At 60.3% G+C, this 230,686-nt stretch carries 188 protein-coding genes, 1 tRNA gene and 1 pseudogene (1 of these 190 cut by a window edge); 101 read left to right on the forward strand and 89 right to left on the reverse strand.

Annotated elements, in window-relative coordinates:
* The coding region (locus NMA52_RS10070; protein WP_254827540.1) for a hypothetical protein at positions 1–218 on the forward strand (218 nt) is incomplete at its 5' end.
* 68 nt (positions 219–286) lie between these two features.
* Here the strand turns inward: NMA52_RS10070 and NMA52_RS10075 are convergent.
* Positions 287–1,381 (reverse strand): adenylate/guanylate cyclase domain-containing protein, encoded by a 1,095-nt coding sequence (locus tag NMA52_RS10075; protein ID WP_254827541.1) that lies wholly within the window; start codon positions 1,379–1,381, stop codon positions 287–289.
* A gap of 233 nt (positions 1,382–1,614) precedes the next feature.
* Between NMA52_RS10075 and NMA52_RS10080 the strand changes: the two genes are divergently transcribed.
* Both NMA52_RS10080 and NMA52_RS10085 read left to right on the forward strand, forming a co-directional pair.
* Positions 1,615–4,374 (forward strand): pitrilysin family protein, encoded by a 2,760-nt coding sequence (locus NMA52_RS10080; protein WP_254827542.1) that lies wholly within the window; start codon positions 1,615–1,617, stop codon positions 4,372–4,374.
* 96 nt (positions 4,375–4,470) lie between these two features.
* A complete protein-coding gene (locus tag NMA52_RS10085) occupies positions 4,471–5,631 on the forward strand; it encodes a PQQ-dependent sugar dehydrogenase (protein WP_254827543.1) in 1,161 nt (386 codons plus the stop codon).
* 122 nt (positions 5,632–5,753) lie between these two features.
* On the opposite strand, the gene NMA52_RS10090 is transcribed toward NMA52_RS10085, so the two are convergent.
* Positions 5,754–6,128, reverse strand: coding sequence for a hypothetical protein (locus NMA52_RS10090; protein ID WP_254827544.1), 375 nt, complete (start codon positions 6,126–6,128; stop codon positions 5,754–5,756).
* 48 nt (positions 6,129–6,176) lie between these two features.
* Positions 6,177–6,923, reverse strand: coding sequence for a hypothetical protein (locus NMA52_RS10095; protein WP_254827545.1), 747 nt, complete (start codon positions 6,921–6,923; stop codon positions 6,177–6,179).
* 87 nt (positions 6,924–7,010) lie between these two features.
* On the opposite strand from NMA52_RS10095, the gene NMA52_RS10100 reads away from it, so the two are divergent.
* Positions 7,011–7,793 carry an alpha/beta fold hydrolase gene (locus tag NMA52_RS10100; RefSeq protein WP_254827546.1) on the forward strand — a complete coding sequence of 261 codons (783 nt, stop codon included), beginning with the start codon at positions 7,011–7,013 and terminating at the stop codon, positions 7,791–7,793.
* 9 nt (positions 7,794–7,802) lie between these two features.
* Here NMA52_RS10100 and NMA52_RS10105 read toward each other — a convergent pair whose 3' ends face one another.
* Positions 7,803–10,958 carry a hypothetical protein gene (locus NMA52_RS10105; RefSeq protein WP_254827547.1) on the reverse strand — a complete coding sequence of 1,052 codons (3,156 nt, stop codon included), beginning with the start codon at positions 10,956–10,958 and terminating at the stop codon, positions 7,803–7,805.
* Positions 10,959–11,057: 99 nt separating this feature from the next.
* Entirely contained in the window at positions 11,058–12,560 is a 1,503-nt protein-coding gene (locus tag NMA52_RS10110; RefSeq protein WP_254827548.1) for a S8 family serine peptidase, read from the reverse strand.
* A gap of 249 nt (positions 12,561–12,809) precedes the next feature.
* Between NMA52_RS10110 and NMA52_RS10115 the strand changes: the two genes are divergently transcribed.
* Complete coding sequence (locus NMA52_RS10115; protein ID WP_254827549.1) at positions 12,810–14,462, forward strand: M1 family metallopeptidase; 1,653 nt, start codon at positions 12,810–12,812, stop codon at positions 14,460–14,462.
* 794 nt (positions 14,463–15,256) lie between these two features.
* Here NMA52_RS10115 and NMA52_RS10120 read toward each other — a convergent pair.
* Positions 15,257–15,829 carry a DUF3109 family protein gene (locus NMA52_RS10120; protein ID WP_254827550.1) on the reverse strand — a complete coding sequence of 191 codons (573 nt, stop codon included), beginning with the start codon at positions 15,827–15,829 and terminating at the stop codon, positions 15,257–15,259.
* A gap of 199 nt (positions 15,830–16,028) precedes the next feature.
* On the opposite strand from NMA52_RS10120, the gene NMA52_RS10125 reads away from it, so the two are divergent.
* From NMA52_RS10125 to NMA52_RS10135, 3 genes are all read left to right on the forward strand, one after another.
* Positions 16,029–16,535 (forward strand): Pycsar system effector family protein, encoded by a 507-nt coding sequence (locus NMA52_RS10125; RefSeq protein ID WP_254827551.1) that lies wholly within the window; start codon positions 16,029–16,031, stop codon positions 16,533–16,535.
* Between the two features lie 8 nt (positions 16,536–16,543).
* Positions 16,544–19,510, forward strand: coding sequence for an FAD-binding and (Fe-S)-binding domain-containing protein (locus NMA52_RS10130; protein WP_254827552.1), 2,967 nt, complete (start codon positions 16,544–16,546; stop codon positions 19,508–19,510).
* Between the two features lie 247 nt (positions 19,511–19,757).
* Positions 19,758–20,219 carry a hypothetical protein gene (locus NMA52_RS10135; RefSeq protein WP_254827553.1) on the forward strand — a complete coding sequence of 154 codons (462 nt, stop codon included), beginning with the start codon at positions 19,758–19,760 and terminating at the stop codon, positions 20,217–20,219.
* Positions 20,220–20,738: 519 nt separating this feature from the next.
* Here the strand turns inward: NMA52_RS10135 and NMA52_RS10140 are convergent.
* From NMA52_RS10140 to NMA52_RS10155, 4 genes are all read right to left on the reverse strand, one after another.
* Entirely contained in the window at positions 20,739–21,341 is a 603-nt protein-coding gene (locus NMA52_RS10140; protein ID WP_254827554.1) for a TRIC cation channel family protein, read from the reverse strand.
* Between the two features lie 82 nt (positions 21,342–21,423).
* The gene (locus tag NMA52_RS10145; RefSeq protein ID WP_254827555.1) at positions 21,424–22,914 is read right to left on the reverse strand and encodes an alpha-amylase family glycosyl hydrolase; all 1,491 of its coding nucleotides are present in this window, start codon (positions 22,912–22,914) and stop codon (positions 21,424–21,426) included.
* 125 nt (positions 22,915–23,039) lie between these two features.
* The gene (locus NMA52_RS10150) at positions 23,040–23,984 is read right to left on the reverse strand and encodes an NADP-dependent oxidoreductase (protein WP_254827556.1); all 945 of its coding nucleotides are present in this window, start codon (positions 23,982–23,984) and stop codon (positions 23,040–23,042) included.
* Between the two features lie 65 nt (positions 23,985–24,049).
* On the reverse strand, positions 24,050–24,844 hold the full coding sequence (locus tag NMA52_RS10155; RefSeq protein WP_254827557.1) for an SDR family NAD(P)-dependent oxidoreductase: 795 nt from the start codon (positions 24,842–24,844) through the stop codon (positions 24,050–24,052).
* Between the two features lie 105 nt (positions 24,845–24,949).
* Between NMA52_RS10155 and NMA52_RS10160 the strand changes: the two genes are divergently transcribed.
* The 7 genes from NMA52_RS10160 (at position 24,950) to NMA52_RS10190 (ending at position 34,825) form a co-directional block, all read left to right on the forward strand.
* Positions 24,950–25,465, forward strand: a complete 516-nt coding sequence (locus NMA52_RS10160) for a hypothetical protein (protein WP_254827558.1) — start codon at positions 24,950–24,952, stop codon at positions 25,463–25,465.
* Between the two features lie 41 nt (positions 25,466–25,506).
* Entirely contained in the window at positions 25,507–26,145 is a 639-nt protein-coding gene (locus NMA52_RS10165) for a DedA family protein (RefSeq protein WP_254827559.1), read from the forward strand.
* Positions 26,146–26,186: 41 nt separating this feature from the next.
* Complete coding sequence (locus tag NMA52_RS10170) at positions 26,187–26,519, forward strand: hypothetical protein (RefSeq protein WP_254827560.1); 333 nt, start codon at positions 26,187–26,189, stop codon at positions 26,517–26,519.
* 67 nt (positions 26,520–26,586) lie between these two features.
* A complete protein-coding gene (locus NMA52_RS10175; RefSeq protein WP_254827561.1) occupies positions 26,587–30,894 on the forward strand; it encodes a CusA/CzcA family heavy metal efflux RND transporter in 4,308 nt (1,435 codons plus the stop codon).
* Between the two features lie 67 nt (positions 30,895–30,961).
* Positions 30,962–32,170: an efflux RND transporter periplasmic adaptor subunit gene (locus tag NMA52_RS10180; RefSeq protein WP_254827562.1), complete on the forward strand. Its 1,209-nt coding sequence runs from the start codon at positions 30,962–30,964 to the stop codon at positions 32,168–32,170.
* Positions 32,171–32,180: 10 nt separating this feature from the next.
* Positions 32,181–32,369 carry a hypothetical protein gene (locus NMA52_RS10185; protein ID WP_254827563.1) on the forward strand — a complete coding sequence of 63 codons (189 nt, stop codon included), beginning with the start codon at positions 32,181–32,183 and terminating at the stop codon, positions 32,367–32,369.
* Between the two features lie 11 nt (positions 32,370–32,380).
* Complete coding sequence (locus NMA52_RS10190) at positions 32,381–34,825, forward strand: heavy metal translocating P-type ATPase (RefSeq protein ID WP_254827564.1); 2,445 nt, start codon at positions 32,381–32,383, stop codon at positions 34,823–34,825.
* A gap of 4 nt (positions 34,826–34,829) precedes the next feature.
* Here NMA52_RS10190 and NMA52_RS10195 read toward each other — a convergent pair whose 3' ends face one another.
* From NMA52_RS10195 to NMA52_RS10280, 20 genes and pseudogenes are all read right to left on the reverse strand, one after another.
* Positions 34,830–35,768 (reverse strand): SDR family oxidoreductase, encoded by a 939-nt coding sequence (locus tag NMA52_RS10195; protein ID WP_254827565.1) that lies wholly within the window; start codon positions 35,766–35,768, stop codon positions 34,830–34,832.
* An 80-nt stretch (positions 35,769–35,848) separates the two neighbouring features.
* Positions 35,849–36,070, reverse strand: coding sequence for a heavy-metal-associated domain-containing protein (locus NMA52_RS10200; protein WP_254827566.1), 222 nt, complete (start codon positions 36,068–36,070; stop codon positions 35,849–35,851).
* A gap of 31 nt (positions 36,071–36,101) precedes the next feature.
* Entirely contained in the window at positions 36,102–38,336 is a 2,235-nt protein-coding gene (locus NMA52_RS10205) for a heavy metal translocating P-type ATPase (RefSeq protein ID WP_254827567.1), read from the reverse strand.
* An 87-nt stretch (positions 38,337–38,423) separates the two neighbouring features.
* Positions 38,424–40,436, reverse strand: coding sequence for a heavy metal translocating P-type ATPase (locus tag NMA52_RS10210; RefSeq protein ID WP_371930961.1), 2,013 nt, complete (start codon positions 40,434–40,436; stop codon positions 38,424–38,426).
* A 290-nt stretch (positions 40,437–40,726) separates the two neighbouring features.
* Positions 40,727–41,323 carry a DUF2911 domain-containing protein gene (locus tag NMA52_RS10215; RefSeq protein ID WP_254827569.1) on the reverse strand — a complete coding sequence of 199 codons (597 nt, stop codon included), beginning with the start codon at positions 41,321–41,323 and terminating at the stop codon, positions 40,727–40,729.
* Between the two features lie 74 nt (positions 41,324–41,397).
* Complete coding sequence (locus NMA52_RS18825) at positions 41,398–41,529, reverse strand: hypothetical protein (RefSeq protein ID WP_256534240.1); 132 nt, start codon at positions 41,527–41,529, stop codon at positions 41,398–41,400.
* A gap of 7 nt (positions 41,530–41,536) precedes the next feature.
* The gene (locus NMA52_RS10220; RefSeq protein ID WP_254827570.1) at positions 41,537–42,097 is read right to left on the reverse strand and encodes a DUF2231 domain-containing protein; all 561 of its coding nucleotides are present in this window, start codon (positions 42,095–42,097) and stop codon (positions 41,537–41,539) included.
* Between the two features lie 13 nt (positions 42,098–42,110).
* Complete coding sequence (locus tag NMA52_RS10225; protein ID WP_254827571.1) at positions 42,111–44,807, reverse strand: multicopper oxidase domain-containing protein; 2,697 nt, start codon at positions 44,805–44,807, stop codon at positions 42,111–42,113.
* 73 nt (positions 44,808–44,880) lie between these two features.
* Positions 44,881–45,210 carry a four-helix bundle copper-binding protein gene (locus NMA52_RS10230; protein WP_254827572.1) on the reverse strand — a complete coding sequence of 110 codons (330 nt, stop codon included), beginning with the start codon at positions 45,208–45,210 and terminating at the stop codon, positions 44,881–44,883.
* 17 nt (positions 45,211–45,227) lie between these two features.
* A complete protein-coding gene (locus NMA52_RS10235; protein ID WP_254827573.1) occupies positions 45,228–45,680 on the reverse strand; it encodes a DUF305 domain-containing protein in 453 nt (150 codons plus the stop codon).
* A 74-nt stretch (positions 45,681–45,754) separates the two neighbouring features.
* Positions 45,755–46,306 (reverse strand): DUF3347 domain-containing protein, encoded by a 552-nt coding sequence (locus tag NMA52_RS10240; RefSeq protein WP_254827574.1) that lies wholly within the window; start codon positions 46,304–46,306, stop codon positions 45,755–45,757.
* 81 nt (positions 46,307–46,387) lie between these two features.
* Complete coding sequence (locus NMA52_RS10245) at positions 46,388–46,960, reverse strand: helix-turn-helix transcriptional regulator (protein ID WP_254827575.1); 573 nt, start codon at positions 46,958–46,960, stop codon at positions 46,388–46,390.
* A gap of 11 nt (positions 46,961–46,971) precedes the next feature.
* Positions 46,972–48,762, reverse strand: coding sequence for an efflux RND transporter periplasmic adaptor subunit (locus NMA52_RS10250; RefSeq protein ID WP_254827576.1), 1,791 nt, complete (start codon positions 48,760–48,762; stop codon positions 46,972–46,974).
* A 10-nt stretch (positions 48,763–48,772) separates the two neighbouring features.
* On the reverse strand, positions 48,773–50,077 hold the full coding sequence (locus tag NMA52_RS10255; RefSeq protein ID WP_254827577.1) for a TolC family protein: 1,305 nt from the start codon (positions 50,075–50,077) through the stop codon (positions 48,773–48,775).
* 23 nt (positions 50,078–50,100) lie between these two features.
* A complete protein-coding gene (locus NMA52_RS19155) occupies positions 50,101–51,477 on the reverse strand; it encodes an efflux RND transporter permease subunit (RefSeq protein ID WP_371930962.1) in 1,377 nt (458 codons plus the stop codon).
* Positions 51,478–51,603: 126 nt separating this feature from the next.
* Positions 51,604–53,793 (reverse strand): annotated as a pseudogene (locus tag NMA52_RS19160) (efflux RND transporter permease subunit); the annotation flags it as partial.
* 70 nt (positions 53,794–53,863) lie between these two features.
* Entirely contained in the window at positions 53,864–54,271 is a 408-nt protein-coding gene (locus NMA52_RS10265; protein WP_254827579.1) for a hypothetical protein, read from the reverse strand.
* 46 nt (positions 54,272–54,317) lie between these two features.
* A complete protein-coding gene (locus NMA52_RS10270; protein WP_254827580.1) occupies positions 54,318–54,650 on the reverse strand; it encodes a metalloregulator ArsR/SmtB family transcription factor in 333 nt (110 codons plus the stop codon).
* 10 nt (positions 54,651–54,660) lie between these two features.
* Positions 54,661–55,137, reverse strand: a complete 477-nt coding sequence (locus tag NMA52_RS10275; RefSeq protein ID WP_254827581.1) for a DUF6428 family protein — start codon at positions 55,135–55,137, stop codon at positions 54,661–54,663.
* Between the two features lie 48 nt (positions 55,138–55,185).
* Complete coding sequence (locus NMA52_RS10280; protein WP_254827582.1) at positions 55,186–55,752, reverse strand: HD domain-containing protein; 567 nt, start codon at positions 55,750–55,752, stop codon at positions 55,186–55,188.
* Between the two features lie 165 nt (positions 55,753–55,917).
* Between NMA52_RS10280 and atpD the strand changes: the two genes are divergently transcribed.
* Positions 55,918–57,429 carry a F0F1 ATP synthase subunit beta gene (gene atpD, locus NMA52_RS10285; RefSeq protein ID WP_254827583.1) on the forward strand — a complete coding sequence of 504 codons (1,512 nt, stop codon included), beginning with the start codon at positions 55,918–55,920 and terminating at the stop codon, positions 57,427–57,429.
* Between the two features lie 112 nt (positions 57,430–57,541).
* Positions 57,542–57,853, forward strand: coding sequence for a F0F1 ATP synthase subunit epsilon (locus NMA52_RS10290; protein WP_254827584.1), 312 nt, complete (start codon positions 57,542–57,544; stop codon positions 57,851–57,853).
* Here NMA52_RS10290 and NMA52_RS10295 read toward each other — a convergent pair.
* Complete coding sequence (locus NMA52_RS10295; RefSeq protein WP_254827585.1) at positions 57,850–58,668, reverse strand: alpha/beta fold hydrolase; 819 nt, start codon at positions 58,666–58,668, stop codon at positions 57,850–57,852. The two genes, NMA52_RS10290 and NMA52_RS10295, sit on opposite strands and share 4 nt — an antisense overlap.
* A 211-nt stretch (positions 58,669–58,879) precedes the next feature.
* Between NMA52_RS10295 and NMA52_RS10300 the strand changes: the two genes are divergently transcribed.
* The 29 genes from NMA52_RS10300 (at position 58,880) to NMA52_RS10440 (ending at position 78,574) form a co-directional block, all read left to right on the forward strand.
* Positions 58,880–59,476: a hypothetical protein gene (locus NMA52_RS10300; RefSeq protein ID WP_254827586.1), complete on the forward strand. Its 597-nt coding sequence runs from the start codon at positions 58,880–58,882 to the stop codon at positions 59,474–59,476.
* Positions 59,477–59,506: 30 nt separating this feature from the next.
* The gene (gene ftsY / locus NMA52_RS10305) at positions 59,507–60,469 is read left to right on the forward strand and encodes a signal recognition particle-docking protein FtsY (protein WP_254827587.1); all 963 of its coding nucleotides are present in this window, start codon (positions 59,507–59,509) and stop codon (positions 60,467–60,469) included.
* Between the two features lie 271 nt (positions 60,470–60,740).
* Complete coding sequence (rpsL, locus tag NMA52_RS10310; RefSeq protein WP_183495637.1) at positions 60,741–61,115, forward strand: 30S ribosomal protein S12; 375 nt, start codon at positions 60,741–60,743, stop codon at positions 61,113–61,115.
* Positions 61,116–61,150: 35 nt separating this feature from the next.
* Positions 61,151–61,627, forward strand: a complete 477-nt coding sequence (gene rpsG, locus NMA52_RS10315) for a 30S ribosomal protein S7 (protein ID WP_254827588.1) — start codon at positions 61,151–61,153, stop codon at positions 61,625–61,627.
* A 48-nt stretch (positions 61,628–61,675) separates the two neighbouring features.
* Positions 61,676–63,808: an elongation factor G gene (fusA, locus tag NMA52_RS10320; protein WP_254827589.1), complete on the forward strand. Its 2,133-nt coding sequence runs from the start codon at positions 61,676–61,678 to the stop codon at positions 63,806–63,808.
* A 104-nt stretch (positions 63,809–63,912) separates the two neighbouring features.
* Entirely contained in the window at positions 63,913–64,221 is a 309-nt protein-coding gene (gene rpsJ, locus NMA52_RS10325) for a 30S ribosomal protein S10 (RefSeq protein WP_099106033.1), read from the forward strand.
* 136 nt (positions 64,222–64,357) lie between these two features.
* Complete coding sequence (rplC, locus tag NMA52_RS10330) at positions 64,358–64,978, forward strand: 50S ribosomal protein L3 (RefSeq protein WP_254827590.1); 621 nt, start codon at positions 64,358–64,360, stop codon at positions 64,976–64,978.
* Between the two features lie 27 nt (positions 64,979–65,005).
* Positions 65,006–65,659, forward strand: a complete 654-nt coding sequence (gene rplD / locus NMA52_RS10335) for a 50S ribosomal protein L4 (protein ID WP_254827591.1) — start codon at positions 65,006–65,008, stop codon at positions 65,657–65,659.
* Positions 65,652–65,948: a 50S ribosomal protein L23 gene (gene rplW, locus NMA52_RS10340; RefSeq protein WP_254827592.1), complete on the forward strand. Its 297-nt coding sequence runs from the start codon at positions 65,652–65,654 to the stop codon at positions 65,946–65,948. The genes rplD and rplW overlap by 8 nt, the downstream gene beginning before the upstream one ends.
* 89 nt (positions 65,949–66,037) lie before the next feature.
* A complete protein-coding gene (rplB, locus tag NMA52_RS10345) occupies positions 66,038–66,874 on the forward strand; it encodes a 50S ribosomal protein L2 (RefSeq protein WP_254827593.1) in 837 nt (278 codons plus the stop codon).
* 3 nt (positions 66,875–66,877) lie between these two features.
* Positions 66,878–67,144 carry a 30S ribosomal protein S19 gene (gene rpsS / locus NMA52_RS10350; protein WP_099106028.1) on the forward strand — a complete coding sequence of 89 codons (267 nt, stop codon included), beginning with the start codon at positions 66,878–66,880 and terminating at the stop codon, positions 67,142–67,144.
* A 109-nt stretch (positions 67,145–67,253) separates the two neighbouring features.
* Positions 67,254–67,652, forward strand: a complete 399-nt coding sequence (gene rplV / locus NMA52_RS10355; protein ID WP_254827594.1) for a 50S ribosomal protein L22 — start codon at positions 67,254–67,256, stop codon at positions 67,650–67,652.
* 6 nt (positions 67,653–67,658) lie between these two features.
* Positions 67,659–68,405: a 30S ribosomal protein S3 gene (rpsC, locus tag NMA52_RS10360; RefSeq protein ID WP_254827595.1), complete on the forward strand. Its 747-nt coding sequence runs from the start codon at positions 67,659–67,661 to the stop codon at positions 68,403–68,405.
* A gap of 279 nt (positions 68,406–68,684) precedes the next feature.
* On the forward strand, positions 68,685–69,104 hold the full coding sequence (gene rplP, locus NMA52_RS10365; RefSeq protein ID WP_183495627.1) for a 50S ribosomal protein L16: 420 nt from the start codon (positions 68,685–68,687) through the stop codon (positions 69,102–69,104).
* A gap of 69 nt (positions 69,105–69,173) precedes the next feature.
* Positions 69,174–69,434, forward strand: a complete 261-nt coding sequence (gene rpmC, locus NMA52_RS10370) for a 50S ribosomal protein L29 (protein ID WP_254827596.1) — start codon at positions 69,174–69,176, stop codon at positions 69,432–69,434.
* Positions 69,435–69,440: 6 nt separating this feature from the next.
* Complete coding sequence (rpsQ, locus tag NMA52_RS19165) at positions 69,441–69,911, forward strand: 30S ribosomal protein S17 (protein WP_371930958.1); 471 nt, start codon at positions 69,441–69,443, stop codon at positions 69,909–69,911.
* A 34-nt stretch (positions 69,912–69,945) separates the two neighbouring features.
* Positions 69,946–70,314 (forward strand): 50S ribosomal protein L14, encoded by a 369-nt coding sequence (gene rplN, locus NMA52_RS10380; protein ID WP_183495624.1) that lies wholly within the window; start codon positions 69,946–69,948, stop codon positions 70,312–70,314.
* A 32-nt stretch (positions 70,315–70,346) separates the two neighbouring features.
* Complete coding sequence (rplX, locus tag NMA52_RS10385) at positions 70,347–70,715, forward strand: 50S ribosomal protein L24 (RefSeq protein WP_254827597.1); 369 nt, start codon at positions 70,347–70,349, stop codon at positions 70,713–70,715.
* On the forward strand, positions 70,715–71,281 hold the full coding sequence (gene rplE, locus NMA52_RS10390; RefSeq protein ID WP_254827598.1) for a 50S ribosomal protein L5: 567 nt from the start codon (positions 70,715–70,717) through the stop codon (positions 71,279–71,281). The genes rplX and rplE overlap by 1 nt, the downstream gene beginning before the upstream one ends.
* Positions 71,281–71,550 (forward strand): 30S ribosomal protein S14, encoded by a 270-nt coding sequence (gene rpsN / locus NMA52_RS10395; protein ID WP_099106019.1) that lies wholly within the window; start codon positions 71,281–71,283, stop codon positions 71,548–71,550. Before rplE ends, rpsN begins: the two co-directional genes overlap by 1 nt.
* A 70-nt stretch (positions 71,551–71,620) precedes the next feature.
* Complete coding sequence (gene rpsH, locus NMA52_RS10400; protein ID WP_254827599.1) at positions 71,621–72,031, forward strand: 30S ribosomal protein S8; 411 nt, start codon at positions 71,621–71,623, stop codon at positions 72,029–72,031.
* A 56-nt stretch (positions 72,032–72,087) separates the two neighbouring features.
* Positions 72,088–72,645: a 50S ribosomal protein L6 gene (gene rplF / locus NMA52_RS10405; protein WP_254827600.1), complete on the forward strand. Its 558-nt coding sequence runs from the start codon at positions 72,088–72,090 to the stop codon at positions 72,643–72,645.
* Between the two features lie 19 nt (positions 72,646–72,664).
* A complete protein-coding gene (rplR, locus tag NMA52_RS10410) occupies positions 72,665–73,018 on the forward strand; it encodes a 50S ribosomal protein L18 (RefSeq protein ID WP_254827601.1) in 354 nt (117 codons plus the stop codon).
* 11 nt (positions 73,019–73,029) lie between these two features.
* Positions 73,030–73,617 (forward strand): 30S ribosomal protein S5, encoded by a 588-nt coding sequence (gene rpsE / locus NMA52_RS10415; RefSeq protein WP_256534241.1) that lies wholly within the window; start codon positions 73,030–73,032, stop codon positions 73,615–73,617.
* Between the two features lie 37 nt (positions 73,618–73,654).
* Positions 73,655–73,828 (forward strand): 50S ribosomal protein L30, encoded by a 174-nt coding sequence (gene rpmD, locus NMA52_RS10420; RefSeq protein ID WP_254827602.1) that lies wholly within the window; start codon positions 73,655–73,657, stop codon positions 73,826–73,828.
* A gap of 112 nt (positions 73,829–73,940) precedes the next feature.
* Positions 73,941–74,387, forward strand: coding sequence for a 50S ribosomal protein L15 (gene rplO / locus NMA52_RS10425; protein WP_254827603.1), 447 nt, complete (start codon positions 73,941–73,943; stop codon positions 74,385–74,387).
* Between the two features lie 129 nt (positions 74,388–74,516).
* Positions 74,517–75,887: a preprotein translocase subunit SecY gene (secY, locus tag NMA52_RS10430; protein WP_254827604.1), complete on the forward strand. Its 1,371-nt coding sequence runs from the start codon at positions 74,517–74,519 to the stop codon at positions 75,885–75,887.
* A gap of 147 nt (positions 75,888–76,034) precedes the next feature.
* Entirely contained in the window at positions 76,035–77,069 is a 1,035-nt protein-coding gene (locus NMA52_RS10435) for a LamG-like jellyroll fold domain-containing protein (RefSeq protein WP_254827605.1), read from the forward strand.
* 116 nt (positions 77,070–77,185) lie between these two features.
* On the forward strand, positions 77,186–78,574 hold the full coding sequence (locus NMA52_RS10440; protein ID WP_254827606.1) for an MATE family efflux transporter: 1,389 nt from the start codon (positions 77,186–77,188) through the stop codon (positions 78,572–78,574).
* Here NMA52_RS10440 and NMA52_RS10445 read toward each other — a convergent pair.
* A complete protein-coding gene (locus NMA52_RS10445; protein WP_256534242.1) occupies positions 78,567–79,169 on the reverse strand; it encodes an O-methyltransferase in 603 nt (200 codons plus the stop codon). The genes NMA52_RS10440 and NMA52_RS10445 overlap by 8 nt on opposite strands.
* 121 nt (positions 79,170–79,290) lie before the next feature.
* Here NMA52_RS10445 and NMA52_RS10450 point away from each other — a divergent pair, with 121 nt between their 5' ends.
* Positions 79,291–80,493, forward strand: coding sequence for an aminoacetone oxidase family FAD-binding enzyme (locus NMA52_RS10450; RefSeq protein ID WP_254827608.1), 1,203 nt, complete (start codon positions 79,291–79,293; stop codon positions 80,491–80,493).
* Positions 80,494–80,512: 19 nt separating this feature from the next.
* On the opposite strand, the gene NMA52_RS10455 is transcribed toward NMA52_RS10450, so the two are convergent.
* From NMA52_RS10455 to NMA52_RS10465, 3 genes are all read right to left on the reverse strand, one after another.
* A complete protein-coding gene (locus NMA52_RS10455; RefSeq protein WP_254827609.1) occupies positions 80,513–81,592 on the reverse strand; it encodes a right-handed parallel beta-helix repeat-containing protein in 1,080 nt (359 codons plus the stop codon).
* A gap of 331 nt (positions 81,593–81,923) precedes the next feature.
* On the reverse strand, positions 81,924–82,601 hold the full coding sequence (locus NMA52_RS10460) for a uracil-DNA glycosylase family protein (protein ID WP_254827610.1): 678 nt from the start codon (positions 82,599–82,601) through the stop codon (positions 81,924–81,926).
* Positions 82,594–84,153: a sodium:solute symporter family protein gene (locus NMA52_RS10465; RefSeq protein WP_254827611.1), complete on the reverse strand. Its 1,560-nt coding sequence runs from the start codon at positions 84,151–84,153 to the stop codon at positions 82,594–82,596. Before NMA52_RS10465 ends, NMA52_RS10460 begins: the two co-directional genes overlap by 8 nt.
* A 73-nt stretch (positions 84,154–84,226) precedes the next feature.
* On the opposite strand from NMA52_RS10465, the gene NMA52_RS10470 reads away from it, so the two are divergent.
* From NMA52_RS10470 to NMA52_RS10495, 6 genes are all read left to right on the forward strand, one after another.
* Entirely contained in the window at positions 84,227–84,922 is a 696-nt protein-coding gene (locus NMA52_RS10470; protein ID WP_254827612.1) for a M15 family metallopeptidase, read from the forward strand.
* Between the two features lie 11 nt (positions 84,923–84,933).
* Positions 84,934–86,445 (forward strand): BCCT family transporter, encoded by a 1,512-nt coding sequence (locus tag NMA52_RS10475; protein ID WP_254827613.1) that lies wholly within the window; start codon positions 84,934–84,936, stop codon positions 86,443–86,445.
* 78 nt (positions 86,446–86,523) lie between these two features.
* Positions 86,524–87,495 (forward strand): MoxR family ATPase, encoded by a 972-nt coding sequence (locus NMA52_RS10480; RefSeq protein ID WP_254827614.1) that lies wholly within the window; start codon positions 86,524–86,526, stop codon positions 87,493–87,495.
* Positions 87,496–87,498: 3 nt separating this feature from the next.
* Positions 87,499–87,885, forward strand: coding sequence for an SET domain-containing protein (locus NMA52_RS10485; protein ID WP_254827615.1), 387 nt, complete (start codon positions 87,499–87,501; stop codon positions 87,883–87,885).
* Between the two features lie 604 nt (positions 87,886–88,489).
* The gene (locus NMA52_RS10490; RefSeq protein WP_254827616.1) at positions 88,490–89,203 is read left to right on the forward strand and encodes a hypothetical protein; all 714 of its coding nucleotides are present in this window, start codon (positions 88,490–88,492) and stop codon (positions 89,201–89,203) included.
* A gap of 24 nt (positions 89,204–89,227) precedes the next feature.
* A complete protein-coding gene (locus NMA52_RS10495) occupies positions 89,228–90,100 on the forward strand; it encodes a glycosyltransferase family 2 protein (RefSeq protein WP_254827617.1) in 873 nt (290 codons plus the stop codon).
* Here NMA52_RS10495 and NMA52_RS10500 read toward each other — a convergent pair.
* Both NMA52_RS10500 and egtB read right to left on the reverse strand, forming a co-directional pair.
* A complete protein-coding gene (locus tag NMA52_RS10500) occupies positions 90,066–91,037 on the reverse strand; it encodes an L-histidine N(alpha)-methyltransferase (protein WP_254827618.1) in 972 nt (323 codons plus the stop codon). The two genes, NMA52_RS10495 and NMA52_RS10500, sit on opposite strands and share 35 nt — an antisense overlap.
* A 3-nt stretch (positions 91,038–91,040) precedes the next feature.
* Positions 91,041–92,303 carry an ergothioneine biosynthesis protein EgtB gene (gene egtB / locus NMA52_RS10505; RefSeq protein ID WP_254827619.1) on the reverse strand — a complete coding sequence of 421 codons (1,263 nt, stop codon included), beginning with the start codon at positions 92,301–92,303 and terminating at the stop codon, positions 91,041–91,043.
* A 153-nt stretch (positions 92,304–92,456) separates the two neighbouring features.
* Here egtB and NMA52_RS10510 point away from each other — a divergent pair, with 153 nt between their 5' ends.
* Complete coding sequence (locus NMA52_RS10510; protein WP_254827620.1) at positions 92,457–93,056, forward strand: TIGR04282 family arsenosugar biosynthesis glycosyltransferase; 600 nt, start codon at positions 92,457–92,459, stop codon at positions 93,054–93,056.
* 278 nt (positions 93,057–93,334) lie between these two features.
* On the opposite strand, the gene aroC is transcribed toward NMA52_RS10510, so the two are convergent.
* Positions 93,335–94,417: a chorismate synthase gene (aroC, locus tag NMA52_RS10515; protein ID WP_254827621.1), complete on the reverse strand. Its 1,083-nt coding sequence runs from the start codon at positions 94,415–94,417 to the stop codon at positions 93,335–93,337.
* A 35-nt stretch (positions 94,418–94,452) separates the two neighbouring features.
* Positions 94,453–95,424, reverse strand: coding sequence for a glycosyltransferase (locus NMA52_RS10520; RefSeq protein ID WP_254827622.1), 972 nt, complete (start codon positions 95,422–95,424; stop codon positions 94,453–94,455).
* A 46-nt stretch (positions 95,425–95,470) separates the two neighbouring features.
* Here NMA52_RS10520 and NMA52_RS10525 point away from each other — a divergent pair, with 46 nt between their 5' ends.
* Genes NMA52_RS10525 through coaD form a run of 4 tightly spaced genes read left to right on the forward strand, consistent with a single transcriptional unit; the run spans position 95,471 to position 99,062 of the window.
* A complete protein-coding gene (locus tag NMA52_RS10525) occupies positions 95,471–96,427 on the forward strand; it encodes a glycosyltransferase (RefSeq protein ID WP_254827623.1) in 957 nt (318 codons plus the stop codon).
* Positions 96,417–97,127: a bifunctional 2-polyprenyl-6-hydroxyphenol methylase/3-demethylubiquinol 3-O-methyltransferase UbiG gene (locus tag NMA52_RS10530; protein ID WP_254827624.1), complete on the forward strand. Its 711-nt coding sequence runs from the start codon at positions 96,417–96,419 to the stop codon at positions 97,125–97,127. The genes NMA52_RS10525 and NMA52_RS10530 overlap by 11 nt, the downstream gene beginning before the upstream one ends.
* A complete protein-coding gene (locus NMA52_RS10535; protein ID WP_254827625.1) occupies positions 97,112–98,578 on the forward strand; it encodes a hypothetical protein in 1,467 nt (488 codons plus the stop codon). Before NMA52_RS10530 ends, NMA52_RS10535 begins: the two co-directional genes overlap by 16 nt.
* Positions 98,579–98,582: 4 nt before the next feature.
* The gene (gene coaD / locus NMA52_RS10540) at positions 98,583–99,062 is read left to right on the forward strand and encodes a pantetheine-phosphate adenylyltransferase (protein WP_254827626.1); all 480 of its coding nucleotides are present in this window, start codon (positions 98,583–98,585) and stop codon (positions 99,060–99,062) included.
* Here the strand turns inward: coaD and recR are convergent.
* A complete protein-coding gene (gene recR, locus NMA52_RS10545) occupies positions 99,027–99,626 on the reverse strand; it encodes a recombination mediator RecR (protein ID WP_254827627.1) in 600 nt (199 codons plus the stop codon). The two genes, coaD and recR, sit on opposite strands and share 36 nt — an antisense overlap.
* Positions 99,627–99,803: 177 nt before the next feature.
* Between recR and NMA52_RS10550 the strand changes: the two genes are divergently transcribed.
* On the forward strand, positions 99,804–101,138 hold the full coding sequence (locus NMA52_RS10550) for a dihydrolipoamide acetyltransferase family protein (protein ID WP_254827628.1): 1,335 nt from the start codon (positions 99,804–99,806) through the stop codon (positions 101,136–101,138).
* A 28-nt stretch (positions 101,139–101,166) separates the two neighbouring features.
* Here the strand turns inward: NMA52_RS10550 and NMA52_RS10555 are convergent, their stop codons facing one another.
* Positions 101,167–103,341, reverse strand: coding sequence for a DUF6851 domain-containing protein (locus NMA52_RS10555; protein ID WP_254827629.1), 2,175 nt, complete (start codon positions 103,339–103,341; stop codon positions 101,167–101,169).
* 145 nt (positions 103,342–103,486) lie between these two features.
* On the opposite strand from NMA52_RS10555, the gene NMA52_RS10560 reads away from it, so the two are divergent.
* Positions 103,487–104,482, forward strand: a complete 996-nt coding sequence (locus tag NMA52_RS10560; RefSeq protein WP_254827630.1) for a TerC family protein — start codon at positions 103,487–103,489, stop codon at positions 104,480–104,482.
* Between the two features lie 9 nt (positions 104,483–104,491).
* On the opposite strand, the gene NMA52_RS10565 is transcribed toward NMA52_RS10560, so the two are convergent.
* The 3 genes from NMA52_RS10565 to NMA52_RS10575 are packed head-to-tail and all read right to left on the reverse strand — an operon-like array spanning position 104,492 to position 107,424.
* Positions 104,492–105,598 carry a TRAP transporter substrate-binding protein gene (locus NMA52_RS10565; protein WP_254827631.1) on the reverse strand — a complete coding sequence of 369 codons (1,107 nt, stop codon included), beginning with the start codon at positions 105,596–105,598 and terminating at the stop codon, positions 104,492–104,494.
* A 57-nt stretch (positions 105,599–105,655) separates the two neighbouring features.
* On the reverse strand, positions 105,656–106,387 hold the full coding sequence (locus NMA52_RS19170) for a response regulator (RefSeq protein WP_254827632.1): 732 nt from the start codon (positions 106,385–106,387) through the stop codon (positions 105,656–105,658).
* Positions 106,384–107,424 carry a sensor histidine kinase gene (locus tag NMA52_RS10575; protein ID WP_254827633.1) on the reverse strand — a complete coding sequence of 347 codons (1,041 nt, stop codon included), beginning with the start codon at positions 107,422–107,424 and terminating at the stop codon, positions 106,384–106,386. The genes NMA52_RS19170 and NMA52_RS10575 overlap by 4 nt, the downstream gene beginning before the upstream one ends.
* Positions 107,425–107,606: 182 nt before the next feature.
* On the opposite strand from NMA52_RS10575, the gene NMA52_RS10580 reads away from it, so the two are divergent.
* From NMA52_RS10580 to NMA52_RS10595, 4 genes are all read left to right on the forward strand, one after another.
* The gene (locus NMA52_RS10580; protein WP_254827634.1) at positions 107,607–110,189 is read left to right on the forward strand and encodes a TonB-dependent receptor domain-containing protein; all 2,583 of its coding nucleotides are present in this window, start codon (positions 107,607–107,609) and stop codon (positions 110,187–110,189) included.
* A 50-nt stretch (positions 110,190–110,239) separates the two neighbouring features.
* Complete coding sequence (locus tag NMA52_RS10585) at positions 110,240–110,827, forward strand: YceI family protein (protein ID WP_254827635.1); 588 nt, start codon at positions 110,240–110,242, stop codon at positions 110,825–110,827.
* Between the two features lie 108 nt (positions 110,828–110,935).
* A complete protein-coding gene (locus tag NMA52_RS10590; RefSeq protein WP_254827636.1) occupies positions 110,936–111,961 on the forward strand; it encodes an alpha/beta hydrolase in 1,026 nt (341 codons plus the stop codon).
* A gap of 31 nt (positions 111,962–111,992) precedes the next feature.
* A complete protein-coding gene (locus NMA52_RS10595) occupies positions 111,993–112,949 on the forward strand; it encodes a sugar phosphate isomerase/epimerase (protein ID WP_254827637.1) in 957 nt (318 codons plus the stop codon).
* A gap of 352 nt (positions 112,950–113,301) precedes the next feature.
* Here the strand turns inward: NMA52_RS10595 and NMA52_RS10600 are convergent, their stop codons facing one another.
* Positions 113,302–113,943, reverse strand: a complete 642-nt coding sequence (locus tag NMA52_RS10600) for a YigZ family protein (protein WP_254827638.1) — start codon at positions 113,941–113,943, stop codon at positions 113,302–113,304.
* Positions 113,944–114,012: 69 nt separating this feature from the next.
* On the opposite strand from NMA52_RS10600, the gene queE reads away from it, so the two are divergent.
* Complete coding sequence (queE, locus tag NMA52_RS10605; RefSeq protein WP_371930963.1) at positions 114,013–114,648, forward strand: 7-carboxy-7-deazaguanine synthase; 636 nt, start codon at positions 114,013–114,015, stop codon at positions 114,646–114,648.
* A gap of 114 nt (positions 114,649–114,762) precedes the next feature.
* Positions 114,763–114,972, forward strand: a complete 210-nt coding sequence (locus NMA52_RS10610; RefSeq protein ID WP_254827640.1) for a hypothetical protein — start codon at positions 114,763–114,765, stop codon at positions 114,970–114,972.
* Between the two features lie 43 nt (positions 114,973–115,015).
* Here NMA52_RS10610 and NMA52_RS10615 read toward each other — a convergent pair whose 3' ends face one another.
* A complete protein-coding gene (locus NMA52_RS10615; protein WP_254827641.1) occupies positions 115,016–116,491 on the reverse strand; it encodes an NAD-dependent succinate-semialdehyde dehydrogenase in 1,476 nt (491 codons plus the stop codon).
* A 97-nt stretch (positions 116,492–116,588) separates the two neighbouring features.
* On the opposite strand from NMA52_RS10615, the gene NMA52_RS10620 reads away from it, so the two are divergent.
* The 3 genes from NMA52_RS10620 to NMA52_RS10630 all read left to right on the forward strand — a co-directional run bounded on the left by NMA52_RS10620 (position 116,589) and on the right by NMA52_RS10630 (position 118,303).
* Positions 116,589–117,140 (forward strand): type 1 glutamine amidotransferase domain-containing protein, encoded by a 552-nt coding sequence (locus tag NMA52_RS10620; protein ID WP_254827642.1) that lies wholly within the window; start codon positions 116,589–116,591, stop codon positions 117,138–117,140.
* A 93-nt stretch (positions 117,141–117,233) separates the two neighbouring features.
* Positions 117,234–118,085 (forward strand): energy transducer TonB, encoded by an 852-nt coding sequence (locus NMA52_RS10625; protein ID WP_254827643.1) that lies wholly within the window; start codon positions 117,234–117,236, stop codon positions 118,083–118,085.
* A gap of 144 nt (positions 118,086–118,229) precedes the next feature.
* Positions 118,230–118,303 (forward strand) — tRNA-Asp (locus NMA52_RS10630).
* A gap of 737 nt (positions 118,304–119,040) precedes the next feature.
* On the opposite strand, the gene NMA52_RS10635 is transcribed toward NMA52_RS10630, so the two are convergent.
* The 6 genes from NMA52_RS10635 to NMA52_RS10660 form a co-directional block, all read right to left on the reverse strand.
* Entirely contained in the window at positions 119,041–119,562 is a 522-nt protein-coding gene (locus tag NMA52_RS10635) for a DUF937 domain-containing protein (protein WP_254827644.1), read from the reverse strand.
* 72 nt (positions 119,563–119,634) lie between these two features.
* Positions 119,635–119,874 (reverse strand): hypothetical protein, encoded by a 240-nt coding sequence (locus NMA52_RS10640; RefSeq protein ID WP_254827645.1) that lies wholly within the window; start codon positions 119,872–119,874, stop codon positions 119,635–119,637.
* 87 nt (positions 119,875–119,961) lie between these two features.
* Positions 119,962–120,396 carry a DUF2147 domain-containing protein gene (locus tag NMA52_RS10645; RefSeq protein ID WP_254827646.1) on the reverse strand — a complete coding sequence of 145 codons (435 nt, stop codon included), beginning with the start codon at positions 120,394–120,396 and terminating at the stop codon, positions 119,962–119,964.
* A gap of 91 nt (positions 120,397–120,487) precedes the next feature.
* Positions 120,488–121,885, reverse strand: coding sequence for a peptidylprolyl isomerase (locus NMA52_RS10650; protein WP_254827647.1), 1,398 nt, complete (start codon positions 121,883–121,885; stop codon positions 120,488–120,490).
* 5 nt (positions 121,886–121,890) lie between these two features.
* The gene (locus NMA52_RS10655; RefSeq protein WP_254827648.1) at positions 121,891–122,748 is read right to left on the reverse strand and encodes a hypothetical protein; all 858 of its coding nucleotides are present in this window, start codon (positions 122,746–122,748) and stop codon (positions 121,891–121,893) included.
* Positions 122,745–124,694: a peptidylprolyl isomerase gene (locus NMA52_RS10660; RefSeq protein WP_254827649.1), complete on the reverse strand. Its 1,950-nt coding sequence runs from the start codon at positions 124,692–124,694 to the stop codon at positions 122,745–122,747. The genes NMA52_RS10655 and NMA52_RS10660 overlap by 4 nt, the downstream gene beginning before the upstream one ends.
* 98 nt (positions 124,695–124,792) lie before the next feature.
* On the opposite strand from NMA52_RS10660, the gene NMA52_RS10665 reads away from it, so the two are divergent.
* Both NMA52_RS10665 and NMA52_RS10670 read left to right on the forward strand, forming a co-directional pair.
* Entirely contained in the window at positions 124,793–126,274 is a 1,482-nt protein-coding gene (locus NMA52_RS10665; RefSeq protein ID WP_254827650.1) for a lipopolysaccharide biosynthesis protein, read from the forward strand.
* Between the two features lie 16 nt (positions 126,275–126,290).
* Positions 126,291–126,959 (forward strand): GDSL-type esterase/lipase family protein, encoded by a 669-nt coding sequence (locus NMA52_RS10670; RefSeq protein WP_254827651.1) that lies wholly within the window; start codon positions 126,291–126,293, stop codon positions 126,957–126,959.
* Here the strand turns inward: NMA52_RS10670 and NMA52_RS10675 are convergent.
* From NMA52_RS10675 to tyrS, 15 genes are all read right to left on the reverse strand, one after another.
* Positions 126,956–127,483: a biopolymer transporter ExbD gene (locus NMA52_RS10675; protein WP_254827652.1), complete on the reverse strand. Its 528-nt coding sequence runs from the start codon at positions 127,481–127,483 to the stop codon at positions 126,956–126,958. The two genes, NMA52_RS10670 and NMA52_RS10675, sit on opposite strands and share 4 nt — an antisense overlap.
* A 62-nt stretch (positions 127,484–127,545) precedes the next feature.
* Positions 127,546–128,373: an ion transporter gene (locus tag NMA52_RS10680; RefSeq protein ID WP_254827653.1), complete on the reverse strand. Its 828-nt coding sequence runs from the start codon at positions 128,371–128,373 to the stop codon at positions 127,546–127,548.
* A gap of 44 nt (positions 128,374–128,417) precedes the next feature.
* Positions 128,418–130,388, reverse strand: coding sequence for a histidine kinase (locus tag NMA52_RS10685; protein ID WP_254827654.1), 1,971 nt, complete (start codon positions 130,386–130,388; stop codon positions 128,418–128,420).
* A gap of 31 nt (positions 130,389–130,419) precedes the next feature.
* Positions 130,420–130,569, reverse strand: a complete 150-nt coding sequence (locus NMA52_RS10690; protein WP_254827655.1) for a hypothetical protein — start codon at positions 130,567–130,569, stop codon at positions 130,420–130,422.
* Between the two features lie 111 nt (positions 130,570–130,680).
* On the reverse strand, positions 130,681–131,445 hold the full coding sequence (locus NMA52_RS10695) for a LytTR family DNA-binding domain-containing protein (RefSeq protein WP_254827656.1): 765 nt from the start codon (positions 131,443–131,445) through the stop codon (positions 130,681–130,683).
* A 106-nt stretch (positions 131,446–131,551) separates the two neighbouring features.
* Positions 131,552–132,100, reverse strand: a complete 549-nt coding sequence (gene lptC / locus NMA52_RS10700) for an LPS export ABC transporter periplasmic protein LptC (RefSeq protein ID WP_254827657.1) — start codon at positions 132,098–132,100, stop codon at positions 131,552–131,554.
* Entirely contained in the window at positions 132,097–132,273 is a 177-nt protein-coding gene (locus NMA52_RS10705; RefSeq protein WP_254827658.1) for a hypothetical protein, read from the reverse strand. The genes lptC and NMA52_RS10705 overlap by 4 nt, the downstream gene beginning before the upstream one ends.
* Positions 132,274–132,311: 38 nt before the next feature.
* Positions 132,312–134,465: a SurA N-terminal domain-containing protein gene (locus NMA52_RS10710; RefSeq protein WP_254827659.1), complete on the reverse strand. Its 2,154-nt coding sequence runs from the start codon at positions 134,463–134,465 to the stop codon at positions 132,312–132,314.
* A 79-nt stretch (positions 134,466–134,544) separates the two neighbouring features.
* Positions 134,545–135,165, reverse strand: a complete 621-nt coding sequence (locus NMA52_RS10715) for a Maf family protein (protein ID WP_254827660.1) — start codon at positions 135,163–135,165, stop codon at positions 134,545–134,547.
* A gap of 2 nt (positions 135,166–135,167) precedes the next feature.
* Positions 135,168–135,743 carry an SIS domain-containing protein gene (locus NMA52_RS10720; RefSeq protein ID WP_254827661.1) on the reverse strand — a complete coding sequence of 192 codons (576 nt, stop codon included), beginning with the start codon at positions 135,741–135,743 and terminating at the stop codon, positions 135,168–135,170.
* 104 nt (positions 135,744–135,847) lie between these two features.
* On the reverse strand, positions 135,848–138,778 hold the full coding sequence (locus tag NMA52_RS10725) for a PKD domain-containing protein (protein WP_254827662.1): 2,931 nt from the start codon (positions 138,776–138,778) through the stop codon (positions 135,848–135,850).
* A 940-nt stretch (positions 138,779–139,718) separates the two neighbouring features.
* The gene (locus NMA52_RS10730) at positions 139,719–146,999 is read right to left on the reverse strand and encodes a putative Ig domain-containing protein (RefSeq protein ID WP_254827663.1); all 7,281 of its coding nucleotides are present in this window, start codon (positions 146,997–146,999) and stop codon (positions 139,719–139,721) included.
* Between the two features lie 475 nt (positions 147,000–147,474).
* A complete protein-coding gene (locus NMA52_RS10735; RefSeq protein ID WP_254827664.1) occupies positions 147,475–150,237 on the reverse strand; it encodes a putative Ig domain-containing protein in 2,763 nt (920 codons plus the stop codon).
* 183 nt (positions 150,238–150,420) lie between these two features.
* Positions 150,421–162,621, reverse strand: coding sequence for a malectin domain-containing carbohydrate-binding protein (locus NMA52_RS10740; protein WP_254827665.1), 12,201 nt, complete (start codon positions 162,619–162,621; stop codon positions 150,421–150,423).
* A gap of 397 nt (positions 162,622–163,018) precedes the next feature.
* Positions 163,019–164,308: a tyrosine--tRNA ligase gene (tyrS, locus tag NMA52_RS10745; RefSeq protein WP_254827666.1), complete on the reverse strand. Its 1,290-nt coding sequence runs from the start codon at positions 164,306–164,308 to the stop codon at positions 163,019–163,021.
* Positions 164,309–164,422: 114 nt separating this feature from the next.
* Between tyrS and NMA52_RS10750 the strand changes: the two genes are divergently transcribed.
* Positions 164,423–165,745, forward strand: a complete 1,323-nt coding sequence (locus tag NMA52_RS10750) for an ABC transporter permease (RefSeq protein WP_254827667.1) — start codon at positions 164,423–164,425, stop codon at positions 165,743–165,745.
* Between the two features lie 53 nt (positions 165,746–165,798).
* On the opposite strand, the gene NMA52_RS10755 is transcribed toward NMA52_RS10750, so the two are convergent.
* Positions 165,799–166,836 (reverse strand): DUF1015 family protein, encoded by a 1,038-nt coding sequence (locus NMA52_RS10755; protein WP_254827668.1) that lies wholly within the window; start codon positions 166,834–166,836, stop codon positions 165,799–165,801.
* A 233-nt stretch (positions 166,837–167,069) separates the two neighbouring features.
* Positions 167,070–168,275, reverse strand: coding sequence for a type IX secretion system outer membrane channel protein PorV (porV, locus tag NMA52_RS10760; RefSeq protein ID WP_254827669.1), 1,206 nt, complete (start codon positions 168,273–168,275; stop codon positions 167,070–167,072).
* A 191-nt stretch (positions 168,276–168,466) separates the two neighbouring features.
* On the opposite strand from porV, the gene NMA52_RS10765 reads away from it, so the two are divergent.
* The 7 genes from NMA52_RS10765 to NMA52_RS10795 all read left to right on the forward strand — a co-directional run bounded on the left by NMA52_RS10765 (position 168,467) and on the right by NMA52_RS10795 (position 174,992).
* Positions 168,467–169,027 (forward strand): hypothetical protein, encoded by a 561-nt coding sequence (locus NMA52_RS10765; RefSeq protein WP_254827670.1) that lies wholly within the window; start codon positions 168,467–168,469, stop codon positions 169,025–169,027.
* A gap of 175 nt (positions 169,028–169,202) precedes the next feature.
* Positions 169,203–169,442 (forward strand): acyl carrier protein, encoded by a 240-nt coding sequence (locus NMA52_RS10770; RefSeq protein WP_183495552.1) that lies wholly within the window; start codon positions 169,203–169,205, stop codon positions 169,440–169,442.
* A gap of 89 nt (positions 169,443–169,531) precedes the next feature.
* Positions 169,532–170,800, forward strand: coding sequence for a beta-ketoacyl-ACP synthase II (gene fabF, locus NMA52_RS10775; protein ID WP_371930964.1), 1,269 nt, complete (start codon positions 169,532–169,534; stop codon positions 170,798–170,800).
* Between the two features lie 11 nt (positions 170,801–170,811).
* Positions 170,812–171,555: a ribonuclease III gene (rnc, locus tag NMA52_RS10780; RefSeq protein ID WP_254827672.1), complete on the forward strand. Its 744-nt coding sequence runs from the start codon at positions 170,812–170,814 to the stop codon at positions 171,553–171,555.
* Between the two features lie 189 nt (positions 171,556–171,744).
* Positions 171,745–172,902: a HAMP domain-containing sensor histidine kinase gene (locus tag NMA52_RS10785; RefSeq protein ID WP_254827673.1), complete on the forward strand. Its 1,158-nt coding sequence runs from the start codon at positions 171,745–171,747 to the stop codon at positions 172,900–172,902.
* 6 nt (positions 172,903–172,908) lie between these two features.
* Entirely contained in the window at positions 172,909–174,309 is a 1,401-nt protein-coding gene (gene mnmE, locus NMA52_RS10790) for a tRNA uridine-5-carboxymethylaminomethyl(34) synthesis GTPase MnmE (protein WP_254827674.1), read from the forward strand.
* 308 nt (positions 174,310–174,617) lie between these two features.
* Positions 174,618–174,992, forward strand: a complete 375-nt coding sequence (locus tag NMA52_RS10795; RefSeq protein ID WP_254827675.1) for a hypothetical protein — start codon at positions 174,618–174,620, stop codon at positions 174,990–174,992.
* A gap of 89 nt (positions 174,993–175,081) precedes the next feature.
* Here NMA52_RS10795 and NMA52_RS10800 read toward each other — a convergent pair whose 3' ends face one another.
* The gene (locus NMA52_RS10800; protein WP_254827676.1) at positions 175,082–175,804 is read right to left on the reverse strand and encodes a glycoside hydrolase family 73 protein; all 723 of its coding nucleotides are present in this window, start codon (positions 175,802–175,804) and stop codon (positions 175,082–175,084) included.
* Between the two features lie 237 nt (positions 175,805–176,041).
* Between NMA52_RS10800 and NMA52_RS10805 the strand changes: the two genes are divergently transcribed.
* Positions 176,042–176,542 (forward strand): OmpH family outer membrane protein, encoded by a 501-nt coding sequence (locus NMA52_RS10805; protein ID WP_254827677.1) that lies wholly within the window; start codon positions 176,042–176,044, stop codon positions 176,540–176,542.
* On the opposite strand, the gene NMA52_RS10810 is transcribed toward NMA52_RS10805, so the two are convergent.
* From NMA52_RS10810 to NMA52_RS10830, 5 genes are all read right to left on the reverse strand, one after another.
* Positions 176,526–177,662 carry a M50 family metallopeptidase gene (locus NMA52_RS10810; RefSeq protein WP_254827678.1) on the reverse strand — a complete coding sequence of 379 codons (1,137 nt, stop codon included), beginning with the start codon at positions 177,660–177,662 and terminating at the stop codon, positions 176,526–176,528. The two genes, NMA52_RS10805 and NMA52_RS10810, sit on opposite strands and share 17 nt — an antisense overlap.
* A 10-nt stretch (positions 177,663–177,672) precedes the next feature.
* Entirely contained in the window at positions 177,673–178,725 is a 1,053-nt protein-coding gene (locus NMA52_RS10815) for a lysylphosphatidylglycerol synthase transmembrane domain-containing protein (protein ID WP_254827679.1), read from the reverse strand.
* Between the two features lie 21 nt (positions 178,726–178,746).
* Positions 178,747–180,057 carry a Gfo/Idh/MocA family protein gene (locus NMA52_RS10820; RefSeq protein WP_254827680.1) on the reverse strand — a complete coding sequence of 437 codons (1,311 nt, stop codon included), beginning with the start codon at positions 180,055–180,057 and terminating at the stop codon, positions 178,747–178,749.
* A 66-nt stretch (positions 180,058–180,123) separates the two neighbouring features.
* Entirely contained in the window at positions 180,124–181,530 is a 1,407-nt protein-coding gene (locus tag NMA52_RS10825) for a S9 family peptidase (RefSeq protein ID WP_254827681.1), read from the reverse strand.
* Between the two features lie 23 nt (positions 181,531–181,553).
* Complete coding sequence (locus NMA52_RS10830) at positions 181,554–183,050, reverse strand: family 20 glycosylhydrolase (RefSeq protein WP_254827682.1); 1,497 nt, start codon at positions 183,048–183,050, stop codon at positions 181,554–181,556.
* A 287-nt stretch (positions 183,051–183,337) separates the two neighbouring features.
* Between NMA52_RS10830 and NMA52_RS10835 the strand changes: the two genes are divergently transcribed.
* From NMA52_RS10835 to NMA52_RS10850, 4 genes are all read left to right on the forward strand, one after another.
* Entirely contained in the window at positions 183,338–185,494 is a 2,157-nt protein-coding gene (locus NMA52_RS10835; protein ID WP_254827683.1) for a TonB-dependent receptor, read from the forward strand.
* A 224-nt stretch (positions 185,495–185,718) separates the two neighbouring features.
* The gene (locus NMA52_RS10840; RefSeq protein WP_254827684.1) at positions 185,719–186,219 is read left to right on the forward strand and encodes a T9SS type A sorting domain-containing protein; all 501 of its coding nucleotides are present in this window, start codon (positions 185,719–185,721) and stop codon (positions 186,217–186,219) included.
* A 2-nt stretch (positions 186,220–186,221) separates the two neighbouring features.
* A complete protein-coding gene (locus NMA52_RS10845; protein ID WP_254827685.1) occupies positions 186,222–188,729 on the forward strand; it encodes a hypothetical protein in 2,508 nt (835 codons plus the stop codon).
* A gap of 128 nt (positions 188,730–188,857) precedes the next feature.
* A complete protein-coding gene (locus NMA52_RS10850) occupies positions 188,858–189,991 on the forward strand; it encodes a trypsin-like peptidase domain-containing protein (protein WP_254827686.1) in 1,134 nt (377 codons plus the stop codon).
* Positions 189,992–190,587: 596 nt separating this feature from the next.
* On the opposite strand, the gene NMA52_RS10855 is transcribed toward NMA52_RS10850, so the two are convergent.
* The 5 genes from NMA52_RS10855 to NMA52_RS10875 all read right to left on the reverse strand — a co-directional run bounded on the left by NMA52_RS10855 (position 190,588) and on the right by NMA52_RS10875 (position 197,209).
* On the reverse strand, positions 190,588–193,455 hold the full coding sequence (locus NMA52_RS10855; RefSeq protein ID WP_254827687.1) for an ExeM/NucH family extracellular endonuclease: 2,868 nt from the start codon (positions 193,453–193,455) through the stop codon (positions 190,588–190,590).
* Positions 193,456–193,512: 57 nt separating this feature from the next.
* A complete protein-coding gene (locus tag NMA52_RS10860; protein WP_254827688.1) occupies positions 193,513–194,139 on the reverse strand; it encodes a hypothetical protein in 627 nt (208 codons plus the stop codon).
* Between the two features lie 304 nt (positions 194,140–194,443).
* Positions 194,444–194,800: a hypothetical protein gene (locus NMA52_RS10865; RefSeq protein ID WP_254827689.1), complete on the reverse strand. Its 357-nt coding sequence runs from the start codon at positions 194,798–194,800 to the stop codon at positions 194,444–194,446.
* A gap of 99 nt (positions 194,801–194,899) precedes the next feature.
* Positions 194,900–195,886 (reverse strand): T9SS type A sorting domain-containing protein, encoded by a 987-nt coding sequence (locus tag NMA52_RS10870; protein WP_254827690.1) that lies wholly within the window; start codon positions 195,884–195,886, stop codon positions 194,900–194,902.
* 339 nt (positions 195,887–196,225) lie between these two features.
* Positions 196,226–197,209 (reverse strand): hypothetical protein, encoded by a 984-nt coding sequence (locus NMA52_RS10875; protein ID WP_254827691.1) that lies wholly within the window; start codon positions 197,207–197,209, stop codon positions 196,226–196,228.
* Positions 197,210–197,789: 580 nt separating this feature from the next.
* Between NMA52_RS10875 and metG the strand changes: the two genes are divergently transcribed.
* From metG to NMA52_RS10900, 5 genes are all read left to right on the forward strand, one after another.
* Entirely contained in the window at positions 197,790–199,925 is a 2,136-nt protein-coding gene (gene metG / locus NMA52_RS10880) for a methionine--tRNA ligase (protein WP_254827692.1), read from the forward strand.
* Positions 199,926–199,977: 52 nt separating this feature from the next.
* Positions 199,978–201,018, forward strand: coding sequence for an acyltransferase family protein (locus NMA52_RS10885; protein WP_254827693.1), 1,041 nt, complete (start codon positions 199,978–199,980; stop codon positions 201,016–201,018).
* A 90-nt stretch (positions 201,019–201,108) separates the two neighbouring features.
* Positions 201,109–201,774: a phosphatase PAP2 family protein gene (locus NMA52_RS10890; protein ID WP_254827694.1), complete on the forward strand. Its 666-nt coding sequence runs from the start codon at positions 201,109–201,111 to the stop codon at positions 201,772–201,774.
* Between the two features lie 126 nt (positions 201,775–201,900).
* On the forward strand, positions 201,901–202,644 hold the full coding sequence (locus NMA52_RS10895; protein WP_254827695.1) for an electron transfer flavoprotein subunit beta/FixA family protein: 744 nt from the start codon (positions 201,901–201,903) through the stop codon (positions 202,642–202,644).
* Between the two features lie 51 nt (positions 202,645–202,695).
* A complete protein-coding gene (locus NMA52_RS10900; protein WP_254827696.1) occupies positions 202,696–203,655 on the forward strand; it encodes an electron transfer flavoprotein subunit alpha/FixB family protein in 960 nt (319 codons plus the stop codon).
* Positions 203,656–203,659: 4 nt separating this feature from the next.
* Here NMA52_RS10900 and NMA52_RS10905 read toward each other — a convergent pair whose 3' ends face one another.
* The 4 genes from NMA52_RS10905 to NMA52_RS10920 form a co-directional block, all read right to left on the reverse strand.
* A complete protein-coding gene (locus NMA52_RS10905) occupies positions 203,660–204,970 on the reverse strand; it encodes a T9SS type A sorting domain-containing protein (protein ID WP_254827697.1) in 1,311 nt (436 codons plus the stop codon).
* 137 nt (positions 204,971–205,107) lie between these two features.
* A complete protein-coding gene (locus NMA52_RS10910) occupies positions 205,108–206,670 on the reverse strand; it encodes a helicase HerA-like domain-containing protein (RefSeq protein ID WP_254827698.1) in 1,563 nt (520 codons plus the stop codon).
* Positions 206,663–207,577: a DNA/RNA non-specific endonuclease gene (locus tag NMA52_RS10915; RefSeq protein ID WP_254827699.1), complete on the reverse strand. Its 915-nt coding sequence runs from the start codon at positions 207,575–207,577 to the stop codon at positions 206,663–206,665. The genes NMA52_RS10910 and NMA52_RS10915 overlap by 8 nt, the downstream gene beginning before the upstream one ends.
* Positions 207,578–207,620: 43 nt before the next feature.
* Positions 207,621–208,646 carry a DUF2279 domain-containing protein gene (locus tag NMA52_RS10920; RefSeq protein WP_254827700.1) on the reverse strand — a complete coding sequence of 342 codons (1,026 nt, stop codon included), beginning with the start codon at positions 208,644–208,646 and terminating at the stop codon, positions 207,621–207,623.
* A gap of 85 nt (positions 208,647–208,731) precedes the next feature.
* Between NMA52_RS10920 and rpe the strand changes: the two genes are divergently transcribed.
* The 8 genes from rpe to NMA52_RS10960 all read left to right on the forward strand — a co-directional run bounded on the left by rpe (position 208,732) and on the right by NMA52_RS10960 (position 216,978).
* Positions 208,732–209,409 (forward strand): ribulose-phosphate 3-epimerase, encoded by a 678-nt coding sequence (gene rpe / locus NMA52_RS10925; protein ID WP_254827701.1) that lies wholly within the window; start codon positions 208,732–208,734, stop codon positions 209,407–209,409.
* A 91-nt stretch (positions 209,410–209,500) separates the two neighbouring features.
* The gene (gene cysC / locus NMA52_RS10930) at positions 209,501–210,085 is read left to right on the forward strand and encodes an adenylyl-sulfate kinase (protein WP_254827702.1); all 585 of its coding nucleotides are present in this window, start codon (positions 209,501–209,503) and stop codon (positions 210,083–210,085) included.
* A complete protein-coding gene (gene cysD, locus NMA52_RS10935) occupies positions 210,082–210,990 on the forward strand; it encodes a sulfate adenylyltransferase subunit CysD (protein ID WP_254827703.1) in 909 nt (302 codons plus the stop codon). Before cysC ends, cysD begins: the two co-directional genes overlap by 4 nt.
* Before the next feature lie 50 nt (positions 210,991–211,040).
* Complete coding sequence (cysN, locus tag NMA52_RS10940; protein WP_254827704.1) at positions 211,041–212,303, forward strand: sulfate adenylyltransferase subunit CysN; 1,263 nt, start codon at positions 211,041–211,043, stop codon at positions 212,301–212,303.
* An 11-nt stretch (positions 212,304–212,314) separates the two neighbouring features.
* Entirely contained in the window at positions 212,315–213,133 is an 819-nt protein-coding gene (locus tag NMA52_RS10945; RefSeq protein ID WP_254827705.1) for an MbnP family protein, read from the forward strand.
* Positions 213,134–213,148: 15 nt separating this feature from the next.
* Positions 213,149–214,264 (forward strand): DUF4249 family protein, encoded by a 1,116-nt coding sequence (locus tag NMA52_RS10950; RefSeq protein WP_254827706.1) that lies wholly within the window; start codon positions 213,149–213,151, stop codon positions 214,262–214,264.
* Between the two features lie 23 nt (positions 214,265–214,287).
* Positions 214,288–216,690 (forward strand): TonB-dependent receptor domain-containing protein, encoded by a 2,403-nt coding sequence (locus NMA52_RS10955; RefSeq protein WP_254827707.1) that lies wholly within the window; start codon positions 214,288–214,290, stop codon positions 216,688–216,690.
* Positions 216,691–216,714: 24 nt separating this feature from the next.
* Positions 216,715–216,978, forward strand: a complete 264-nt coding sequence (locus tag NMA52_RS10960) for a YkoF family thiamine/hydroxymethylpyrimidine-binding protein (protein ID WP_254827708.1) — start codon at positions 216,715–216,717, stop codon at positions 216,976–216,978.
* Here NMA52_RS10960 and NMA52_RS10965 read toward each other — a convergent pair.
* A complete protein-coding gene (locus tag NMA52_RS10965; protein WP_254827709.1) occupies positions 216,962–218,284 on the reverse strand; it encodes an ABC transporter permease in 1,323 nt (440 codons plus the stop codon). The genes NMA52_RS10960 and NMA52_RS10965 overlap by 17 nt on opposite strands.
* 213 nt (positions 218,285–218,497) lie before the next feature.
* Positions 218,498–219,442: an ABC transporter ATP-binding protein gene (locus NMA52_RS10970; RefSeq protein WP_254827710.1), complete on the reverse strand. Its 945-nt coding sequence runs from the start codon at positions 219,440–219,442 to the stop codon at positions 218,498–218,500.
* Between the two features lie 100 nt (positions 219,443–219,542).
* On the opposite strand from NMA52_RS10970, the gene NMA52_RS10975 reads away from it, so the two are divergent.
* Entirely contained in the window at positions 219,543–220,448 is a 906-nt protein-coding gene (locus tag NMA52_RS10975; protein ID WP_254827711.1) for a diacylglycerol kinase family protein, read from the forward strand.
* Positions 220,449–220,572: 124 nt separating this feature from the next.
* Here the strand turns inward: NMA52_RS10975 and NMA52_RS10980 are convergent, their stop codons facing one another.
* Together NMA52_RS10980 and NMA52_RS10985 are read right to left on the reverse strand one after the other, a co-directional pair.
* Entirely contained in the window at positions 220,573–222,609 is a 2,037-nt protein-coding gene (locus NMA52_RS10980; RefSeq protein ID WP_254827712.1) for a helix-hairpin-helix domain-containing protein, read from the reverse strand.
* A gap of 28 nt (positions 222,610–222,637) precedes the next feature.
* Positions 222,638–223,582 (reverse strand): D-2-hydroxyacid dehydrogenase, encoded by a 945-nt coding sequence (locus tag NMA52_RS10985; RefSeq protein ID WP_254827713.1) that lies wholly within the window; start codon positions 223,580–223,582, stop codon positions 222,638–222,640.
* A 75-nt stretch (positions 223,583–223,657) separates the two neighbouring features.
* Between NMA52_RS10985 and NMA52_RS10990 the strand changes: the two genes are divergently transcribed.
* The 3 genes from NMA52_RS10990 (at position 223,658) to NMA52_RS11000 (ending at position 228,892) form a co-directional block, all read left to right on the forward strand.
* Complete coding sequence (locus tag NMA52_RS10990) at positions 223,658–226,267, forward strand: TonB-dependent receptor (protein WP_254827714.1); 2,610 nt, start codon at positions 223,658–223,660, stop codon at positions 226,265–226,267.
* A gap of 147 nt (positions 226,268–226,414) precedes the next feature.
* On the forward strand, positions 226,415–227,533 hold the full coding sequence (gene dnaN, locus NMA52_RS10995) for a DNA polymerase III subunit beta (RefSeq protein ID WP_254827715.1): 1,119 nt from the start codon (positions 226,415–226,417) through the stop codon (positions 227,531–227,533).
* Positions 227,534–227,596: 63 nt separating this feature from the next.
* Complete coding sequence (locus tag NMA52_RS11000) at positions 227,597–228,892, forward strand: pitrilysin family protein (protein ID WP_254827716.1); 1,296 nt, start codon at positions 227,597–227,599, stop codon at positions 228,890–228,892.
* 272 nt (positions 228,893–229,164) lie between these two features.
* Here NMA52_RS11000 and NMA52_RS11005 read toward each other — a convergent pair whose 3' ends face one another.
* A protein-coding gene (locus NMA52_RS11005; protein ID WP_254827717.1) for a sulfatase crosses the window boundary here: on the reverse strand, positions 229,165–230,686 show its 3' portion. Its footprint extends 218 nt past the window's final position; the window shows 1,522 of its 1,740 coding nt (coding positions 219–1,740); its start codon lies off the right edge, out of view — the gene reads right to left on this strand; the stop codon is at positions 229,165–229,167.

Below are 230,686 nucleotides of genomic sequence, written 5' to 3' on the forward strand. Positions count from 1 at the left end.
ACGAACCGCATCCATACTACGCTAAAGGGCCTAACGGTCCGGCAGGCCTACGCGTTAAAAACGAAACACCTCAACTAATCAGGCTTTCAGCGAAGCTGCTGTCTAATATTTTGAGCACCTTCACAGTAACTCTGATTGCCGAGCAGCGTTTGGGCCAATTAAATATCATATACGTATACCTAAATCCCCCCACCCATCGGTTCTCTCTAAAAGCCTAAAAGCCTACCATATTACTGATCTACCATATTACTGATCTACCATATTACCAACCTACCAACCTACCAACCTACCCCCTATCCTCCACCGTAAACAACTCCACCTCCTCCCGCCGGCCGCGGAGTTCGGGGCACCCGACGGAGCGGGTTACGTATGAGGATCCGAGGGGCAGTTTTTCGACCAGCGGACCCGAAACCAGCAGATCCACGCCGACGGAGTTACACAGCGACTGCATACGGGACGTTACGTTGAGCACGTCGCCGGTAAACATGATATGCTTTTTGACGACGCCGATTTCACCGGTGGTAACGCTGCCGTAGTGGAGTCCCGCCTTGAATTTGGGAACGACGCCGAAGGTCGCTTTATACCAATCAGCCCGCTCCCGTAAATCTTCCCGCATGGCGAAGAAGCAACGCAGGCAATTGTTGGCGTTGAGGCCGTCGGCGAGTTTCCAGGAGACGATCATTTCGTCGCCTACGTAGAGGTAAACTTCTCCCCCGTGGCGGACGACGGCGTCGGCCAGATCCGCGTAGTACGCCTTGAGGAGGTGGAAGAACCGCTGGTGACCAAGCGCCTCCGCAATGGCCGTCGATGACCGCATATCGGAGAAGAGAAAGATGCGATTTTCCACCCGCGGCCGGTGGTAGGTGCCCGCCAGTGAGTTCAGCAACGTTACGTGGCCGATGACTTCGCTTACCTGGGCGTAAACGATCGTCAGGGTGATGGCGACGCCCAGTTGCAGCGCGGTACTCAGATGAACGAGGCTATTCAGGTACTGCCAGAGCCTGGTCCAGACGCGGGGATCGAGTAGGCCCGTATTCATTTCCATACTCGCCGCGATCGGGTAGGTCACCAGTACGACGAGGTGAATGAAGACGAAGTAGATCAAAAATTTATACACCGACTTGCGGAAGAAGGACTGCCGGGTGAAGAGCTTATTTAAGTGGTTCAGTTCCACGTAACCCACCAGCAGACCCAGGCACAGCATCGACAGGAGCGCAAAGGCGAGGATGCTCGCATTCGGAGAGATGGCCGTCTCGGTGGAAGGGAAGGTACCCCCGTAGGCGACCCACTCAATCAGGAGGGAGGTGGCGGCCGTGAGCAACCAGATGATTCCGAAGGGAAGAATGCGGTACCAGTTGCGGCGGACTCGGGCGGAAAGCATACGGTTAGCTTAGCAAGTGGAGCGGGAATGGGTGTTTCGACGCTAAAAATAGGGTGCGGGCGGGCGGCGGCGGGGCGTAAATCGACGAACGGAGCATAAACGACCGATGAGCCCCTGCGCGGGGACGCCGGACAAGATTTGTAGACGTACCACGGACGTTGGTCTAAAATCCGACAAGCGATAGGGTACTGATGAGGTATTTTAAAGCCTGATTTCCCAACCAAATCGACACTATGCAGCGTTTGAACCTTTCTATCCTGACGCTTTGCTGCGGCCTGCTTCTCCCCCTGACCGGAGCGGTACACGCCCAGGAAGCCACCGGTGAACCGGAAATGATCACCTCCGTGGAGGGCATTACCGAATACCGCCTAGACAACGGACTCACGGTCCTGCTCTTTCCCGACCAGTCCGTACCGACCATCACCGTCAACGTTACCTACAAAGTAGGCTCACGGCACGAAGCTTACGGGGAAACCGGCATGGCCCACTTGCTCGAGCACCTCGTCTTTAAGGGCACGCCCGATCACCCAAATATTCCCCAGGAACTCACCGAGCACGGCGCGCGGCCGAACGGAACCACCTGGTACGACCGCACGAACTACTTCGAGACCTTCTCCGCGACCCCCGAGAACCTCGACTGGGCCCTCGACATGGAAGCCGACCGCATGGTCAATTCTTTCATCGCTAAGAAGGACCTCGACAGTGAGATGACCGTGGTCCGCAACGAGTTCGAAAGCGGGGAGAACGACCCCGGCGGCGTGCTCATGGAACGGGTGCTCAGCACCGCATACCTCTGGCACAACTACGGTAAATCGACCATCGGCTCCAAAGCCGACCTCGAAAACGTGCCCATCGAGCGGCTCCAGGGATTTTACCGCAAGTACTACCAGCCCGACAACGCGGTGCTGGTCGTCGCCGGAAAGTTTAACCCGGAAACCACCCTGGATCTGATCCAGGAGAAGTTCGGTAGCATCCCCCGGCCCGAGCGCGAACTCTACCCCACCTACACCCGCGAGCCTATCCAGGACGGCGAGCGCTTCGTGGAACTGAAGCGGGTAGGGGATGTCCAGGTTGTCCAGGCCGCCTACCACCTTCCGGCGGGACCCCACCCTGACTTTCCGGCCATTGCCGTACTGATGGACGTACTCACCGACGAGCCCGGCGGCCGCCTGTACACCGCCCTCGTCGAAGAAGGAAACGCCAGCTCGATCTGGGGCTTTGCTCCCGCGCTCGCCGAACCCACCTTCGCCTTCTTCAACGCCAACGTGCTGAAGGAAAACGACCTGATGGAAGTGGAAACGACCCTCAAGAACACTCTCGACAGCCTCGCGCAGAATCCGCCTACGGAGGAGGAGGTCAAGCGTGCCCGGGACGGCATCCTCAAGAACTTCGAAATCAACCAGCGCGACGCTAACCGGGTAGGCCTCACCCTGAGCAGCTACATTGCCCAGGGCGACTGGCGTCTCGGATTCATCTTTCGCGATCGGGTCGAACAGGTGACCGTCGACGACGTGGTCCGCGTAGCCGAGAAGTACTTCAAACCCCAGAACCGTACCATCGGCCGCTTCTTCCCGGTGGAGAAGCCCGACCGGGCCGAAATTCCCGAAGTGGGTGACCTGTCGGCTATGACGGAGGGCTACGAAGGCCGCGAAGCTATCGCGGAGGGCGAAGAATTCGATCCCGCCTACGACAACATCGACCAACGTACGGTAAGCGGTACCCTTGGTACCAACGACAACATCGAATACGCCCTGCTGCCCAAGGAAACCCGCGGCAACAGCGTCAACGCCCAACTGCAACTCCGCTTCGGCAACCTCGACGTCATGAAGGGGAAGGCCATGGCCGGCGACAAGGCGGGCAGTATGCTGATGATGGGTTCCGAAAAGTACACCCGTCAGCAAATCCAGGATAAACTTGACGAACTGAAGGCCCGGGTGAATATCGGCGGCGATGCCGACGGTGCCTACGCCTACATCGAAACCGAGAACGAACGGTTGCCCGCGGTCATCGACCTGATCGGTGAGATACTGCGTAAGCCCACCTTCCCGGAGACAGAGTTCAACAAGATGATCAAGGAGGAACTGGCTGCCATCGAGGAGCGCCGCAGCGACCCCCAGGCCATCGTCTTTACCGAAATGCAACGGCGGGCCAGCGACTTTCCGCAGGATCACCCCTTCTACGTCATGACCTTTGACGAGGAGGTGGATGCCCTGAAGAAGCTGAAACTGGAGGACGTCAAGCAGTACTACAACGACGTGTACGGCGGCGGCAATATTACCTTTTCCGCCAGCGGGGACATGGACGTGGACGCCGTGAAGGAAGCTCTGGAGCGCAACTTCGGCGACTGGACGAGTCCCACCGAATTTAAGCGCGTGCCCCGCACCTACCAGGCCGTCAAGCCCGAAATGGTCAAAATGGAAACCCCCGATAAGGCCAATGCCTGGTTCGTGGCCGTCCAAACGCTGCCCCTCAACGACGAGCACCCCGACTACCCGGCCCTCGTCATGGGCAACTACATGCTCGGAGGCGGATTTCTGAACAGCCGTCTGGCCACCCGCATCCGCCAGCAGGACGGCCTCAGCTACGGCGTTGGCAGCCAGTTCAACGCGAGCTCACTCGACGAACGGGCGACCTTCATGTCCTACGCCATTTACAATCCCGAGAACCGGGAGGCGTTGGAGAAAGCGTTCCGCGAGGAAATCGATAAGGCCCGCAGCGAAGGCTTTACGGCCGAGGAGATCGCTGCTGCCAAGAGTGGCTGGAAACAGAATGCCGCCGTCAGCCGCGCCCAGGACCGCAGCATGGCCGGTGAACTGGGGAACAACGCCTACCTCGACCGCGATATGCAGTGGGATAAGGCCCTGGAGGAGAAGATGATGGCCCTTACCCCGGAGCAGATTAACGCCGCGATCAAGCGGTACATCGACGTCGATAAGATGGTCATCCTACGCGCGGGTGACTTCGCGAAAGCGGAATCCGTCAAGAAACCGTAACCTCTTTTCCGAACAGGCGTTACTTTGGGCGGGGCCGCAGGAGCAATGAACGTTGCCCCCGTGGCCCCGCCCTTCTTATATCAGCTACCCCCCCTTATGCGCTACTTCTACTTCCTTATGCTTCTCGGTCTCACTGCCTGTAACGGGGCGGAAACCACGGAATCCAACGCCACGGCGGCTCCCGACCGTGCCGCGAATACCGAACCCACTATGATGCTTACCGCCGCCGGGGTGGAAGCGGAGACGGTATTCAACTACGAGGATATCCTGTGGGGCTTCACCTTCCTGCCCGACGGCCGCATGATCGCCACCGAAAAGGGGGGCAAACTGCTCCTCATCGAGGGGGATTCTTCCACGCTGATCGGTGGCGTTCCGGAAGTGCGCGCGGTAGGCCAGGGCGGCCTGCTCGACGTGCTGCTCGACCAGGACTTCGCGAACAACCGACTGGTCTACCTCTCGTACAGCCGTAGCGAGGACGGGGGCGAAAAAGGCTTCACCTCCGTCGGTCGCGGCCGCCTCAGCGACGACGGCACCACCCTGGAGGACTTCACCTCCCTCTACGACGGCGGTCCGGCCACCGATAAGGGACAACACTACGGCAGCCGGATGGTCTGGGGACCGAACGACGGCCATCTCTACTTCACCATCGGCGACCGGGGGAACCGCGACGAAAACCCCCAGGACACCACCCGCGACGGCGGTAAGGTGTACCGGATCACGGCCGACGGCAATATTCCGGACGATAACCCCTTCGTCGGTACGCCCAACGCTAAGGAAGCCATCTACTCCTACGGTCACCGCAACCTGCAGGGCATGGCCGTGCATCCGGAAACCGGCGAGATTTGGGAAAACGAGCACGGTCCCCGGGGCGGAGACGAGGTCAACGTGATCGAAGCCGGCAAAAACTACGGCTGGCCCGTGATCACCTACGGAATCAACTACGACGGTAGCCAGATCACCCAGGAGGTAGCCAAATCGGGAATGGAACAGCCCCTGCACTACTGGGTGCCGAGCATCGCACCTAGCGGCATGGCCTTCGTTACCGGCGACCGTTACCCCGGCTGGGAGGGCGATCTACTGGTGGGCAGCCTCAAGTTCAGCTACCTCAAGCTTGTGCACCTTGACGGTAAGAACGTTACCGGCGAGCAGGACCTGATCAAGAATATCGGTCGTGTCCGCGATGTCCGGATGGGACCGGACGGCTACATCTACGCGAGTATTGAGGGTACGGGGATCGTGCGGGTTGTCCCCGTGTAGCGCCGTGTAGCGCCGGCTTGAGCCGGCGAGCTGTACGCATTGTTTCCGCGTGGCTACCAGCGTGACGGCTCAAGCCGTCGCTACACGAAAGCGGGACGGCTCAAGCCGTCGCTACACGGAAGCTAGGTGAAGGCACTACCGAGCAGGAAGAATACGATAAGCAGCGCCACGCAGCCCGCGGCAATGATCCGGATCTTTTCCACTCGGTTCTGGCTGTCGCGATGCGATTTGCGAAACTTATTGAGTGGGGTTTCCGCCTCGTGGTTGATGCGGCAGGTGTAGTCGTAATGATTGCCGCCGGTGTGGTCGATACTGACCTCACACAGTTCCTGGTCGAGAAAAACGGAGTAGGTCCGGGACTCCCGCACTTCGAAGTCAATCTGCACGACGCGGTCGTTGCAGTGCAGCACTACGTGCTGGGTCTTGTCCCCGTGAAAGAGGCCCAGTGTGTAGTGGTGACCCTGGTGGCCGGTAATATTCCAGGTGTGCTGCGGCATGAAGAGGAGCGGGGGCGATGATTCGAGAAATAAGGTACCAAGAAGATTTCAATCCGTACCAACTTTAACATTCCCTTCCACCTGCCCCGGATCCTGCTCAATTGCCGGAAGATCAAGGCCTTGCCAGCTTCCGTAGGCGCCGAGAATCCGGAAGCGCGTAAAGAGTTCCTCCCGGTACCAGCCACGCTCCCGGGTGAACTTTACGACTTCCCGGTGATGGGTGCTGTGGTACGCAAACCGCGTCATTGCCGCTCCGCTCTCCCATATGCTGAAGGTAGCCTGCATAAAAATCGGATACTCCCCGATGCCCACGCTCAGTCGGCGGGCTGGATGCTCGTACACCGACGCGCTGGTGCGGGGCACGTAACGCCAGAAGTCCAGGAGCTTGTGGGGCCGGATGGTGGCCCGGGTGATGACCGCCACGGGGTCCTCCGCCCGGTACCGGTCGGGGCGCGGAGTGAAGGGGTTGTCGCCGCCCCATTCGCCGTGGGACATGGTCGCCTCCAGGTGAAAGGTGATCCGCTCGCTGGTGCGCGTCTTTACTTCGCCGAACCAGGGGTGGCTCGCGAAAAAATCCGCTGCGGCGCTGCCGCCGTCCCAGTGACCCAGGAGGGCATACACTCCCCAATTCGGGGATACCGCGAAGCCGTTGCCGCCGCCGCTTCCCATCAGCCGGTAGAATTTTAGTCCGGCTACGGTTGCTAGCTTTGGCGGAGCCAGGCCCATTTGTGACAGCGCCCAGAGACGATTTTGGAAACCGGAATAGCGCAGGAGGGTGAGGGTGGTGATGACCAAAGGATTTGGACTAACAAACTATGCTCACACGGCAACCGTTCAAAGAAAGTATGCTTATAGTTGCGCCTAAATTGTAATTTCCGCCTCATGAATTTGAAGATGAAGAAAGACGGTAAGTTCGAATTCCTGGAAACCGGGGGTTCGGGCGAGCCCCTTCTCTTACTACACGGTCTCTTCGGCGGTCTCAGCAATTTCGGCGCACAGATCGAGGAGTTCAGCGGTCGCTTCAACGTCATCGTACCCACCCTGCCCATGATGACCCTGCCCCTGCGCAAGGTCTCTCTCGCCGGACTGGTCGACCACCTCGCCGAATTCGTCGTCCATAAGCAGCTGCATAACATCCATCTCATGGGCAACAGCCTCGGTGGACACGTAGCGATCCTCTATGCCATCGATCATCCCGACCGCATCGCTTCCATCACCCTTACCGGCAGCAGCGGTCTCTTCGAGAGCGCCATGGGCAACAGCTTTCCTCCGCGGGGCAACTACGAATTCATCAAGAAAAAGGTGGAGAGCACCTTTTACGATCCGGCTACTTCCTCCAAGGAGTTGGTAGACGAGGTCTACAACACCGTCAACGACCGCAGCCGGGGCATCCGCATCGTGATGACCGCCAAGTCGGCCGTGCGCCATAATCTGGCCCATAAACTCCACAACATCGAGGCACCCACCCTGCTGGTGTGGGGGAAACAGGACGAGATCACGCCGCCCTTCGTCGGGGAGCAGTTCCACGAGCTGATCAAAGACTCCGAGTTGCACTTCATCGACCGTTGCGCTCATGCCCCCATGATGGAACGGCCCCGGGAGTTCAACCGGATCATGGGCAACTTTCTGGAACGGGTCGCCGCCCGCCAGCCCTCGCCCGCCTAGGATCGCGCCTTACCGGGCCACGGACCGGGCAGCCAGGGTCGACTCCAGGTTTTGTCCGAAAGTTTTGCCGAAACCGGGTTTCAGGGCACTTCCCGTAGTGAGGTTGCCGACGAGTTTGGCGACGCTGCCGGGAACGTCTCTGAAATCGAAATCCATCCGCAGGTGGTAGGGATTCCCGGCGAACACGAGATTCATATCCACGCTCGTCGTGAACGCATTGTTGAAGCCCAGGGAAGTAGCGAATTCCATGGTCCTCAGATCGAACGCTCCGATGGTATTGTTGACCATAAATTTGGCAGCCTCCAGGGTGCCCTGGGATACGCCGTGGGCGATGTCTACGCCGGCGATGGCAATCGCCAGGCCCTTGTCGATGGCTTCTCGTTCGAGATAAAGGTCGGTAAGTTGGATATCCTTAGGGAACTCGTGCCCGATGTCGGCCAGTCCGCGGACGGTCTCCGCGTATCCGGCCAGCACGAGTTTAGCACTTTCACGGGCGGCCTGTAGGGTAAGAATGCGCGCTTCCAGTACACCCCGTTCGGTGAGTTCCCAGGGCCAGTTACCCAGCTTATTCCCTTTCTTCCGCAGCCGACTGATTTCCGCGTTAAGACCCCTGATCACGGCGGCCTGCTTACGGTAAGCGGCATCCGCCTGGTCGCGCATGGCTCTTAAATCGGCTTCCTGTTTTGCTGTCACTTCGGCTAACCGGACCCGGATGCGGCGGTCCACGTCCTGGAGGGCATTTCTCTGTTGCTTCAGTTTCCGGCGATTGGCCATCAGCGTCTCCCGCGCGTCCCTGGAAGCCTCGTCCAGGGCGGCGGTCGCTTCGCGGGTGATGCGAGCCAGGAAGTCGTTGCGCATAGCTACGCGTAGCGCGATGCCCGTGCCCTGGTGGGAGTTGAGCTTCCCCCTCACCTCGATAAGCCCCTCCAGGTCGTTCAGGAAGGAGCCGCGCATCAGCATCTCGAAGCCCTGACCGTCCACGAGCATCCGGGTGCCGGCCGTAAAGCCAAGTAGAGTGGCTTCACCGTCCACCTCGAAGGTGGGAAGCTTGCCGGTGGAAACGTCGAAGACCACCCGGGGTCCCGGGCTGTGGATGCCCCGCAGGGCAATCAGGCCACCCGCCAGGCTGATGGGGTCCAGGGAACCCCGTCCGCTCACGCCCGCGTCGTTCAGGCTGAAATCCATCCGCCCCTTCACCCCCAACAGGTTCATGGCGGCCCCGAAGGCGATGCCCCGTTGGTAGGTCACTCCGAACACCGTCAGATTGTTGGCGGGTACGATGAGTACCTTACCGTCCTCCAGGCCACTGCCCAGTACGTCCCGTAACGATCCGGTAATGCCGTGATCTTCCACGAAGGCGTCGATCATTCCGAGGGGCGTAATTTTATTGACTTCAATGGAGAGCAGACTCTTGGCCGGGTTCGCCACGTTGAGGGCCACGGTCAGGCCGCCGGTGAGGTGCTTCGTCCGGTTGCCCACCGTACCCAAACGGGCCGCACCGGTGAAGCCGAGGGAGCTCAGCAATATGGGACTGCGCGGACTGATCCCGGCACTACCCCCCAGCTTGCGAATGCCTACGCCGGGGATTCCGAAGGGCGCGGTCCATTCCGGTGAGGCATCGTCGTTGCGATCGCTAAACAGCATCGCGCGGCGGGCGTCGTTGCCGGGGTCGAGGGCTTCCAGAAAGAATTCGCCCGCCAGGCTTTGATCCATTGCATTGACCTTAAAGTTCGCGTTGAAGCCCAAAAGGTCCTTGTCGATCCGAGCGCGGAGTAACCCTCCAAGCCCGAGTTCGAGGCCCGTTTGCGCGCCGATGCGGGTGAACAGGTTAATATCCCCCAGTTCGACCGTTCCGCTGTCGTTCAGCTTAAGCGTTTGTCCCAGGTCGGCGGAAAAGCTCGCGTGATCCAGGTTGCGGGAGAGGGTGCCGGTGAGGCGGGCTCCGTCGAGGCTGAGCATATTCCCCAAATCCTGCAGGGCATCGCCGAATTTGAGATCCGCGATAACGTTGACCCCTTCGGCTACGGCCAGGTCGTTCATGGCGGCGAGGCTGGGCAGGGAGAGGTCGACCGACTTGTCGGGCAGGGCGGAAATCACGAAGGAGGTGCCCGCCAAATCGAGCTCATTCAGGGGCGTCAGTAAGGCATGAATGCCACCGTAATCAAAGGTAGCCGGTGGGGCCAGTCCGAAGATCAGGTTGGCGCGGGACCCGCCGCCGTCCAGTTGCAGTTCCGCGTCGCCCATGCTGGTGCTGCCGAGCACGGCCAGGACTCGGGCGAAGGGTCGGGCGGACACCGCCAGGGTCGTCAGGGTCAACTCCTTCAGCGGCGGGGGAAGCAGGGAGGCAAGCCGGCGCGTCCGGGGATCCGTCGCCAGGGCACCGACCAGCGTGGAAACGGAAAGCTCGTTGAGGCTGCCGGTGAATTCGATCGCGTTGGGGTCGGAGTTGAGCGTGGCCGCCACCTGGAGGTTTGTATTACCCAGATTTGCTGTGCCGCTGATCGTCCCCCCGATGGTACGCCCCGTCTGGGTGGGGTGGACGGCCTCCAGATCGAGCTGGGCACCGGTAACGGTCAGGGGTAGGGGAGCGGGCATCCGGTAGTCCTCCGTACCGAGTTCGGCGGCCAGGCGGTCGATGACGTATCCGTTCGCCGCAAAGTCGATGGACATCGTGCGTAATTCCACGGGTGCCTGAGCGGGAAAGCCCGGGGGCAGGTACTTACTCAGCGGGGTACCCCCCAGCAACTTGTCAAAGCTGGAGAGCGAAACCTTGGCGGCCGCCGGGAAGTCGAACTGCAGACGGGATGTCGTGAGATCGTCCCGGAAAGTGGCCGTCACCGTGACGCCGGGTTGACCGAATACCGAAGCCGTCGTAGCCAGCGAGGAATTCCCGCCGGGGGAGACTTCGGCAATGAAGTCATTCAGTTGAAAGACGGTCGGCGGCAGATAGTTCGCGACGCTGTTGCCCACCGATTCGGCGGCGGTGGCCGGTGGGGCCGCGGGTGCGGTGGGGGTAAAGGTAGGCTCGGGCTCGGGGGGCGGTACGTAAACGCTTTCGGCTGACGTTGACGTCGTTGTTCGCGGCGGCGGGGCCGTAGAACGGGTGGTCGCGCAGCCGAGGGTCAGGCACAGCAGTACCAACCCCGTATAAAACAGGTTATGCACGGTAGGTGATTCTCGTAAATGTGTTAAAACAAGTTATGGGAATTAACCTAGCCGCACAAGGGCTGCCGATTCCTGTATGCGCGGGTTGACCGGTTCGTGCTACCGGGTAGCCGCGGCGGCATCGACCATACCCCAGCCAAAATTGCCGTCGCGACGGGGGTAAATGCTCGCGGCCTCCTTCATGCGCTGCAGGACCTGCTCCCGGTTCTGTCCCGGATCGGTAGCCCACACCAGTGCGGCAATGCCCGCCGTAGTGGCGGTAGCGGCACTCGAACCGCCTACGTACCCCGGCTGCGCCCCGCTACGGCTCAGGGTAAGGCTGGTGCGGTCGGTATCGTAGCGACGCTGCATCACCGCTACGAAATCGACTTCGCTACCGTCGTGGCAGGTATTGCAACGCTCCAGAGGGCTGCCCTCCCGGATACCGGTTACGGCGAGGGTTTCGGACATATTCGCGGGAAAAACTACGCCGTACCAACTCGTCCAACTGAGGCTGGTCCCGGCAGCGCACAGGATCATCTTCCCGCGGTTGTGGGCGTAGTAGATACCGTCCCTGACCGTCCCGCTGCTGAATACGTCGCCGATCGACATACTCACGATGCGGGTGCCCGCGTCCCGGCCGGCGATGACGAGCGCATCCCGGACGCCCCGCTTTTCCTTGCTGGCGTTTATGATGACGTCGCTCGTAGCCCGAATAGCCGTCAGGTCACTCATATAGGCAACCCCGACGGTACTGCCGCTGCCCGTGCGCGGCGCGGCGACCAGGCCCGCCATCTGGGTTCCGTGACCGCACTGGTCGTCGGGTCCGTCAGTCCGGCTGCTCCACCAACTAGGCTGGTACACGCCAAGGCGGGCAAGATCGCGCCCGCTACCGAAGCCGCCGTTCAGCTCCGATTGCTCGGGGTAGGTGCCGGAGTCGATGATGCAGATACCAATGTTATCGCCCTGACTACGGGTCCACGCCTCCTGAATATTCATGTGATCGTAGTTCCAGGGCACCTTTGCGCCGGGGGAGACGGTCGTGAAGTCCCCCGCGGCGATGGCATCCGCCGGAGCTTCACTACAACCCGATCCGGAGCGAAGCTGCACCTCGGAGGCGGTGTAGTTGCTGGGTTCCAGGTAGCGGACGCCGGGTCGACGGCGGAATTCAGCCAGGACCGCGGGGTGCACAATCTTCACGTCCAGAATGGGCAGTACGTCATCCTCGGGGGCCACGAATAGCTCTTCCTCAGTAATGGGGACTCCGGTGTGCCGGGCGGTGGCGGCAAGCAGATCGCTGACGAGTTCGTTGCGGGTGCGTAGCCACTCACCGGCCATCACGTCGATCTGGTGGAGTTGAGCTTCGGTATCGGCGAAGCCCGCCGGTTCGTACCCCAGTACCGCCTCGTGTTCGGAGAGTTGCAGGGCCGACCACACCACCGCGTCGCTCGCCTCATTCCAGTCGAAGACCTTGTCGGTGGATAGCAGGTGATTTTCGACGATAGTATTGAGTTCGGCACGGGTGTACTCGGTCGGTGCGGAAGTGAAGGGTTCTACCTTTTCGCGTTCACAAGCGGAGAGGAGCAGGCAACTGCACGCCAGGGTGGTAAATATTCTATGCATGATCAGGGTTTGGGCGGGAACGCGGGAGCAAGGATAGCTCCGGCGGACATACGAATGACTCTAGAGTGCTTAAATTAGGATATTGTCCGGTAATTCCAAACAGGATAGGGCAAATAGCTATGTAGGAAAAGTTTGTTCCGAAACATGAAACCATGACTCGACACCGTGGTATCACGCCGATTCGCGCTAACGAAAGATTAAAGCCGTCCCGACATTTCATCCCCGCTGGAATAAGGCCGTTATTTGCGTATGCTTCGCTACCAGATAACTCTGCTTCTCGCTTTGGCCCTTTGCTCCCGCGTCCCCGCCCAAAACTACTTTGGCGACTACGTCTTTACGGAGGCGGATACCCTGCGGGGGACTCTCGTGCCGGCCCGGTCCAACTACGACGTGACTTACTACGAGCTTCACCTCGACGTGGATCCCGTGGAGCAAGCCATCGAGGGGCGGGTAGAGATGGACTATACCATTACCGGCCAGCTTCCCCTGCTACAGCTCGACCTGTACGACAATCTGCAAATCGACGGCATCGAACAGGATGGGAAAGAACTCCGGTTCACCCGGCGCGCGCACGCCGTCTTCGTGGAGCTCCCCCATCCGGTGGACATTGGCAGCCGTCACCGCATGATCATCCGCTACGGCGGTCAACCCACGGAAGCGCAGAATGCCCCCTGGGACGGCGGCTTCGTGTGGGCCCTGGACCAGAAAAATCGCTACTGGGTCGGCGTGGCCTGCGAAGGCGACGGGGCGAGCCTGTGGTGGCCCAACAAGGATCACCTGAGCGACGAGCCGGACTCCATGCTCATCAGCGTCACCGTGCCCAAACGCCTGTACGTGGCCAGCAACGGCAACCTGCGCGCGGAGGTGGAGGAAGGGTGGAAGAAGCGCTACGACTGGTTCGTCAGCTACCCGATCAACAACTACAACGTGTCGATCAACATCGGGCACTACGAACACTTCGCGGATACCTACCGCAGTTTCGACGGGGAGGAACTGGCCCTTGACTATTACGTCATGGACTACAACCTGGCCAAGGCCCGCAAGCAATTTCGGGAGGTGACGCCCATGCTGGAAGCCTACGAGCACTACTTCGGGAAGTACCCCTTCTGGGACGACGGCTTCGCGCTCATCGAAACGCCATACCTGGGCATGGAACACCAGAGCGGCATCGCCTACGGCAACCGCTACATGCGCGGCTACCTGGGGGGATTGATCCCCGACGATATGGACTGGGACTACATCATCGTGCACGAGGCCGGCCACGAATACTTCGGCAATTCCATCAGTGTAGCCGATCACGCCGAGATGTGGGTGCACGAAAGCTTCACGACCTATATGGAAGCTCTCTACGTCGAGTATCACCACGGGGCGGCGGATGCCCGACGGTACCTGGTTTCCCAACTCCGCTTCATTCGCAACGAGGAGCCCATGCTGGGCCCGCCGGACGTGAACTTCACCGACTTTTCGTCCTCCGATCATTATTACAAAGGCGCTTGGGTGCTGCACACCCTGCGCGGCGTGATCAATGACGACCCGCTTTTCTTCGGTATGCTCCGCAGCTTCTATCAGGATCATGAGCGAAGCATCGTCAGCACCCAGGAGGTAATCGACTACTTCAGCCGCTACGCCGACCGTGACCTGCGCCCCTTCTTCGCCCAGTACCTTCGTCACCCGGACATCCCCGTACTCGAGCTTCGGCAGAGAGGCGATGGAGTAGAATTTCGGCTACGGGCTGACGTGGCGGAACTCAGCATGCCCGTCGGGGCTTACCTGAAGGCCGAGCCCGTCCGCCTGATCGCTACCGCCGAGTGGCAAGCCCTGGGCCGGGGCATCTCGGTGGATGACGTGCGGATAGATACGGAGCGTTTTCTGGTGGGACTAAGCGTCGATCACGCGAATTAGGGGTAGAAGCGTCTCGGACCGGAGGCCGCTCGACCTATGGGTGCCGGTGATCCGTGTTGAATCCATGTTTTTCCGTGGTGAATGTCCTCAAACACGCATTGCCCATATGACTTAGCCCTATAAGTGTCTCGGACCGGAGGCCACTCGACCTATGGGTGCCGGTGATCCGTGTTGAATCCATGTTTTTCCGTGGTGAATGCCGAGAAGCCCGCCTTCCTCTATTGCTCACTCTAGCCCTACAAGTGTTTCGGACCAGAGGCCACTCGACCTATTGCCTCTGCTCGGCGTACAACGCCTCGACCTGAGCCGTGCGGCAGCGAAATCCGTGTTCAATCCGTGCCCATCCGTGGTGAAGCGTCTCGGACCGGAGGCCACTCGACCTTGGGGTGCCGGCGATCCGTGTTGAATCCGTGTTTTTCCGTGGTGAATATCCTCAAGTACGCATCCCTCTATTGCTTAAGCGACTTAGCCCATATGCGTCTCGGACCGGAGGCCGCTCGACCTATTGCCTCTGCTCGGCGTGCAACGCCTCGACCTGAGCCGTGCGGCAGCGAAATCCGTGTTCAATCCGTGCCCATCCGTGGTGAGGCGTCTCGGACGGGAGGCCGCTCGACCTTGGGGTGCCGGCGATCCGTGTTGAATCCGTGTTTTTCCGTGGTGAATATCCTCAAGTACGCATCCCTCTATTGCATAAGCGACTTAGCCCATATGCGCCTCGGACCGGAGGCCGCTCAACCTATGGGTGCCGGCGATCCGTAGTCCTCTATGGAAAAAACCACATCCGGAAGAGTGCCCTATTCCTCCGAATATTCCACCGCCGCCACCAGCTCCGCATACCATTCCTCACCGTACTTCCTGATCAGGGCGGGTTTCGCGAACTCGTAGATGCGGATGCGTTCCCGTTCCCCCCGGGTGCAGGCGGCGGAACAAATATCCCAGACGTCGTAATTAAGGGCCTCGAAGCCGGTCTGGGGATTTCGCTTCACCCGGATGGGGTAGAGATGACAGCTGATGGGCTTCTTCCAGTCCACGTCGCCGGCGTTGTAGGCCTGCTCGATGCCGCACTGGGCGGTGCCGGTGCCGTCGAGGGTCATGTAAGCGCAGGCGCCGCCGTCAACGAGGGGCGTATCGTGACCGTCACCATTGCGGACGGCCGTACCCTGTTCGGCAATAGCGGCCCGGCCCGCATCGGTGAGGTAAGGGGCCACGGCGGGATAGAGGGCGTCGAGGATGGGAAGTTCGTCGTTTTCCAGGGGGGCACCGTAGTCGCCTTCCCAGCAACAAGCCCCCTTGCAGGCCGCGATGTTGCAGGCGAACTGCTCCTGAACGATATCGTCCGAGACGAGGATGGAACCGATGATGTACATACTGCGAATAGTCAGAGGCGCCAAGGTAAACCGCCGCAGCGGGATGCCCGGTATTACGTATTATTACCGGTAAACCGCCGGATGGGGTCGTTCGGTGCCTACCCAACAGTCGCGGGGGCCATACGGTCGAACCGTAAGGACCTTCGCGGCGAAGTCGGTTGGCGGGCCGACAGGCCGCACCCGCACAAAGGCAAGCGACGTGGACGAAAAAACCGAAAATTACTGGCGTATTCTGGAAGCCAACCTCGAATGGATCCGCTACTCCGACGCCAAGGCCACCGGAATTCTCACCATCTACGGGGTCATCATCACGGTAGCCTTCACCAAGATGATCGACATCCTGGAGGTGATCAGCGGATCGTGGATACTGATCGGCCTGACGACCGCCTCCGGCGTATGCTCGCTCATCGCCATCTACTTCGGGTTTCGCAGCATCAGTCCCCGGCTGGTGAATCTGAGCAACAGTTCGATCATTTTTTTCGGGTCCATTCTGGAACAGAGCAAAAGTATTCAGGAATTCCGGGAGCATAGCCACCGGGTGCTTGATTCCCCGCTGGGCCTCGATGACGACCTGGCCGGACAGATTTACATCAACGCGCGTATCGCCGCGGCCAAGTTTCGCAACGTCAGCTCATCCATCCGGTACTTCATCATCAGCTTTCTGATCTTACTTACCGAGATGGTGTTGATCTTGTTGCTAAGTTAATTCCCTACATGTCCACGACCCCCGTCCCGCCCTGGGCCGAACTGGCCGGCCAGCTCACCGGTGAACTCGAAACCGACGACCTCCACCGCATTCTTTTCGCCACCGACGCCAGCGTGTACCGGGAGATGCCGCAGGCAGTCGCTTTTCCGCGCTCCGAGGCGGACGTGGTAGCCTGTGTGCGCTTCGCCGGTCGCTACGGAGTACCCATTACGCCGCGGGCGGGGGGGACGAGCCTGGCCGGACAGGCCGTCGGTAGTGGCCTGGTCATCGACGTAAGCCGGCACCTGCGCGGGATCGTGGAAATCAATCCGGCGGAAGGCTACGCCATCGTGGAGCCGGGCGTCATCCGTGATCAACTCAACGATGCGCTAAAACAGCACGGATACTGGTTCGGCCCCAATACCAGCACGGCCAACCGCTGCACCCTGGGCGGCATGTTCGGCAACAACAGCTGCGGCAGTACGAGCATTACGGTGGGGAGTACGCGTGAACACGTGCGGGAGGCGCGGGTGGTACTCTCCGACGGCAGCGTAGTGACTCTGGGCGGCGGCGCGCGGGAGCCGGATAACCCCGTTTTAGCGAACGTTTACGGCTTCCTCGACCGTACCCTCTCCGACCCGGAGACCCGTGCCCGGATCGCTGAAGCCTATCCGAAACCCGGCGTGACCCGCCGGAACAACGGCTACGCCCTCGATTTGCTGGCTCACCGGTCACCCTACGATCCGGACGGTCCACCGCTGAATCTCTGTGCTCTCCTGGCCGGCTCGGAGGGTACATTAGCCTTCACCACCCGGCTTAAAGTCAACATTCTTCCCCTGCCCCCGCGCGGATCGGCGGTGGTGGCTTTGCACTTCCGGAGCATCGACGCCTGTATGCGGGCTACTCAACTGGCCATGGAAACCAGTCCCTTTATGTGCGAGCTCATGGACGATACCATCCTCAACCTCGCCCTCCAAAACCACGACCAACGCAAAAACGCCGCCTTCGTGGAGGGCAATCCCCGCGCCCTGCTCCTGGTCGAATACCGCGCGGAAACGGATGGTCTGGCACTGGAAATGGCGAATGCCCTGGGCGCACGGCTATGTTCGCCGGAACACACGGCTCATCCCGCTTACGCCGCTCCCGCGCTCGCCGCCCAAGTACAAACCGATAAAGTGTGGGCACTCCGCGCCGCCGGCCTCGGCATCCTGGGCAATATGGTCGGCGACGCGAAGGCCGTGGCCTGCATTGAGGATACCGCCGTTGCCCTGCCGGACCTGGCCGATTATATCGCCGAATTCGAGGAACTGATGCGGCTGTACCAGCAGAATCCGGTCTACTACGCCCACGCCGGCGCCGGAGAGCTCCACCTACGGCCGATCCTGAACCTCAAGATCACCGAGGACCGCCAACGCTTCTACGAGATCACCCGCGACGTGGCGGCACTCGTGAAGAAGTACCGCGGAAGTCTGAGCGGGGAACATGGTGACGGACGGGTACGCGGACAATTCCTGCCCGACATGCTCGGCCCCGAAGTGTACGCCCTGCTGGTAGAGCTAAAAATGACGTGGGACCCCCGGGGAATCTTTAATCCCGGCAAGATCGTCGAGGCCCCCGCAATGAATGAAAGCTTACGCTACGAAGCCGACGAGGGGGTGGCGGAATACGACACGGTGCTCGACTTCGATGACGACGGCGGTCTGCTGCGCGCCGCCGAAAAGTGTAACGGATCGGGCGACTGCCGTAAGATAAGTGGCGGGGCGATGTGCCCCAGCTACCGGGCCACCCTAAAGGAAAGGGATACTACCCGCGGTCGCGCCAACGTCCTGCGCGAAGTCCTCACCCAGAACCAGCACGACGATCCCTTCACCCACCCGGCGCTGGCGGAAGCCATGGACCTGTGCCTGAGTTGCAAGGCGTGCACCAGTGAGTGCCCGAGCACGGTCAATATGGCCAACCTGAAGGCGGAGTACCTGCAGCAGCACCACGACAGATACGGCATCCCGTGGCGCACCCGTCTGGTGGCCGCCAATGAGAGCCTGTACCGCATCGGGGGCATGGTGCCGGGATTGTCCAACGCGGTGCTGAACGTGACCGGCCCACTGGTTAAGAAGCTAGCCGGCATCGCGACGGATCGTTCCCTGCCCCGCTTCCCCGACGAGTCGCTGCGACGCTTTTACGACCGGGAGCGTCCGGCGGTGGCGGGTACCCGGGGGCAACTGTATCTCTTTGGCGATGAGTTCGTCAATTATCAGGACGTGGAGGCGGGCAAGGCTGCCTTAAGACTGTGGTGGAAGCTGGGCTACGCGGTGACTTGGCTCCGGCACGCGGGCAGCGGACGGGCCCAACTGAGTAAGGGACTGCTGCGGGAGGCCCGACGACTGGCGGCGCGGAACATCGACTGCTTCGCCGGGCGGGTGGGGCAGGGCGCCCCCCTGGTGGGTATCGAACCTTCGGCTATCCTGGGGTTCCGGGACGAGTACCCGAAGCTCTTCCGGGGAGAGCTGCAGGCGCGGGCGCGGGAGCTGGCCAATCACGCCATAACTTTCGACGAGTGGCTCTTTGGCGAGTACACCGCCGGCCGCGTTGGTCCCGATGATTTTGGGGACGAGCAACGCGACATTGTCCTGCACGTCCACTGTCACGAAAAGGCGCTGGGGGAGGCGAGCAAGTGTGCCGCCGTGCTTTCCCTGCCGCTGAACTTCAACGTCACCCTACTGGATAGCGGATGCTGCGGCATGGCGGGCTCGTTTGGGTACGAGGCGGAGCACTACGAGATCAGTCGGAAGATTGCGGAGCAGTCTTTGATTTCTAAGTTGCGGGGGTGGGACTTCCGGCCCCCTGCCCCCCGGCCCCCAGAGGGGGGCAGGGGGCCTTTGATCGTAGCGGCGGGGACGAGCTGCCGGCATACGGTGAAGGACGAGTTGGGGGTAAGGGCGTGGCATACGGCGGAGGTGCTGGTGGAGGTGGTTCTGGACACGGGGTCTGGGTATTAATCCCGTTGAAATACGGAGATGTACACTGTCTAGCGGCTAGGTGCGGGTGAGCAAGTTCACGCTGGCTCGGGACAGGACGGAGCTTGCTATAGTGCCGGGAAGCCCCTATATTAGGAATAGTCGCCGTGTAGATTATAGGATTAGAGGTAGGGATAAGCTTCCAGTAAATTCATTGTTGCATCCATCGCATGCCCGGAGTGATCCGAGCAAACACCCACCCTTTTTCACTTTCTAAAATCACCCGATCATGAGGACTCCCAATTTCCTAGTCGCCCTATCCACCGGTTTGTTAGTGGCCACGCTGATTAGCTGCGACCAACAGACACCCCCACCCGAAGAGATAGACGACCCCGTCGCGGTAGAGGCCGATCCGGTAGAGGAGCCGACCTACGATCCGAGCGAAGGGCTTCATAGGCTTGCTCCGGAGATGCTAACGATGATTCAGGATACCTTGGGTATTGTCATGTATGAGGCGGTCATGGAGCCCGGAGATTCCGTAGGCTGGCACGAGCACCCGGTTCATACCGTTTACGTACTGCAAGGAGGTACGCTTGCGGTGTACTTCGAGGGAATGGAAAGGCAGGTGCTCGAACTTCCGACGGGTCTGGCCCTGATTCAACCCGCACTCGGTGATGCGGCAGTGAACATCGGGGATACCCCCGTGAGGCTGTTGACGCATGACCTTTATTCCCTGGCACCGGAAAGGTAAGGGGCCGGCAAACCTGTCAACGCAGCAGCTGCGCAACGTCCCCTCCCATTTCTCGGCCTCGTGCTCTGGTAGGTACTCCACCGACTCCCGGTGGGCCCGGAGAGTCGTGTTGAGCGCGTTGCGGCCGTGAACGGAGTGGCAGGCTATGCTACCGTAAAGCTTGACGGCTCAAGCCGTCGCTACACGCTGTGTGGGAGTCTTAGTTGCACGTAAAGCTTGACGGCTCAAGCCGTTGTTACACGTAAGTGTGGGAGTCTTAATTGTACGTAAAGCTTGACGGCTCAAGCCGTTGCTACACGTAAGTGTGTGGGACTTAGTTATACGTAAAGCTTGACGGCTCAAGCCGTCGCTACACGTTAGTGTGGGAGACTTAGTTACGCGTAAAGCTTGACGGCTCAAGCCGTTGTTGCACGTAAGTGTGGGAGTCTTAGTTGCACGTAAAGCTTGACGGCTCAAGCCGTCGCTACACGTTGTGTGGGAGTATTAGTTGCACGTAAAGCTTGACGGCTCAAGCCGTCGCTACGCGTTGATCTGCAAGGACCACCCCCGCCGCACCGATACGTAGCGGATCACCAGCACCGTCAGGATGGCGGTTACGGTACTGAGAGCCCGGAGGCCGAGCAGCGATTCCAGGGAGAGATAAACGACACCCCCGAGGAGGCAGGCCGTAGCGTAGATCTCCCGCCGGAAGATGAGCGGCACCTCATTCGTCAGCACGTCGCGCAGGATCCCGCCGAAGACGGCCGATATCACTCCCATGATGAGGCAGACTTCCCAATTCAGCCCGGCCGCCAAAGTGGTCTGCACCCCCAGTACCGTGAAGACGGCAATGCCCATGGTGTCGAAGAGAAACATGCTGCGCCGCAACTTCAGGATCGTGCCGCGAAAGAGGTACGCGAGCAGTAGACCCAGACTGATCACCACAAAGTAGTGACGGTTCAGCAACCAGCTCACCGGAAAGCGACCAATCAGCACGTCACGGATCGTGCCTCCGCCCACCGCCGTCACGAAGCCGATGATGAGCGATCCCACCAGGTCGAATTTTTTATCGATCGCGGTCAGTACCCCTGAGATGGCGAATACGAGGGTGCCGAGTACGTCCAGGGTGTAGATCCAGGTCACGTTGAAGTACTGTCGCGACGACTTCCGTCGCCACGCTGTTTGTGTGCAGATAATGTAAGCAGCTTAACGGCTGAAGCCGTCGCTACTTGTTGGAAAGTACCCGGTAGCCCCAGGGTTCCAGTTCCACGGTCATCCCCTCGGTAAGTTCCATGGTACTGTTGCTGAACACATCGGTGTACGTGCCGGCAAACGCGCCGCCGTCGAGGGTGACCCGCTGCGGCTCGGCGGAGAGATTGATCAGCACGGCCACTTTGTCGCCGTTCTTGGCGCGGGTGAAGGCGTAAACCATCTCGTCGTTGCTGGTTTCAATCTTTTCCAGGGGACCACCGGCCTCGCCGTTCCACAGGGCCTGGTTGCGCTCCTTAAGGTCGAAGAGGGTCCGGTAAAAGTCGGCGTAGGTATAGTCACCCCACTCGATCTGGTCCTTCTCGAAGAACTCGTACTGGCGGTCTACGGCGGACTCCTGGCCGGAGTAGATCAGCGGCATCCCGTCGAAGGTGGCGGTCAGTACGGCGAAGGCCTGGTGCCCGTCGCCCATCCGCTGGAATTCAGTGCCCGCCCAGGCGTTCTCGTCGTGGTTGGAGGTGAACTGCATCTTGTAGCCCCGGTGGTATTCCCTGCGTTGCTTGGCCAGGGTTTCGTCGATGGCCAGGGCGGTGACGCCGCTCATCTTTTCTCCTTCCGATCGGGCGATGTTGCTCATGTCGGTATTGGCCTGCCGGTTGGCACCGCGGGCCTTGGCGACTTCATTCAGGGTGTGGTGCATCTCCCAGCCGTAGTCCATGATAAATGCACCGTTATTGACGATGGCGGGCACGGCCCCTTCGGACAGTAAGAACAGGGGCTCGATGGCGTAGAGCGCGCTGCTGGCTTGCTCCCAAAAATCGACCGGTACGCCGTGGGCTACGTCTACCCGGAAGCCGTCCACGTCCATCTCCTTCACCCAGTACGCCATGGCGTCGATCATGCTGTCGCGCATCTCGGCGTTGTCGTAGTTAAGGTCGGCCACGTCGGTCCAGCCCCAGCTTTCGCCGGTGTCGGGATTGATGGGGTCGGTGATCTCACCGTCCTTTTTCGTGTAAAAATCGGGATGCGCGGTGATCCAGGGGTTGTCCCAGCCGGTGTGGTTGGGTACCCAGTCGATGATGGCGTGCATGCCGGCCGCGTGGATGGCTTCCATCAATTCTTTGAAGTCGGCCTTGGTTCCGAAGTCCGGATTCACGCCGCGGTAGTCGGCCACCGCGTAGGGACTGCCCAGGGTACCCTTGCGGTTCTTCTCGCTTACGGGGTGGATGGGCATGAACCAGAGGATGTCTACTCCCATTTCTGCCAGACGGGGCAGGTGCTCCCGGAATGCATCGAAGGTGCCCTCCGGCGTATAGATACGGGTATTGACCTCGTAGATCACGGCATCCTTGTGCCAGTCGGGAACGTTAGGCTCCACCGTCAGTTCCGCCTGATTATTAGCGGAGGAGGTGGTAATGACCTCGGGTTCCGTACGGCGCTCGCAGGCAGTGACGAACAGAAATAGCGCGCAGAAAAGAAGTACGGAACGGCGGAAGGGCAGGTACATTGATCGAAAGGTTTGCGGTGCAAACGCAGGGCACGGCCAATGGTTTGGGCGGGTGCGCGGGTCCCGTGAATCTCATTAAAGCAGGCGGCTCGGGTAGTGACCTCCGAAGCTCTCCCCCTCGCCGCTTAGGGGACGGTGACAATAATCTTGGCCTGGGTGCGGCCTTTTTCCAGTTCGCGCAGTGCCGCGGGCAACTCGGCGAAGGGGTATGTCCGGGAAACGTGCGCCCGCAGGCGACCGTCGGCCAGGCGTTCGGCGATGGCGGTCTGCTGCTCCCCGTCGGAATACACCAGGTGGTGGTGTAGTTCCACCGACTTCCACTCCGCCCGTTCCTGCAGGTGATCACTCAGACCGGCGGCGATGGTGAGCAGTTTGCCCCCCGGCTTGACGAGTTGGAGGGAGCGTTCCAGGTGCTCGGGTCCCAGGGATTCCAGGACGACGTCGACCGGCTCCAGGACGTCCTCGAATTGGTGTTCGTGGTAGTCGACGTGCTCGTCGGCCCCGAGCTCCAGGATGAAGTCGCGCTTACCGGCCGAGGAGGTGCCGATGACGTAGGCCCCCCGCTCCTTCGCCAGCTGTACCGCGAAGTGCCCGACGCCGCCCCCGGCCGCGTGTATGAGCACCCGCTGGCCCTTCTCTATTCGGGCCAGGTCCACCAAGTTCTGCCAGGCGGTAAGGGCGGCCAGGGTAGCGGCGGCGGCGTCGATATGGGAGACGTTTGAAGGCTTCCGGGCCAGGTGAACGGCCGGGGCAATCACCACTTCGGCGTACGCCTGACCATGACCGGGAAAGTTGACCATACCGAACACCGCGTCGTCGACCCGAAAGTCTTCCACGCCATCGCCGACGGCGGTGACCTCGCCGGATACGTCCCAACCGAGAACGACCGGGGCCTGCTCCCGTAAGGATCCATAGAGCGCCTTACCCCGGGCGGTCTTAAAGTCGACGGGGTTGAGGCTGATGGCACGAACGCGGATCGCCACCTCCCCGGCCCCGGGGGTGGGGGAGGGAAGTTCGGTGAGCGACAGGCCTTCCGGTCCGGAGGGAGTAGTAAGGGTATATGCCTGCATGGGGGTGTTTTACCGGGAGGGTTTGCTTTAGGGGAATGACGTAGCGCCCGCGCGCCGCCGCCCGCCTACAGTTCGATGGATTGCACGGAGCCGCCGTCGACGCGGTAATTGGAGCCGATGACGAAGCTGGCCAGTTCGGAACAGAGGAAGGCGATGACGGCCGCAACCTCCTCGGCCTTTCCGCGGCGGTGGAGGACCAGGTGGGGGCGCGACTCGTTGAGGAAGGTGTTGATGGCTTCGTCCTTGGTCATCCCGAGTTTTTCCGCTCGCTTGTCCATCATGCCGTCGGTCATGCCGGTCTCGATGAAGGCCGGGGCGACCGAGTTGATGCAAACGCCGTCGATGGCGTAGAGCTGGGCGGTACCCTTGACGAAGGTGAGCAGGGCGGCCTTGGCGGCGTTGTACACGGCCTCGTCGGGGTAGGGTTGAGCCACGTTTTCGGAGGTGACGAACACCACCCGGCCCCAACCGCGCTTGCGCATACCGGGCACGAAGCTGCGCGCCATCTGGACGCCGGTAAGAAAATCGATCTCGAAGGCTTCCCGGTAATCGTCGATGTTCACGTCTTCCAGCGGGTCACCCTTGGCTCCCGTTACGCCGGTCGTGTGCACGAGAATGTCGATATCTCCGGCGGCGTCGGCTACGGATTGCACGCCGCTTTCCCGGGTGAGGTCGGCCACGACGGTGGTCAGTCGATCCCCGCCCCCGAGTCGCCGGGCGGTTTCTTGCAGCCCGTCGGCATCGATGTCGGTAAGCACGAGGCGAACCCCTTCGTCGAGCAGTAGGCGGGCGGTGGCTTCCCCCATTCCGCCGGCGGCACCGGTGATGAGGGCTTTACGATTATTGATCTTCAGGTCCATACCCAGCTTAACCGAACGAAAATTTCAAGGTTCGGAAACCGGGGGGGCCAGAAGTGGAGCGCCCGTAGTACATTTGCGTTCTTTAGAATCAATCTAATATAACGCATGGCCGCTCAGCTTCCCCTCTCCGCCAAGATGCGGATCATTCACCGTTACCTCGGCTTCTTTCTGGCCGGCATCATGGCCGTCTACGCCATCAGCGGTATGGTGCTCATTTTTCGGAATACCGATTTCCTGAAGCGGGAGGTGGTGAGCGAACGCGTAATGCAGGCGGGGATGGCGGAGGAAGAAGTGGGCAAGGCACTCGGAATGCGGGGATTTGCCGTGGAGCGCACGGAGGGCGACGTGCTTTACTTTCCCGGCGGCAGCTACAACGCGGCTACCGGGGAGACGGTACAAACTAAGAAGGAGTTGCCGTACGTCCTCGACCAGATGACGCACCTGCACAAGGCCAATACGAAGGACCCTCTCTATTTCTTTAACCTCTTTTTCGGGGCCTCCCTGCTGTTCTTCGTGATCTCGGCCTTCTGGATGTTTATGCCCTGTAGCCGGGTCATGAAGAAGGGGCTGATCTTCACCGGAGCCGGGATCGTACTCACCCTGATCCTACTCTTCGTCTAGCCGCGAAACAATTGCCCGGCCCGCCGGGGTTCTAGCAGTACATGGGCATTACTGATTTTCTGTTTCACCTCGACGACAGCCTCCGGGAAGCCGCGCTGCTCTATCCGGTCGCAACCTACGGATTGCTGTTTACCGTCATTTACACCGAGACGGCCTTCTTTCCGTTGGCTCCCTTTTTTCCGGGCGACGGACTGCTCTTTGCCGTGGGGGTACTCGCCGCGGGTGGGTTGCTGCACCCGGTGCTGATCTCCCTACTGCTCGCCGTGGGGGCCGCCCTGGGCGCCTGGACGGGCTACCGACTGGGGCGAAGTTTCGGGCCTGCTATGTTCAAGCGCTTCGCATGGCTCGACCGGCGCGCTTACGTCCGCTCCCACGCATTTTACCGGAAGTTCGGCGCCACGGCCCTCATCACTTCCCGCTTCCTCCCCATCGTTAAGGCCCTGGTGCCCTTCGTGGCCGGCGTGGCGGAAATGGAGCGTGGCCGTTTCGCCCGCTACAACGTGCTGAGCGCCTGCATCTGGGTCTTCTCGCTCGTCGCCCTGGGATATTTTCTGGGGAACGTACCCTTCATCCGGGACCATACCACGCTGTTGGTGCTCGGTCTGGCCGCGATCTTCATTACGGGACTGGGCGTGACCCTGGTAACGAAATTGGTAAAACGGCAACGACAATCGGCCTGACCGCCAACCATGCCCTGATTCGTGGCGTTAATCCAACTCACATGCGCCCGCTCGTACTTCTCTTCGCACTTTACCTGGCCTTCCTCGCGGTTCTTCCCTGCGCGGACGGTGCTCCGGTAGTTGTACAAGGAGATGCGGAGTTTCGCGCCGGGGCCGTGCTCGATCATCCGAACTGTCCGGAACCCGGCCACGATGATCACTGCACCCCCTTCTGTACCTGCGTTTGTTGCGGGGCTACGGTGGATGCCCCACCCGGTTTACTGGCCGCAGCCCTCCTGCCCCTGCCTCCCAACGGCATCACCCAGCCCGAGTTTAACCGGACGTGGAAGGAGGCCGCCGTTACCGACGGAGATGGTCAACCCCCCCGAGCTTAGGTCAACCGTTTTTACGGGAGTAGTCTCTCCCGTCGGCACCCTCCGGTTTTACCTAAGCAAGTAGTACATGTTTGATCAGATTATCGCTTATTCCATTCGGAATAAGCTGGTGGTCGGGCTGTTCGTCCTGGCGCTCATCTTCTGGGGAATATTCTCCCTGCGGGAGATCCCCATCGACGCCGTTCCCGACATCACCAACAACCAGGTGCAGGTTATCACGACCTCCCCTACGCTCGCCACCCAAGAGGTGGAGCAATTCATTACGACCCCCACGGAACTCGCCCTACAGAACCTGCAGGACCTCGTCGAGATCCGGTCCATCTCCCGTTTCGGCCTATCGGTCATCACGGTGGTGTTCGAGGAGAGCACCGACATCTATCTCGGCCGCCAACTCGTCAGCGAACACCTGAAGGAAGCGGCGGAGAATATCCCCGACGGACTCGGTACCCCGGTGATGGCGCCCATCTCCACCGGGCTGGGCGAAATTTACCAGTACGTGGTGCGGCCGGAGCCGGGCTACGAAGACCGGTACTCCGCTACCGAGCTGCGCAGCATTCAGGACTGGATCGTGAGCCGGCAACTTTCCGGCATCGAGGGAGTCGTGGAGGTGAATACCATGGGGGGCTACCTTAAACAGTATGAGGTAGCCATCGATCCGGACTTGCTGAAGTCGGTTGGCATCACCATCGCCGATGTATTCTCGGCCCTCGAGAACAGCAACGAAAACACCGGCGGCGCTTACATCGAGAAGAACCCCCGGACCTACTACATCCGTACGAACGGCATCGTCCGGGACCTGGCGGACATCCGGAAAATCGTCGTTGACGTACGGGCCGGACGGCCGATCCTGATCGAGGACGTCGCTACCGTGCAATTCGGGGAGGCGCCGCGCTACGGGGCCCTGGTCCGTAACGGGGAGGAGGCCGTCGGCGGCCGGGTCATGATGCTGAAGGGCGCCAACTCCTCCGCCGTTACCGACCGGGTGAAGGAGCGGGTGGAGCAGATCCAGCTCTCCCTGCCGGAGGGAGTGGTCATCGAACCCTACCTGGTGCGTGATAAGCTCGTCAGCACCGCCATTGGTACGGTGGAAAAAAACCTGATCGAAGGGGGGCTGATCGTGGTATTCGTGCTGATCCTCCTGCTGGGCAACTGGCGGGCCGGACTGATCGTGGCCTCCGTCATCCCCCTGGCCATGCTCTTCGCCATATCGATGATGAATTTGCTGGGGATCTCGGCGAACCTGATGAGCCTGGGGGCCATTGACTTCGGGCTGATCGTGGACGGGGCGGTGATCATCGTGGAGGCTATCGTGCACCGCCTGCAGGTAGGCTACGCGGGCCGTAAACTCACTCAGTTGGAAATGGACGAACAGGTCGCCACGGCCTCCATCAAGATTCGCAGCTCGGCGGCCTTCGGGGAGATCATCATCCTGATGGTGTACATCCCCATCCTGGCCCTGGTGGGTATTGAAGGGAAGATGTTCCGGCCGATGGCCCAGACCGTCATGCTGGCCATCGCCGGCGCGCTCATCCTGTCGCTGACCTACGTACCGGCCATGTCGGCCCTGTTTCTCAGTAAGCGGGTTACCAACAAGCGCACGATCGCCGACCGCATTATCGGCTTTTTCCAAAGAGGGTACACGCCGCTGCTGCGGGCCGCGCTTCGCTTCAAGACCGCCTTCGTACTCGCTACCGTGGCCCTCTTCGCCGTGAGCCTGTGGGTATTTGCCCGCATGGGCGGCGAGTTCATCCCTACCCTGGAAGAGGGTGACCTGGCGATGCAGCAGATCCTGCCCCCCGGCACCTCGCTGGCGCAGAGTGTGGAGATGACCAAGCGGGTGCAGCGAACCCTGCTGGACGAGTTTCCCGAAATGCTGGAAGTCGTAACGGCCATCGGTTCGGCGGAGATCCCAACGGACCCTATGCCCGTCGAAACGGGTGACTACACCATGGTCATGAAACCGAAGGAGGAGTGGACCACCGCCCCCGACCGGGCGGGTATGTTCGCGGCCATCGAGGAAGCGCTGGAGGTTTTTCCGGGTATGGGACTCGAGTTTTCCCAGCCCATCCAGCTGCGCTTTAACGAACTCATGACCGGCACCAAGGCCGATATTGCCATCAAGCTGTACGGGGCCGACCTGGACGTCGCTTACACCAAGGCGAAGGAAGCGGAGGCCATCATTCGCGGCATACCCGGTACCGGTACGGTGACCGTGGAGCAGACCGTCGGAATGCCCCAGATCGTCATCGACTTCGACTACGCCCGCATGGCGCAGTACGGACTACAGGTCCGCGACGTCAACCGGGTGGTGCGGGCCGCCTTCGCGGGCGCCAGTGCCGGCACGGTCTATGAGGGCGAACGACGCTATGATCTCACGGTGCGCCTGGAGAAGGGATCGCGGGCGGGGATCGACGACGTCGCCGATCTCTACATCCCCCTCCCCACCGGTAGCCAGGTGCCCCTGCGCTCCGTGGCCCGGGTGCAGCTGACGGACGCGCCTATGCAGATCAGCCGCGAAAACACCAACCGACGCATCGTCATCGGCGTCAACGTGGGGGATACCGACGTGGAAACCCTCGTGACGGACATCCGGCAGGCCCTGAACGAGAACGTGGATCTGCCGGCCGGCTACTACTTCACCTACGGCGGCCAGTTCGAAAACCTGCAGGCGGCGAGCGACCGCCTGGCCATTGCGGTGCCGGTGGCGCTGGCCATGATCTTCATCCTGCTGTTTTTCACCTTCGGCAGCTTCAGTCAGGCGGCCTTGATCTTCGTCGCCATTCCGCTCTCCGCCATTGGGGGCGTGTGGGCCCTGGAGCTGCGCGATATGCCCTTCAGCATCTCGGCGGGTATCGGCTTCATCGCCCTCTTCGGGGTGGCGGTGCTCAACGGCATTGTGCTCATCGGTTACCTGAACGAGTTGAAGGCCGCTGGGTGGACCAACGTGCGCGATCGCATCCTGGAGGGGACCCGCGTTCGTCTGCGGCCGGTCATCATGACGGCCTCGGTGGCCTCCCTGGGCTTTCTTCCCATGGCCATTTCGAACTCCGGCGGGGCGGAAGTGCAACGACCACTGGCCACCGTCGTCATCGGTGGACTCATCTCCGCGACCTTCCTCACCCTCATCATTCTGCCCATCCTGTACAGCTGGCTCGAAAACTGGCAGGACCGTCGCCTGACCCGACGCAATCTCTTGCTGTTGTTGCCTTTGCTGTTTTGTATTCCCAACCAGGCGGGGGCGCAGGAGCAGCGCATCAGCCTGGACGAAGCCATCAACCGGGCCGTAGCGGAACATCCCGATGTTCGGGCCGCCGGGCAAGTGACGCGGCAGAGCCAGGCGTTACAGGATCTACCCTACGTACCCGGCACCACCGACCTGAGCTATAGGGGCGACGGGCTCTTCCGACCGAACGGACAGCGGGTCAGCCAGCTTTCACTATTGCAACGCTTCGATCACCCGGCCGTGGTGCGCTCCGCCAACGCGGTGCAGGATGCGGTGGTGGCGGGCAATCTCGTGGCCCAGCGACTGACGGAAGCCGAACTCACCCTGGCCGTGCGTCAAACCTACTACCGGCTCCAGGAAGCGGATGCCAGTCTGCGCCTCTACGAAGAGCTGACGGACACCTACGCCGAATACTTCCGCATCGCCAACGTACGGGTAGCGGCCGGGGAGGCTAATCCCCTCGAAACCCTTAACCTCGGCGCCCGGCTACGGGAGCAGGAACTGCGGGCGGAACAGGCCCGGCTGAATCAGGCCCGCTACGCCCGCCAACTCGGCCTCCTGATCGGTTCCCCGGCGACGGTCGGGGCGGCGGATTCCCTGACCCCCGTCCCCACGCCCCTGCTCGCGGATAGCCTAACGACACCCTTGACGGTACAACTGGCCGAACGCGACGTCGCCACCACCCGCCTCGGCATCGAGCGTACACGGGCGGAGTTGAAGCCGGGTTTTCGCCTGGGCTACTCCGCCCAGCAGTTTGACGAGGGGGGCTACCTGAGCGGACTGGAGGCCGGCGTTACGCTGCCGCTGTTCAATCAACCGACCCGCCGCCGCATCGAATCCCAACGGGTGGGCGTCACCGTAGCCGAAACCCGGCTGGAAGCCGAGCGACTCCGCTACGAACAACAGCAGCTGGACGCCGTGGCCCGCATCGCTACCCTAGCCGCAGCTGTCGCCTTCTACCGCGACCAGCTGGCCGTGGTGAACCCCGAGATCGTACGGGTGTCCCGCCTTAACTACCGGGCCGGAGAGATCGGCTATCTCGAGGTACTCAATGCCCTCCAGCTCCTGGGCGACAACAGCGTCAGTTACCTCACCAGCGTCCTCGATCACAACCTGGCCGTCGCCCGCCTCCAGTACCTCCGCACCCCCTAACCCGCCAATGCCTACAGCGGTCGGACGGCTATAGCCGTCCGACCGCTGTAGGGAAAAATCACTAAAAATGCAAATCGGATATACATCACTGCTTTTTGCCCTCCTGCTTTGCTCCTGCGGCCCCGCCCGCACGGAAGCTCCGGCGGAGGAATCTTCCCAACCCGAAAGCGTCGCCGGGGACGACCACGACGACGATCACGAGGACGAGGGGGGAAGCGTTCACCTCACGGCCGCTCAGGTGGAGAATATGGACATTAAGTTCGGCGAATTCAGCGAGCTCAAGGTCAACGACTACCTCAGTGCCACCGGCGTCCTGGGCCTGCCCCCCAATGCCTACATTGCCGTCAATGCCCGGGCCAGCGGCTTCGTCCACAACGTGCCGAATTACGTCGAGGGTGACTTCGTGCGCAAGGGGGCCGTGCTGGGCTACCTCGAAAACCCGGAATTCATCGACCACCAGCAACGCTTTCTGGAGGTGACGGCCGAACTCGCCTACCTCCGTCAGGAACTGGAGCGACAGGAAACCTTGCTGGCCGCCGACGCCGGCATCCTGAAAACCGTGCAGCGGCTCCGTTCCGAAGTAGCCGCCAAGACCGCGACCCTTGCCGGCATTACCCAGCGGCTGGAGTATCTGGGTATCCGCACGGACCGTATTACCGCCGACCACATCATTGACCGCATTACGCTGTTCGCGCCGCGGGCGGGCTACATCACCACGATCTCTATGCACGACGGCCTCTACGTGGAGCCCAGCACCGAACTCATCGAACTCATCGACGAGGATCACCTCCACCTCGAACTGGAGGTGTTCGAGCGCGACATCGCCCGGGTGGAGCGGGGCCAGCGGGTTACTTACCGCATCCCTGCCTTGGGTAGCACCACCTACGAAGCGGAAATTCACGTGATCGGTAAGGAATTTAATGCGGAAAACAAGACCGTACGCGTACACGCCCACCTACAGGGGGAGCAGCCTCCGTTCGTGGAGGGACGCTTCGCGGAGGCCCGGATCTGGCTGAACGACCAAACGGTACAGGCCCTGCCGGAAGCGGCGGTGCTGCGCGACGGAGAAACCGCCTACGTTTTTATCTCCCCGGTGAATCCGGCGGGTGAGGAAGTAACTTTCGAACGCCTGCTGGTCAATCCGGGTACTACGGACAACGGCTTCACCGCGGTCCGCCCGATCGACCCCCTGCCTCCCGGCATGCGGATCGTAACGGAGGGAGCATACTACGTGTACGCACAGGCGCAGGCGGGGTCGCTGGAGCACGAGCATTAGACGAAGAGCAATGTCCCATTCACCCATCAAAGCCCAACACTTCACCGCCGAGCTGCGCGAGCTGGTTGAGCCCGTCCGCGAGAAGGCCGTGGAGATTGCCAACGAAATTCTTTCCCGAGAGGCAGACCTACCACCCCGGGTCGCCATCCAACGGGCCATTCCCCTCGCCGAACAGTGGTACCTCGACCGGGCCGGCTGAACAACTAAGCTATGCGCAAACTTACCCTGGACCTCCCCGTCCTCCTTCCCGAAATCCCCGACGAACGCGATCGTTGCGTCGAGCGACTGATCGCCGCCCTCCAAGCGGAACCCGCCGTCGAAGAGGCTCACCTCAAAAACGGCGAACCCCCTCAGGTCTGTATTCACTACGACGCCGACCAGCTTGCCCTGGAGAAGGTAGAAGCCCTGGCCAAACGGGCCGGTGCCCGGATTACCCGACGATACCGCCACTTACTACTCGACGTCACGGGCATCCGCCACCAACGCCACGCTCGTCAGCTCGGGGAGCGGATCGGAAAGGCGACCGGCATCGTGGAGGCATCCGTTTCCGGAGCGGGCGTCGTGAGGGTGGAGTACGATAGCGAGGCCATCGACGAAGCGGCCGTCCGGGAAGCTATTGCCGAGACCGATCTTATGATCACCGCCCCGGCCGACGATCACGCCGGTCACGACCACGGGCCCGGGGAGCACGGCGGCGGCGGCGGGCACGCTCACGACCACGGCGGCATCTTCGGCGAGAACACGGAACTGTATTTTGCCATTCTGAGCGGAGTATTCTGGCTGACGGGCTTGGTTCTAAGCTTCGTCGGTGGGGTAGGGGAAACCATACCCATCGTCCTCTTCGTGATCGCTATCCTACTGGGGGGGTACTTCATTCTGATTGAGGCTATCCAGACCGTCCGGCAGGGGAAATTTGAAATCGACTTCCTGATGCTCGTAGCCGCCGCCGGAGCGTGCGCCCTGGGCGAATTTCAGGAAGCGGCGCTGCTGCTTTTCCTGTTCAGCATCGGCCACGCGCTGGAAAATTACGCCATGGGACGGGCGCGTAAGTCTATCGCCGCCCTATCCGACCTGGCACCGCCCACGGCACTGGTCAAACGCGACGGAGCCACCCGCGAGGTGGGGGTGGAGGAGCTCGTGGTGGGTGACGTCATCGTCGTCCGTCCGAATTCCAAGATCGCGGCTGACGGGGTTATTGTCGACGGTATTTCCGCCGTCGATCAGGCGCCGATCACCGGGGAGAGCGTGCCGGTGGATAAGCGGCCGGTGGATGAGCCCGATAAGGAATACAACCTGGACACCCTTCCCGCCGAGCACCGCGCCTTTGCGGGTACCATAAACGGTAGTTCGCCGCTGGAGATCCGGGTGATGAAACTTGCCGGCGACAGTACGCTGAGCCGGCTGGTCACCCTGGTGAAGGAGGCCGAAACCCAGCAGTCGCCCACGCAGCAGCTGACGGATAAATTCGAACGCTACTTCGTGCCGGCCGTGATTGGGTTGGTCTTCCTCTTGCTATTCGCCTTTTTGGTGCTCGACGAGCCGTTCTCGGCCAGCTTCTACCGCGCCATGGCCGTTTTGGTCGCCGCTTCGCCGTGCGCTCTGGCCATCTCGACTCCCTCCGCCGTACTGGCCGGCGTGGCGCGTGCCGCCCGTCAGGGCGTCTTGATCAAGGGTGGACGGCCCCTGGAAGACCTGGGCGGCATCACCGCCCTGGCCTTCGACAAGACGGGTACCCTGACCGAGGGCCGACCCCGGCTGACCGAGGTGATTCCCGCGGCGGGCGTCTCCGAAACCGAACTGCTCACCACCGCCGTGGCCGTGGAGGAACTCAGCGACCATCCGCTCGCCTCCGCCATCGTGGAGGGAGGTAAGGAACGACTGCAGGGCGCTGCCGTCCCGGAAGCGGATCAGCTCGAAGCACTGACCGCCCGCGGAATCAAAGCCGTCGTGGAGGGGCAGCAGGTACACATCGGCAATCGCCGGCTCTTCGAAGAACTGACCGGGACGAGTGTGCCGACGGAGATCGACGGGCACATGGCCGATCTGGAAACCAGGGGTAATACCGCTATGATCGTGTACCGGGCCGAAAAGTACCTCGGCGTCATTGCCGTCATGGACGTGGCCCGACCGGAAGCTAAGGCTACCCTGGCGGCGCTGAAGGAGGTGGGCATCCGAAAGATGGTTATGCTCACCGGCGACCATCAGAAGGTGGCCGACGCGGTGGCCGCGGAGATCGGCATCACCGATCCACTGGGGAGCCTGTTGCCGGAAGACAAAGTGGCCGCCATCGAGCGACTGCGGGCCGAAGAAGGTATGGTCGCCATGATCGGGGACGGGGTAAACGATGCCCCGGCTATGGCGAAATCCACGGTGGGCATTGCCATGGGTGCCGCCGGCTCCGACGTCGCCCTGGAAACCGCCGACGTAGCCCTGATGGCCGACCGCCTGGATAATCTGCCCTTTGCCATCGGTCTGAGCCGCAAGGCCAAATCGATCATTAAGCAGAACCTGATTATGAGCCTGGGTATGGTAGCCATTCTTATACCGTTGACGCTACTGGGCATCGCGGAGATCGGGCCGGCGGTCATCGCCCACGAGGGGTCGACGCTGATCGTGGTGGGTAACGCGCTGCGGCTGCTGGGCTACCGGGAATGAGTGACTACACCGCCTTCTGGTATCCCTCCATGACCATGGGCTCGCCGATGCTGAAGCCACCGTCGACGTCGTAGCTGAGGCCGTTGCAGTATTCGGCTTCGTCGCTGGCGAGGTAGCGGACCATGCTGGCAATTTCGGAGGGGTGGCCGACGCGGCGGGCGGGCAGGAACTTGCGGTCGGTATCCGTAGCTTTTTCCGGGTGTTCGTCGTTCATGGGCGTGGCGATCTCTCCGGGGCGTACGCCGTTGATGGTGATGTTGGTGCCGGCCAGAGCGAAAGCGGCACACTTGATGAAGCCACCGAGGGCGTGCTTCGTCATGGTGTAGACGGTATCCAGGGGGCTGGCCGCGTGCTCGTGTACGCTGGAAATGACCACGATGCGGCCCGGCGTCTTGCGGGGACTGCTGATTTCACCGGTCACCACCTTGCGGGCCATGTGCGCGATGTCGTCGAAGGTAGAGGTATTGCCGTCCGGATCCATCCCGAGCATGTACCGGGTGGCGCGCTGAATGGCCAGTACGGCACCGAAAGTATTGATGCGGAACAGGTGGTCGAGATCGGAAAGCTCCAGTTCCGGAAAGCGTTTCATGGTCATAGCCCCGGCGTTGTTGACGAAAATATCGATGCCGCCGAGGTCCTTTACCATGGCATCCACGGCCGGCAGGGCGTTTTCGGGCATGCTGAGGTCCATGTGGTGGACGTACGCTTTACGGCCAAGCCGACGAATGGCTTCCGCGGTTACGTCCGCGTCCTCCCGGTGATGGGCGTAGGTAAAGGCCACGTCGCAGCCATCCTTCGCCAGCGCCAGGGCGGTGTAGCGGCCGATGCCGGTGTCGCCGCCGGTCACGATGGCTTTGCGGATACGACCGGGATCGGCCTGGCGGGCACCGGGCGGGGTGATGGATTCGAGGAGTTCGTCGACGGAAGTTATTTCGCTCTTCATGGGTAGGTAGTTTACATGCTGTTCGGAGATTAGAAGAGCAAGGGAGCGGAATAGGTTCTGTCGGTGCTAACCCCGGAATGTCAGGCGCGTTCCAGGGGTTGGGCACTAAAGCCGGCCTCGCTCACCGTACGGCTGACCTCGGCGGGGGTAACGGAATCTTCAACCTCGACGGTCAGGATGCGATCGTCGCTTTGCAGGTCGACCTTCCAGCTCTTGATGGAGTCGTGGCCGTCGAGGGAGGGGGTTACGCCGCGGACGCAGCCGCCGCAGTTGATGTTGGTTTTGAATTGGAGGGTTTTCATGGGGAGGGGATTGGAGGGTTAAATGAGGGGGTTAGAGCTTCTTGGACTTTAGTCTCAGGCTATTGGCAACCACGGACACGGAACTGAAGGCCATGGCGGCTCCGGCGATCATGGGATCCAGGAGGAAGCCGTTGATGGGGTAGAGGAGGCCGGCGGCAATGGGGATGCCGATGAGGTTGTAAATAAACGCCCAGAAGAGGTTCTGGCGGATCCCGCGGACGGTCTGCCTGGAGAGTTCCAGGGCGCGGGGGATGGCCCGTAAATCCGAGGTGATGAGGGTCATCTTCGCGACGTCCATCGCGATATCGGAGCCGTGGCCCATAGCGATACTGACGTCAGCGGTGGCGAGGGCGTGAGAATCGTTGATGCCATCTCCGACCATGGCCACGACTTTATCTGCCTCTTGTAGTTCCCGGACGAATGCAGCCTTGTCAGCGGGCAATACCTCGGCGCGGTACTCGGTAAGTCCAACCTGGCGGGCGACGGCGGCGGCCGTTTGTTCGTTATCGCCGGTAAGCATGTAGACGTCGATGCCGCGATCCTGCAGTTCCCGGATGGCGCGGGCGGAGGAGTCCTTAACGGGGTCGGAGATGGCCACCAGTCCCATCGCCCGCTCGTCGCGCGCCACGAAAATGACGGTGTTGGCCCGTTGGCGAAGCTCGTTTGCCTGTTGTTGCAAATTGGCGCCGAGGATGATGTTTCGCTCATGCATAAGCCGTTCGTTGCCGGCGAAAAAAGTCGCGGACTCGTAGGTGAAGCGGATGCCGCGGCCGGTCAAACTCTCGAAGTCAGTCGCTTTCCCGGGATGTATCCCTTTCTCCCGCAGCCAGTCGACGAGGGCGCTGGCCAGGGGATGCTCGGACTGGGATTCGCCGGCGAGCAGCGCTGCTTTCAGGGATTCGATGGCTCCCGCGTCCCCGCCCGTCTCCCAGAATTCCGCCGTAACGCTGGGTTTACCCCGGGTGATGGTGCCGGTCTTGTCGAGTACGACGGCAGTAACCCGGTGGCCCAGTTCGAGGCTCTCGGCGTCCTTGATGAGGATGTTATTTTCCGCCCCCTTACCGATGCCGACCATGATGGCGGTGGGCGTAGCCAGGCCCAGGGCGCAGGGGCAGGCGATAACGAGTACGGCTACGGAGGCCAGCAGGGCGTGGGAAAATGCGTCGTCCCCGCCCAGGATCATCCAGGCAATGAAGGTCACGATGGCAATACCGATCACGACCGGCACGAAAATGCCGGCGATCTTGTCCACCAGTTTCTGGACCGGAGCCCGACTGCCCTGTGCCTCCCGCACCTGACGGATGATGGAGGCCAGCAAGGTGGTGCCACCGACCTTTTCGGCTGTAAAGCGGAAACTTCCCCGTTGGTTGACGGTGCCGGCGAAGACCGCCTCGCCATCCGTTTTCCGCACGGGGACGGGCTCTCCGGTGATCATGCTCTCGTCGACAAAACTGTCGCCCTCGGTGACCCTTCCGTCGACCGGTATCTTCTCGCCGGGGCGAACGATGAGGGTTTGTCCGACCTGCACCTCGGCGACGGGCAACTCCACCTCCTCTCCGTCGACGAGTGCCCGTACGGTTTTGGGTTGTAGCCCGATGAGCTTCTTAATGGCCGAGGAGGTATTTGATTTGGCACGTTCCTCCAGCAGCTTACCGAGGGAAATAAACACGATGATGACGGTGGCCGCTTCGTAATAAACATGGGGCGCCAGACCACGCGCGAGCCAGAATTCCGGGTAGATCGTGTTGAATACGCTGAAGAGGAAGGCGATGCCGGTGCTGAGGGCGACCAGGGTATCCATATTTGCGGAACCGTGCCGCGCCTGCCGGTACGCACCGAGGTAGAAGTGCCGCCCGAACCAAAAGAGCACGACGGCGGCCAGCGGCAGGGAGATCCACCTTCCAGCCTGCCATTCCATAAAGAACATGCCGATGATGAAGACGGGGAGCGTAAAAACGAACGCCCACAGGGTCCGGCGTTTGATCGTGCGGTAGTAGGCTTCCTGTGCTTCTTCCTGCTCGGCTTCGGGATCGTCGGCGTCGATAAGCAGATCGTATCCGACCGCCTGCAGGGCCTGGCGCAGTTCCCGCGCGGAGATCTGGTCGGGGTCGAAGTCGACCAGTGCCGTTGCGTTGGCGTAATTGACGTTGGCGTTCCGGACTCCGGGCACCTTGCTCAGGATGCTTTGGACACTGGAGGCACAACCGGCGCAGCTCATGCCGGTAACGGGGAAAGTAGCGGGGCGGGTTTGCGTTAACGTGCTCATACTCAATTAACAACCGGGGGCGAAAGCGGCCTTGCCACTTTTTGCTTTTAGTGGCTGTTTTGTGCTGTGACCCACTATAAAATGCGTTTAGCTACGCAGTTTGTTCTTCAGAAGCTGGGCATTGACGGCGCACACGACCGTACTCGCGCTCATGAGGGCGGCACCGATCGCCGGACTGATCACCAGCCCCGGCACGAAACCCGTAGCCAGGGGTAGGGCGACAATGTTGTAGCCGGTGGCCCACCAGAGGTTCTGGACCATCTTGCGGTGGGTGGCCTTGCCGAAGAGAATGAGGTTGGCGATGTCGGTGGGGTCACTGTCGACCAGCACCACGTCGGCGGTCTCGGCGGCTACGTCGGTTCCCGAGCCGATGGCGATGCCCACGTCGGCCTGGGCGAGGGCGGGGGCATCGTTGACGCCGTCACCGGTCATGGCTACGAATTCTCCCCGCGACTGCAGCTCCCGGATCTTCGCCTGTTTCTCGTCGGGCAGCACTGCGGCCAGGTAGTCGTCCATGCCGAGTTCCCGGGCGACGGCGGCGGCCACGCGCTCATTGTCGCCGGTCAGGAGGGACGTTTTGATGCCATTCTCCTGCAGGGTTTTGATGGCGCCGGCGGAACTTTTGCGCACGCGGTCGGCGAAGGTGACATAGCCGGCCAGCGTACCGTCGATCACGATAAATATCTTCGTTTCCACCGTCTCGTCTTCGGCGGCGGGAGGGGTGAGGCCGATCCGTTCCAGCATGGGGTAGCCGCCGGCCCGTACCGGTTTGCCATTGACAACCCCCCGCACGCCGACCCCGGCTTCGTACGAGAATTCGCTGCTGGAGGGGATGGTAAGCCCGTCCTCCTGCGCGCGCCGCTGCAATCCCTTGGATATGTGGTGCTCAGAACTGCTCTCCACGGCCGTGGCGTAACGCAACAACTCCGTCTCGTCGTAAGCCGAATCCAGGGGCACTATGCTCGTCACCTCGTGGGAGCCCTCGGTGAGGGTACCGGTCTTATCGAAGACGATGGTGGTGATCTTGCGGGAATTCTCGAAGGCGGTCCGGTTGCGGATCAGCAGGCCGTGCTTGGCGGATTCACTGGTCGATATAGCGGCGACCAGGGGGATCGCCAGTCCCAGCGCGTGCGGGCAACAGATGACCATGACGGTGACCATCCGTTCGAGGGCGAAGGCGAGTTCGCTGCCCAGGAGTAGCCATACGGCCAGTGTGCCGAAGCCGCCGACCAGGGCAACGACGGTGAGCCACTTCGCCGCCCGGTCGGCCAGTTTTTGGGTCTGCGATTTTTGTCCCTGCGCTTCGCGTACCAGGTTCACCACCCGCGACAGGTAAGTGTCTTCACCGGTCCCCTTCACTTCGACCCGGATCGAGCCGCTGCCGTTGATCGATCCGCCGATGACCTCCGCTCCCGTGGACTTGGTGACGGGTTTGCTCTCACCGGTAAGCATGCTCTCGTTGAGGTCGGTGGTGCCTTCGGTGATCACCCCATCGGCCGGCACCTTTTCGCCGGGTTTGATGAGGATGATGCTACCAGGCTTCAGTTCACTGACGTTCACCTTCATGATGTGGTCGCCGTGGACGAGATTGGCCTCCGCCGGCATCAGTTCGGCCAGCGCTTCGAGCGCACGACTTGCTCCGAGGACCGACCGCATTTCGATCCAGTGGCCGAGCAGCATTACGTCGATGAGGGTCGCGAGCTCCCAGAAAAAGGTTTTTCCCTCCAGTCCAAAGACGACCGCGGAGCTGTACAGGTAGGCGGCCGAGATCGCCACCGCGATGAGGGTCATCATGCCGGCCGCGCCCTTGCCCAGCTCCTCGAGCAGTCCCTTCAGAAAGGGCCATCCGCCGAAGAAGTAGACGATGCTGGACAGGGCGAACAGTACATACAGCTGACCGGGGAAATTCCACGAAATGCCCAGCCACCCCTGGATCATCGGAGCCAGGAGCAGGATGGGAAGGGTAAGGGCCAGCGATACCCAGAACCGCCGCTTGAAGTCTTCGATCATCATTCGGTGATGATCGTGGTGACCCGCGTGTCCGTCACCGGATCCTGCCGTACCGGCGTGACCCATCTTACTGTGATCCATACCCGCCATCCCCCCGTGGTGGTCGCGGCTGATGGCGGCTTCGTTCCCGTGCTCGGTCAGTTCGGCCAGGTGATCGGCGGTGGCGTCGGCCTGTCTTTCGAGCCGGTAGTCGCCCGCTGACCGGATGGCCGTTTTAATCACCTCGTCAGGAATGTGGCGCGACATGGTCACCTCGGCCAGGTTACCGGTGATCCGTACCCGCTGCACACCGTCGAGGCGTTCCAGGGCCGCGCGGATCTCTTCGGCGGAGTTGTCGTCTAAACCTGTAATGGGGTAGCGGTGGGTCATGATCGGCTTGTTTATTTTATCGTTGCGATGTGCAGAGCGATCTTCAGGGAATCCCAGGCGACGGTGATGGCCCCGTGGCCGTCGGCGCCGGGTTCCACGGCGTAGGTGAGCGACTCTACGGGCTGGTCGAGCCGTTCGGGGGTAACGTTTACGCGTACCCGGTCGAGAGATTCATCGTAGTCATCGGCCAGGTGCTGGTCGTAATTCTCGTTGAGGATGACCGTCCAGTTTTCCCTCCCCGGGATGGTGAAGAAGGCGTAGGTGCCGGCTTCCAGTTCGATATTGCCGACGCGAACGGGTTCACTGAAGTTAACGGCCGTGGCGTTGTGGGCGCCGGTCGACCAAACCTGATCGTAGGCCACCAGTCCGCCCCAAATCGTACGACCGCGGACGCTGGGGGAAGAATATTCGATGTGCACGTGGGCATTTCCGATGTTGCCCATGGTTGTGGTGTGGGGACTCTTCGACTTGGGTTGCGGTCCTTCGGCGGCGGCGGACATTTCGTGTTGGTGGGCACTGTCTTCGGTGGTTGCCGTGTCGTCATTTTGGGCGGGGCCGCAGGAGCAGAGGAAGATAGAAAGGAGCAGTGTAAGGTGAGAAACTTGCATATGTGTGAGGATTTTACTACAGCGGTCCGACGGCTATAGCCGTCGGACGGGGTGGGGGGTGGGGTGAGTAATTATTAGCTGAGATAGCGGGTGAGGGTGAGGAAGATAGCGGCGAGAATTAGGCCAACGATAACCGTGGTCGTCACGCCGTTGATGATCTTTTTGATTTTTCCCCGGGGGGCGTCGGTTTTGCAGCAGTCTTTCATGGTATGATTAGTGGTTGGTTTCGGCATCCCCTTCGACGAAGTTGCCCTGAACGCCTACGCCGTGGATATACACGAGAGTGCCGCCGTAGTGACCCGTCATCGTGACCGCGTACGCCGTGCCCGCCAGGAGTAGTACGACGATCCACTCCAGCCAGCGGCGGTCGGGAAGGAGCCAGAGACTAAGGGCTTTGGCCACCAGGGCCGCTACGCTCAGCCACAGCGTCCAGTCGGCGTAGGTATCGTGGAGTCCGAGCACCTGCTGGGTGGCGGGATTCAGGTTTTGGGTATGGGGGTGGGTGAGCGTTACCGCTAGGATTGCTCCCGCGACCCCGCCCGCCAGTGCCGCCAATGTCACCCAGCCGAGGGGTTTGGACCACCCGAAGAAGGATGCTACCTGAGTAAGGAGGGCCAGCGGCAGCAGTACCACGGGCAGGTGAACGACAATGGGGTGAAGATTGGCGAAGTCCGAAAAGGCGGCGTGCACTACCGTAGATTCCTGCAGCTGCTGAGCTAGCAGGAGCAGGGGGGTGAAAAAGAGAGCGAGGGTGACGGTGAGTGTTCTGAGCATGATTATGCCGTAATTACCAGATAAGTTTGATGCCGGCGCCGGGGCCGTAGTCGCTGTCGTAGTTTGCCATGATGCCCCAGTACTGACCGATCTGATAACTGGTGCCGAAGGTGTATTCAAGCTCTTCGTCCATGAATTTGTAGCGTCCCATAGCCGAGGCGCGCCAGCGGGTGGTCAGGGGAATATCTTCCCGTTCCAGCTGAAATTCGATGCCGCCCGTATGATCCACCCGGAGGTCCGACCAGATCATCATGGGCAGGAAGTAGCGGATACCGGCAAGCGCGAATCCTTCCGTCTTATTGCGAAGTTGATTGGTTTCCGGGTCCAGCTCCTTACCGCCGTCGATTTCCGCACCGACGTAAGCGGAAAAGAACTGCCGGGGATCGAGGTAGCGCATGGCCTTCCCTTCCACCTCGAAGTTGCCGTTGTAGTCGGTTTCGCCTTCCAGGCTAAACTCCTTATCGAGGTTAAAGTAGGCCAGGTCGGCCCAGACGCCGTTGCTGAGCGCGCTGACGGAGGCCATGCCGAAGTACTGCCGGTCATCCATGGCAAAGTTGTCGTAATCCACGCGGTCGGCGATCAGGAGATCCGAAGAGCCTTCGTAGCCGATGATGCGGGCCATTCCCGACATCATGTGATACAGCAGGTGACAGTGAAAGAACCAGTCCTTGTCCTCGGTGGCCGCGAACTCGATGATGGTGGTTTCCATGGGTGCCACGTTTACGGTATGCTTCAGCGGGGCGTGGGCACCCTGATTATTGACGACGCGGAAGAAGTGGCCGTGCAGGTGCATCGGGTGGCTCATCATGGTCGTGTTGTGGAAAACGAAGCGGACGTTCTCCCCCCGCTCGATCATGATCTTGTCCGCCCGGGAAAGCGGCTGGTTGTTGATCATCCAGACGTAGCGAAGCATATTGCCGCCCAGGTAGAGGTGTACGACACGGACCGGCCGATCGTCGTGCAGTTCGGTGGGCCGTTCCGACCGGAGCATATTGTAATCGAAGATCGTTTCCTCCGGGTTGGCCTCCTTTAGTTCGTAGTAGCCCGTCATCATTACGCCCATGGGTGCGTCGGCGCCCATTTGCATACCCATGTCCATCGTCTTTCCATCGACGTCTCTAGCGGCAATGGTTTTGCCGGGGGACTCGCTGCGCTCCTGCGTTCCGGGCGTGCCGTGGTCCATTTTGCTATGGTCCATAGCGGGCGGGGGGGTGGTATCGCGCCGCATGTTGCCGTGATCCATTTTGGAGTGGTCCATTTTGCTATGGTCCATAGGGGGCGGGGGGGTGGTGTCGTGCCGCATGTTGCCGTGATCCATCTTGGAATGGTCCATTTTGCTATGGTCCATACTGGGCATGTCGGGGTTCATTTTTTCCCTCGGCATGGTATCCTGCTTCGTGCCGGGCATACCGTGTCCCGTTTTGCCGTGATCCATAGGGGGCATATTATTATCCTGCATACTGCTGTGGTCCATCCCCATATCCATCTTCATCCCCATTTGCATCATGGATTCCATCTGGATGTCCTCGTTGCTCGGGGCTTGTCCGGCGGGGTACACTTTGGGTTCGGGGATGTCGGCGGGAGCCTTGCCCATCTGCATATCGGGCATGGCGGCCATCATGTCTTTCATCTCCTTGGTGAGGGCGTAGTAGTCGACCGGCGGCAGGGTGGGGGCGGGGTGCTCGGTACCCTGACCGAGCCAGAGAGACGTGTGTTTATAGCGGTCCCACGATGTGGCGCGGAACTCGTAGCTGCCGTCGGCGGGGAGGGTGACTTCGATGTCGTAGGTTTCCGCCGTAGCGATGAGTAGTTTATCGACGGCTACGGGGACGACCTCCTGGCCGTCGGCGGAAACGACCGTCATCTTACCGCCCGCGAACTGCAGCCAGAAGTGGGAAGAGGCCGATCCGTTGATGATGCGCAGGCGTACTTTTTCGCCGGGTCCGAGGTTCGGCATACGGTCGGCAACCTTACCGTTGGCGAGAAAAGCATGGTAGTAGACGTCGGCCAGGTCCATGCTCGGCATCCGGGTCCACTCGAGCCATAACTGTTTTCCGAGATTACCGGAAGCGAGGGCGCCGCCGTAGCTCTGGACGGCGTTTCGTTTGATGGCGTACCAGTCGGTGTGCCGTTTGATCTGCCGCAACACTTCGTGGGGGCGCTGTTCGGTGAAGTCGGAGAGAACCACCACCTTCTCCTTCGTCGAGGGGCCCGCTTTCGGCTGGATGACGATGGGACCGTACATGCCCTTCTGTTCCTGAAACTCGGTGTGGGAGTGGTACCAGTAGGTGCCGTGCTGGATGATGGGAAAGGCGGCGACGTAAGTAGCACCGGGTTGGATGAGTTCGGTGTTGAGCAGCGGCACGCCGTCGAATTCATTGGGTAACAACAGGCCGTGCCAGTGGAAGGATACGGTACCTCCCGTGAGATTAGTCACGTAGATACGCGCCGAATCGCCCTCGGTAAAGGCCAGCGTAGGTGCCGGGATGGAGCCGTTGGTCGCCAGGGCGGGGGTCGGGTTGCCGGTGAAGTTGACCGTCGTGTCGGCGACGGTGAGGTGGTAGGTGACCACCCTGCCGGTTCGGGTCTTGAGCGACTGACCGGGAATCATTTCGTAGGTGCTCTCCTTTCCGTCGTTCGGTTGTTGCCCGAATAGCGAGAGGGTGAGTGAAACGCACAACAGGAGGAAGTAAGCACGGGTCCACTTCATGGCTAAATAACTTGGGGGGGAAAGAAGAAAAACGGGAGCCGGAAGTTTCCGGCTCCCGTTGGGGGGGGGAGGATTAGGCGGCCATCTTGCGGCACTCCTCGGCGCACTTGCGGCAGCTTTCGGCGCAGCGCTTGCAGTGCTCGTGGTCGTGAGCGTCGCACTGTTCGGCGCAGTAATCGCATACCTTGGCGCACAGGGCGCACTGCTCCTTGCTGAATTTGCTGTCGGCGGTCATCAGGCCGATGCTTGCTTCCAGTACTTCGATGCACTGGATGCAGCAGAGAGGGCAGTCGTTCATGCTTTCCTTACCGGCCATTTTCGCCAGACAGACCTTGCAGTCGATCAGGCAGTCGAGGCAGGATTGCAGACAGCTCTGGTACTCGGATTTAATTGATGCACTCATACGTAAAACGGGTTTGGTTATTCTTGCTGCTCGAGGCGGTAGATCATTTTCCGCATCTCGGCGATTTCTTTTTCCTGGGCCTCGATGATCTCTTCGGCCAACTTAATGGCTTCCGGATCCCGGAGGTGGGCTTTTTCGCTGACCATGATGGCCGACGAGTGGTGGGGAATCATGGCCTTCATCCACTGTACGTCGCTGACGAAAGTCTGCTGTCGTAGCCCGGCGTAGCAGAGGACGAAGACGAGGGCCGATACGCCGAGGATGGCGTAGTTCATCATCTTGTTCTTGTACATTCCCCACATAAAGATCAGCATGACGATGGCCATCGTAGTGATCATGAGGAAAGTCATGTACGTCCGGGTGGGACTCAACATCACGTCATCGAAAACATCGACGTTCAGGAACATAATCGCGTACATGATGACGAAGGAGGTGGCCATCATCAGGCCGAATTTGAGATAATGATTCATAGCAACTAGTAGGATTCAGTCTCCCCGGGATAGCCGTCGGGGGTATAAATGAAATGCGGTTTCCGACCGCGTGATTACTGCGTAATTTCCGCCGTCACGCTTCCGCACTTCAGCATTGTATCCCCGTAAAAGGGGTTGCGCACTTCGTTGACCTCGCTGAACCAATCGGCTCCGGCACCGTCCATGGCCATGGGGCAGTGCATTTTGTAAAAGGTGCCCGATTTCATTCCATCCACGAAGAAGTCCTCGGCCGCGGTGGTCAGTTCCGCGAAGGCGATACGCTGTTCCGCCAGATCGTCGGAATCCGCGATCCGCTGGGCGATGGCCTTTAGTTCGGGACGCTCGTCGACCAGGGAGGTCGTCATGGCGTCCGCTACCTTGCTTGCCTCGGCGGCGTCGCTGTTGACCAGGGCGGTGCGTAGGTGGAGGTAGTTCTGGAATACCTTATCGGTAATCGGATCGGCGAATTCGGTGTCGGCGATGGCGGGCGCGCTAGCCTGCTCTTCCTTCACTTCCTCGGGGGTACTGATGCCGGTCTGGGTGGCGTTTTCGGTCTGGGTGTCACCGCTGCAGGCTACGAAAAGGGCTAGTACCAGGGGAAGAAATTTGCTGAAATTGTACGTCATCACTTGCTTACTTTAATTTTATAACAGGAATATTTGGGAGCTTGCTTACTCATATTTTGCTAATCCTTACCGGATTATGCACTATAGTTCGTCGAGGGGGACCGGCATGTGCACCCCTCTTTCCCGGAAGGCGGAGGGGGACATTCCCGTGGATTCCTTGAAGGCGGATGTAAAGCGGCCCAGGGAGCCGTAGTGGAGGCGGTACGCAATCAGGGATATCTGCTCGTCGGTACTGACCAGCAGTTGTTTGCCCCGCTCCATCCGTTGAATGCGGTAGAAATCGGCGATGGTGCGTCCCTCCTCCTTGGAAAAGAGTCGGCTCAGGTGGCTGTAACTCTGACCGATATCGTTGGAGATGCGTTCGGACAGGGGAGCGGCTGAACTGGCTACATCGTTATAGACGTAGTCGATGATCAGGCCCTTAATACGGCTGATGACCCCGCCGGCATCGTCGCGCAGGCGAAAGCCGATCGTTTCCAGTTGTTGTGCCAGTACGGGCAAAACGTCGTCCCGCGATTCCGGTGGCCAACCCGTGAAGCGTCCCAGCTCGATCCGCTCGACCCTCCAGCCCAGATTTTCCACGATCCGGTGTACCGCGGTCTTACAGCGGTTACAGACCATATTGTCGATGTACAGGGTTTGCTTGATTTGCATGGTGGGTCGCTTTAGAGGTTGCTCAGGGTATCGGTGGTGGAGCCGCAGGTAAGCATGGCGTCACCGAAAAAGGGATTACGAATGGCGACGTCCTCGCTCAGCCAGTTGGCACCGGCATTATCGAAGGCCATGGGGCAGTGTTGCACGTAGAGGGTATCGGCCGCCCCGAATGCCGTGAGGGTATTGATCAGTGCCTGGGAGAGGAAGCCAAATTGCTTGCGCTGTTCCCCGATGTCGGTTGCTCCCGCGAGCCCGCCCGCGTGGGCGTTCAGCGCTTTGAGTTGTTCCATCCAGTACAGATGGGCGTCATCCTTGACCAGGGTCATGTCGACGCCGGTCAGGGCCGCGCGCAGCGGCTGTAGCAGTTCATCGTCGGCCGGTTCGCTAGCCACCATGCGATCCTTGAGGGGGAGGTAAGCGGCCACTACGTTAGTTAGCTGATCCCGGAACGCCGCGGGCGTGTCTTCCCGGTAGTCCGGCAGGGCTACGGCGGTTACGTTCTCCGGTTCCCGCCCGGCGATGACGACATCGCGGTTCATCATGCTCGCCTGATTATTGAGCTGGGCGGAGGCGTCGATCTGGAAGGCACCCTGAGTGACCACCCGGTCGCCGGCCGTCAGACCCGACAGCACGCGGTACCCCGAACCGGACGCCTGACCCAGTTGGACCTCCCGGAACTGGTAGGTTGGCACTTCAGTATCGGGGAGTTCCAGGTATACGACGGAGCGGTCGCCCGTCCACAGCACGGCGGTGCGGGGCACGTACAGCGGCACGTCTTCTCCCTTACTGGTCGGAGCGGCGGTCCGGAAGCTGCCGGTGATGAACATCTCGGGTTTGAGTTGCCCCCGGCGGTTGTTGACCTCGGCCCGGATGGAAGCCGTGCGGGTCGAGGGATCGATAAGCGGATCGACGAAGGTGACCCGCGCCGAAAATTCCTGATCGGGCAGGGAGGCTACGGTAAAGTTGACGCGGTCGCCGACCCTGATAGCCGCCAAGTCTCGCTCGTAGGCGTCGAAGAGGGCCCAGAGCTGACCGAGATCGGTGAGGGTGTACAGGGTTGCACCGGCGGACACGTAGTCGCCCACCCGTGCCCGGATGTCAAGCACCGTGCCGCTGCGTTCGGCGTAGACGGGAAAGTTGGTGATCACCTCCCCGGAGCTTTCGATCTGCGCGATCTGCTCGTCGGAAATCTTGAGGTTGCGCAGTTTGTTGCGGGCGGCTATGAGGAGCTCGGGAGAGAGTGATTCCAGGCGGCGCGCCTCCAGCAGCTCTTCCTGGGCGACGACCAATTCGGGGGAATAAATAGTGCCGATACGCTGACCGGCGCTCACCCGTTCGCCGGGATAGGTAATGCGCAACTGCTCCAACCGACCGGGATAATTGATGGCCTGTACTTGGGTAGACTGCTCGTCCAGGGCAAGTCGGCCCGTAAGTTGGCGGGTGGGCCGGGGAGCGGCGGTATCATCGGTGGCCATCTCATCACCGTCCACGACGACGGTGCGCACCCGGGCCATAGCCACGGCGGCTTCTGTCATGGTAAGCACGGTGGGATCGGTACCGGTGCCGGCTTCAAGGGGAATAAGGTCCATACCGCAGATGGGGCAGTCCCCGGGCTCGTCGCGCTGGATCTGGGGGTGCATGGAGCAGGTCCAGATGGTGCCGTCGCCGGCGGATATACCGTCGTCCATGGCGTGATCGTGGGGCTCGGTAACTACGGATTCAGCGCCGCCGAAGAGCAGGTATCCGGCCAGCAGTCCGACCAGCAGCGCGAAGGAAATGGAAAGGAGCGTGGGTAATTTCATGATGGAAGGTTTAACGCCGGGGCAGGTAGCGGTCGATCAGGGCGGCCTGGGTGAAGAGGGTGCGCTGGGCTTCGAAGGACTCCAGCAGGAGGTCGACGTATTCGTTTTGCAGCTGCAGCAGTTCGTCGAAGGAGCGGCGGGAATTAGCGTACTCCACCCGCGCGATGGTCAGGGCGGCGGAAAGGGTTTCCCGCTGTTGGTTCAGGTACCGCAGGCGATCGGCGGCATCCTGTCGGGTTATGGCTACCTTCTCCACTTCCGTAGTAAGTCGGGTGAGGGTAGATGCGCGGCGGGCACCGATGGCCTGGATGCGCAGATTTTCCTGTTCCCGCTGCGCCCGGTACTTTCCGCCGGACAACGGGATGCGCAGCATAATGCGGGGGAGGATTGCGTCGCGGCCGTTCCCTTCAAGATCCATATCGGTGCGGCGGCCGGTGGCGATGTAATCGACGCCTACGGCCAGGTCGGGGCGGGCCTCCATGTAGCTCAGGGCAATCGTACGCCGGGATATGAATTCCTGCTGGGCGAAGATGCGTACGAGCGGGTGATCGTCGAACCGGGGTTCCGGGGGAATGATCCGATCGGGGGAGTCGGTCGGGAACACTACGATTCGCGGCAGTTCCTGATTCACCAGCTCTTCGATGTCCGACCACAGCAGGGCTTGTTCGGCCCGCAGCTGTTCGATCTGGCGTTGGGTCATGTTGGTGCGTAGCTGAACGCGGTAGACGTCTACCGAGCTAGCCCGGGCGTTCTCCACCCGGCTGAGGGCGATCGTGCGCAGTCCGTCGTACAGTTGCAAACTGGTATCCAGCGCGATGATCTTGCGTTCGGCGGCCACGATCCCGTAGTAGGTGCTCTCCAGGCGGTACAGAAGGTCCAACTGCATGGCCGCGGCCTGTTCGAGTACGGGGCGGGCACGGGCATCGGCCAGTTCGGCCATCGCCGCCAGCGTTCCCGGCCAGGGGAGCATTTGGGTCACCATCACCCGGGCGCGCTGGGGTCCGAGCCGCGTTTCGACCGGCAGAATGGATACCCCGCCCCCGATCTCGAGGTCGGGAAGCTGGCGAAGTTGCGGACTCGCTTGCAGTGCCGCGCGGTAGTCGTAGCCCAGCGCGATCAGTTCGGGATTGGTCTCCCGGAGGAGGGCGCGGAGGCTGTCGAGCGACTGGGCCGAAACCGCACTACCCACTACTATTAGAATGAGCGTAAGGCTCCGGACCAGCGCGGCCGGAGGCCGCATCGTGCCGGCGCGGCCGGAGGCCGTAATGTACTGGACGAGCGCAGCGAGCAGAGCCGTAGATTGTAGATTACCCATTTCGAATTTTAAATTGTACTCCTTCACGACCGCTTTAATTTTCGTTTCACCCGCCACTCCGCACGCATCGACCACAGCACGGGCACGGTGAACATGGTAACTACTTGGAAGAGCATACCCCCGAAACTGGGGATGGCCATGGGGAGCATAATATCGGCCCCGCGACCGGTCGCCGTCAGCACGGGCAGCAGGGCCAGGATGGTCGTGGCGGTAGTCATCATGGCCGGGCGCACCCGGCGCAGGCCGCCCTCGACTACGGCATCCCGCACTTCCTTCACGGTGGTGGGTTCATTGCGTTCGAAGCTGTCGCGGAGGAAGGTGGCGACGAGCACCCCGTCGTCGGTCGCGATGCCGAAGAGGGCCAGGAAGCCTACCCAGACCGCTACGCTCAGGTTGATGGTGCGCATCTGAAAGAGGTCGCGCAAATTGGTGCCGAAGAAACTGACGTCAAGGAAATCAGGGTTCGCGTAGCCCCCGAGCAGCAGGAAACCACCGGAGAAGGCCACGAATACTCCGCTGAAGACCATCAGCGCCACGAGCACCGAGCGGAACTGGAAGTACAGGATCAGGAAAATGAGGGCGAGCGCGATCGGCAGCACCAATTTCAGGCGGGCGTCGGCCCGGAGCTGCTGCTCGTAGTTGCCGGCGAAACGATAACTGATACCGGCAGGAATGTCGAGTCGGCCCGCCTCCGTAAGTCCGTTCAGGTAGGCCGTGGCGTTTTCAACCACCTCCACCTCGGAGTAGCCTTCCAGTTTGTCGAAGAGGACGTAGCCGACCAGAAAGCCGTCCTCGCTCTTGATCATCTGGGGTCCCTGTTCGTAGCGGATGTCGATGAGATCGCCGAGGGGGATCTGACGGCCGTTCCCGGCCGGGACCAGGATGCGGGCGATCGACTCGGGATTATCCCGCAGCTCCCGGGGGTAGCGCAGGCGGACGGCGTAGCGTTCCCGTCCCTCCACCGTCGTCGTCATCATCATCCCGCCCACCGTTGCCTGGATCTGCCGTTGCACGTCGGTCACCGATAGGCCGTAACGGGCAATGGCATCACGCTTAATGTCGAGCAGGAGGTAGGGCTTACCCACGATCCGGTCGGCATATACGGCCGCGTCCTTTACACCCTCCACTTCCCGCAGTTCGCGTTCCAGTTCCAGGCCGAAAGCCTCAATCTGCCGCAAGTCGGTCCCGCGAACCTTGATCCCCATGGGGGCCCGCATACCGGTCTGCAGCATGACCAGGCGGGTTTCGATGGGCTGCAACTTCGGAGCGGAGGTTACGCCGGGTAGGTTGACGGCGGCGATGATCTCGTTCCATATATCGTCCGGACTGCGGATGTGGTCGCGCCACTGCCGGAAGTACTGTCCGTTCGGGTCGGGGATCAGCTCGCCGTCGCGTCTCACCCAGTTGCCCTCGTCGTCGACCCGGAAGCGCAGCCGCCGCCCGTTCTCGTCGGTGGCGTACTCGCTTTTGTACTGGATCATGTTCTCATACATGCTCAGCGGCGCCGGATCGAGGGGGCTGTTGACCCGCCCGGCCTTACCGACCACCGATTCCACTTCGGGGATGGTCGTCACGGCCATGTCGAGCGTCTGCAAATTTTTAAGGTTCTCCGCGACGCCGGCGTGGGGCATGGCGGTCGGCATCAGCAGGAAAGCGCCCTCGCCCAGGGCGGGCATGAATTCCTGGCCGATGTCGCGGTACACGCCGATGCCGGCCACGACGATCAGGCCGACCAGGATCAGGAACAGAAGCTTGACCCGTAGCAGGAAGCGTAAAATGGAAGCGTAGGAGTAGATCACCAACCAGAAAAAGCCGAGCAGGCCCCCGGCTACGACCACGACGAACAGGAAGTTGTACGCCTGCGATCGCTCCACGCCGAGGGGCAACCAGTAGCCGGCCAGTAGCCAGGCCAGTGTCAGGGCGATCAGGACGTTGACGATGGCCGGAATCCATGGCTTCCTCCGGTCTAGCGTGGCTCCCGCGTCCCCGCCCCCCGGTTCGAGGACGGCGGTCACGATGCCGAGTAGTCCCGCCAGAATAGCGATAACGCCCAGCCACCACGCCACAAATATCCAAGCGGCGACGCCGGCAAGGATGAGCAGGGTATTGGACAGCAGCTTCCGGCGTTTTCCGTGGCGATCCAGCCCGAAAATAAGGTCCGCCAGCGCCGGAATAAAGGCAATGGAGACGAAGATCGCCGCGATCAGGGCGAAGGTCTTCGTGAAGGCCAGCGGGCGAAAGAGTTTTCCTTCGGCCGCCTCCATCGTGAAGACGGGCAGGAAGCTGATGATGGTTGTCGCCACCGCCGTGATGACCGCCGAGGCGACCTCGACCGTGGCCTCGTAAATGCTCTCCAGGCGACTTTCGCCGGGCGGGGCGTTGTTGAGGCGGTACACCATGCTTTCGGTCAGTACGATGCCCATATCCACCATGGTGCCGATGGCGATGGCGATGCCGGACAGGGCCACGATGTTGGCGTCCACCCCGAAGTAGCGCATGGCAATGAAGCACATCAGCACGGCGACGGGCAGGGTGCCGGCCACGAGGAGGGAGGATTTCAGGTTGAAGAGCAGTAGGATCACCACGATGGCCGTGATGAGAATTTCCAGCGTCAGGGCCTCTTCGAGCGTGCCGATGGTTTCCCGGATCAGTCCGCTGCGGTCGTAAAAGGGAACGATGGTGACCTGGCTGACGGTCCCGTCCTCCAGCTCCCGCCGGGGCAGCCCGGGCGCCAGTTCCGCGATCTTGCTCTTGACGTTGTCGATGACTTCGAGGGGGTTGGCTCCGTAGCGGGCAACGACGACGCCACCGACGGCTTCGGCACCCGACTTATCGAGTAGTCCGCGCCGTTCGGCCGGCCCGACGTTCACCCGGGCGATGTCGCTCAGGCGGATTGGAACGTTATTCACCTCGGCGACGACACTACTTTCGAGGTCCTCCAGATTCTGCAGGTAGCCCAGGCCGCGCACGAAATATTCCGCCAGGTTGATCTCCAGAGTGGCCGCGCCGACGTCGAGGTTGCTGCCGCGCACGGACTGCATAACCTGGTCGAGGGTGATGCCGTATACCCGCATCCGTTCCGGGTCGACGTCCACCTGGTATTCCTTTACGAAACCACCGATGCTGGCTACCTCACTCACGCCCCCGGCCGCGCTGAGGCCGTAGCGGACGTAAAAGTCCTGGACGGACCGCAGCTCGTCGAGGTCCCAGCCGCCCACCGGTTCGCTGGTTGCCGGATCGCGGCCCTCCAGCGTGTACCAGTATACCTGACCGAGGGCGGTAGCGTCGGGCCCCAGGGTAGGCACGACGTTGTCGGGCAACACGCCGGCGGGGAGGCTGTTGAGCTTTTCCAGGATACGGCTACGTGACCAGTAAAATTCAACTTCCTCCTCGAAGATCAGGTAGATGCTCGAAATGCCGAACATGGAGTTGGAGCGCACGCTGCGCACCCCCGGGATGCCGAGCAGGGCGGAGGTGAGGGGGTAGGTGACCTGGTTTTCCACGTCCTGGGGCGACTGCCCCGGCCAGCGGGTAAAGACGATCTGCTGGTTCTCCCCGATGTCGGGAATGGCGTCTACGGCAACGGGGTCGCGCGGCAGAAAATCGAGATGGAAGTTGAAGGGTGCGGTAGCCAGTCCCCAGCCCACGAAGGCCAACAGGAGCAGCCAGACGACCAGCTTATTTTCCAGAAAAAAACGAATAATAGAGGGTAACATGCCAGAACATTATCACAACGAGAGGAGCCCTCCGCGGGGGCGGAAGGCAAGTCGGACAAAGCGGCGATGTTTATATGCGGAACACCTGGAACTGGCGCGGCGCGTCGATGAGTATCGGAGGCGGCCGGTAGTGCTGGAAGGTCGTGTTGGGGCGGGTGCGCAGGTGCAGCGCAAACGCGGGAAGAGCGGACGGCGGGGGAAGGGGAACGGCCCAGTTCAGTGCGGGCAGTGCCGGCGCGTCGACCAGTTGGCGGTCATTGTCCCAGGTAACCAGCTCGTGCTCGTCGTTGCAGCAGTTGTTTTTCGTCGGCTGAGCGTGCAGGGGACAACTGGGAGTAGCTTCCTCGTGACACGCATCCGCGGCCGAAAAGAGGGCCACCGACTGGAGTTCTCCCATGCAGAAATGACGATTGACCGTCACGCCGACGGAGCCGACGAGCATCAGAAGAGCCAGGAAGAGCGGGAGAATATGGATCACTACGAGTGGGTAACGTCTGTGTATACGTTCGTAATGTGTCCGTGGTTCAACAACCGTCGGTATCGCACTGCGGTAAGCGGGCAAAAAAAGCATCGATTAGTGCCCGGGTTTCCAGCCAGCCGGTCCGGTTGATGCAGTATTTCACGCTGGTTCCCTCGGTAGTGCCGACGATCAGTCCGGCTTCCCGGAGTTCGGCGAGGTGACGGGAAACGGTTGGCTGCGCGAGGTCGATTTCGGCGGATAGGTCACGGCAGATGCAGCAATCGGTCTCAAGCAATTTCTCCAGAATGGCGATGCGCGCCGGATGGCCGAGGACCTTAAAGCGCGTGGCCAGATCATTCTGCGCCGGCGTATGGATCTCGGTTTTGGTGATGCCCACGGGATGAAATTTAGCAGCAGCCCGAGCCGGGGGCGCAGGAGCCGGCACCCGACTTGGCTACGAAATTTTTCAGGGATACGGGAACGGCCGCGGGAATGCCGCAGTTGTCTTTCGCCAGGCAGTCGGTGGCGGTATTGGTGAGTACGAGCCGACCGTCCGCGCCCGTCAGGCCGAATTTCTGAATGGTGTCCGCCCCCTGGTATTCGACCTCGATTTCCAGGTCGCCGAGTCCCAGCTGCCGCTGCGCGAGGCGGAGGATGTGGACCAGTTTGTCGGGAGCCAGGCGGTGATCGTAATCGTTCGCGCTCCAGAGCTGAAGATTAATGACCCGATCCTGCCGCAGGGTGCCTCCGCAGTCGATGAAGCGGCGGGTCACTTCCCCGACCTCGGTCACGTGGAAGTGGCGGGGCACGAGCTCGCCGTCGGGAAGGGCGATGGTTATTTGGTCGGTCCGATCAAGGACGTCCAGTAATTCGGAGAGGAGCATAGCTTGAAGTTTATGCAAATATAGCAATATTGCTATTAATGTGCAAGCTCAGATGCTTTTGCGGCATTCGAGTACGTCCTGTCCGTACTTGGTAAAGTAGCTATGGCTCTTAAGGAAGGCGTCATTCTGGCGATTCCAGTCCTCGTCGGAGACCTCGATGCCCAGTTCCAGGCGCCACTCTTCCCGGAGCATTTCCTGGTAGTGGTCGTAGGTATTGAAGGACAAGTGGTACAGATCGGCGTCGCACATGACGGCTTCGATGGTATTCGTGGGGCGCTGGGGCATGGTGGTGACTTCGATGCACCGCAGCACGGCGTCGATCCGTTCTTCCGGATAGTGTTCGGCGCTCAGCCACTCGCGGGCGATGTCCATGCTCACCCGTTCGTGACCGGTGTAAGTCTTGACGTGGCCGGTGTCGTGGAACCAGGCGGCGAGCATAACGATTTCGAGCTCCTCCTCGCTGAGTCCCTCGGCCCGGCCGATCTTGAGGGCGCCCTGCATCACGTTGATGGTGTGGTGGAGATTATGGAAGACGCGATCGGGGGGCAGCTGTTGGATGAGCAGTTGGGTCACGAAGCGTCCGGCACGGTAGAGAATGGTCCTGCGGTGGCCCATGGGGGAGGGGTTGGGGGTTCCAATGTAGGTAAATATCCCTCCGAAAGTTCACTAAGCTGCTTGCCCTTCGATTGAATCCGTACGGAATAGCTGTGCCATTAAAAAACCTTTCGTACTTTTGCGCCTCAATTGTAACCCCCTTCCACTACTAAGAAGCTCAGATAAATGGCCAACATCGGTAAAGTCAAGCAGGTAATCGGACCCGTAGTAGACGTCTCCTTCGCCGCCGAAGGCAGTTCGCTGCCCGCCATCCTTAACGCGCTCGAGATCCAACGGTCCAACGGTGAGACGCTGGTCCTCGAAGTGCAACAGCACCTTGGAGAAGATTCCGTACGCACCATCGCCATGGATGCGACCGACGGACTTCAGCGCGGCCTCGACGTAGTGGACACCGGCATTCCCATCGCCATGCCCGTTGGCGAGGCGATCAAGGGACGACTCTTTAACGTAGTAGGCGAGCCGATCGACGGTATGCCCGCCGTTCCTAAGGGAGCGAACGCACGGCCCATCCACGCCGAGGCGCCGATGTTCGAGAATCTGGCCACGGACCGCGAACCCCTCTTCACCGGAATCAAGGTCATCGACCTGATCGAGCCCTACACCAAGGGTGGCAAGATCGGCCTCTTCGGGGGTGCCGGAGTAGGCAAAACCGTACTCATCCAGGAACTGATCAACAACATCGCCAAGGGCTACGACGGTATATCCGTATTCGCCGGGGTAGGAGAGCGTACCCGGGAGGGCAATGACCTGCTCCGCGAAATGCTCGAAGCCGGCATCATCCGCTACGGCAAGGACTTCATGCACGACATGGAGGAAGGCGGCTGGGACCTCAGCAAAGTGGACATGAAGGAACTCGAGCAGTCGAAAGCCACCTTCGTATTCGGCCAGATGAACGAGCCTCCCGGAGCCCGTGCCCGTGTAGCCCTCTCGGGACTCACCATCGCGGAGTACTACCGCGACGGCGACCTGAGCGACCCCACCGGCGGCCGTGATATCCTCTTCTTCGTCGACAACATCTTCCGCTTTACCCAGGCCGGATCGGAAGTATCCGCCCTGCTGGGCCGGATGCCCTCCGCCGTAGGTTACCAGCCCACCCTCGCCACCGAGATGGGTCTGATGCAGGAGCGGATCACCTCCACCAAGCGTGGATCGATCACCTCGGTACAGGCCGTGTACGTCCCCGCGGATGACCTTACGGACCCCGCCCCCGCCACGACCTTCGCTCACCTTGACGCCACTACGGTACTCAACCGTAAGATCGCCTCCCAGGGCATCTACCCCGCCGTGGACCCCCTCGACAGCACCAGCCGGATCCTCGATCCCGCCATCATCGGCGACGAGCACTACAACACCGCCCAGCGCGTGATCAACATTCTGGCCCGCTACAACGAACTGCTGGACATCATCGCCATCCTCGGCCTGGACGAACTCAGCGAAGAGGATAAGCTGGTCGTCAGCCGCGCACGTCGGGTTCAGCGCTTCCTCAGCCAGCCCTTCCACGTTGCTGAGCAATTCACCGGCCTCAAGGGCGTATTTGTCGACATCAAGGACACCATCAAGGGCTTCAATATGATCATCGACGGCGAAGTGGACAAGTACCCCGAAGATGCCTTCAACCTGGTCGGTACCATCGAGGACGCCATCGCGAAGGGAGAAAAGCAACTCGCCCAGGTATAGGCGATTTAGTTATCTGGTCGTTTAGTTCTTTAGTGCATCAGCACCAACCGAAGCACTAAAGAGCTAAACAACTGACAGCCTAATTGACTAACCGACTACCACACTACCACCAATGAAGATCTCCGTCCTCACGCCCGATCGCACCATTTTCACCGGCAACGTGACCAAGGTATCCCTGCCCGGTACCGATGGAAGTTTTCAGTTGCTCGATAACCACGCGCCCCTCGTCTCCAGCCTGACCGCCGGACGGGTGACCGTCGTAACCGGAAGCGGTGAGTACAGCTACTACAACGAAGACACCAGCGGTATGAAGAAGGAGAGCACGCCCAGCCGGAGCCTTACGTTCTCCATCGACCGCGGATTCGTGGAAGTCCTCAACAACGAGGTCAACCTGCTCGTCCAGGGCGCCCGCAATATGCGCTAGGCGACCGGCGCAACCGGCTTTTTCAGAAACTTCAGTACGGCTTCATTAAAGCGCTGCACTTCCTCCAGATTACAGAGGTGACCGCAGCCCTCCAGCACGACCAGCTCGGCATGGTGCGCCTGCTTTTTCGCGAATCGCTGCGCCGCCTCCAGGAATACGTGATCCTGCCCTCCCATGACGATCAGGCTTGAGGTGCGCAACTGCCGCTGGTAAAATCGCTTGACGATCGAGAAAAAGTCGCGGTACAGCCCCAACCACTTCAGGAACTCCACCGGAGTCAGCTTCTTGGATTGCAGGCGGTACAGCCGGCGGCTGGGGGCGTGATTCTCCCGCGGCAGTACGATCATAATGAAGGTGTCGTAAATCCAGCGGAAGGGAACGAAGTAACTCAGGAACTTGCCGCTGTGGGCAAAGAGGCGGATCTTCCAGTCGGCCTTGAATACTCCGCCGGCCATGATCATCGATTCGATCAGTTCCGGCCGCCGGTCGTAGAGCCGCTGGAGCACGAGGCTGCCCAGGGAAAGGGACAGGAAGTGCGCGCGCCGGATACCGACGTGGTCGATGGTGCGCAGGACATCGTCCGTCACGATGTCAAAATCGTACGTGCTGTATTCGGGTTCCAGGTCCTTGCTGTACCCGTGATCGCGCATGTCGATCAGCAGCAGGTTGAAGAAGGGTTTGAAGGCACGCACCTGGTGCTTCCAGGTGATCGAACTGCCCCCGGCACCGTGGATGAATACCATCCACTCGAAGGTGTCGTCCTGACGGTATATGGTATGGTGAAGAATGCCTGATGCCGGCGGATCCTGGTGCATGGGACTACAACGTACGTTTAGCATTAAGGGTTTGTAAGCATACGGCGCAAAAAGGAGCCGGCATATTAAGACTAGATTAAATCGCTGCCGGGGACTGGATTATGCGCAATCGATGGTTTAGCTTCGTAGTTGTAATTACCTGCCCGCCACCAGGTTAGTTCTCCAACTGACTGCTACCGAATCGATCCTGTCCTACCATCCCGACTTTCGCATGATCCAGCCACACCTCCAGCTCGCCGTATTGCGGCTCAACGACATGTGCGTCGGGGTGCAGGACGGCATGGACCGCTTCCTCCACACCGCTTCCCTGGAAAAGATGCCCGGCGCCGAGGCCCTTTTCGCCTGGTTGGGCAAGCGCGGCGTACGCACCTGTCTACTCAGCGACTACGGCCGCCGGGATACCATGATCATCCTGGACCGCCTGGGCTGGACCGTCGACGAGGAGGGTACCGTACAGGAGGTGATCACCCGCCAGCAGAAGCACGAGAACCCCATCGTCCTGGCCCAGCAGAACGCCGGTATCGGAAACCCCCGTCTGAGTTTCGCCGCGGTGGACACGCCCCGGCTCCTTCACCTCGCAAACCAGGCCTGGGTACACTTCAATCTGGCTATCTGCAACGGGAGATCGTCCTACAACGAACTGGCCGTCGCTCCTCACCACGCCATGCTGGATTCCCTCCTGCAGCTGCCCAACTTCGTGCTGCAACACCTGCCACAGCCGGAACTGCCCGCGGAACCCCGACCCGCAACGGGGGTGCGGCGGGTGATGCCCCGCCTGCAGCTTCCCCGTCCGCTGTCACGGGGGTAAGTCTTACCTTCGCGGCTTAATCGTCGACGCATGAGTTTTTTCAAGAAGTTTTTTACGCCCGAAAAGAAGGAAGATCTCGACAAGGGACTGGAAAAGACCAAGCAGGGGTTCTTCAATAAGATCGGCCGGGCCGTCGCCGGTAAGGACCGGGTGGACGAGGAAGTACTGGACGAACTGGAAACCGTCCTGATCTCGAGCGACGTGGGGCTCGACACTACCATTAAGATCATCGAGCGCATCGAGGCCCGGGTAGCGGAAGATCGCTACCTCAACACCAGCGAACTCAACGAGATCCTCCGGGACGAGATCGTCAATCTGCTGGCGGAGCAGAACCAGGAAGATGTCGACGACTACAGCTTACCCACCACCGAGCGTCCTGCGGTCATTCTGGTCGTCGGCGTCAACGGGGTAGGGAAGACCACCACCATCGGTAAGCTGGCCAACCAGTACCAGCGGCAGGGTCATAAGGTGGTGCTCGGAGCCGCCGATACCTTCCGCGCCGCCGCCGTGGACCAGTTGGGCATCTGGGCCAAGCGGGTGGGCTGCGAGTTCTACTCCAAGGGCATGAATACCGACCCCGCCGCCGTGGCTTACGAGACCGTGAAGTTCGCCCAGGCCAATAAGTGCGACGTAGCCATTATTGACACCGCGGGCCGCCTCCACACCAAGTTCAACCTGATGAAGGAGCTCTCCAAGATCAAGCGTTCCGTCACGAAGGCCCTGCCCGGCGCCCCCCACCAGGTGCTGCTCGTGCTCGACGCCACTACCGGGCAGAACGCCATCGAGCAGGCCAAGGCATTTACCGAAGCGACCGAGGTCAACGCGCTGGCCCTCACCAAGCTCGACGGTACGGCAAAGGGGGGCGTGGCCATCGGCATCACCGACCAGTTTCGGGTACCCATCCGCTATATCGGCGTGGGCGAGGGGGTCGATCACCTGCAGATCTTCAACAAGCGCGCCTTCGTCGACAGCCTCTTCGGCGAGGAATTTTAGGCTTCCGCCCGTAGAACCGGGGGGCGGGGCCGCGGGTGCAATGTCCTTTCGGTAAAAGCCGGCTAGCTGGGTAGTGTGTCGGGTGTGAACCGGTAACGCGAAGGCATGGCTCTTCCCCGAAATTTGCCGGCTCCCGCGCGCGCGCCAGAAAAATGTACGCTGCTACGGATTCTCTTAGGAAATCCAAAAATAAATGAGTACCTTTGTGCTCGCTTTTTCAGGAGGTAGGCCTCTGGTATTATAAAAAGCGTTCGTAAAGCAAAGAAAACGTATGCCTACAATTAATCAATTAGTGCGGAAGGGCCGCAAGCAGATCGTGGAGTCGAGCAAGTCTCGCGCGCTGGATGCCTGTCCGCAAAAGCGTGGCGTGTGTACCCGCGTGTACACCACTACGCCGAAGAAGCCGAACTCCGCCCTGCGGAAGGTGGCTAAAGTGCGTCTTACCAACGGTATCGAGGTGATCGCTTACATCCCCGGTGAAGGACACAACCTGCAGGAGCACAGCATCGTGCTGATCCGCGGGGGTCGTGTAAAGGATCTTCCCGGTGTTCGCTACACCATCGTACGGGGAGCCCTCGACACGGCCGGCGTTGCCAACCGTAAGCAGGCCCGCTCGAAGTACGGTGCCAAGCGCCCCAAGAAATAATCCGATTTACGTTTCACCAAAGAAACCGCTGAACAATGCGTAAAAGAAAACCAAAACTCCGGATCGTCACTCCGGACCCCCGCTTCGGCGATACCCTCGTGACCCAGTTCGTGAACAACCTGATGTACTCCGGGAAGAAGAGCACGGCCTTTGCCGTCTTCTACGATGCCATGGACATCATCAAGGATCGTGTCGCTAACGAAGAAATCGACGAGTACGAAGTGTGGAAGCGCGCCATCAACAACGCCATGCCCCAGGTAGAGGTACGCAGCCGCCGCATCGGGGGTGCGACCTTCCAGATCCCCACCGAGATCCGCGGTAAGCGCAAGATGTCCATCGGGATGAAGTGGCTGGTCCGTTTTGCCCGTCAGCGCAGCGGTAAGGGTTTCGCCGAGAAGCTCGCCGCCGAACTGTTGGCCGCCAGCCGCAACGAAGGCCTGGCCGTCAAGCGGAAGGAAGAGACCCACAAGATGGCCGAGTCCAACCGTGCTTTCGCTCACTACGGGCGGTAGAAATTGAACGTTTCAATTTCCCATTTCAAATTATAAATATTCCAAGCCATGGCTACGGATCTTAAATATACCAGGAACATCGGCATCGCCGCCCACATCGACGCGGGCAAGACGACGACCACCGAGCGTATCCTTTACTACACCGGCATCTCCCATAAGATCGGCGAAGTGCACGACGGAGCGGCCACCATGGACTGGATGGAGCAGGAGCAGGAGCGGGGTATCACCATTACCTCCGCCGCCACCCACACCAACTGGAAGTGGAAGGACCAGTCCTACATCTTCAACATCATCGACACCCCGGGTCACGTGGACTTCACCGTAGAGGTGAACCGTTCGCTCCGCGTACTCGATGGTCTGGTGTTCCTGTTCTGCGCCGTATCCGGCGTAGAGCCTCAGTCCGAAACTAACTGGCGTCTGGCCAATAACTATAAAGTACCCCGGATCGGTTTCGTCAATAAGATGGACCGTTCGGGTGCCGATTTCTTCAGCGTCGTGAAGGACGTAGAGGAGAAGCTGGGTTCCAAATCCATTCCCCTGCAGGTCCCCATCGGTGCCGAGGAACGCTTTAAGGGCGTCGTCGACCTGATCACCATGCAGGCCATCGTATGGAACGAGGAGGACCAGGGTATGACCTTCGAGGTTATCGATACCCCCGAAGATCTCGTCGAAACCGTCAACGAATGGCGCGAGAAGCTGCTCGAGGCCGTCGCCGAATACGACGAAAGCCTTCTGGAGAAGTACTTCGAGGATCCCGAGAGCATCAGCGTCGAGGAAGTACGCAAGGCCGTCCGTGACGCCGTTATGGACGCCGCTTTCGTGCCCATGATGTGTGGTTCCGCCTTCAAGAACAAAGGCGTACAGGCCGTGCTCGACGCGGTTTGCGCTTACCTGCCCAGCCCGCTGGACGTTCCCGCCATCAAGGGAACCGATCCCGACAACGAGGAGAAGATCCTGGAGCGTAAGGCTTCGGTCGACGAGCCCTTCGCCGCGCTGGCCTTCAAGATCGCTACCGACCCCTTCGTCGGCCGCCTCGCCTTCATGCGCGTTTACTCCGGTCGTCTAGACGCCGGCTCTTACGTGAAGAATACCCGCAGCGGTAACAAGGAGCGCATTTCCCGTCTGTACCAGATGCACGCCAATAAGCAGGAGAGCATCACCAAGGTAGAGGCCGGTGACATCGCCGCCGCCGTTGGTTTCAAGGACATCCGTACCGGTGATACCCTGTGTGACGAGAACAACCCGATCGTACTGGAATCAATGGTTTTCCCCGACCCCGTGATCGGAGTTGCCGTGGAGCCCAAGACGCAGAAGGACATCGACAAACTCGGTATGGCCCTCGGTAAGCTTGCCGAAGAGGATCCGACCTTCCAGGTGAAGTACGATGAGGACACCAACCAGACCGTCATCAGCGGTATGGGTGAGTTGCACCTCGAGATCATCGTCGACCGTCTGAAGCGGGAGTTCAAGGTAGAAGCCAACGTAGGCGCGCCCCAGGTGAACTACAAGGAAGCCCTCTTCAACACCGTTACTCACCGCGAGCGGCTCAAGAAGCAGTCGGGTGGTTCCGGTCTGTTCGCCGACATGAGCTTCGACCTCGGCCCCGCTGACGAGGAATTCCTGGAAAGCGAGGACTTCAAGAGCGGAAAGGAGAATCTCCAGTTCGTGTGGGACATCGTCGGTGGATCGATCGACAAGAACTACCAGAAGCCGATTCGCGACGGATTCAAGTCGATGATGAAGAACGGCGTACTGGCCGGCTACAACATCGACAGCATGAAGGTGCGGGTGTTCGACGGTGCCATGCACTCGGTCGACTCCAAGCCCATCGCCTTCGAACTTTGTGCGAAGGAAGGCTTCAAGGCGGCCGCTAACCAGGCGCAGCCCAAGCTGCTCGAACCCATCATGAACGTCGTGATCACCACTCCGGAGGAGTACACGGGTAACGTGATCGGTGACCTCAACCGTCGCCGCGGTCTGCCGAAAGGACAGAACCCGGTCGCGGGCGGAGCCGTCAAGATCACGGCCGACGTGCCCCTGAGCGAAATGTTCGGTTACGTGACCGACCTGCGTACGATCACTTCCGGTCGGGCCAGCTCGAGCATGACCTTCAGCCACTACACCGAGGCTCCCTCCGGCGTAGCGAAGGAAATCATCGCTAAAGCCCGCGGCGAAGCATAGAACCCAGTTAACTCCCGGGGAGGATGCTCTTCGGTTTTACGGGAGGGAAGGGATGACCCACGCGTCGGACCTTCCCTCCTCCATCCTTGACAAACAAATCTGGCATGAATCAGAAAATTCGCATTAAGCTGCGTTCTTACGATCACAACCTGGTGGATAAGTCTACCGAGAAGATCGTCAAGACCGTAAAAAACAGTGGGGCCATCGTAACCGGTCCGATTCCGCTGCCCACCGAGAAAGATATTTACACCGTTCTGCGCTCGCCGCACGTAAATAAGAAATCCCGGGAGCAGTTCCAGTTGCGCACCCACAAGCGCCTCATCGAAATTTATACCCCCAACCAGAAGACGGTTGACGCCCTGGCGAAGCTGGAGCTTCCCAGTGGGGTAGATATTCAGGTGAAGCTAACCTAAACCGCCATCCTTTGATCGGCCCGGTCCTTACGCGACCGATAGGTTAACACTCCATTGATTAACGGCTCCCTTCCTTCGCGGATCGGGGCATACCGCCCGCTCTCCAAAAAAGGGGAAGGCGGAAAAATTTAGACCCATGAACGGTATAATTGGTAAAAAAGTCGGGATGACCTCCATCTTCGACGACGCAGGTCGCAACGTGGCCTGTACGGTCATCGAGGCCGGTCCCTGTGTGGTCACTCAGGTGAAAACCGACGATACGGATCAATATAACGCGCTGCAGCTCGCTTACGGCGACAAGAAAGAAAAAAGCAGCAGCCAACAACTGGTAGGCCACTTCAAGGCCGCCGGTACCGGTCCTAAGACCGATGTCATCGAATTTCGTGACATGAATCTGGCCAAGGCCCTCGGCGATACGGTTACCGTGGATGAAGTCTTCATCGAGGGCGACCTGTGCGCCGCCGTCGGAACCAGCAAGGGTAAGGGCTTCCAGGGTGTTGTAAAGCGCCACAACTTCAAGGGGGTCAACGATGCTACCCACGGTCAGCATAACCGCCAGCGTGCCCCCGGTTCGATCGGTGCCGCCAGCTACCCCGCCCGCGTATTCAAGGGTATGCGGATGGCCGGTCGCGATGGTGGCGGACGGGTAACCGTAAAGAACCTCCGGGTACTGCGCGTATTCCCCGAGCGCAACCTGATCCTGGTAAAGGGTGCCGTTCCCGGCCCCAAGGGTGGAACCGTAATTCTTCACAAGTAAGGCGCCCCGCCTCTAAAATAAATAGAAATGAAACTACAAGTTCATAGCGCAACGGGTGCCGAAACCGGCCGCGAAGTAGAGCTGCCCGAGAACATCTTCGGCGTAGCCCCCAATGAGCACGCCGTTTACCTCGCCGTCAAGGCTTACCTCGCCGCCCAGCGTCAGGGTACCCACAAGGCTAAGGAACGCGGCGAGATTGCCGGTTCTACCAAGAAATTGCACAAGCAGAAGGGTACCGGTGGATCGCGTAAGGGCGACATCAAGAACCCGCTCTTCCGCAGTGGTGGACGGATCTTCGGCCCCCGCCCCCGCACCTACGGCATCAAGCTGAACAAGAAGGTCAAACTGGCCGCACGGGCTTCCGCCCTGTCGGCCAAGGCTTCGGCCGGGAAGATCACCCTCGTGGAGGATCTCAAGTTCGATACCCCCAAGACCAAGGACTTCGTCAACTTCCTCGGCGCCGTGAAGGCGACGGAAGGAAAGGTCCTGCTGATCACCGCGGAGCACGACACCAACGTCTTCCGTAGCGGCCGTAACCTCCCCAACAGCGCGGTCATCAGCGCCGGAGCGGTGAGTACCTACGACATTATGCGCGCCGGTACCGTACTGCTTGCCGAAGGAGCAATTGATAAACTTAAGGAGCAGTTCGCTGCCCACGAAACCACAACGACCAATGGCTAAGACAATCCTCATCAAGTCGGTAGTTTCGGAAAAGGCCGAGCTACTCAGTGAAAACCAGACCCAGTACACCTTCGTGGTGAACGGATCTGCGAACAAGATCGAAGTCCGCAATGCCATCGAATCCCGTTACGGCGTCACCGTCGACAGCGTGAACACGATGAACATGCCGGGCAAGAGCAAAAACAGATCGACCAAGTCGGGCGTGATTCGCGGTCGCGTAGCGGGCTTTAAGAAAGCCATCGTGACGCTGATCGAAGGAGACACTCTCGACCTGTATAACGAAATTTAAGGAACCCCGGTGGGTGGGGAGCAGCGGGCCAGGGTCGATCTGGGCTTCCGTCTTCATGCTCCGAGATTCACCGGACAATCAGTGCAATAATGCCAATTAAGAAGTTTAAGCCGGTATCCGCCGGATCTCGCTTTCACGTCGGTAACAAGTTTACCGAACTGACGGGCGACAAGCCCGAGAAGAGCCTGCTGGCCCCCGTCAAGCGTACGGGTGGTCGTAACAAGACCGGCAAGATGACCGTCCGCCAGCGTGGTGGTGGTCACAAGCGCCGCTACCGTATCGTCGACTTCCGGCGGGAGAAAGACGGTATTCGTGCCGAGGTGAAGACCATCGAGTACGATCCCAACCGCACCGCCTTCATCGCGCTCGTGGAGTACACCGACGGCGAGAAGCGTTACATCATCGCTCCCCAGGGACTCACCGTAGGCGACACCATCGTCAGTGGTGCCGATGCAACGCCGGACGTAGGAAACTGCATGCTCCTGGGAGACGTACCCCTCGGTGCCCAGATTCACGCCATCGAGCTGCAGCCCGGTAAGGGAGCCGCTCTTGCCCGTTCCGCCGGCACCAATGGTGTCCTGATGGGTAAGGAAGGCCGCTTCGTATCCGTGAAGTTGCCCAGTGGCGAGGTTCGCCGTATCTTAAAGACGTGCCGGGCCGTCATCGGAGCTACCTCCAACCCCGACCACGCCCTTACGGTTGCCGGAAAGGCCGGCCGTAACCGCTGGCTCGGTCGCCGTCCCCGCGTTCGCGGTGTAGCCATGAACCCCGTCGATCACCCCATGGGTGGTGGTGAGGGTCGCGCTTCCGGCGGACACCCCCGTTCACGTACCGGTATTATGGCTAAGGGCCAGAAGACCCGCAACGTGAATAAGGCCAGCAACAAAATGATCATCAGCCGTCGCAAGACCAAGAACAAGAAATAAACTATGGCACGTTCGCTCAAGAAAGGCCCCTACGTTTTCCACAAGCTGTACGACAAGATTGTAAAGTCGCAGGAAGGCGGTCGCAAGGGCATGATCAAAACCTGGTCCCGCGCCTCCATGATCGTTCCCGACATGGTAGGTCTCACGATTGCCGTCCACAACGGTAAGACTCACGTACCCGTTTACGTTACGGAGAACATGGTCGGTCACAAGCTCGGTGAGTTTGCACCTACCCGTTCCTTCCGTGGTCACGGTGGCAAGAAGAAGTAGACCAGGGGAATTCCCGGACTATTGTACAATAACAGAGTGAAGGAAGAGTAGGTCCTCGCCCCTGCGGCCCGGCTTACTAACCCGTTCCCTCATAATTTTTATCCAAGTAATGGAAGCAACAGCAAGTTTAAATAGCATTCCGATGTCGGTCCGCAAGATGCGGCTCGTCGTCGACCTGATCCGCGGCAAGCGGGTGGGGGAGGCGCTCGGCATCCTGGAGTACAGCAAGCAGGAAGCTGCGATCTGGCTCAAGAAAAACCTTCTTTCAGCGGTCGCCAACTGGGAGTACAAGAACGACGGACTGGAAAGCGCCGACGAGTACGATCTCTACGTCAGCGAAGCCTTCGCCGACGCCGGTGCCCAGATCAAGCGGTTCCGTCCGGCCCCCCACGGTCGTGCGCACCGGATCCGGAAGCACAGCTGCCACGTCACCATCAAGGTTAGCAACAAGATCGCTCTGCCGAGCGAGGGCGTTGCCAAAACCGAATCCGAAACCGTCCAAGCATAACTAACCATGGGTCAAAAGACTAATCCAATTGGTAACCGACTCGGTTACATTCGCGGCTGGGACAGTAACTGGTTCGCCGATAAAGACTACGCCTCCAACGTCATCGAAGACGAGAAGCTGCGTACCTACCTGCAAACCCGTATCAATAAGGGTGGCATCGCGCGCATCATCATTGAGCGTACCCTCAAGCGGGTTACGCTGACGATCCACACGTCCCGTCCCGGCATCATCATCGGTAAGGGAGGTAAGGAGATCGATCAGATCCGCGAAGAGCTGCGCCGCCTGACGGATAAGGATGTACAGATCAACATCATCGAGATCCGTAAGCCGGAGCTCGACGCTAACATCGTCGCCGAATCCGTAGCCAACCAGATCGAAGCTCGCATCAACTACCGCCGCGCCATCAAGACCAGCATCGCCTCCACGATGCGGGCGGGCGCTGAGGGCATCAAGGTGCGCATCTCTGGCCGTCTTAACGGATCGGACATGAGCCGGACGGAGGAGTACAAGGAGGGCCGTACCCCCCTGCATACTTTCCGTGCCGACATCGACTACGCCCACAAGGAAGCCCACACGGTCTACGGCCGTATCGGCATCAAAGTGTGGCTCTGTAAGGGTGAGGTTCTCGGTAAGCGTGACCTGAACCCCAATGCCGGACTCGCTACGAAGGGCGACCGCGATGACCGGGGAAGCCGTGGTGGCGACCGGGGAGGTCGCGGTGGTGGCAACCGCCGGGGAGGCGGACGCCGCTAACCACTCCCGCAGATTACTGTCGGTGATCGACGAAGGCCCCCGGGGCAACGGACACCGATCGACTTAACCGCCTCCTGGCGAGAACAACCGAAACGGAAGCCATCAAAACAGCCTTTTGCGCTGGCTTCCCATCCCGAAAAGCAGGGTAGCACCGCGCGGATTCCGCCATTGCTACCTTGCTTTCCTTTGCTCCGAATAAAAGGAGCGTTATCCTTTCCCATATCGGGGCAAAAGCGTACCTTTGCCCCGCTCTACGGGAGCCCTCTTAAACTTTGCATCATGTTACAGCCGAAAAGAACGAAATACCGCAAGCAACAGAAAGGTCGGAATACCGGGCTGGCTGGTCGTGGTAACTTGGTTTCCTTTGGAAGTTTTGGCCTGAAGAGCCTGGACGCCGGACGGATCACCAACCGGCAGATCGAAGCCGCGCGTATTGCCATGACCCGTCATATGAAACGGGAGGGTAAGGTATGGATCCGCATTTTTCCCGATAAGCCGATCACCAGCAAGCCGCTTGAAGTGCGGATGGGTAAGGGTAAGGGTGCCCTCGACCACTGGGTCGCTCAGGTACAGCCCGGCCGTGTCCTGTTCGAACTGGATGGCGTAACCCGGGAAGTTGCCGAAGAAGCCCTGCGCCTTGCCGCCCAGAAGCTTCCGGTACTCACCAAAACGATCACCCGGGTAGACTATCAGGGGTAATCACGTAATTAACCATAAAAGCTAAATCTGCTCCCGATCACATTCGGGACGCGGTACAATCAGATTCTGATGGCGAGTAATAAAACCTTAGAACTACGGGACGTCTCCGATGCCGATCTGCAAGATCAGCTCAACGAGACCACCGCAAGCTTCGAAAAAATGAAGTTCGATCACACCGTTAACGGGATCGAGAACCCCCTGCAACTGCGCTCCGTGCGCCGGGACATTGCCCGGATCAAAACGGAAGTCCGCCGTCGTGAGCTGGCTCAGCTCTCCCAGGAGGACCTCGGGAAACGTGATGACATTCGCCGCCGCCGCCGCAAAAAGTAATTCAAGATGAGCAACGAGGAAAAGAATACCCCGGAAAAGGAGCAGACCCAGGAAGATCAGGGTGGCCTTCTCAATAAGATCACCCACGCCGTGGATGACGCGATCGATACCGCCGCCAGTGCGGTCGAATCCGTAACCGGCGGAGGCCAGCAGGAGGGATCGGCCAAAGAGAAAGCCAAAGCTCCCGCGTCCGCGCCCCAGGCTGCATCCGCTAAAGCGGACTCCGGACGTAACGAGCGCAAGACTCGTGACGGCGTAGTGGTGAGCAATAAGATGGATAAGACCATCAGCGTGGCGATCGAGCGTCGTCTGCAGCACCCCATCTACGGTAAGTACGTAAAGAAAACCAAGAAGCTGATCGCCCACGATGAGCAGAACGAGTGCCAGATCGGCGACCTCGTACGCATCATGGAGTGTCGGCCGCTGAGCCGCCGCAAGCGCTGGCGCCTGATCTCCGTACTGGAGCAGGCCAAGTAAACCCAATCGTAAACGGCATCAAAAATAATTTGTCATGATCCAACAGGAATCACGTTTGCGCGTAGCCGATAACAGCGGAGCCAAGGAAGTACTCTGTATTCGGGTACTGGGTGGCTCGAAGCGGCGCTACGCCTCCATCGGCGACCAGATCGTTGTCAGCGTAAAGGAAGCCTCCCCCGGAGGAAACGTCAAGAAAGGTTCGGTTTCCCGTGCCGTAGTCGTACGCACCAAGAAGGAAGTCCGCCGTAAGGACGGCTCTTACATTCGCTTCGACGACAACGCCGTCGTACTGCTCAACGCAGCCGAAGAGCCCCGGGGCACCCGTATTTTCGGTCCCGTGGCTCGCGAACTGCGCGACCGCGACTACATGAAAATCGTATCACTGGCCCCCGAGGTGCTGTAACCCTCTGTAAAGAGGCTATAAATTAATTAGCAATGGCTAACAAGACCTATAAAGACAAGCAGAAGCGGCACACGCCCAAGCTTAAGATTAAGAAGGGCGACCGGGTGGTAGTGATCAGCGGTGCCTACCGCGACCGAACCACGGCCCGCGAAGTACTCGAGGTATTCCCCCACGAGAACCGCGCCCTGGTAGACGGTGTGAACATCCGGAAGAAGCACCAGAAGCCCACCGAGGAGGCCGCCGGCGGCATCGTCGATAAGGCTGCTCCCATCCACATTAGTAACCTCATGCTCGTCGACCCGTCCGTAGATGAAGTAACCCCCACCCGTGTCGGCCGTAAAGCCGACGAGAACGGTAAGCTACAGCGGTACGGTAAGCGTAACGATAACATCATAGCATAATGAGCTACACTCCAAGAATCAAGAAGAAGTACGACGATGAGGTACGGGCCAAGCTGCAGGAGCAGTTCGGCTACAAATCCCCCATGGAAGTACCTCGCCTGCTCAAGATCGCCATCAACCAGGGCGTCGGTAAGGGTACCCAGGACCGTAAACTGGTCGAGAACGCCGTCAAGGAAATGACCCTGGTCGCCGGTCAGCAGGCCGTCACCACCAAGGCAAAGAAGTCGGTGTCGAACTTCAAACTCCGCGACGGAATGGCCATCGGAGCCAAGGTTACCCTGCGTCGGGAAAAGATGTACGACTTCCTGGACCGTCTCATCTCTACCGCCCTTCCCCGGGTGCGCGACTTCCGCGGCATCAACGACAAGAGCTTCGACGGTCGTGGTAACTACACCATGGGCGTAACCGAGCAGATCATCTTCCCGGAGATCAGCCTCGACGATGTGGCTAACATTACCGGATTCGACATCACCTTCGTGACCAGCGCCAAAACCGACGCTGAGGCCCTCGCGCTGCTGAAGGCCCTCGGACTTCCGTTCAAGAACCAAAATAATACCAACGACTAATGGCTCGTAAATCACTGATTGCCCGCGAACGCAAGCGGGAGCGCATGGTCGCCAAGTACGCCGAGAAGCGTGCCGCGCTGAAGGCTGCCGGAGAATGGGAGGAGCTCGATAAGCTTCCCCGTAATTCCAACCCCATCCGCCTGCACAACCGCTGCGGTCTTACCGGTCGCCCGAAGGGCTACATGCGTAAGTTCGGCCTGTGCCGCGTCAAGTTCCGTGAGATGGCACTCGACGGCAAGATCCCCGGCGTGCGTAAAGCATCCTGGTAAACCAATATACTATTAACAGCCCCGGAAGTTCCTACATACGGAAAACCACGGGGCGCAATCGTTTTATCCCATGGCAGTTACCGATCCCATTGCCGACTACCTGACCCGCATCCGCAACGCGCAGATCGCCGGACACCGGGTAGTGACCATTCCCGCCTCCCGTACCAAGAAGCGCATCACCGAAATTCTCTACGATCAGGGCTTTATCCTGAAGTACAAGTTTGACGATGAAGCCGGTAAGGGCAAGCAGGGAGAGATTTCCATTGCACTCAAGTACGAACGGGAAACCAAGCGCCCGGTCATCCGGAAGCTCATTCGTGTATCCAAGCCCGGTCTGCGCCAGTACGCGAAGTCCGACGCCATGCCACGCGTGATCAACGGACTGGGCATTGCCATCGTGTCGACCAGTAAGGGTGTCATGACCGGTCGGCAAGCCACCGAACAGAAGGTCGGCGGTGAAGTACTGGCTTACGTATACTAACCATAGAATCACTCTGCAGGATAGCTCTTGGCCGTCCGTAAGATCAATCAATCATTATGTCTAGAATTGGCAAAAATCCGGTTGGCCTCCCTTCGGGCGTCACCGTTACCGTAAGCAAGGGAAACCTCGTTACGGTCAAAGGCCCCAAGGGCCAGCTCACCCAACAAGTTGACCCCGACATGGGCATCGAGGTGAAAGAATCCGAGATCCAGGTAACCCGGCCGACCGACAGCAAGCGTCACCGCAGTTTTCACGGTCTGTACCGTTCGCTGCTCGCCAACATGGTCGAGGGCGTTACCAACGGCTACACGCTGTCGCTGGAGGTCATCGGCGTCGGTTACCGGGCGGAGAACAAGGGCAATCTGCTCATCCTCACCCTGGGGTACTCTCACCCCATCTACTTCGTCGTCCCGTCGGAAGTAAGCGTGGAGACCGTCAGTGCGAAGGGTAAGAACCCCATCATCACGCTGAAGAGCATGGACAAGCAGCTTATCGGACAGGTAGCCGCCAAGATCCGCAGCCTCCGCAAGCCGGAGCCCTACAAAGGAAAGGGTATCCGCTTCGAAGGAGAAACCATCCGCCGTAAAGCTGGTAAGACCGCCGCTAAGAAGTAGTAGGCCAAAAGTAAAAGCAATGCAACTAACGAAACTCAAGCGGCGCAAGCGTATTCACTCCCGCGTCCGCAAAAAAATTCAGGGTACGGCCGATCGTCCGCGCCTCAATATCTTCCGCTCCAATCGGTACATCTACGCTCAGCTGATCGATGACGTTACCGGGAACACCCTGGCCAGCGCTTCCAGCTTCGAGGCGAACGTTGCCAACGAGGGTAATAAGTCCGACCAGTCGAAGGAAGTCGGAAAGCTCATCGCCGAGCGCGCCAAGGCCGCCGGCATCGAACGAGCCGTGTTTGACCGCGGTGGTTATTTGTATCACGGTCGGGTGAAGTCACTCGCTGAAGGTGCCCGCGAGGGTGGCCTGAACCTTTAAAATAAGCTCCAATGGCTGATAATAGAAACAACAGCGGCGGCGGTGGTAACAACCGCAACAGCAATCGTCGTGACTCCCGTGATAACCGGGGCCGGAACAACCGCGGTGACCAGCACGAATCCGATCTGAAGGAAAAGATGGTAGCCCTTAACCGGGTTTCCAAAGTAACCAAGGGTGGTCGCACCTTCACCTTCGCTGCCATCGTCGTGGTTGGTGACGGTAACGGAAAGGTCGGGCACGGCATGGGCAAGGCCCGTGACATTTCCGAGGCTATTCAGAAGGCTACCGATATCGCCCGTAAGAGCATGATCAAGGTGCCCCTGTACAAAGGAACCATCCCCCACGAGCAGTTGGGTAAGTACGGTGCCGGTAAGGTCCTGCTCAAGCCCGCTAGCGAGGGTACCGGTGTAATTGCCGGTGGTGCCATGCGCGCCGTTCTCGACATCGCCGGAGTACACAACGTACTGGCCAAGTCGCAGGGCTCGTCCAACCCCCACAACGTAATCAAGGCCACGATCGACGCCCTGCAGAAGCTGCGCAGCCCGCAGACCATCGCCAAGCAGCGCGGAATTTCCATGGAGAAACTCTTCGAAGGCTAATTCACGTCCACCCGCCTCCGGGCGCAAACCATGTATCATGGCAAAGATTAAAATTACCCAAGTCAAGAGTGTGATCGACCGGCCAAAGAGCCAGAAGGATACCATCAAGGCGCTTGGCATTAAGAAAATGAACCAGACCGTCGAGCGGGAAGACACCCCCGTAATCCGCGGTATGGTTAATAAGGTAAGTCACCTCGTCGTAGTCGAGTAAATCGGTTCGCCCGGGAAACCCGGCGGTGCGGAATCTCCGGCTACGGAATCCGCCGGATGGCTGCGGCCATTTAATCGGCCGATACTGGACACGGTGATCAAAATAAAATATAATGGAACTCAATAATCTCAAGCCCGCCGCCGGCTCTACCAAGTCGGGTAAGCGGATTGCCCGCGGACAGGGATCCGGACGCGGTGGTACCTCCACCCGTGGCCACAAGGGCGCCAAGTCGCGCAGCGGTTACAAGAGCAAGCGTAACTTCGAGGGCGGACAGATGCCCCTGCAGATGCGGTTGCCCAAGCGTGGATTTAACAGCCCGAATCGTGTAGAATACGTAGCTTTGAACCTGGAGCATTTGCAGGCGATCAGCGAAAAGCACAACTTGACCGAGATTACCCCCACCGCCCTCTATGATGCCGGTATCGTAAAGAAGAACGATCGGATCAAGGTTCTCGGGAACGGTGAGCTGACTTCGGGTCTTTCGATTACCGCTCACGCCGCGAGTGCTTCCGCGAAGGAAGCCATTGAGAAGGCCGGTGGTAGCCTCACCATTGCCTAATTTAGCCCCTACGCAGGAGTGGATAAAGATTTAAACGAGAATACGGAGGTACCAATGGTATCCCGTATTCTGTTTTAGTCTTCACCTTAACCGCCTGATCTTACCGGCGAATCAATAAAAGAACTTGCCATGAAGTTTTTCGAGAATATAAAGAACATCTGGTCGATCGAGGAGCTGCGCAATCGCATCCTCTTCACGCTCGCCCTCATGGCAGTTTACCGGCTCGGATCCTTCATTGTTCTCCCGGGTGCCGACGTGGCCGCGCTGAAGGCCAGCCTGGCCAGCCAGGGTGATCCCAACGATCTCCTCGGACTCATCAACCTGTTTACGGGAGGCGCCTTCAACAACGCCTCCATCATGGCCCTGGGCATCATGCCCTACATTACGGCCAGTATCATCGTACAGTTGCTGGGTTTTGCGGTCCCTTACTTCCAGAAACTGCAAAAGACGGAGGGCGAATCGGGACGTAAAAAGCTTACCCAGATCACCCGGGCGCTCACCGTGGCCATCACGCTGGTCCAGGGAGCGGGTTACCTTACCTACATCAAAACGCAGGGTGGATTAAGCCCCGCCGTCAGCCCATCCGTATTCTGGATCTCGGGCATCATCATTCTCTCGACCGGCACCATCTTCGCCATGTGGTTGGGAGAGCGCATCACGGATCGCGGCATCGGCAACGGTGTATCCCTGCTGATCACGGTGGGTATCATTGTCGGTCTCCCGTCCGCCCTGGGTTTCGAGCTCCAGTCGCGCCTGCAGGCCGGAGCGCTCCTGATTTTCGTACTCGAGATGCTCGGCTTCTTCCTGGTCACCATGGCTACGGTCATGATCGTAACCGGTGTACGTAAGATTCCGATCCAGTTCGCTAAGCGTATGGTTGGTCGCGGACAGGGGGCAGCGCCCTCCGCCACGGCACGCGACTACATCCCCCTGAAGGTCAACGCTTCCGGCGTTATGCCGATCATCTTTGCGCAGGCTCTGATGTTCGTGCCCGCGAGCCTCGCGGGTTTTGCCGGAGGAGATGCCGAGACGAGCTGGCTGGCCCTGCAGTTTAACGACTTTACGTCGCCCCTCTACAACATCGTCTACTTCGTCCTGGTCGTAGCCTTCACCTACGTCTACACCGCTCTGGTCGTCAACCCCAGTCAGTACACCGAGTACCTGAAGCGTCAGAACGCCTTCATCCCCGGCGTGCGGGGCGGGACCGAGACGGAAGAATACATTGACTCTATCACCAGCCGCATTACCCTGCCGGGGTCGATCCTGCTCGGTCTCATTGCCATTCTGCCCGCTTTCGTAGCCGGCTTGGGCGTTAACCAGCAGTTTGCGATCTTTTTCGGTGGTACCTCCCTGATCATCATGGTCGGAGTGGTCCTCGATACGCTCCAGCAAATCGATACTTACCTTCTCATGCGTAAGTACGACGGCCTCTCGAAGGAGGGCCGTCTACAGGGCCGGGGCACCGGAAGCCGTATGCAGCAGATAGGTGCCGATTTTTAGCCTCCAAAATCTGTTTTTTGAACACGAGCGGATATCCTTCACCGGGATATCCGCTCTTTTTTTGCGATATTTGCAAAATCACGTGCGCCCTAACCGCCCTGCCAGGGTCATTTGTTGGGGAGGCATTCTCTCACTAACCCATATCCTATGAAACGAATTTCTACCCTTCTATCCCTCGCGCTCTGTCTCGGCATCGCCATCCCCGTCATGGGGCAGAATCTTGACTCGGGCCTGGTCGTCTACTACAACTTCGAAGGCGATCTGGTGGATTCCATTTCCGGGACCGCCGCCCCGAGCAACGGTAACCTAACCTTTGCCGACGACGACAGCAAGACCGGCAGCCAGTCAATCCGGTTTTTCACTACGGACAGCTACTTCAAGACTCCCGCGGAAGCACTGATCCCCGGTCGTGAGATTGACGGCGGTACGCCGGCCAGTTTCGCGATGTGGGTTAAGCACCGGGGCGCATCCCTGGGGGCTAAGCGCCAGAATTACCTGGCCCAGGAAGATGGCTGTGGTGCCACCGGCCGGGTTACGCTTTACCTGCAGACGCCGGGTGACGGAGTCAAGGCCGATACCATCGTGTCCTTCGTCGGCAACGACCGGACCAGCAGCGAATACTCCCCCGTCGGCGTCGCCGCCGATGAGTGGATTCACCTCGCACTCACCATCGATCCCGAGACCCGCCTGTTCAATTTCTACGTCAACGGTAGACTGACCAACCAGGATTCCCTCACCGGCGGCAAGCAGGTAGAGCCTTCCTGCGGGGAGTACATCGTGGGTCACCATAAGGCCGACGAAACGGAAACCCAGACCTTCGACGGTCTGATGGACGACCTGCGTTTCTACAATCGCGTAATCACCGAAACCGAAGTCGCCCTGCTGGCCGGCCTTGATCTAAGTGGTACACGGGAAGTGCTCGCAGCTTCCGCCCTGAGTCTGTCTGCTAATCCCGTTCGCACCGGAGAAGCGGTCACGGTGAGTCTCGACCACGACGTATTTGCCCCCGGCACGGACGTGCAACTGCGAGTGGTTGACCTGCAGGGTCGTCTGGTTCTGTCGCGCACTTACCAGAGTGTTATCGATCGCATCCAGTTAGAGCAGAACCTCGTTCCCGGTGCCTACTCGGTATCGGTTACCGATGGCCGCCGCCTGGCTTCCGGAAAACTGATCGTGCGGTAGGCCTCGCCGACCGAATGACCAGCTGATGCCGGCCCCCGCTCCTCACGGACGGGGGCCGGCGTTTTTGGGAGGCACCGCAACTTTCGGTTGTTCCCCTTTCGTTAGTTACCTACGCTATGCAAGGAAAGATCTGGACCACCCTCCGCCGGGCAATTACGGGCGAAATGCACGATTACACCCGGGGTAGCATTCGCCAGGGAATCGTTCTGCTGGCCATTCCCATGATGCTCGAAATGGCAATGGAAAGCGTATTCGCGCTGGTCGATACCTTCTTTGTAGGGCGTATAGGGGTGTATGCACTGACCACGATCGGTCTTACCGAAGTGATGATGACGCTGATCTATTCGGTGGGCATCGGACTGAGTCTGGCTCCCATGGCACTCATTGCGCGGTTCGTCGGGGAAAAGAATACCGCCCAGGCGAGTCGGGCCGCCGGGCAATCCATCGTGCTGACGCTCCTGCTTAGCGCGCTCATCGCCGTGCCCGCCTATCTCTATGCGGCCGATCTGCTGCGGCTGATGGGGGCGAGTGAGGAGGTCGTGGACGCCGGCATCGGCTATACCCGGATCATGTTTGCCGGCAACGGTATCATCATGCTGTTGTTTCTGCTTAACGGCATTTTTCGCGGCGCGGGAGAGGCTGCCACCGCCATGCGGGTGCTCTGGATCGCTAACGGGATCAACATCGTGCTCGATCCGATCTTCATATTCGGCCTCGGTCCCATACCGGGCTTCGGGGTGGAAGGGGCAGCCATCGCTACGACCATCGGACGGGGCCTGGGAGTAGCCTATCAACTGTACATACTGTTCTCCGGCAGGTCCATCGTACGGATCGCCGGTACCCGGTGGCGGATAGACGCGTCCATGCAGTTGCGTATAGTACGCATTGCGGCCAACGGTGCCTTCCAGTACCTGATCGGATCGGCGAGTTGGATCTTTCTGGCCCGGGTAGTGGCCAGCTTCGGAGATTCCGCGGTGGCCGGGTACACCGTAGCTATTCGACTTATTTTATTTACCCTGCTCCCGGCGTGGGGGCTTTCCAACGCCGCCGCCACATTCGTCGGACAAAATCTGGGTGCCCAACAACCGGGACGTGCCGAGCGGGGCGTTTGGTGGACCTTGGGAATTACCAGTGTTTACCTGCTCGTGCTCTCCTTCGGGTACTACATTTGGGCGGGTCCGCTGGTGCAAGCATTCACGGAAGATCCCATGGCACTGGGGTACGGACGTGATGCTCTCCAAGTATTTGCCATTGGCTACGTGTTTTTCGGACTGGGTCTTATTCCCGTTCAGGCCTTCAACGGTGCCGGGGATACCCTGACCCCGACACTACTCAACTTCGTATGCTTCTGGCTGCTGGAGATCCCACTCAGCTACTACCTGGCCGTAGGGCTGGGACTGGAGGTGCGGGGCGTCATCTGGGCCGTAGTCGTAGCTGAACTGGTACTGGCCATCATTGCTCTCGTGCTGTTCCGGCGGGGGCACTGGAAAACCAAGGTCATCTGACGTCGTCGGATCGTCGGACCATGATCACCACCCCCGTTGACCACGCCAGACTCGTCAGGTAAAACTCCTCCCGAGCGTGCAGGTCTTCCAGTAAGGCCGTAGCGCGTTCCAGGTGGCCCGCCGGCCAGTTGTCCTGGGGGATCATATCGTCGACAACGTACATACCTCCCGCTTTGACCAGTTCGAGTGCTTCGTCCAGATGATTGTACTTGCCGGGCCAGGTATCCGCGAAAATCAGATCGAAGGGCGGTCCCCGGTATGATCTGAGCCAGTGCTCTCCGTCGGTGTTTACGATCGTGACGCGATCATCCCGGGCAAACAATTCAGCAGTGAATGCCGAGTAGATCCGTTCGTTTTCGACGGAAATTACCGAAGCCCCCTTATCCATGCCCGCGACTATCCAGGATAGGGAAAGCCCCAGGCCCGTTCCGAGTTCCAGGAACCTTCCCCCCGGACGGGACGCCACCAGGGTACGCAGTAACGACCCCACCTGCATGTCGGCGGGCATGGTAAAGCCCCGTTTCTGCGTTTCCAGCTGAATTGCTCTTAAAAAAGGAGGGTCCGAATGGGGTTTTTGTGGGGAGTCGCCAATCATACTAGGGTGTGTGGTGTGTTAGCAAAATAAGGGCCGCCGGTGGCGCGGCATATGGTCAATTACGGGGCTTTTTCCGGTCTCCGGTTCGCTTTCGGGTCACGGAGTACCTTCGCCTTTCCTTATGGCATTACGAACGGTTGTACTAGGCGGCGGGGCCGCCGGATTTTTTGCCGCTATCCGTATCGCGGCACGTCACCCGGACTGGGAAGTTTCCATTCTGGAGCGGGGCAGGTCCGTGCTGGAAAAGGTGCGCATCAGTGGAGGCGGGCGGTGCAACGTGACGCACGCCTGCTGGGACCCCGCCGAACTGGTACGCTATTATCCCCGGGGAGAGAAAGAGCTGCTGGGGCCATTCCATAAGTTCGCCTGTGGGGACACCATGGCGTGGTTCGGTGACCGCGGCGTGGCCCTGAAGATCGAGGAGGATGGTCGGGTTTTCCCCGAATCCGATAGCTCGCAGACCATCATCGACTGCTTATGGGCGGAGGCGAAGCGCCTGGGGATCCGGATCGTCACGGGCGCCCGGGTGGAGTCGTTTACCGCTCCCGCGTCCCCGCCCGAACCCTGGGCCGTAACCGTTGGCGGGAGTACCTACTACGCGGACCGGCTCGTGGTAACGACCGGAAGCAACCCCGCCGTTTGGAAACTGTTGCGGGGGATCGGTCACCAGCTGATCGATCCGGTGCCTTCCCTGTTTGCGCTTAACATCAAGGATACCCGGTTGGCGGGCTTGTCCGGCATCAGCCTGCCGTGGGTACAGCTGCGGGCCGGTAGATTGCAGGCCGATGGTCCGTTGCTCATTACCCACCGGGGGCTGAGCGGCCCGGCCGTCTTGCGCCTGAGTGCCTGGGGCGCCCGCGAGCTGCATCCGCTGGGGTACGATTTTGAGTTGTTCGTGAACTGGGTGGCCCGGCGCCCCGCAGATGTGGAAACGGCGTTGGCCGGTACGAATTTGGCCCGTAAGCAGGTAGCAAAGAATTCGCAATTGGGACTGCCGGCCCGCCTCTGGTACACCCTGGTTATTGCGGCGGGTATAGCCGCGGACCAGCAGTGGGCCCACGTGACCAGCGACCAGCGTGCCGCACTGATCACGGAGCTTACCGCCGGTCGCTTCCGGGTAAAGGGAAAGGCCACGAACAAGGACGAGTTTACCACGGCCGGTGGCGTCGATCTGCGGGAAGTGGATTTTCGCAGCTTCCAGTCGAAGGTACATCCCACGCTGTATCTGGCGGGGGAGGTGCTCGATATCGACGCCATTACGGGGGGCTTCAACTTTCAGGCGGCCTGGACGGGCGGCTGGCTGATCGGTGAGCACATTCAGTAATTCCCGTGCCGTCGACTCGTTAGCGTAAACCATACCGTGGCTGGCGGTCGTCCGCAAGGTCCGATTCCTTGCTTATGTATCGTGCGGCTGCTTCCGTATGCGCGCTCACTCCATTAATAATCTTCAGTCGTTGCGCTTCGACGGGGTTGGGATCGAAGAGCGTGGATTGCAGCGAGACGTTGGTGCGGCCGCTGTGCACCGAAAAGCCGGCCGCGTCCGAATTATCCTGTAGCAAGCAGTGGTTCAGACTCACCCGGGTCGTAGCGTGCGGGGTTTGGGCAATGGCGCCACCGCTGCCCCGGCTGCGGTTGTTGATGAAGGTGCAATAGTTGAAGGTGTACACCCCGTGGTAAAGGAGTTGCGTTCCCCCGCCGGTGCGATCGGCGCTGTTATCGGCGAACAAACAGTTATTGAAATCCGCCGCGCCCGCGATGGCGAGGACTCCACCTCCCTTGGAGCCGGAGTTGTTGACGAAGCGGCAGTCCGTGAAGGACGCGGGTTGGCTACCCTCCAGCCGCACTCCGGCGAAGTACCGGTCCGACCGCCCCCGGATGCCCTCGAAGAGGCAGTCGATGACGCTGATGCGGCTGTGGTAAACATCCAGTCCTATGTCCGTACGGGTGGGTGAATCCGGCAGATTGCCGATGATCAGGCCATCCAGCCGGGTATGACCGGCATTGTACCGCACCGACAAGATGGGAGCCCCGGCCATTCGTTGGGTTAAGCGCGTGGGGAAGCGGATCGGATCGCGCTCGTTACCCCCTTGCCCCCCGCCCCGGTAGCCTCCGCTAATGGTGAGGTTGGGCACGGTGATCTCGAAGGTGTTGGCTGACTGGTTGTCGTTCCGGCGCCCGGGAGCGTAAGTGCCGGTGGCCAGGCGAATTTCGCGTACGCGCCGGTCGTGTTCGGCACGCAGGAGAGCATCCTGTAGATTAGTGATGGGCGTCTCCCAGCTGGCTCCGGTACCACCACGGGCCGTATTGGCGTCCACGTAGAGTACGGATCCCGGCGGCGGGTCGTAGTCCCCCCGGATAAGGGTAACGACGGAGAAAAAGATGGAAAATACGGCGAGTAAGTAAGGAGAAGAAAGCGTTGTCATAGGTGTGGTTTGTGTATTACGGGTACTGGGGGACCCGGCGGACACACTCAATGCGTACGGTAACGAATAAGGAAGCCATCCGACGGGAGACCGACAGGATATATCTCAGGCCGAAGGACCTAAGCAGAGTAATAAGCGGACAAGGTGAGTGTTGGTCCAAATAGTGTTTGAACAAATAAGCGCCTTTCCGCTGGTAAATCCTAATTTCCAGGAGACAAACTGTCCGCAAAAACAGGCTCATTTTGTGACCGCTACTCGCTGGAGGCGAAGAGCCGGCATCTTGCGTTGATTATGCTCATTATTTGGCCTCTAATGTGCAAGTTATGAGCAATTAAGGGTGGGTGATCAGATCCGCAAGCTGATCCGCGAACGATGCCGTACGCGCGTAACTCAGGTGAGGGAGTCCGATCACGAGCGGCCCCCCCGCCGGACGCGCGTACTTGATATAGGTTCGGGGTGCGCAGGCCAACTGAACGGTCTCGGGTGAACCGAACAGCTCCCGGTACAGGTGAAAGGCGGAGGGGGCGGGGCCATTGCCGATGCAGCAGACCACCCGCGGGCTCACCGTCTCCAGGAACGAGCGGTGAAATTCGGAACAGTCGATACGGTCCAGTCCGAACCGTTTGAGTTGAGCGGCATCCCGCGCGCGGTAGAAGTAGGCATACGTATTAAAGATCTGGCGGGGCCGCAGGTCCAGCGCCATCCGTTCGGTCAGTAAATTCACAAGTTGATCCGCCTCCCGTACGAAGTTCCCCTGGGCCTGGGGACCGTCGTACCACCGGTGCAGCCCCGGTCGTTGCTTCCGTTCTTCCCATCCGCAAGGATAGGCGCGGTCTGGGACGCCAAAGGGCTTCATACTGACCACCATAAGGTCCGCCGGACGCAGGGTGGTATCCGGATCGGAAGCGAAGGGAGCCATACCGAGACGTTCCATCTCCCGGCGAATGTCCGGTTCGGCGGTCGCCAGCGTGCGCCGAAAGTGGGTCTGGTAGGCGGTCCAGTCAGTCATCTTGCTCGGTGGTTAGTGGAAACATGCGGGACACCCCGGCAATGGCCGCGAGCCCGCTGACCATGGCGAGGGTACGGAACGGGAAGTCCGCGGGGTAGGGGAGGTAGGCCGGGAGTCCCAGAGTTTCATCACCGCCCCCGAACCGCAGGAAAGCCGCCAGCACGAATCCCGCCAGGGCGCCGCGCGCGTTAGCCCGGGGGTCAAAGAGCGCGCACGTCAGTGCCGGAAATAAGAGACAGTACACGAAGTCCGAGCACAGAAACCAGAGCGCGTACACGCTCTGCACCCGAAACGCAATCAGGGTCGCGGCCGTTCCGACGATCCAGATGCAACGCTGGATGAGCACCGCTACCCGGTCGGAGGGCAGCGACGGACGAATGAGCGGACGGTAAACGTTCCAGACCCCCATGCTACTGGCGCTGAGTACGCTGCTGTCTACGCTGGACATCACGGCCGCCGCCACGGCTCCCAGACCGATCACCGCCACGGTGGGGGTAGTGAGGTAGCGTACGACCCACGGCAGGGTAGCGCTCGCGTCGGGCGGCGCGCCGGCGGGCAGCACCGACCAATCCACCGTAGCCGAAACCATACCGATCAGTACCGGCGCTACGGCGGCCAGCAGACAGATGACCCCCGCGACGAGACTGAGGCGCACGGCCGTACCCTCATCCCGCGCCGCGAGCACCCGCTGAAAATACACCTGCCAGGGGATCCCGCCGAAGACGAGCAGCAGGGCGTAGTCCCACCACGTCCAGTAGCTACCCTCCAGTGCCGCACGGGAGGGGAGCAGGGTAGCGGCACTGCCGAACTTGGACTTGTAAGCGGTCCAGGTAGCTTCCAGCCCGCCTGTAAATTCCAGCGCGAAGGGCACGATCAGGGCCAGGCCGACGAATAGAATGATCAACTGTACGACATCGGTCAGCGCTACGGCCCACAGTCCTCCGAGGGCGGTATACGCCACGGCGATGGCGGCCGACAACAGGATGGCGGTCGTGAGGTCGATGCCGAGCACCGTGCCGAAGGTGGCGCCCAGCGCGGTGAGGATAGCGGCCGTCCAGAAGAGCTCGCCGGTGAGGGCGGGCAGGAAGAGAACGGCCGTGAGCTTTTTCCCGTAGCGCTCGGTGAGCGGATCGAGCATGGTCCGGTACCTGCGGCGTCGCATGGTGCGGGCGAAGAAGAGCCCGCCGATGACCAGCGACAGCGCATACCCCCAGGGCGCCTGTACCCAGATGAGCCCCTGGGTAGCGATGTACTCCGCCGTCCCGTTAATGAAGCCACCCCCCACCCACGTCGCGCTCATGGTGAAGATGGCTACGTAGAGCGGCAGCTCGCGGCCGGCCAGCATCATACTGTCCGCGTCGTCGTCTCCGCCCCGCCGCTTGCCGGCGGCCCGGGCACCGATGTAGTAGATCACGGCGTAAAACGCCGACATGCTGGCGAAGGCCGGCCAGTGCACCCCCCCTTCCGTAAAGATGTAGAGGTACATAGCGGCGCCTCCGAGCAGGATACCGAGAAAGAGCAGGGGGAGGAAAATGCCGGGGGTAGATCGCATGCCGGGGCAAAATACAGCCCACCCGGCGATGTGCGCCCGCCCCGCAAGTGGTTACGTATCTTCCCACCCACCGATGATGCGCTACCTGATCCCTTCGCTGTTCCTGCTCTTGCTCTGCTCCTGCGAGCCCGCCCCCGAAGCCGCTACCGTAAACGACGGCTTTCCAACGGAAGTGCCCCCGCCCGCCGCCCCCGTCGAGGTGGTCACGCAGCCGGACTTCGATACCGCCCAGTGGACGGAGCTGATCCGCCTGGATCCCACTTTCATCCTCGACGTCCGCTACGCTACCGACAGTAATTTCATGGAGCAACGGATCTATGACTGCGGGCGTTGCTTTTACCGCCCGACGGTAGCCCGTGCCCTGGCAGCGGCCCAAAAAGAACTGCGGCAGCAGGGACTGGGGCTGAAGATGTTCGATTGCTACCGCCCCGGCCCGTACCAACAACGGCTGTGGGATGTAATGCCGGACGCCCGCTACGTGGCCCACCCGTCGCGCGGCAGCGTGCACAGTCGGGGTGCCGCGGCCGATCTGACCCTGGTCGAGTTGGAGACCGGGGAGGAGCTCGACCTGGGCACACCCTACGATTTCTTCGGGGAGGAGGCCTACACGACCACCACCGACCTGCCGGACCGAGTGCTCCGCAATCGTCGTACCCTGCAGGACGTCCTGCGCCGCCACGGATTCGCCACCATCCGCACCGAGTGGTGGCACTTCAACTTCACCGGACCCCGGTTCCCGCTCAGCGACTGGGTGTGGCCGTGCCCCTAAACGACCCGCCCGTGGTACAATCGAGGATCCGGTATTCGGTGCTGTTGCCGCCCCTGGTACCGCTGCTGGGCTGTGCCCTCTTTGCCCTCCGGGATCCCCTAGCCCTGATTGGCCTGGCACGGGGGGCGAGCGACTGGATCCTCGACCATTTCGACTGGCTCTTTTCGTGGTCGTGCGCGGCCTTCCTCCTGCTTCTCGGATGCGTGTACTTTTCTCCCCTGGGGCGGGTGATCATCGGCGGCGATAAGACCCGGCGGCTGCTCCCCCCGTGGCGGTGGTTTGCCATTACGGCGTGTACGACGATCGCTACCGGCATCCTTTTCTGGGGAATCGCCGAACCCGTGTATCACCTCAGCGCACCCCCGTCGGCGGGGGAGGGTGCACCGGCCGTCTTCGCGCTCTCAACCCTTTTCCTGCACTGGACCCTGACGCCCTACGCGATCTATACCGTCGGCGGTCTCCTCTTCGCCCTCGGATTCTATAACCACGGGCAACCCTTTTCGCTCAGCACCCTGTTGGCACCCGTGCTGGGCGAGCGGGTACACGCTTACGGGGGCGCGGCCATCGATGCCCTCTGCCTCTTTGCGCTCATCGCCGGAATGGCGGCGGCCCTGGGAGCCGGCAGTCTGGCGCTACACGGAGGCATTACGGGATACGCGGGCGGGGACGCGGGTGCAACGCCGACCCAATTAGCCATGATCATTGGAAGCATTGTCGTAGCCTTCAGTATTTCCGCCGTGAGTGGTCTGCAGCGGGGCATACGCGTGCTATCGAATTACAACATCATCGGCTTCCTCCTGCTGGCGGTCTTCGTATTCGTTGCCGGACCCCTCCGGGAGACGGTCAGCCTGGCGGGGCGGGCGGTTCTGGATTACCTCATCACCTTCGTGCCGCGAAATCTCGGACTCGATCCGGGCATCCCGAAGGATTGGTCGCACGCCTGGACGTCCTTTTACTGGGCTAACTGGTACGCCTGGGCGCCGGTCACGGCGCTGTTCCTGGGGCGCCTGGCCCGGGGATATAGCGTACGGCGATTCATCGAGGTCAATTTGTTGGCTACCTCACTCTTCGGTGCCTGCTGGATGGTGGCCTTCGGCGGTACGGCCCTGGTAATCGACGGATCGTCCGGGGAGCTCCTGTCGGCGGCGCTGGCGGCCCGGGGACCGGAAGCGGTCGCCTACACCCTGTTGGAGCAACTGCCCGGTCTGCGCGTCACGGCGGCGGTGTTTTTGCTCCTGGTGTTCCTTTCCTACGTAACGGCGGCCGACTCGAACGTATCGGCGATGAGTGCGCTGTGTATGCGGGGCATCGGTCCGGACTCCGCGGAGGCTTCCGGCGGGATCAAGCTACTGTGGGGCGTGGTGATCGGGGGGACTTCGTGGGTGCTGGTTTCCTTTGCCGGCCTGGACGGTATCCGGTTGATCTCCACGCTCGGCGGATTTCCGGCCATGCTGTTGTTCCTGGTCGGGGCGGTAGGACTGAGTCGGTTGGTCATCAAAAGCTTCGGGGCGGACAACATTTGACGGTTGTCGTTCTTTTTACTCACGCTTCGAACGGGGTTCCCCGCCGGGGCCGTATCCTTGTAAACATTTACTTCCCCCATGGCAAAACCCACTTTTTCCTCCGACGTCGAAGCCGTTGACGCGCTCGCTCAAGCATACCAGGATTTACGGGCCGAGATCGGCAAGGTGATCGTCGGCCAACAGGAGGTGGTAAAGACCGTCCTGATCTCCCTGTTCTCCAACGGCCACTCCCTACTGGTGGGCGTGCCCGGACTAGCCAAGACCCTGTTGGTTTCGACGATCTCCGAGGTGCTCGACTTGGACTTCAAGCGCATTCAGTTTACCCCCGACCTTATGCCGACCGATATTACCGGCTCGGAAATCCTCAACGACGAGCGGCACTTCGAATTTATGCGCGGTCCGCTGTTCGCGAATATCGTGCTGGCCGACGAGATCAACCGTACCCCGCCCAAAACCCAGGCGGCCCTGCTGGAAGCCATGCAGGAGCGTTCCGTAACCGTCAGCGGCGTACGGCATAAATTGCCGGCCCCCTTCTTCGTGCTGGCCACTCAGAACCCCATCGAACAGGAGGGTACATACCCCCTCCCCGAGGCGCAGCTCGACCGCTTCATGTTCAACATTCCCCTTGATTACCCTAGCTACGAAGAGGAGCTGGCCGTGGTACGGGGCACGACCGGGGTAGACCTGAACAGCGTCAACCACGTCCTGAGCGGACAGGAGATCCTGTTCTTCCAGCAACTGGTCCGGAAGATCCCCGTCAGTGATAACGTCCTCGAGTACGCCGTCAAGCTCACCGGCAAGACCCGGCCGAATACGGAACGGGCGGGGAGTAACGTCAATGAGTACATCAGTTGGGGAGCCGGCCCGCGCGCCAGCCAGTATTTGGTGCTCGGCGCGAAGTGTCACGCCGCCATCAACGGTAAGTACAGTCCCGACATCGAGGACGTGCAGGCCATTGCCAAGTACGTCCTCCGCCACCGCATCGTACGCAACTACAAGGCCGAAGCGGAGGGAATCACGGAGGAGGCGGTGATCGAAGGGTTGTTCTAAAGCATGACCCACCTTCCCTTTCTGTACCTCAGGCCGAGTGAGCGCGGCGGCCGGGGCGTGTTTACCGCCGAGCCGATCGCTAAGGATACCGTCGTGGAATTGGCACCGGTGATCGTGCTGACGGGGGAGGACAGGCAACTCATTCACCGCACGAGTCTGCACGATTACTACTTCGTCTGGGAAGATTCCGGGGCGGCATTGGCGCTGGGCTACGGCTCACTGTACAATCATGATTCGGCGCCCAACCTAGACTACGAGATGGACTACGGATTCGAGCAGATCCGTTTTACGGCCCTGCGGGACATCCGGGGCGGTGAAGAATTGCTCATCAATTACATGGCGGGAGACGAACGCGAGGGGCTGTGGTTCGAGCCGGTCGACGGGCAGTGAAAAATGTCTAATCCCCACCAGTTATCGGGTCAAGAATTTATAATATTTCAAATGATTAGGCATCTGTATTAGATGGATGCTATAAATTCAATTAATAAATTGAATGAACTTGCGTAGTATGGTCGATTGATTGCATCTTTGCTAATGCAAGGACGAAGCAACGGCAGCGTCCGACACTTTGTAAGGTGATGAAATTGGCAGCCATGCCCGCTTGTCTCGCGGGTGGGGAGGTCGGTACAAACCCAGTTCAGTGCTCCGCGTGAGTGCGGCTCTTCGGAGCCATGAATGACGGCTAACCGCCCCGTGCAGGTTCGACTCCTGCCCTTACAGCCTAATATTTAAAATTTTAAATCTCGAATTTTCAATTTTAAATTATTTTGTAGGGTGATGAAATTGGCAGCCATGCCCGCTTGTCTCGCGGGTGGGGAGGCCGGTACAAACCCCGTTCAGTGCTCCGCGTGAGCGCGGCTCTTCGGAGCCATGGATGGTGGCTAACCGCCCCGTGCAGGTTCGACTCCTGCCCCTACAGCTATAGGTTTATTTCGGTTTAATTTTTGGGAAGTACGGTTTGGCTACGGCCGGATCGTACTTCTTAATTTTGGGCATGCCCGCCCGCCTCCATTCACTCATCGCCCGTCTCCGCCTGGGATGGCAACTCCGCGGGCTGCGGTGGCGAAGGTTGCGGCTTCCGCTTCCCCCCTCAACCGTACGTACGCGCCGGTGGGACCGGTTCTTTCAGTGGCTTGATCTTTGTCTTGTCTTCGACTTCTACGAAGCATGCACGTCTCTATGCAGCCCCTCGATCCGTCCCCTCACCGGGGGGGAGATCTACACCCTGCGCACGGTCTTCGGCAACAGCATTCCTTACGAGTTGATGCGCGTCGACGAGCGCGCACACCTCGGTCCCCGGCAGTACCGCTTCCTGTACGTCAGTTTTCATACCGTCAACAGCTGGGGACCGGTGAGCACGCCCACGCTGGTGCACGAAGCCGTCCACGTGTGGCAGTACGTGCACCGGGGGGCGATCTACATTCCCCGCGCGCTGGCCGCCCAGCGATCGGCCATGCGGTACAACTACGGAGGGCTGAATGCTCTCGCGGGGGCCGAACGACTCGAAGACTTTAATTACGAGCAAATGGCCGATCTCGTAGAGGATGCCTTTCGGCTGGCCAATGGATACCCGGCGCAGTGGGTACGGGGACGTACGGCCAAAGTACTTCATTACTATTATCCGTACCTGGAGGAATTAAGGGACTTCGCGCTTCCCCGACCATACCGGAATCCGGCCGAGTACCGGGATGTGGGCCACGAAAGGTAGCTTTACCGGGGAATACCACTACGCATGCTGTCGATCTGCATTCCCGTATTTAATTATGATGTCCGTCCGCTGGTGGAAGAAGTGGTGCGTCAGGCGGGATCGCTCTCCGTCCCCGTCGAGATACTGATCTACGACGACGGGAGTACCGAGGAGTACCGTCAGGCCAATCGGCAAACGGAGCAGATCGACGTAGTGCGCTACCGCGAACTTCCGGAGAACGTGGGGCGGGCCCGGATCCGCAATCAGATGGCCTCCGAAGCCCGCTATCCTACGCTCATCATGCTCGACGCGGACAGCCGGCCTAATCCGCACTGGCTAAAAAATTATTTGCTTCATCCGGAATCGCCGGTAGTTGTCGGTGGCACCACCTACGCCGAACGGATGCCCGATGATCCTTTGCTGCGCCTGCACTGGCACTACGGTCGTCACCGGGAAGCCCTGGCTCCCGCGCGCCGCCGCCCCACGCCTTATCTCCACTTCCAGAGCAATAACTTCCGGGTAGACCGCGCGTTTTTTTTGGCCCATCCCTTCCCGGATGTAAAGGGCTACGGCCACGAGGATACGCTGTGGGGACAATTGCTGGCCCCGACCAGCACGGCCATCGAGTACCTAGACAACCCGGTGGAGCATCTGGGACTGGAGCCGGCCGACGTATTCGTCCGTAAGCAGCGGCAGGCCGTGGATTCCCTCAAAACCCTCCGGCGCGAGCACCCTACCTTATCCACCCGCCTGACCAAGTTCGCGGATCGCTACCCCAAATTGGCTCAGTTGTCGGAATTGCTTCCCGAACGGATGTTGACCAAATACTTGTTGCGTACGAATAATCTGCGCATCCTCGACGCGCTGAAACTGAAGTGGTGGATTACGGGTTGGGCACTCGCCATAAGCTATCCGTGAACCACTCCCGCGCATCGCAGTAGTTGTGTACGAATGCGTAGCCGGCGGCGTCGGCCATCCCCTCAATTTCCCGTAGGCTGTACTTCTGACTGATTTCGACCTCGATGGGTTCCCACGCCCGGAAGCGAAAGGTTTGTCCTGGCTTCGACAGCGTAACGGTCTGGGGTTTGATCGGCAACAGAAAACTACGCGCCGCGCCGCTGACGGGATTATAGGATTCCCAGTGCCGCCAGCAGTCGAGGACGAAATCGCCACCCAGCTCCCCGTTGATGCGGGCCAGCAAATTCAGGTTGAAGGCGGCGGTGAGCCCGGCGGCATCGTTGTAGGCGGCCAGGACGACGGCCGGGTCCTTTTTCAGGTCGAAACCCGTAAGTAATAGATCCCCGGGGCGCAAAAATTTCCGAACACTCTGCAGCATGGCCACCCCTTCGGCGGGAGAGAAATTGCCAATATTGGCACCCGGAAAAAGCACCAGCCGTAGTCGCGACCCGGTGGAAGCCCCGAGTCGATCGAGGGCCTGAAAGTAATCGGCCTGGATGGGATTAAAATCCAGTTTCGGCCACCGGAGTTTGATGAGTTTACCGAGATCGCTGAGCGCCCGCCCGCTCAGGTCAATCGGACGGTAGGCGAAGCGGGCACCGGCGGCCAGGAAGCGCTCGATGAGCAGCTGAGTTTTGGTGCCGTCCCCGGCTCCCAGTTCGATGAGATCGAACGGCTGTCCGCCGGTATGGGCGAGCAGGGAGGCGGCGGCGTTCCGGTATATTTCGGCTTCGGCATTCGTAAGGTAGTATTCCGGGCTGGCCATGATGCGCTTGAACAGTTCACTGCCGCGATCGTCGTAAAACCATTTACTACTGAGCTGACGGGGGCTTTGTGATAAGCCGTCCACCACGTCCTGGGCGAAGGCACTAAGCGTAGAATGCTGAGAAATCGTCATGGGTTATAAGTCTTTGGCCAGGCGGATGCCCGTAAACTGCCATCGTTTATCGGTTTGGAAGAAGTTACGATACGTGGGTCTAATGTGGCTCCGGGGGGTGGCACAACTGCCGCCGCGCAATACCATTTGATTGACCATAAATTTTCCGTTGTATTCGCCGAGGGCTCCCTCGGGTCGGGGATAGCGGGGGTAGGGAAGGTAGGAGGAATTCGTCCATTCCCATGCATGTCCGAGCAATTGGTGATCGGTAGCGTCCGCCGCGGCGGTAGGGTGATAATCGCGGCGTTCCACCCAGTTGCCGTCCTCCGGGATACCGGGGGACAGTTGACCGGCCGCTACTTCCCACTCGAATTCCGTCGGTAGCCGGGCACCGGCCCACCGCGCGTAAGCGTCGGCTTCGTACCAACTGACGTGGGTGACGGGCAGGGCGGGGTCCAGGGCGGTCAGCCCCCGGTCGAGGGTGTACTGTTGCCAGCCCTGATCGGTGGAATGCCAGTACAGCGGTGCCTTGGTTTCCAACGCTCTGGCCCAGGCGATTCCTTCCATTTGCCAGAGTTCGAAGCGTTCGTAGCCGCCGTCCGCCATGAATTCGAGAAACTCGCCGTTGGTGACGAGGCGGGAGGCGATCCCGAAGTCCTGCAGTAGGACGTCGTGACGGCTAAGCTCATTGTCCCACCGAAATCCGGGGCCGGTGTGTCCGATTCCGTATTGCCCACCGGCAATGGAATGAAACCGAAGTTCCGGGACGGCCGTCGGGGAGGGCTCGTCCGTCCGGCGGTAGGTAGGGTACAGGGGGTTCGTGCCTAGAATGTACTTGATGTCCGTCAGGAGTAGTTCCTGGTGCTGCTGCTCGTGGTTCAGACCTAGTTCCGTAAGGGCCGCAATCTGCGGATCATCCTCTTCGAGCAGTAACTCCATCGCCCGGTCGACGTGGCGGCGGTAGTCCAGGATCACGGACAGTTCCGGGCGGGTCATATTGCCCCGGTTGCTGCGTAGGATGCGGGGCCCCTGGCTTTCGTAGTAGCTGTTGAAAAACCAGTTCAGGCGTTCGTCAAAGAGAGTGTAGTCGGAGGCGTAGGGAACAAGAATGAAGTTTTCGAAGAACCAGGTGGAATGCCCCAGGTGCCACTTCGGGGGGCTCACGTCGTCGACGGGCTGGACGGTGTAGTCCTCCGGCTGCAGGGGTGCGCAGAGATAAAGGGATTGTTCCCTGACTTCCGCGTAGTGCCGAAGAATTTTCGTTTGTATGGGGGCGGCCTGGATCACGTCTCGGAGGTGTTTCTCTCTTTTCGAATTACCCTGTCAGAACGCCGGCTGCCCCCGAATGTGTTCGACCCGGTAACGGGGCGGCGGAGCGTAGCGCGGAAGGGGAGGGGCTCCGGTGAGTGTTTGGCGCCGGGCGTACCTATCTTGGCGGCCATGCAACAGCCCGCCCTCCTGATTATGGTTAAGAATCCCGTCGCCGGACGGACCAAAACGCGCCTCGCCCAGGACGTAGGACACGAGAAAGCCCTGGAAATGTACCGCGTACTTATGCGGCATACGCGCGATCAGGCCGCCGGGCTAAAGGGGGTGACCCGCTACCTGCACTACTCCGAGCGCGTAGATGTGGCGGACGATTGGCCGAACGATGACTTCATTAAACTCGTACAGATGGGACCTGGCCTCGGAGAACGGATGGCCGCCGCCTTCGATCGGGCCTTCGCGCGCGACCATGACCGGGTCGTGATCATCGGCAGTGACTGCCCGGGCGTGACGACGGAGCTTCTCAACAATGCCTTTGCCGCCCTCGCGGATCATGAGGTGGTCATCGGACCGGCGCTCGACGGTGGATATTATCTGCTGGGCATGCGCCATCCGCATCCGGAACTGTTCGCCGGCATGGAGTGGAGCACGGCCGAAGTACTCGAACAAACGCTGGCACGGACGCGGGAGCGGGGCCTTACCGTGAAACAGCTAGCGGCACTCTCCGACGTCGATCACCTGGAAGACTGGCTGGGCTACGGCTGGCCCCTGTAGCGACGGCTTGAGCCGTCACGCTGCTCTCAATCCATGCAGTTCTACGTGTAGCGACGGCTTGAGCCGTCACGCTGTCGTACTGCGATGACTTCGGCCGGGTTGCCGTGTAGCGACGGCTTGAGCCGTCACGCTGTCGTGCTGCGATGACTTTGGCCGGGTTGCCGTATAGCGACGGCTTGAGCCGTCATGCCGCCACAGTTTTTTTGTCCAGCTCGCCGGCTCAAGCCGGCGCTACAATCGGTCCAGCTCGCCGGCTCAAGCCGGCGCTACAATTGGCGCTACAGCCGGTCCCCCCTTGCCCGCAGGCAGTGATCCGCCAGCACCAGGGCTACCATCGCGTCGACGATGGGCACGGCCCGGGGCAGTACGCAGGGGTCGTGGCGTCCCTTACCCACGACCGTGACGGCCTCTCCGGCCTCGTTGACGCTTTCCTGGTCGGCAATGATGGTTGCCACCGGCTTGAAGGCGGCGCGGAAGTAGATGTCCTCCCCGTTTGATATTCCTCCCTGGATGCCGCCACTGCGGTTCGTCCGGGTCCGGGTGCGGCCGGTATCGTCGGTGTAGAAGGCATCGTTGTGGGCGCTGCCGCGTAGCGTCACCCCGTCGAATCCGCTACCGTACTCGAAGCCCTTGCAGGCGTTAATACTCAGAATGGCCTTTCCCAGATCGGCGTGTAGCTTATCGAAGACCGGCTCGCCCCAGCCGGCGGGGACCCCCTTCACGACGCACTTCACCACCCCGCCGATGGTGTCACCGGCCTTCTTGACGGCCATAATCTCCGCCTCCATGCGGGCGGCAATCTCCGGGTCGGGACAGCGCACGTCGTTGGAATCGATCAGGCTGAGATCCAGTTCGTCGTGGTTCTTTCCCGTGGCAATGTCGCCGACCTGGTCGACGTAGCTGTGTATCGATACCCCGAAGTGGGCGAGCAATTGCCGGGCGACCGCCCCGGCCGCCACCCGGGCGGCGGTTTCCCGGGCGGAGGAGCGACCGCCGCCGCGGTAGTCGCGGTGACCGTACTTCGCGGTGAAGGTATAGTCCGCGTGACTCGGCCGGTACTTATCGAAAATGTGACCGTAATCCTTACTCCGCTGATCCTGGTTAAAGATCACCATGCCGATGGGCGTACCGGTCGTTTTTCCCTCGAAGGTTCCCGACAGGAGTTGGATCCCGTCGGCTTCCTTCCGCTGGGTGACGATGCGGCTCTGTCCCGGCCGTCGCCGCTCCATCTCCCGCTCGATCGCCTCCACGTCCAGTAGCAGACCGGCCGGGCAGCCGTCGATCGTTACGCCAAGGCCTACGCCGTGGCTTTCCCCGAAAGTAGTGACGCGAAAGAGGGTGCCGTGGGTACTGCCTGACATAGGTAAGTTGCTGGAGAAGCGGCAAAAGTAATCGTTCAGGACTTCAGCATCCGCTTAAGTGGGTCCGGTATTACGCCGGCCAAGCTGAGCCGGAGCCGTTCGAGGGTGCGGAAGCCGAGGTAGGGGTAGAGGCGGGTGTAGCGGGGTACGAGTTGGTAAGGCCGATTGATGGCCCAATCGTTCGGGTGCCCGAAGTATGCCCCGTAGGCCTCGATGGCGGAGGGAAGATCGTAAGTGGCCAGCATGCGCACCGCGCGGAGTAGTGCGCCGAGGAAAAAGGGAGCGTGTTCGTGCCAGTATTCCGGACGGGTATCGATCAGGAAAGCGTTGGCCGCCGCGAGCATCTGAATGCGCCGCTGCATGGCTCCCCCCGGATCGCTCCCGACGATGCGCGGACCGTGGTGATGGTAGTAGAAACTCCCGACGACCGAATCGAGGACGAAGGGCACCCCGGCGCGGAGCAGGCGAAAGTGTAAGTCGGGGTCCTGGTTGCTGCGCAATGACTCGTCCCATCCACCGATACGGTCAAAGGCCGGACGACGGACTAAGTTGGAAATGGTATGTCCCGTACGGTAGTTATGAAAGAGTCCCCGCCACGGGTCGGGGTGGGGTAGAGAGTCTTCGGTACTGCCGTCCGCGTACAGGTGACGGTATGCACCGATCACCCAGTCGGCAGTCCCGGCCAGTAGCAGTTGCCGGCAGATTTTTTCCGGAGCGATAGTATCGTCAGCATCCAGGAACTGCAGCCATTCGCCGGAGCTATGCCGGGCACCGTAGTTGCGCGCCGCCGGCGCCCCCCGTTGCGTGCAGTGAATAAGTCGGAGCTGTGCGGGATGTTCCCGGACCGCCTGCTCCAGGAATGCGACCGTGCGGTCGGTGGAGCCGTTATCCACGGCTACGATCTCCCACCTGCCCGGCACCCGCGCGCCCGCCGCCAGCGCACTTAACAGCGATCTTCGGATGTACCGCTCGGCATTAAAGGTCGGGATGATGATGCTGACCGTCATCGGGTAAAGAAAGCTACTTTTGTGCTTGCAACCGGCGCACTCACGTATGGAACTCATCATAGTTACTCCCGTCTACAACGACTGGGAAAGTCTGGCCCGGCTGCTCGTCGATCTCGATCACGAACTCGGCTCTGCCTGTGCCTTTCTCCACGTCGTAGCCGTCAACGACGGGTCGCCGATCACTCCGGATTGGGGAGTAGTTCCGGACCGGACCGCGGTGCACGTCGTGAATCTTACCACCAATCAGGGTCACCAACGTGCCATTCTCATCGGACTTTGTTACGTGGCCGGGCTCCGGCATTCCGCCAGGCGGATCATCGTCATGGATTGCGACGGGGAAGACCGACCGGCCGACGTGCCCCGGCTACTCACCGCGAGCGAGGCGACTGGCAACCGGGTCGTTTTCGCGGGCCGGCGGCGCCGTTCGGAGGATGTAACCTTCCGGCTCGGCTACCTTGTTTACCGGTCCATGTTCCGGTTATTTTCCGGCAAGCGCATCCGGTTCGGAAACTTCAGTTGCCTGCCGGTCGATCTACTGCTGCGAATTACAAACGACCCTAATTTCTGGAATCATTACTCCGCAGCCATGATCAAATCGAATGTTCAGTATACGGTAGTACAGACGGATCGCGGACGACGGTACGCGGGGCGGTCCCACATGAACGCGGATGCCCTGATCCTGCACGGGATGAGCGCATTGTCCCTGTTCGTGGATCGCATCGTCGTCAAGTTGTTCCGCTTCCTGGCCATAGTCGTCCTGTCCATGGTCGTGGTACTTCTGACTATAATTTACGTCCGAACGTTCACCGACCTGGCCATTCCCGGTTGGGCTTCGTTGCTATTCGCCGCTGTATTCAACGTGGTGGTCACTACCGCCGGTTTTGCCTTCCTGGTGCTGCTCCAGCAGCTCAACCGCCGCAGTCAGAAGCCTCATCCTCCGGTAGGGTTCTACAAACAACTGATCTACTCCGTGGATCACCTAGGCGCTGAGTATGACCAGTAGACCATACGAAGGAGACGAACTGGAACTGTTCCGGGGGGCCGTGTGCTGGAAGCGATACTGGGCGGGCAAAGTAGCACCCTTCGTGCGCGGGTCGGTACTTGAGGTGGGCGCGGGAATGGGGGCAAACGCCGCCGCCCTCACCCAGGCGGCGGGAAGTGCGATGACCGGGCTGACATTGTTAGAGCCCGATCCGGAATTGGCCCGGCGGGCGAAGGATGAGATTGCCGGTCTGTCCGTTCCCGCACAGGTAAGGACGGGGACACTGGCGGATCTGTCGCCGGCAGTTTCGTTTGATACCATCATGTATATAGACGTACTGGAGCACATACGGGAAGATCGGGCGGAGCTCACGGACGCCGGGCGGCGGCTGCGTCCGGGGGGGCACCTCATCGTATTGGTTCCCGCTTTCGACTACCTCTATACGGAATTCGATCGTCGCATAGGCCACTTTCGCCGCTACGATAAGTCCCGACTCCGATCGGTGGTCTGTCCTGGAGTGAAAGAAAAGGCTTTATTCTATCTCGATAGCGCGGGGTGGGGAGCATCGGTAGCAAATCGGCTTTTCCTCAAACAGTCGCTTCCTACCCCCCGCCAGATCGCGTTCTGGGATAACTTCCTGGTGTGGATATCTGCCTGCTCCGACCCGATCCTGGGTCGGTTTGTCGGTAAATCACTAATCGGGGTATGGGAAAAAGTATAGGGGACCGGACGTTTAGGTGGGTGAGTGCAGGCGCGGGCATTGTGGTGATCGTCCTGAGTATACTGGCGGTACTGTATCCGGATGACCTTCGCGGGGTAGATACTAACGTGATCCATACCCTCCAGCGCCTGCTGGTCGACAATGGTAACCTATACCTGGATCCCGAACGCCCGCCCTTTAGTATTACTCAGTATGGCCCCCTTTACTACATCACCGGTGACGTACTCCTGTCACTGCTGGGATTCGATCCGTCGTCGGTGTACGGACTTTTGGTAGTGATGCGGGTGCTTAGTAGCGGAATGTTTGTATTCGGCCTGGATCAGTTCCGAAGATTACTGAGGCACGACCTCGGCTGCTCCCGGAAAACGGCCGGACTACTGTGCGGTCTCGTGGTGGTGTACACCTACCCGTGGTACTTTATGGCCAGGCCGGACGTACTGGTATTCGTTTTTCTGCTGCTTTTCCTGCGCGTCTTTTTGCGGGAGACCCTGACGACGGGGCGAAGCAGCGCACTGCTTGCACTAGTGGTCTGCGCCGGTTGTCTGAGTAAGCAAAACTTCGTTGTCTTCGGGTGCCTGGCCGGCCTGTACTTTATTCGTCGGGCTGCCTACCGGCAGATGGCCCTTTACGTGGCGACGGGTATAACGGCAACCCTGCTTTTCTTGGGGGTGGCGTGGGGATGCGGCTATTCAATGACCTTCCTATGGGAAAACGTAGTGGACGGCGTGGATAACGGCATTGACGTCAAATCGACGGTCGAAAGGATCTACTTCGCAGTGGTCGCTTACCACGGGCCCCTTATCGGTATTACGGTGCTGCTGGGCATCCGCCTGGGGAGCGATCGACTTGGATCGAGGGGGCGCAAGCTAATTTTTTTGATGGTTGGAACGCTGATTTTCAGCCTTATCACCGGGCTCAAACACGGCTCGGCGATTAACTACCTGAATGAATTCGTCGTGATCTTGTTGGTTGGCCTGGGATACCTGCTATCCCTGATCGAACGGAATCTTCGCCGGACTTTCCAGTGGATCCTGCTCCTGTTAGGGGTGCAGATGCTGGCGTTTGCCGGCTATCGGTACGGCCCCCGGATTGCGGCCCATACGCTAAGTTTGGTCCACGGAGCGCCGCTGAGTATCGACGTGGATCGCCGGCGGCTCGTTCACTACCTTGTCGACCAGCGTCCCTTTGATCACGTTTATGTCGCCGACAACATGGTGGCACTTTCCTTCCCCGGGGAGATCATTTTGTTCCAGGAAGATATTCACCGGCTCACGTACCGGCGGGGCGTATACGACTACCACCATCTGTACGAAATGATCCAGCATCATGAACTGGACTATTTGGTACTCGAGCACGAGGAAACGGAATTTTTCGGCATCGACGTGGCCGAGTACTTCGAGCGGGACCGCCAATTCGGCCTCTTTACCATCTACAAAAAGCGTGTAAATTAACTTTATGAGAACCGCCGTCTTCCCCGGATCCTTCGATCCCATCACCCGTGGCCACGTGGAATTGGTGAAGCGGGCCGTGCCCCTCTTCGACCGCATCGTGGTTGCCGTCGGCGTGAACGCCCAGAAGCAGTACCTCTTCGATCTGGAACAACGCATGGAATGGCTACGGGAGGTGTTCGCCGACGAGCCCAAGGTGAGCGTAGACAGCTTCGAAGGGCTCACCGCCCACTACTGCCGCCGGATCCAGGCCCGCTACCTTCTGAGGGGACTGCGCAACGCCAGCGATTTCGATTACGAAAAGACTATCTCCCAACTCAACGAGATCGTGGGCGACGGACTGGAAACCATTTTCCTCATCAGCCAACCGGCCTACAGCCACATCAGCTCCACCATCGTGCGGGAGATCATTAAGGGAGGGGGTAACGCTCGCCCCTTTCTACCGGAAGGCTTACAACTTCCGGCGCGCCACGATACTCCGGCCTAGCGTCACTTCGTCGGCGTACTCCAGTTCCCCTCCGAAGCTTACGCCCCGGGCAATGCTGCTAACTTGCACGTCCGCCTCCGTCAGTTGCTTATTGATGTAGAAGATCGTAGTGTCCCCCTCGATGGTCGGACTGATCGCCATGATCACTTCCTGCACCTCCTGGGCAGCGGCCCGCTGCACCAGGGTGTCGATGTTGAGGTCCGCCGGACCGATGCCCTCGATCGGACTGATCACGCCGCCCAGTACGTGATACACGCCGCGGTACTGCTGCGTCTCCTCGATGGCCATGACGTCGCGGATGCTTTCTACCACGCAGATGGTTGATTTATCGCGGCGCTGATCGCGGCAGATGCTGCATACGTTCTGGTCGCTCAGGTTTCCGCAGGTGATGCAATGCTGGATATTTTCCCGCATCCGGGCAATGGCGCGGGCCAGTTGCACGCTGTCTTCCGTAGGGCGCTGCACGAGGCTGAGGACCAGCCGCAGGGCCGTCTTTTTGCCAATGCCCGGTAGGCCGGCAAAGGCATTGACGGCGTCTTCGATCAGTCGGGAGGAAAATTGCATGTATCGGGGAAGCTAAGGGGCGGGGCCGCGGGAGCCGGAAGGATCCGGTAGGTCCGGTGGCTACCGGTAGGAAGGGTTGAGCAAAGAAAACAAGTCTATCCTGAATCAGTTTGTTTATCCCGGGAATAGGCCGCAAATTTGCGCGTCCCCCGACAACAACCCAAAACGAAAGATATTATGGCTGAGGTGATTCGCATGCCCCGTATGAGCGATACGATGGAAGAAGGCAATATTGTATCCTGGCTCGTAGAGGAAGGCGAGACCGTAGAACCCGGCCAGACGCTGGCAGAAGTGGAAACCGATAAGGCCACCATGGAGTTAGACTCCTTCTTCGAGGGCACCCTGCTGCACATCGCCGTAAAGGAAGGTGCCGTGCCCATCGACGGCGTCATCGCGGTGATCGGCGAGGAAGGTGAAGACTGGCAGGCCGCCATCGACGGAGCCTCCGGAGGTGGGAGCAGCGCGGAACCCGTCGCGGAATCACCCGCCGCGAAATCCGACGCCGCGAATGAGTCCGGCACGTCCGAGGAGAACAACACCTCCGAAAGCTCCGAGGGCGACCGCCTGAAGGTAAGCCCCCTTGCCCGGGCCATGGCCAAGGATGCCGGCCTCGATCTGGCCACCATCATCGGATCCGGAGAGGGCGGCCGTATCGTGAAGCGCGACATAGAGGAAGCCCAGTCCGCCGCTCCGGCCGGGCAAAAGGCCGCTCCCCAGCAACCGCAACCCGCTACCGCCCAACCGGTACCCGCCAAGCAACCCAGCCCCAACGTGGACGTCGAGAAGCCCGAAACCAAGGTTCCCGCCTTCTCCTTCGGCGGCGGTGGCGAAGCAAACTACGAGGACGTACCCGTCAGCCAGATGCGCAAGGTGATCGCCCGCCGGCTCGGAGAATCCAAGTTCAGCGCGCCCCACTTCTACGTTACCGTCGAGGTCGATATGTCGAAGGTCTGGGAGATGCGCAAGCGCCTCAACGAAGTGGCCCCCGTCAAGATCAGCTTCAACGACCTGGTCGTCAAAGCGTGTGCCGTCAACTTGCGCAAGCACCCCGCCATCAACTCCAGCTGGTTAGGCGATAAGATCCGCGTAAACCGCGACGTCAACATTGGCGTGGCGGTAGCCATTCCCGACGGTCTGCTCGTACCCGTAGTGCGTTACGCCGACATGAAGTCCCTCAGCCAGATCAACGGCGAAGTGAAGGAGCTCGCCGGCCGGGCCAAGAATAAGAAGCTCAGCCAGGACGAAATGACCGGCAACACCTTCACGATCTCCAACCTGGGAATGTTCGGCATCGAAGACTTTACGGCCATCATCAATCCGCCCGATGCATCGATCCTCGCGGTTGGTGGCATTAACGACAAACCCGTTGTCCGCGACGGCGCCGTCGTTCCCGGCAAGGTCATGCGCCTGACGCTGAGCAGCGACCACCGCGTCGTCGACGGAGCCAGCGCCGCTCAGTTCCTCAACGACGTGAAGGCCACGCTCGAGGAGCCCATCCGCCTGATGGTGTGAGGGCAGGGGAAGTAGCCACCGCGCTTCCCTAGATCACCAGAACCTTGATGGATAGCCGTCCCGACCGGTCGCGGAGGTAGTATATCCCCGGACGAAGGTCCGCGGTACCCACCTCGGCCCGACCACCGGTGAGGAAAACCTGCCGTACCGGCTGGCCCAGCGCGTTGTGGAGTTCGAGGACATTTATTGTTTGGCCGAGATGGGCAGTCTCCACCCGCAGGGGAGTGCCCGGGTGCACGGGGTTGGGATACACGACGAGAAGGTGATCGGCTCGTGACGGCTCCCTGATGGGGGTAATTTCTCCCCGGAAGATCTTATCGGCCTTTTCGTAGGCGTCCCGGCCGACGATCTTACCGATGCGGCGGCCCGGAATATCATCCGCCGGTGGATGAATTCCGCCCCAGATGCGGCTCAGACTGGTCTCCGCGGCGGCATCGTGGTAGGTAGCCCACTGGAGCACCACGTCCACACTCGGGCCTTCCTCGAACACGAGGAACTCATTCTTCTTCGCCACGAACTCGCCCACGCCCCCGGGAAAGTAGGGAGTGCCCGTCAGTCGTTCCAGCACGGTAGCGGCGGCGGCGCTGAAGGTCGAATGCCCGGAAATGTAACCGGCAAAGTTGGGTGTAACGAAGTTGGGTCGTTGGTAGGGCTCCCAGACGGAGGGGTTGATCCAGTCCACCCCCGCCTGTTCGATTTCCGCGTCCTCAATGAATGTATTACCGATCCAGGCACGGGCCTTCACCGTCATGAGGAAGGTGCCGTTCACCACTTCGCTGTCGTCCTCAACCAATTCGATGAAGCCGGGATCGAGACGAATGCCGCCAGGGTCGTAGAAGCGGTGAGCGGGAACCGTGGCCTGCCCCCGGGCGGCAAGGTAGCGAACCGCCGAGATGGGCCGGATGTAGTCGTACTTCCCCTTGATGCTCCAGGCCGTAATGGCCGCGTCGTGCATGGCCCCGCCGAGGGTGAGGTACGCCTTTACGTCGTACTCGAGTGGATCCAGCTCGTCCCCCTCACCCCACAAGTTGCGGCGGAAAAGAGGATGATCCATGACCGTGTTGAAGATCGAGAACCAGTGCCCGGGCGGTGTTTCGGACAGGGGGCCGTCCGCCCAGAACTCCGCCAGCACGCGGGTGTAATCCCCCCGGGGGACGATATTGTCCGGGTAGGGCTGTCCGGTGACGGGGTTGACCGCCCGCCCCTCGCCCGGCTGCCCCCCTTCGTGCTGGTCGTAAAAAGCCCGGTACTCCTCCGGGGTGGTCGGCAGATCGGTCGTGAGGTTACCGCGGGCGCCGGGGGAGATATTCCACATCACTCCGTCGGTCGGGTCCAGGTGAGACGACCACTTCAGGACCGTTTCGAAGTTCCAGCGGTACAGATTCAGCTGGGCGGTGTCTTCCAGAGTGTAATAAGGAGGCGGGCCCGGATCGTGGTATACCGGGCTATTGCCGTGAATGCTGTCTGTTGGAGTTGGGACGGTCCGCACCTCATCTGGAATGGCGAAGGGCGTGACTCGTCCCCAACTGGCCCCGAGAAAGGTGGGTACGTTGCCGATAACGTTGCCGGACTGGTCGATCACCGTTCCGGGAAAGGCCAATTGTTGCCAACGATTGGGGTCCTGAAGGCCGAGAATGCTAAACGGACGGTTCAGGTGAAGCGGGGGATTGATGGGGTCGGGGTAGCCGTCGTTGGCGTAGTCGAGCGCTTCGTTGGACCCATCGGTACGTCCGTATTCGATCACCCGGGCGGCGATGTAATTGCCCAGGGCGGCCGGATCTTCGTCGTAGGGATCGGCCAGGGTAAAGGCCGGGTCGTGGCCTTGTTCCCGTAATAGGGTCGTAGCAGCGTACCGGATACGCTCGAAGCCCGGGGCGTTGCGGTAACGGTGCATCAAGATCCGGTAGGCGGAGTAGCTCACGGCCGTCTCGGCGGCGGCCCGACGGTCGGGGTAGTCCGGAAGTCCGTCGACCCCTTGCACTACCGCGGTGCCTCCCTGGCGGTTGACCATGGCCCAGGCATCGTACATGGCCGCCGAACTGTGGTACAGATTACGGGCGTGCACCACGGGGCGGGCAAAGTCGTTCTGGATGGCCGTCAGGTATACCTCGTTCCACTGACGGGCTACGGAGTGTGCCGGCGTTTGTGCGGAGAGGGTCAGCGAGTACAGAAAACCGAGGACGAGAATACAGCGTAGGGCCAAATCACGGATATTTAGAGGTAAATATACGTGACCTCCCCGCCCGATAGGGCTCCGGCCTGGCCTAGTTATCGTCGGCCGTACGCCACGACTCCGGTAGCGGAACATACTCATTTCCTATCCGTTATAGGGCACATAACTTCCCCCGATGTCTCTCCTCTGGATCGGTTTCTCCGTCTTCGTGCTGCTGTTGCTTTTTCTCGACTTGTTCGTACTGAATAAGCACGACCACGTTCCGCGTACGCGGGAGGCGCTGGGGCAGACCGCGCTGTGGATGTCCATCGGACTCGGGTTCAGCGGTTTCGTGTACCTGGCCTACGACAACGGATGGGTAGATTCTCCCCTGCCCGCCCACACCGCTATGATCAACTATCTCACCGGCTATCTGGTAGAGTTGTCGCTGAGTATGGACAACGTCTTCGTGATCGCGGTCATCTTCGGCTACTTCCAGGTCCCCGCGAAGTACCAGCACCGGGTGCTTTTCTGGGGTATCCTCGGAGCCGTCTTCTTCCGTCTGGGCATGATCCTGGCCGGGGTTTATTTGCTGGAGAAGTTCGACTGGATGTTCTACGTTTTCGGCTTGCTCCTGCTGTACTCCGCCTATAAAATGGTAGGTAAAGCGGAAGAGATTCACCCATCGGACAACCCCGTGATCAAGTTGGTCAAGCGCATCGTACCCGTAACGAACGAGTACCACGGTCACGATTTCTGGGTTCGTCGCCGCCACATCCTGGCCGCTACACCCCTCTTCGTAGCGCTCGTGATGGTCGAAACCACCGACATCATCTTCGCTATCGACTCTATTCCTGCCATTCTGGGCATTACGACGGATTCCTTCCTGGTGTTTTCCTCGAATATACTGGCGGTCCTCGGGCTACGGGCGCTCTATTTCGTACTGTCGTCCATGATCGATAAGTTCGGCTACCTGAAGTACAGCCTGGCCCTCATCCTGACCTTCGTCGGGGTTAAACTGATGCTGCACGAAGTCTGGCACCCCGAGGAATGGATCAGCCTGGTCGTCATCTTCGTCACTCTGGCCGCCGGCGTGATCGTGTCGCTAATGCGGAAAACGCCCACAGAACATCCGGACGACCCTACCAAGATCGCGGCACCGAGCCAAGTGCCCGAAGATCACCAACTGTAAACCGGGGGCCTAGGAAAGCTCCTCGTAAAAGCGCCGTTCGGTGATGCCGCTCCAGGGCTTGGAGATTTTACGGAACTGCTGAATAGAGGCGTACACCCGGCGGGTGGTTTCGTCCGAATCGGCGTACTCGCGCATCACTTCGTCGGCCGCCCGCCGGGCATTTTCGACCAGCGCGTCGGGGTAGGGGAGGATGGACAAACCGGGCACCTGCTTCAGTTTCTCCAGGTATTCGGCATTCTTGGCCTCGAAGGCGGAAAGGGTGTGAAGATTGATGTGGTGAGTGGCCACGGCGAATATCTCCTGCAGGTCGGGGGGGAGCTCGGCGTACTTTTCCCGGTTGACGAAGAACTCAAAATTCGTGCCGGGCTCGTGCCAGCCCGGATAGTAATAGTATTTGGCGATCTCGTGGAAGCCCATTACGTAGTCGTGGTAGGGCCCCACCCACTCGGTAGCATCGAGGATGCCGCGCTCGAGGCCGGTATAGATCTCACCGCCCGGTACCAGCACCGGCGTGGCTCCGAGCCGTTCCAGTACCCGTCCGCCGAGACCGGGCATGCGCATCTTCAGCCCCCGGAAGTCGGCTACCGATTCGATGCGCCGGTTGAACCAACCCCCCATCTGTACACCCGTGTTGCCGCCGGCGAAGGGGATCAGTCCGACGGTCGCGTAGAGCTCCCGCCACAGCTCCATACCCCCGCCGGCCAGGAGCCAGGCGTTCATCTGCTGAGCATTGAGGCCGAAGGGGAAGCCGGCAAAGAACTGGGCGGCGGGCAGTTTTCCGGCCCAGTAGTAGGCCGCCCCGCTGCCCACTTCCGCCGCACCCTGACGCACGGCATCGAAAGCTTCGAGGGGAGGGACCAGTTCCCCACCGCCGTAGACCTGAATATTGAGCCGCCCCCCGGACATCCGGCGGCACATGTCGGCCAACAACTGACAGCCCTCCCCGAGGATCGGAAAACCCGGTGGCCAGGTAGTGACCATCTTCCAGTCGAAGCGCTCGCCGCTCACGGTCGTTTCCCGGGACTGCGCCCGTCCCTTCCCCCCAAACAACCGCAGGGCTACGGGGAGCCCGATGGTGCCGGCGGCAATGCCCTTAATGATCTTTCTGCGGTCCACGTGCGCTGGGGTTTGGTGATCGGATCGGTTCACCAAGGTACGGGATTCGGGGGGAGGCTACTTCAATTCCCGATCCTCTACGAACTCCCGGAGACCGCCGCGGTAAGTGTCGCTCACGGGCAGAAGTTTTCCGGCGACGTTCACCTCGTCGCGCTGCACTTCCTCGATCCAGCGGACGCCCACGATGTAGGAGTGATGAACGCGGATGAAGTCGGTAGCGGGCAACACTTCCACCAGGTGCTTGAGGCTCTGTAGGGTGGTCACCTTACGGTCGGGCAGGTGGATACGGACGTAATCTTTCATGCCCTCGATGTACTGAATGTCCGCGAAATTTACCCGGACCGACCGCGTACCGTCCTTGACGAACAGGTAGGCGGGCGGGGCCGCGGGAGCAGTAACTTCGGAGGGAGCGACGCTTCCCGGCACCTCCCGCCCCCCCAGGCGCAAAGAAATGCGCTCCACCGATTGCAGGAAGCGTTCGAAGGTGATCGGCTTGAGCAGGTAATCCGCCACGTCGAGCTCGTACCCTTCGATGGCGTACTCCGAGTAAGCGGTGGTAAGTACGACGAGGGGCTTTCGCTTCATGATTTTCAGCAGCCCGATTCCGGTGATCTCGGGCATCTGCACGTCCAGAAAGAGGACGTCGGGCTGGTTCTGCTGCAGGTAGTCGAGGGCCTTGAGCGGATTGGACAGGGCGGCCATCAGTTCCAGCGCCGGTGTTTTGCTGACGTACTGTTCCAGCAGTTTGCGGGCCATGGGCTCGTCTTCGACAATGACGCAGCGGATCACGATAGCGTTAGTTCTAGGTGCACGGCGTATTCCTCCTCGGTTTCGTTCACCGTAAGCCGGTGCTTGCCCGGATAGCTGAGTTTGAGCCGTCGTTTAACGTTGACCAGGCCGATGCCCGACTGCTCGGAAACCGTTTTCTCGTGCTCCGCCACCCGGCTATTGCGGACGTCGTAGCGAAGCTTATTCCCCTCCAGGACGAGGCTTACGGTAATCCAACTGTGCCCACCCGCATTGCTGATGCCGTGCTTGAAGGCGTTTTCCAGGAAGGTGATTAGGATTAGGGGTACGATTCTGGCTCCTGCGCCCCCGCCCCGTACTTCAAAAGCGATGGGCACTTCGTCGTTAAGGCGCATCTTCTCCAGGTCGATGTAGTTCTCCATGTAGGCGACCTCCTTGTCGAGGGGTACGGTCGCGTGGTTGCTCTCGTGTAGCATGTAGCGCATCATGCCGGACAGCTTGGCGATCACCTCGGGCGTCTGGGGCGATTGGTTGACCGCCAGAAAGTACACGTTGTTGAGGGTGTTAAACAGGAAGTGGGGATTGACCTGGGCGCGCAGGAAGCGCAGCTCGGAGGTCAGTTGCCGGTTCTCCAGTTCCTTGCGCTCCGCCTCCAGCAGGAAGTAGTGTTCCACGAAGCGCAATAGCCCTACGAAGACCACGATGAACAGCGCGGTGATGATCACGCTGACCCCGAAGCGGGTCGAGTACACCCACGAATCGCGACCCGTGAACGGCAGCAGGATCGCCCGTTTGCCGAGAAGGAACAGGTAGCTGAGCACGGCAAAAACCGGGAGGAAGCGGAGCAGGTAGCGCCCCAGATCCTTATGCTCCAGCAGGCGGGGCAGAAATACGAAGTAGTTGAGGTAGCTGATGGTCAGGAGCCCCAGGATGTTGAACGAGAAGTCAGGGAGTACCCGCGTCCAGTCGGGTTCCTCCTTCCTGCCGAACGCGATCATGTAGTAGAAGAAGGAAGCGTACATCAACCAGAAGGCGACGTGCAGCAAAAGCTTCTTGTTATTGGTCAGGAAGGAGGACATGATTTGCAAAGGTAGGCAAGCAACGGGGCTCGGGGCCGTTGATCTACCATCCCCCCGTTTTCCTCTACGATCCGGGTCCGCCCCCGCCCGGCCGAGCCGTCGAACGAAAAAGGCGAACGGTAGAATGATTTCATACGGCCTGCGATGACGGACGACTTTTGGGTCATCAAAATTAATGTCCGATGAAAGTCCCCGTTCTCTTCCTTTGTTTTAGTCTCGTACTGTCGAGTCTGTTTGCCGCTACCGTACCCGCCGATCTGAAGGGTAGCATTACCGGCACCGTGACGGACGCCGCCGACGGTGCCCCGGTCGCCTACGCCACGGTCAGCCTCCATCAGTCGGAAGACGACGCGCTCGTTAACGGTACCCTCACCGACGAGGCCGGCCGCTTTTCGATCGACAACGTAAAGAACGGGAGCTACCGGGTCGAGATCACCTTCCTGGGCTACGAAAGCATCTCGGTGCCGAACGTCGAAGTGGGCGGGGGCAAGGCTACCGACATCGGTTCGGTACGGCTGGGCGTGTCGGCCGAGCTGCTGGAAGAAGTGACGGTGACCGGGCAGCGGGCGCTTATTGAAGAGAAGGTTGACCGACTGGTATACAACGCCGAACAGGATCAGCTGAGCCGGGGAGGCGACGCGGCTGACGTACTCCGCAAGGTGCCGCTGCTGCAGGTCGACCTGGAGGGCAACGTAAGCCTACGCGGCAACTCCAACATCCGCGTCCTGATCAACAACAAGCCCTCCACCATCATCGCGGGCAGCGTGGCGGACGCCATGAAGATGATCCCGGCCGATCAGATCAAATCGGTGGAAGTCATCACCAGCCCCTCGGCCAAGTACGACGCGGAGGGTGCCGGCGGAATCATCAACATCATCACTAAGAAGAACGACCTGGCGGGCTACTTCCTGAACGTCGATACCGGACTCGGACTGCGCGGCTCCAACCTCGGCCTCAACGGCAGCTACCGCAGCGGCAAGTTCGGCGTCACGCTGGGGGGCTTCGGACGGGCCTTCTACAACGACGCCGAAACCTCCCTCCTCCAGACCTTCACCAACAGCCGCAGCGAACAGTTCGGGGAGGCCGCCGATAACGGTCTCTTCGGCCGCTACAACCTGGGCTTCGATTACGACCTTACCGACCGCCAGTTCCTCAGCGCCGGTGTCCGCTACGGGGTACGCAACTTCAACCGCGATCAGTTGCAGTCTACCACCGTGTACGCCGAGGAAGTCCTGGCTTCCACCTTCCTGCGCGACATCGACAGTAAACGGACGTCGGACAACATCGACGTGAATCTCGATTACCTCTACGTTATCAAGCCCGGCCGCGAACTGAGCATTTCCACCCTCTACAGCACCACGGTCGAAAACAGCAATTTCACCTCCTCGAACCTGGATGACGAGGAAACCATCCTCAGTCGCCTGCGTAACCTCGACAACAATACCAACGAGGAAATCACCCTGCAGGCCGACTACATCCACCCCGTCGGAGATAAGCAGATCTTCGAATTCGGGGGTAAGGGTATCCTGCGGCAAGTCAACAGCGATTACCGTTACCTCAGCGCCGACGGTACCGATGTCTTCACCGAAGACCTGCTCCAGCCCTCCGGCCAGCTTGACTACGGACAGGACATCGTCGCGGCTTACACCGCCTACACCCTCGCTCTGCCGGGCGACATGACCCTGAAGGCCGGCCTCCGCTACGAAAAAACGCTGATCGACGCGATCCAGAATAATGAGACCATCGAGATTCCCGACTACGACAACCTGGTGCCGAGCATCAACCTGTCGAAAAAGGTAGGCGAGTCCACCACCGTGAAACTGGGCTATAACCGCCGGATCCAGCGCCCCTGGCTCCGTCAGTTGAACCCCAACGTGAACGTGGAGAACAGCCAGAGCATCACCGTTGGCAACCCTCTACTGCAACCCGAACTCACCGATAACCTGGAGGTCGGCTACAGCAGCATGGTCGGTAAAACCTACCTGAACCTCTCCTTCTTCGGCCGCAACAGCAACAACGCCATCAACGAGGTGCGCACGCCCATCGACAGTCTCGACGGTACCCTGCTGACCACCTACGAAAACATCGGCCGGGAACGGGCCTTCGGCGTGAATGCCTTCGTGAACGTCTATCTCACCCGCGACTGGACCATCAACGGCGGCATCGACGTCGATTACGCTAATCTGGAGGGGCAGGTCACGGGCCTCGATGGCACTTCCGTAACCGCCACCAACTCCGGTTTCAACTACGGTGGCCGCCTCATGAGCCAGCTCAAGTTCGGCGACGGTTGGAGCGCCCAGGCTTTCACCTTCATGCGGGGCCGTCGCGTCCAGTTGCAGGGTTCCCGGGGCGGCTTCGGGATGTACGCCCTCGGCGTCAGCAAGGAGTTCAACGAAGGGCGCGGCAGCATCGGCCTTTCCGCCGAGAACTTCGCCACCCGCGGCTGGACGCTGCGCAGCGAACTCGAAACCGCCACCTTCACTCAGGTCCGCGAGGATCTGCTGCTCAACCGGAACATCAAACTTACATTTGGCTACAAATTCGGTCAGCTCGATGCCAGCAAGGCCCGGTCCAAGACCCGCTCCGTCAACAACAACGACCTTATGGGTGGCGGCGACGATACCGGTGGCGGCGGCGGCAACGCGGCTCCCGCTCCCCAGTCGCGCCGCCAGGTAAAGAAGGCCGCCAAGGCCGACGAGAAAGAAGACAAGAAGAAGAAAAAGTCGGATAAAAAGACCGAAGAAGCCGAAGAAACGAAGGACTGAGCCCTTACCTCCGCATCCCCCCATTCCATCATCCCCCATCCATCCCAATCATGCTTAAATCCATCCTTTTCCTTTCGACCTTCGCCCTCGTCACCGCCGCCGCCACGACGGTAAGCGTTGCCGTCGACCCCGCCGCCAGTGAGATCAGCTGGAAGGCCTACAAGGTCACCGGTAACCATACCGGTACCATTGATATCTCCGCAGGCCGGCTGGAATTCACCGACACCCTGCTTACGGGCGGTTCTTTCACCATCGCCATGCCCTCCATTACGGTTACGGACCTGGAAGGCAACGGTAAGGCTAAGCTGGAGGGCCACCTCAAGAGCGACGACTTCTTCGGCGTGGAGAGCCACCCGGAAGCCACCTTCGTTATCACTAACGTCAACAGCCGCGGCCTGCCCGGCGACTACCGGATCACCGGTGACGTAACCATCAAGGGGCACACCAAGTCGATTCGTTTCAACGCGAAAGTCACCCAGAAGGACGGTCTCTACGTCGCGAAGGCCGACCTCACGCTCGACCGCACCGACTTCGACGTCCGCTACGGATCGGGATCCTTTATCGACAATCTGGGCGACAAGACCATCTACGACGAGTTCGAACTCTCCGTCACCCTGGTCACCGAACCGGCGTCCTAGCATTTATGGCCGTGTCTTCCCCCGGGTGCCCGTCACCCGGGGGGCACCGGCGCTGAACTGCCCATCCCGCCGGGCAATAGGCAGGCGCAATCACGTCAATTCCAATCGATGCAACGGCTCCTCGGCTTTCTGTCTTTAGTGCTATTTCTTCCCTTCTCGCCGACGCGCTTGACCGCGCAGTCCACCTCCGCTGATGCGGCGCACGCGGCCGCCCTGGCGACCGACGTGGTATGGGCCAGCCCCCGGGGCTTCGACCTGACCATGGACATTTATACCCCCGAGTCGGGGCGGGAGTCTTATCCGGTCATCGTCATGTTTCACGGCGGCGGCTGGCTCATTAACTCCAACGCCATCATGGATCAGCCCGCGGCCTACCTCGCCGGGCACGGGGAGTACGTGGTCTGCAATGTCAATTACCGGCTGCTCGGTGATCTGAACAATACCGTCACGATGGACGAGATCATCGGCGATGCATTCGGGGCCATGCTGTGGGTACGGGAACACATTGGCGACTACGGCGGCGATCCCGCGCGGCTCATCGTAACGGGGGATAGCGCCGGCGGTCACCTGGCGGCCATGGTGGCTACCCAGGGCCACCGACTCACTACGGATACCTTCTCCGCCCCCGCCTTCGATTTTCGTCCCAGCTACATCCCGGCGTCCGGCCTCCCCGCAGGGGGGATCGAAGTGTCAGCCGCTATCCTGAGCTACGGCACCTTCGATATGTACGCCACCGCCCTTAGCGGCTTCGAAACCCCCGGCAACGGTTTTTGGCAGATGGGGGGCGCGGAAGCCCGCGGTTTCTTCGGCCCCGACGTCAGCGTAACCGACCAACCGGAATTTTACCGGGCCGTATCTCCGCTGTACAATGTCGTACCGGGAAGCGAGCGGAAGTATCCGCCCCTGTTGCTGACGGTGGGCACCGAAGATAATCTGACTACGCCCGTATCCATCCGGGCCTACCGGGATAAACTCACGGACAATGGGCACACCGATCTGATCTACTGGGAACACGAAGGACGCCCCCACGCCTTTCTCGATTCGGGCAGCAACGCATTTCTGGGGACGAACTTCACCGACGACGCCGTGCCCGCCCTCGATTATATGCTGGCGTACCTCAACGAGCGGTTCTGATTCGTTCGTCGATAATCGATATATTCGGACTATGCAAAGGAGAACCGTACTGAAGAACACCGCCGCTACGCTGGCCGGCCTCACCTGTCTACCCGCTTACGCTATGAGCCGCCCCAATGCTACCGCCGCCGAACGCGCCTACGGGGTCCAGCTCTTTACCATTCCTAAATTGGTGGAAGCGGACCTGCCGGGCACCCTCGCCCTCATCGCGGAGATCGGTTACCGGGAAGTGGAATTCTTCGGTCCCTATCCCTTTAGTGCGGAGGCGACTAAGCGGAGCTGGGAGCAGATCAAATCGATGGTCGGGCTATCGGACAACGCTTTCTACGGGCACGCGATCGGGGAAGTGGCCCGGATGCTGGCCGACAATGGGCTGACGGCTCCCTCCATGCACGCCGACCTGATCTCCATGCGGGAGAACCTGGACGCGCTCATCTCCGGTGTTGCCCCCTTACAGCCCCGCTACTTAATTGTACCCGCCATCAGCGAAGGCCGCGACAATCTCGACGCCTACAAGCGCCTCGCGGAGGAATTCAACGCGTTTGGCCGGCGGATGCGGGAAAACGGCATGAAATTCGCCTACCATAACCACGGCTACGAGCACCTGATGATGGACGGTGTCACCCCCCTGGACTACCTCATCGAACACACGGACCCGGCCTACGTGCAGTTCGAACTCGACGTATTCTGGATGACCGCGGCGGGTGCCGACCCGGTGAGTTATTTGCGGAAGTTTCCCGGTCGCTTCAAACTGCTTCACCTGAAGGATGCCTCCGCACCCTTCCGCTTTTCCGGCGACGGACAGACGCCCGATCAGTGGTTCGCCGGTTTCCCCCTCATGGCCGATCCGGGGGACGGGGTGTACGATATTCCGGCCATTCTGGAGGCTGCCGAGGCCGGCGGCGCCGAACACTACTTTCTCGAACGCGACCTGGCCCCCGAGCCGGTGCAGACGCTGCGCAACTCTTTCGCTAACCTCACGGCCTGACCGGATAGGTCGAGGCGTTGTACGCCGAGCAGGTCACACTTAGGTCGAGCGGCCTCCGGTCCGAGACTTTTCACCACGGAGGGCCACGGATTCACGCACGGATAGGTCAGGTCGAGCGGCCTCTGGTCCGAGAATATTCACCACGGAGGGCCACGGATTCACGCACGGATGGGTCAGGTCGAGCGGCCTCCGGTCCGAGAATATTCACCACGGAGGGCCACGGATTCACGCACAGATGGGCCAGGTCGAGCGGCCTCCGTTTCGAGACACTTGAGGGGGTTCTTCCCACTAAAGTTGAGCCCTCCCCGGGCGACCCTGCTAGACGGGCAGTTCAGGGGCGGCACCGAGCGCCTCAACCTGATTTGATCTCGAGCCCCGAAACGGTATAATCCTCATCGACCTCCTCCACGTACACCCCCGCGATCGTGGCCTTCAGTTCCCGCAGGGTGGCCGGCACGGTAGACTTTGGTAGGTCCAGACTTACCCTTGCGGTTTCGACGAACTCCTGCTCCGCCATTTCCAGGTTCAGCTGATCGAGTGCGCTCATGACCGGCCCCATTAAGTCATAACCGAAGCGTAGTTCAATCCGCGTAGTAACCGTACGGATCGTAGTTGAACCCGCCCCGATGGCGAGACGGGCCGCCTCCCGGTAAGCATTGATGAGTCCGGAAGTGCCGAGCTTGGTGCCACCGTAATAGCGGGATACGACGATAACGACGTCCGATAGTCCGGCCCGGTCGATCTGTCCGAGGATGGGCTTGCCGGCCGTTCCGCTCGGTTCGCCGTCGTCGTTCGCGCGCCAACGGTCGGTGCCCTCACCCAAGCGATAAGCGTAGCAATGGTGGTTGCACTTGGGGTGAGCGAGCCGCTGCGTGTCCACCGCTTCCAGGGCCTCCGCCTCCGTTAGCACCGGCCGTAGGGCCGCGACGAATTTACTGCCCCGGTCCCGGTATTCTCCCTCCGCGGGGCCGGCGGGAACCACGTACTGATCCATGCCGCAAGGTAAGCAGGTATCCAGGGTGGCACCCCAACCAAACGACCGGCAAATTTGTCTTCCCTTGCTATGGCGCGCAGCTACAAGATCAAGGAATGCTTTTATACTCTCCAGGGAGAGGGCGCACAGGCCGGGCGGGCCGCGGTATTCCTGCGCTTCACCGGCTGCAATCTCTGGAGCGGGCGCGAGGAAGATCGTCACTCGGCCGTTTGTACCTTCTGCGATACCGACTTTATCGGTACGGACGGGACCAACGGGGGGCGGTACACGCAGGAGCAATGTGTTCAACTGGTCCAACGTCTCTGGCCGGGGGGCGGGCGTCCGTACGTCGTTTGTACCGGGGGAGAACCCCTGCTACAGCTGGACGTGCCCCTCATCGAAGCTCTGCAGTCCGTCGGTTTCGAAGTAGCGGTAGAAACCAACGGTACGATCCCGGTCCCCCCGCAGCTCGACTGGGTTTGCGTCAGTCCTAAGGCAAATGCCGAATTGCTGGCGACTCACGGTGACGAGCTCAAGCTCGTGTATCCGCAGACCGAAGCCGCCGCCCAGCCCGAACGATTCACGGGCCTCTCCTTCAGCCATTTCTTCCTACAGCCCAAGGACGAAACCGGCCGCAACCACACCGCGGCTACCGTAGCTTACTGCATGCAGCACCCGCAGTGGCGGGTAAGCCTGCAGACCCACAAGATCATGGGTATCGAGTAGGGACTTGCTTATTTAGTCTGTTTATAAACTACTGTAAATGCGGGTGTTGCCCGAACTTTAATGGGTTGGTCGGGATTTTATCCATGTAATCTATCACGATAAAACTCTACCATCATGGAACCCACCTGTAAGAACTGCAATCACTGGGAGCACGACGCCCCCGCCGTACAGAATCGCGAGAATTTTGGCGAGTGTGAAGTGCTCAGCGAAAGCGGCATGAAGTACGTACTTCCCGTTCTCCAGAATCAGTCCGCGAATTCCGGCATGGAATTCCTGACCGAGGCCAGCTTCGGCTGTAATCACTTCTCGCCCGAGCAGGGCTAATTTATCCCGCCGCTTCGCGTAAACACAGGGCGCTGACCATCGGTCAGCGCCCTGTCTGCTTTGGGGTAAGGCCGCCCCAGCAGAGGTACTTGATCACGAGATAGTCCTCCAGTCCGTATTTAGAACCCTCCCGCCCGAAGCCGCTTTCCTTCACGCCGCCGAAGGGAGCCTGAGCGGTGGAAATCATCCCGGTATTGATACCCACCATGCCGTAATCAAGGGCCCCGGCTACCCGCCAAATGCGGGCGTGGTCGTTTCCGTAGAAGTAAGCCGCCAATCCGTACGGCGTGTCGTTGGCGAGCTCAATGACCTCCGCTTCCGTATCGAAGCGGTATACGGGCGCGACCGGACCGAAAACCTCCTCCCGGCTAATGGCCATGTCGGGCCGGGCATCGAGTAATAGGGTAGGGCGGTAACAGCGCGGGCCGGCGTCCGCTACTCCGCCGCCCCGGACTATCCGGGCACCCTTATCCACCGCGTCGGCCACCAACCGCTCTACCTTAGTAAGGGCGGCGTCGTTAATGAGCGGACCGATATCCGTGCCGGCCTCCGTGCCCCGGCCAACCTGTAGGTCACCTACCGATCTACTCAGCTCTTCGATAAACGCATCATAGATGCCGGACTGCACGAAGATCCGGTTGGCGCTAACGCAAGTCTGTCCCCCATTGCGGTACTTGGATGCCACAGCACCCGCGACCGCGCCCGAAATGTCCGCGTCGTCAAAAACGATGAAGGGGGCGTTGCCACCAAGTTCGAGGGAAAGCTTCTTCAGCGTGCCCGCACTCTGTTCCATCAGTTTTTTACCCGTAGCCGTGCTGCCCGTGAAGCTAAGCTTACGTACGCGTGCGTCGCCGGTCAGCACGCTCCCTACCTCCGCCGGCCGGCTCGTCGGTACCACGTTGAATACCCCCACCGGCATTCCTGCTTCCTGGGCCAGGTAGGCTAGCGCGAGTGCGCAGAGGGGAGTATCCTCCGCCGGTTTGACGACGACGGTGCAGCCCACCGCCAGGGCCGGAGCCACCTTGCGCGTGATCATGGCAATCGGAAAATTCCAGGGCGTGATGGCAGCGACCACGCCTACCGGCTGCTTGATGGCGAGGATGCGGGCGTCGGTCCGGTGACTGGGAATGACGTCCCCGTAAACCCGTTTACCCTCCTCGGCGAACCACTCGATGAAGGAAGCGCCGTAGGTCACTTCGCCCCGGGATTCCGCCAGGGGTTTGCCCTGTTCGTGGGTCATTAACGTGGCCAGATCTTCCCGGTGTGCCGTGAGCAGATCGAACCAGCGGCGGAGGATGACTGAGCGGTCGGCGGCGGTTCTACTGCTCCACTCCGGAAATGCGGCGTAAGCGGCGTCGACGGCACGCTGGGTTTCCGTACTTCCGAGGTCCGCAACGGTAGTAATTACCTCGTCGGAAAAGGGGTCACGCACGGTGAAAGTGCGCCCGCCGTCGGCGTCGGTCCATTCACCATTAATGTAGGCGGAAGTGCGAAGAATAGCGGGAGTAGAGAGGGTCATAACGAAGAAATCGAGCTGGGCAAACCGGGGCCGGGGGGAGACGAACATCGTCCGACCGGCCTCCGTAATAACTCCCGAACCCTAAAACAGTTAGCGTATGCAACTCCGTAATCTCCAGGTTGCCGCCCTCGTGGCCAACGGATTCGAGGAAGTCGAATTTACCGAACCCCGTAATGCTCTACGGGACGCCGGAGCCACCGTACACCTCGTGAGTCCGCAGGCCGGTTCCGTCAGGGCATGGGACGGCGACGATTGGGGGAGCGAGTGCCCGGTCGATGTCGAACTCAACCAGGCCGTGGCTTCCGCATACGATGCCCTGTTACTTCCCGGCGGAGTGCTGAGTCCCGATAGCCTAAGAATTAACGAGTCAGCGCTGTCCTTCGTGCGGCACTTCTTCGCGTCGGATAAGCCCGTCGCGGTCATTTGTCACGGGGGGCAGACCCTGATCTCCGCTGGCTTAGTAGAGGGGCGCACCATGACGGGCTACGTGGCCGTGCGCCCCGACCTGGCCAACGCCGGGGCATTGGTAAAGGACGAAGAAGTGGTCGTGGACGGAAGATTGGTCAGTAGCCGTAACCCCGACGATGTACCGGCCTTCTGCAAGAAGATGGTTGAGGTATTCGCGGGGAGTAGCGTAGCGGCGGAATAATCTTTGTTGCTGTACCCGTCAATCGGAGGGTGAAGTGCATCTGACGGTCATCTCGCGTGGCCGGCATGCGCTTCACCCTTTTAATTTTCTACCATGTTACGCTACACGTTCAGCGGCACGGAGGTGCTGCTGGGACTAGGAGGTTTGTGTCTCCTCCTGACGCTTGCCGTTTACCTGTTTCGCCGTCATCTCGGGCACACCGGAGAATCCGCTGCTGCCGCCAACATCTTCGGCTATACGCCGACCATCCACCGGCTCTCCCTGTGCGCCTCCGTTTTTACCGTATTCCTCGCGATCAACTGGACGGACGGGGCCGAACTGCCGACTTACGAGTCCGGACCCGTAATGGTCGACGAAATCATTGAGGTAGTACCGCGTATGACCGACCGACCGAAGCAGACGCCGCCACCCCCGCCGCCCCCGCCGCTGGTGATCGAACCCGTACTGGAAGAGGTTCCGACGGTGGACCTGAGTACGCGGGCGGTTACCCTCGAGGATGTCGTCGCAGCACCCGCGGCGCCCGTGCGACGCTCCACTACTGCAGCGCCGCCGCCCCCGCCGCCGCCAGCAGATACTGCCGCGGTAATCTTTGCCGAGCGGATGCCGGTATTTGGGGAGGCTTGCCGGAAGTTGACCGGGGATGAACGTAAAAGCTGTTCGGATCGGGCGCTGCTCGCTTTCGTCCAGCAGCAGGTGAGCTATCCGCCACTGGCCCGGGGGAACGGGATTGAAGGCACGGTGGTCGTGCGCTTCGTCGTAGAGCGGGACGGGACGGTTTCTTCCATCGAGTCCTTGCGGGGAGTCGGTGGGGGCTGTACGCAGGCGGCGATTCGGGCGGTGGCGGAAATCAATCGGGTGGGGGAACGTTTTTCCCCCGGCATTCAGGCCGGCCAACGCGTACGGGTAGCCTTTACGCTTCCCATAAAATTTACGTTGACGAATTGACCGTGTTAGGTTCTGACTGCCAAGGAAGTACGGATTTTCACCGAAGCGTGCGGTAAAAATTTCAGTGATTTGCTTGCATCCGTTCGGAGATTGACTGTATATTTGCCGTCGCAATCGAGCAGTTCGCTGCTGCTTTGCACTACTGGTTTGGTAGTTCAGTTGGTTAGAATGCCGCCCTGTCACGGCGGAGGTCGCGGGTTCGAGTCCCGTCCAGACCGCACAAAGAGTCGCTTTCGCAAGGAGGCGGCTCTTTTGCGTTTGGGGTCGACGATGATGCAGCTGAGTGGAGCCTCTGGATGTTCTCCACGACGGCGTCAGTTTGGTCTATCGAAAAGTGATCCAAGGTGAAGTTTGCCTCATTGTTGCCATTGCAGCAAGGGGGGCTCGGGCCAGAGGCCGCTCGACCTATTATTATGCTGCCCTCCGTGGTGAAAAGTCTCGGACCAGAGGCCGCTCGACCTGAGTGGGCCAACCTCGGCGTGCAACGCCTCGACCTGGAAGCCCGTACCGAAACAGCGGCAGCCAAATGGTATATTGTAAATTCTACCTTGTAAATGGTAAATCCTACCGTGCGTCTCGGACCAGAGGCCGCTCGACCTGACCCATCCGTGCGTGAATCCGTGGCCCTCCGTGGTGAAAAGTCTCGGACCAGAGGCCGCTCGACCTGAGTGTGTCAACCCCGGCGTGTAACGCCTCGACCCGAAAGCCCGTACACGAAACTGCGGCAGCCAAATGGTACATGGTAAATTTTACCTCGTAAATGGTAAATCCTACCGTTCGTCTCGGACCGGAGGCTGCTCGGCCTGGCCCATCCGTGCGTGAATCCGTAGCCCTCCGTGGTGAAAAGTCTCGGACCGGAGGCCGCTCGACCTGGCTCATCCGTGGGTGAATCCGTGGCCCTCCGTGGTGAAAAGTCTCGGACCAGAGGCCGCTCGACCTAATAGTTACCGCGGCTCTATTTCAGGAAGCCCCCGAGTGCACCACCGATACCGCCACCGTTCTTGTCGTCTTTCTTTCCGAACAGGCCGCCCGCGGCTTTCCCGAGCAAGTTGCCGGTATCGAGACCGAGTACGGACATCAGGCTGCCCTGATCTACTTCGTCGGTAGAACCGGCCTCACGCGTTTTGCCGGCGATCTTACTCATGATGAAGGGAAGGGCCACCGAACTGACCTGCTGGGCAATCCCTTCGGGGAGGCCAAGTCGAGCGGTAAGCTTCTGCACGAAGTTGCCGGCGATGTTTTGGTAGACTACATTACTCGTTAAACTGCCGCCCGTGCTCCCCTTACCGGAGGCGCGTTCGACCATGTTCAGGATACTGCTGAAGTTGCCCCCGGAAATCGCGGAGGTGATGCCTTCGGTAATGGACTCCTTAGCGAGGGGGACGGACGCTTCGGCCTGGTCGGCGTTAACACCGGTGCGTTCGGTGAGGGTGGAAACGACCTGGCCCTCTATGGCGTCGATGATGGAATCTAGCATGGCTGTTCGTTTTGATCGTGAGTAAAACAAAGAAGCACTACCGGGAACGATAGTGCTTCTTTAATGCGCTAACTAGCAGCAAAGTTGGGGAGCGGGCTCTCCGCGTGCGTAGCGGAGAATCGCGTCGACGATGCGGCGGCGGGGGCTGAACTTGATGCGGGGGAGGGAGGCCTGGGCCTCGACCATGCGTACGAGCTCGGTTACGAGAGCGGGGTCGGCGGCAATAGCGGCCTCGGTGGCTTCAATCTGGTCCTTGTCGGCCTCGCCGTAAACGTAGGCGACTAGGTCTGCTTGGGTAAAAGTTTGCTTCATGAGAAATAGTGTTGTTGAATCAAAGTGTCAAATGAAAGATCGGAATGCGGGACGAAACGTTGCCCGCATCGCTAGAAATATACAGTATTATTCCCTAAACCATTTTTGGGTGCGATAAAGCCCCGTCCAATGTTTACCCCGAACGTAGAGTTCATCGGGTTTATCGTCTGCGTACCAGACGGTGAGTTTATAGGTCGAACCCTTCTGCGGGTCGAGAATGGTGCCACCCTCCCAGGTGGGCTCATTATCATCCGCGGGCTCCAGGTCCTCAATGATAACCATGCCCAAAATGGGACGGTTATGCTTGCTTCCGCTACATTCCGTACAGACGGCCGTTCGATTGTCCGTAAGGATTTCAGCGATCTTACCGCTGTACCGGTCCCCTTCGGGATAAATTTCAACGATGCTTTTAGGCTGCCCGGTATCCTCATCGATGGTTTTCCACCGGCCTACGGGACTCTCCAATTGCCCGAAAGCAACGAAAGAAAGGCACGAGGATACAAGTAAAAGCAAAATTTTCATCGCTTAGTTTGTATCATAACGAGCCATGGGGTGGGCATGGTGTTGAGTTAATGACTTTTATTCCTTATTCCCTCAACTTTATCCCCATAACCTAGCGGCCCGTCACGATCTTACCGTCGGCTCCTCCTACGGTAATTTTGCGGCTGTCCTCGATCCAGACCTTGATTTGCGGGCACGCCTGGTACCGTTCATCGATCTTGATGAAGGTAGAGCTGACCCGTTTCTGGATCCAATCGCTCAGGTACTGTTGCTGCTTGGCGTTCTTGGTAGCATCCTGAATCTTAGCGTAGTCCTGGCTCAGCGTAGCCCGGTGCGGAGAAGTGCGCGATTGCAACTGTACGACCCGGAGCATGGGGTCACCGGCCGGTCCCCGAAATTCCAGCACCTCGCTCAGGGAATCGATCTCCAACTCGTCAATGGCGAAGTACACGTCCGGATCCAGGTCTCCGATCTCAAAGAAGGTGTTTCCGGAGTTCGGGTTGCTCATCCGGCCGTCGTTGTTGTAACTCTGGACTTTATCGTACCCGAAGCGCTTAACGGCGTAGCTGAAGGTGAATGTATCGACCCGAATGAGGTGGGCGATGCTGTCCAGGTACCGCCGGGATTTTTCCATGTCCCCCTCGGTAATTTCGGGTTGCAGCAGAATGTGGCTGACGCGGATCGAATTTCCCCGGCGTCCGTCCAGGCGGATGAGGTGGTAGCCGAACTCACTTTCTACGACGTCGCTGATCTCCCCCAAATCAAGGTTGTAGGCGGCGGCTTCGAATTCGGCTACGAACTTCCCGCGCTTCGTCCAGCCCAGGTCGCCCCCACCGCGGGCACTGCCGTCCGCACTGTTCTTCCGGGCGGCTTCCTCAAAGGTAATGAGGCTATCGAGAATCTGTTGCCGCAGCGTCTGCAGGCGGGCAATCACGGCCTGCTTGGTGCTGTCGTTAGCTTCGGGCTTGACGACGAGTTCGCCGACTTCCACCTCCGAGTTGAAGTAGGGAAGGCTATCGCGGGGAATTTCGGCGAAGAAATTCTTGACCTCCGCCGGAGTGACCTTTACCTCCCGCACCACGGAGGCACGCATCCGGTCGATGGCCAGTTGTTCGCGCAGATCTTCACGGAACTGTTCCTTGGTCGCGGTAATGCTCTGCCCGTAATAGTCCTCGAACTGATTGACGTCGCCGCCCATGTAACTCAGGATTCGGTCAATGCGGGCGTTTAGCTGCTGCTCCACCTCGGCGTCATTGACTTCGATGCTGTCGAGCTTGGACTGGTTGAACAGCAACTTCGCCACCAGGCTCTGGTCAAGAATAGCGCAGCGGGCTTCCGGGGGTAGCGGTTCGTTGGTCTGGGACTGGGCGAGTGCGTACTGCTCCTCGAGATCGGACAGCAGAATATATTCGCTGCCGACGCGGGCGATCACCTCATCGATGACGGCACCTTTCTGGGCGGAGAGGCCGTAGCAGCAAAGACACAGCAGGAGGGTTAGTACGTTATTCATTCCGGTTAACGGTTGGTAAAAAATTCAATGTTATTGCGGTCGAGCTCTCGTTCGAAGATCTCTTCCCGTGCCCGTTCCAGTACTTCCCGCTTTCTACCGTGCAGAATCGCGCGACGCGCCTGATCGATCACGTAGCTGAGGGGCGCGATTTCCATCCGCGGCTTCAGTTCGAAGAGGCGAAAGTAGTACCGATTGGTCCCGTCCAGCTGACTGAACTCCCGTTTGGAGTTCACATTGTCGGCCGTGAGGGTGCCCTCGGGGAGCTGGGCGGCCACGTCTTCCAGGCTGTACCAGGTGGAATCACGCAGAAGAGCGACTTCGGCGTACCGGCGACTGTATTCGGCCAGCGCGGCCGTATCCTGGGGATTGCCGTTGTTCCAGAGGTCCTGCAGCGCCTCTTCTTCCGGGGTGGGGTAGGGTACCCGAATGAAGAAACAACGCACGATGGGCTTCTCCAGTTGGTATTGCTCCTTATTTGCTTCGTAAAACGCCTCGAGTTCGGTCTGCGCGATGGTGCTGTCGAGTTTGGTGCTCACCAGGTGCTCCTCGTAGCTGCTGCGCACCAGGCTGGCCCGGTAGTCGCGTACGAGGCGATCCAGATTAAGGTCGCCGGGAGCGTTCTGTTCGCTTTCCCAGAGCAGTACGGCATCCCGCGCCCAGCGGTTGACGAATGCTTCGATGATCATGGCGCTATCGGCCGTCGTGGCCCGCTCCGGGAACATTCCGTCCATCTCCGACAGGCGTAATTCTCGCTGGTGCACGCGCGCCAGGACGGGATCGGAGGTGTCCACGATGGGTGCCTCCGTACACGATATCAGTAAATACGTGAGGATGACCGTTGCCATCCAGCGGTTTGGCTTCAAGAACGGATCAGTTTATTCAGGACGCTTTTATTCACCTTCACCTCGTACCGCTTCCGCAGTTCTTCCACCCATTCCCGCTCCAGTTGATCCTGATAGTCGGCAATGACGTAGCCCCGGGCTTCGGCAAGTTCCTTACGGCGGGCGGGCAGCATTTCCCGCACGAGTTGGAGCGTGGTAAGTCCCGTTGCGGGATCGATCCGGGCTTCGGTGCGGGCACCGGCTTCGGCGCGCAGTCCTTCCGGCAGCCGGTCTTCTTCGTAAAGGTTTTCTTCCACGCTTACCGCCTGACGCCCGAAGGCCTGCATGGTTTCTTCGGCGGTATGCTCACGCAGGTGGGCCACGACCTCGTCAATCTGGAGGCTGTCGTCGGCCCTCACCGCTACGTTCAGCACCCGTGCGCGGGGGCCGTACCGGTAATCGTCGCGGTGTGCGTCGAAAAAGGCCTGTAGACCGGTGGTGTCCTCCCCCGCCCGGTCCCAAACTTCCAGCTTGGTGGCTTCGAAAAGAAGGATACCCTCCCGGTATTCGCGCATGAGCGCCCGGAATTCCGGAAACTTTTCCTCCAGTTGCTGCTCGGCGTGTGCCTGAACCGCTTCATTCACCCAGCGGTCGTAGAGTTCCGCAGTGGCGCCGGATACGTCGAAGCGGCGTTGGAGACTGGCCCGTAGGCGGGCGTTGCGGTTGAGAAAATCCTCGAAATCGCTTACCCGAAAATCGCGCTCGGCGATCCGGAGTAGGGTGGGGTCGGCGGTGCCGGAGAAGGAGAGCTCCTTCTGGGCATCGAAGAAACTGGAGTCCTGCCCCGCCGCGTATGTTGCCAACCCTTCTTCCATTCTTTCGGTTCCGTATTCTTGCTTCAGGCGTTCCAGCATGGCGCGCTGCGCGTCGGTGTAGCGGGCATCCCGTTTCACGGCCGCCTCCAAAAGAGGGCGTTGCTGGTCCAGGGGTTGTATGCCCCGGCGGGAGATCCGGCGCAGAATGTGAAAGCCGACGGGGCTCTCGACTACGTCACTTACCTGTCCGTCCTCGGTCAGCGCGAAGGCGGCTTCCTCGAAGACCTTGCTGTACCGATTGATTCCGAAGAAACCGATGTAGCCGCCCTGATTCTTGGTCTTGTCATCCTCGCTGTATTCCGCCGCGACGGCCTCGAAGGGCTGCCCGTTCAGGATGGCCTGCCGGGCCTCCTCGGCTTTTTCCCGGGCTTCCTCCGCTCCCGCGTCCCCGCCTTTACGCACGATGATGTGGGCAATTTCGACCTCACCGTAGGCGGGGCGGGTGGCGTGCTTGACGAACAGGTGGTAGCCGGCCGCCGTCCGTACGGGCCCGAGTACCCGGTCGGTGGGGGCGGCATACAGCGCTTTCTCCAGGGGGTACATTCCGTTGGGCAGCGGGGCGCTGACGAAGCCGATCCGCCCCCCCCGGGGCTTGCTGTAGGTATCTTCGCTCAGGGAGGCGGCCAGCTCGGCAAAGTTGTCGGGGGTGAGCCGCTCCCGAATTTCGGTTGCCCGCCGGAACACGGCTAGCGTGTCCGCCGGATCGTCAGAGGAGATCTTGAGGAGTAGGTGACTGAAGTCCACGTCCTCTTGCTGGTGACCGTACAGTTCTTCCGTAAGCCGGTCGGTCACCTCCCGGTCGATGAGGTAGTTGTCGGCCAGCTGCTTGCGATAACCTTCCAGTTCGTTTTGCAGGGCCGTGATGGTGTCGAGGCCCATGTCGCGCGCCCGTGCCACCTTTAGTTTGAAGCGCTCGTAGAGGTCGAGATACTCCATAACGCTTTCCCGACTAAAGGTGGCCTCCTCCCCGTTGGTCTTGCTGTAGATGTAGCGAAACTCCCCGACCGTGACGGGATCTCCGTTCACGGAAAAGAGTACGTCACTGTCCCGCTGCGCGAGCAGGGGGTAGGTGAATAGTAAGGAAGCTGCGAGCCCGAAGAAGTATTTGATCATTGGTGTCTGTTAATGCCGTCGCAAATAAAAAGGCCCGTGGGGGCCGCAAAAGTAACCATTTTCACCGGGTGCTTATTGCGGTCTCCCTACCTTGCGGCGTGTCACTGAAGAAGCTCTCGGGCGAAACCCTGGTCTACGGTCTCAGCAGCATTCTGGGTCGCTTGCTCAATTTCGCCCTGGTTACCCCCTTCATCACCCGGGTAATGACGGAGGGCGAGGTTGGCGAGGTTGGCAACCTGATGTTCTGGACGGCCCTCCTGATCGCTCTGCTGGTCTTCCGGATGGACACCGCCGTGTTTCGCTTCGCCAGTCGGGGAGAGTACGATCCGCGCGACGTGTTCCGGCGTGCCCAGCGGCTGGTCATCGTCCTAACGTGCGCCGTCATCGGTCCGCTGCTCGCCTTTTCCGATCCCATTGCCGAGTTGCTGGAGGCTCCCCGGGCCGCCACCTACGTACAACTGGTGCTGATCACGATCGCCTTCGACGCCCTGAGCGCGGTGCCCCTGGCACGGCTGCGACTACAGCAGCGCTCGTGGTTCTTCGTTGCCGTAAATCTGGGCAACGTGGTCGTGAATATCCTGCTGATCTACTTCCTCCTGTACTACCTGCCGTCGTACGCACCCGACTACTTCGAACCGTCTTTCCGGGTCGGTTACTACCTGATCTCGATTGCGGCGGCCGCCGGACTGCGCTACCTGGTTTTGTTGCTGGACGGGTTCCGACAACCCCGCTCGGCCGCCCGCGGAGACCTGCTGGACGATCTCAGCACCACCGTTCGGGCCCCGACCCTGCGCCGGCTGCTGCGTTACAGCCTTCCCCTCACGGTCGTTTCCGTGGCCGGCATCGCCAACGCCCTCGCCGGGCCGAGTATTCTGATCGACTACGACGATGCCCTGGCCGGGTACTTCACCGCGGCCCTGCGGATGGCCGTCTTCCTGAATCTCTTCGTCACGGCTTACCAGTACGCCGCCGAGCCCTTTTTCTTCCGGCAGTCGGGTGCTGATCTGGCGACCGCCGACCGGGGTATCTACGCGGATGCCATGCGGGCGTACGGCCTGGTGGGAACGCTGGGCAGCGCGGGCATCATTCTGGGGCTTCCGTGGTTGCAGTACTTCATCGGGCCCGACGTGCGGCCCGGACTGGTGGTGTTGCCCATACTGCTGGCCGCCAACTTCCTCTTCGGCATCTACAGCAACCTGAGCATTGCCTATAAGCTGACCGACCAGACCTTTCTCGGGGGGGTAATCGCCGCGATCGGCACCGTCTTCGCGGTCGGCGGCCCCCTGTTCTTTACCGCACGCTACGGCATCTACGCGCCGGCGGTGGGCATGCTGCTCTGTTTTCTGGTCATGTGCATCCTCGCCAACCTGGTTTCCCGACGCTACTTTCGGGTGGACTATCCCTTCGGCCGCCTGCTTGTTTACGCGGTCCTGGCCGTGGGCGCCTGCCTGCTGGGAGAACAGTCCACGGCCCTGTGGTGGCGGGTACTGCTGCTCCTGGCGCTGGTGGCCGCGCTCGGCCTGATGGAACGGAAATGGCTCCGTCGTACATTTACGGGCGGGGCCGCAGGAGCGGTGTAAATCCAGTTGAAAAGCCATGTTTCCCAGAATACTTCCCCTTGCTATTTTAACCCTGCTGCTGGCCGGGTGCGCGGTACCCTTTAAAAAACGGAGCCTCCTCGTCATCGGCGACAGCAACGGGGCCGCCGCCCAGGGTTGGGTGGCCCAGCTGCAACAGATCCGGGGCGGGGGGCCGCTGGTGAATACCTCCGTCTCCGGCAACACCTTCGGCTTCCCGGACGACGGGGTGGAGCGTAATACCCTGGAAAACCTGACCCCCTACCTGCGGCGGGGGTACGCCGAAATGGGTGCCATCGATGAGATCATTATCGCACTGGGCACTAACGACTGTAAGGAAAAGTTTGCCGACCGGCGGGAAGAGATCGGCCGGCACCTGCAAACACTGCTTCAACGCACGCGGGCCTTCTTCGCGGAGCGCGGACAGGAAGTGCCCCGGATCGTGCTCGTAACGCCCCCGCCGGCGGGGGCGGACGACCGCGTGAGCACCGAATTTCGGGGGGTGAAGGCGTGTACCGCCACCCTGAGTGATTTCCTGCGCGAGATTGCCGTCGGGGAGGGCTACTGCGTCGCAGACCTGCAGCAAAAGCCCGGCGATGCCGTGTTGGTACATTCCGACGACGGTATTCACTTCACCGCGCAGGGATACCGGATGCTTGCCCGGAGTATCGTCAGTGCCTGCTACTAACGCCGGCTACCCTCCACGTCATTGGGTTCGGCTTCACTGAGTACGAGGGGGATCTCCCGGCGTACCCGTTGTTTCTGCGCATCGCTAAGGAATTCGTATGCCTTCGCGTAGCGTCGGTGAGATTCTTCGTCCCACAGGTCACGGTACGCCGCTAATAGCGCATCGTACACCGTGATATAGCGGGTATAGGAGGTGCTGCGGTCGTGCACCAGGCTCACGACGGCCTGCCGCGGATTGCGGCCGGGCGTATGTACGAACGCTCGGAGACGATCGGACAATTCGCTGACCCGTGCCCGGTCTTGTCCGATAAGGAGCTCGTCTCGTGCGTTGACCACGACCGAGAGGACGTGGGGTGTAGCCTGCGGCGGCCGGGCCGGATCCCAGGGCGGCAATTTCACGAGTACGCCGCTCTCGTTAGCGATCGTGGTAGTGACCAGGAAGAAGATGAGCAACAAAAAGGCGATGTCGGCCATGGAGCCGGCATTCACGGCGGGGGACTCCCGGCGCGGCGTGCGGTCATGCATAGTGAAAGATTTGCTTTCCCGGGAGATGCGGGAATGACCGGCGGTGGCGGCCGATTCCGCGTTTATTCCTCCGCGTTCAGCCTTCCCCCGCAGTACTTGCAGTATACGGCGTCGTCGTCGTGGCCCTCCTTGGCACAGAAGCGGCAGACCTGGGTATTGGTCCGGTAGCGGGTACGCTTTTCCTTCATCATTTCGCTGGTGACGATGCCGGTCGGTACGGCGATGATCGCGTAGCCGATGATCATCACGACGGCGGAGAGGAATTGCCCGACCTGAGTCTGGGGGGTAATGTCACCGTAGCCGACGGTGGTGATGGTTACGATTGCCCAGTACACCGCCCGGGGAATGGAGGAAAAGCCGTCGTTGGAGCCCCCCTCGATGAGGTACATGATGGCGCCGATGATGATGACCAGTAAAGTGACGGCGAATAGGAATACGGCAATTTTATTCCGACTATCCTTGAGCGAACGTCGTAGTTGATCGCCTTCACTCAGGTAGTGGCCGAGTTTGAAAACCCGGAAAATGCGCATGAGTCGCAGAATGCGGATAATCAAAAAATACTGGCTGTTGGGGATCAGTAAGCTCAGGTAGGACGGTAGAATGGCCATAATGTCGACGATCCCGTAGAAACTCAGGGCGTACTTCATGGGGCGCACCGTGACCCAGAGCCGCAGGCCGTATTCGATGGTAAACACGATGGTCAGAAACCACTCCGTGTAGAAGAAAAGCTTACCGTACCGCTGATTCCAGTCTTCGGAACTCTCCAGCATGACCGCTACGATCGATATACCAATGAAAATCATCAGCACGATATCGAAATACCTCCCCGTGCGGGTGTCGGCTTCGAATATGATCTCGTGAATGCGGTCGCGTAACCTGCGGTTGGGCATAAAGGAGGGAAGGATGGTGGGTCAAGGTAAGCAATTAGGTCGCCTCATCCCGCGCTTCGCCGGGGAAGAACGTCGCTAAACGGTATGCGCACCCGCACCTGCGTCCCCGCCGCCTCCCCGTCCGGGTGGTACAGGTCGATAATCTCTACCCAGTTGGTCTGCTCATCCGAGAGCAACTGTAGGCGCGATTCGGTGATCTCGGTTCCGCGCGACTGGTGGTGGATCCGGGTTTCGTCGCGGGCCTGGGCCTCCCGTACCTTTACCCGTCCGATGCCGTCGTCGGTCACGGTAGCCAAAAGGTGATCGTCGCCGTCGGGCATAAAGCGGACGTCGATGTGACCGCTGGGTTGCCCCCGCAGTCCGTGTTCGATGGCGTTCTCGACGTAGGGCTGCAGGATCATGGTCGGGATACCGATGATGTCCTCTTCCAGTTCTCCGCTCAGGTAGACCTCGTACGTCAGTTGCCCCTCGAACCGTAGGTGACGGTTGATCTCCAGGTAGTCGGTGAGAAATTTTCGTTCTTCTTCCAGGCTGATGTACTCGCGATTGGTGTACTCCAGGCTCTGGCGCATCAGCATGGCAAACTTAGCCAGGTACTTACTGGCGGTCGCGGCATTGTTGGTCGAGATGAACGACTGGATGCTGTTAAGGGCGTTGTAGAGGAAGTGGGGGTTCATCTGCGCGCGCAGGGCACGCAGTTTCAGCTGGCTGGCGCGCAGTTTTAACTGCTTATTCTCCTGCTCCCGCTCCTCGGCCCGGAACTGGGCGGCGAACTGCTGCTGCCGCATAATGTCGATCTGCTTGTGGAAGCGCAGATTGTACTGATCGTAAGTGCAATGGTGACGGTAAGCCGCTTCGAAATCCTTCGTGTTCGCGTAAGCGATTGAGAGGTAGAGGTAGGCGTCAGCTACCATACTTAGAAGACGGGGATCGCTGGTCGTGTCGTCCACCCCCGCGACGGGCAGCGTTCGGTGGAGCTGCTCGATGGCCGGAATCCACTCGTCGTTGTTCATGAGCAGGGTAGCGCGCATGAAGCCGATGCTGGCCAATTCGACGCGTTCGGGAAGCCGCTCGGCGCGGTACAGTTCTTCGGCCCGGTCGAGGTAGCGGGAGGCCTGATCCGCCTGGCCCAGGTGATGGTAACAGCCCCCCAGGTTGGCGTAGGCCGCCGCCAGCGCGCTGGTCGAACCGTTGGCCTGACTGTCTACGATGGACTGGAAGTAGGCGAGGGCTTCCGCATACTCCCCCGCGGAGACCAATTCCTTTCCGAGGTTGAGTTGGTGCCAGGGTAGACGGGCGCGTAGTCCGATCCGCTCGCAGCGTTGGATGGCCTTTTCGAAGGCCGCGACGGCAAGCTCCGTTTCGCCGCTGTTCTGGTAGACCGAACCGATGCCCGACTGCGTGAGGGAGTAGAAATAGTGATCCTTGGGGGTCAGTTCGAAGGTACCACCGGTGAGTAGGTTCTCCGCCTCCAGGAACTTGATGGTGGCTTTCGGGTAGCTGAAGTACAGCAAGTAAAGATAACCGTGGCGGCAGGCGGCCTGGGCCCGTAGCCGATCGCTGGGGTAGGATTCCAGCAGGCGGTAGCAGCGGTCGAGGTAGTTGCCGGCCGCTTCCGTTTCTCCCTGATTGCTGAGGTGACCGGTATAGGCGAGGTATATCTCGAGGCGATCGGCGATATCTCCCCGCTCCTCGGCGATGGCCAGCGCCGAACGGTAGGGTGCATCGGCCTGCTCGTAGCGGTATTCCTGGCTTTCGAGATTCGCCAGGGCGAGGTAGTAATTGAAGCGATAGTCGCGGCCGGTAGAATTTTCCAGGGGCGGAAGTTCGGCGGCGAATTCCCCGAGTAGTCGTAGTTGTTCGGTCAGAAGCTCCCTCGCCCGGCGGGGGCGGGTGTAGACGTACTGACGGAGCAGGGAATCAATCAGGTCGATCCGATCGGGCCCTGCGGGCACACCGTCGGGGGTGGCCCCAAGCGCATCCGGTCCCGACGGTGGCGCGTCGCGGTCGAACATAGCTGGATCCGGAGTCGTGGAACGGACGGTCTTACTGGGGCATGATGCCGCCACAGACCCGCCGGAACCAGTAGCCGCGACGTTTGCCGCCGGTTACCTGATCCATGGTGTCCCGATCCAGTACATTGATCTTCTGATCTCGTTTGAGTTCTTCGATCGTTTTCTTGCCATTTTGCGCCATGAGACGGTGGTGATTATTTGGTATTCAGTATTTCCTAAAAGATGCCGCCCAAATATAGGGGCTGGCCCTCAGTAAGCTACCGACCAAAAATAGTGAATATATCCTATTCGTTTATAAAACATCCTGCAGCATCCGCAGCTGCGTCATAAAGGCGGGACGGCGCCGGCGACTGACTTCGATGCGCATGTCGTCGTCCATCACCAGGTACCCACCTTCCCCCTTAACGAACTTCTTCATGTAGTTCATATTGATGACGTGTCTTTTATGAACTCGGTAGAAATTGAAGGGGGCCAGCATATCCTCGTAGAGTTTAATGGTCTTGGAGGCGGTGATGCGCTGAGCGCCGGACAGATAGATGTGGGTATAATTATCCTCGGCCTCGAAGCGGATGATATCCCGAATCTTAACGAAGTGGATGCCGTCGACCCCACCGATGCTCAATTTGTCGAAGGCATTGGGGTGGTTCTGGTACTGACGCATGATCTCCAGCCGCTCGTCCGTACGGGCCAGCTGCCGGGGTTTTACGCGGCTGACGGCCTCGATGAGGCAGTCCGGATCGATGGGTTTCAGGATGTAACCGATGCTCGAGTAGTTACACGCCTTCATGGCGAACTGATCGTAGGCCGTAACGAATATGATGTCGAAGTTAATGGGACGCAGCCGTTCCAGGAGCTGAAAGACCTTCCCATCGCCCAGGTTGATGTCCAGAAAGGCGAGGTCGGGATTGATGTCATCCCGTTCGAAGAGCCGGCAGCCCGATTCCACGCCGTCCGCCTCCCCGATCACTTCCACGTCCCCGCAGTGGAGGTTGAGCATCTGCTTCAGGTTGATCAGGCCCTTGCGTTCGTCCTCAATGATCACGGCGTTCAGCAGCATATAATTCGGTTGTAGTTTAAGATTGTCCAAAACTACGAAATGCGATTCGGAGAGCGTTTGGTCTGCCCAAATTGAATTTAACCTCTAAAACGCTGCTGACGAACGCCTACTGTGCGGGTTTGGTAACCGGAATGCGACCGTCTACCTGAAGGACCCGGGCACTGGAAAAGCCGGCGTCACTCTCCAGGCCGTAGCCGGTAATGATGTAATCCGGTTGGGTGAGGACCACGAATTTGTTGGTGTAGATCATTTCGCGTTGCTCGTCCCAGTTCAGCTCCTCGGTCTCCAGTCGTTGCTGGTCGGCCGACTCCCAGACCACGCTGTCCCGCACGGTGATGAGGTTGTTGCGGCGACGGTAGACGCCCTCGTGTGCAACCAGGGTGCTGGTGGTGTCCTGATACTCGTCTAAAAAGAAAGCAATAACGCCGTCGGGGAATTCCTGGCGGGGATCGGCGGGCGAAAGGTAGTTATACATCGTGGGCGCCTCCAGGATCAGGCGGATACGGGCGGAATCGCTGTACAGGATCCGTACACCGCGGGCCACTTCGACCTGGTCGTCCAGGACTTCTTCGAGGCGCGCCACATCGGCCGGGTCGTTCACGCAACCCAGGACGAATAGGAATAGGAAAGCTACCGCTACCCGGAAACGCATCATGCGTTCAGGGTGGCGGGTATTGCGTGAAGATATCCGTACAGCTCCGGCGTTTCGGGTACGAAGGCCTGGTTGGCTTTGTACAGGTAGACGACCAGGATCACGAACAGGAGAAAGGCGATAAAGCTGCCCATAAGTACATAACCCTTAATGCCAGCTTGCTTGATTTCAGACATCTTAATTCATTTTTCCGCTAACGGTGGGCGGGGGTTGATTAACGGCGGTTGTTGCATTCGGTGCTGATCCGCTGATCCTCTACGTCTACGTCGGCGCGCATTCCGTTGAGCAACTGCTGGGATACGCGGCTACGGCTGGTGGCGTTGATCGCCATACGTGCTCCGGGCAGATTTCCGCTGTTGCCGGCGGGAGCATCGGAGAGGGGCTTTATCAGAAAAACTCCGCCGTTGCCGACGATGGGTTGACTGACCTGGTTAGTGGCCAGCGTGCTGGCGGCGGCAATCACCTTAGGTTCGGCACCGATGCCCTGGGGCAGACTGCTGAGCGTGAAGTTAACGGCGTTCAGGGTATCGATGACGGCATCGTACCGGGTCGCAACCGCGCTGAGATCCAGACCGGCCATGGCCTCGGCCAGCTTGCGGCCCTTCAGGCGATCGCGGACCGTACCCTCGATGGTTTCACGGACGGCGGCCACGGGAGCCATACCCTTCGGTAGAATGTTCGCCAATCCGACCACCACGTACTTGTTTTCGTAGAAGTAATTTTCGTCGGTAAAGGTGTACACGAATCCACTGACGTCTCCCTTATCGGCACCGAACGCCCAGCAGATCATGTCCCGTACGTCCTGACCGCTTCCCAGGTTGGGAATGAAGTAGGTACCGATGTCGAGCGGACTCGTGGTTTCCAGGCGCATACCCTGCGCTTCGGCGGCGGCGCGCATCTCATCCAGACTCTTCAGACCAGTCAGGAACTCTTCGGCTCTGGCCCGGGCGGCCAATTCGGTTTCGTTGCTGGGGATCATCGGCTCGGTAGCGTACGCCACCTTCACCCGGGGGGTGGTACCCCGGCTACGCCGTACGATCTGTAGTAGTTGGACTCCGGTCGGGGTGGTTACTTTGTACCAACGCCCCGTCTCCCCGCTGATGAAGGCGACGCGGTCCACGGATTGTGCCAGTTGGCCGGGTTGCACGTTCTCCAGCACACCGTTCGTGGCGATGGTGCGGGGATCGCGATTGAATTCGGTGGCCAGATCGGCAAACTTGTCGGGGGCGGTCTCCACCACGTTCTGCAGGCTGTCGATCAGACGGTTAGCTTCGGTGAATTGAGCGGGGATAGTGGCGTTCCTGACGATTCTGCGCAGGGTTACGCTGTCCGCCATTTCGCGGCGGTCGATCACCTTAGCTACGGCCATGAGCTGGCCTTCGACGAATGGTCCGTACACGTCTCCGACGGCTACATCGTTCATCAATGCCGCGGCGATGGAAGGCGCCAGTTGATCCTCGGTGGCGTAGGTGCCGGTATACGATCCGTTAGCGGCGAGGGCAAACAGGCTGTCGTCGCGGGTCGCGGTTTGCTTCCACTCGTCGGCAATGTCCTGCATGAGGGTGCGGATTGCCGTAGAATCTTCCCGGGTCGCGTCGACGGCGAAGGAGACATAGGAAAGTTGCCGCGTTTCCTCCAGGTTGTCGAAGTTGCTGCGGTACTCTTCTACGTAAGCCTGGAGGTCGGCGTCGGTCACTTCGACCTCATCGTTGTCCAGTTCGTCGAAGGGGATGCGCACGACGGCCACGCGGCGGTTTCCGGATTGCTGGTCGGCGTATTCCTGGGCCATCCAGCTGGGAGCGTACATGGCTTTAGAGACGAGCGCGCTGAGCTTTTCCTGCAGGCGTTGGGTACTTACCTGGCGGTTCTGGTACTTCCAGATATCGACAAAATTGGGGGGGAGTTCGCGGGCCGCGATGCCTTCCTCGATGGAATTCTCGTCGATTCGTGCCCGCACGCGGTTGAGGAGTTGAGCGTCGACCTGGCCGGTCTGGCGATCGCCGTACGTCTGACGAATGACCGGACTGTAACGGGGCCCGTAGGTAAGTTCGTCCAGTTCGGGCTTGGTAACGGTGAGTCCGAGACGGTCGGTTTCGTTGCGGATGAGCCCCTCACTGAGGTAAAAGTTCCAGAGGTTGTCCCGGCTCTGGTAAGCATCGGCGCTCGTGCCGGCTACGCCCAGCGTACGCTCGAAGTCGTTGCGCTCGATCTCTACTTCCCCGACCCGGGCCATAACGGCTTCAGCCGGGCCGATGGGGCCGCTGTTGCCGCTGTTCATGATGTCCGAAAGGACAAATAACAGAATGCCCCCTCCGATGAAGAGGAGCACGAGAATCGGGTTGCTTCTAATCTTACCAATCAGTGCCATACAGTAACTTCTAAGTTTGTTCCGTCCGCTTGCGGAAGGGCCGCGAAGATACTACAATTTTCAGCGATGCCGATACCCCCTATCCTACGGAAGTGCGGCCGGGGAAGGAAGCTGACGCTGTAGTGAAGGAGAGCAGGCGCTCGTACACGAGATCCACCGGCAGTCCCATGATCGTCGGGTAGGTTCCTTCGATCCGTCGAATCTTGGCCAGCCCGATCCATTCCTGAATGGCGTAGGCTCCCGCCTTATCGTAGGGCCGGTAGCGATCCACGTACGCCTCCGCTTCCGCCGGACTAATGTCGTTCATGTACACATAGGCCGTGGATGCAAAAACGTCCTCGTGCCGGTTTGACTTGAGGCAGCAACCGGTCACGACCGTATGTCGGCGACCCGAAAGACGGGCGATGGTGGACAGGGCGTGATCCCGGTCGCGGGGCTTTCCGAAAATCTCCTCGTCCAGGATGACGACGCTGTCGGCAGTCAGGAGCACTTCCCGATCGCCCGTCAGCAGGTGAGCGGCCGCCCGGGCTTTGAGGCGGGCTAGATAAGGGGCAACTTCCAGTACCGGAGTTTCGGGGGGGTATACTTCGTCCACTTCCACCGTACGGATCGTGAATGGAATGCCGGCCTGCTCGAGTAGGTAACTGCGACGGGGCGATTTACTGGCCAGAATGAGGGAGAGATCGGGGGGCAGTAGCATGTTTAGTTGTTGTTGCCGAACAATTGGCGTTCCACGTCTTCGCACAGGATGTGGCCCAGGAGCATGTGGCCTTCCTGGATGCGGGGAGTATCCTCACTCGGTATGTTAAGGAGAATGTCGACGAGCGGCCCCAACTCCCCCCCGGCGGCACCGGTGAGGGCGATCAGCGTACAACCGGCTTTCTTACCCGCCACGGCCGCGGCGAGGATGTTGCGACTGTTGCCACTGGTACTCAGCAGAAAGAGGACGTCACCGGAACGGCCCATAGCGGTCGTGAGCCGGGAAAAGGCGTGGTCGTACCCGTAATCGTTGGCCACCGCCGTCAGAAAACTGGTATTGACGTGCATGGCCTCCGCGAAAAGCGGGGGACGGTCGAGATAAAAGCGGCCGCTGAGCTCGGCGGCCAGGTGCTGAGCGTCGGCGGCGGAACCACCGTTTCCGCAGAACAACACCTTTCCTCCGGACCGGAAGGTATGTACGCAGGCATCGGTCGCTCGCTGTAAGCGTTCGAGCAGTGCGGTGTCTTCCAGGATGCGTTGCTTGACGGCGATAGCCGCCCGGATTCTTTGGTGGGGCATAATCGCGCAAAGCTACGGTGGCCCGTCGACACCGCCCCGCAACTAAAAACGGGCCGACACCCAGAGGATGCCGGCCCGTTCGGATCGGAATTATTGATGACCGATTACATACGGACGAAGGGTTGGATCGTCTGTTGATTGCCCTCGAGCACGCGCAGTCGGTACATGCCGCTGGGCAGATCGCTCACGTTGATGTTCGTGCGTAGTTGATCTCCCGCTTTGTCGAGGTTGAAGGCGCGGATCTGGCGACCGGCGGCATCGATGACGATGAGATCCACCCGGCCCTCGTAGCCGCTGGTCAACTCGACGGTGAGGTCGTTGACGGCGGGGTTGGGGTAGAGGCTCAGCGTAGTTTCCTCCACGGCGGTCGTTTCCTCCACGGGAGCCGAAGCCGGCGTGGTGCTCATGGTCGAGAACATGATGGTCGAAGAAGAATTCGCGCTGCAGTTGGTGGCACTGCTTCCCTTACCGGAGGGCAGATTAGAAGACTGAGACAGCAGCAGCTTATCGAGTACGGTACCCGCTTCGCGGTTGGCCACCGTGATGGTATGAGTGCCGGGGTTGAGCTTAAAGGACACCTGCTGGGTGTCGTCATTCACCCGGCGCCACTCCAGACCATTGGTCCGCAGGCTGGAGCCGTTACTTTCCTTCCAAAACTTCAGCCACTTGCCGTGGGTGTCCATGCGGACCCAGAAGGAATTTTGGCTGTCGTTCGCGGCATCCATGCGGAGGAAGAGGTAGTAGGTTCCTTCCTCCTTGATCTCTACGTTGTAGTGGATCAGTTCCTCGCGAACGTTAGGATCGGGTTCGGAATAGTGATCCGCGCCGGTGAAGGAGGCGTAGGTACCTGCGGAGGCATCCGAATCGCCGAAGGTATTCCACTTACCACCGAGCGCGCCACACTCCGCTTCCATCCAGAAGTCGGAGGCGGTGGTAGATTCGGTAGGCGTATTGCTCGTACCACAGTTGGTGGCGGCATCGCCGTTGCCACTGGGTGTCCGGCTGCCGGAGGTGATGAACAGCTTGTCCAGACGGGTGCCGTCTTCCCGGTACGCGAAGTCGATGGTGTTGTTGCCGGAGCGGAGTTGCAGGCTCTGGGGCATTTTGTTCCACTGGAAGCCCTTACCCTGAGTCATGCCGCTGCTCCAACGGTACCAGGAGCCGCCGTTGACACGAACCCAGTAGGAATCGTCCAGGTTAGAGGGGGCATCGATACGGGCGAACAATTTGTAACTACCCGCGGCACTTGCGTTCACTTCGAAGCGGACGCGGTTGTCGGCCACGTCGGAAGGGGCGGAAGTATAGGCATTTCCGCTGCGCACTACGACGTAGCTGCCGTTGGTTGCGGACGTAGACGATTGTACACTCCATTTCTTACCCACCTGCGCGCACTCCGCTTCGAGCCAGAATTCGTTGCCGTTTGGCGTCGTGGTTTCGGCGCTGAGCTGCACGGCGATCACGTCGGTATCGGTGGCTCCGTCGTTATCGGTCACCGTAAGGGAAACGCTGTAGTTTCCGGGAACGAGCGTCACCTGGGGGCGACTGCCGCTGGCCGTACCGCCGTTCCACTTCCAGGCGTACGACGTAATGCTGCCGTCGGCGTCGCTCGAACCGCTACCGTCTAACGTTACGGTTTGGGTGCCTACTCCAAAGTCGGGGGTAGCTTTGGCCAGGGCGGTGGGAGCTTCGTTGGTCGTACAGTTCGTAGCCGCGTCACCCGTTCCGCTTGGTTGGGAGGAGGAGGTAGTAATCTTAATCTTGTCGAGGCGGGCATCGGTTTCCCGGAAGGCGAAGTCGATGGTGTTGTTTCCATCACGCAGGTTCAGGACCTGTTGCATCTTGTTCCACTTATAGCCGGCGTCGATCTGGATGCCGCTGTTCCACTGGTACCAGGATCCTCCGTTTGCCCGTACCCAGTAGGAATCGCTGGTGTTATTGGGCGCATCCACGCGAGCGAATACGTGGTAGGCACCGGCTTCGACATTACTCAGGACGAAACGGACGCGGTTCTCGGCCGCGTCGGCCGGGGCACCGGATGTAGAAGATTTCTTGGGGGCGAGGTACGCACCTCCCGACGCGTTACCGTTGCGCTCGAGCGACCACTGCTTGCCGTATTCCGCGCACTCCGCTTCCAACCAGTAAGACTTGGACGCCGCGAAGGCGTTCACGCTGATCTTCACGTAATCGGTAGATTTCGCTCCGGTATCGTCCGTGACGGTCAGGGTAACCTGGTGGGTGCCCTGGGGGAAATCCACGACGGGGCGGGCGCCGGAGGCTGCTCCGCCGTCCCAGTTCCAGGTGTAATCGATAATGCTACCGTCGGTGTCGGAGGACGACTTTCCGTCAAGACTGACGGTGAGGGGAGCGCTGCCGCTCGTGCGATCGGCGGATATCCGACCGACGGGGATGACGTTGTTTCTGCTGCTGACGCTACAACCGGGAATAGCGGGTAGTACCTCTACGATGCTGCGACGCGTGCAACCGCCGTCATCCGTAGTAAGCTCGTACAGGCCGGCCCGGGATACCAGGGGCTCGGCTTCGGTGGAAGTGAATCCCCCGGGTCCGCTCCACTGATAAGTGTCGGTCGAGGTGTAACCGCGCAAACGCACGGTTCCGTTGCCACAACCGAGGAGCTTAGCCAGCCGGTCGGTATTAGCGTCCACGGTACAGCTGAATCCGCTGTCGTCGACGGCCAGATAAAAGCTTGAACTGCTGGCGGAGTTTTGGTTATCGCGGGCCGTCACCTTTATCTGGTAGGTCCGTCCTACTGCCGAAGAGGGTGCCGCGAGAGTGAACGTCGCGGTACTGCCGTCAAAATCGATCCAGCCGGGAAGGCTCGATCCATTGCTGAGGGTGGCGGTGTAGGTGAGCCCAGTGCCTTCGAAGGCGCCATTGACGACGTAAACTTCCGTGGCGTTAGCCTGGGTCGTGTAGGCCTGAATGGCTCTGGCCGTGGGTGCGAATGCTTCGGAGGTCGTGGAAAACCGTGGCGTGGCGTGCAATTCCAGGCCCGGAAAACCGGCGAGCGCGAGCAAAAGGAATAAAATTCCGGTCGAGCGTATAGGTCTGACCCGTACGTCTGTGAGCGTATTGCTAAATATCATCCTCTAAATTCCTTTGTTGGTTTTTCCAGTAGTAAAAAAGCGTCACGAAAACATTCGTGCTACATGGTTCAGATCACCGTCCGTTGGTTGGTTTGACGGTTTTCTGAGATATTGAGTTGATGGGTGCAAGGGCGGGAAGGCCGGCAGGCGGTCGTCCAACCCATGTGTTGACTGACCGGAGTCCGCGACGTAGCTCGGCAACGACCGTACCGAGAATATCGCCGGCGGGGCGGTCAATCGATGTAGTGAAAGTTTGGCTGAGATTCCACATAATCCTACCGATTCGCATCTTCGACTCCGACGCACGGAAGACCACCCTGGGGGGCGGATTCCGGAGTAAGAGTGGTGCAACGAATGCTCGTCGGCGGGGAAAGACGGACGGAACGGTCCGTAATGCGGCGTCTGCTGCGGGGGCTTTCTTGGGAGGTTTTACACGTCATATTATTACGGCTCGTTAGACAAGGTGAGTAAAAATGACCACGGGGCGTATCCAACGGAATTGGCTGTTGGCTGGATACGATGAACCTGCGGCCCCGCCCCGAAGGGCAAAAGCAATTGTCTCGTGTCGTAAAATGTGTTTGGAAAGCCGGGTCGGCGTGAGAGTACGCGGACGCTAGGAATGCACAAAATTAGGAAAGATTCGGAAAAATCAAAATTTACGGGAAGCAGTGTTCAGTAAGGGCAGGTGGTGCACGGTGTGCACGTTGTGATTTTTCTACCCGACAAAGGTGGGCGGCGGCGGCGGCGGGAGGGCAATAAATGTTCAGTAAATCCTTGTATCTACCGGCATTTGGCCTCTTCAAATGGGGCGGGGAGGGGCACGCAAAAAAGCGGGGCCGCATCCTGATGGAGCGGCCCCGAAATAAATACGTTAAAGTTTGATGAAGGGTAAAATTGTTCGTCGCTCGCCCTCCAGCAGCAACAATCGGTAGATGCCGGACGGGAGATCGACGATACGGATCTCCGATTGTAAAGAGCGGTCATCCTTGCTGAGGTATTGTTCACTCAGCCGTCGTCCGTGAACGTCGGTGACCCACACCGTTACCCGGCCCCGGTACTCGCTTTCCAGCGACAGCGTCAGTTCGTCCGTAGCGGGATTCGGGAACAGACTTACCTGCGGGCTTGGCGTCACGGTGGCGGCGGCGGTAAAGGCACCGGCGGAACTGCTGCAGTTGCTGGCCGTAGCACCCATACCCGTCGGCGCGGTTCCGTTCTTCGAGAGGTACAACTTATCCAACTTCGTGCCGTCCTCGCGGTAGGCAAAGTCGATGGTGTTGGTCCCCGCAATCAGGGTAGGTAGGCTTCCCGTCATTTTGTTCCAGGCGAACCCTACGCCCTGCTGGAAACCACTGTTCCACTTGTACCAACCACCGTTGTTGATCCGTACCCAGAAGGAATCATCGTAGCCGTCAGCGGCGTTGACCCGCGCGAACAGGTGATAGCTACCCGCTTCGGCCTGGACGGTGAAACGAATGCGGTTCTCGGCGGCATCGTTCGGCGGCGTATTCGTCGAATTTCCGTTCGGGAATACCACAAACTTGCCGTTCGAGGCGGCCGCATCGTTGGTCGTTACCCAGTTGCTGCCGACGATCGCGCATTCTGCCTCCAGCCAGAAGGTAGTGGCCAGGTCACCCGGTGGCGGCGGTGGTGGTGGCGGCGGCGGCGTACTGCCACAGTTGGTAGCCGTAGCCCCCAGTCCCGTTGGTGCGGTGCCGCTCTTTGACAGGTACAGCTTGTCGAACTTGGTGCCGTCTTCGCGGTAGGCAAAGTCGATGGTATTAGCGCCGGCGAGGAGCGTGGGCAAACTACCCGTCATCTTATTCCAGGCGAAGCCTACACCTTGCTGGAAGCCGCTGTTCCACTTATACCAGCTGCCGCTATTGACGCGTACCCAGAAGGAGTCGTCGCCCCCGTTGGCCGCGTCTACCCGGGCGAAGAGGTGGTAATCACCGGCTTCGGCCTGAACGGTAAAGCGAATGCGGTTAGCGGGTACGTCGGAGGGGGGAAGTCCGGTCGAATTTCCGTTCGGGAACACGACGTACTTACCTCCCGAGGCGGCGGTGCTGGTAGCTACGAGCCAGTTGCTGCCCACGGTGGCGCACTCCGCTTCCAGCCAGAAGGTGGATGCTACGTCACCCGGCGGTGGTGGCGGCGGAGGTGGGGGCGGGGGCGGCGAGTCACTACAGTTCGTGGCGGTATTGCCCATTCCCGATGGGGAAGAACTGCTCTTGGAGAGGTACAGTTTGTCAAATTTCGTACCGTCCTCACGGTAAGCGAAGTCGACGGTATTCGGGCCCGCTACCAGGGTCGGCAGGCTGCCGGTCATTTTGTTCCAGGCAAATCCCACGCCCTGCTGGAAGCCACTGTTCCACTGGTACCAGCTGCCGTTGTTGACCCTGACCCAGAAAGAATCGTCGTAGCCGCTCGGTGCATCCACCCGGGCGAAAAGATGGTAAGTGCCCGCCTCGGCTTCTATGCTGAACCGGATACGGTTGGCGGGTACGTCACCGGGTGGGCTCGAGGTCGAATTGCCGCTCGGGAACACGACGTACTTACCCCCCGAGGCGGCGGCGTCGTTCACCGTAGTCCAGTTGGCGCCGACCGTAGCACACTCCGCTTCCAGCCAGAACGTGTTGGGATAGTTACCCGGCGGGGGTGGGGGCGGGGGCGGTGGCGCCGACCCCGCCTGTATATTGACGATATCGGTATCGGTGGCCCCCTTAGTATCGGTGACCGTCAGCGTGACGGAGTAGCTGCCGGCCGCGAATACGACCGTCGGTTTGGGACCGGACGCCGAACCGCCGCTCCACGTCCAGGCGTACTGCACGATCCCGCCGTCAAAGTCGGTCGACGCGGAGCCGTCGAGGGTGACCGATAGAGGAGCGGTACCGGACGTGGGCGATGCCGTAGCGACCGCGATGGGAGGCTCATTGGTGGGCACGCCCCCTCCGCCCGAGGTGACAGTCAGTTTAAAGCTGGAGTTGGCGGTAAGTCCGTTCCCGTCCGTCACTTTCACCTGAATGGTGTATACGTTTCCGACGGCGGTTGACGGCGGGTTGAAACTAAAGGTACCCGAACGCAGTCCCAGTTGCATCCAGGCCGGAAGGGCAGCCCCGCCGGATAGGGCGGCGGTGTAGTTCAGTACGTTTCCCGCGTACCCCCGCTTGAAGGAGGCCGTCACGTTGTAGGATGTAGTCTGGTTGGCCGGAGCGGAATGATCCGCGATCGGGGTAGCCGACGGAACGCCTACGGGCCGCACGTTGATGATGTAGGAAGTGTTGTCCTGCCAGTCACAGTTGGCCGTACCCACTCCGCAACCATCCCCTACGTAATCCTGGTTCAGGATGTAAGCATTCGGGATCGTCTTTCCGTCACGGTCCAGGGCACGGTACACCCGCAGGCCGAGAATCTCATCGCGGCGCGCGCCGGTGGTGGTCCCCCCGAGCGTACTGTAGCCGGCAATCATGATCTGAAAGGGTACGTTGATGGCCGCGACCTGCTTACCGGCAATCACGTTTGATACGTCGGTGGCTTTAGGCAGCAGGGTCTGGTGATACTTATCCCCGTGGTTGTACTTCATCTCACCGACGACGTGGAAACTGGCATCCCGCAGTTCCGTAGGCGCGCCGCCGGGACCGTGGAGTGCCGACAGCTGGATCATACGGATAGGTTTATTCGGATCCGCCTGGACGAAAAACTTGCTCAGAATCATGTCGCCCTCGAGCCCGCTGTTCACGGCGGCATCCGACGGATACTCGGAGCTCGGCCGGTCGACTACTTCGCCGGTTGCGTCCCGACCCATAAGTGTCGTGAAGCCGAAGGCATTGAAGACCTGCTGGGCGCTGATCTCCCCGCTTCCCTCCGGGATGTACACGTAGCCCCCTCGCAAGGTCACGTTCGCCGTGGCACCATTGTCCGCGTTGGAGTTGATCACCAGTTTTTCCGTCACTAGTACCTTCGCCTGCCCGTCGTTGCGGATGAAAGTGACCGTTGCGTCCACGAACTGGCCCGGATTGACCGTTAGGCCGCCCGGGGGAATAGAAAGCCCGGATATCACGAAGTGCTTGGTGCTGGTAGTCGTCAGCTGGTTGATGACCAGCGGTGCGGTTCCCGAGTTGTGGATGCGTACTACGTTCTTGTCGTGCACGAGCAGGTCCTGCCCCTTACCGTTCTTCGTGATCTGGCTACGGTAAAAGGTGAAGTAGTCATCGGCCGGGAATCCCTGGTTGGTACCCGGAGCCTTTGTCATATTCTCAAATCGAATTTTCGCACCGGTCGGGGTCGCATCGGGCAGGCGATCGATGTGGATGAAGAGGATCTTCGAGTTGCCGATGCCCTGCGCACCGTTGTCGTCGATCGTAAGTTTTCCGTCCAGCACCTCAACCGTAGCGGTGCCGTGCCGCCGGTAGCTGGATAGGGAGTACGGAGCAAAGTCTTCGATCACGGTCACGCGTTCGGCGCGTATCGTGTGCCGACTATTCAGGGAGTCCTTATCGCCCGCCGCGATCTCTACGCGGTAGATACCATTGGGGACGGCTATTTCCCAGTCGCGGGTCACGGTCGTATGTCCCTTAAGGCGGTCGAAATGGTTGAACGACCACCGCAGTTTGTCATCAGTACCACTGCCCTCGGTGACGCCCCGACTGGCCCCCCGCGCCCCGGCCGTATTGTCGGTCGGCAACTTGCTGAAGGGGTCGATCCACCCGTACGTCAGTCCACCCCCCCGGGCGCCGTAGGGGGCGCCGGTATCGGCCCGGTAGCCGCTGGGGGGAGTAAAGGAGGCATCCTGAAAATTGATGCGCGCGGAGAAGTCCGCCTGGTTGGCGGTCGGTTTGTGGGGGGCTACGTTGCTCAGTACGAAAACGTAGTCCTGATAATCCCCGTTCGTATCGTCTTCAAAGCAGATGAGGTAACTGCCGTCCACGGAACGGCCCTGGCGATCGCGCAGGGGATAGACCCGGCTGCGGTGGACCTGACCCGCGTTGAGATCATCCTGGGTGTAGCTGCTGCGACCGAAGTAAGCCGAGTGCAGATACACGCCAAATCCCTGTGCGCCGGTGGCCAGGGTGAGGCTGCCACTAGCCAATTTCGGGTACAGAGTCTGGGCCTCGTCTCCGGTACCGGAGAGTACTCCCGATTGGTGGGTCGTCACGGTGCCTCCGCTGCGTACGTAATAGCCGAAGGGCAGCGCCTCGGCGGGGGAGTAGCGGGCTACCGGCGTAAGCGTGACCGGCCCGTTCCCGTTGGCCTCGAAGAGTTTGACGTTCACTTCATCACCCCGTAGATTGGGATCCGTGGTTCCGGACAGACTACTCCAGCCTACGTTGACGTCAATGCCCAGCACGTTGGCGATCGTCTGTAGGGGAGGCTCGCTGGTACCGCCGCTTCCGGTGGCTTTCAATGCGTGTAAGCCGACGCGGAAGGGCGCCCCCTGATTCCCGTCGCTCTGAAAGACGAGTTCCGCCGGTTGGTACCCCAGGGCATTCTGGTCGCGGGTGGGCATGTACGTGATCGTGTATTCCTGCGCGGACGCGGGAGCCAACGTTATATTGGAAGGTCCGATGATGCCAAACTGACTGGCATAGGGTCCCGAGATCGAGCGGCTGGTAATGTGCAGATCCGTTTCCCCCGTATTCGTGATGTCGATCGTTTTGCTATCGCTGCGCGAACTGGCCGAGAATACGGCGGCTTCCAGAATCAGTTCTTCGGGGGTCGCCGCAATGACCGGCACCGGAATGGACGGATCGGCGACCCGCATGAGCAGGATCTTCTGTTTGCCACCCCCGTCCCGGTCGTACTGAGCAACGTAAAGATTGCCGGTCTTCGGATCCTCCACCAGGTCCAGCGGATCGTCGAGACTCTGTAAACCCGGAATGTCCTCGAAGGCCTGCAGTACGTCGCCGCTGTTGTTGCCGGGTTGTAGTACGATGATGTCGTCCTGTCCGCTGAAGCGAGCCACCAGCAGCATGCCGCGTAGTTTGCCCCCAAAGGCATTGGACTTGTACTCGATAGCGCCGTTGGGCGATTTGTTTTTCGAAAAATCGTAAGCGACCTCCAGATAGTTGAGGTCCGGGCCCAGGGTGGTCGGATATTTGGTGACATCCCGGTAGGTGCTCTCCAGCTGACCGGGCAGACCGCTGTACTCCAGGCCCCCGTGGTTGAGCACGAACTCACCGCGGTACGGATTCGGATGGCCGTGGTAACTGCCCCCGCGGGTTTTGAACAGCCAGTCCTTCTGTGTTTCGCCCCCCTGTATGGCGGGTACCGTGGCATCGGTGAAGTAGGTGCCGTTCGGGCGACGCACGCCTAAGCCGCTGGTGTCCTGTAGTACGTAGGCGCCGGACGCCGGAGCGTTGGGCGAGGACGTATTGTTCCCCGCCGTTCCGTTGGTGGGGATGTACGTCCACCCGTTACTGTGGAATACCATATCGTAGGCATTGCGGACACCGGTGGCGTAAATGGTAAGGGGCGCGTTGTTGGAGTACGGGTTGTACGTTCCGTCGCTCATAACCATCCCGGAGGGCGGGGCGGCGTTGATGACCGATATGTCCGAGGTAGTAAATACGCTCAGAGGAAGCGTGGCCGGAAGCTTATTCCGGCGCAGCCGGAGTACGGCGGCGGACAGGAGACTTTCCTTTCGCATACCCCAGGCGGGATCGGGCTCGCCACCCGCGGAGTTACTCCCCTGGAGGAAATACAAATCGCCTGCGGGACCGAAGACCACGCTGTTCGTGAGGTGATCCTTGCGGGAGCGGGGCAGATGAATGAGTACATCTTGCACATTTTGTAGTTGCGGTCCGCTCAGCTTCGTAAGCTTTCCGTCCCATTCCGGCCCGTCGGTAAGCGTCATCGCGCTATGGGTCACGTAAGCGATCAGGTTGCTGGCGGTAGATTCCGGCGCGAAGGCCAGTCCGATAATGAAGCGATCATCGGAAGCCGGAGTGCCGGTGACCGGGTGATTGCTACCCCGTAGGTCTATCCTCAGCTCTTCCATACCGGTCAGGGTTCCGTCGGGTAGGATAGTCCACCGTTTGATGGATTCCCCGAGGGTGGAGGCGTACAGTTTGCCGTCCGGACCGATGACGAGGCTGGTGAAACGACCCGCGGTACCGGCACCGAGTTGCGTTCCACTTATTTGGGTAAAGCTTACCCCATCCAGGTTTGCCGGAGGATTGGTATCCTCTCCCGCGGTCGTCGTGAACTGAGAAGTAAAGGTGCGGAAGTTGATGCGGTCGTTGACGTTACCCGTACGGTTAGCCATTACCCCCTCCAGGTGAAAGACGTAAGTTGTGGCACGTTTGAGGGCGGAGGAAGCCGTGAGGGTGATGGCGTCACCACCCCCCGTGTCGTTGGAATTAGAGGCGACTTCCACCAGGCCGATATCCGTCTGCTCGAACAGGCGCACTCGACCGGAGATGCTGTTCTTGTCGAGTTCATACCCCGGCGGAGTGTTCACGGCTACCGTGATCTGGAAGGCATTAGTAGAAACCTCCGTGGCTCCGTTAGCGGGCACTACGTCGGAGAAGAAGGCTACGGGCTCCGGAGCGGCCGGAGCGATTACTACGCTGGAAATCTTTGCGTTATACCCACCGATGGCGTCCAGCGTAAGCCGGCCGTCGGTTACATCCACGACGCCACTACGGGTAAATTGATTGATCGCGCCGTACACCGTAGGTTGGTAGACGATGTTAAAGCCCTCCACGTTTACTACATGGGTGGTGCCCGGGCGGGACTCTCCTTCGCTATCGCCCGCTACTACCGTTACACGGTACGAACCGTTGGGCAGGGTGATTTCCCAGGCCCCCTCATCGGTGGGTCCGCGGTTACCGCCGGTATCCCCGTATTGCATGTGCATCAGGGTTTCGCTGAGAATGTCGACGTCGGGCGTTGGCGCACGATTTCGTCCGTTGCCTACAAGGCTGAGCGGGGTGGCCGTGCCGGGTACGACCCAGCCGTATTCGTGCACCCCGCGACTGCCGAACGGCTCCCCGAAGTCGCGGAGATACGGCACCGGAGCTACCGTCAGATCATCGGAGAAATTGATGTGAATGGTGTCGCCGGGAGCCTGATGGTAGCTGTCAGCAAGCACCGAAGTGGTGGTAAGTAGCAACGTGCCCAGAAGCACGATGGCTGCGCGTAGAAAATTGTTCATCTGTGTTGTTATAGTGTCTTGTGTACAAAGCGCCCGAAGGGGCAGGCCCATCCTGAGGCGTCCTGAAGACATTCGAAGTCCGGGCATTGCTAGGCAACACAGGGAGGAAATAGAATGAAATAGGCTTTTACCTCTTAAAAAGACCGAAAATCAACGCGGGGTCCCGGACGAAAACTAACGCGGTGGGGTAGCCGGGGCCAAACTTACCGTAACATAGTGAATATTAATCACGGAATGGGGCTGTAAAACTGGTATAATAGTTAGTTAGACGACACTTCGACCTGCGGTCAACAAAAATGCCCATAACTAACTATTGATACCCGGGGCAGGTCTAATAGCAATATATACCAATACGGCATTTAATACCAAACAGATCGCGGATGTTACCCGAGGCAGGCGTTTAAATGCAAAAAAATCGGGGCAGCGCCAACGGCGCCGCCCCGATACCGGAAGTCAATTGACGTGGATGAACCGTTTAGCGCTTCACGAAGGGCCGCACCAGCTGTTCGTCTCCGGCTAGGGCACGGATGTGGTAGAGTCCGACGGCAAGATCGCTTACATCCAGTTCCGTACTCCAGCGATCGTCCTGTTTCTCGTACGTCAACTCGCTGATCCGACGACCGGTCATGTCCGTCAGGATGACCAGTACGCGGCCCGTATAGGTGCCGGTGAGTTGCAAGGTAACCCGGTCGACCGCGGGGTTAGGGAACAAACTTACCTCCGTAGGTACCGTCAGAGTGCTGTGACCGACCGGACGGGCGGACGCTACGGATTGCCCGCTTAACGCTGAGGTACAGTTCGAGGCCGCATTTCCCATACCGGTGGGCAGTTCCCTGCTACGCGAGAGGTAGAGTTTATCAAGGCGGGTTCCCGGTTCGCGATTGGCTACGCGAATCACGTGAGTGCCAGCGGAGAGATTAAAGGAGATGTCGTTGCCGTCGTCGTTCACCTTGCGCCATTCGAACCCGGAGGTCAGCAGCTGAGCTCCGCCGATCTCTTCCCAGAACTTGACCCAGTTCCCGTTATCAATTCGCACCCAGAGGGAGTTTCTGCCCGGGTCGGGAGCGTTGATTCGGGTAAATAGGTGGTACGTGCCACTCTGGCTGAGATTCACGGTATAGGTCACCTGTTGGCTGGGCTCGTTCGAGGTGGGTTTGTCGATCCGGCGGTCTCCCCCAAAGACGACGTAGTTGCTCCTCGAGGCCGAACTGGACGATACCGACTGCCATCCGCTCCCCAGGCTGCCGCACTCCGCTTCGAGCCAGAAGGTGGTTGCATCGTCTACCGCACCGCAATTGGCAGCGGCGGAGCCCATGCCCGTCGGGGTATCGCTGCCGCTGGTTAGGTATACCTTGTCCAAACGAGTACCGTCCTCCCGGAAGGCGAAGTCGATCGTGTTGGTACCTTCCTTCAGGGAGAGCGCATTGCCGGGCAGCTTGTTCCAGACGAAGCCGACGCCCTGCTCCATGCCGCCGAACCACTTGTACCAGGCACCGTTGTTGAGCCTTACCCAGAAGGAGTCGTCGTTGCCGGTGCGCGCGTCGATGCGGGCGAACAAGCGGTAGCTGCCCGCCCGGGCATCCGTAATCACGAACCGCACCCGATTAGCGGCCTCGTCGGCCGGAGGGGTACTGAAGGAGTTTCCACTCTTTACGACCACGTAGCTTCCGTTGGAGGCGGAACCGGATGATTCTTTGGTCCAGCGCGATCCTACCTGCGCGCACTCCGCTTCCAACCAGTAGGAGTCAGTCTCCGTAGTAGGGGGCGGCGGGGGCGGGACCGGGGTGCCGTTGATGGTAAGCGACAGGGTGGAGGTCGTCCGCAGGTTGTTGTAGTCCGTAGCCGTTACGTCGATACGGTATCCCTGACCGGCGGCCGATTCCGGGGCCTTTACCGTGATGGTACCCGTGGACCGGTCGATGGAGATCCAGGAGGGGAGCGCGCCCCCGCCCTGTAGACGGGCGCCGTACGTCAGTTTGTTTCCGGGATATCCCCGATCGAAGAAATCGGCTAAGGGATAAACCTTGGTTTCTCCGGGAGCTACCGTGAGCGAGGAGATGGATTTGGACGTAGGTACGGCGAGCGGACGGGCGTTAATGATGTACGACACATTGTCGTTCCAGTCGCAGTTGTTGGTTCCGGCACCACAACCCTGACCGATATAATCCTGGATGATGATGTACTCGTTGGGAATGACGCGGCCGCTGCGATCTTTTGCTTTGTAGACGCGTACGGCCAGCAACTCGTCCTTACGGGTGTTTTCGTACGTGCCACCCGTGGTCCGGTGACCGGCAACCAGGATCTGGAAGGGTTGGCCGGTCTTGGCGGTAAAGTCGCCCGCCTGCTGGGTGCTCGTGTTGGTGAGTTTTGGCAGCAGGGTCTGGTGGTACTGCTCGCCGTGATTGTACTTCATTTCGGCGACGATCCGCGCACTGGCTTCGTCGCGCAGCTCGGTGGGTGCCCCGCCGGGTCCGTGAAAGGCCGACATCTGGATCGTCTGTACGGGCTTGTTTGGATTAGCCTGAGTAAACATGCCGGAAAGGATGAGGTCGCCCTCCTTACCCGAATTGACCGAAGAGGCGCTGGGGTAATTGGAACCCGGGCGCACCTGGAGGTTGCCGTTGTTGTCTACGCCCATCCGGGTACCGAAGCCGAAGGCCTCAAAAACCTGCTGAACGTTGATCTCGCTACCGCCTTCTACCCGCGCCATGTAAGCGCCCCGGAAGGTGGCCTTTACGCTGGAGGCGTTGTCGGCGTTGCTGCTCATGACCAGTGATTCGGTGATCAGCCGGCGGGTCTCTCCACCGGTGGTCAGGAACTCCACCTGTACGTCCCGGTATGCCTTAGGCGCAATCTGTAATCCACCGGAGGGAATGCTGACCCCGGTGATGCGGAAATTAGCGGTATTCGTGGTGGTTAGTTTGGTGATGACGAGCGTTCCGGTACCGTCGTTGTGGATACGCATCTTCGCGGTATTGGCGTACTTCATGGTTTGGCCCTTCGAGTTTTTCGTCACGTCGGACCGGTGAAAGGTGAAGTAATCTTCCGCCGGGAAGCCCCGGTTGCTGCCGGGCACCTTTGTCATGTTTTCGATGCGGGCGAGGGCGCCGCTCGCCGCCGGTGGCGGCGAAGTGGCGGCGGGGAGGATGGCTCCGTAGAGCATGATGACCAGTAAACCGAGCATCCCGTGCAAGGAAACGCCCGTCCACCGGTTGGCAAACGTAAAGGTTCTGTACATAAAAGCGTGTATTTGTGGGGATTAGCTAGAAAGTGGGCGTCAAGTTAGCTTTTTCCTAACAAGTAGGACACGTCCGTCCACTAGAAGATCGGATTTTGTTTGGTACATCGCTCCTGCGTCCCCGCAAAAAAATGGGGCCACCCCGGACGGAGCGGCCCCACGGTAATCGGGGAAATCGTGACCCTACAGTTTAATGAAGGGTTTGACCGACTGTCGGTCGCCTGTGATCACGCGCAGGCGATACGAGCCACTGGGCAGCATGGAAACATCGAGGCGGGTCGGGAGGGGATCCACCGACGGTTTATCCAGCTCGATCGTCCGCAACTGGCGACCGGTCTGATCGTGGACTAAAATATTCACCTTGCCGACGTACGTACCGTGAATCCGGAGATTTACCGTTCCGCGGGTGGGATTAGGGAATAGTTCAACCCGCTGGTCACCGCCGTCCGGGAGGGCGGTTGGCGAAGCAAGCCCGGTTACCGCACCTTCGGTATCCACCAGCCCGGCGGCACAGTTCGTGGCCGGTGTTCCGATCCCTACCGGAAGAACATCGGCGGTTGACAGGAAGACCTTGTCCAGCGTCGTGCCGGGTTCACGGTTCGCTACCGTCACGGTATGGCTGCCGGGAGTGAAATCGAAGGAAACGGGTACCGCGTCGTCGTTCACCTTTCTCCACTCGAATCCGGTCGTGAGCAGTTGCTTACCGTCGAGTTCTTTCCAAAACTTGATCCAGGGGCCGCCGTCGACCTGCACCCACAGGGAGTTGTGCGCCGCATCCGGTGCGTTGACCCGTAGGTAAAGGAAATACGTGGCCGCCTCCGCTACTTCGAAGGTGAAGTTCATGCGCTGGGCCGGATCAACGGTTGTTGGTGCGGCGTACTGAGGACTTCCTACATAGTTCGCGTATTCTCCCTGGGAAGCTTCGGTGGACTGTTCCACGCGCCAGCCACTTCCCATCTCGGTACATTCGGCCTCGAAGGAATAATCTACGCTTACACCATCGAAGTTGTCGCAGGCGTCGCCGATGCCGTCACCATCGCTGTCGGTGGTGTCCAGCGAGTAGACGGAAGGACAGTTGTCATCGGCATTGGTTACGTAGTCGGCCGGTTGCTCACAGGCCTCCACCGAGTCACCCGGATCACCCAGGCCGTCTCCATCCAGGTCGGCGTAGTAGGTGAACAGTTGCTGGGTGGGGTTAGGAACCGTCGGGCAGTTATCGGTCGCGTCCGGGACCCCGTCACCATCGGTATCGAGCGCCGGATCGAACACCTCCAGGGGTAGGGTAGCGGTACCCTTCGCTCCCTCGTTGTCCGTCACGGTCAGCGTGATGGTGTAGTTGCCGGCGGGGAAGATCGCCTGGGCGGTCATGCCGGTTACCTGTCCGCCACTCCATTTCCACACGTAGCTGGAGATACTTCCGTCGGTGTCGGTAGACCCACTTCCGTCCAATTGCACGGTTAACGGTGCCTCGCCACTGGTGGCGGAAGCCGAAGCGCGCGCGACGGGTGGTACGTTCACGGATACTCCGCAATTGGTAGCCTGGTCGCCGGCACCGGTCGGGACGCTGCCGTCCAGGGTGAGGAATAGCTTGTCGAGCTTAGCACCCCCTTCCCGGTAGGCGAAGTCCACGACGTTGATGCCTTCGGTCAGCGTTGCCCGAACGGGCATTTTATTCCACTGGAGGGTATTGTCGTTTTTGATTCCTCCGGACCACTTGTACCAGTCGCCGTTGTTGACCCTGACCCAGTAGGAGTCGTTGTCGGGATTGGGAGCGGCGATCCGTGCGTAGAGGTCGTAAGCGCCCGCCTCGGCATCGTCGAAAACGAACCGGATTCGGTTGCTGGCCTCGTCGGCCGGGGGAACGTTCATCGAGCGGGCACCGGGGGCGGATGCGTACTGGCCGTTCGCGGCGAGGGCGTCATTGGTCACTACCCAGCTGCTTCCCACCTGTCCGCATTCCGCTTCCAGCCAGAAGGAGTTCCGGGTGTACACTACCCCTTCGCACGCGTCACCGATACCGTTTCCGTCACTATCCGCCTGGTCGGCGTTGGGTTCGAAGGAACAGTTGTCGGTGTTGTCGAGAACGTAGCCCGCCGGCTGCTCGCAGCTGCGAATGCTCCGGGCCGGGTCCCCGAATCCATCTCCGTCGTCGTCGGCGTAGAAGACCGGTACCGTCTGATCCGGATTGGGGACCGTCGGGCAAGTATCCACGGCATCGGGCACCCCGTCCTGATCGGTATCCGTCTCCGCATCAAGTCCGCGGATACTGACGGTATCCGTGCCGGCTCCGCCCTGATTGTCGATGACCGTCAGGGTGATCGTGTGGAGACCGACCGGGAATACCGCCCGGGGGCTCGGTCCGGTTGCCGACCCGCCGTTCCATTTCCAGGCATAGGTGAGGATCGAGCCGTCCGTGTCGAAGGAGGCCGTTCCGTCCAGCGTTACGCCGAAGGGGGCGGGACCTTCCGTAGCGGATACCGCGGCCAGGGCTACCGGCAGGCGGTTAGCACTCGAGCCGCAGTTGGTACCCGCGTCGCCCAGTCCGGTCGGTTGGGTACCGGTCAGGTTCAGGTGCAGTTTATCCAGTTTCGCCGCTCCTTCGCGCCATGCGAAGTCGATGCTGTTCACGCCGGACAGTAATGGTACCGTTACGGGCATCTTGTTCCAGTTGAACAGGTTGTTGACGGTGATACCGCCCGACCATTTGTACCAGCTTCCGCCGTTAACCCTTACCCAGTAAGAGTCGCTGTCGGCATCCCTGGCGGAAATACGGGCGAATAGGGAGTAGTTCCCGGCCTGCGCCCGGTCGAAGGCAAAGCGAACGCGGTTGGCGGGGACATCGGCCGGTACGTTGACCAGGTCCTTGTTGCCCAACGCATCCACGTACTGACCGCCGGAGGCCAGGGGGTCGCTCTGCACGGTCCAGACCGATCCGACCTGGGCACACTCCGCTTCCAGCCAGAAGGCCGACTTGGTCGTCACATCGCCGGCACAGGCATCGCCCAGGCCGTCGTTGTTCGAGTCGAGCTGATCCGGATTGTAGGTGGTCGGACAGTTGTCCGTGCCATTCGTCACGTAACCCTGGGGCCGGGTACAGGACAGCACGACCTGCGTCAGATCACCGTACCCGTCACCGTCGGCATCGCCGTAGTACAGCTGAGGGGCACCGACCAGCGGATCGAGCGGATCACAGTCGTCCGTATCGGCTACCGAATCGCCGTCGTCGTCGTTGTCGCAGGCATCTCCGATGCCATCGCCGTCCGTATCGGTCAGGTCGTCGGTTGCGAAGGCCGGACAATTATCAAGCATATTGTCCACGTATCCCGCCGGCGGAGCACAAGCCGTTACCGCGGTGGCCGGGTCACCGTATCCGTCACCGTCCGTATCGGCGTAGAAGGTTCCCAACGACTGGTCGGGGTTGTAGACGGTCGGGCAATTATCGACGCTGTCTTCCACGCCATCGTTGTCGTTGTCGATGACCGTAGCCCCGACGTTAACTTGGACGACGGTATTGTCGGTAGCGCCCTTATTGTCGGTCACCGTCAGGGTGACGGCGTAGGTGCCTTCGGCAAAGGACATCCGGGCGCTCGGGCCGGAGGCGGAGCCGCCGTTCCAGGTCCAGGCATAGTTGGAAATGCTGCCGTCCGAATCGTAGGAAGACGTGCCGTCCAGATTGACCGAGAGGGGGGCGGAACCGGAAGCCGGATTGGCCACGGCCACCGCGACCGGGGGTGAATTGGGTCCGGTGGTCCCCTGACCGATGATCTCTAGGGCGGAAATCTTCGGCTGGTCAACTCCACCGACGGAACTGGCCGCACTCATGCTGAGGTCAAACTGACCGTTGGTATTGGAAATCCAGTACTCCTTCACCACCGGGCTTGCGGCACCTACCTCGGCGGCAATGTCGAAGTTGTCGATGACCCGGTTGCCCTCCAGCGTCACGTCGAAGATGCGTTTGCCGGCGGTGGTCCAGTAGATCTCGGCGAAGTGGAGTCTTACGAGGTAATCTCCGTTCTCCAGGGGCAGACTATACCGCAGCAGATAGGGGTTTCCGGCCGTACGTTCCGACTGGTAGATCGTCGGTAGGTTGAGGCTGGTATTGGAGTACGTGGAGCCGTCGAGGAAGTACTGATCGGCGGCGAAGGTGTTGCCCTGGTACTGAGCACTCGGACCACCGGCGTTGATGCGGATAGCCACCGCGCCCGGTTCACAGGCCGGGCCGTCGTCGACCACGCCGTCGCAGTTGTTGTCCTTGCCGTCGCAGAGTTCCGCGGCACCCGGATGGTTGCCGGAGTTGGCATCGTCACAGTCCTTATCGTTACTTACGTAACCCGTGAGGGGGCCACAGGCCTGGATCGATACGGTCGGATCACCGAAGCCGTCGCCGTCCGCGTCCCGGTAATAAGCATTGCTGGCCGTGATCAGTACGGTCAACTCCGAGCTAGCCTCGGCGCAGCCGGAGTTGCCACCGACGGTATAGGTGTACACGCCCGATAGGGCGGTGGCGGTATTCAGGACGGAGCTGACCGGATTGCCGAACAGCGACCACGTTCCCCCCGCCTGGGGGTTGCCGCCGAAGGCGGCTAAGCGGGTGAACAGATCGATGGTTCCATCGAGCCGGCAGGCCGTGATCGTTCCGCCGTTACCGGCACTGGCCGGCGCCAGGTCCTCCGTAACGGTGGCACTGGTCGTGGCTTTGCATCCGTCACTGCCGGTAGCCGTGAGCACGTAAGTCCCCGGCGTAGCAACCGTGAGCGTACGTCCCGTACCGAGAAGACGCGATCCGCTGTACCAGGCGAAACTCGGCGAGCTGGCTTCGGAAACGGCCGTCAGTTCGAGTTCGCCCACCGTACAGGTAAGGGTCGTCGAAGCGGCGCTGATGCGCAGGCCCGGCGCGTTGCCGAAGTCCTCCGTAACGGTCACGGAACTGACGTTGGGGCAGGCGCCGTACAGCAGCACCTCGGAGGAGAGGGTATACGTACCGGCCTGCGTCACCACGGGGTTCCGGGCAGTGGACGTGAATCCGTTCGGGCCGGTCCACTTGTAGATGCCCGTGGCGGCATAGCCGCTCAGCATAACGTTCCCCCCTTCGCAGAGCAGCACTTTGGGCCGCCCGTCAGCATTCGCGTTTACGGTACAGTCGGCATCGCTTCCGGATACGAATAGGGTAAAATCCGAGCTCACCCTTACTTCGTTATAGTCGGTGGCCGTCATGCGGATACGGAAATCATCGTCGGCCGCCGTGTAGGGAGCGTTGATGGTGAACTCCCCCGTCAGGTCGTTCAGTTCGATCCAGTAGGGGAGGGGCGAACCGTCGGTCAGGGCGGCGGTGTAGGTCAGGCGGTTGCCCGGATACCCCTTATCGAAGGAGGCCGCTACGTTATAGTTTCTGGCTACGGCGGGGTCCACCGTCAGGTTAGCGATGGCCGCGGCCGTGGGCTGATTGAAGGGGCGTGCATTGATGAGGTAGGCTACGTTGTCCTGCCAGTCACAGTTGCCGGACCCGGCGGCGCAGCCGTTGCCGATGTAGTCCTGGATCACGATGTATTCATTCGGGATCACCTTGCCCAGGCGGTCGATGGCCTTGTACACGCGGATGCCCAGAATCTCGTTCGCCAGGTTCCCGGAGGTATTGCCGCCCGAGGAGCGGTAGTTGGCGATCACAATCTGGAAGGGCCCCGAGATCGTGTTGGCCGCGTCTCCGGCGATCACCGTGGACACGTCCGTTGCCTTGGGCAGGATCGTCTGGAAGTTCAGTGTCCCGTGGTCGTAGTTCATACCGCCGACGATCTGATTGGAGCTGTTGCGCAACTGGCCCCTGGCGCCTCCGGGACCGTGGAACGCGGCTAGATGCATCATCCGTACGGGCTGCGTGGGGTCGGCCTGCTGGAAGTATCTCGACAGGATCAGACTTCCCTCGGCACCCGAGTTGACCCGCTCGTCGGTAGGATAGTCGGAGCTGGGGCTGGTAACGTACCGGCCGCCTTCCCGGCCCATTTCCGTCCTGAAGCCCAGGACTTCGAAGATTTGCTGGTTCGTCATCTCGTTGTTCCCTTCGATGAAGAGCATATACGATCCGCGGAAGGTCGCCGACGTACTCGCCGCGTTGTCCGCGTTGGAGGTCATCACGAGTTCCTCGGTAAGCAGCTTTGTCCGGTCGGGAAGGTCCCGCACAACGAACTCTACGGTCGCGTCGAAGTAGCTTCCCGGAGCTATGGTCAGAGCACCCGTCGATAGATCCACGTTAGTGATCTTGAAGACCGCCGTATCGGAAGTCGTCAGCTCACTGATGACGAGCGGCGCGGTACCGTCGTTGTGGATACGCACCGTATTGCGGTCGTGAACGTTCGGCCGGGAGCCGTTGAAGAGCTTGACCACGTTGTTGTAGTGGAAGGAAAAGAAGTCATCGGCGGGAAAAGCACGATTCGTTCCCGGCACCTTGGTCATATTCTCGATGCGGGCAACGGCACCACTCGAACGGACTACGGTAAAGTTTACCGTCTCCTCCGCCAGATTGCCGCGCCGGTCCACGGCCTCCACCGCGAGGCGGTAGTCGTAGGTAGTGAGGCCGGCGGGCAGACTCAGGGTGAGCGGACCGGTATAGGTAACGAACGCTCCGCCGTTGACGCTGTACCGCAGGGCGGCGATGCCGCCGCTGTTCGAATTATCCTGAGCACTCAGGGTCACCCGGGCGCTGCCGCGGTAACTGCCGTCTCCCTGCTGATATCCGTCCAGTTCGGCTACGATGGTAGGCAGGGCAAGATCGCCGTCGATCTTCGTCAGGCTTACGTACACGATCTTGGAGTTGCCGGTGGCCGTGGCACCCACGTCGTCCAGCGTCAGCTTACCGTCCAGCACCTTCACGATGCCCGATCCTACCCGGCGAATCTCGCTGGAGGAAGGAGCGAAATCCTGAATCAGCGTAACGCCTTCCGCCCGGATGGTATGGCGGCTGTCGAAGTACTGGGGATCACCGGCGGCAATCTCCACCCGGTAGCTGCCGTTCGGAACGGCAATTTCCCAATCCCGGGGAGCACGTGGATTCAGATCCACCTGATCGAACATGGCGAACGACCGCAGCAGTTTGTCCTCGTCGGAGCTGCTCTGGGTGATCCCGCGTCCGGCACCGCGGGCGCTGATGAAGTTATCCGCGGGCGCTCCAGTAGCGGGGTCGATCCACCCGAACGAACGACCGCCGGCCTGAATGCCGTAGGCGGCTCCTACATCCGCCACGTAGCCCGTAGGCGGCGTGAAGGTGTTGTCCTGGAAGTTGATCTTGGCGGCAAACTGCACGGATTCCGTAACCGTCGCGTTGATGCGCAGGGTTGCCGGAGCGAAGCCGGGCGCGGTAGCCGTGACGGTAGCGGTGTACGTGCCGTTGTCCAGCCCGAATGCATTCACCGCGAAATGGAGCGGGCTCCCTACGGTGACGCTCTGCGGCAGCACGACCCAGGATTGGCTGCTGGTCAGGGTTACCTGCTGCCCGTTGAGTGCCGTGCTGCTGTTGAGTATGGCCCCGGCGGTGGTGGAAATCTTTCCCCGGGCGGCCTGAAGGTCGATGCTGTTGGGTGCGAAACTCAGCACCTGCGCGCCCGCCCCCGCAGGTTTGGCGTTGGTTACGAGGAACACGTAGTCCTGGTAATCTCCGTTGGTTGCATCCTCGAAACAGACCAGGTAGCTATTCTCCACGAGCTTGCCGTCGCGGTCCCGCACGGGGTAGACGCGGGTACGGTGAGCTACGCCGCCGGTGTTCAGTTCGTCCTGGGTGTAGTTGAAGCGGTTGAACGCTTTGGATTCCACGAAGAACCCGAAGGTCGCTCCCTGCGGATTGAAGCTCGTGGTGCCGGAAGCCAGGCTGGGATAAAGTGTCTGCGCGTTCGCCAGACCGCTGGCCTGAACGCCTACCTGGTACGGAACTACGCTGCCGCCGGTATTGGTGTACCAGCCGAAGGGAAGGATCTCCGCCGGGGAATAACGGGCCACCGAGGTGATGCCCACGTTGCCGGCGGTGGCCGCCACGAAGAGGGGAGCGATAATTTCCTCCCCCTGGGGCGTGACGCTGGTCGTATTGGACAGCGTTGTCCAGCCAACGTCGATGCCGATCCCGAGCGCGTCTACTACGTCCTGCAGGGGGGGCTCGTTGTTGCCCTCGAGTCCCGGCTTCTTCAGTCCGTGCAGGCCGACGGTGAAATTACTTTCCGCCGAACCGGTACCCTCGAATAGTAAGTCCGCCGACTGGTAACCCAGGTTGGTCTGGTCGAGGTCCGGAGCGAACGTCACGGCATACTGCTGCGCGGACGCGGGAGCCAGCGTGAACGACGATGGGCCGGTGAAGGAAAACTGATCGGCAAACGGACCCGTAAGCCGAACCGCGTTGATGACCAACTCGGTACGCCCCGTATTCGTGATGGTCACGTTCTTGGTCTGCGACTGCGCACCCTGGGTGTTTACGGTGGTTTCGAAGATGAGCTCTTCCGGGTTCACCGACACCAGCGGGGCACCGGCGGGGGCCACGTTGCGCACGATCACGACCACGTCCTGGTAATCGTATCCCGTGCCCGTCTCCTCGGTGGCCAGGATGTATGCATTGTCTTCGCCGGGCACTTCGTACACCCGGACCTGGTGGGGCACGGCGCCGGAGAAGGTGTTCTGTCCGTCCTCGGAGAAGACGATCCGGTTGTTAAAGAACGGCCACTGGCTGTAGAAGCCGAAGGCGAGTTGCCCGGGATTGAAGGTAGTCGCTCCCGTGATTGCCGGATTCAGGGTCTGGCCATTGCCCGCGGTGGTATTCGCTACGCTGAATACCTGATGGCGGGAACTGGTGCTACCGCTTTCGTACCATCCGAAATTGAGGATGGGGTTGGCGGATTCCGGTCCGAACACCGACAGTACTTCCACGCTTACGGGACCGTCGGTAGCCCGCTGGAAGAGCGGAACGTCGACTTCGTCTCCCAGTCGCTGATTATAATTCTGGTCGACGCGCAGATCGATCGGGGCGGTAGCGGGATTCTGATCGCCCACGGTCACGGCCAGCCCGTAGGTGTCGAAGATCTGCTGCAGGGAGGGTTCGCCGCCGTTCGCCTTACCGAGGCCGCGAAGCTGGATGGAGGTCGATTCGGCGTTCGACCCGCTTACGGTGAGGGTCGCGGCTTTCGCGCCCGCGCTGGTCGGACGGAAGGTTACGGTCACCGAAGCGGTACTGCTGACGCCCAGTTCCGCCGGTAGGGAGGAGGCGTTCAGGACGAACTGATCGGCGTGGGGGCCCGTCAGCGTGGCGGTCGCACCCTGCAGGGCGGCGTTGCCCGTATTGGCCACGAAGACCGTGGTGGACTTGCCCGTAGCCGATCCGACTACTTCGTCGACGGTCACCTCTTCGGGGTTGAGCGTCACGAAGGGTCGGGGTACGGCCTGGTTGCTGGGTTGCAGCAAGATGATGGACTGGGTACCGAAATCGGATACGTAGAGGTTGCCCGTGGCGGGGTCCTCGACGATGTCCAGCGGATCGGTAAATCCGGTGAAGCCCGGAATTCCCGTCTTCGCGGTGACGATGTCCCCGTTCGTTCCCCCGGGTACCAGGGCGATGATGTCGCTGCCGCCGCTGTAGCGGCACACCAGCAGGGCACCCCGGAGGTTCCCGTTCTCGGCGTTGCTCCGGTATTCGATTACCCCGTTGGGCGACTTATTGAACTCGAAGTCAAAGGCCGCCCCGCGGAAGTTGACGTCCGTCACGACCGAACCGGGGTAATTTTCCACGTCGATGGGACCTCGGTTCAGCACGAACTCTCCCCGTAGGGGGTTCGGGTGTCCGTAGTAACCGATCCCCGTAGCGGGATTGATGCGGAAGAGCCAGTCGCGCTGGGTGTTGTTATTATTTGCCGCCGGTACCTGGGGATAATTCCCCGAGGGGTCGTCGTAGTTGTAGTACGTGCCGTCCGGGCGGCGGGTGCCGTGGAGGGAGGCCGGGGCATTGCTTCCCCCCGCGGTTCCGTTGGTGGGAATGTAAAGTTGGCCGTTGGTGTGCCACACCAGGTCGTAGGCATTCCGGATCCCGGTCGCGTACAGCGTCAGCGGGGCGTTTACGTAGTAGGGATTATACGTTCCGTTGTCGGGGAAGGTCTGATTGGCCTCGACGTAGCTGCCGGTACCGCTGCCGAGGGTGGGGGAGTTGACGTCGACGTTGTTGATGGCCGTCGCGTTCATGGTCGTCTTGGCGTTGAGGGGCCAGGCGCTGCGCGGGAGCTTGGTGAGATCGAGGCGTAGGGTTGCCGCGGACAACAGCCGCTCCTTGCGGTTACCCCAGCTGTTGTCGGGGGCGCCTCCGGCGGTGTTACTGCCCTGGTTGAAGTACATGACCTGTGGCTCGCCGGGCCGGAATGCGAGACTATTCGTGAGGTGATCGCGGCGCGAGCGGGGCAGATTCGTGACCACGAGGGTTTCGGAACCCAGGTTCGGTCCGCTCAGTTCGCTGATCTTATTATCCCAGGCGGGGGCGGTCGTCAGGTTGTTGCTGCTGTGGCTGACGAAGGCCACCAGGTTGTCCGCCGTGGCCGTCGGAGCGAATACGAAGCCTACGGCCGCGCGCTCCCCGTAGGTGTCGTTCAGGGTCGTGATCGTCTCCTTATCCGTGAGGGTGCCGTCGGCGGCGATGGTCCACCGGTCGATGGTACCCTGAATGGAAAGACCGTAGAAGCGGCCGTCCGGTCCGATGGTCAGCGAGGTATAGCGACCGCCGGTGGCTACGTTGCCGGCATTCGTGAAGGATACGGCATCGAGGTTGCCGCCGCCGCCGGTGCTTCCCGTGGCGGTAGTGAAGGTGGAGGTGAATCGCTCGAAGGCCACGCCGGTGAGATCCCGTACACCGTCTACGACGAATTGGTAGGTGACATTGGGTTCCAGCGGCAGGAGGGGCGTAAGGTTGATGGCATCGCCGCCCCCGGTACCGTTCGCCGTCGTGGGTACGAGCGTTTGGGCGGGTAGCTTATAGAGTTGTACCGTCTGGTTGGTGATGGTAGCATTGTCTACGCCGAATATGCCGTTTTGTCCGTTCGGCAGGTAGAGCTCGTTGGCGGATACCGATGTATTCGTCGCCACGTTCAGGGCCCCGTCGCGGGGGATGACGCCGGTCACCCGGGGCGCCTCGTCGGGATCGGGGTCCGGTACCGTCGGCGTAATGGTGACGTTCACCCGGAGCTCGGCGGTCGTGTAGCCACCGGCCTGGGCGTAGATGCTCGAGCTGTAGAAGCCGGGAGCCAGTCCGCTCCGGATGCCGAAGCGAAGTTCTCCGACGGTCGGATTGGTCGGAATGACCAACCACTCCGAGGCGTCGGGGTCGTCGGAAAGCGTCACTGCGGGCTGGCTGCCGTCGTTGGTCGACAACGTCACCCGTTGTTCCGCGACCGTTACTCCCTCCGGGGATACCACATCGATGGACGCAGCGGAAAATTGCAGGGCGGGGGCGGGGTTCACGACGATAGTGATGGTTTCCTCACTCGTCAGGCGGCCGTCGGACACGGTGAGCGTTATCGCGCTGTAGGTACCCGCATTACCTACGGCGGGACTCAGTCGCAGCGTGGCCGTCCGATCGTTGTTGTTCGTCAGCGTGGCAAAGGAAGGGAGGTTGCCGCTCGCCGAGAAGGTGAGTTGGTCGTTCGCGTTGGCGTCGGTGGCGCGCAGGGTGACGGTGGTCGTCCGCCCCTCCGTGGCACTCAGGTTGCCGACGGAAGCCAGCACGGGTGCGGCATTGGGGGGAGGTGCCGGTGCGCTCACTACCTTGGTGTAGTCCGTATCTACGACTACGTCCCCCAGACTACCCCGGTAGTTGCTATCCCCACCGTCGCTGCGGTACAGGGAGGCCAATTCCGGGGTGCCCAGTACGAAAGCACTGCCGCAGGGCGTCCAGGTATTGGCGTTCGCCGTAGCGGCCGGAGCGAAGGTCCAGCTGTAGGAAACGGTGAAACTCCCGTTCCAAACGGCCCTGATCACGACTTGCTCCTCCTTGCCGAAGGTTACCGGCGATACGCCACCGGTCGCGGACTGGTTAGAGGCGCGCACCCTTACGTTCACCCGGTTGCCGTCCCGCACCAGTTCGGGGTATACCCACTGCTGGCTCGGATAGTAAGCGTCAACGCGTAGGCCGGACAGAATACGATTTGTCCAACTCGAACTCACGCCGTCTACCCGGAACGTCGTCCCGTAGTAATAGGGCACGTTGGCCTGCATACGGGTCGCGAACAGTTCACGCGTCGCCCGGTCGATGTAGTGATCGCCGAGTACGGGAAGTCCGCCGGCGAGTACACTCAGTTCGGTGCCGGAGAAGCGGGTGGAGGGAAAGGATTGGGCCGTCAGGGGTTGGGGTGATGACGTGAAGATGAACGTCATCAGCATGGCACATGCTGCGTAAAAAATTCTCATGAGTGTTGTTCAAGTGTCGGTCTGACCAACAGGCCAGACATTTAAATATGATAAGGCGGTCGCCGGGGGGCGGGAGCGTAAAGGGTGTCGTAAGCTATCCGTGTACCCGACCATTTGCCGCACACGGGGGGCCGTAGCGGATTAGCCGGATGGATTTCTTACGAGGGTATTAGGCGAAAATCAACAGGGAAAACTTCGGGATGCGGTCGCCCCGAACTAGCTAAAGGGGGAGACCGGAAAAATCAGCGTATGTATGGATCCTGAATAAAGGATCGGTGTAATAAGGTAAGTAAAGGTGGAACGGCCGCGCGGTATTATCGCACCCTGTTTCCTACCCAAATATAGGCGTAAAGGTAAACATGTTCGTCGATCACGCTAATATTAACAGATACCGCTTCTTCTTTCCGTTCTCCAGCAACAGGAAGCGATCGTGGAGCAAGTCTCCCTCGGATACCACCGCGTCCGCATCCGTAACCTTCTCCTTATTGACGCTGATCGCGTTGCCCTGTACGGCCCGTTTTGCCTCGCTCTTGCTGCTCACGATATCGGTGTGCTCCGCCAGTAAATCCATGATGCCGCCCGGGAGCCGGGACCGGTCGATCTCGTAGGTCGGAATATTGCCGCTAAGCGACCGCAAAGCCCGGGCGTCGAGGGCGCGCAGGTCTTCGGCGGTGGCGCCCCGGCCGTACAGCAGGTTGGTGACGCGCTCGGCCGTGGTCAATCCCTCCTCTCCGTGGATGCGCCGGGTCAGTTCGGCGGCCAGGGCGGTCCGGATGGCCGTGATCTCGCGGTAGCGGTCCTCGCCCGCGAGGTGTGCTTCCACGGTGGCGCAGTCGGCCAGGATCTCTTCCTTACCGCGCAGGGAGAAGTACTTCAGGTAGGTCGGTACGTCGGCATCGTCGCTGCGCAGCCAGAATTGGTAGAAGTCGTAGGGGCTGGTCAATTCGGCGTCCAGCCAGATGTTGCCCGCGGCGCTCTTCCCGAACTTCGAACCGTCGGCCTTAGTGAGTAGGGGCGTGGTGACGGCGAAGGCCTTTCCCTCGAGGTTGCGGCGCACGAATTCGGTTCCGCTGGTGATGTTCCCCCACTGGTCGGAACCGCCCATTTGCACCGTTACGCCGTGGTCGGCGTAGAGAAGCTGAAAATCGTATCCCTGCAACAGTTGGTAGCTGAGCTCCGTGAAGGTCATTCCGGTGTCCAGCCGCTTCTGCACGCTGTCCTTGCTCAGCATGTAGCTCACGGTGAGCGTCTGTCCGACGTCCCGCAGGAAGTGAAGCACGTTCATGTCGCGGTAGAAGTCCAGGTTGTTGACCACCGACATGGCTCCCGCGTTCCCGCCCAGCAGTTTTTCCATTTGTACCTGCTGGTGCCGGAGATTCTCGTCCAGCTCCTCGTAGGGCTTCATTTCCCGTTCCTTGTCGCGCCCGCTGGGGTCCCCGATCCTTCCGGTGGCTCCACCGAAAAGCACGACCGCGTGGTGGCCGGCCCGCATCCAGTGCGTCAGCAGCATGAGCTGTACGTAGTTGCCGATGGTGAGCGAGGGGGCGGTCGGGTCGAATCCGATGTAGGCCTTCCGCGGGCCTTCGGCCAGGTGTTCCCGGATACCGGGGGTCAGTTGGTGGAGCATGCCACGCCATTCGAGTTCGGCGATAAAATCCATGGGGGGAAGTTGCGGGGGTCGGGGTGTAATGGGCGGCAAATATAGCAAGGGCGGGGCCGCGGGTGCAAGGTGGATCCGGGAAAGCTGCGGGGTTTGGCTTTATCTTAGCGCCTTATGAATTTACCCCTGTACCTGGCCCGGGGCGTTGCCAAGGGCGGAGGCCGCTCCATCAGCCGCACGATCATCGGGATCGCGGTGGCCGCCGTCGCCATTTCCATGGCCACGATGGTCCTGGCCAGCGCCCTGATCTCCGGGTTCAAAACGGAAATCTCCGTCAAGATCTTCGGCTTCTGGGGGCACATTCACATCACCGAGGAGCGAGCGGCCAACGACATCATGCTCACCTCCGATTACCCCATCAGTACCCAGCAGGATTTCTATCCCGACCTGGAGAACACCGGCCCGATCACCTACCGGGAGTTTCACGACCCCTTCGGCGGCAATCAGGTAGAGGAAAAGACCACCCGCGGGGGCATTCGCCACCTCCAACAGTTCATCCTCCTGCCCGGCATCGTTTCGGTCTTCCACGAGGGAGAACGGCTGGCCGACACCGAACCCCTGGTGCTGAAGGGCATCGCCGAGGACTTCGCCTGGTCCGACTTCGATCAGTACCTCATCGAAGGAGAGCGGCTGGAGGTCACGCCGGATTCCACTTCCCGGACCATCCTGATCTCGAACAGTACCGCCCGCCGGCTCAAGATCGGCATCGGTGACCGGGTCGACTTCGTCTACTTCAGCGGCCTGCGGGAGGAAAAGACGCGGGCCTTCACCGTCGGGGGCGTCTACAAGACCGGCCTGGAGGAGTACGACAGCAAGTTCGCCATCGTCGACATTAAGCAACTCCGCCGCCTGCTCAACTGGCGCGACGACGAGGTGGGCGGCTTCGAGGTAGTGCTGGACGACATCGACGATCTGGACGCCTTCTCCAACTACATCCACTACGACGTACTGCCGCAGGACCTGTACGCCGACAGCATCCGCAACAAACTGCGCGAACTCTTCAACTGGCTCGACATTCAGGACTACAACGGGATCATCATCCTGATCCTGGTCGTCCTGGTCGCCGTGATCAACATGATGACCGCCCTGCTGATCCTCATTCTCGAACGTACCAACATGATCGGCACGTTGAAGGCTCTGGGACAGGACAACTGGAACATCCGCAAGATCTTCCTGTACTACGCCGGCTTCATCGTCATCGTAGGACTGCTGCTCGGCAACCTGATCGGACTCGGCCTGGCCTGGCTGCAAAAGACGTTCGGCATCGTGGAGCTGGACGAGGAGAGTTACTACCTGGCCGTAGCCCCCATTCGGCTGGAGTGGCTCACCATCCTGGGACTCAACGTAGGCACCTTCGTCGTCATCCTGCTGTTCCTGATCTTACCCTCCTACCTCGTCACTAAGATCGATCCGGTGAAGGCTATTCGGTTTAAGTAGGGGAGGGGTGGTTAAGTGGGGGAGTGAATGGATGGATTGGGGGGATGGGTGGATTAGGGAATCCAGACCAGGAGACCACTCGGGACACGGGGTTCGAAGCGGGTACTCTTAGGCGGAAGCGTCCGGCCGGCGGCGACTTCGCTGAAGAAGCGATCGCGCGGTATGGGGCGTCCGAGCAGCTTGACCTTATCGTGGAGTTCGGGCGGCATTCGCAGGGCCCCTTCTGCCAGGGGGGGAGATTCCACGTAAGTGAGCCGTTGATCGGCGCGCACGTCGGTGATGCCGAAGACATTGGTGAGTATAGTCTGGTTGAGCCAGGCGGAATCCGTTTCGGCGACATTATCCGCTCTGCGGCGCAGCAAATACGCCGCCCCCCGGTAGCTTAGCAGCCAGGTTCCTTCTTCGGTGGCGGGGCGGGGCACGGGCAGGGGAGAAATGGTGAAGTAAGAATTCAGGCGTTGCAGCAGTTCGGCGGGCGCGCGGTCTTCCTCGATCACCCGCATGAACGTGCCAATGCGAAGTTCGTCGGCCCCCACCAGGACGACGGGGATGTGGGTGCAGCTGGCGAGGCCCTCCACCGCCAGCGCGGCGTGGGTGTAGGCGCGGTGGTGGCCGTCGGCGATGACCATGGGGCCGAGTTCGCGCAGGTCCAGGGCGGTGCCCCGGTAGCCTCCGGACAGGGCGTAGCGGTAGCGATTATTGTGGTAGTGCAGCACGGGCGTCGCGGGATCCTCCGGGTGATCGCCCCACCAATCCCTGAGCGAAGGGATCGTGAGCAAGACGGGTTTACCGAGCGCCCCCTCATCCTGGCGAATCAGGCGCCGCTGCCGCTCCAACCGTCCGAGGAGGGTGTTTTCGTGGGGGCGCACCGTGCCGTTGCCGAAGTAAGTGGCGGGTAGCAAACCGGCGATCCCCCGGGCCGTACTGCCGGTGGTCGAATCGGTGATCTGCAGAAACGGGAAGCACGGGCCCCGGTGGCACTGAAAGGGGAAGGGGTGGAGCGACCGAATGCCGTTGCGGGTGACGGGCAGGGACTGCACGGAGGTACCCGGGGGTCGGTAGTACTCGGGAAAGGGAAAAAGTTGGGCCATACCACGCGGGATTGCCCAAAGATATAAAAGAGAAAGGCGCGGCACACGTGCCACACCTTTCCTGAACTAAACCCCAGTTATAAAAATTCTTGGTGACGATGACGCCTGGTCGATCGTCTTGCTGCAATATACGGGTGTCCGCCCGAAAAAATTGCGTACTGCTAAAAATTTTAACGTTACAACCCCATGATTTGGGGCTCAGACCCCATGATTTAGGGACTTATGTGAATAATTTACTCCTCCGTTGCGCCGAAGTCGAACAGCACGCTGAACCGCAGGGTGTTGTCGAGGGGGTTGCGCTGGTTGCCGGTGGGGACGAGGTAGCTCAGGTTGATGCCGAAGATGTTGTACTTCAGTCCCAGTCCCGCGGTGAGGTAGCGGCGGCCGCCCTTGGTCTGGTCCTCGTGGAAGTAACCGGCCCGTACGGCGAACTGCTCGGCGTACCAGTATTCGGCGCCTACGCTGAAGTTGAACTCCCGCAGCTCCTCATTGAAGCCGTCGGGGGCGTCGCTAAAGCTGTTGAAGATGCCGCTGATGGGCGACTGGTCGTTGATCTCGGATTGCGTCTGCTTACACTTCGGGCTGCCGTCGCAGGGGGTGGGCACGAGCAACTTGTTGGTTTCCGCCGTAACCGTGATCTGGTTGTACTGATCCAGATTGAAAGTGTAGGCGGCACCGATGCCGAGGTTGGCGGGCAGGAAGTCGCGGATCGTATCCTGGGTGTAGGTGATCTTATTGCCGATGTTGGTGATGGCGGCACCGATGGAGAGGATGTTTCCACTCGGGCCGATCGGTTCACTCCGGAAGTTGGCTCCGATGTCCGCGGCGAACGCCTGACCGACCTCGATGATCTGTCCGCCCGATTGCTGGCCGGAGGCGAGGTTGGAGTTGATGTACTTTCCGGTAATGGAGAGACCGAAATTCTGCGACAGCAGGCGGGTATAGGCCAGGGCGACCTCAAACTCGTTGGGCTTGCCGGTGCCGAGCTGAGTATTATTCTCGTCGGTATACTGAATGTCACCCAGGCTGAAGTAGCGCAGGCTGGCGGCTACGGCCTGGTTATCACCGAGCTTTTTGAAGCCGCCGAGGTAGGCCAGGTACACGTCGTTGAGGCCGAGTGCCTGGAGCCAGGGCGTGTAGGTGGCGCCCAGCGCCAGATCTTCTTCCGAAAAGGCCAGTCGGCTGGCATTGTAGTGCAGGGCGTTGGCGTCGGGGCTGAGGGCTACACCGGCGTCGCCCATCGCGCCGCCGCGGGCGTCGGGGTTGATGCGCAGAAAGGGGACGGCGGAAACCACGGTATTCACGCAAGGACCGCCGGTGCCGGGTTGCACGTTGCTGCCGTCGGGCCCGATGACGCAGGCGCTCCCCTGTGCGGTGAGCTGCTGTCCGAATCCGCACAGAAGGACTGCGGCGAGGAGTTTTACGAGTAGTTGTTGCATAGGTTGATTAAGATTCCGGTCTGACGGGGGTAGCCCCGGAGCTCGAGGATGTCGGGAAGTGATTCAGGCTAGGGAACGTATTGTGCCGCTCCCTTATTTTTTGTGAAATTTTAGAAATCGTCCGCCCCACCCAACGTCGGAGGTGCAAAAGTACGTTCAGTTAGCCAACCACCCCTCAATCCGACCCTACGATGCTTCGCTCCGTCCGCCAAATGTTGCCCGCTATCATCCTGTTGTTCGCCGCTCCCGCGTCCGCGCAAATTGAGTTTTCTCCCTACATCGGGCTGGCCACGGGCGACCAGTCGGTAGAACTCGTCCGCCCCACCGACAATTTCGATCGCTACGCCGGGGACCGTCTGCTGGCCGGATTCGACCTGCTGTTCGGTGCGGGGCAACTCGTACCCGTGGCGGGACTGGCGTACCGTCCGACTACCTACGAGGAAAGCGGGGGAGAAGATTTTCGCTACGATCGGTTGACCCTGCCCCTAGGCTTCGCGTACCGCTTACTGGCCGCCGATTTCGACATCAACGTCGTGCTGCACGCCGCCGCGCTGCCCGGCATATCGTGGGGCGACGACTCCGCCTCCGGACAGACGCTCGACCACGGCCTGCACTGGGGGGCACGCGGGGGCCTGACCCTGTACCTGGGGACGGTGACGCTGGGGGGGCAGTACCTGATCGACGTGGGCCGCAGCGGGCCGGTCGGGGGCGCGGGGACCACTTTCGTCGTGACCGCGGGGGGTAGATTCTGAGTTTAAGCCCGTGCAATTGTTCACAATTTCGGCGGTGGTGGTGTTACCTTGCCGTCAGGCGAACAGTTTCGGACATGACCGGCCCCGGCCGGGCTCATTTGGCCCCGAACTTGCGCAAGTAAACCTTTCGGGCTTTCTTTGCGGCCGCATTTAATCACTAAAGCCTCCATAGAATATGGCAAGCATTGAAGAAAAAGTTAAGCAGATCATCGTCGACAAACTCGGCGTTGACGAATCCGAGGTGACCGCCGATGCCAGCTTCCAGAACGATCTGGGGGCTGACTCCCTGGACACCGTCGAGCTCATCATGGAGTTCGAAAAGGAATTCGACATCAGCATCCCCGACGAGCAAGCGGAAAACATCCAGACCGTTGGTCAGGCCGTTACCTACCTCGAAAGCAGCGTAGATAAGTAACTCCTTACTTTCCGTTTTCTCGCCGCCGCCCGATTGCCCCCTAAAGGTAGCGAGCGGCGGTTCTTTTTTTACCTTGGAGCACGACAATGATGAATAGAGTAGTAATCACCGGCATCGGCGCCCTGACCGCCATTGGAAACTCGGTACCCGAATACCTCGAAGGCCTCCGCCGGGGGCGCAGCGGGGCCGGCCCCATCACCCAGTTCGACGCCGAACAGTTCAAGACGCAGTTCGCCTGCGAAGTAAAGGACTGGGACCCCACCACCCGGGTCGATAAGCGCGAAGCCCGCCGCCAGGATCGCTACACCCTCATGGCCCTCTACACCGCCGACGAAGCCATGCGAATGGCCGGTCTGGTTGACGAGGAGGGTAACGTTCTCTCCGGGGCCGTCGATCCTGACCGGGCCGGCTGCATCTGGGCCAGCGGCATCGGCGGCCTCCGCTCCCTGGAAGAGCAGATCGAGATCTTCGAGGGCGGCAACGGTACGCCTCGCTACAATCCCTTCATGATCCCCCGCATGATCGCCAACATGGGCGCCGGGCACATCAGCATGCGCTATAATCTGCGCGGCCCCAGCTACGCTACGGTGAGCGCCTGCGCTTCGGCCGGCCACGCCCTGGCTTCCGCCGCCGACGACATCCGGTTGGGCCGGGCCGACGTCATGATCACCGGTGGTTCCGAGGGCGTGATCACGAAAACGGCCATCGGCGGCTTCAACTCCATGAAGGCGCTCAGTACCCGGAACGACGATCCGGCCACGGCCTCCCGCCCCTACGACGCCGACCGCGACGGATTCGTCCTGGGCGAAGGCGGCGGCGCCATCGTGCTCGAAAGCCTCGAACACGCTCAGGCCCGTGGAGCCACCATTATTGCCGAGATCGCCGGCTACGCCGCCAGCTCCGACGCCTACCACATCTCCGCCCCTCACCCCGACGGAGCCGGAGCCAAAATGGCCATGCTGAATGCCATGAAATACGCCGGCGTCGCGCCGGCCGACGTGGACTACATCAATACCCACGGCACCTCGACACCCCTCGGCGACACGGCTGAGTTGAAGGCCATCCAACTAGCCTTCGGTGAAGATGCCTACCAGCTCCACATCAGCTCCACGAAGTCCATGACCGGCCACCTGCTCGGGGCCGCCGCCGCCATCGAATCCATTGCGTGCATTCTGGCCATTCAGCACAATTTCGTGCCACCGACCATCAATCACTTTACCGACGATCCGGAAATCGATCCCAAACTGCAACTGACCTTTAACGAAGCGGTAGAACGTCCGGTCGACGTCGCCCTCAGCAACACCTTTGGGTTTGGCGGGCACAATTCCGCTACTATCTTTAGGCGCTTTACCCCATAGAGCCCACCAAAGTGATTAAAGCAGTAAGACGGATCTATAATCGCTACTTCTCTCCGGAGAAGGATTTCGTCCGGCGATTGCGCCGGCTGCTCGGTTTTACCCCCGCCTACCTCAACGTTTTCAAGCTCGCCTTCGCCCACAAGAGCAGCAACGACAATACCCGCAAGCAACCCTACGGAGGGCAAAACAACGAACGCCTCGAATTTCTGGGCGACGCCGTGCTGGGGACCATCGTGGCGGAATACCTCTACAAGAAGTATCCCACCGCCGACGAGGGCTTCCTGACCAAGATGCGGTCCAAGATCGTCAAGCGAAAGTCGCTCAACGCCATCGGCTACGACATGGGGATGGACGAGCTGCTGAGCACCTACAACAACACCCGGATCGCCCGTTCCATGCTCGGCAACGCCGTGGAGGCCCTGGTCGGAGCGGTGTACGTCGAGCAGGGCTACGTCGGGACCACCCACTTCGTCGTCCAGCGCATGCTGCGGGATTATGTCGATATCGAGACCCTGGAGACCTACGACGACAACTACAAGAGTCAGCTGCTAGAGCACTGTCAGAAGAACGGCCAGCGGGTAGATTACGAGATCCTGAAGCGCTTCAAACAGGATAAACGCGATCGGTTCCGGGTAGCCGTCATGATCAACGGCCGGCGCATGGCGGTCGGGGAGGACTACAACAAGAAAAGCGCGGAACAGCAGGCCAGTCGGCGCGCCCTCAAGGATCTGGGGTTGAACATGGAAGCGGGGTAGCGGCATCCCTGGCCGGCTACAATAAGCGACTTCCCGATAAGCTCGGGGCATCCGGTTGCGTTTATTCGGTGAGTTATCTGATCTTACCCGCATTCAAACCGTCCGCCAACTCCTCATCAGCTGGCCCCCGTGGTCCGGCAATCCGCCCGGCCACCGGGGTTGATAACCTCCGGCGCCTACCTCTTTCCCATGACTCTCACCACCTCCCGTTGGCCCCAGTACCTCGCCCTGATCGGGTTGGTGATCGTGGTGGCTTCGGTGTGGTACACTAATCGTCTGGCTAACCAGCTGTCGGTCATCGAGGAAAATTACGTGCGCTTTTACGAGGCCTCCATGCGGGACATAACCAATTTCGACGGCTCGGACGTCGCCGAAGACGTGTCCACCCAACAGGAGATCATCGGCAACAACACCACCATCCCCGCCATTTGGGCGCTCCAGGGCGGGGGCTACCAGGAAGCCATTAACTGGGGCGGGCGGGAGGCCGATACCGCCTACATTCTCGAGCAGCTGGACTACCTGAAGGCCAACGGCAAACCCCCGGTGGAGATGCCCTACGGCGGACTGATGTACTTCGGCACCAGTACGCTCATCACCAAACTGCGGCTCTTTCCCTACATCCAGCTGGCCCTCATCGGCACCTTCGTCGTCATCGGCGTTTTCGGAATCAATCAGGCCCGCCGCGCCGAGCAAAACCGCGTGTGGGTCGGACTGGCGAAGGAAACCGCCCACCAGCTCGGAACCCCGATAAGCGCCATCATGGGCTGGATCGAGCACCTCAACCTGATGTACGCCGAGAACGGGGAGATCATGGAAGTATCTACCGAGCTGCAGAAAGACGTGGAACGCCTCGAAATGGTCGCCAACCGCTTCAGTAAGATCGGCGCCACCCCCGAACTGGACCCGGTCAATATCTACACCGAACTCGATAAGTGCCGGGCCTACATGGAAAAACGGGCACCCCGTCGCGTCCGCTTCACCTTTCCCCCGCCGGACGCCGGGAATATTCAGGTGGCCATCAACCCCCTGCTCTTCGACTGGGTGATCGAAAACCTCGTACGCAATGCCCTCGACGCCATGGACGGGAAGGGCGAGATCAGCAGCCAGGTCACCGAAAAGGACGGTAAGGTCATCATCGACATCTCGGACACGGGCAAGGGCATTTCAACCCGCAACCTCCGCCGGGTATTCGATCCGGGATTCACCACCAAGAAGCGGGGGTGGGGGCTGGGGCTCAGTCTCGTCAAGCGCATCGTGGAGGAATATCACCGTGGGCGCATCGTGGTCGCCCACTCCGAAGTAGGCAAGGGAACTACTTTTCGCATCACCCTCCCCCGTGCAAGCTAAGTCCGTATGAGCCAGGAACCCATCATTGCCATTGCAACGCCCACCGGCGAAGGCGCCATCGGCATCGTCCGCCTGAGCGGGGCGGGCTGCGTCGAACTGCTGCAGCCCTATTTCTCCGGCCGTGATCTGCGGAAGGCGCCCGCCCGCTATGCCCACTTCGGCATACTGTACGACGCGGCGGGCGAGGCCATCGACGAGGTACTCATCACCACCTACCGGGCACCGGCTTCCTACACCGGAGAGGATTCCGTGGAAATAAGTTGTCACGGCAGCCCCTACATTTTACGACAGATACTTCAGTTGGGCGGGGACGCGGGAGCCAGGCTTGCCCAACCGGGCGAATTCAGCCAGCGGGCCTTCCTGAACGGTAAGCTCGACCTCAGCCAGGCCGAGGCCGTGGCGGATCTCATCGCTTCCCGCTCCGCCGCCGCTCACCGCATCGCCCTGCAGCAACTGCGGGGTGGGGTCGGCAACGAAATCAGCGAACTCCGCACCCAACTCGTCGACTTCGCCAGCTTGATCGAACTCGAACTCGATTTCGGGGAGGAGGACGTGGAGTTTGCCGATCGCGGTCAGCTCGGTGACCTGGTCTCCCATATCCGGAAACGCATCACCGCCCTGACCACCTCCTTCCGGCTCGGCAACGCGATCAAGGAGGGCGTAGCTACCGTTATTGCCGGCCGGCCGAACGCCGGAAAGTCAACCCTGCTGAACGCCCTGCTGAACGAGGACCGGGCGATCGTGTCGGACATTCCCGGCACTACCCGCGACACTATCGAAGAAATCGTCAACGTCGGGGGCATCGGTTTTCGGTTGATCGACACCGCCGGCATTCGCGACGCTTCGGACACCATCGAGGCCATGGGCGTGGAACGCACCCTGCAACGCGTGGCGTCCAGTCACCTACTGGTATACGTATTCGACGTGGTGGAAACCGACCCGGCCACGCTCGCCGCGGACCTCGACCGCCTCTACCGCGAAGGTCTGGAACTGGTGGTGGTCGCCAATAAGATGGACCTCAACCCCTACACCAAGTACGAACACTACTTCGGCGACGCCTACACCGGACGCTGGACGGTGCCCCGCGAACGCTTCGTCCCCATGATCGCCCGGGATAAGAGTAATCTCGGGTACCTCCAGGAAACCCTCCTACAAGTCGTGACCGAGGGCCGCGGGGGTATCGATGCTCAAGAGGTGATCCTCAGCAACGCCCGCCACTACGATGCGCTGCAACGGGCGGATAAGGCGCTGGAGCGCGTGGGGGAGGGATTGTCCAGCGGACTCTCCCAGGACTTCATCGCCATGGATATCCGCCAGAGCCTGCGCGATCTGGGCGAGATCACCGGAGAGATCACCACCGACGATCTGCTGGGCAACATTTTCTCCAATTTCTGCATTGGGAAGTAGTTGCCCCCGTGCATCTAAATCGCTTCCGAAGTGTTGGAGTACACGGGTTTATGTAGAAACCCCTACCTTCGGAAACTCTCATGATTACTGAATAGACGTTAAAGGTTGCAAATTGAATAATTCCCGTATCCTTCCCGATCACCCCTCCGGTGATCACCAACGCTGCGCTTCGTCGACTTCGCCTGGCCCCTTACGGCCGGAGCGCCCGATCGTAAAAGCCCCACCCCGGTATACGGAGGAGGAAGAAGAAAATTTTCGGTTGAATCAGGAGGAGACCCTGCAACTTTGCAACGAATTCCAGGCGTTCTATGCGGCAAATCCCGCATACCACCTTGATCTTTGAGCGCTACCGTATCTATGAGTTAAGGCAGGACGTTCCCCTGTCGTTTCAGTTTGTCCTGGCTCTATCTACCACCCAGGATGCCCACCGTTATGGAGTTACTTCCGTCACCTTTGCCCCGATGGTCGTCGCGGGCCCCCGGGCGGACAACAGCCCCCACCGCGTACCCATCAACCCACGACGGCAGGGGGGAACCGCCGGAATCTTATCCCGGATGTATGTCGCGATCGATGCCATCCAGTCCATCAACAAGGCCGCCTTTCTGCCCCGCGATCTCGGGCTGATCACGCCCACGGAGGAGCGGGAGGTGGTGGAGAAGCTTTCCGCTTATCTCGGGCTGTAACGTAAAAAGCCCGTCCCCGAAACGGGGGCGGGCGAGGTATACACTCAAAACGTCAAACCTTTGGATTTTCGGGGGGCGCCCCGACCGATTCAGGCATCGAGTCGGTGGAGCTCCAGGGTTTCGATCATGCGGATCAGTTTGTCCGCGTACTTGGGGTCGGTGGCGTAACCGGCCTTGCTGAGCCCGCGTGCCCAGCCGCGGTAGTCGGTAGGATCGAGGGAGAACAGCTTGCGGTAGCGGTCCTTGCGCAACAGATTGCTGTGGGCCAGGTAGCTTTCCTCGGGGGTTTTGAAGATGCGGAAGAAGTCCTTGTGATGATCGTCGCTGTGGTTGCTGCAGTGACCCTTACGGCAACTCTTGCTGAAGCACTTCAGTCCGAAGTGATTGTTGTTGCGGGTGGCCAGGGTGCTCTGGCCGGTGCCGCTTTCGAGCAGCCCCTGGGCGAGGGTGATGCTGGCGGGGATGCCGTGCGCTTTCATCTGAGCGATGGCGATCTTTCGATAATTACTGACGTACTCCAGCTGCTTGAGTTCCCGGGCGCTCCACTCCCGGTTCTCGGGGCGGAAACTGACTAAGGTAGCTTTTCCGTCCGCCCGGTCCCCACCGCCGAATACCGAAGCAGTCGACAAACCCAGTAGGCCATCTCCGTTGATGCTGATGGTAAAGCTTAGCTCCTTGCGGGTAACCAGGATGGCCAGTAGGATCAGCACCGAAACCTTCGTCCAGGGACTAGTCACCTGCCGGTAAATGCGTCGGTAGAGGTCCTCGACGTAAAGCCGCCAACTGCGCGGAATGGGAAGGTTAACTTTCATTTTGCTCGCTTGTGGGCACAAGATACGGGCAAATGTTGGGTGTACAAATATTATAAAACAAAAAGTGTTATTGGGGTAAGGTGCTTGCTACTATCGGAGTACTGGAACCGCGACCGTTGCTCTTTCCGGTAAATACGGGGGGCGGACGGAGTTTCACCCGTCTTTAACGCTTCTTTATGGGCCGCAGCCCTTCGCTCCGGCTATCTTTGCCGGACCACGACGATCAACGCAATGCCCATGCCACGCCTCCTTTGTTTCTTGCTGATTTCAATCGGGAGCCTGACGGGACTATCCGCCCAGCAGTACGGCCACCTCAACTTTGCCAACCTACTGTCCCAGATGCCCGGCACGGAGGCGGCGGAGGCGGAGTTGGCGGCCTACAACCAGCAGCTCGTGGAGCGGGGCGAACAGATGGTGGAAGACCTACGCGCCCGGGTACGGGAAGTGGAATCCCAGATAGAGGATCTTCCACCAGTGCGGGTAGAAGAATTACGCGTCGAACTCAACGGTGAGCGGGAAAAGATCGGACAGTACGAGCAGCAGATGGCGGTGGATCTGGAGACAAAACGCAGGGAACTGCTGGGTCCCCTCATCCAGCAAGCGCGTGACGCCATCGATGCGGTAGCCCGCGAGAACGGCTATCTGCTGGTCTTCGACACCTCACAGTTCAATACCGTCCTGTTCGCCCAGGACAGCGACGATCTGATGGCGTTGGTGAAGGCTAAGTTGGGGATGTAAACCGCTTATAAAACCTGCGGGGCGACCGGTCCAGATGCTGGATCACGTCCTCCGTAAAGACGAAGCCGACGACCGTCCCCCCTTCGTAGATCGCCGCTCCGTACACGTTGGCCTCCACGATACGCTCGGTGAGCAGCAACAGGCTATCGGTGGGCCGGGCCGCGATGAACTCCGCTTCGTAAAACGGTTGTACCCTTTGATCGCGGTGGGCTTCCCGCAGGAGCACCTCCCGCTCGACGAAGCCGCTCAGTTCGTTCCAGTTGCTGTACACCGGCAGTACTTTGGCGTCGGTTTTCGCGAATACCGCCCGGGCCCGCGCTACCCGGTCCGTAGCGTAGATTCGGTCGGAAAGCGGACTGCGCAGCACCTCCTTCATCACCGTACGGGCCAGGCGACGGCGCTGCCATCCCCGGTTGAGCTCGAGGGCGGAAAACGAAATGATGAATAGGGAGCTAAGTCCCAGCACCGGGTCTCCCAGGCTCACGGACAGGGCGACCAACCCGCCGCCGATCACGATTCCCAACAGCGTGGTAATTACCGTAGCGGCGCGTTCACCAATGGGACGCTTGAGTACCGCCCGGAGGATACGGCCTCCGTCCAGCGGATAGGCCGGCAGGAGATTGCCGAGGGCCAGTACGGCATTGACCGCCAGGGTGATCCCCAGGATCTGTTCCAGCGGGGAGGGAACCACGATGAGGTTGCCGAAGGGATTCAGGTAGAACTGGATCAGGTAAGCCCCCCCGGGTTGCAAGAGCAGGAGCGGAAGGGCAAGCAATGCCAGTAAGATATTGGCCAGCGGCCCCGCGAAATAAATCAGGACCTCATCCCGGATTCGTTGCGGCTCCTCCGGAATCAGCGCTCCGCCCCCCAGGGGAAAAAGAATGATCTTCTCCGCTTTTACCCCCCGGCTCCGGGCCGTGAGCGCATGCCCGAGTTCGTGGACCAATACGAAGAGGAACAGCAAGAGCGTAATCCCCGACCACCACTGGACCTGCGACCACCGCAAACCAAATCCAGCTTCGTACGAATACCCTAAAATGGCTGCCGGGACCAGGAGAAAAGACCAGTGCAGTTCCGTAGGAACGCCGAAAATGCGGCCAATACGCCAGGAACGGAACAAACGGAGTAGTTTAAGTGGGTGTGTACGAACGGTTGATGCGCGGCAACAGTAACAGCGCCAGTAATCCAATCAACACGTTACAACCAATATTGATGGAAAAGAACGAGATATTCGCCCAACTAAAGCCGTCCTCACCGGGTACGCCGTACAGTCCCAGGGCACTCTGCGCCATGTAATGATAACTGCCCATACCCCCCGGACTCGGCACCACGATGCCCCACCCCCCCGACACGAAGGTCGTCAGGGCCGCTTCCGGACCCAGCCCCGCCGTAGGACCGAAGGACAGGAACACGAAGTACGTCATGAGGAAGTACATCAGCCAGATGTTGAGGCTATGCAGGATGAACCGTCCCGGCCGCTCGACGGTAGCGATCGTGCGGATTCCCTCCCCGAAGCCCCGCACGATGGTCACCAATTTTCCCCCCAGCCGGGTGGCCATGATGCGCCGGCGTTGGAACCAGGCCAGCGCCAACCCACCAACGGTAAGAATTACCGCGCTCGTCAGCAGCCACTCCAGTCCCGCCAGGCGATCGCTGACGGAAGCGTTCTCGTCCACCCAGGCCCAGATGCGGTCGCCGGCCATCAGGAGCGTCAGTCCGGTGAGGGTGAGCAGGCAGATTACGTCCACCATCCGGTCTACGACCACCGTTCCGACCACCCGCTCTAGTTTGATGCCCTCGTAGCGGGCCATGGCGGCGGGCCGCACGATCTCCCCGAAGCGCGGAAAGCCGAGGTTGGCCAGGTAGCCCAGGTTGATGGTGAGGAAGGCATTGATGAAGCGGGGCGATTTACCCAGCGTCCGCAACAGCATGTTCCAGCGGATGGCGCGACTCACGTTACTGATGCAGAAAGCCACGAGGGTCATTCCCAGCCACCAGAAGTTGGCCCCCCGAAAATCGCGCAATACCTTATCGAGCAGACTGCATTCCTCGCCCGCGATGCCCCGCAGCGCGCAGTCCGCCGCGTACGCCGCCTGCTGGTTGCGGTAAACGAGGTAAAGAATGCCGAAGCCGAGGCCGACGAAGACCAGAAACTTGAGCGCATTAAGGAGCGATTGCGACATGGGCGCGAAGATAGCCCCGGCTTAGGGATGTATGTACGGCGGCCGGTACGTCCGGCTCAGAAGCTCTTCGTAGCCCTCCGTGATCTGCCGGCTTACCGGATCGTACCGCAGCGGGCCCCCGGCCACGAGCGCCAGGTTCCCCAGGATGCAGGAAGCGGTAGAGATCACCCCTTCCTCTATATCGGCTACGGGCCGGCCCCCGTGATCGATTGCCCGCAAAAAGTCGAGCATGTGCGCCCGGGTGGCCGGGGCGGTATGCAGCTCGATGTTTTTCTCGGTCACGTCCTCCGGGAATTCCTCCCGCTCGTACACCGCGTCCACGCGCACCGTCTCTCCCCGCAGGGGGGTAAAGGCATACTTGTGGGGGTCGGCCTTCAGGGTGCCGCGATCTCCGTAGATCGTCATCGCCCACGGAAATTCGGGGTCGGCCGCCTCGCCCCAACTGCGGTGCTGCCACACGCAGTCAAGACCGTCGTAGGCGAAGACTACGTGCTGGGTATCGGTGATGGTTGCATCGGCCTCCCGCTGTACGTAGATGCCCCCGGTGCTGTACACTTCCTGCGGCCAGCCGAGGCCGAGCATCCAGCGCGTCATGTCGAGCATATGTACGCACATATCGCCGACTATGCCATTCCCGTATTCCTGGAAGGCCCGCCAGCGCCGGTGGGGCAGCCCCCTGTAGGGAAGGAGGGGGGCCGGGCCGGTCCACCGGTCGTAATCGAAAAACTCCGGTACCGGCTCCCGTTCCCGCACCGCCGTATCCCGCATGTGGTAGTAACAGCACATCTCCACGTGGGCAATCTTACCTAGCCGGCCCGCCTCCACGACGTCTCGTTTCGCCTCGATCAGGTGGGGGGTGCTGCGCCGCTGCAGACCGATCTGCACGACCCGGCCGTGCTTGCGGGCGGCGTCCAGTACCGCTTCGCACTCCCGGATGTCGACCCCCACGGGCTTCTGTAAATACACGTGGGCCCCGGCCGCCAGGGCGTCAATGGCCGGCAGGGCGTGCCAGTGATCCGGCGTGCCGATGAGCACGATCTCCGGACGCTGTTCGCGCAGCAGTTTTTGGTAATCCCCGTAGAGCTTCGGCCGGGCGGTAGGCTGGCGTTCCCGCAGCAGCCGTTCGGTGCCGGCGAGCATGTGTTCGTCCACGTCACACAGGCCGACCACCTCCACGTCAGCCACCTGAATCAGGCGCATGAGATCGCTTTTCCCGTACCAGCCGCAGCCGATCAACGCGACCTTCCGGGGGGCGGCGGCGGCGCGCGGGAGCGGGGAGAAGGGTAAAGCAAAAAGGGCGGGTGAGGTGTGGAGGAAGGTGCGTCTTTTCATAGCGGGTGCGGCAACTTTAATCGCCCAGGGACAAAATACAAAACCAGTACGAAGCGATTGCCGGGCTTACCGGCCGAAGCGTTCGTCCAGCCACTGACCGATCAAGTCCAGCGCCTCCGGGGCGATCGTCGTTTCAATACTTCCGTACTCGGCAGGCAAACCGGTGGTGGCGGGCTGGAGCAGGTGATTGAGTCCCGGCAAGAGCTGGACGGCCACGTCCCGGTTGCCCGCCCCCCGCAGGGCCGCCGCGATCGCGGCAAGGTTGGCCGGGTCCACCTGCCGGTCGAGCGTACCGTTGACGGCAAGCACGGGTACGGTTACCTGCCGAAGATAACTTGCGGGGTTGATGGTGAAGAAGTAGCGCATCCAGGGAGGAGACAGCGCATCGACGTAGGCCTTGGCGAAGGTTTCCGGGTCCGTGATGCTCCGACGGAGGCTTTCCGGCAGCTCGGGTAGGGCGTTCACCACGGCTCTGCGCAGCCCCTCGGCGAAGGCCGCGGAGTCCAGCTGTCCGTTTTCCTTAGTGAAGGTGTAGGCCAGGCTCAACACGGGCTCGTCGGGCAGCACCGTCCCCGTGATGGCCCGCCGCTGCTCCAGCATCAGGCTGTCGATGGCAAGTCCCGGGGCCGCGAGCAGGATCAGAAAATCCACGTCCGCCGATTCCGCCGCTATCATGGGGCCGACGATTCCGCCTTCGCTGTGGCCCAGGATGCCGGTGGGAAGCTTGCCGATGTCCGGCATACCGCGGAGAAATGCCAGGGCCGCCGCCGCGTCGTCGGCGAAATCCCGCGTGGTAGACCGGGCATAATCGCCCGTACTTTCCGCTACTCCACGTTTGTCGTACCGGAGCACTCCGTACCCGCGGCGGGTCAGGTAGTCGCTGAGCACCAGAAAGGGGCGGTGGTTGATGGGTGGCCCCAGATCTTCATTGCGGTCCTGCGGACCCGAACCCGCGACCAAAAGCAGCAGGGCGCGGGGCGGGCCGGCGGCGGGCAGGGTCAGGGTGCCGGCAATCTCCACCCCGGAAGCCCCACCCGGAAAGGTCACCTCATGGTTGGCGTAGGGAAAATCCGTCGGTTCCTGCGGACGGGCGCCGGAGGCCTCTCCCGTTACGGTGGGGTAGCCCGCCGGTCGGTCGCGGGTAAACACCAGCTCCGTGCCGAACCCTCCCTGTTGAAATCGTCCATCTATACGCGCCTCCGTAAGCTTCCCGGTGAAGGTGATCTGTAGTGGTGCGATCGAAAAACTCAGGCTGTCCTCAGTGACGGCGACGGTGGTAAACGGAATCCTGTTCGGCGACTGCGTAGGACTCAGCAAGCCACCCGCCCAGCCTTCATCGGCCGCGATCAGTTCTACGTTGAGTGGAATCTCCTGGTCGCCGGCCCGGAGTACCGCGTACCAGACGCCGTCGACGGGCGATTGGGCATTCAGGTAGGTAGCTAATAAACTAAACCACAGGAGGGGGGAGTACATACCCCTAAAGTAGCGTGCGCGGACTAATTCTCGAGTACCCGCGTGTCGTAGGTGGCTATGCCTTGCTCCTTTAACCACTCCTGGTGGGCGGCGAGCCGCCGTTTGAAGTCCTCCCACTCCCGCCGTTCCTGGGGCGTCCACCCGACTTCCGCCAGGGCCAGCAGGCGGGGAAAGGTGAGGTAGTCGATATCCTCCAGGCTGCGAATGGTCTCTCCCCACAGCGGGGCCTCGATGCCCATGATGTCACCGTCCGTTAGTCCCGGGGCCAGGGTGGCGGGGTCCCAGAGGTAGGCCGAATCGACCTCGATGAACGCCGCCCAGTGCAGGCCGATGCGGGAGGTGGAGTCGTACTGCATATCCAGGTATGTACGGGTCGCGGGACTCATCAGGACGGGGTTACCGGCTTCCTTGGCCTTCACCGCATACTCGGGGTGGGCCCAGAGTTGCACGACGGTATTTTCGCTCAGGCTGGAGGTGGCGACCTCGTCCCAGCCCATGGGGGTTTTACCGTTTTGCTTGATGATCCGCTGTACTTCGTTGACGAACTTGACGTAATCCTCGTGGTCGGTGGCGTCACTTTCGTCGCCGCCGAGGTGGAAGTAGGGCCCGGGGGTAAGGGCACCGATCTCCCGCACGACGTCGTCGATCATAATATATACCGAATCCTGGTCGGTGTCCAGCGTGCTGAATCCGACCTTGGTACCCGTGTAGGGTTCGGTGGCTTTCCCGTCGGCGTTCAGGATAGGATAGGCGGACAGCGCGGCATTCGTGTGGCCGGGCATATCGATTTCGGGCACGATGGTGATGCCCCGCTGGGTGGCGTACTGCACGATGTCCCTGTACTGCTCCTGGGTGTAATAGCCGCCCGGCGTGCCGTCCACTTCGGATTTGCCGCCGATTTCGGCGAGCTTGGGCCACGACTTGATTTCGATGCGCCAGCCCTGGTCGTCGCTCAGGTGCAGGTGCAGGTGATTGATCTTGTAGGCGGCGATGCGATCGATGACGGCCTTCACCTCATCCACTTCAAAAAAATGGCGGGCCACGTCGAGCATGTAGCCCCGGTAGGCGAATCGGGGCTGGTCCTCGATGCTGCCTTCGGAGATATACACCGCTCCTGCGTCCGCGCCCGAAAAATGCAGCACTTGTTCCAGCGTTTTTACGGCGTTGAGCATCCCGTCGCGGCCGCCGGCCTGTATCTCGATCTCGCCGTTCTCGAAATCAATGCGGTAGGCGTCAGCATCCATATCGGTACGGGTGGAATACTGCAGGGGCAGGATCAATTTTGGCATGCGCTCACTCAGGTAGCGCTGCGCGTCTCCGATGACGGGATTATTGCTGGGGGTGATTTCCCCCTTGAACGTCTTGTAATAGCTGACGTCGTCCCCGTCGGTAATTTCGGCGGGCAACGGAATGAGGGGCAGCTGGGACAGGGCCGGTACCCGGGCGGGCTGGGGTGGAGCATCGGCGGGGCCGCAGGAGCAAAGAATGCAGAGAAAAAGCAGGGTGACCAGGGTGCGCATGCGAAAAATTCTGAGAAAACAAATGTAGTCGTTCGGAGGTGAATATAGATACTGGCCGGACGGGTTCCCGCTCCGCCTCCGAAATCCTCCGTCGCCGCCGCGCTACGCCGGGGCCCGTACACTCATGAAAAATAAAGAAACCCCGACCGCTCCGCGGAATCCCCTTTTCCGTACCTTCGCGGCGACAACCAGGGGTGCTGTCCCGATCCGGGGCGGCTGAGATCAAACCCTTTGATTCATTCAAGGAACCTGCCCGGGTAATGCCGGGAAGGGAAAAACAAGTTCGCATGAAGCGTCTTACGCTGAGCACGTCGTTGGTGCTCCTCCTCCACTTTCTTTCCGCGCAAGTCGTCGATACCGTTTACGAGATCGACCTGCCCATCATGGTCACCGCTACCTCCGCCCGTCAGGAAACGCCGGTGACCTACGTCGACCTGACCAAAAAGGACATCGCCTTGCGCAACGTCGGTCAGGATGCGCCCTACCTACTTAAGTGGACCCCCTCCGTAGTGGTCAACTCCGACGCCGGAACCGGGGTGGGGTACACCGGCATCTGGATCCGGGGAAGCGACCCCACCCGCACCAACATCACCATCAACGGTATCCCCTACAACGACTCCGAAAGTCAGGGGGTGTACTGGGTCAACCTGCCCGATTTCAGCAGTTCCGCCGACCTGATCCAGATCCAACGCGGCGTCGGGACCAGTACCAACGGGGCCGGGGCCTTCGGGGCAAGCATCAACTTCACCACCGGTCGCGGCAACGGTAAGCCCGGACTGAGCCTCGACGGCGGCGTCGGCAGCTTCGGAACCCGGCGGGGCGTGGTCAGCTACCGCGGGAAGACCGACGGGGGCTTTGGCGTGGAAGCGCGGTACTCCAAAATTCACAGCGACGGTTACGTCGACCGCGCCTCGGCGGACCTCGACGGTTACTACGCCGCCGTGTCCAAGACGGTGAAGGACGCCATCTTCAGCTTCGTCGCCTTCGGCGGTCACGAAATCACCTACCAGAGCTGGAACGGCGTGACCCAGGAGGAGATCGATGCCTTCGGTCGTACCTACAACTCCGTCGGCACCGATAAGGAGGGTGAACCCTACGATAACGAGGTCGATAATTACCGCCAGAACCACTACCAACTGCACTACAACCAGGCCCTCAATAACCGGCTTGACCTATCCGTCAGCGGCCACTACACCCGCGGGCTCGGCTACTTCGAGCAGTACAAGGCCGACGAAGACCTCGGCGAATACGGCATTAACGCTACGGTAGCCGAGAGCGACCTGATCCGCCGCCGCTGGCTCGATAACCACTTCTACGGGACGGTCTACAGCCTGCGGTTTCGCCAGGATAAGTGGGACGTCACCTTCGGCGGTGCCGCCAACGAATACCTGGGCGACCATTACGGGGAGGTGATCTGGGCCCGCTATGCCGGCGATTCCGAGATCCGCGACCGCTACTACCAGAACGACGCAAGCAAGTGGGACTTCAATAATTACCTGCGCGCCAACTACGCCGTAACCGACCGCGTCAGCCTGTACGCCGATGCCCAGTTGCGGCGGGTGAATTACGAATTCGTCGGCCTGGACGAGAACACCGCCCTGCTGAACCAGGACGCCAGCCACACCTTCTTCAATCCTAAGGCCGGACTGGTCTACCAGCCCGCCCGCGGCACTCGTGCCTACGCCAGCTTCGGCGTCGCCCAGCGCGAGCCTAACCGCAACGACTTCGTGGACAATCCGGTATCGACCCGACCTACGCCCGAAAAGCTCTACAATACCGAGGTCGGCTTTTCCCGCACCGCCGCCCGCGCCAACTACGGCGTCAATGTTTACCACATGCTGTACCGCGATCAGCTCGTACTCACCGGTAGCCTCAACGACGTCGGCGAATACGTGCGCACCAACGTACCTAACAGCTACCGGCTCGGTCTCGAACTCCAGGCAGGCACGAAACTGACCGATCACCTCACCCTGGGCGGCAACCTCACCCTCAGCCGCAATCGCATCGGTGAGTACACCGAGATCCTCGACGATTACGACGGCAACTTCGAGTACCTCGGCCAGACCCAGATTACCCGGGAGGATGCCCCCCTTAGTTTCAGTCCCGACGTCACCGGTGCCCTGGAAATCGCCTACGACCGCACGGTACGCCGTCACGGGTTCGGGGCGTCGCTCCAAACCAAGTATGTCGGCGACCGCTACGTCGACAACAGCGGGGCCGAGGAAAGCAAGCTCGACGGCTACTACTATACCGATCTGCGCCTTTCCTACCGGCTCGACCAGCGCTACCGCCTGACCTTCCTGCTCCGCAATCTGACCGATCAGCTCTACAGCAGCAACGGCTGGAGCTACCGCTACCGCTTCGACGGGGCACCGACGACGCTACGGGGCATGTATCCCCAGGCGGGGCGGAATTTCATGCTGAGTCTGGGCGTGGATCTGTAGGCAACAACGGTAATTTTCCGGGGAGCAAAGAAATTTTCCTTAATGTGAAGGGATACCCTTACATTATGCCGGTTATAACGTGTATCTAGTAGTGACCGGCGACCGCTAGTGGCCGTACACCCCCACGACATCCATTTCTTTCTCCGATGCTTCACCCTCCAGCGGGAGCCGGCCGGTCCGGTGCCCGTCAGGGTAGGGGGGAAGTGTGCAAATTACCGTAAGCAATGCGCATATTTCTTTTGCTGCCCCTGGCGGCCGGGATGAGTTGTGCCCTGGCGGCACAGGACCTCACCCCTCAGGTGCTCGCCACGGGCGGCGGTACCGGCCGAACGTCCGGACTTATTCTGGACTGGACCCTCGGACAACTGGTCACCCACACCGTCGATCTTCCCGCGGGAATCCTGACCCAGGGCTTTCACCAACCCGACTTGCTGATCGTGGAAGCGAATCCTTCCGCATTGGAGGCAGGACCCCGCGTCAGCGTTTTTCCGAACCCCGTGTCCGCGGAACTGAACGTTCGCGCGTCCGGCTTTGCCGCGGAGGAGTATACCGTCCTGCAGTTGCTCGATGTGAGGGGCCGAATGGTGCTGGAGCGCCGGCACGTCCATCTGCTCGACGGGCTGAAACTGGACTTCGCCCACCTGCCGGCGAGTACCTACACGCTGCGCGTGGCCCGAGCCAGCGGCGAATTACCACAAACCTTCACCGTTACGAAAATCAGATAGCCATGAACAGGTTACTTTCTACCATTTCCCTCTTTCTCCTGACCTTCACCCTCCTGATGGCCCAGGGCGTACCGTCGGGTATGCAGTATCAGGCCGTTGCCCGTGATCTGGCGACCCGGGTAATGCCCGATACCGACATCGAACTTCAGGTCAATCTACTCGCCAACGGCCAGTCCGACCAGGTGGTATACGCGGAGCGCCACCTCGTACGAACCAACACCCTCGGGCTATTCACCCTCACCATCGGAGAAGGAGAATCCACCCGGGGAACCTTTGCTGAAGTGCCGTGGGCGAGCCGGGAGGTCTGGATGGAGATCAAGATCCGGGAGCAGGGCGGCGATTTCGTTACCGTAAGCAACAGTAAGATGCTGTCGGTGCCCTATGCCTTTCACGCCGCTACGGCCGGCGACCTGGTCGGCCGGGATCGCCTCAGCGCGAAAGCAAAGAACGGGGTGCCGGCCCAGGTCTGGTCGCTGTTCGGTAACCGCGCTTCCGACCCCGGCATCGACAAACTGGGGACGACCGACTGCGGGGATCTCGTGATCGTTACCGACGATCAGGAACGTATCCGAATCCTCTGTACCGGAGAGGTGAAAATAGACTCCGACCTCGACGTCGGCAACGACCTGACCGTCCAGAACAATGCGGAATTCAATATTTCCGGCGGGCAAACGACGGTACACGGTGACCTGTCGGTAATCAACGGTAGCACGACCAACTTGACCGGTCCGCTCAACGTGGACGGCGTCACGAACCTCAACAATACGGTAAACGTCAATCAGGGCAGCACGACCAATCTGTCGGGTCCGCTTAACGTGGACGGTCCTACGAACCTCGAGAACGTACTGAACGTCAACAACGGCAGCGTGACGAATCTGTCGGGTCCGCTCAACGTGGACGGCACCACGAATCTGAACAACGTGCTGAACGTCACTAATGCCAGCACGACTAACCTCTCCGGAGCGCTGAACGTAACCGGCGTAACCCAGCTCGGCAGCACCTTCAACGTCAACAACGGCAGCGCCTCCCTGCTGTCCGGCCCCCTCACCGTCAGTGGCCCCAGCCTCATCGGTAACACGCTTAACGTAGCAGACTGCATCAGCTCGGGTAGCCCCGGGGAAGCTCGGTTCCGCTTCTGTCCCGATATCGTGAATGGTCTGGAGGGCAGCTTTTCCAACTACCCCATGCAGCTTTCCGGAGCCAGTCAGGGAATGGCGATCCAGGTAAACAACTGGGCGCCGATCAACAATTTTATGGCCTTCTTTGCCGGCAACCAGATGCGGGGGCGGATAGAGGGGAATACGGGCTTTATCGTGCAGGAATTCAAGGATACCTCGAAGGATCTGCTGGATTACAACCCCGACGAGGCCTCCGGGAGCGAGGATGTCGGGGCCACGGGAGATACACTGACCTACGACCGCTCCCAGGCCGCCCGGGAAGCGGGTGAAAATGATGTACCGGAAACACAGAAAAACCTCGGCTCCCAGGTTAATACCAAGGAAGTGGTCGACCTAGTCATCATTTCCCTGAAGTTCATCATCTCTGTCATTAAGATAGCTACCAGCATTGCCAGCATACCCTTCGACCCGGTTGACATCTTCGAGGCGGCACTGGATGGGGTGATGGCCGCCGTGGACCTGGGCGTTTTCCTGGGGTTCACCATCACTAATGTCGGGGTAGCCTACCAGTCGGGGAGTGGGGATTACGCCGAATGGCTCAAGAAGTACGACAGCGAGGAGCACATGCAGTACGGCGAGGTGGTCGGCATGATCGGGGGCAACATCTCGAAATCCTTCACCCAGGCGGATAAGTTCATGGTGGTTTCCGCCGCGCCTGCCGTTGTCGGGGCTATGCCACCCACCGCGGAGGAGGAAGCCCTGTACGAGAAGATCGCCTTTATCGGTCAGGTCCCCGTCAGGGTGCAGGGTATGGTGGAAGTAGGAGATTACCTCCTGCCTTCCGGCAAGGGCGACGGCCTGGCCATCGCCGTGGGACGTAGCAGTATGATGGCCATGGACTACATCCGCATCATCGGGGTAGCCTGGCAGGCCTCGGATCCCACCAAGCGCCGGGAAGCCTACCAGATGATCACCTGTGCCGTCGGCATCAATCAAAACGACATGGCAGCCATGATCGAACAAATGCAGAACGTGATGAACACCATGCAGGAATCTCTGGCCCGACTGGACCCCGACTATGACGTGTACGCCTTCCGGACAAACGGTACCCAGCCCGTCCAGGCCAAGCCTTACACCGTTTCCCCGACCAGCCGGGAGCAGGTCGTCGGGTACTTTCAGGACAAGCAGTACAACAGTCGCGAGGAACTCGGTCAGCTGGTGGTGAACGCGCTGGAGGAACAGGCCGATCTGGACATGTCAAAGTATCCGGTTGTAGAACGAATGCTACTCGATCCCGCCTACGCCGATCAGGCTCAGGCGCACTACACGGCATTGCTGAGCACCTACACCGACTGGCTATACGACCTGAGGGCTAAGGGACTCGGTAACTGATCGGGCGATCGTCTTCGTGGAGCGCCCCTTCCCGGTCGGGGAGGGGCGCTTTTGCGGCTATTCTAACGGTTTATTAAGCATACCTTTTTGCATTTTCGCGTTGTAAAGGGGATTAAACCGGACGACACGTGAAAAACTTTTTGCTTTCCTTCCTCATCGTAGTGGCCGCCTTCGCCGCGGGGCGCTACCTGTTTCCCGCAGAGGAAGTCACCCCGACGATGATCGATGTAGTCTCCCGTTCCCCGGCCCCCAACCGGGCTAATGATGCGGAGAAAAGTCTGGTCACGTCATCTGAAACCAGCTATACGCCCGAAGAAGAGCGCACCATCCGGCTCTTCGAACGGGCTTCCCCCTCCGTGTGCTTCATCACCACGAAGGCGATGCGCCGCTCGTTTTGGAGTTACGGGGAGGTGGAAAGCGGATCCGGATCGGGCTTTACGTGGGACCGGGAGGGGCATATCATCACCAATTTCCACGTCATCAATGGCGCGAACACCAGTTCCATTGCCGTAACCCTGAGCAACGGAAAGACCTACAACGCCCGGGTCGTCGGCTTCGAGAAGGAGAAGGACCTGGCCGTACTGAAGATCGACGCTCCCGCCCGGGAATTGCAACCCATCGACGTGGGCAGCAGTCAGAATATCCGGGTGGGCCAGTCGGTCTACGCCATCGGCAACCCCTTCGGCCTGGATCAGACCCTCACGACCGGGGTTGTTTCCGCGCTCGACCGGGAGATCCGGAGCCAGGCCGGCGTACCGATCAAGGGGGCCATCCAGACGGATGCGGCCATCAACCCGGGTAATTCCGGTGGGCCGCTGCTCGACAGTAATGGTCAGCTGATCGGCGTGAATACTTCCATTTACAGTCCTTCGGGCGCCTCGGCGGGTATCGGCTTTTCCATTCCGGTCGACGTGGTTCGCTACGTGGTCAATGACGTGATTCGCTACGGGGAAGTACGCCGGCCGGTGCTGGGAGCGGATCTGCGGCAGGTCGCGCGTATGGAAGGCCTCATCGTCGTGACCGTCGACGAAGGGGGCGGGGCCGCGGGAGCCGGCCTGCGTGGACTCAGCCGTGATGCCCGGGGAAGCCTTATCCTCGGTGATGTACTAGTGGGCATCAACGGCAATCCCATCAGGAGCAATTCCGACCTTTACCTCGAACTCGAAAAGTATCAGCCGGGCCAGGTCGTGAAACTCAACATCGTGCGGGGCGATCGGCGCGCTTCCCTGGATGCTCGTTTGGGCAGTTCGGTGGATAATTAGTTTGTAGCGACGGCTTCCATGTAGCGACGGCTTGAGCCGTCATGCTGACCGTGTAGCGACGGCTCAAGCCATCGTGCTGCGCCGTGGTGAACGACCACTCATCAAGCTCCTCATGGTTAAATGATCGAAATAGTACCTCGCACTCCCGCTGCGCGCAAGTCATACAGCGGGACGACTAAAGTCGTCGCTACACGTGCACTAGTGTAGCGACGGCTTGAGCCGTCATGCTGCGCTGTTGTGGACGCTCATCTGTCAAGCTCCGCATAGTCACTGATCGAAGTAGTACCTCGCACACCCGCTGCGCGCATATCATACAGCCGGACGACTAAAGTCGTCGCTACACGTGCGCCAGTGTAGCGACGGCTTGAGCCGTCATGCTGCAATCGGTCGATAATTAGTTTGTAGCGACGGCTCACCGTGTAGCGACGGCTTGAGCCGTCATGCTGCACCGTTACAACAGCTCCATCGTCAGGCTTCATATAGTAAGCTCATTGAAGCGATATCTACACACTCCCGCTGCGCGCAGGCCATACAGCGGGACGACTAAAGTCGTCGCTACACGTGCATACAGCCGGACGACTAAATTCGTCGCCACACTATTTAACGATCTTGAAGGTCACTAAGTCGGTGCCCGGCTCCCGCAGCACGAGGAAGTACACCCCGGCGGGCAGCCCCACGGTACTGATGGTGCCGGCAAGCGGGGTTACCACGCCGCGGTACAGTATTTGGCCCCCCGGATTGGTGATCAGGTACTCACCCCGCCGCTCGAGGTTCACGAATGTATAGGAGCTTTCGCTGCTGCGCCGCAACTGCACGGGGGTGGGGATGTCCGAATGATTATCTAGGGTACTGACGAGCCGGCCCAGGGCCAGACCTACCACTATAGGATCGTGATCGCTGAAGCGGTAATAGTCAGCGGCGTAGAGCAGGTCGCCGCCGTCCTCGGTATTGTAATCGACGATCTCCGGTTCGGGGGCATTGACGGTCCAGGCAGTAGCTCCGGTAATTTGTTGCGCCAGGGTGGGGCTGGCCAGGGCGTAGTCGAGACTGCCCCACTGCCCCCGGAAGACGTACGAGGGAGGGCCACCCCCACAGGGGAACCTGTCGTCAAACAACGTCTTGGTGTTGACGTACCCCGCCGCACGGAAAACTTCCATAGGTTCCTCCGTCCGGTAACTGTTCAGGTCGCCGATAACGAGCACGTCGGGGTCCGTTACGCCCGTAGGGTCGGTTGCGAGCCACGCGCCGATGGCCCGGGCGGCGGCGGCCCTCGTACCGTTGCAGTTGCCGGCGCCGCCGGTATCGTCGTCACCCTCGCCGCAACCGCCGCCCTTGCTCTTCAGGTGGTTGACGCAGACGGTTACTTCCTCCCCGTAACCGGGACTGTTTTCGTCCGTCATGCGAAAGGTCTGCGCCAGGGGGACCCGGTTCGTGCGGGGACCTACGAAGACGGATGCCGGCGTATCCAGAGCGGCGGCCGTCCCCGATTCCTCCACCCGGTCGCTCCGGTAGACCAGGGCGACCATGATCTGATCGCCTCCCGGGTTAGGGGAGACCACAAAGTCGTACGGATGGCCACACGCCGCGGTGAGCGCGGTCACCAAGCGGCCCAGGGTCACGTTATCATTGTTTTCGATCTCGATGAGCCCGATGATGTCGGCGTTCAGCGCACAGAGGGCAGCCACGATCTTGGCCTCCTGCCGCAGAAATTCCTCCTCCGTATCCGCTCCCCGGCTATTCAGGGTAGTGAAGTAATTCAGGACGTTGGCACTTACGACGCGCAGGTCTCCCCCCACGTTCGGCGCCCCGTCGGGCCGTTCGTTGCCGCTCAGTACGACGCCCGCCGTTTCGGTGGGTTGAATCCGGAACCGGTCGAATCCGTAGCCGAGTACGCCGGTCAGGCCACTGATGGTCTGTCCGGCCCGGATGCCCGCCGTCGCCGTGAGGGTATCTCCGGTCGGGAGCCGGATCGGGCGCAGGTTAGTCCCTCCGCGCCCGTCGTCGATGACAAGCACGTCGTCCTGCTGCTCGGCCAGGTAGGTGGCCAGGCCTTCCGCATCGGGAGCGTTGCACTCGGTAAACTGCACGAGACGTTCTCCGGAGGTAACTTCAATTTCTCCGAAGCGTTCCAGACCGTTTACGCTGGTGATCACCACATTGGTGGGCGATACCCGCATGCCTTCCAGGGCTTCCAGAGCGCTCGGGGTCCGGGGGAGGGAAAGCGTAGCGGAAGTGGGCATACCCTGGGCCGTCGCTTCAATGACAATGCTGGCTCCTGCGTCCCCGCCCCTTAATTGCGTCTGTCCGAAGTACTCTTCCACCGTGGCGGTGACCGTAACGAGGTCACCCGGATTCACGTCCGGACGACTGGCAAAAACAAAGATGCCCTCCGAAGTGAGGGAGTCGTCGTCCGCATCCGCGTCCTCCTCCTGCACGTAAAACCCGCCGAGTCCCTCCTGAAAGTCACCCGTTACAATACCCTGTACGGTTACGGTGTTACCCACCAGCGGACTCACGTCGCCGTTGCCCTGAATGCGGTGGATGCCGACCGTGGCGGCACCTAAATCGTCATCAAACACCGACAGGCTGGCCGTTGCTCCGCTGGCGTAGTCGGGATTAGAAACCCCCGTTACGGTAATTTCGATACTTTCGGTGCCTTCGAGCAGTTCGTCGTCGATCACTACCAATTCGACCGTTGCCGATGGGGACCCGCTGGCTACCGTCACCCACCCGGCTGCCGCATCCGTATAGTCCGTACCCGCTACCGCGCTTCCCCCCAGGGTGTACGTTACCGTGACCGCTGATGTCGCCGGTTGGGAAAGCGTAATTGTAAATCCACCGTCGGTGCCCGGTTCGGCCAGATTGCTGAAAGCGGTGAGGTCGACGGAGGGTCCGGCCGTCCCCGCCCGGTAGGTGCCGAAGGGAACCAGGGCGCCAATTTCGGGGAGGGTTTTTCCGTCCAGCACATCGTTCCCGGGAATGGTCCAGTTGGCAGCCACCCAGCCGCCGTCGGGTCCGGTACCGTCCCTGCGGTAGAGGTAACTGTCTGCGTATATGTCCGTCTCGTCACCTATATCCCCGCCGACCTGGTCGACGATACTGCCACTACGGAATAGCGCGAAAGCGTCATTGCCGTTACCGGATACCGTTCCGGAGGCGATAATGTTGGTAAAATCGCCGGTCGTACCGAAGGCGGCGGCAAATTCGTCGGTGCCGTTGACCACATACACGAAGGCATCGGTATAGGTGCCGCTCAGGGCAATGTTGGTGGGGGTAGTGCCCGCGTTAGCGTACCGTCCGATGACGTAGTCGCTCAGGTCAACGGTACCGCTGACGTAAAGCTCAATGACCCGGGGCTTGGCGCCGGGGGCGGTACCGTCCAGCAGGCCGGTGATGATCACGCGATCCTGGGCTCCGACGATCGTACCGCAGAGCAGGAATAGGAGGAACAGTCGGTAGTGCACGGGACCGGGGGCTTGGGTGGACGGCGAAGGTACGCCCTCCCCGGTAACCGACTGCGGTCAGTTAATGGCGTAGGGCATGCGTTTACTGGCGTTACGCATAAGGTCTTCGATGAGATCCTCGGGTTTGTTGAACACGCCGCCGCTGGCTTCCCAGTCGTAGTTCCAGATCATTCCGGCCTCGGCGTCGTGGATGTCCATATTCACCGTTGTGGCGTTCGTGGGACCGGATATACCGGCCAGAACACCCAGGGCGATGGCGGCTCCCTGGCTCATGGGTTTGCTGGTATTGAAGCGAGTGGTGATCACGGCATCCACGCCCAGCGCCCGGGCAATTTCTCCCGGAGTCATTGAACGGTCATCGAGGTGATAGCCGGCCCGGGCCAGTTTAGCATTGGTGGTTTCGGGATCCATGATTTCCAGGCCGCGGATCTTGCCCTGAGATTTCCGGCGCAGCATCCAGCTGTAAATCTCCCGTTGGAAGGTGTAAGTATCCTCACGGGCGGCCGCGGCCAGTTGTTCCGGATCGTCTTTGGGGCGGCCCTTGATGGCCACCGTCGGCGGCACGATGGCGATGATCTGGTGTTGCCGGGTCGCGTCGGCCATGTTCGGAGCTTCGTAAATCTTGGGGCCGCACGAAGCGATCGAGAGGATGCCGACCGACAGGAAAACGAGGAGTGCTTTCATGGATGATGTGGTTAGTACCATCACTGAAGTTACGGGCAATCCTCCCAAGATTTTCGCGTGTTGTCACAAATATTTTCGCGGGTGCACGCAGGAGCAAAAACAGAAAATTTTCCCTTCCCCGTAGATTGGAAAAAGGTATAACGGGGCCACCGATCATCCCGGTAGTCGTGCGGATACGCCGGCAAATCGCGGGAGATGGATGTTGACCCCTCACTGAAGGAAGGGACTAGCAGCCGTGGTAAGAAACAGGCCGGCCGCCGCCGTCAAACAGCGAAAGTAGTAAGCGCGGATAGTCGCCGACATCCTACTGAATCAGCGACTGCGTATAACGTCCGAACCGTACGGTGAATACCTGCGAACTGTGGTTCGGCGAGGTGAACATGGACGCCTGTCCACTAAAGCTACCCCGGGCGGCGGGATGTTGACCGAAGACATCGATACGGGGCAGAACGATGGTGTAATCACCGCTACCGGAGGGAAGGATCCGAGTTTGTGCGAAAACTGGGAGGAGGGGGGGGACGCGCCCGATCTCCCGGCGGGCCTGGGGAGGTCGTGACATCTCCAGGAACTCACTCTGAAGGAGAGTGATCGTAAGGGAAGGCTGCGCGGCAATTTCCCCGCTGAAGTACAGCAGGAGTAGGAGAGTAAAGGCTTTTTTCATGAGTAGGGTTAAACTATAGCATCAACGCCTTCCGGTCACAGTTACCGCAAGGCATTAATCCAAACTCATCTTTACCGCCCGCTATTGCCCCTCCGGGCTTTATTTAACGATCAACATATTGCTCAAGCTGCCGTACCGGAGTACGTAGACTCCACCCGGAAGCGCATCCGGAATTCGAAAATTTACCTCTCCGTCCGCGGGAATGGGCCAGGACCGTATGGCCCGCCCGGTAACGTCGTACAGCGTGAGGTTTGCCGGCACCCGGTCGGCGGCCGTACGCAGGGTGACTTCTTGTCCCGTACGGGCCGGATTCGGCCAGAGAGCGGGGCTAGTGGTTTCGGGCAAACCAACCACCGTACGAATCACTCCGAAGCGCTCGTACTGGCCGTCGAGGTCCGTCTGCGACAGCCGGTAATAGTTAGCTCCGGCAACGGGATCGGTATGGAGGTAACCGTACAGTTCACTCTCCTTGGTATTTCCCCGACTGTCGATGCGTGCGATTTCCTGAAAGTCGGTGCCGTTGGTGCTATGTTCGATGGTAAAGTAGTCATTGGACTCCTCTACGGCCACCATCCATTCCAGTCGGACGCTCCGGGCTTGTACCGTTACGGCATTCCAGGAGGTGAGGGTTACCGGAAGTTGGCTGGCCGGCATGGACTGACAACTGGCACTGGCGCCGCAGTTGTTCAGTTGGGCTTCCAGGTCGGGAAATGAGAACTTTTCGTACGTCGTGCCCCCGTTCTGAATGGCGGACTTGTTGTGCAGGCCGACCAGACGGATAGTCGTGCCTTCGGAGATCCAGATATCGGTCGGGATGGTCAGGTTACCGTGCTTACCGACGGTTATCGTAACGTCGTCCGCGAGGATGATGCCGGGGTTACAGTCCGTTTTGAGGGTGGTGACCACCCACTCGTTGATGATGAGCTCACCGCGGAAGACGCCGTCGATTACGGCCGGGTTGTCCCCCTGCGCGCACTTGACGCAAATATCTTCCGTATTGCTGGCGATCGTACAGGTAGGCACCTGGGCACGGACGGGAGGGATGAGGGCCGTAGCCCCCATCAAAAAGAAGAAAACTCTTAACATAATGTGTCTGTTGCCAACCTCCGCAATCGCGGACGATTGAGTAAATGTCTCAGTGTCGAAATATCAGTATGCGAAAACTATAGGGTCGTGAGGCCTAGCTGCCTCACGAAAACATTTGGGTGAGTTCCCCCGTTGGCCGGCCCGGTGCATTCCGGATCCCGGCGGATACTTAATCAGTCTCTGGGAGTTTATTTGTTACGTCGGGCAAAGTCAAACGGCCGGAACAAGTGGGATGGTCGAGTTTAAGTGAGCGGTGCGTTAACTACGGAGTGTCAGGGGCCGTCCGGCGGGGGCTACCTGCCGGACGGCCGATCGAACACGGGAGTGACCACCAATCGCCTAGCGAACGACCAGCAGTTGACTGCTGCGACCGTGACGGATCACGTAAACACCGTTCGCAACGCTAGCGGGTAGTTGAATACGCGTAGACTGGTCGGGGGCGGTGGGGTAAGATCCGATGATGCGACCATCAATGTGGTGCAGGGTTACCGGACTGCGTTCCTGTACGTCCAGGCCGCGGACTACGATCTCCTGTCCGGGGTGGGCGGGGTTGGGGGAAAGGGTCTGCCGGGATTCGGTAGAGGCCGCTACCGCACTGATCACGCCGAAACGGTTAATGGTGCCGTCGATATCGTGCTGGCAAAGCCGGTAGTAATTAAATCCTGCTGTGGGACTGAGGTGGTGGTAAGTATAGTCCTGCACACTACTGGTGTTGGTACTTCCTGGCACGATGGCGAGCTTGCTAAACGTAAGTCCGTCGATGCTGTGCTCGACCGTGTAGTAGTCATTATCGGTTTCGCTGGCGGTGCTCCAGCTGAGGGCGATGCCCGCTGGGGTGGGGATGGCATCCCAGCTCAGTAGGGTAACCGGGAGTTGGCTGCTGCCGCCGCCGCCTACGCCGCCTACGCCGCCGCTGCCGGCGGGGGGGGACATGATGGCCGCCAGATCGTCGTAAGTGTTCGGTCCGCTATAGGTAAAGTTCGTTCCGAATGCATTTATCAGTCCACCGTGTACGTGGTGACCGGTAACCGTTGTGGTGGTGCCTTCCTGTACATAAGGATCGGCGGCGAAGTACAGGTCGTTCCGCTTGTCGATGTCGATAGCAACGTTGTTGGCAAACGTTACGGTAGCCAGGCAGGAAGCCGAGATCGTATAAGTGGTATTGATACGGAGAGTACCGGTAAACACGCCATTAACGAGGGCGGGGTTGGTGCCGCTGGAGCAGGTAGTGCAGAAATCGGCGGAGGCATTGTTAATGGTGCAGGTCTGAGCAGCCATAAACAGGCTCAGCCCCGTAAGGGCGAGAGTAAAAATGAATCTCATGAAAAGGTGTTTAGTGTCGGATCCCGGGATATCCCGGACATCCAAAATTCGCTTTAAACAGTGTCTGGAAAGGCAAAAACCCTTCCGTCTTAAAAAACTAAGTCGGTCACTGTTCTTGCCTACATAAAGGCTGAAACGGCAACCTGATTTCGCCTTAACCCGCCCTTGTTCTGAACGGCCGGTTTGGTGTTCTGAACGGTCATTGCTGGTCGCGACCACATGGAAGCTAAAGCAACCGCCCTTACACCTAAGACGCGCGTCCGGAGATCGGTCACCAAATCCAACCTCTTAAATTTTTAGCGGTTTCCTGGCTCCGGACATCTATAAAACGGGCGGATCGTATGTGTATTGCGACTTGTATGTGTGTACGCGCAATATTTTCAGAATGATGATAATTCAGCAAAATAAGGGCCATGGAGCCATTTGAGCCCCATTTTATGCCGAAACAGCGATGGGAGTGGAATAAAATTTGTTAACGTTTTCCCGCCCACGTTAACGGACGACAATTTTCCGGTAAACCTGCCCGGGAAAAAATATTCCCGCGCCCGGCGTATGCGACACGACCGCTTTCTTTGCACCTATGCCCCACTTACTGACCTCCGCCCTTCCTTACGCTAACGGACCCCTTCACCTCGGCCACCTCGCCGGGGCTTACTTGCCCGCCGATATATACGCCCGCTTCCTCCGACTGACGGGCAAGGACGTTCTCTGGGTCTGCGGCAGCGACGAGCACGGGGCAGCTATCACCCTACGGGCTAAGAAGGAAGGCATTCAGCCGCAGGACATCATCGATAAGTACCACGCCCTGAATAAGGCCAGTTTCGCGGCCCTCGGCATCAGCTTCGATTATTATCACCGCACGAGCACGCCCCTGCACCACGAAACCAGTCAGGACTTCTTCCGCACGCTCGACGAAAAGGGCGGGGAGTTCATCGTCCGCAACACCGAACAGTACTACGATCCGACCTTCGGGCAGTTTCTGGCGGACCGGTACATAAAGGGTACCTGCCCCCGCTGCGGTTTCGCGGAAGCTTACGGCGATCAGTGCGAGAACTGCGGCAGCGACCTATCGCCTACCGAACTGATCGAGCCGGTATCCGTGCTCAGCGGCGCCACTCCCGAACTCCGCGAAACCAAGCACTGGTACTTCGATCTGGCCAAGTACGAGGACTTCCTCCGCACCTGGATTCAGGAAGGGACGATCGATGGTAAGCAGGTTCACGATCCCGGCAAGTGGAAGAAACACGTGATCGGTCAGTGCATGAGCTGGCTGAACGAAGGGCTGCAGCCCCGGGCCATCACCCGCGACCTCGACTGGGGCATCAGCGTACCCCGGGAGGATGCCGCGGGCAAAGTGCTCTACGTCTGGTTCGACGCGCCCATCGGCTACATTTCCAGTACGAAACAGTGGTGCCTCGAGAACGGGCGGGACTGGAAGGACTACTGGCAGAACCCCGATACCGAACTGGTCCACTTCATCGGGAAGGACAACATCGTCTTCCACTGCCTCATTTTTCCGGCCATGCTGCGGGCACACGGCGATTACGTACTGCCGAAGAACGTGCCGGCCAATCAGTTCCTCAACTTCGAGGGCGACAAGTTCAGTAAGTCGCGCGGCTGGGGCATCGAACTGCACGAATACGTCGAGGAGTTTAAAGATTTTCCCAACGGTGAAGATGCCCTACGCTGGGCCCTCATCCGTAACCTGCCCGAACAGAGCGACGCGGATTTCACCTGGGACGGCTTTACGGAATACTACGACAAGGACCTGGCCGACAAGCTCGGTAATTTCTTCAACCGCGTCACCGTACTTACCCATAAGTACTTCGGCGGGCTCGTCCCCCCCGCGGGGCAGTGGGCGGGGTCGCAGGTGCGGAGCGAGATCCAAGGAGCAATGCAGACCATGGCCACCCACATCGAAGCCTTTCGCTTCAAGGATGCTGCAACGACGCTCGTGGAGCTGGCCTCCTACGGAAATACATACCTCCAGGAATCCGCCCCTTGGTCCCTGGCGAAGGCCGACGACCAGGACCCCCGCATCGCGGAGATCATGTACAACAGTATTCAGATCGCCGCCGCGCTGGCCCTGATGGCCCACCCCTTCGTACCCCTGGTAAGTGCCAAACTGCGCACGGTGCTGCGGCAGGAAGTGGTGGAAAACGGCGACTGGGCGGTGGCCCGCGACCTGCTCGAAGCACGCAAGCCTCTGCTCGAGGCCGGTCGGACCATCGGCGAGGCCGGTGTCTTATTTCCCAAAATCGTGGACCGCAAGGACGATACCCTCCAGAAGATCATTCAGGGACAGCGGGATAAACTGCGGGTTCCGGCGGCATCACCGACTACTGAGCCCGGCCCTCCCGCAACGGAAGAATCCGCGGCGACGAAGCCCGAAATTACTTTCGAGGACTTTACGAAACTCGACCTGCGGACCGCAAAGATCCTGACCGCGGAACCGATCAAAAAGTCCAACAAACTGCTGCATCTGACCATCGACCTGGGCGGTGGCGAAACCCGCAGCGTGGTCAGCGGAATCGCCAAGCACTTCGATCCGGCGGGGCTGCCCGGACGGCCGGTAGTGGTCGTTACCAACCTGGCTCCCCGCAAGATGGCCGGTGTACTGAGCGAGGCCATGATTTTGATGGCCGAGAACGGGAGCGGGGAGCTGACCTTCGTGGCGGCGCCGGAAGGCTTCGGCGCCGGTTGGGAAGTACGCTAGCAGTTAATCCCCTATTTTTGCGGCCTGGCTATCCCCCCAAACCCGGTTGCGTGTGCCCAATGAAAAGAGACGGGACCATAAGTTAGATTTGCTGCGGTACGTGGGACTGGTCATGATCGTGGCCGCTCATCTGACGCCCCCCGCCCTCCTTTTTCAACTGCGAAATTTTGATGTACCCCTCATGGTACTGGTATCCGGCGCATCCTATCGCCTTGCGTACCGGCCCGGGATCGACTACCCCCGCTACGTCTGGAAGCGCTTCAAGCGGCTGGTGTTCCCCGTCTGGCTGTTCCTGATTTTCTACTTCGCGGCCCTTGCGGTGCTGGCCCCCGGCAACGACAATCTGCGGGCGCAGATGATCGCCGAAAGTTTTATGTTGTTCGAGGGCATCGGCTACGTGTGGATCATCCGGGTGTTTCTGCTGATGGCCCTGGTGGCCCCGCTGCTTTACCGCATACACCAAAGTGTTGATTCCGATACGCGCTTCGTCCTGCTGTTTTTGTGCGGGCTGTTCCTCTACCAGGGGTTCAATTTCTTGTCCGTAGAGCAGTGGCTCGGCACCCCGGGGAAGGTGGTGGTCGAATCCGTATTGTACTACCTCATTCCCTACGCCCTGGTCTACGCGCTCGGTATCCGACTAGCGCAACTGTCGCCGCGCCACCTGCGGGCGCTCTTTGCCGGTTTCCTGCTGAGTTTTATCGGGCTGGCCGTTGTGCTGTGGGTGGGGGAGGGTGACTTCGTGCCTACTCAGGACTATAAATATCCCGTGACCTATTACTACCTGTCGTACGCCCTGATGGTGTCGCTGGGCCTCTGGCTGAAGGGGCAGCAACTCTGGGACATACTGCCCGGGCGCGTACGGACGTACGTCCTGTTCACCTCCCGGAACAGCATCTGGATCTATCTCTGGCACATTCCCCTGGTCAAGCTGTCCCAGCAGGTAGATCTGCCCTTCGTCGTTGAATACCCACTCACCATTGCCGTAGCAACGCTAATCGCCTACGTTCAGGTCATCCTGGTCGGCCGGGTCCTTGTGCCCGGGATCGGTAGCGACCGGTGCCGGAAGAATCTCCGGATGATCCTTACCGGTTAGAAGCATTGCCGGAGCCGATCGCCTAAAAGTCGGGTGAGCACAGAACAAAGCGGAAGGAATGCGGGTAGCCCAATCACAGTCACCGAACCCATGCCCTTTCAGCTGCACAAACCGCGGGAGATCTCCCTGGTCCTGACCGGTATCGCTTTACTCATAGCGGCCGTTTGCGTGGATCGGCGCGACACGGAACCCGTATTCTCGCCCTACCAGGATGGGTACACCGGAGACGAAATAAATCCCCTGGATCGCCTGGGTTATACGACCCGCGACGAACGGGCCGGACGGCTGGCCGATGCCGGACTCTACGGTGGACCCACATTGCCCCTCCTGCTATCGCTGGACCCGCGCGCCCGCTACCATTATCCGACGGTTCTCCTCCTGTGGCTTCAGACAATGCTGCTGACCTTTTCCCTTTCCAGTCTGATCAAAAACACCGTAAGCCGGCCGCGTCCGTACATCTACAACGAGGACTGGGAACTGGAACGCAAGCTTACCCGCAAGGACCGGGCGGCCTTTATTTCCGGACACGCCGCGAACGCCACGGCGGGAGCGGTACTCTTCGCTTCCCTTCTTTCGGCCTACGATAATCGTTTCAGCTGGCATGCCCGGGTCCTGGCCACGCTCGTTGCCGGGGGCACGGCCTACCTACGGGTCAAGGCCGGCAAACACTGGATTACGGACGTAACGGCGGGGGTGCTCCTGGGCGGCGGGATCGCGGGAGCCGTGGTTCGTTGGCACAGAAGCGAGGAAGACTAGGCAGGGAGTCGGCGGATTTTTGCAGCTTTGCGGACACACGGATCCGGCCGACCGCCGAACCATCCGTGCTACCCGTTCGTTCCCCTAGCGAAAATTCGCTGTTATATTCGCGATTAAACGTCCCTTATGAAGTTGCTTGTTTGCGTCAGTAAGACGCCCGAGACCACCACTAAAATTCAGTTGACCGCCGATGGTAAGGAAATCGATACCGCCGGTGTACAGTACATCATGAACCCCTACGATGAGTGGTACGCCCTCGTACGCGCGCTGGAACTGAAGGAGTCGGCGGGCGGCTCCGTAACTATTCTGAACGTCGGACCGGCCGACAACGATTCGGTCATCCGCAAGGGGCTGGCCATCGGAGCGGACGACGCGGTTCGCATCGACGTAAGTGAGGAAAAGGACAGTCTGTACACCGCCCGGCAGATTGCGGAGTACGCGAAGTCGCAGGCCTACGACATTATCTTTTTCGGCAAGGAGACCATTAGTTACAACGGTTCCGAAGTCGGGGCCATGGTAGCCGAATTTCTCGATCTGCCCTACGTCGGAGAGGCGAGCCACCTCGAGGTAGACGGCGGCAAGGCCACCATTACCCGGGATATCGAGGGGGGCGAAGAGGTGATCGAGGTAGACACCCCCGTGGCCGTCAGCGCCGCTAAGGGCATGGCCGAACAACGGATACCGAATATGCGGGGCATCATGATGGCCAAGCGAAAGCCGCTCGAAGTGGTCGCCGCCGTCGATTACCCCGATACCACCCGCATCGTTACCTACGAAAAGCCGGAAGAGAAGGGCAGCGTAAAGCTCATCGATCCCGATAATATGGACGAGCTGGTGCGCCTCCTGCACGAGGAAGCTAAGGTGATCTGATCACCCGCTCCCGACTTCATTCTTTTCCCAAACCAAAAAAAGCATACCATCATGGTATTAGTATACGCAGAGGCCACCAACGGTCAATTCAAGAAGGCGGCCCACGAAGTAATCACCTACGGCAAAAAGACGGCCGACATACTCGGTACCGAGTGTCACGCCCTGGTCCTGGGAGACACCCCGGGAGCCGAGGCCCTCGGAAAGTACGGAGCCGGCAAGGTGTACCGGGTCAGCGGTGCTTCACTGGCGGCCTTCGACGCGGCCGTCTATACCGCGGCCATCGCCGATGCCGCGAAGCAACTGGGCGCCACGGTCATCATCCTGTCGCACAACAGCACGGGCAAGAACATTACGGGACGACTCGCCGCGCGCCTCGAGGCCGGTTCGGTACCGGGAGCTAATACCGTTCCCGAAATGCGCGACGGTTACTTCACGGTACGCAAGCCCGTATTCTCGGGAAAGGCCTTCGCCGACGTGCAGCTGCTTACGGACGTAAAAATCATCAGCGTAGCCGGCAACTCCATTCCGGTGAAGGAATCGGGCGCGGAAGCTAGCGTCGAAACGCTGGAAATAAGCCTGCCGGAGCCCCGGACGAAGGTCGTCAAACACCAGGTGGCGACCGGACGGGTCCCGCTGCCCGAAGCCGAACTCGTCGTGAGTGGCGGCCGGGGCCTCAAGGGTCCCGAAAACTGGGGCGTGATCGAAGATCTGGCGGAGGCGCTGGGAGCTACGACCGCCTGCAGCCGTCCGGTGGCCGATTCGGACTGGCGTCCCCACCATGAGCACGTAGGTCAGACGGGAGTAGCGATTCGCCCGAACCTCTACATCGCGGCCGGCATCAGCGGTGCCATCCAGCACCTGGCCGGCGTGAATAACTCAAAAACGATCGTCGTCATCAATTCGGATGCCGATGCCCCCTTCTTTAAGGCTGCCGACTACGGAGTGGTGGGCGACCTGTTCGAAGTGCTTCCGCGCCTGACGGAGGCCGTCAAGAAGTACCGCGGACAGTAATTCACTAGTCGATCAGAAGCCGCCGGGTAACGGGCTGCTCCCCTCCGATGTGCAGCAGGTACAGGCCGGCGGCCAGCGAGACGGTCGGTAAGTACTGGGTCCGGCCACTGATGCGGAAGGTCGTAATGAGTTGACCTGTATTAGAATATAGGCTTCCGACTTCGCCTTCCCGGCCGGCGGCCCGGATCCGGACAGCGCCGGCGGTCGCCGGTTGGGGCCAGATCTCCAGGGGTGGCTGTATTTGCCCCTCCCGGACCGTCAGGATCGTAGAGTAGTGAACGGCTCCGTCGAAGTCGACCTGCCGCAGCCGGTAGCGCAGTTGTTCCGGCGGTGCGTCGGTGTCCAAAAAGGTGTAGTCCGCCCCGTCTACCTCGTTCAGTGCCGTAACCCGGCCTACCGTCTCCCAGGCCGGTTCCCGCGTCGAACTCCGCTCCACGGCGAAAAAAGCCGCGTCCACTTCGCTGGCGGTCGACCAGTCGAGGCGCACGCCTCCGGATGTACGCTTACCGTTGAAGGAAGCGTAGGTGACCGGCGCGCTGGAGGTCACGGCGAAGCTGTAGTTGGCGCCCCCATTGTTGTTGAAGGTGATGGTGCGCAGGTCGGCGTTGGCGGCCGTGACGGCACTTGTGATTGGGTTTGCATTAGATGTAGCTGATGACAGCAAGTAGTAACTCACTGTTTCACCTTCAGTTAACCCCTCACCAGGAATATTACCAGTAAAGGTACCATCATCATTGTCAGTCATCGCTACTATAAAAGAAGAAGCAAATCCGTCGTCCGAATAACGGATGTACATATTCTGACGGTTTTTGATAGTTTGACCTGCTCCTAAAGTTGCTGTTATCGATACTGACGTATTAGGTGGAGAAACTCCGTCTGACACGGTTGAAGTCACGTTGTTAATTTCCCGGACCGCATCCGTCAGTCTCCAGAAAATGAACTGTCCCGACTGGTTGGCCTGGGGAGTTTTGAATACATACGTTCGTTGGCTGCCGTTGGTCCGAAAAGATCCCGTGGTGCAGGGCTGCACACCATTAATGACGGATCCATCGAGGGTGCCGATGTCGAGGTTGCCGGAACACCCGGAGGGGCCAACCTCAATGCGGGTGCCGGAAGCATTGCGGGTAACGAGGCGGAAGGTTTTCTGGCCGGAGTTGGTTACGGTGATCACGCCACGCTGCGTACCGCCGATGGAGGAGGTGAAGAGTACGTCGCTACCGGAAGCGGAGAAGGGGGACTGGCCGGCCGTTGCATACTGCCCCGAAACAGTTGCCGCCGCCAACAGGGCGAGGGCAAAAAAATAAAACTTGGTCATTTTCATGAGTTGATTACAAGTCGTCACAGACTTTAGAAAGCATTGAATCGTTTACACATTCCCATAAATTGTATGTGAAGGATTTTTAAGAACTCGCGAAGGGGCGGATCGGTGGGTGCCTGCCGGCTCCGCAAGTCTTACCGTCTGCGCCGGCGGGTGGACCGTATCCCCAGCGCACCGAGTAGTCCGCGGGTGAGTTCCCGGGCTACCGTCCGGCCGATCTGGCGGGTGGTGGTGTTGGACATGATGCGTTCGAACATGGATTTGTCGGCACCGCGCCGGCGGGAGGTCGTCGTTCGTTCGGCCTTCTCCCGTTGCTCCTCGATCGTTTCCTGGTGTTCGGCCTCCCGGGCCCGGGCCAGTTTGGCTTCCAGGATTTCGTAGGCGCTCTTGCGATCGATCGCTTCGTTGTACTTGCGTACGAGGGGGGAGTTGGCGACCAGGCGGTCGATCTCGCGGTCGCTCAGAATGTCCATGCGGCTTTCGGGAGCCCGCAGGAGGGTGCGCGCCAGTGGGGTAGGGCGCCCTTTCCGGTCGAGGGCGGTCACGAAGGCCTCGCCTGTCCCCAGCTCGGTAAGCGTCTGATCGATATCGTAGTACTTGCTTAACGGGTAGTTTTCACTGGCCAGTTTGATGGCCTTGCGATCCCGGGCCGTAAAGGCGCGCAGGGCGTGCTGAACTTTCAGGCCGAGCTGCCCCAGAATGTCGGCGGGTATGTCGGCGGGGTTCTGAGTGACGAAGATCAGGCCGACACCCTTAGAGCGGATGAGTTTGATGATGGCTTCGAGCTGGTCAAGCAGGGCGTCGGTGGCTTCCTCGAAGATGAGGTGTGCCTCATCGATGAAGACGACCAGTTTCGGGCGATCCAGGTCCCCTTCTTCCGGGAAGGTGGCGTAGATCTCCGCGAGGAGTTGCAACATGAAGGTAGAGAAGAGTTTCGGGCGATCCTGCACGTCGGTGAGGCGCACGATGGAAACGATGCCCCGCCCAAGTTCGTCGATCCGGGTGAGGTCCTCAACGTCAAAGCTGCGTTCCCCGAAGAATTTTTCGGCTCCCTGCCCCTCCAGTTCGACGACCCGGCGCATGATCGCTCCGACCGAAGCGGTGGAAATGCGGCCGTACTCCTTCTCCGCTTCGTCCTTTCCCTCGTTGATCAGGTACTGCAGCACCTTGCGCAGATCCTTCAGGTCGAGCAACGGCAGATCGTGGTCTTCGGCGTACTTGAAGGTGACGGCGATGATGCCCGACTGGGTATCGTTCAGCCCGAGCATCTTGGAGAAGAGCACGGGGCCGAACTCCAGCACCGTAGCCCGCAGGCGCGCGCCCGGCTCTTCGCTCAGACTCAGCAGCTCCACGGGACTGGCCCCGGCGGTGAAGGGGATGCCGATGGCCGCGTGGCGTTCGTCGATCTTCGGATGGCCGTCGCTGGCCACCGCGATGCCGCTCAGGTCGCCCTTGATGTCCATGAGCAGACTGGGCACCCCCTCCCGGCTCAGCTGTTCGGCGATTATTTGCAGGGTTTTTGTCTTGCCCGTGCCGGTAGCTCCGGCGATGAGTCCGTGACGATTGAGGGTACCCAGGGGGATACGGACCAGGGCCTTATGCAGGGTTTCCTCGCCCAGCATGGCCCCCCCGAGTACAATGGAGGGACCCTCGAAGGTGTAACCCTGCTCAATTTCGCTACGGAATGCCTCAGTCATCGTTGTTCTTTTTTTGGTTCCACGTTTCGACGCGACGGTCGTATTTCTTCTTACTAAAGGGCCAGAAATCGGGGTTCCCCACGCTCTCCAGCTCGGCCTCCAGATCTTCCGGCATCAGATCCGGAAAAAAGTCGATGCCGGTACGCGTTTCCACTTCGTCGATGCTGACCGCGAACTCCGGTAGGGGGTCGAAGCTGATCTCGTTGGGAATGATGAAGCCAATGCCCTTTTGTTCGGGTTGGTCGAGGTCCAGCAGTACCTTAAAGTACGCCCGGGGTACGGCGACGCGGTTGTCGCGGCCGATGTGGTACTTCGGGGGCTCCGTGGTTACGGGGCCGGTGATGACGTAAAGTCGTTCGAAGCGATTGGCCCAGTCGCGGGTCAGTTCTTCCAGTTCCCGCCAGATGCCTTGATTGAACTGACGGGCCTGGGGGCTTACGTTGCTGAGGTAGAAGGTGCGGTCGGCCAGCTCCGGGTCCCAGGCGAAGTCGGCAAATGGTGCTAGGTGCCCCCGGTCGTACCCGCTGCCCCGGTAGTCGGCGTCGGTAGCCGAGCCGGTCCCCACGGCGGGGTCTTCGCGAAAGTTATCGCGGCGTTCGGTCCACTCCCGTTGCAGGTGGTCCCGGGTAAGTACGTAAGCTACCCATTCGGCTTGCTCCCAGTCTTCGTTGTAGGACAGTACGAAACCGCCGTGATCGATCACCTCTCCCCGGGTACCCCGGGGCAGGTAGTAGTTTTCTCCGCTGTATTCCACCGGGGCCGGCTCCTGCGTTCCCGCCCCCTCGCTCCACGTGCGAAACCCCCACACCAGTCCCCCCAGAATGGCGGCGAAGACACCCACTTTCACGATCGTGCCGCCAGCCGCCGCACCGCCCCGCCGGGCGTGGTTTCTCCGCAATTTGGCCATAGCCCGTAAGGTCCAGGTAATATTTAGAATATCAAAATAAGCCCTAGCCGAACCACCGCCCGCGGAACGTACCCCGGCTGTATTCGAGGGTGGGGGCCGGTACCTTAATGAAGTCCAGAATACCCAGAGCCAACCGGACCCACCGCTTTTTGGTCGGTATACGGCTCAGGTACAGATCGGGACTCAGAAACCACTGCCGGCGGCGATCGTCGGGGCGGTAGCTGAAGCCTACTCCGTCCTCCTTCCACACATTGCCGTACGCTCCGTACACATCCTCCACCCCGTAGCCCACCGCGATGTTGAGCCACTGGGGCAGGGGACTCTTTGGTATAAATGCCGCAGGGTTGACGGACAGCCAGATGGTCTGAGTATTGTAGTCCTTGAGGAATCGCTCGAAGGGGTTACCCCCGAAGCGTTCACGCACGACGTAGCCCAGGTTGCCGGTAGTACCGTCGTTGCGTACGACCGGCACGTCGGGTACGGGCCTGAAGTCATTCGAGACTTTGATCAGGATGCGCTGCTCGCGCCAGAGGATGTCCTGTACGGTGAATACGAGACTGCCGGCCAGGTTAGCACCCATATCGCTGAGGCTAAAACCCCAGTTGGAACTGAAGCCGTCCATGGTTTCGATCGTTGCCTGCAATAGATTGGCCACTCCCAGTGCCGTGTAGCGGGCGGCCGGTCGCTTCACCCCCGCCCAGCGCAGGCCCGCGAAAGCGCTGCGGTTGAAGAAATAGGCGGTGAATACGTGACCGACCTTGTCCATTTGTTCCCATTCCGGCCAGTCGTTGAAGGTGTGAAAGCCCTCCAGCTCGTACCCCTTGTACCAAATAGAATAGAGGCCCACCCCGAAGCCCAGGTAAGCCCCCGCGCCGATGCCCGCGGAGGTGTAGAAGCGCGTCCGGTTAAAGGATTCCGCCGGCTTCAGCCAACCCTCACCGGCTACGTCTTCCAGGGGGTCGAGGCGGGTATAATCGTACCGGAGTTTAGCGTCCGTTTGGGTATAAAGGGCGGTAAACGCGGGAGCGAGCAAAACCGTAAATAGCAGCGTGCGTAGAGTTAGATGCATACATTTGGGGTTAAGCCGTTAACGCCGTTACGCGTTAATTTAGCGTACCTCCCGCCACCCCAACCCCTACTCTTACCCGCTACCTATGCGTTCCCACCTCGTTGCCCCTTCCCTCCTTGCCGCGGATTTCCGCCGCCTCGACCGTGCCGTAGAACTGGTGAATACCAGCGAAGCCGACTGGTTTCACCTCGACGTTATGGACGGTCGCTTCGTCCCCAACATCTCCTTCGGACAGTTCATCATCGAGCAGATCGCCCGGGATGCCGAGAAGTACGTCGACGTGCACCTGATGATCGAGGATCCGGGGCGCTACGTGGAGAGCTTCGCCCGCGCGGGAGCCAGCGGGATCACCGTCCACGCCGAGGCCTGTACTCACCTGCACCGGGTAGTGCAGCAGATCCGGGAGTGCGGCCTCAAGGCCGGGGTAGCGCTGAACCCCCATACGCCCGTCAGCCAGTTGGAGAACGTCATCGAAGACCTGGATACGGTGCTGATCATGACGGTCAACCCCGGCTTCGGCGGTCAGCAGTTTATCTACCAGAGCATCCCGAAGCTACGCCAGACTCGTGACCTGATCACCGTGCGCAACGCGCGCGCCGTTATCGAGGTAGACGGCGGGATCGGTCTACAGAACGCCCAGAAGGTGCTGGAGGCCGGCGCGCGGGTGCTCGTGGCCGGCAGCGCGGTCTTCGGGGCCGACGATCCGGCGGAAGTCATCCGTCAGTTGAAGGCCATCGACGCCAATCCGGTGGCTTACGTATAGGAAAAGCATGAAGGATCGGTCATGCTTAAAAGTCAGGTTTTGCTAGGGGGCTAGCAGGGGGCTGACGTATCTTTGCGGCTTAATTGACCCCATGGCCGATAATATTCACCCCATCTACGACCGTCTCGTGCAGCGCAAGGAACGCGAAGCCGCGAACGGGCACCGGGGTGGGGTGGTGTGGCTGACCGGGCTTTCCGGTAGCGGCAAGAGTACGATTGCCGCGGCGGTCGAACGTAAGTTATTCGAGCGGGGCGTGTTTGCTCAGGTACTCGACGGAGACAACGTTCGTAACGGCCTGAACGGAAATCTGGGTTTCAGCCTGGAGGACCGGAAGGAAAATACCCGCCGGGTAGCGGAGGTGGCCAAGCTCTTCGCCCACGCCGGGGCCATCGTCCTTTGCTCCTTCGTCAGTCCTACCCGGCAAATGCGCGCCGAAGTGGCCGAGATCGTCGGATCCGACGATTACTTCGAAGTGTACGTCAATACCCCGCTGGCGGTGTGCGAACAGCGCGACGTAAAGGGTCTGTACGCCAAGGCCCGTGCCGGCGAACTGAAGAACTTTACCGGAATCGACAGTCCCTACGAAGCCCCCGTACAACCCTTTCTCGACCTGAAGACCGCCGAACTGACCGTCGACCAGGCTGCGGAGCAACTCATTGAATCTCTACCCCTATGACCGCTAACTATCAGCTTAATCACCTGCGCGAACTGGAGTCCGAAAGCATCTTCGTACTGCGCGAGGTCGCCGCTCAGTTCGAAAATCCCGTCCTGTTGTTCAGTGGGGGGAAGGACTCGATCCTGATGGTACACCTGGCCGTTAAGGCCTTCTATCCGGCCAAGATTCCGTTCACTCTGTTGCACGTCGACACCGGCCATAATTTCCAGGAGACGATCGACTACCGCGACCAGCTGGTTGAGCGTATCGGGGCCAAACTGATCGTCGGATCCGTACAGGAAGCTATCGACAGCGGCATGGTTCGGGAAGAGACCGGCTACAACGCTACGCGCAACTACCTGCAGACCGCCGTGCTGCTCGACTCCCTCGAAAAGGGGAAGTATGATGCCGCCTTGGGGGGAGGCCGCCGCGATGAGGAGAAGGCCCGTGCCAAGGAACGCTTCTTCAGTCACCGCGACGAATTCGGCCAGTGGGACCCCAAAAATCAGCGACCCGAGCTCTGGAACCTGTTCAACGGACGCAAACAGTACGGGGAGCATTTCCGCGTATTCCCCATCTCCAACTGGACGGAACTGGACGTATGGCAGTACCTCGCGGTAGAGGAAGTGGAACTCCCGAATCTGTACTTCGCCCACGAGCGGAAGGTGTTCCGCCGCGACGGAATGTTGCTGGCCGAGTCAGAGCACCTGCCCCGCCGGCCCGAGGAAAAACTGGAGCGCATGACCGTTCGCTGCCGCACCATCGGCGACATTACCTGCACCGGCGTATGGGAATCGTCGGCCGCCACCCTCGAGGATATCATTGCCGAAGTGAGCATGGCCCGGCAGACCGAGCGCGGAGGACGCGCCGACGACAAGCGTAGTGAAACCGCCATGGAGGACCGCAAGAAGCAGGGTTATTTCTAAGGACGCGCAGCAGACGTGCATTTCATCAATTTTCAAACACCAAATTGTACATGGTAAATTCCCTAGCGCACACGGAGCTTCTTCGTTTCACGACCGCCGGCTCGGTCGACGACGGTAAGTCAACGCTCATCGGACGGCTGCTGTACGACTCCAAGTCCATTTTCGAGGATCAGTACGAGGCCATCTCCCAAACCAGTGCTAAGCGGGGGGAGGAAGGCGTCAATCTGGCCCTGCTTACCGACGGCCTGAAGGCGGAACGGGAACAGGGTATTACGATCGACGTAGCCTACCGCTACTTCGCGACCCCGAAGCGGAAGTTTATCATTGCCGATACGCCCGGCCACATTCAGTATACGCGCAACATGGTGACCGGCGCTTCCACGGCCAACGTTGCCCTCATTCTCATCGATGCCCGTAAGGGAGTCGTCGAACAGACCCGGCGGCACGCGTTCATTGCCTCCCTGCTGCAAATCCCCCACCTCATCGTTTGCATCAACAAGATGGACCTGGTGGATTTCAGCGAAGAGGCCTACAACAAGATCAAGGATGACTTCAGTGGGTTCAGTCACCGGCTTGACGTGAAAGACGTCGAGTTCATTCCCATGTCGGCCCTGCTCGGCGACAATGTCGTGGACCGGAGTTCCAATATGGACTGGTACGGCGGTAGTACCCTACTGTATGCCCTGGAGAACGTGCACATCGGTAGCGATAACAACTTTATTGACTGCCGGCTGCCCGTGCAAACCGTCATTCGTCCCTACAGCGATGCCTACCACGATTACCGGGGTTATGCCGGCCGGATCGCCGGCGGCGTATTCAAGAAGGGCGATAAGATTACGGTCCTGCCGAGCGGTTTTACGAGCACCATCGCCAAGATCGATACCTACGACGGCGAACTTGAGGAAGCCTTCCCCCCCATGTCCGTCACCCTGCTCCTGGAAGACGAGATCGACATCAGCCGGGGCGATATGATCGTACGCGAGAACAACCAACCCGACGTAAGCCAGGACATCGAGGTGATGCTGTGCTGGTTCAACGAGCGTCCGCTCCAGCCCCGCGGCAAGTACGCGATCATGCACACCACCCAGGAGGCGCGGTGCATCATCAAGGATGTTCGCTACCGGCTGGACATCAACACCCTCCACCGCGACGAGGAGAACAAGGAAGTCCGGATGAACGACATCTGCCGGGTGCTGCTCCGCACCACGGCTCCCCTGCTTACCGATCCCTACCGCAAGAACCGGATCACCGGCTCCGTCATTCTGGTGGATGAGCAGACCAACGAAACGGTGGCGGCCGGTATGGTCATTTGATCCCCGCGTCCATGCGTCCAATCCTGATCTGCTGCTACCTGGCGGTGTGCCTAACTTCCTGCTACGAGGCGTCTACGGGTTGCCTGGATCCGGATGCCGATAATTATGATCTGCTGGCTGACGAGGGCTGCACCGACTGTTGCACTTACCCCACGCTTTCGGTACGATCCACCGTGGTCTGGCAGGATACGGCGGTAGTAGCCGGCCAGACGTACCGCGACGGGGCGGGCCACGACTTCCAGCTTATTCGCTTCCGCTACTACCTCGGGGATTTGCGCCTGGAATCAGCGGCCGCCGATCTCCCCGACCCCAGCCGCTCCGTAACCCTACTGGAAGTACTGGACGGAGACACCAGCCAGGTGACCGTGAACGGGAACTATCTGCTCGCCACCACTGCCTCGGTCACGACCACCGGGGTAGGGACGGTGAATACTGGCGTCAATCCGCTTACCTCCCTCAGCGGGAGCTACGGCCTGCCCGATCGCTACCGGAACGTCATTCCCGCCAGTGCGCCATCCGGCGATGCGCTACGGACGCAGGCGGGCCGACTCAATTTCCGGGACGGCCGGGGGTACGTACAGGCGCGGCTGGAGTACACGCTGCCGACCCAGGCGGATACGCTGTCGGTCAGCTCGTTCGGCAGCACACCCTTCGAAATTGATTTCGGCGGTGGGATCGTCCGCGTCCGTGGAGCGGATATTCGACTCGACATGTACGCCGACCTACACGCCTTGCTCGGGACGATTGACCTCACGTCCGACAGTGCCACGATTGCGAATGGGCTAGGACGGACCACCGAATTCCTTTCGGTGGTAGGAATCACCCAGTAGTCTTACTTTACACGAATGCCCGTCCGCCTATTCGTGATGCTGTGTCTAATCGTGTTCGGGTGCACCGAGCCGACCGAGCCGCGCTTCCAGTTGGAAGAACCCTTTTATCTGGTGGAAGGAGATATCGCGGATCAGCCTGACTTTAGTGAGATTCGGATCAGCCGGTCGCGGTTCAGTAATGTCCAACTCACGCTGGAGCAGGTCACCGACGCAGCAGTTACCACTACCGAAGCCTTATCGGGGGAAGTGGTTATATGGAGCCACGACCCCGAGCGACCCGGCACGTACATTCCACCCCCCGGGTTTGTCGCGCAGAGCGGCGAGGTCTGGTCGGCAACGGTTTCCTTCCCGGATGGCTCGCGGGTAGTCTCCCTGCCCGAACGGCTTCCGGATCCGGTTGACGTTGAGGGCTTACGCGTAGTCTTCGACCAGGAAGGCGAATACGACCGGGCCCGACGGATATTCGTTCCGCTCTTTCGCATTTTACTCGACTATACGGATCCGGCCGGTACGGCCAACTCTTACCAGTGGGACTTTCGCTACTGGGAGGAGGAGTTCGTGTGCGCCACCTGCATTGGGGGCGTGTACCGGGGGGGCAGCTGTATCGCACGGCCCGTCGGTTCCGGACAGGACAGTCGCTACGATTACGCCTGTGCGGGAGAGGAGACCTGTTTTCAGCAGACTCGGGGTCACCAATTTAAGTATGGATCCGACCGGGCGTTCAACGGTAGTTCGGTCAGGGGGCAGGAGATCGGGACGATAGAATTCACCACTTATGGCGGTCTCCTGGTGGAGGGAATCCTTTACAGCCTCACCGCCGAGGCATACAACTACGGCCGCGTAGTCGCCGATATCGTGGAGGGTAATAGCGGACTTAATGCAACCATTCCCGCCGCCCTGATCGGGAACATGCGCGATCCGGACAACGAAGATCGGCAGGTACTGGGCTTCGTTCGGGCGGTATCGGTGGCCACGCAGCGGCGGTACCTACTGCGCGACGTGGCCACCGGCACCCCCTCCCCGAACCCGACGGTGATCAATTACGAGCCCCCGGTTGGTTTGTTCGTCCCCCCCCGCGCACCCTGCCGGGGAGAGGGTCGTTCTCCGGGAAAGCCCGCCGGTTGGCCCTAACTTTTCCTCATTGTCTCACCGGTATGCGCACCCTCATCTGTCTTCTTTTGCCGATGTTCCTGGCTGGTCAGTCCTACCGGTTGAAGCTCAGCGTGCTCGACCACGTGACGGAAGAACCACTCCCGTACGTGAGTGTGTACCTGACCCCGGGTGGGGTGGGAGGACTGACGGATGAGGAGGGCATCATCATTCTGCAGGCGCCGCGCGGCAGTTACGACCTTCATGCGACTTACACCGGGTACGCCGCTTTCGAACAAGAAATTTTGCTGCGGGATCACCTGGAAGCCAATTTACGCCTGGAGCCGACTACCGAGCAGCTGCAAACGGTAACGGTAACCGACCGGGCCGATCAACTGGCGCTCACGCGACCCCGTATGGGAGTGGAAAGGTTGACCGCCGAGGCCCTGGCCAGCATTCCCACCGTGCTGGGGGAGCGGGACGTGCTCAAATCTCTGCAACTGCTGGCCGGCGTATCCTCCGCCGGGGAGGCCAGCAACGGCATCAGCGTACGGGGTGGCACCGTTGATCAGAACCTGTTGCTACTAGACGGGGCTCCCGTTTTTGCTCCCACCCATCTCTTTGGCTTGTTTACCGTATTCACCCCGGATGCGGTGAGCGGGGTAGACCTGTACCGGGGTAATATCCCCTCCCGTTTCGGGGGGCGAGTTGCTTCGGTGCTGGACGTACGCTCTAAGGTGCCGGACACGGAGCGGACCGAGGTACGGGGCGGCATCGGACTCGTATCCAGTCACCTGGGAATCGAAACTCCCCTGGATAGACGGAAGCGACTGGGATTGCTGATCACGGCCCGGGGCGGGTTCAACGACTTCGTCTTTCCGCTCGTCGAGCGGCTGAAGGATACCCGCAGCCGCTTCGGCGATGCAACCTTACGGCTCCGTTACCGGGCGGGGGAACGGGACTTTGTCACGGCGAGTGGCTTCTACAGTCAGGACTTCTACCAGGTGGATTTACTCAGCAATCTGGGGGGCGTACCGGCAACCTCCAATCAGTATGCCTACCTGACCCTGAACGGTGGCCTTGAGTGGCTACATCTTTTCAACGACGCACTGAATCTTACGGTCAGCGTGCACCGGGCGGACTATACGTCGGAACTGCGCTTTCCGCAGACGGACGGCGGCAAGGTCAACTTCTTGTCGGGCATCGACTACACGATCGGGCGGGCGGAAGGGGGGCTGACCCTTTCGGACCATGAGGCTGCCTTCGGTTTGCAGGTAGACCGGTACGTGCTCTCTCCCGGCACCCTGGATCCCGGAGGGGTCGTAGGTATCCTGCCGGCGCAGCTCGAGCAGGAAACCGGGCGGGAAGCATCCCTGTACCTGCAGGACGATTGGTCGATCAGCCCCAAACTTAGCCTCAGCGCCGGTCTACGGTATACCATGTACGGAAGGCAAGGTCCCGGCCAGGTACGCTACTACCGGGCGGGGGAAGTCGTCCGGGCCGCCACGCTCACAGACAGTGAGACATTCGGAAAGGGGAAAAACCTCGCTCGCTACGCTGGGTGGGAGCCGCGGCTAGGTCTGAACTATCGCGTTGGGCCCCGGACGAGCCTAAAGACTTCTTACGCCCGCTCGCGGCAGTACCTGCAGAACATCTATAATTCTACCACTCCGGTACCCACCAGCCGCTGGAAGGTTAGTGACAACAACGTGGTGCCGCAGACCGCCGACCTGTATGCCGTGGGGCTCACTCACCGCACCACCGATGAGCACTACCTTTTTCAACTGGAAACCTACTTCCGGGAGCTTCACGATTTACTGGAGTACCGGCCCGGGGCCGATTTCTTTCTGAATCCGGCCGTCGAGACGGACCTGGTACGCGGAAAGGGCCGGGGATACGGCGTCGAACTTACCGCCCGGCGGCTCACCGGCCGTTTCACCGGTGAAGTGAATTACGCCTACGCCCGGGTGGAAAACAGAGTGGCGGGCACCGCCCCCGATACCCGGATCAACCGGGGACAATGGTATCCCGGCTACTTCGACCAGCCGCATACCCTTACCGCGAGCCTCGTACTGGATCAGGGTAGAACCCACGAACTGGGCTTCAACTTCGTCGTACAGAGTAATCGGCCCTACACGGTGCCCAACGGCTTCGTTTCCATTCGCGGTACACCGGTGCCCCTATTTCTCGAACGGAACAACGATCGCTTACCTACCTACCACCGACTGGACTTCAGTTGGACGATTCGCAACTTCCGGCGCGAACAACGCAGGTGGACGGGCAGCTGGGTCTTTACCGTGTACAACGTGTACGGCCGGGACAACGCGTACAACATATTTTTTCAGCCGAGGACCCCGAACACCCCCGCCCTCGGTATATTCCAGGGAAGTCCGTTCGCGGCCTACCGGCTGTCTGTCTTCGGCGCGCCGATTCTCTCGCTCGCGTATAAATTTACGTTCTTACCATAATTGATTGCTCCCGCGCACCCGCCCATGACCGTATCCGTAGACATCTCCCTGTACCCCCTATCCGCCGACTACGAAACCCCCATCATTGCCTTCATCGACCGCCTGCAAACCCACGAAAAGCTCGATGTCGGCACCAACAACCTGAGCACGCAGGTGCGCGGGGAATACGCCGAAGTCATGGCCGCCATCACCGCGGCGATGGAACCTACCCTGGCCGATCCTACCAAGTGTTCCTTCGTGCTTAAGATCCTGAACGTGGACGTCGTGCCCGCTAATACTTGGCGGTGATCCAGCGGCCCATATCCTTGAGGCTCGACTTTTTGCCGTAGTTCAGGATGCCGATCCGGTAGATGCGCGAAGCCATCCAGACCATGGCGGCGGCGAAGAGGAATACCGCCAGCAGACTACTCAGTACCTGCCAGAGGGGTGGGTCGAAGGCGAGTCGGGCCGGCATCACGATGGGGGCGAACAACGGAAAGATCGACGACCACACGGCCAGGCTCGAATTCGGATTCTGAATGGCGGCCATCATGATGTAAAAGGCCAGAATGACGGGAATCGTAATGGGGATGGTCAGCGACTGACTCTCCCCCATATCGTCGCCCATCGCCGAGCCGACCGCCGCGAAGAGGGCCGCGTACATGAAGTACCCCCCCAGGAAATACAGGATGAAACAGGGTAGAATGATCCACCAGTTGAGATCACCCAGTCCGGCGGTCAGCTTCTCGACCATGGACTGCATTTCTTCCGGATCCATATCGGGGGAATTAGGCATCTGTCCGGGATCGGCATCTAGGCCGAAGAATAGCCCGACGAGGAACAGCATACCCGGGATCATGACCATCCAGGCGAGCACCTGCGTGAGGCCGACCGCGCCCACGCCGATAATCTTTCCGAGCAGGAGGGTGAAGGGACGAACGGAAGAGATCACGACCTCCACGATCCGGTTGGTTTTTTCCTCCATGACCGAGCGCATGACCATCATGCCGTAAACGAAAACGGAGATGTACATCAAAAAACCCATCACCGAACCGATGCCCGCCCCGATGGCGGAGGCCATACTGCGATCGTCGCTCTCCCCGTCCTCCGTCGTGGTCAGGCTGCGTACCGTGACGGTCACGTCGGTATCAAGGCTCGCGAGCGTCGCCTGATCGATGTCAAGCGCCTTGATCTTGTACTCCCGCAGCGCATCTTCCACCCGGCCGCGGATGCGGGCCTGCGCGTCGATGCTGAGGGTTTCGTCGCTCAGCAACTGCACCCGGAAGTTGCGGCTACGCGGATTGACGATCTCCGGGATCACCAGAATGCCGGCATAGCCCCGGTCTTCCCCGGTATCCTCCCGCAGGTTCTCCAGCGGCTCGTTGACGAACTTAAAGTACAGGCCGTTTTCGTCCGGAATGGTTCCCCGGAACAGATCGGCGTCATCAATCACCGCAATACGCTGGACGTCATCGTTGCTGTATGTGAACACGGCGTTGGCAATGACGACGAAAAGCGCCAGCCCGATCGGCGTCAGCAGCGTGGCCAGAATGAAGGAGCGCCGCCGTACGCGGGTTATGTATTCACGGCGGACGACGAGCCAGAGGTTGGACATGGGGAATTGGTTCTTTAGTTCTTTTAGTTCGTTAGTCGGTTAGGGGGTAGTCAGTTAGTCTTTAGTACGTTAGTCGGTTAGTCTATTAGTACGTTGGTGGGTAGTAGGGTAGCACTTTAGTTTGGTCGTCAACTGTTGACGGTAAAAGCCTAAAAGCCTAAAAGCCTAAAAGCCTAAAAGCCTAACTGCCTAAAAGCCTAACTGCCTAAACTACTAACCGACTACACTCACGCGCTTGATGAATATCTCGTTGAGGCTGGGCAAGAGTTCCTGGAATCCCTGAATTTGGATGCCGAGATCCAGGAGCGTACGCAGGAGGTCATTACCTTCTTCCCCCGCTTGGAGCTGGATGTCGACGGTGGATACGGTGGGGTTGAGAAGCTCGTACCGTTGTCCCAGGGCGTCCGGAAGCGATTCGCCGTGGTAGGTAAGGCGGTAACGGTTTTCCACGAACTGCCGACGGATATCACTCACCTTGCCCTGCAGGATGTTGCGGCCGTGGTTAATCAGCACGATGTATTCACAAAGTTCCTCGACCTGTTCCATACGGTGGGTACTGAAGATGACGGCCGTTCCGGAAGCATGTAACCGTAAGATTTCGGCGCGCATCCGGTTAGCATTTACGGGGTCGAGACCGCTGAAGGGTTCGTCCAGGATGAGCAATTTGGGGTCATGGATGACCGTGGCGATGAACTGCACCTGCTGTTGCATCCCCTTGCTGAGTTCGTCTATCTTCTTTTTCCACTGACCCTCCAGTTCGAATGTGGCGAGCCATTCCCGGGCACGGCGCTCGGCTTCGGCGGCCGTTAGGCCCTTCAGTTGGGCCAGATAGATGAGCTGTTCGCCGACGTACATCTGCTTGTACAGTCCGCGTTCCTCGGGCAGGTAGCCGATTTGGGTGGGGTGGTAGCCGTTGAGGGGGGCACCACGAAACAGAATCTGGCCGCCGTCGGGAGCCGTAATCGTCGTGATCATCCGGATCAGGCTGGTCTTGCCGGCACCGTTAGGACCGAGCAGGCCGAGGATGGCGTCGGGCGGCATGGCAAAGGATACGTCGTCAACGGCCACCTTCTCACCGTAGCTTTTACTGACGTTGCGTACCTCGATGACCGGAGCCGAAGGTGCTGCGGTAGAGGTAGGGGAGGCGGATAAAGTCATATATGCTGGAGTAGGTGTCGGCCGCTAAGATTAGGAAAAAGCCGGGGATAGCTTAAAGATACGGACGAACGGGAGGAGCCGATAGACGTATCATTGCATAATGCCTACCGATCCGTACTTCATCGTCAACCCCGCGGCCGCCGGCGGACGGGCCCTCCGTTGGTGGCGTCACGCGCTTCCCGTGCTGCAGCGGCGGCTGGGGCCTCTCGATCATGCAGTGGTACGGGAGCGTGCCGCCCTGCCGGAGATCATCGAAAGTGCGGTGGAATGCGGGCACGATCGACTGGTCGGCGTCGGGGGTGACGGAACCCACCACGCCATCGTCAATGCACTCGTAGATCGGCGACTGACTGACCGACTTACTTACGTTCCCCTTCCCCTGGGGTCGGGCAACGACTGGTGCCGCACGCTGAACGTACCCCGGCATCTGGTCCGCTGGCTGCAGACGTACCGGGAAGAGAGAACGATCCAACACCGCATTGGCGGACTAAGCTACGGGGCGGGGTCGCGGGTGCAATATTTTATCAACGTAGCCGGCCTGGCCTACGATGCCGAAGTCGTGCGCCGCTGCAGCCGGACCAGGTGGAAGCACGGACTGCTGTACCCCCTCTTCACGGCGGCCTACCTGCCGGCATACCGGCCACCGGAACTGCGACTGACGTACGACGGGACAAGCGTCGAGGGGCGTTTTCACACCATCAACCTGGGCATCGGCCGGTATAATGGCGGCGGAATGCAACCCGTACCCCAGGCCGACCCGACGGCCGATACCCTTGCGCTCACCTATGCGGTAAATACGCCCGTGCATCGCATCATCCGCAACAGCTGGCGACTCTTTACGCCCACCATCGGCAGTACGGCCGGTGTCACGACCACCCACGCGCGGGAGATCATGGTCACCGGCCCTACCGGACTGGAAGCGGACGGCGAGTGGCTGGGTACCGGACCGGTCCGGGCCGCGCTCATCGGGCAGCGGTTACGGGTTGTGTGCGGTTGGCCGGTTTAGTTGGCTCCCGCGCGCCGCCGCCCCGCTGAGGCCACATCTTCCGAGGAGCCGACCGTGGATCGCCGGACGGTTACGCGCTCGTTCGCCCCCTGACGTCATGCGTTGCCATACATTTCTCCACCGGTTACCACCGCCAAATGACCTGAGTGCCCACCTCCGTACGGGAGGTCTTGCCGGTAGCCTCCCACCCGCTGCCGAAGGTGCGTCCGTCGAAATTCCGGGTCTGGGCGACGCGGGCCTCCAGGGTGAGCTTGCGGATACCCTTGTAGCGCAACAACAGATAACTGCGGGCACCCGCATGGTAGTAAGGCGTGACGAAGGCATTGTAGGTCAGGCCGTTCTCGTACTGGTAGAAACGGACGTCGTAGCCGTCCGTATCGAAGATGGCGACCCGCGCCGAGAAGCTAAAGGGGCCAAGCGGCCGGTAGTGGATGTCCTGGTAGAGCATAATACCCCGCTGGCGTTTCTCCGTTTCCCGGTCGGTGTAGCCGAAGTCCAGCCGACTGCGCCACTCCCAGCCGGCGGCGAAGCGGTAGCCGGCGTGGAGGCGGGCCTGAAAACGCGTACGGTCGACCACCGGATCCAGGTGGGAGCCATCACCGCCGGTCCCCTTCGTTTCGCCCCGTACTTCGAGGTAGGCGTCGAGTTTGCGTTTGACGGCGTAGGTCAGGCGCATGCGGTATTCCCGTCCGGCACTCGGCCCGTCGATGTTGAAGCGCAGCCAGCCGTGTCGCCAGAGGTCGTAGTAGGCGTTCACCCGCCACCGGTCCGCGGGGCGCAGTTCCAGTCCCAGGTACACGCCCTCCTCGTTGCGGCCGCCCCCGGTTTCCCCGAAGGGTTGGGCGCTGAGCGCCTGATAATCCCGGTCGTATCTGCGGTACACGAGCGCCACGTCGGCCCGCCGGTCGAGCCCGAGGTTGATGCCGTGAAGCATGGCTTTTCCCGCCCCCATTGCACCCGCGACCTCGCCGAAAAACGAAAAGTTGTGGTAGCGGTAGCGGTAGTCTAGGCTCAGGTTGTGCAGGTCCGTACCCCGGAAGTAGTACAAATTGTAGGGCTGGGGCCGGGGCTGCAGGGGTTTGTTCAGGTGCTCGCCGAGGAAATTTATGCCGATACGGAGCCGGGGAAGGGGGCGCCAGGCGATGCTCCCGCCGTAGCTGGTTTGTACGATAGCATTGCGGTCCGCCCGCTCGTTCACCGTGCGGTGGTAGCCGCTGAGTCCGAGGGAGGTGATGCTGGCTGAATCGGCGGTGAGATTGGCCGTCCGGCGCCTCCGGCTCCCGAAAACCGTGGCTTCGATCTGATCGGATAGGTTCAGGGTCACGCCCGCGCCGCGCATAAAGCTGAATTCGTTGACGCTGGCGTAGGGCTGCAGGGTAGGGGCGTTCCGCGCGACGGAAGTGGTGAGGCTGCTCTTGCCGAAGCCGAAGCCCGTGTACAGGATCAGGCCCTGCCCGAAGCTGACCGCAAAATCTCCCAGAGCCACGGCCCGCACCCGCCGACCGAGATTCCGCAGGAAAAGGTGCGCCCCGTAGTAGTCGAAGCCGTAGCGGGGAGACTCGCCGGGGTCCTTCTCCGCTACCAGGCCCATGCTCAGTTGGTTGCCGTAGCGCTGGCGGTACTTGACGTAGGTACGCCAGGGATTGCCCGCGTAGGCCGGGTCAGGCGTTTCGTACCCACGAGCCGTTTCCAGTCTCCGGGAGGCCCGGAGGTAAAGCTCCCGATCGGATTCCGCGAGCATACGTGCTAGACTGACGTTGACGTCGTCCAGACCCTTATTCACCGTCATGAAGGGCAGTACCCGGCGGATGGTTTCCAGGTCGATTCCCGGAATACTCTGCAGTTCGTAAATGCTGATGAGGCCGCCCATCAGTTCGCGGTAGGCGAGAAAGCGGTCAATTTGCACCGGGGAAAGCAGGTAAGTGGCGGCGAGTTCCTCGGCGGTGGCCAGATTGAGATCGAGGGGGCGCTCCCGGTAGCCTTCAAGGACGGCAAACGCCGCGTTGAAGGTGAATTCCCCTCCGTCCTCCGCCTCCTGAGCGACCACGTCTTCGATCAGTTGTTCGGTTTCGACCTGGCCGTAGAGGCTCCCGCAGGTAACGAGCAGAAGGGCGGCGGCGCGCAGGAGCAATAAAAAATCGGGTGAAGCTAGCTGCCGCACGAAAACTTGAAAATTTAGCTGGCAAAATTTATTCCCACCCCTCCCGGATGTTGTCCATGACACCCTCGATGAGCCGGGTACGGGCCTCTACGCTGGCCCAGGCTACGTGGGGGGTGAGCAGTAATTTGTGCCGGTCGCGCACGGTGAGGTACACGTGATCCTCCGGCAGGGGTTCCTGGGTGTACACGTCGATCGCCGCGCCGGCAATTTCGCCTTCGTCGAGGGCCCGTACCAGATCAGCCTCCACGACGATACCTCCGCGTGCCATGTTGATTAGGTAGGCCGAGGTACGCATTCGCTGGAGTTGCGGATAGCCGATAAGATTTCGCGTCGAGTCGGACAGCGCGCAGTGGATGCTGATGACCTCGCAGGTGGAGAGCAGTTCGTCCAGTTCCACGCGGGGGTAGGGGACGTCGTGGTCGTGGCCGCGGCTGCTGTAGTAGACGACTTCGGCGCCGTAGGCGGTCGCCAGTTCCGCTACCCGCCGGCCGATGGTACCCATACCGATGATGCCGAAGCGGGCCCCGCCGAGTTCGTAGAAGGGATGGCGCCAGAAGGTGAAGTCCTTAGCTCTGCCGTACTCGCCTCCGTAGACCGCCTGGTTGAGGTAGATCAGGTCCATGGCTACGGCGAAGAGGGCCGTCATGGTGAGTTGAGCCACGGAATCGGTGCTGTAGCCCGAGACGTTGCGCACGGGGATGTCGCGGGCGCGGGCGGCCTCCTCATCGACGTTGTTGGTGCCGGTGGCCGCCACGCAGATCAGCCGGAGATCGGGTAAGCGTTCGATGCGCTCGGCCGTGATCTCGATCTTGTTGGTGATCAGTACCTGAGCGCCGGCGGCCCGCTCCATAAACTGCTCCGGCGTGGTGTGGGAGTAGGAGGTGAAGTGCCCCAGCGTTTCGAACTTGCGGAAGTCGGGGAGTTGATCCACCGAAGCGGCATCGAGAAATACTATTTTTGGGGCGTCTGACATATACGGGGCTTTGTGCCCGGTAAATTATAAAAGTCGGCCGTAAACAAACCAATCCTCCGGGTCGCTATAGTCGATATGCGTTATCAACCTCTGGTCCTTATCATCTTCGTTTCGCTGTTTGCTCATCCGCTCTTCGCCCAGGAAGCCGAGATCGTCGGCGTGGTGGTGAGTGAACAAGGCGACACCCTGGTCGGCTGTTCCGTTCAGGTGGTGGGCTCCGTGATCGGCGACGTAAGCGATGAATCCGGCCACTACCGGCTCTCCGTGCCCCCCGGCCGCATTCGCATCGTCGCCTCGTATATCGGGTACGAGAATTTCGACACTACCCTCCGGGTATCGGTCACCGACCGCGAGCTCGAACTGGACATCGTGATGAGCGAGAACTTCGTGAGTACCGGCGAGGTGATCGTGTACGGGCGTCGGGCGTCCGGCCAGGCGCAGGCTCTGCGGGTGCAACAGTCGGCCATCGCGGCCCAGACAATCATCCACTCCGAGCTTTTCAATAAGTATCCGGACGTCACCCTTGCCGAAACCGTGCAACGAATGCCCGGCGTGACCATTACCCGCAACCGCGGCGAAGGCGATCTGGTGCAGGTACGGGGCCTGCCCGAGCAGTACACCGCTATTTCCCTCAACGGGCAGCGCCTCCCGGCCGTCCAGCCCGAGGCCGACCGGGCGGGCAGCCTGGACATCATTCAGTCGAACCTCGTGGATGAAGTACGGGTCATCAAGGCCCGCAGTGCCGACCTCGACGCGGACGCCATCGGTGGTACGGTCGATTTCCGCATCCGACAGCCGGAGGAACGCTTCGAGGTCCTCCTGCAGGGGGGATTAGGCAGCAACTTCGGCTTCGACCAGATTCCGGGGCAGCAATCGGGCATCAGTCAGGCGGCCGCCGTGTTAAACTCCGAACTCAGCGATGAAACGGTCTACGGACTGCTGGCCGGCAGCTACTTCCGTCACGCCCGCGGGAACCGCACCCTTCGCTTCGATTACGGGGATGACGGCGTAACGGGTACCACCATTTCCCGGGTTCGGCCAATCGATACCGACCGCGTGTCGACCAAGCGAGGCATCGTCGGGGCGGTGGAGTTGCGGCCCAGCATCTACAACCGGATGCGGCTCAGCTATAACTATTCGGCTAACGACGACGACGTGATGGCCCGGGAGGCCAATTTTTTCCGGGAGGGCACGCCGCTGGAAAACCGCATCACCAGCAAGTGGCGCGAGGAACGACGACTGAACATGGTCGCCCTGGAGGTCGAAAATAATTTTAAGAAGCTTCAGGTCGATTACGCCCTCAGCTTCGCCAGTACTTCCGAAAGATTGGTCGATCGGCAACGGACCTTCAACGGACTGACCTTCGGCGATCCCCAACCCCTGACCGACGCCGAATTCGTAGCACTGGTTCCCACGGACAGCCGCTTTTCCACGGACTTCCCCCGTACGTCGACCGAGCAGCAAAATCTTGATCTGGAGGAGGACATTGCCATCGGAGGGATCAACTTCACCCAGTACATCGACGACGGACGCACGAGCTTCCTCCGGGCCGGCGCGCGCTACCGCATCAAGGAACGGACCTACCGGGAGTTCTTTACCCGGGTCGGCGGTCGCCCCGGACAGGCGGTTGCTCCGGGGGAGTTTGCCGATCTCGACGCGGAGGGGCCGCTCGTGGAGCGCCCCGATCTGGATGCCGGCCCTAACTACTACGCCTCCGAAAAGATCGCCGCCGGTTACCTGATGTACGTGGCCAACTGGACGGCAAAATTGTCGACCTCCGTGGGGCTCCGCTACGAATACACGGATCTCGATTACACCCTGCTGCGGGACGGGAGCGCCGACAGTACCTCCTACAACGATCTCTTCCCGAGCCTGAACGTGACCTACCGCGTACGGCGCGATCGACAACTTCGCTTCGCCTACTACGAAGCCATCGCGCGCGTGCCGTATTCCACCGTCGTACCGACGGAGGCTTTCTCCGAGCGGCGGCAGACGCGCCTCGACGTATACTCCATCGGTAACGTCGACGTAAACCCCACCTACAGCCGAAACCTCGACCTTACGTACGAACGCTACGGACGCAACGACGGCCTGATCAGCGTAAGCGCCTACGCGAAATTCCTGACCGACCCGACGATCCGGACGGCGGAGTTCGCCCTCGTCGATATGCAACCCTCACTGGGCTATTCCCTGATGAATACGGCCGACGCGCGCCTGTACGGCCTGGAGGTCGGCTTCTACCAGAACCTGGCCTTCCTGAACCCGACGTGGCGCTACCTGAACCTCAACGGCAACCTGAACATCAACAACTACCGGTTGAAGGACGATTCCATCGAGGGCGCTACCCTGGCCCAGGCCCCCCGACGGTCGGCCAACCTCAGCGTCGTGTACAGCAACCCCAAACAACGGCTCAACCTCGTGATTGCCGGCAACTACCGCAGTTCGACGCTTGACCTGCTGCAAGATGGGCAACCCGTGTGGATCAACGCCATCATCAGTCTCGACCTGGCCGCGGACTACGAACTGTTCCGGGGAATCTCGGCCTACCTCCGACTGAACAACGTCACCGACCACCGCGCCGAGCGGTACGTCGGTAAGCCCGACCAGGACGACTCCCTGCTGCTCGCGAAGACCCAGTACGGAGTCTGGGGCGTGGCGGGGCTGCGGTGGCGACCGGGCAGGTAAACGGTCACGTCGCCCAGGCGATGACGTTGGGTAGCCGGGGCGGCCGGACGGCCGAAAGCACCGCCGCACGGTCAAATTGCAAATGCTAGATCGTAAACCGTAAATTGTAAATTCTTCTGGGTAAGTTTGCCCAAAGCCACGACCTCTATGAAATTTTCCGTTTCCAGTTCCGATCTGCAGAAGAAATTACAACTCGCCGGGGGGGCGATCGCCTCGAATCCGGTACTGCCGATCCTGGAAGATTTTTTGTTCACCATTGAAGGAAAGACGCTGCACATCGCGGCTACCGATCTGGAAACCAGCGTCGTAACCAGCCTCGAAGTGAACGCCGACGGCGACGGGCAGGTAGCCGTGCCCGCGCGCATCCTCATCGATACCCTGAAGGCACTACCGCAGCAACCCATCACCTTCGACGTAAACGAGGACAACTACGGAATTTCCATCACCAGCGCGTACGGAAAGTACAAGCTGGCCGGTGAACCCGGGGGCGATTACCCCAACATCCCCACTCCGAGCGACGCCGACGAAATCAGCGTGACGGCCATGAGTTTGGTGGAAGGCATCAATAAGACCCTCTTCGCCACCTCCACCGATGAACTGCGTCCCGCCATGACCGGCGTGTTCTTCCAGGTCGATTTCTCGAAACTGACCATGGTGGCTACCGACGCCCACAAGCTCGTCAAGTACAGCCTGAGTGACCTGAACGGCGAGATCACCAGCAGTTTCATCATTCCTAAAAAAGCACTGAATCTGCTCAAGGGTGCCCTGCCGCACTCCGACGTAGCCGTCAGCATCAGTTTCGATAAAGCCAACGCCTTTTTCGAATACGGCGATACCAAGATGGCCTGCCGCCTCATCGACGCGCGCTATCCGGACTACAATGCCGTCATCCCCGTCGATAATCCCAATGTACTCCTGGTCAATCGTGCCGACTTTCAGAACAGCCTGAAGCGGATCGTTATTTACGCCAATAAGACCACCAACCAGGTTATCCTGAACATTGCCGACGGTAGCCTGACGGTGAGCGCGCAGGATCTGGACTTCAGTAACGAAGCAACGGAGCAGCTCAGCTGTTCTTACGACGGTACCCCCCTGCAAATCGGCTTCAACGCCAAGTTCCTGGTCGAAATGCTCGGCGTGCTGGAGGGCGAGGAAGTCCGCCTGGAAATGTCTACCGCGACCCGGGCGGGCATCCTGGTTCCCACCGAACAGGCCGGAGGCGTGGACATTATGATGCTGGTCATGCCGGTGATGCTGAGCAACTAGCACCGGCCCGATCCGCCGTGCGTTTAAACTACCGGGGGTGGTAGTAGTTTTCAGCTGTAGCCCATGACCCGACATACCATCACCAACCGCGCCGCCCCCCTCATCCACACCCCACGGGTGCCGGCCCTGCCGCCCGCACGGGAGTGGACCCTCTCCAACGGCCTGCGCGTCGTTGCCGTGGAGGTAGAACAGGCACCCATCTTAGCGGTGGAAATGATCTGGCGCGCGGGGCGCCCGTACGAGGCACAGCGTCTCGTTGCCGGTACGACCAATGCTCTGCTCACGGAAGGCAGTAAAAATTACCGGGCCGCGGAACTGGAACGGTACTTCGAGCAGTACGGCACCGCCCTGCAGACGCCCGAGGATATGGACACGGCTAACCTATCGGTCCACACCATCCTCCGACACGCCCCCCGCCTCCTACCGGTAATGACCGAGGTTATCGCCCAGCCTTCCTTCGCGCCCCGCGAATTCAAACGTTACCTCAAACGCAGTCGCCAGCAATTGCGGGAAGATCTGCAGGATCCCGACACTTTCGCCTACCGCCTGCTGTCCGAGGCGGCCTTCGGACCGGATAACCCCTACGGCTACGGCGGCGATCGGGAAGACTACGATGCCCTCACGCTCGAACAAGTGCGGGATCATTACCGGAAGTACTACGGTGCCGCCAACGCTACCCTGCGCGTGGTCGGTAAACTGAACAGCGAGGTGGAAAACTTGCTCGAAACAACCTTCGGCCAGCTCCCCGCCGGCCAACCGGCCCCCGCGCCCCACTACCGGATACCGGAGGCTGCCCCGCGACTACTGCAACACCACCGGCCACGGGCCCAGCAGACGATGATTCGTCGGGGCCGTCGGGGCTTTCGGATCACCGACCCCGATTATCCCGGCCTCTGCGTCTTGGAAACGATACTGGGGGGCTACTACGGCAGCCGACTCATGAGGAACATCCGGGAGGAAAAGGGCTACACTTACGGCATCGATACCGATCTGGACATCTACCGCTTCGACGGCACCTTCGGCATCTCGGCCGACGTGGCCAACGAAAACGTTGCCGAGGTGCGCCGGGAGATCCTCACCGAAATGGACAAACTCCGCCAGGACCTGGTCCCAGCTGACGAACTCGACATGGTGCGCGCTTACCTCATCGGCGGCTTAGTCATGGATCTCGACGGCCCCCTCGCCGTAAGCAGCCGCTATCGCTCCGCCATCATCAAGGGCTACGACGCCACCGAACACCTCCGCCGGCTCGATGAGACCATCCGCAACATCTCCGCCGAAGAAGTCCGCGACCTTGCCCAGCGCTACCTGCGCCCCGAACAGGACTATGAAGTCATCGTCGGAGGTGCCATCCTTTAGCCCCCCCCACTACCATACTACCCAACTACCACCTACCCAATCACCACCTACCATACTACCCAGTTACCACCTGCCCAATCACCATATTACCCCACTACCATACTACCATACTACCCCACTACCATACTACCCCACTACCATACTACCCCACTACCATACTACCCCATTACCATACTACCCCACTACCATACTACCCCACTACCATACTACCCCACTACCACTCCCGACTAACGAACTAAAGTACTCCCCCCCTAAAGTACTACCCCCCCCCTCTACCACCCCTCGCTCATCCCGCTTTCCCGGTAGCCGATCCGTTGCGCCACCGCCCGCAGGGTATCGCCCCCGTCGGTATTAAAGGGGAAGGGTCCCGTGTAGACGCGCCAGCCTTCCCGGTCTTGGTCGACAGGTAGTATGCGGTAGGCGATCTGCGCACCCGGCGTTTTGCTCTCCAGGATGAATCGACCGAGACTGTCGCGGCGTAGTTGCGGCCGCCCCGTCACGGGCATTTCCGCTGTCCCGTTCCAGAAGTGCTGGACCATCTCCACCTCCGGCACTTCTCCCCGGTCACCGACCCGGGCTAGCCAGTCATCCGTAGCGGTACGGAGTTCGGCAAGTTTATCGGCGTAGCCGGACTGTCCGGCCAGGTTAACCAGTTCGTGGGGATCGTTGCGGGTATCGAAGAGTTCTTCCGCGGGCTTACTTTTTCTGAACCACTGCGCCTGGGCGTCGGTCAGCCGTCCCTCGTCGCGCAAGCGCAGGAGTTCCTGCATGGCGGGCATCTGCTCGCGGTAGGGGAGCGGGAGATAGTAGCCGCGCTCCGGATAGTAATTGCGTAAGTACTTGAACCGATGGTCACGGGCCGCCCTTATGCGGTCGTAGTGCTCGTCTAGCCGGTCGCTGGCGGCGAAGACGTAACGACGCTCGGGGGCCTTTTCCGGACCGAAGTTGGCTTGCCCCTGGAGGTAATCTGGCGGACTGATGCCCACCATACGCATCACCGAAGGCGCGAAATCGACGAAGCTGAACAGTGAGGAGTCGACGGTCCCCGCGCCCCGGTCATCGGGCCAGGCGACGATCATAGGGACCCGCAGTCCACTATCGTACAGTAAGCGCTTTTGCCGGGGTAGCGGCCCGCCGTGATCGCTGTAGAAAAAGATGATGGTCGAGTCCGTCAGCCCGTCCCGCTCCAGCTGATCGAGCAGAAAACCGACCTGCTGGTCCATAATCCGAATGTTGTCGTAGACGCGGCGTGCGTCCCTGCGCGTGATTTCGGTATCCGCCAGGTACGGGGGCAGGGAGACATGCAGGTCTTCCGGCAATTTAATTTCTGGACGATCTTCCCCGGTCAAGACCCCCCGGTAATCATCTATGGGAAACGTGTCCGTTTCGAATCCTTCCCGGAAGCGGAGATTGCCGCGGTTGGTCTGCCAGATCTGGCTTTCGTGGGTAATTTCCAGATTAAAGACGGAAAAGAAGGGCTGCCCCGCCGGACGGTGACGCCAGTGTGCCTGCCAACCCTGTTCGTCCCAGGCCGTTTTCGGAGCTTCGAATTGGTAGTCCGTCTTCGCGTTGTTCGTGCAGAAGTAGCCGTGTTCCCGGAGCACCTGGGACATCATCTTTACGCTGGTATCCACGGGGGCTCCGTATTCTCCCGGAAGGCCCAGTTCCCGCAGGCGGTCTACGCTATACTGCGTACGCATGTGGTGCCCCCCTCCGCTGATCGGGTACACGCCGGTCGCGATGGCGAAGCGGCTGGGCGCGCAAACGCCGGCCACGCTGAAGGTGTTGGGAAAG

Origin of the sequence: Lewinella sp. JB7, assembly GCF_024297185.1 — a bacterium.
GTDB lineage: Bacteria > Bacteroidota > Bacteroidia > Chitinophagales > Saprospiraceae > Neolewinella.

Excerpts from the sequence above, each read along its gene's own strand:
- NMA52_RS10075 (WP_254827541.1), bottom strand. The coding sequence starts at position 1,381 with ATGCTTTCCGCCCGAGTCCGCCGCAACTGGTACCGCATTCTTCCCTTC.
- NMA52_RS10080 (WP_254827542.1), top strand. The coding sequence starts at position 1,615 with ATGCAGCGTTTGAACCTTTCTATCCTGACGCTTTGCTGCGGCCTGCTT.
- NMA52_RS10085 (WP_254827543.1), top strand. The coding sequence starts at position 4,471 with ATGCGCTACTTCTACTTCCTTATGCTTCTCGGTCTCACTGCCTGTAAC.
- NMA52_RS10090 (WP_254827544.1), bottom strand. The coding sequence starts at position 6,128 with ATGCCGCAGCACACCTGGAATATTACCGGCCACCAGGGTCACCACTAC.
- NMA52_RS10100 (WP_254827546.1), top strand. The coding sequence starts at position 7,011 with ATGAATTTGAAGATGAAGAAAGACGGTAAGTTCGAATTCCTGGAAACC.
- NMA52_RS10110 (WP_254827548.1), bottom strand. The coding sequence starts at position 12,560 with ATGCATAGAATATTTACCACCCTGGCGTGCAGTTGCCTGCTCCTCTCC.
- NMA52_RS10115 (WP_254827549.1), top strand. The coding sequence starts at position 12,810 with ATGCTTCGCTACCAGATAACTCTGCTTCTCGCTTTGGCCCTTTGCTCC.
- NMA52_RS10120 (WP_254827550.1), bottom strand. The coding sequence starts at position 15,829 with ATGTACATCATCGGTTCCATCCTCGTCTCGGACGATATCGTTCAGGAG.
- NMA52_RS10130 (WP_254827552.1), top strand. The coding sequence starts at position 16,544 with ATGTCCACGACCCCCGTCCCGCCCTGGGCCGAACTGGCCGGCCAGCTC.
- NMA52_RS10135 (WP_254827553.1), top strand. The coding sequence starts at position 19,758 with ATGAGGACTCCCAATTTCCTAGTCGCCCTATCCACCGGTTTGTTAGTG.
- NMA52_RS10145 (WP_254827555.1), bottom strand. The coding sequence starts at position 22,914 with ATGTACCTGCCCTTCCGCCGTTCCGTACTTCTTTTCTGCGCGCTATTT.
- NMA52_RS10150 (WP_254827556.1), bottom strand. The coding sequence starts at position 23,984 with ATGCAGGCATATACCCTTACTACTCCCTCCGGACCGGAAGGCCTGTCG.
- NMA52_RS10155 (WP_254827557.1), bottom strand. The coding sequence starts at position 24,844 with ATGGACCTGAAGATCAATAATCGTAAAGCCCTCATCACCGGTGCCGCC.
- NMA52_RS10160 (WP_254827558.1), top strand. The coding sequence starts at position 24,950 with ATGGCCGCTCAGCTTCCCCTCTCCGCCAAGATGCGGATCATTCACCGT.
- NMA52_RS10165 (WP_254827559.1), top strand. The coding sequence starts at position 25,507 with ATGGGCATTACTGATTTTCTGTTTCACCTCGACGACAGCCTCCGGGAA.
- NMA52_RS10170 (WP_254827560.1), top strand. The coding sequence starts at position 26,187 with ATGCGCCCGCTCGTACTTCTCTTCGCACTTTACCTGGCCTTCCTCGCG.
- NMA52_RS10175 (WP_254827561.1), top strand. The coding sequence starts at position 26,587 with ATGTTTGATCAGATTATCGCTTATTCCATTCGGAATAAGCTGGTGGTC.
- NMA52_RS10180 (WP_254827562.1), top strand. The coding sequence starts at position 30,962 with ATGCAAATCGGATATACATCACTGCTTTTTGCCCTCCTGCTTTGCTCC.
- NMA52_RS10185 (WP_254827563.1), top strand. The coding sequence starts at position 32,181 with ATGTCCCATTCACCCATCAAAGCCCAACACTTCACCGCCGAGCTGCGC.
- NMA52_RS10190 (WP_254827564.1), top strand. The coding sequence starts at position 32,381 with ATGCGCAAACTTACCCTGGACCTCCCCGTCCTCCTTCCCGAAATCCCC.
- NMA52_RS10195 (WP_254827565.1), bottom strand. The coding sequence starts at position 35,768 with ATGAAGAGCGAAATAACTTCCGTCGACGAACTCCTCGAATCCATCACC.
- NMA52_RS10200 (WP_254827566.1), bottom strand. The coding sequence starts at position 36,070 with ATGAAAACCCTCCAATTCAAAACCAACATCAACTGCGGCGGCTGCGTC.
- NMA52_RS10205 (WP_254827567.1), bottom strand. The coding sequence starts at position 38,336 with ATGAGCACGTTAACGCAAACCCGCCCCGCTACTTTCCCCGTTACCGGC.
- NMA52_RS10210 (WP_371930961.1), bottom strand. The coding sequence starts at position 40,436 with ATGGCGGGTATGGATCACAGTAAGATGGGTCACGCCGGTACGGCAGGA.
- NMA52_RS10215 (WP_254827569.1), bottom strand. The coding sequence starts at position 41,323 with ATGCAAGTTTCTCACCTTACACTGCTCCTTTCTATCTTCCTCTGCTCC.
- NMA52_RS18825 (WP_256534240.1), bottom strand. The coding sequence starts at position 41,529 with ATGAAAGACTGCTGCAAAACCGACGCCCCCCGGGGAAAAATCAAAAAG.
- NMA52_RS10220 (WP_254827570.1), bottom strand. The coding sequence starts at position 42,097 with ATGCTCAGAACACTCACCGTCACCCTCGCTCTCTTTTTCACCCCCCTG.
- NMA52_RS10225 (WP_254827571.1), bottom strand. The coding sequence starts at position 44,807 with ATGAAGTGGACCCGTGCTTACTTCCTCCTGTTGTGCGTTTCACTCACC.
- NMA52_RS10230 (WP_254827572.1), bottom strand. The coding sequence starts at position 45,210 with ATGAGTGCATCAATTAAATCCGAGTACCAGAGCTGTCTGCAATCCTGC.
- NMA52_RS10235 (WP_254827573.1), bottom strand. The coding sequence starts at position 45,680 with ATGAATCATTATCTCAAATTCGGCCTGATGATGGCCACCTCCTTCGTC.
- NMA52_RS10240 (WP_254827574.1), bottom strand. The coding sequence starts at position 46,306 with ATGACGTACAATTTCAGCAAATTTCTTCCCCTGGTACTAGCCCTTTTC.
- NMA52_RS10245 (WP_254827575.1), bottom strand. The coding sequence starts at position 46,960 with ATGCAAATCAAGCAAACCCTGTACATCGACAATATGGTCTGTAACCGC.
- NMA52_RS10250 (WP_254827576.1), bottom strand. The coding sequence starts at position 48,762 with ATGAAATTACCCACGCTCCTTTCCATTTCCTTCGCGCTGCTGGTCGGA.
- NMA52_RS10255 (WP_254827577.1), bottom strand. The coding sequence starts at position 50,077 with ATGGGTAATCTACAATCTACGGCTCTGCTCGCTGCGCTCGTCCAGTAC.
- NMA52_RS10275 (WP_254827581.1), bottom strand. The coding sequence starts at position 55,137 with ATGCTCCTCTCCGAATTACTGGACGTCCTTGATCGGACCGACCAAATA.
- NMA52_RS10280 (WP_254827582.1), bottom strand. The coding sequence starts at position 55,752 with ATGGGCCACCGCAGGACCATTCTCTACCGTGCCGGACGCTTCGTGACC.
- atpD (WP_254827583.1), top strand. The coding sequence starts at position 55,918 with ATGGCCAACATCGGTAAAGTCAAGCAGGTAATCGGACCCGTAGTAGAC.
- NMA52_RS10290 (WP_254827584.1), top strand. The coding sequence starts at position 57,542 with ATGAAGATCTCCGTCCTCACGCCCGATCGCACCATTTTCACCGGCAAC.
- NMA52_RS10295 (WP_254827585.1), bottom strand. The coding sequence starts at position 58,668 with ATGCACCAGGATCCGCCGGCATCAGGCATTCTTCACCATACCATATAC.
- NMA52_RS10300 (WP_254827586.1), top strand. The coding sequence starts at position 58,880 with ATGATCCAGCCACACCTCCAGCTCGCCGTATTGCGGCTCAACGACATG.
- ftsY (WP_254827587.1), top strand. The coding sequence starts at position 59,507 with ATGAGTTTTTTCAAGAAGTTTTTTACGCCCGAAAAGAAGGAAGATCTC.
- rpsL (WP_183495637.1), top strand. The coding sequence starts at position 60,741 with ATGCCTACAATTAATCAATTAGTGCGGAAGGGCCGCAAGCAGATCGTG.
- rpsG (WP_254827588.1), top strand. The coding sequence starts at position 61,151 with ATGCGTAAAAGAAAACCAAAACTCCGGATCGTCACTCCGGACCCCCGC.
- fusA (WP_254827589.1), top strand. The coding sequence starts at position 61,676 with ATGGCTACGGATCTTAAATATACCAGGAACATCGGCATCGCCGCCCAC.
- rpsJ (WP_099106033.1), top strand. The coding sequence starts at position 63,913 with ATGAATCAGAAAATTCGCATTAAGCTGCGTTCTTACGATCACAACCTG.
- rplC (WP_254827590.1), top strand. The coding sequence starts at position 64,358 with ATGAACGGTATAATTGGTAAAAAAGTCGGGATGACCTCCATCTTCGAC.
- rplD (WP_254827591.1), top strand. The coding sequence starts at position 65,006 with ATGAAACTACAAGTTCATAGCGCAACGGGTGCCGAAACCGGCCGCGAA.
- rplW (WP_254827592.1), top strand. The coding sequence starts at position 65,652 with ATGGCTAAGACAATCCTCATCAAGTCGGTAGTTTCGGAAAAGGCCGAG.
- rplB (WP_254827593.1), top strand. The coding sequence starts at position 66,038 with ATGCCAATTAAGAAGTTTAAGCCGGTATCCGCCGGATCTCGCTTTCAC.
- rpsS (WP_099106028.1), top strand. The coding sequence starts at position 66,878 with ATGGCACGTTCGCTCAAGAAAGGCCCCTACGTTTTCCACAAGCTGTAC.
- rplV (WP_254827594.1), top strand. The coding sequence starts at position 67,254 with ATGGAAGCAACAGCAAGTTTAAATAGCATTCCGATGTCGGTCCGCAAG.
- rpsC (WP_254827595.1), top strand. The coding sequence starts at position 67,659 with ATGGGTCAAAAGACTAATCCAATTGGTAACCGACTCGGTTACATTCGC.
- rplP (WP_183495627.1), top strand. The coding sequence starts at position 68,685 with ATGTTACAGCCGAAAAGAACGAAATACCGCAAGCAACAGAAAGGTCGG.
- rpmC (WP_254827596.1), top strand. The coding sequence starts at position 69,174 with ATGGCGAGTAATAAAACCTTAGAACTACGGGACGTCTCCGATGCCGAT.
- rpsQ (WP_371930958.1), top strand. The coding sequence starts at position 69,441 with ATGAGCAACGAGGAAAAGAATACCCCGGAAAAGGAGCAGACCCAGGAA.
- rplN (WP_183495624.1), top strand. The coding sequence starts at position 69,946 with ATGATCCAACAGGAATCACGTTTGCGCGTAGCCGATAACAGCGGAGCC.
- rplX (WP_254827597.1), top strand. The coding sequence starts at position 70,347 with ATGGCTAACAAGACCTATAAAGACAAGCAGAAGCGGCACACGCCCAAG.
- rplE (WP_254827598.1), top strand. The coding sequence starts at position 70,715 with ATGAGCTACACTCCAAGAATCAAGAAGAAGTACGACGATGAGGTACGG.
- rpsN (WP_099106019.1), top strand. The coding sequence starts at position 71,281 with ATGGCTCGTAAATCACTGATTGCCCGCGAACGCAAGCGGGAGCGCATG.
- rpsH (WP_254827599.1), top strand. The coding sequence starts at position 71,621 with ATGGCAGTTACCGATCCCATTGCCGACTACCTGACCCGCATCCGCAAC.
- rplF (WP_254827600.1), top strand. The coding sequence starts at position 72,088 with ATGTCTAGAATTGGCAAAAATCCGGTTGGCCTCCCTTCGGGCGTCACC.
- rplR (WP_254827601.1), top strand. The coding sequence starts at position 72,665 with ATGCAACTAACGAAACTCAAGCGGCGCAAGCGTATTCACTCCCGCGTC.
- rpsE (WP_256534241.1), top strand. The coding sequence starts at position 73,030 with ATGGCTGATAATAGAAACAACAGCGGCGGCGGTGGTAACAACCGCAAC.
- rpmD (WP_254827602.1), top strand. The coding sequence starts at position 73,655 with ATGGCAAAGATTAAAATTACCCAAGTCAAGAGTGTGATCGACCGGCCA.
- rplO (WP_254827603.1), top strand. The coding sequence starts at position 73,941 with ATGGAACTCAATAATCTCAAGCCCGCCGCCGGCTCTACCAAGTCGGGT.
- secY (WP_254827604.1), top strand. The coding sequence starts at position 74,517 with ATGAAGTTTTTCGAGAATATAAAGAACATCTGGTCGATCGAGGAGCTG.
- NMA52_RS10435 (WP_254827605.1), top strand. The coding sequence starts at position 76,035 with ATGAAACGAATTTCTACCCTTCTATCCCTCGCGCTCTGTCTCGGCATC.
- NMA52_RS10440 (WP_254827606.1), top strand. The coding sequence starts at position 77,186 with ATGCAAGGAAAGATCTGGACCACCCTCCGCCGGGCAATTACGGGCGAA.
- NMA52_RS10445 (WP_256534242.1), bottom strand. The coding sequence starts at position 79,169 with ATGATTGGCGACTCCCCACAAAAACCCCATTCGGACCCTCCTTTTTTA.
- NMA52_RS10450 (WP_254827608.1), top strand. The coding sequence starts at position 79,291 with ATGGCATTACGAACGGTTGTACTAGGCGGCGGGGCCGCCGGATTTTTT.
- NMA52_RS10455 (WP_254827609.1), bottom strand. The coding sequence starts at position 81,592 with ATGACAACGCTTTCTTCTCCTTACTTACTCGCCGTATTTTCCATCTTT.
- NMA52_RS10460 (WP_254827610.1), bottom strand. The coding sequence starts at position 82,601 with ATGACTGACTGGACCGCCTACCAGACCCACTTTCGGCGCACGCTGGCG.
- NMA52_RS10465 (WP_254827611.1), bottom strand. The coding sequence starts at position 84,153 with ATGCGATCTACCCCCGGCATTTTCCTCCCCCTGCTCTTTCTCGGTATC.
- NMA52_RS10470 (WP_254827612.1), top strand. The coding sequence starts at position 84,227 with ATGATGCGCTACCTGATCCCTTCGCTGTTCCTGCTCTTGCTCTGCTCC.
- NMA52_RS10480 (WP_254827614.1), top strand. The coding sequence starts at position 86,524 with ATGGCAAAACCCACTTTTTCCTCCGACGTCGAAGCCGTTGACGCGCTC.
- NMA52_RS10485 (WP_254827615.1), top strand. The coding sequence starts at position 87,499 with ATGACCCACCTTCCCTTTCTGTACCTCAGGCCGAGTGAGCGCGGCGGC.
- NMA52_RS10490 (WP_254827616.1), top strand. The coding sequence starts at position 88,490 with ATGCCCGCCCGCCTCCATTCACTCATCGCCCGTCTCCGCCTGGGATGG.
- NMA52_RS10495 (WP_254827617.1), top strand. The coding sequence starts at position 89,228 with ATGCTGTCGATCTGCATTCCCGTATTTAATTATGATGTCCGTCCGCTG.
- NMA52_RS10500 (WP_254827618.1), bottom strand. The coding sequence starts at position 91,037 with ATGACGATTTCTCAGCATTCTACGCTTAGTGCCTTCGCCCAGGACGTG.
- NMA52_RS10510 (WP_254827620.1), top strand. The coding sequence starts at position 92,457 with ATGCAACAGCCCGCCCTCCTGATTATGGTTAAGAATCCCGTCGCCGGA.
- aroC (WP_254827621.1), bottom strand. The coding sequence starts at position 94,417 with ATGTCAGGCAGTACCCACGGCACCCTCTTTCGCGTCACTACTTTCGGG.
- NMA52_RS10520 (WP_254827622.1), bottom strand. The coding sequence starts at position 95,424 with ATGACGGTCAGCATCATCATCCCGACCTTTAATGCCGAGCGGTACATC.
- NMA52_RS10525 (WP_254827623.1), top strand. The coding sequence starts at position 95,471 with ATGGAACTCATCATAGTTACTCCCGTCTACAACGACTGGGAAAGTCTG.
- NMA52_RS10530 (WP_254827624.1), top strand. The coding sequence starts at position 96,417 with ATGACCAGTAGACCATACGAAGGAGACGAACTGGAACTGTTCCGGGGG.
- NMA52_RS10535 (WP_254827625.1), top strand. The coding sequence starts at position 97,112 with ATGGGAAAAAGTATAGGGGACCGGACGTTTAGGTGGGTGAGTGCAGGC.
- coaD (WP_254827626.1), top strand. The coding sequence starts at position 98,583 with ATGAGAACCGCCGTCTTCCCCGGATCCTTCGATCCCATCACCCGTGGC.
- recR (WP_254827627.1), bottom strand. The coding sequence starts at position 99,626 with ATGCAATTTTCCTCCCGACTGATCGAAGACGCCGTCAATGCCTTTGCC.
- NMA52_RS10550 (WP_254827628.1), top strand. The coding sequence starts at position 99,804 with ATGGCTGAGGTGATTCGCATGCCCCGTATGAGCGATACGATGGAAGAA.
- NMA52_RS10560 (WP_254827630.1), top strand. The coding sequence starts at position 103,487 with ATGTCTCTCCTCTGGATCGGTTTCTCCGTCTTCGTGCTGCTGTTGCTT.
- NMA52_RS10575 (WP_254827633.1), bottom strand. The coding sequence starts at position 107,424 with ATGTCCTCCTTCCTGACCAATAACAAGAAGCTTTTGCTGCACGTCGCC.
- NMA52_RS10580 (WP_254827634.1), top strand. The coding sequence starts at position 107,607 with ATGAAAGTCCCCGTTCTCTTCCTTTGTTTTAGTCTCGTACTGTCGAGT.
- NMA52_RS10585 (WP_254827635.1), top strand. The coding sequence starts at position 110,240 with ATGCTTAAATCCATCCTTTTCCTTTCGACCTTCGCCCTCGTCACCGCC.
- NMA52_RS10590 (WP_254827636.1), top strand. The coding sequence starts at position 110,936 with ATGCAACGGCTCCTCGGCTTTCTGTCTTTAGTGCTATTTCTTCCCTTC.
- NMA52_RS10595 (WP_254827637.1), top strand. The coding sequence starts at position 111,993 with ATGCAAAGGAGAACCGTACTGAAGAACACCGCCGCTACGCTGGCCGGC.
- NMA52_RS10600 (WP_254827638.1), bottom strand. The coding sequence starts at position 113,943 with ATGGATCAGTACGTGGTTCCCGCCGGCCCCGCGGAGGGAGAATACCGG.
- queE (WP_371930963.1), top strand. The coding sequence starts at position 114,013 with ATGGCGCGCAGCTACAAGATCAAGGAATGCTTTTATACTCTCCAGGGA.
- NMA52_RS10610 (WP_254827640.1), top strand. The coding sequence starts at position 114,763 with ATGGAACCCACCTGTAAGAACTGCAATCACTGGGAGCACGACGCCCCC.
- NMA52_RS10615 (WP_254827641.1), bottom strand. The coding sequence starts at position 116,491 with ATGACCCTCTCTACTCCCGCTATTCTTCGCACTTCCGCCTACATTAAT.
- NMA52_RS10620 (WP_254827642.1), top strand. The coding sequence starts at position 116,589 with ATGCAACTCCGTAATCTCCAGGTTGCCGCCCTCGTGGCCAACGGATTC.
- NMA52_RS10625 (WP_254827643.1), top strand. The coding sequence starts at position 117,234 with ATGTTACGCTACACGTTCAGCGGCACGGAGGTGCTGCTGGGACTAGGA.
- NMA52_RS10635 (WP_254827644.1), bottom strand. The coding sequence starts at position 119,562 with ATGCTAGATTCCATCATCGACGCCATAGAGGGCCAGGTCGTTTCCACC.
- NMA52_RS10640 (WP_254827645.1), bottom strand. The coding sequence starts at position 119,874 with ATGAAGCAAACTTTTACCCAAGCAGACCTAGTCGCCTACGTTTACGGC.
- NMA52_RS10645 (WP_254827646.1), bottom strand. The coding sequence starts at position 120,396 with ATGAAAATTTTGCTTTTACTTGTATCCTCGTGCCTTTCTTTCGTTGCT.
- NMA52_RS10650 (WP_254827647.1), bottom strand. The coding sequence starts at position 121,885 with ATGAATAACGTACTAACCCTCCTGCTGTGTCTTTGCTGCTACGGCCTC.
- NMA52_RS10660 (WP_254827649.1), bottom strand. The coding sequence starts at position 124,694 with ATGATCAAATACTTCTTCGGGCTCGCAGCTTCCTTACTATTCACCTAC.
- NMA52_RS10670 (WP_254827651.1), top strand. The coding sequence starts at position 126,291 with ATGTTTCCCAGAATACTTCCCCTTGCTATTTTAACCCTGCTGCTGGCC.
- NMA52_RS10675 (WP_254827652.1), bottom strand. The coding sequence starts at position 127,483 with ATGCATGACCGCACGCCGCGCCGGGAGTCCCCCGCCGTGAATGCCGGC.
- NMA52_RS10680 (WP_254827653.1), bottom strand. The coding sequence starts at position 128,373 with ATGCCCAACCGCAGGTTACGCGACCGCATTCACGAGATCATATTCGAA.
- NMA52_RS10685 (WP_254827654.1), bottom strand. The coding sequence starts at position 130,388 with ATGTTCGACCGCGACGCGCCACCGTCGGGACCGGATGCGCTTGGGGCC.
- NMA52_RS10690 (WP_254827655.1), bottom strand. The coding sequence starts at position 130,569 with ATGGCGCAAAATGGCAAGAAAACGATCGAAGAACTCAAACGAGATCAG.
- NMA52_RS10695 (WP_254827656.1), bottom strand. The coding sequence starts at position 131,445 with ATGCTGCTGAACGCCGTGATCATTGAGGACGAACGCAAGGGCCTGATC.
- lptC (WP_254827657.1), bottom strand. The coding sequence starts at position 132,100 with ATGATGCGTTTCCGGGTAGCGGTAGCTTTCCTATTCCTATTCGTCCTG.
- NMA52_RS10705 (WP_254827658.1), bottom strand. The coding sequence starts at position 132,273 with ATGTCTGAAATCAAGCAAGCTGGCATTAAGGGTTATGTACTTATGGGC.
- NMA52_RS10710 (WP_254827659.1), bottom strand. The coding sequence starts at position 134,465 with ATGGCACTGATTGGTAAGATTAGAAGCAACCCGATTCTCGTGCTCCTC.
- NMA52_RS10715 (WP_254827660.1), bottom strand. The coding sequence starts at position 135,165 with ATGCTACTGCCCCCCGATCTCTCCCTCATTCTGGCCAGTAAATCGCCC.
- NMA52_RS10720 (WP_254827661.1), bottom strand. The coding sequence starts at position 135,743 with ATGCCCCACCAAAGAATCCGGGCGGCTATCGCCGTCAAGCAACGCATC.
- NMA52_RS10730 (WP_254827663.1), bottom strand. The coding sequence starts at position 146,999 with ATGAACAATTTTCTACGCGCAGCCATCGTGCTTCTGGGCACGTTGCTA.
- NMA52_RS10735 (WP_254827664.1), bottom strand. The coding sequence starts at position 150,237 with ATGTACAGAACCTTTACGTTTGCCAACCGGTGGACGGGCGTTTCCTTG.
- NMA52_RS10740 (WP_254827665.1), bottom strand. The coding sequence starts at position 162,621 with ATGCTGATGACGTTCATCTTCACGTCATCACCCCAACCCCTGACGGCC.
- tyrS (WP_254827666.1), bottom strand. The coding sequence starts at position 164,308 with ATGGATTTTATCGCCGAACTCGAATGGCGTGGCATGCTCCACCAACTG.
- NMA52_RS10750 (WP_254827667.1), top strand. The coding sequence starts at position 164,423 with ATGAATTTACCCCTGTACCTGGCCCGGGGCGTTGCCAAGGGCGGAGGC.
- NMA52_RS10755 (WP_254827668.1), bottom strand. The coding sequence starts at position 166,836 with ATGGCCCAACTTTTTCCCTTTCCCGAGTACTACCGACCCCCGGGTACC.
- porV (WP_254827669.1), bottom strand. The coding sequence starts at position 168,275 with ATGCAACAACTACTCGTAAAACTCCTCGCCGCAGTCCTTCTGTGCGGA.
- NMA52_RS10765 (WP_254827670.1), top strand. The coding sequence starts at position 168,467 with ATGCTTCGCTCCGTCCGCCAAATGTTGCCCGCTATCATCCTGTTGTTC.
- NMA52_RS10770 (WP_183495552.1), top strand. The coding sequence starts at position 169,203 with ATGGCAAGCATTGAAGAAAAAGTTAAGCAGATCATCGTCGACAAACTC.
- fabF (WP_371930964.1), top strand. The coding sequence starts at position 169,532 with ATGAATAGAGTAGTAATCACCGGCATCGGCGCCCTGACCGCCATTGGA.
- NMA52_RS10785 (WP_254827673.1), top strand. The coding sequence starts at position 171,745 with ATGACTCTCACCACCTCCCGTTGGCCCCAGTACCTCGCCCTGATCGGG.
- mnmE (WP_254827674.1), top strand. The coding sequence starts at position 172,909 with ATGAGCCAGGAACCCATCATTGCCATTGCAACGCCCACCGGCGAAGGC.
- NMA52_RS10795 (WP_254827675.1), top strand. The coding sequence starts at position 174,618 with ATGCGGCAAATCCCGCATACCACCTTGATCTTTGAGCGCTACCGTATC.
- NMA52_RS10800 (WP_254827676.1), bottom strand. The coding sequence starts at position 175,804 with ATGAAAGTTAACCTTCCCATTCCGCGCAGTTGGCGGCTTTACGTCGAG.
- NMA52_RS10805 (WP_254827677.1), top strand. The coding sequence starts at position 176,042 with ATGCCACGCCTCCTTTGTTTCTTGCTGATTTCAATCGGGAGCCTGACG.
- NMA52_RS10815 (WP_254827679.1), bottom strand. The coding sequence starts at position 178,725 with ATGTCGCAATCGCTCCTTAATGCGCTCAAGTTTCTGGTCTTCGTCGGC.
- NMA52_RS10820 (WP_254827680.1), bottom strand. The coding sequence starts at position 180,057 with ATGAAAAGACGCACCTTCCTCCACACCTCACCCGCCCTTTTTGCTTTA.
- NMA52_RS10825 (WP_254827681.1), bottom strand. The coding sequence starts at position 181,530 with ATGTACTCCCCCCTCCTGTGGTTTAGTTTATTAGCTACCTACCTGAAT.
- NMA52_RS10830 (WP_254827682.1), bottom strand. The coding sequence starts at position 183,050 with ATGCGCACCCTGGTCACCCTGCTTTTTCTCTGCATTCTTTGCTCCTGC.
- NMA52_RS10835 (WP_254827683.1), top strand. The coding sequence starts at position 183,338 with ATGAAGCGTCTTACGCTGAGCACGTCGTTGGTGCTCCTCCTCCACTTT.
- NMA52_RS10840 (WP_254827684.1), top strand. The coding sequence starts at position 185,719 with ATGCGCATATTTCTTTTGCTGCCCCTGGCGGCCGGGATGAGTTGTGCC.
- NMA52_RS10845 (WP_254827685.1), top strand. The coding sequence starts at position 186,222 with ATGAACAGGTTACTTTCTACCATTTCCCTCTTTCTCCTGACCTTCACC.
- NMA52_RS10860 (WP_254827688.1), bottom strand. The coding sequence starts at position 194,139 with ATGAAAGCACTCCTCGTTTTCCTGTCGGTCGGCATCCTCTCGATCGCT.
- NMA52_RS10865 (WP_254827689.1), bottom strand. The coding sequence starts at position 194,800 with ATGAAAAAAGCCTTTACTCTCCTACTCCTGCTGTACTTCAGCGGGGAA.
- NMA52_RS10870 (WP_254827690.1), bottom strand. The coding sequence starts at position 195,886 with ATGTTAAGAGTTTTCTTCTTTTTGATGGGGGCTACGGCCCTCATCCCT.
- NMA52_RS10875 (WP_254827691.1), bottom strand. The coding sequence starts at position 197,209 with ATGAGATTCATTTTTACTCTCGCCCTTACGGGGCTGAGCCTGTTTATG.
- metG (WP_254827692.1), top strand. The coding sequence starts at position 197,790 with ATGCCCCACTTACTGACCTCCGCCCTTCCTTACGCTAACGGACCCCTT.
- NMA52_RS10890 (WP_254827694.1), top strand. The coding sequence starts at position 201,109 with ATGCCCTTTCAGCTGCACAAACCGCGGGAGATCTCCCTGGTCCTGACC.
- NMA52_RS10895 (WP_254827695.1), top strand. The coding sequence starts at position 201,901 with ATGAAGTTGCTTGTTTGCGTCAGTAAGACGCCCGAGACCACCACTAAA.
- NMA52_RS10900 (WP_254827696.1), top strand. The coding sequence starts at position 202,696 with ATGGTATTAGTATACGCAGAGGCCACCAACGGTCAATTCAAGAAGGCG.
- NMA52_RS10905 (WP_254827697.1), bottom strand. The coding sequence starts at position 204,970 with ATGACCAAGTTTTATTTTTTTGCCCTCGCCCTGTTGGCGGCGGCAACT.
- NMA52_RS10910 (WP_254827698.1), bottom strand. The coding sequence starts at position 206,670 with ATGACTGAGGCATTCCGTAGCGAAATTGAGCAGGGTTACACCTTCGAG.
- NMA52_RS10915 (WP_254827699.1), bottom strand. The coding sequence starts at position 207,577 with ATGGCCAAATTGCGGAGAAACCACGCCCGGCGGGGCGGTGCGGCGGCT.
- NMA52_RS10920 (WP_254827700.1), bottom strand. The coding sequence starts at position 208,646 with ATGCATCTAACTCTACGCACGCTGCTATTTACGGTTTTGCTCGCTCCC.
- rpe (WP_254827701.1), top strand. The coding sequence starts at position 208,732 with ATGCGTTCCCACCTCGTTGCCCCTTCCCTCCTTGCCGCGGATTTCCGC.
- cysC (WP_254827702.1), top strand. The coding sequence starts at position 209,501 with ATGGCCGATAATATTCACCCCATCTACGACCGTCTCGTGCAGCGCAAG.
- cysD (WP_254827703.1), top strand. The coding sequence starts at position 210,082 with ATGACCGCTAACTATCAGCTTAATCACCTGCGCGAACTGGAGTCCGAA.
- cysN (WP_254827704.1), top strand. The coding sequence starts at position 211,041 with ATGGTAAATTCCCTAGCGCACACGGAGCTTCTTCGTTTCACGACCGCC.
- NMA52_RS10945 (WP_254827705.1), top strand. The coding sequence starts at position 212,315 with ATGCGTCCAATCCTGATCTGCTGCTACCTGGCGGTGTGCCTAACTTCC.
- NMA52_RS10950 (WP_254827706.1), top strand. The coding sequence starts at position 213,149 with ATGCCCGTCCGCCTATTCGTGATGCTGTGTCTAATCGTGTTCGGGTGC.
- NMA52_RS10955 (WP_254827707.1), top strand. The coding sequence starts at position 214,288 with ATGCGCACCCTCATCTGTCTTCTTTTGCCGATGTTCCTGGCTGGTCAG.
- NMA52_RS10960 (WP_254827708.1), top strand. The coding sequence starts at position 216,715 with ATGACCGTATCCGTAGACATCTCCCTGTACCCCCTATCCGCCGACTAC.
- NMA52_RS10965 (WP_254827709.1), bottom strand. The coding sequence starts at position 218,284 with ATGTCCAACCTCTGGCTCGTCGTCCGCCGTGAATACATAACCCGCGTA.
- NMA52_RS10970 (WP_254827710.1), bottom strand. The coding sequence starts at position 219,442 with ATGACTTTATCCGCCTCCCCTACCTCTACCGCAGCACCTTCGGCTCCG.
- NMA52_RS10975 (WP_254827711.1), top strand. The coding sequence starts at position 219,543 with ATGCCTACCGATCCGTACTTCATCGTCAACCCCGCGGCCGCCGGCGGA.
- NMA52_RS10985 (WP_254827713.1), bottom strand. The coding sequence starts at position 223,582 with ATGTCAGACGCCCCAAAAATAGTATTTCTCGATGCCGCTTCGGTGGAT.
- NMA52_RS10990 (WP_254827714.1), top strand. The coding sequence starts at position 223,658 with ATGCGTTATCAACCTCTGGTCCTTATCATCTTCGTTTCGCTGTTTGCT.
- dnaN (WP_254827715.1), top strand. The coding sequence starts at position 226,415 with ATGAAATTTTCCGTTTCCAGTTCCGATCTGCAGAAGAAATTACAACTC.
- NMA52_RS11000 (WP_254827716.1), top strand. The coding sequence starts at position 227,597 with ATGACCCGACATACCATCACCAACCGCGCCGCCCCCCTCATCCACACC.